We start from the raw sequence: 230,686 nt of genomic DNA, 5'->3' as shown, positions 1-230,686 counted from the left end.
CATCAAGGCCGTCGCGCCGCATGCGGAGATCCATGTAGATCAACGCAGAGACAGAGGACTGGAAAGCGAACGTCACCGATCCCACGAGGGCTTGGATTGCGGCGGTGATGACAGTGGTGATGACAAGCATGGAAGTGGTGGTTTCAGCATCGGGATGGGGTGCCACGGTTTCGCTGATGAATGCTGCAGCCAGGGATGCCGGGATCTGGACAACCTGGGCGATGATTCCCAGCATCAGTGTCACCACCAGGGTGATCCCGAATATCCGCCACCAATTGTTTTTGGTCAGCTGCCAGGACCGGAGGAGGCCGTCGTAGACGCCCGTTTGCTCCACCACGATGACGGCCGGCGAAAGCATCAGTTTCAGGGCGATCCAAACAGAGACGACGATGGAGCCAAGGCCGAGGGGAAGGACAATCAACAGCGCACCGGGTCCCATCGCGGTCAACAGGAGCACTGCGATGCCCACCACGGCGGCCCAAGCCAGTATTCCGCCGATGGTCAACAGCCCGGCAACGCCCAACAAGGGAAGGATCCGTTTCCCGGCAAGCTTCCACATCTGTTTGAAGCCCGTCCGCCGGTTGAGGACGGAACGGGCGACAGGGACTGCCAGAACACCCTGAAGGACAGACCCGAGGAATCCAAGCAGCAGCGTGACCCCGAGGGCTCCCGCCATAATGGCGAAAATCGGGCCCATGGCTTCAGTGAATTCAGCCCTGGAGTCCACTGATTCCAGGGAGACCGTCATTTGGAGCATCACCAGTGAGATAACGCCGGTGAAGACTGCTCCCAGCGCCTGCACGAGCAACGCCGAGCCAAACATGGAGGCAGCGTTGCGACGGATCGTCTGGAAGGAGCCGTCCAGGATTTCGCCGAACTGCAACGGACGCAGCGGGATGACTCCCGGTTTGGGAGGAGCTATGTACTGAGGCTGGCCATACGGAGGTCCCGGTGGCAATGCAGGACCAGGGGCGCCCTGCCAATTCTGTGCCTGGTTTTGGGGGGTCGTCCACGCCGGCGGTCCGCCCCACTGCGGTTGGTTACCCCACACAGGCTGTGCCCCGGGCACCTGGCCACCCGGTACTTGACCACCGGGTACTTGACCACCGGGCGGCATCCCGTATGGTGGCTGGTTTCCCCACGCCGGCTGGCCATCTGTCGGCGAATGATGGCCGTGGTCTGGCTGTGACACGTTTCCTCCCCATGAGGTCCGGTCCGCCGACAGTCGACGTCCCCCAGGCGGACCTTCGCACCCAGCCTATAGTCCCGCCGTCGTCCCTCATAGCCCGCCGCACGAGCAGTGTTTGCGGGCGTGCCGCGCCCCGGTGCAGTACGGTGGAACTGCCCCTTGGGCGCCATGCCGTGCACGGCGCCCAACAGGACAAAGACTTGGTGATAAGGGAATATATAACTATGAAGGCACGCATTCTGGTAGTTGACGACGACGAAGCACTCGCAGAGATGATTGGCATCGTCCTGCGGAATGATGGCTTCGAGCCGGTGTTCTGCGCAGATGGCGGCCAGGCACTGGACGTGTTCCGTTCGTCCAAGCCGGACCTTGTGCTGCTTGACCTTATGCTGCCTGGCTCCGACGGCATCGAGGTATGCCGGCAAATCCGTGGGGAATCGGATGTTCCGATCGTCATGCTCACCGCCAAGTCGGACACCTCGGATGTAGTTCGCGGACTCGAATCCGGTGCAGACGACTACGTTCCGAAGCCCTTCAAGCCCGCCGAACTGGTTGCTCGCGTCCGTGCGCGACTGCGTCCGGGCGACCAGAAGGCCCCCGAGACCTTGCGCATTGCGGACGTGACCATCGACGTCGCCGGTCACCTGGTGACCCGTGGGGGAGACCGCATCTCGCTTACTCCTCTCGAGTTCGACCTCCTGGTTGCCTTGGCGCGGAAGCCGTGGCAGGTCTTTACCCGTGAATTGCTCCTGGAACAGGTCTGGGGCTACCGGCATGCCGCTGACACGCGTTTGGTCAACGTCCACGTCCAGCGTCTGCGCTCCAAGATTGAACGCGATCCTGAAGCGCCCGAGGTCGTTTTGACGGTGCGTGGTGTCGGATATAAAGCAGGTTCCTGAGTCTCCGGTCGGGAAGACCGGCACGCCTGAAGAAGCCCAGGGATCATCAGGTCCTGACGCAGAAGGCGTGGGTACCGGAAGCCCGGCTCTGCCGTCCACACCGGAACCATCACCACCGCGGCCGGTCCGGAACCTGCCGTGGTTCTTCTCGCGTGCCCGGATCTGGACGCGTCGCGGGCTGATCCTGGTCCTTCGGGTTTCCCGCCTCGTTTCCATCGGCGTACGCCAGATCAAACCGGGGCTGCGCTTCCTGTGGCGTTCGATCCTCCGCCGCTGGCGGCGTTCCCTGGAGTTCCGCACGGTCCTCACCACCTTGCTGCTGGCCGTTACATCCTTCGCGATCGTTGGCGCCTACCTGTCCAACCAGATCGCCAACAACCTCTTCCAGGAACGCCTGGCCCAGGCTGAATCGGAGTCCCGCTACAACGTCAAACAAGTCCAGGACACGTTCGACGGCGCACAGGTCACCGACCAGTCGAGCGTCATCACCCTCGTCTACGACACGTTGACAGCAGTCGAAGGTCGCGGCTCGGTCATCCAGCGCAGGTATGTCTTCGAAGCGGCACCGGAGCAGACCAAACCCCGCAACCGGTGGGTCGAGTCGCGTGCCTCGGACCAGCTGACCATCCGGGTAATACCCCCCGACCTCCGCAAGGCCGTTCAAGAAGGTGGCAAGCAACAGTTCTGGGCACCTACCCAATTCCCTGTGGGCAATGAGGACCGCCCCGGCATTGCCGTTGGAAACAAAGTCACCTTCAATGGCACTGTCTATGAGCTTTACCTGATTTACGACCTCAACACCGCGCAACAGACCCTGGATGAGATCCAGAATGTTCTGTGGGCAGGAGGTGCAGCCCTTGTCCTGATGATCGGTGCCATTGCCTGGTACGTCACGCGAAACGTCGTCAGTCCGGTCAGCCATGCCGCCGTCGTCTCGGAGAAGCTGGCTGCAGGGCAGCTGCAGGAACGCATGGTTGTGAAGGGCGAAGACGAAGTAGCCAGGTTGGGCGCATCCTTCAACCACATGGCGGCAAGCCTTCAGGAGCAGATCACCCAGTTGGCTACTTTGTCGCAGATGCAGCAACGCTTCGTCTCCGATGTGTCCCACGAATTGCGAACTCCGTTGACCACCGTGCGGATGGCGGCCGAAGTCCTCTTCGATGCCCGTGAGGATTTCGACCCCATGAACAAGAGGTCGGCCGAGTTGTTGTACTACCAGGTTGAGCGCTTCCAGTCATTGTTGTCGGACCTGCTGGAAATCTCCCGCTTCGACGCTGGGGCCGCTGTCCTCGACGCCGAACCCCAGGACATCTTCCAGGTCGTAGCCCATGTGATGGAAGGCGCGGCTCCCGTGGCCGAAGAGTACGGTTCGGAAGTCCGCCTCAACGCGCGGGAGAAGAACATCATCGTGGAGATGGATTCGCGGAGAATCGAAAGGATCCTCCGCAACCTGTTGCTGAACGCGCTTGAACACGGCGAAGGCAAACCGATCCATATTTCGGTCGCGGCCAACCACGACGCCGTGGCCGTGTCCGTCAGGGACCACGGAATAGGTATGAGCCAGGCTGAGGCCGCCCGGGTATTCGATCGTTTTTGGCGCGCGGACCCAGCACGTGCCCGGACCACTGGTGGCAGCGGCCTTGGCCTTTCAATCGCGGCCGAGGACACCAAACTCCACAACGGGTGGCTGCAGGCATGGGGCCAAAAGGGCTCCGGATCCAACTTCCGGTTGACACTGCCTCTCCGGCAGGGAGGTTCGATCGTCAAGTCCCCGCTGCTGCTTGAGCCTGCAGACATCGATTTCCCCGGTTCCGCAAGTGAGCGCCAAGTACTTGTGATCGGTACTGAAAACACCAGCACCGCGACTGAATCCCCATCGGACAGCGAAGAGCCGGCCGCCCGGGATCACGAAGCAGGGGAGAAGCCATGACTCAGCCCGGACGCCGGCGCCGCGGGGTAATCCTCGCGCTGTTGGCTGTCATCATGCTGCTGCTCTCATCCTGTGCACAGATTCCGCGTTCGGGCCCGGTTGGCAAGAGCAAGGACGAAGGCGCTGGAAATCCCAACGCACCGGTGTTTTTCCCCGCTGCGCCCCGTGAGGGATCAAGTCCCGAAGCGATCATCGAGGACTTCTACATGGCCGGCAGCGGCTATGAGGATGACTATCCTGTGGCCCGCCAGTACTTGACGCAGGCCCAGTCGGTTACGTGGAAGCCGGATAAGCGGGCGATCGTTTTCCGCGAGGCAGAAGTGGTCAAGTCCTCCGGGGAAAACGAGTACCTTTACGTGCTCGACCTCGCCTACTCCGTGGACGCCGACGGCGTTGCGACGCAATACCCGCCCGGGACCAAGGAGACCATCCCGCTGACGCTCGAACAGGTGGAGGGTCAGTGGCGGATCTCCAAGGTGCCGGACGGAACCGCGATTCCCGAGGAAACGTTCAAAGTGATCTACGGAGCGTTCCCCATCTACTTCTATGACCCAACCTTCACCTATGCGGTGCCCGACTACCGGTGGTTCATCAAGAAGAACACGGTCAAATCCATGACCAGCGCCTTGCTGGCCGGTCCGGCGCCGTATCTGCGGGGGGCAGTTGTCAGTGCCTTCCCGTCAGGAATGAAGCTTGCGCGTGAATCCGTTCCGGTCGTTTCAGGTGCTGCGCAGGTGGATCTCTCGGCCAAGGAGTTGTTCGACGCTTCTGCGGAAGACCGCCAAAGGATGCAGAACCAGTTGGCTCTAACGTTCCGTAGCCAACCGGATGTCATCAACGTGCAATTGCGGGCAGACCAGGACCTGGTCCGTGTGGAAGACAATGGCACGGTCCTGCCACCAGTGGTGGACAAGACCGTTCCGGCCCGGCAGATCGCGGTGAACAACGGCGAGCTGGTTCGTTACGAAAACAACCGGATCACGCCGCTCCCCGATATCCAGTCGGTCGCCGGACTCGGTCCGCATTCGCCTGCCGAATCACCTGCATCCCAGACAACTGCCTTCCTCAACGGGGACAAGACCACCCTCTATTCGATCGAACCCGGCCAGCCCGCCCGCCAGCTGACTACCAGAAGTACCCTCACCGGGCCATCCTTCAGTCCGCAGGACTGGGTGTGGACAGCGGGTCCGGGGGCCAACGGGGCGGCAGAAGTGGTGGCCTACAAACCCACCGGCATCGCACCCGGTATGGCAATTCCCAACGTGACCATCACCCCGTCGTGGCTTTCCGGTCGCACCGTGAAGGACTTCAGGGTTTCCCGGGAGGGAACCAGGGCGCTGGTCATTTCCGAGGCCAACGGGAAATCCACCGTGCAGATCGCCGGCATCGTCCGGAATCCCGATGGCGTGCCCAAGGATCTCACTGCTCCCATCACGCTCCTCACCACTGGGGCGGCAGACCAGGGAGTCTGGGTGAATGCTTCGACCGTGGCAGTGATGTCCGCTTCGGCCACGTCCACAGTGGTTCCGGAGCTGCTCTCCCTCGCATCGGGTGAAGCACAACAACTCGCACCCTGGGACGGCCTGACCAGCATCAGCGCGGGCAATGGTCCCGAGCAGATCTTCGGCCAATCCGAGGCCGGAATCTTCCAACGGGTCGGAAACGGCTGGGAGCTGCAACTCAAAGGTCCCACGGAGCCGGCTTTCCCAGGGTGAGACCTGCGGACAGAGTATCCACATAGCACGCTTCGTACCTTCATCCTTCGCTGGCCCCGGTACAAACTGGGTCGATGAACCTTTCACCCGGCAGTTGGCCGTCCAGCGGAGGAAGCCGTACCGCACCGGACCCTGACCTGCTGGCGCCCGACCCGGGGAGGGCACGTCGCCGCGGACGGGACAACAGTCGGGTTGCCCGGCTGATTGCGGCCTTGGAAGGCGCGCTGGAAGACCTTCGGACAATTGTGGTTCCGGTCGAATGCGTCTGTTGCGGTGCGGAAGATACCGTCCTTTGCGCAGGCTGCGCCAAGCGTGTGCGCCAATTGTGTGGTCAGCCCTTCCGGGCAGAGCTGCAATCGCCGGCCCTTGTTACTGTCGACGGCGGAGCGAGGCTCGGCGTGGTGGCTGCGGGACCCTACCGGGACGAATTGGCACAATGCCTGCTCTCGTTCAAGCATTACGGCCAGTGGCGTCTGGCGGGTGTTTTGGCAGGTTGCCTTGGGAAGGCCGTGGATGCTGCCGTCGGCAATGAGAGCGGCTACTGCCTTGTGCCCGTTCCCACCAGCGGCGGCGCCTACCGTAAGCGCGGATTCAGTCCACTGCATTTGATGCTCCTCATACTCCGGTTGCGCCACTCGCAGGCCCAACGCCCACACCGTGATGTGCTGACCAAGGTGCGGTTTTTACCCTTCCGCAGGGACGGTCGGGGATCCCTTCAGGCACTGTTGCCAGGAATCGCGGATGCAATTCCGGGTCGTCAAGGCAGCGACGGCGGTTCAGGCCAGAAGGGGCTGGGGCGCGGAGAAAGGGCCCGCAAAGTCAGGGGTTCCATGCGCGTCAGGCGTACACGGACCAGACTGATCCGGGGAATGGGATGCATCCTTGTGGACGACGTCCTCACGACAGGGGCAACCCTTGCCGAGGCAGCACGTGCGGTGGAGGCCGCAGGAGGCGTGGTCTGCGGAGCAGTCGTGTTGGCGGCCACGAGGCCACCAGCCTACGCCTCAATCGCGCCCGCACACGACCACCTGTGAAGCTGTTAAGACTCAATCAAAAAATAAGTGGCCAAAGGATGAATAACGCGTTGCGATGAACTAACGTCGATTGTGGGTACCAAGAAAAGATGTACCTGTCGATAGCGGCTCGGAAAGGGGCTCGACTGTCCGTCAGATCAGCCCCCAACAGTGCCGTTGTCGTGTCACCTGAGTTATTTGGAGGGCACCATGGAGTTCATGATCAGCGGACGAAATCTGACAGTTTCAGACCGCTTTCGCGAATACGCCGGCGAGAAAATCTCAAAGATTGAATCGTTGGGGGACAAGGTCCAGCGAGTAGACGCCAAGGTTTCCAAGGAAACCAATCCCCGGCAGACGCCGGGTGAGCTCACCGTCGAAGTGACAGTCCTGGGCCGTGGCCCCGTCATCCGTGCAGAGGCCACAGCCGCTGACAAATTCGCTGCCTTCGATCTGGCGTACAACAAGCTGCTTGAGAGGCTTCGTCGTGCGAAGGACCGGAAAAAGGTGCACCACGGCCGGCACACGCCCAAGGCCGTGCGGGAAGCTACGGCAACTCTTGAACCCGCAAGTGCCAACGAGCCTCTCTACGTGGAGGCCAGCAACCACCAGGAGGCTGCTGCGGAAACAGTGGAGCATTCTCCTTATGACATCGAGAACGACATCCCCGCCGGCGACTCGCCTGTTTTGATCCGCCGGAAGGTGTTCCCTGCGGCATCCCTGACCCTGGATGATGCGGTGGACAACATGGAACTGGTGGGGCACAACTTCTACCTCTTCCTGGATAAGGAAACCAACGCTCCATCGGTTGTCTATCGGCGCAGTGGCTGGACCTACGGTGTGATTACCCTCGATTCCACCTGCGAACCCGGCGAAGATGCCGTCGAGGAGAAAATCCTCGCGTATCGGTCCGATGACCAAGCAGCCACCGCCAAGTAAGGCCTGCATCTGACGAAGGGATACCAATGACCGCTTCGCTGAGCCTCTCACAGGCGCGGCGGATCGCATTGGCAGCTCAAGGATTGGCAAAGGTCCGGCCCGCTGGCCCCGTGACTTCACGGGCAGTGGGCCGGACCTTTGCCCAACTGCAGCTTGTCCAGATCGATTCTGTCAATGTCCTCGCGCGCAGCCACTACCTTCCGTTCTTCTCGCGGCTGGGAGACTACGACACCAACATTATTTTCAACCTCTCGTCCCGCAAGCCGCGGAAAATGATGGAGTACTGGGCGCACGAGGCAAGCTTCATACGACCCGAGCATTTTGCGGACCTGCTTCTGTGGCAAAAGCGCGCGTGGGTGGGGGCGCATCGCCTGGATCCGGGTATTCGTCTGGACATGGAAGACCGGATTTTGGCGGCTCTGGGCAGCGGGCCGCCCATGACGGCGTCAGAACTCACCGCAAAACTCGGACACACTCCCGCAGCCGATCGCGATAACTGGGGCTGGAACTGGAACATCGTCAAAAGGGTCCTGGAACACCTTTTTGAAGAAGGGCGCGTTTCAGCCGCTTCGCGGACTCCCCAGTTTGAGCGCAAATACACCCCCACCTCCCGGGTGGTCTCCACCTATCCCACGGTTGCCGTGGATGCTGAGGAAGCCCTTGACCGCCTTATTGAGGCAGCAGCCCAGGCCCACGGCATAGGAACCGTAAGGTGCTTTTCCGACTACTTCCGGACGCCGCTCAAAGCGGGGGCGGAATCAGTCCGAAGGCTGGTGGGCGCGGGCGTGCTGGAGCCAGTGACGGTCCGGGGATGGGAACGGGAGGTTTTCAAGCACGTCAATGCCAGGCTTCCACGGAAGGCCGAAGGGCGGGCGCTGCTGAGTCCCTTTGACTCCCTTGTCTTCGAACGGCGGCGTCTTGAGGAACTGTTTGGATTCCACTACCGGATCGAGATCTACACCCCTGCCGCGAAGCGCCGGTTCGGCTATTACGTGCTGCCCTTCCTGCTCAGGGAGGGCCTCGCAGCCAGGGTTGACCTGAAGGCAGACCGTGCATCAGGTCAGCTGCTGGTTCGCTCGGCGTTCCGTGAGCCGGACGCGCCGGCGGATACCGCCGTCGAGCTCGCTGCTGAACTTGGGCTCATGGCGACTTGGCTCGGACTGCAGGAAGTGGTGGTGTGGCCGGTAGGGGATCTCGCCGGTGACCTGGCGGACGCGGTCACAGGACGTCCGGCGCCTCCCTATGCCGAACCCCGAAACGCCAGTCCGCTCAGAGGTGAACCCGGCCACGCTGCCTTGGTCTCTCCCGTAGACTGAAACAGCCAGAATTCGGCAGCATGAGACTGGGAGCACTTTCACGTGGCATCACTAATCGAAAAACTTCTCCGCACGGGTGACAAAAAGACCCTCAAGCAACTGCGGAACTATGCCGATTCCATCAATGCCCTGGAAGACTCTTTCAAGTCCTTCACGGATGCCGAACTTCGTGGCGAAACGGACGTTCTTCGGTCCCGGTACCAGGATGGGGAGACGCTGGACGCGTTGCTGCCGGAAGCCTTCGCTGCTGTGCGTGAAGCCTCGTCCCGAACCCTGGGCATGCGCCACTTCGACGTCCAGCTCATGGGCGGCGCAGCACTTCACCTAGGCAACATCGCTGAAATGAAGACCGGTGAAGGCAAGACCCTCGTCGCTACGGCGCCGGCTTACTTGAATGCGCTCACCGGCAAGGGCGTGCACGTGGTGACGGTCAATGACTACCTGGCTGAATACCAGTCCGAGCTCATGGGCCGCGTCTACCGCTTCCTTGGCCTCACCAGCGGTTGCATCCTCTCCAACCAGGATCCAACGGTCCGCAGGGAGCAGTACGCAGCGGACATCACCTACGGCACCAACAACGAATTCGGCTTCGACTACCTCCGGGACAACATGGCCTGGGACGCCAGCGAGCTGGTTCAGCGCGGACACAACTTCGCGATTGTGGATGAAGTCGACTCGATCCTCATCGACGAGGCACGTACACCGCTCATCATTTCCGGTCCGGCCCAAGGCGACACGAACCGCTGGTACAGCGAATTTGCCAAGGTTGTCCTTCGGCTCCAGCCCGACGTCGACTATGAAGTCGACGAGAAGAAGCGAACCGTCGGAGTCCTCGAAGCCGGTATTGAAAAGGTGGAGGACTACCTCGGGATCCAAAACCTTTACGAATCGGCCAACACGCCGCTCATCGGCTTCCTTAACAACGCCATCAAGGCCAAGGAACTTTTCAAGCGGGACAAGGATTACGTCATCCTCGATGGCGAGGTCCTGATTGTTGACGAGCACACCGGCCGTATCCTGGCCGGACGGCGCTACAACGAAGGTATGCACCAGGCCATTGAGGCCAAGGAAAACGTCGAGATCAAGGCTGAGAACCAGACCCTCGCCACAGTGACGTTGCAGAACTACTTCCGCATGTACTCAAAGCTCTCCGGCATGACCGGTACGGCAGAGACTGAAGCCGCCGAATTCATGAGCACGTACAAGCTCGGCGTGGTTCCCATTCCCACCAACCGTGACATGCAGCGCATCGACCAGTCGGACCTCGTCTACAAGAACGAGGTTGTAAAGTTCGACGCCGTCGTTGCTGATATCGCCGAGCGCCACGAGAACGGCCAGCCTGTGCTGGTCGGTACCACGAGTGTTGAGAAGAGCGAATACCTTTCCAAGCTGCTGGCCAAGGAAGGCATCCGCCACGAAGTCCTGAACGCAAAGAACCACGCCCGGGAAGCATCCATCGTTGCCCAGGCCGGTCGCAAGGGTGCAGTTACGGTCGCAACCAACATGGCCGGCCGTGGCACCGACATCATGCTGGGCGGCAACGCCGAATTCACCGCCATTGCCGAGCTCGCCAAGCGCGGACTGGACCCGGAGGAGAATTCCGAAGAGTACGAGGCCGCCTGGCCCGAGGCCCTCGCCGCAGCGAAGCAGGCCGTCAAGGACGAACACGAAGAAGTGCTGAACCTGGGTGGGCTTTACGTCCTGGGTACGGAACGACATGAATCCCGCCGGATCGACAACCAGTTGCGCGGCCGTTCCGGACGCCAGGGCGACCCCGGTGAATCCCGTTTCTATCTCTCCCTCACGGACGACCTCATGCGGCTGTTCAATTCGGGGGCAGCTGAGCGGCTCATGAACAGCTCGGTACCTGACGACGTCGCACTCGAGTCAAAGCTTGTCTCACGTGCCATCGCCTCGGCCCAGGGCCAGGTGGAAGCCCGCAACGCGGAACAGCGCAAGAACGTCCTGAAATACGACGACGTCCTCAACCGCCAGCGTGAAGCAATCTACGGCGACCGCCGTCGGATCCTTGAGGGCGATGACCTGCACGAAAAGGTCCAGTACTTCCTTGAGGACACCATCAACTCCCTCATTGATGCAGCAACGGCCGAAGGCAATGGCGACGACTGGGACTTCAACCAGCTGTGGACGAACCTGAAGACCCTGTACCCGGCGACGGTAACCCCTGAAGAAGTCATTGAGGAAGCCGGCGGCAAGTCGAGGATTACGGCTGATTTCCTGCGCGAAGAAATCCTCTCCGATGCGCGCCTCGTCTATCAGGCACGCGAAGAAGCCATCGGTTCCGAGAGCATGCGGGAACTGGAACGCCGCGTTGTACTGTCGGTTCTTGGGCGTAAATGGCAGGAACACCTTTACGAGATGGACTACCTCAAGGAGGGAATCGGGCTCCGAGCAATGGCGCAGCGTGATCCGCTGGTGGAATACCAGCGCGAAGGCTTCGTGATGTTCCAGAGCATGATGGAGGCCATCCGCGAGGAGAGCATCGGTTTCCTGTACAACCTTGAGGTGGAAGTGACGCCGGCCGAGGATGTCGTGGTGGCGGATGATTCGGCAGCCGGGGGACACACAGAACATCACGATCCCCAGATCCGGGCCGCTGGCCTGCAGGCACCGGAGAAACCGGCCCAATTGCAGTACACCGCACCCGGTGAAGATGGCGCTACGCAGACGCGGATCGAAGGACGTGCGTCGGGCCGTTCAGGGAACCCTGCCAAGGCAGCAAGCCAAGAACAGCGCAAACCGGCGAAGAAGAAGCGCCGCTAGGAACAATAAGCGTTAGGAACACCAGGGGGCGATCCCACGGACATACCGGTCCGGGGATCGCCCCTTCGCCTTATCCGGACTTATCCGGACTTATCCAGACTTGTGGACCCCGGCCCGGACTCCCATGGACTCAGCCGATCTCCAGCGCAGTAACCTGCCACAAGCCGTCGGTCCGTTCGAGTCGCATGGCAACCGCACGGCAACGGCCCTCTTCAGCGACGACGATGCTGGCTTCGCAAATTGATTCACTGATGGAACAAGCGCGAACCGAACGGACCATCGGGCTGAGGTGCGGTTGTGGACTTCCCTTGCTGCGCGCTGCATGTTTGCGGGTCAGAGCCGCGCGATGTTGAAGGGCCAAATAGCATTCCGGGTCCAGCGAGCGCGACAACTGCACAAGCGGACGCGTGCCTGCAAGAACCTCAAGGGCGGCCTGGGCAATACTGCGCGCCACCAACCGGATGTCTGTGTCGGCCCCTTTTGTCGAGCCGGACGAGGCGCTGGCACGTTGGGGGCCTTGGCGGATTGGGGGACGGTTTGCGGTTGCAACGGACAAGGTCATACCTCTGGCATTCACTACATGAGCCAAAGCGCGGGGAACGCTTATGCTCGGGTGGCTTCTGCTGGGATGACGCTGGGGTTTGCTGTGAGGCTTGCTGCCGCCCCTGAGTAGGCGGCTGTTTCATTGAGTCCGGGTGTGACGTTGCCGCTGCTATGCGGGTTCGGGAGGTTGAAGGATTTGGCCTGGAAGCAGTACGGCGGGGTTGTCACCGATGACAGAGCGGTTCGCGGCGTACCACTTCGGCCATGCGGCGGCAACATCCACGTCAGTCGAAAACGGTGCCAGCCTCGAGGCGGCTATGGACCAGAGTGTGTCCCCGGCTTTTACCTCCACACCGCTCACGCTCCCGGGTGCGGCTGCTGCGTCGCGGGATCCTGGCTGGCTGAGTAGCCCTGGAACAACCACGGGCGGCCGGGGCCGCCAGCCCGGATCGGGCGCGGTGGACGTTGTGTTGCTGCTGTCAGCTCCGCCCGTGGCTGCAGGAGACGGCTCCGTGAGGACTGTGCGGCCGTGCGTGGAAGTCGGAATCCACTCCGGCGTTGGTTGGACGTCTGCCTGAGCCAAGCCACCGCCAAGGAGGTTCATGCTCAGTACGGCTATCGCAAGCCTGACCATGAACGGGGGACTGAACCTGGAGAGGGCAGTGGCTCTGTTGCCGGCGCCCACCCGGTGGAGGAGGGCGGCGAGAAATGCCATCACTAGGGAAAGCACCCACCAGGCAACTATCGCTGTTCCCGCGGCGCTTGCAGCAAATCCTGCCAACACATCAAAGGAAAGGCTCTGATGATGTCGTTGGGAAGTCTGCCATTGGCCGACGAGGATGTTGCCTGCCAGCGCCAGAAGGAGTCCCAGCCCAAGGATCGCCACAGCAAGCCCGGTGTCTCTCCGCAAGGTTCGTGCCATTCAAAGCCCCCAAGCTTCGTTTGATGCAATTTGATGGAGTTTGATCAATCTGGAGTCCATTTTTGGCACACTTTTTCATGCCTGTCCAATCGTGGGTCTGCCTTGACGGGCAGGGATTGGCGTTGGCTCCGTAATGCAGCCTAGTCTGACGACATGAGATGGGACTCTCTCTTCAACGATTTGGAAGCACAATTTTTGGCTGAACGGGCCTTGGAGAGGGAAACGGAGATCACTGAACGGGCCAGGGTGGAGCTGGCGACGATCCAACTCACCGATCGGTTACGTGCCCTGGGTGCCGCGAAGGTCAAAGTGGTCCTCTCCGGCGGCGCGACGCTCCTCGGGGTGGTTACCCACGTTGGAGGTGAGTGGTTGGTCCTGACCGAGGGCGTCCGGCAATGGCTGGTTCCCTTCCCTTCGGTCCTCAGTTATCAGGGACTGGGCCGGTATGCGCAGAAGGCCTCTCCGCGGCTCCAATCTCCGCTGGGTATGGCCACAGCGCTGAGGGCGTTGGCCAGGAACCGGGCGTCGGTGATTGTGCATTTAGGCGCGTTGGCCAACGGGGGTCTTGAGTTGAGGGGTGTCATCGACAGGGTGGGGCGGGATCACTTTGATGTCGCTGTGGTGCAAGACGGTGAAGTCCGGCGCCCCGGCAATGTGGCCAGTGTTGTCACTGTCCCCTTCGGGTCGCTCGTGGCGCTCAGCTCAGCCAGCGGCCAGGAGCTCTAGGCGCTCCGGCTGCCAGGCTGGCCTGACTTGGATTTGGCCTCTTCTATCATTCGGCTGGCTTCGGCGTATCGGTCTTGAATGTACTGCTCGAGCATCGTCTCTTCGATACGCCATTGTCCGCGCCCTCCCACTTGGATTGCTTTGAGCTCCCCGCTGCGGACGAGGGCGTACGCCTGGGGGGAATTTATCTGGAGCTGTTCGGCGACATCGGCCAATGTCAGGAATCGGGGCATGGCTCCATTTTGCCACTCACACTGTCGTTTGGTGTAGTTATCCACAGTTTCGGCCCATTTGCGGCCACTGGCTTTGGGGTGGATATCGCCCGACGGTAAGAATGGGGAGGCGGGTCCGCCGACCATGCTCACAACACGTTCTGGGGGAGTAGACAAACATGGGTCCAATTGCACCTCTTGCCGCCGCACGCATCAGCAAGCCTTCATGGAAGGACCCCCGGCTGCTGATAGGCGTCCTGCTGGTGCTCCTGTCAGTGGCCGGAGCAGTTGCCTTGGTTGGAAGTGCTGACAAAACGACGCAGGTATACGCCGCCCGGGAAGAGATCGCGGTCGGCCAGCAGATAACCACTGAGGACCTTTCCATCGTCAAGGTCCGTTTGGATGAGGTTGAGGAAGGCTACATCACCGTTGAGGATGGACTGTCAGCCGGGAAGGTCGCCCTGCAGCGGGTGGCCAGGAACCAGCTGCTGCCCCGTGAAAGCCTCGGCACAGCCGATGCGTTGGACAGAAAGCCTGTGGCCATTGCCATGGACGGGGAGTTGCCGGCCCAGGCGGGCCCAGGGGCCCGGGTGGATGTTTGGGTTGCCATGCCTGGAGCGGCTGCGGCTTATGAGGATCCGCAGCTGCTGCTGCCGGGCGCTGAGATCGCGCAGATAGTCCCCGGCTCTGCCACATTGGGAGCGGCGAAAACCTCAACGGTGCTCGTCCTGGTCACAGACGGGCAGATGCCAAAACTGCTCGGGGCGCAGGCCAACAAGGCCAAGGTTTCCGTGGTCTGGAATCCAGCGGGACGGGTCTCATGAGTATCCCCGTCGTAACCGTTGGTGCCGCCCAGGAAGCCGTCATTGAGGGGCTGGAACGCCTGCACGGCCCTGTGACGGTTGTCCGACGCTGTTCAGAACTCGCCGAACTGATGGCTGCGTGCCAGAGCGGTTTGGCGCTGGCGGCCATAGTCGGTGACGGCTGCGAGGAACTCACCACGACGTTGGTGGACAGGCTTGCGGCGGTAGGTGTCTCTATCCTCGCCTTGACCGATAATCCGGATGAAGCCGGGCGGCTCCGCTCCATCGGAGTTGTTGCCGCGTCCTCGGATATTGAACCCAAAGCCCTCGCGGACGAGATTTCCCAAGCAGTGGCACGCGCCAGCCGTTATGGTCGGGCCGACAATGGCCTCAGCGCGGGTTTCGCGGATCCAAGTGTTGAACCGCCGCAGCTGGCGCTGCCGGATGGGAAATCGGAAGAGCCCAGTGATGGTGCGGGGCGCATCTTCGCGGTGTGGGGGCCAACCGGTGCCCCGGGCAGGACTTTGCTTGCGGTCAACATGGCGGCGGAATTGGCCGCTGATGGTCAGTCGGTCATCCTGGTGGACGCGGATAGCTACGGAGCCAGCGTGTCGGCGATGCTGGGCCTTCTGGACGAGTCGGCTGGTTTGGCCCAAGCGTGCAGACTCGCCGACCAGGGCCTGCTCGATGCCGATGCCCTGGCGGGTACGGCCAGCCGCGTCTTCACCAAGGCGGGTTCTTTTCGCGTTTTGACCGGGACCACGCGGGCGGACCGTTGGACTGAACTACGGGCCGCAGCTCTGACTCGCGTTTTGGAGAGAGCCAGGCAGCTGGCCGACACTGTGGTAATTGACGTGGGCTTCTGTCTCGAATCCGATGAAGAACTCAGCTTTGACACTTTGGCTCCCAGGCGTAACGCGGCAACACTTCGCAGTCTTGAGCTGGCCGACGTTGTCTTTGCCGTGGGGACCGCGGATGCCATCGGCGTGCCACGGCTGGTGCGGGGTTTGGCTGAGCTGGCAGAGGTTGTTCCGCAGGCGTCGCCACGAATTGTGTTGAACAAAGTCAAGCGATCAGCCGTTGGATATGCCCCGCGCCAACAGTTGCAGGATGCCTGGAACCGGTACGGTCCAGGCACGGGCATCGACGCTTACCTCCCCTCGGATCCGCTCGCTTGCGATACGGCGCTGCTCACGGGATCTGTGCTCTTGGAATGCGCACCCGATTCAGAGCTGAGGATTGCCATCGCCGGCCTCGTATGTGCACCTGTCCATCAAAAACGCAATTCCTTTGGGCGAAGTATCAGAGCCCTGCAGCGCCTTAAGCGCTAGGCTCGGCATGTGGGCTGCAGAGTCGCAGCAATCAACTTGTGATGGAGGCGTTTGTCGATGTCGTCAGGATCCAGCGTGGAGGATCGGTCCGATGCAGCAGTTGTCCGTGAAGGGTTCTTCGGTGACTACTACGAGCACCTCGCGGAGGAGGATGCGCAGGCATATTCCCCGGAGCTGCTGATCTCGCGGGCCACCAAGCACAAAGCGGTCGCCCAGTCGCGCCGTCCGGGAAACGCCCTGGTGGAAATCGGCAGCGAATCGGATCGTAACGTTGTTTATATCGTCACGGATGACATGCCCTTCCTTGTGGACTCCGTGAACGCAGAGCTCGTCCGCCAAAACTGCGCCATCCGCATGGTCATGCACCCCTTGTTCGTCGTGACCCGTGACCGGGTTTCCGGCGAAATGCGCAGCGTTTCCCGGGTCCCGTCCACTGTGGGTATTTCCAGTGGCGACACCGCTGCTCTGCCGAGCATCGCCCACCTTCTCGGCGATGGTGACAATGCCTCGCACATGGAGTCGTGGATCGCCGTCGAAATTGACCGTGTCAGCGATGACGCCCGCGCACAACTCATCGAAGGCCTGCATCGCGTTCTCGGGGACGTGCGTGCCGCCGTCGAGGACTGGCCGAAAATGCGCAGCAAGGCGCTGGAACTGGCAGAAGCGCTCGGCGGAGTCTCCCATCCCGAGCAGGTTGCTGAGCTGCGGCAGGCGCAGGACCTTCTGCGCTGGCTGGACAACGGCAACTTCACCTTTCTGGGATACCGCGAATATGACCTCGTGGAGGAAGAGGGCGAGGACGTCCTGCAGCTTCGTGAGGACAGTGGCCTGGGACTCCTCCGCGCAGGGGACACCACCCGCCAGGTACAACACTTGACCGATGCGGGTCGCAAGAGGGCAAGAGAGAAGCGGGCGCTGGTCATCACCAAGGCAAACTCGCGCTCCACGGTCCACCGTCCTGCCTACCTCGACTACATCGGCGTCAAGAGCTTTGACGCCCAGGGCAACGTCAACGGTGAACGCCGGTTCATCGGGTTGTTCGCCACGAGTGCCTACACGGGTTCTGTCCGCAGTATCCCGATCGTCCGGGACAAAGTTGACGCGGTCCTGAGGAATGCTGGTTTCCCGATTGACTCACACTCCGGCAAGGACCTCCTGGGCATCCTTGAGACCTACCCCAGGGACGAACTCTTCCAGATCGAGATAGCGGATCTTGCCGCAACCGCCATGGGGATCCAGCGCCTGCAGGAGCGCCGCAGGACGAAGCTGTTCCTGCGTCCCGATATTTACGGCCGCTTCATGTCTGCCGTTGTCTACCTGCCCCGCGACCGCTACACCACCAGTGTCCGGCTTCGGATCGAGCAGGAACTCCGTGAGACGTTCCAGGCCGAGACGATCGACTACGAGGCCCGGATCACTGAATCGGCACTTGCCCGTGTCTTCTTCCGGATTCGTTTGCCCCGCACCGCTGAGCTGGCGGAAGTGAACGTACAGGAACTCGAACACCGGTTGATGCGGGCGTCGAGGTCCTGGAGCGAGGGCATTACGGAGGTGCTTCGAGAGCATCACCCTGCCGAGAGCGCAGATGCCCTGGCGGCTCTCTGGGCCGAAGCGTTCCCCGCTGGCTACCGCGTGGACTATGAGGTCGAAGACGCGCTGCAGGACATCGAACGCTTTGAGGAATACGGTGCCCAGGCGGAGCGGGCCGGTGAAGCCACTCGAAATGTGAAACCCGGCGTCCACGTATACCTTCCCGACGGAGCGGGTGAGGCTTTGGAGGAAGACGCCCGGGTCAAGCTCTACCTGATGGAGCCAAAGAGCCTGAGCCAGATCCTTCCCTACTTCCACAACCTTGGCCTGGAAGTACTGGATGAGCGGCCATTCGAGATCGAAACTGCGGATCATCGCGATTTCTTCCTCTACGACCTGGGACTGAAGTACCCCGCGGGAGTCGACCCCCTGGCTACCGGAAGTCTCTTGGCCCAGTCCTTCGGTGCTGCAGTCACCGGTGCGGTGGAATCCGACAACTTCGATCGCCTGGTGCTCCGCGAAGGAATGCACTGGCGTCAGGTAGTGGTGCTGAGGGCGTACGCCAAGTACATGCGCCAAATGGGGAACACGAACTCCTTCGGCTTCATCGCCGATACCCTGCTGGGCAACCCCGACGTTGCGCGTGGGCTCATTGAACTCTTCTCAGCACGATTCGATCCCTCGGTGGCGGACGAGGTGCGGGACGAACGCCAGGAGGCAGCGCGTGCCTCCCTCGCCGAGTCGGTGGAACAGGTTGCCACCTTGGATGCCGACCGTGTCCTGCGGACCTTCATTAACCTTATTGAGTCCACGCTGCGAACCAATTACTTCCAGAACAAGGAATACCTCAGCTTCAAGCTGGACCCGACGTCGATTGAGGGACTGCCCTTCCCGCGTCCGATGTTCGAAATCTGGGTTTACTCCCCACGCGTTGAAGGGGTGCACCTGCGTTTCGGCAAGGTGGCTCGTGGCGGTCTCCGCTGGTCGGACCGTAGGGAGGATTTCCGAACCGAGATCCTTGGGCTGGTGAAGGCACAGACCGTCAAGAACGCCGTTATCGTCCCAACGGGTGCCAAGGGCGGGTTCTTCGCGAAGAAACTGCCCAATCCCGCCGTGGACCGCGCCGCCTGGATGGCCGAAGGTATCGAAAGCTACAAGACTTTCATCCGGGGCTTGCTGGATATTACGGACAACCTCGTGACGTCGGCCGACGGCGAAAGGCTTGTCCCGCCGTCGGACGTTGTTCGTCACGACGGCGACGACTCCTACCTGGTGGTGGCGGCCGATAAGGGCACGGCTACTTTCTCGGACACGGCAAATGGCCTGGCGGCCGAGTACGGCTTCTGGCTGGGTGACGCCTTCGCCTCCGGTGGATCGGTCGGTTACGACCACAAGGCGATGGGTATTACGGCGCGCGGAGCCTGGGAGTCGGTCAAGCGTCACTTCAGCGAACTCGACCTCGACACCCAGACCGAAGAGTTCACCGTGGTGGGTGTTGGCGATATGTCAGGTGATGTTTTTGGAAACGGCATGCTGCTATCGCGCCACATCAGGCTGGTGGCCGCCTTCGACCACCGCCACATCTTCCTCGATCCTGCACCTGATGCAGCAGCATCCTTCGCTGAGCGGCAACGTTTGTTTGAGCTGCCCCGTTCTTCCTGGGACGATTACGACCGTGCACTCATCAGTGAGGGCGGCGGTGTGTATGCACGCCAGGCAAAGACGATTCCGGTCTCCGAACAGGTGCGGAAGTCGTTGGGCTTGCCCGAGGGAACGACACAACTCAGCCCGCCTGAACTGCTCCGCGCAATCCTGCTGGCACCGGCCGACCTCCTCTACAACGGTGGTATCGGCACCTACGTCAAGGCGAGCACGGAAACCCACGCAGCAGTCGGTGACAAGGCCAACGATTCCATTCGCGTGGATGGGCGTGACTTGCGGGTCAAGGTTGTTGGAGAGGGCGGAAACCTCGGATTGACCCAGCGCGGGCGTATTGAAGCCGCTCTGCAAGGCGTCATCCTTAATACGGATGCGATCGACAACTCCGCAGGCGTGGACTGCTCGGACCACGAGGTCAACATCAAGATCTTCGTGGACCGGATGGTGGCGGCCGGCAAGCTTCAAGAGGCTGAGAGGGCTGCCTTCCTCGCCGACATGACCGACGAGGTCGGCAGGCTGGTGCTGCAGGACAACATCGATCAAAACATCCTGCTGCTCAATGACCGTACGCGGGTCGCGGACTGGAGTCCAAGTTATGAGCGGCTCATGGACTGGCTGGAGAAATCCGCCGACCTCAAGCGGGACCTTGAAGCGTTGCCAACCACGGATACCCTCCGTGCCCGTTTGGAACAGGGCCAGGGCTTAACCTCACCGGAGCTCGCGGTCCTCGCGGCTTACGCGAAGATTGAGCTGGGTACGGCGTTGCGCGAAAGCAACCTGGCTGACGACCCGTGGTTCTCGGACACCATCCGCAACTACTTCCCGAAACAGTTGCGCGAGAAGTTCGACGCCGAGCTGGACACCCACCCGCTGCGGCGCGAGATCATCGCCACCGTGGTGGCAAACGACATCATCAACCTGGGCGGCATCACGTTTGCGTTCAGGGCCATCGAAGAAACATCGGCGAACGAGGTCGCAGTGGCCAAAGCATTTGTAGCCCTGCGCGAAATCTACGACCTCGACCCAATGGTGGCTGAGCTGAATGCGCTGCCGGCGTCATTCCCCACCGAGCACTGGAGCGAAGTTCATCTCGACATCCGGCGCTTGCTCGACCGGGCAGTGCGTTGGGTACTGGGACAAGGAATGGCATCACAGCCGATTGCCAGCGTCGTGGAAGCGTTCAAGCCCATGATGGAACCGTTGCGCGCCAAGCTTCTGGACTACCTGCGTGGTGAGGACAAGGTCCGCATCAGTGGCTGGCTCGACAAGGCGCTGAGTTGGGATCTTCCCGAACACCTCGCCCGGAGGTGGGCGGAACTCTTCGAGAGCTACGCCCTTCTGGACATCGCCCGGATCGCCCAGACCGGCAACGACACCGTGGAACATGTGGCACACGTTTACTACACAGTGTTCAACCGCTTCCACGTGGACTCGTTGCTCGAACGCATCAGCTCCCTGCCGCGCGATGACCGTTGGCAGGCTCTTGCCCGGGCAGCCCTGCGGGACGACCTGTACTCGACCGTTGCCGACATGACTACGTCAGTCCTTGAAGCAACCGAACCCAATGCGTCTGCCGAAGAACGGCTCAAGGCATGGGAGGGGCTGAACGCCGAGCAACTGGGCAGGGCGAAGACCATGTTTGATGAGGTCAACGCACTCGAGGCCGACGACATGGCCTCACTGTCGGTAGCATTAAGGCTCTTGAGGTCAATCGTCCGACGCTAGGAACATCCTCGCGTCGCAAATGGAGGTGCAGTGGCAATCTTTACAGACCCCATCAGGGAACACGCTGATTTCGGGCCTGGAGATGCCGAATGGCTGCACCTCCTCGTCGGTGACTGGCAAATGGTCGCCGACCTGGCTTTCGCTGACCTTGCGTTGTGGTTCCCACACCCTGAGTTCGGCTACATTGCCCTCGCCCACGTCCGTCCGTCAACATCGCACACGGTGTTCCATGCGGACTTCGTGGGTGAGGGCATCCGCTCGGATCTCCGGCCCTTGGTGGAGAAAGCATGGAACAGCAGGGCCATCGAGCGTTCAAGCGAAACAAGCTGGAGCAGCGAGATGGCCCTACGCGTTGAAGCGGTTCCCATGGTGCGCAACGGAAGAACACTCGCCGTCGTAACGTCCCACATGGACCTCTCCAGCTCCCGTATGCCTTCGCGGCTGGAGTTGACATATCGCCAGTGTGCCTACGACCTTCTTCGCATGGGCACTCTCGGACTGTGGCCGGACTTTGCTTCTCCGACGGGCTCGCGTCGAGGGGCTCCGAGGGTCGGTGACGGACTGATCCGGCTCGATGCCGACGGCATAGTCCAATACGCAAGTCCCAATGGGGTTTCGGCATTCCGCAGACTCGGTGAAGTCGAGTCGTTGGAAGGCCGTTCATTGGCGGAAGTGACCGCAGGCTTGCTGAAGGACCGGCGGATGGTTGACGAGACCCTGCCTTTGGTGGTCACGGGCCGCATGCCATGGCGAAGTGAAATTGAATCCAGGGGAGTCAGCCTTTCGTTGCGAGCCATCCCGCTTCGCGACGAGCAACACCGCTTCGGCGCCCTGGTGCTCTGTCGCGACGTTTCCGAGCTCAGGCGCCGGGAGATGGAGCTCGTCACCAAGGATGCGACCATCCGCGAAATCCACCACAGGGTCAAGAACAACCTGCAGACTGTGGCCGCCCTCCTGCGCATGCAGTCAAGGCGAATGGTCAGCGACGAGGCCAAGCAAGGCCTCGAACAAGCGATGCGGCGTGTAGCCACGATCGCACTCGTGCATGAAACTCTGTCCCAAGGTCTTACGCAGAGCGTTGACTTCGACGAGTTGATCGGGCGGCAATTCCGGCTGTCAGCCGAAGTGGCCTCGCCGTCGCAACAGGTGCGAACCGAACGTTCAGGGCTTTTTGGGGAGCTGCCCAGCGATTTTGCGACTCCGCTGGCACTGGTCATCAACGAGCTTGTTACCAATGCTGTCGAGCATGGACTGGAAGGCCGCACCGGAACAGTGTGGCTGGTGGCTGACCGGGCCGAAGGGGACGGCAAGGACGAGTTCCTGACCGTCACCATTGCCGACGACGGCGTGGGGTTGCCGGACGGACAGTACACGGAGGGTTTGGGCTTGCAGATCGTCCGAACCCTGGTCACCAGTGAGCTCGGCGGAACCATCCAGTGGAGCCCGAGGGAGGGTGGCGGGACAGCCGTGGAGATTGTCCTTAACCTCGCCCGGGCCTAGCGCCCTCATGTTCTGTCTGCCATAAAGAGAAAGGCCGCGGACCATTCGGTCCGCGGCCTTTCTCTTTCTTCGAAACTAGGAGGCGCGACGTGCGCGTGCTGCGCGACGCTTGAGTGCACGTCGTTCGTCTTCACTCATTCCGCCCCAAACGCCGGCGTCCTGGCCGGACTCCAATGCCCACTGAAGGCAGGTGTCCACCACGGGGCAGCGGCGGCAGACGCTCTTGGCTTCCTCGATCTGGAGAAGTGCTGGTCCCGTGTTGCCGACTGGGAAGAAGAGCTCCGGGTCCTTGTCGAGGCAGGCTGCGCGATTACGCCAATCCATGCTGATCAGTCACTCCATTCGTGAGAACTAGAAGGGCCTTTTGTGAAAACATTCACGAGAGGCTCCAAAGGAAAGGGGCCCGCATGGGCCCCCTTGGTCGTCTGAGTCAAGCGTTTCATGTTAACGCCTTGTAAACAAGGGGTGTTAGTGGTCGAAATGCTCGGAATCCGTGAGCGATGCATCACATCAGCCGCCAGTGCCCTCACTGCTAGATGACTATGTCCGGTAGTGTGCCAGTGTGTCAAGACCTCCTGTAGACCCTGCCCAACCTCACGCTGGCCACGATGGAAACAATGGTTCCGGCCGACAGTCTCCGAGCAACTCGGGAACCGTGCGTCCCCGAGGGATTCTGATCATTTCCGTCGTCGTTGTGCTCGAAGCGCTTGCCTTGCTGGCGGCCGCGGCCTGGTATGGCTTCGAGCTCCTCACTGGCGCTCCAGTGCTGACTTTTTGGGGAGCGGTCTTTACGCTCGTTCTGTTGCTGGCTTTCTCAACGTGGCTGTTCTCGGTGGGGCATTTCCTGTTCCGCGGGTACAGGTGGACCCGCGCGGCTGCGCTGGTGGCCCAACTATTCGTCCTCACCATAGGTTTTCCAACCATGACGGGCGGACTCGTGTTCCAAGGGCTGGCAATGATCCTTCCTGCGCTTGCCGCAATCATCTTCCTCTTCCAAAAAGACGTCATCTCTTACGCATCGCGTACAGGTGGTTCCGGCGACGTCTTATAGCGGTCCATCGCACGGCGTTCCGGGTGCGGTCACCCGCGTGTTGGAAGGCCGGAGGAGAGTACTGCCTGGCAGGGAGTAATTACACCGCGGTCGACAATGAAGCCGCGGCCAGGGCGCCGCGCGGTGTCGGATTGAAGCCGGACACCCAGGAGCTCGCCGTCGTGCGGTCTTGAGGGCGACAAGACCAACCCCATGCCGGCTGCTTGCACCTGCCTGGCCAGAGGAAGTTGATGTAGGGTCGGGCCGAACGTAGCTGTCAGGATGATGCCTGCGACTTGCCCGTCCAGGGCATTGAGAGCCTGGCGGCCCTGGGCATCCAGGGAGTCTGCGTCATCCACCAGCAGCACACTTCCAGGATCCAGGTTTCCCGCAGTGGCCTCCGACGCAGTTGAAGCCCAGAACGCTCCCGCAGAGGCTGCGTCCGGTGGAAAGAGCCACACGGTCCCCGGGTTCAAGCAGACCAACGATCCAAGAATGGTGCTCTTGCCGGAACTTGGGCCGCCCAGGACAAGGCTGACTCCCTTGTCCCTGAGGGGTAGCGCTGCGGGTTGTGCTTCATCACCGGCGACGCCGATCCAGAGAGGCTCCGGCACCTTTTCATCCACCCGCACCGACCGGATTGCCGTACGCGGCTCTTTCTTCGAGCTGGCCAGCGCTGCCTTGCGGTTGAGGAAGTCCTCGCGTGTCAGCAGGTGGGGGAGGGGTCGCAAGCGAAAAGGCGGTTCGGCCGGAGCCAAGTCCCCAAAAGGCCAGAGCCCAGCTGTTGGCGCCTCCCTGAACTGCGCTGTGGCCGTTTGACCCTCGACGACGTTTCCCATCACTGCGGCCCGCCCCCGAACGGGTTCCACTTCGGGAAGACGAGGCCAGTGGAACCTGGATTCATCAGTTGTCCCCAAAGGAAAATAGGCACGATTTGGGATTGCGGCAAACATGCGGGAGCTGACCAGTTCCCGCTCCCCGGAAATCAGAAGAGTGATGCCCACGGGGCTTCCGTCCCTGGCGATGTCGTGCAGAATGCCCTCAGCCCATTCGTGGGGGCCTCCTCGGAAGGCCGTTGACCAAGAGCACCAGCCGGCCACGATCAGCACCAGTGGCCAGCAACGCCCCTCGAGGCCACCCAAGGCGCGCCGTCGCTCCATTTCGGCTGCCAACCGCGACAGGATCCGGGCCGCGAAGCCAACTTGATCGACACGCGCGAAAGCCGCGATTCCTTGTTGCGACTCCAGCTGACCCAGTAATCGGCTCGCGTCCAGAATGTAGAGATGGGGCTGGGGCGCCCGGGTGGCCACCAGGGCGGTGATCGCGCGGAAGCTGTCCTGCATGCCACTTGATGCGTTGCCAATCAATGCCAGGTGTCCATGGTCGGCGGGCATCCAAGTGAGGCACTCAACCCGTTGCTGCGCAGGCTTGTCCACCAGTGCCACCGGTCCCACCCGCCAGGATGCCCTATCGCTTTCATGCATCACCTCAGGTTCACCCTCAGTTGAGAGTTCGGCCGTCCAAGGAATCGAGTGCGGTAGGGGTGCTGCGATGGGGCTTCGGGGAGAGGGAGTGCCCAAGTGGCGCCAAGCGGCGTTAATATTGGATACCAAACTCCCGGCGCCTGTAAGTGCCTGGGACGTGCTGCGGCCGGAACCGTCGACGTCCTTGCCGACGAGATCCCGGCTGTCGAAGGGTTCGCCGAGCGCCTGGGCAGCAGACCGAACAACCCGGTCAGGCGCGGCGCCGCTTCCTGGCGACAAATGGTCGGCCATGGACGACACACCGCCGGATTGCGGAGCGTCCAGAGAGGCTGCTTGGAATTCTTCGGGCTCCTTCGCTGCCGTTGCCAGGAACGCCCGCCCGGGAACATCAACGCCTATTGACGCAGCAGCCTTCGAATTGATGATGTCCACCGACTCCATCTCCGACTGGACTCGAAGTGCGATGCTGGAGGTCACGTTTGCCCTTATATCAGCGGTCAAGGCTCCTTGTGGTCGCTGTGTGGCCATGACCAGATGGATTCCCAGGGAACGTCCGATCGTCGCCACCCGCATGAGTTCGTGGAGCGCAGCCGGAGCCTCGTCGACAAGGATCCGGAACTCATCTATGACCAGGATCAGGTGCGGGAGCCTGCAGTCCTTGGCGCCCTTCGTTCGTTGGTATTGTGCGAGGTCCGTTGCCCCCCAGTCGGCGAAAAGCTTCTCGCGGAGCCGTATTTCTCCACGCAGCGACTCCAATGCCCGATCAAGATGCTGCCGGCTCAGATCCGTCAGGATGCCCACGCAGTGCGGGAGGGCTGTTAACGGACCCAGCCCTGAACCGCCCTTGAAATCGAAAAACAGAAAAGCTGCGTGCTCCGGCGGGACGCTCAGCGCGATGGAAGCAACGAAAGTCTTCAGCAGTTCGGACTTTCCAGAGCCGGTAGTACCCGCAATCAGAAGGTGGGGACCGTCCATCTTGAGGTCGAATGTGACCGGGCCGGCCCGGCCTTCTCCCAGCACAGCTGTCAGGCTTTCCAGTCCGGAGGCAGTGCGCCACCTGCTAAGGATCCGGCGTTGGCCGTAGGGAAGAAGGGCCGCCAGTGAAGACCGGTCCGGAAGAACGCCGTGAGTACGCGGCGCTTGCTCGCTCAACCTTGCGGCAACTGTCCGGCAGAAGCGATCGAATACCTCGGCGGGAACGAGGTCGGGCACAAAATCGAAGCGCTCACCTGCCGACTCAAAAGATGCAGCCACGCCCGACGGTTCGATGGTGATGGCGTCCAGGGGGACTGAAGCCCCGGAGTGACAGTGCAGTACCTGCCACTGGGCCTGATGCGAAGCCTGGATGGCTCGGGAAAGGGCCTCGTTCTCCTGCCCTGTTGGGCTCTCCATCACAATAAGAGTGCCCTGCCGGCCATGCCGGAGCGTGTTCAAGGCAGCCACGGCCGCGTCAGCGTCCGCAGCGAGGGTCACCTGAGGGAGAAACCGGGCACTCAGGGGCAGGTCTTCGACTGCCCCCAGCAACACGATGGGAGCAGAGGCTGAGTTTGGGAAACTTACAAGCTGCATGACGATGAATCGAAGCAAGGCTGCCACGTGTTTGCCGTGGCCTTGTATAGCCACGCGCCGATGGCCAGGATCTAACGAGACAGGGCACGAGCCGACGGGTGGCGGTGAGAAATGTCGGTCGCCAGGGACGAGGCGGATATTGGCCGAGGACTGGGCGGTGCCCAGTCGCAACCAAACCCGGGGCTCAGCCTGGACACCTCCTGCATTGGTATCCGGCGACGGCGTCCCGGGGTTTCCGCCTGAGGCCAAACCCCTTGCGCCAGGTCCCGCGGCCGCCGGACGGCTTTGGCCGGCTACCAGTAACTCGGCGGCAGAAGGCGAGCAACGGTGGCGTCTGGCGATGTCTTCGCGAACCGCATGATCAAGCGCTCGGCGGTATTCCTGCCGTCCCTTTCCCCCAAGCAACAAGGGGAAAACCAAGCCAAGCGCGGATATCGCAGAGAACCCCAAGTACATCCACATCCCGGTGGCCGCCGCGAGACCGATGCCGGCAATCAAAGGCAACCCTGCGGCAAGCGCGATGGTGGCCCGGCTCCCGTGGTTCTTTGCGCAGGGCACCTCGATTGGTTCCTGCACCGAACGACCCGCATCCGCTGCGACGGCAGGAAAGCACTCGTTGTCCGGCGCGAGGCTGAAAGTTGTATGCCCGCAACGGAGGCTGGAGCGGGATGTGACCAAAGCGCGGCGGACGGGCCGACCGTCCACATCTATGGGGTTCGCTGCAGCAACGCTGGTTACTTCCAAGCGTTCACCCGAGACATCCAGTAATGCGTGTTCCCTGGACATTCCAGGATCGGGTAGCGAAATCCCTGCAGTTCCACGGCCAATGTGGTGTTGCCCACGCGGAATCCGGAAGACAGACCCTGCGGCAGGGCCGGTATGGGTGAGCAACATCAGAGGAAGCATGGTTGATGTTTCCGCCGGCGGCACGAATCCGTCCACGATCACTGCACCGGACACAAGAGGTGGCACCCCGACGGTCAGGTCGGCGAGATGTCGCCCTGCAACAGAAAGCTGCCCGGTGTTCCGGACGGCCTTGATCAGTGCCTCCAGCTGGGCACCGGACGCGCCCGGCGGTACTTCGATGGTCAATTCCTCCGGATCCGCTGGCATGGGCGCAGTGGGGCTCCGAACCAGTGTGCACTCCAACGTCATTGCCTTGTCCTCCCTTTGCATGCACCACCATCGTTATGGAGCTCAGGACGAAACCGCAGCACCCCATGAGGTGTATGTGGACAACTTTTGCCAGGGAAGGGTAAACGGCGCCTTGACGCTGTGGCTTTGTGTCTCAGCTAAGATGAAACTCGTTGTCGCGTGTGCTCAATGAGGAAGGACCTTCACCGGTGATAGTGGTTGCGGAGAGCGCCGATGTTTCAGACAAGGCGGTAATTGGTGATGGATCGAAGATTTGGCATCTTGCCCAGGTCCGCGAGCAGGCCGAACTAGGGGTCAATTGCATCGTCGGACGCGGGGCCTACATCGGCTCCGGAGTCAAGATGGGGGACAACTGCAAAGTTCAGAACTATGCGCTTGTCTACGAGCCCGCGGAACTGGAGGCAGGGGTCTTCATCGGACCCGCCGTAGTGCTGACGAATGACACATACCCCCGGGCAGTTGCACCCGATGGAACTTTGAAGAGCGCCCATGATTGGGAGCCCGTGGGCGTCACTATTCGTGAAGGCGCGTCCATCGGCGCCCGCGCTGTATGTGTTGCTCCGGTCACGATCGGACGCTGGGCTACTGTGGCCGCGGGTGCTGTCGTGGCCAAAGATGTTCCTGATTTTGCTTTGATGGTCGGAGTTCCGGCCAAGCGCCATGGTTGGGTCGGCAAGGCCGGTTTCCCGCTGCAACGCAGCGGTGACAACTGGGTATGCCCGGAAACCGGCGCCACATATGTTGAACAGAACGAGACCCTTCGAGAGGTAGAGGCATGAGCCCCGAATTCATTCCCCCCGCCAAGCCCATCATCGGTGATGAAGAGCGCAAGGCAGTAGAGGCTGTTCTGGCCTCCGGCCAACTCGCACAGGGTTCGGAGGTTGCGTCCTTTGAACAGGAATTCTCGCAGGTCCTCCTGGACGGCAGGGCAGCCGTGGCCGTCAACTCCGGAACATCCGGTTTGCACCTCGGCCTTTTGGCTGCGGGCATTGGCCCTGGCGATGAAGTCATCGTGCCGTCGTTTACCTTCGCGGCAACAGCCAACTCCGTGGCCTTGACGGGTGCTACTCCTGTCTTCGCCGATGTGGACATCGACCACTACACGCTGGATCCTGCTTCCGTCGAGTCGAAGATCACGGACCGCACCGCAGCCATCATGCCGGTGCACCTCTACGGTCACCCGTTTGACGTGGACGGAATCGGTGCAGTCGCCGCCAAGCACGGCGTGAAGGTCTTTGAAGACGCTGCCCAGGCACACGGCGCGGCAGTCAACGGCCGCAAGGTCGGTACATTCGGCGATTTCGCCATGTTCAGCTTGTACCCGACGAAGAACATGACCTCCGGTGAGGGCGGCATGGTCAGCACCGGCCTGGCCGACGTCGAACGGCGGCTTCGGTTGCTTCGCAACCAGGGCATGGAGCGCCAGTACGAAAACGAACTGGTTGGCTTCAACGCGCGCATGACCAACATTCACGCAGCAATCGGTCGTGTGCAGCTGACCAAGGTCGAAGGCTGGACGAAGACCCGGCAGGAGAACGCAGCATTCTTCGATGCAAACATCGAAGGTGTCGTTACCCCGAAGGTCGTTGAAGGCTACGAGCACGTTTATCACCAGTACACCATCCGGATTGCCGAGGACCGTGATGGCTTCGCGAAGGCCTTGCGCGAGGAGTACAACGTGGGCTGCGGCGTCTACTACCCGATTCCCAACCACCGCCTTGCGCCGTTCCAGACCTCCGATGACCTGCCGGTCACTGAAGAAGCGGCCTCCACTGTGCTGTCCCTTCCCGTGCACCCGTCACTTAGCCAGGATGACCTTGACCGGATCGTCGCTGCTGTCAACGCCGTTGCAAAGGCAGGTAGCTAGTGGCAAATCTGCGCGCTGGCCTCATTGGGCTGGGCATGATGGGCCGTCACCACGCACGCGTTATCCGCGAGCTCGAGGGTGTTGACCTTGTCGCCGTCGCTGACTCCTTTGGAGACCCCCACAACGTTGCCAGTGGGCTGGAGGTTTGCAATTCCGTCGAGCAACTCATTGAGCAGGGCATCGACATGGCTGTCGCCGCCGTGCCGACAATCCTCCACGAGGAAGTTGCCCTCCAGCTGGCCGAGGCCGGCGTGCACTGCTTGGTGGAAAAGCCGATTGCCAACGATTCTGTCTCCGGCCGCCGGATTGCGGAGGCCTTTGATTCCAAAGGCTTGATCGGCGCCGTTGGGCACATCGAGCGCTTCAACCCCTCCCTGCAGAGCCTCCGTGAGCGGCTTGAAAATGGCGATCTCGGCGAGGTCTACCAGATCTCCACCCGGCGCCAGGGCCCGTTCCCGTCCCGGATTGCCGACGTTGGAGTGGTCAAGGATCTTGCTACCCACGACATCGACCTCACCGCATGGCTGGCCCAGAGTAACTTTGTCAACGTCGTTGCGCACACTACATCACGGAGTGGTCGTCAGCACGAGGACATGGTCACTGCGATCGGGCACCTCAAGGACGGCGTAGTAACCAACCACATCGTCAACTGGCTCTCACCCATGAAGGAACGCACGACGGTTGTCCTGGGCGAGCGTGGCGCATACATTGCCGACACGATTTCCGCTGACTTGACGTTTGTCGAGAACGGCACCTTCCAGACGGACTGGGATTCCATCGCGGCATTCCGTGGTGTGTCCGAGGGATCGTCGACCCGTTTTGCCTTGGCCAAGCGTGAACCACTGAAGATGGAACATGAGGCTTTCCGCGACGCCGTTCTGGGCAAGTCCATGAACATTGTCACAATGGCCGAAGGCCTTGAGACCCTGCGCGTTGCTGAGGCTGTACTCAAATCAGCCGAAACGGGCGCTGTCGTCGCGCTGTAGCGCGGCTGGATTTTTGCACATTTGAACGGGAGGCTGGCGCAGGCCACGCCTCCCGTTCGTTTTTCCGGTCAATCGCTGCCCCCTTACGCGCGTTCCCGAATCGGGATTCGATCGTAACGTCGGGTAGCCTTGACCAGTAGACGTGGGCATTTTTGTGCCCGCACGCCAATACACAGGAGAGTTTGTGAACGCTGATCTCGTCGTCGTCGGCTCGGGTTTCTTTGGCCTGACCATTGCAGAACGCGCCGCTACCGAGTTGGGGCTGAAGGTTGCGGTGCTTGATCGCCGCCACCACATTGGTGGAAACGCCTACAGCGAGAACGAAGCGCAGACTGGAATTGAGGTGCACCGCTACGGAGCGCACCTCTTCCACACGTCCAACGAACGCGTTTGGGAGTACGTGAACCGTTTCACGACCTTCACGAAGTACCAGCACAAGGTTTACACCAGCCACAAGGGCGAGGTGTACCCGATGCCCATCAACCTGGGCACCATCAACCAGTTCTTCCGTTCGGCCATGAGCCCGACCGAAGCGAAGGCACTCATCGCCGAGCAGGCCGGTGAACTCGCCGGTACTGATCCGCAGAACCTGAACGACAAGGGTATCCAGCTGATCGGACGCCCGCTCTACGAAGCGTTCATCAAGCACTACACGGGCAAGCAGTGGCAGACGGACCCCAAGGACCTGCCCGCGGAGATCATTTCCCGGCTCCCGGTTCGCTACAACTACGACAACCGCTACTTCAATGACACGTACGAAGGGCTGCCGGTCGACGGATACACGGCCTGGATCGAGCGTATGGCGGACCACCCCAACATCGAAGTTGTCCTCAACACGGACTTCTTCGACGACGGCGAGTTCGGCCGGTCTTCCGTGCTGGGACAGGTGCCTGTCATCTACACGGGTCCCGTGGACCGCTACTTTGACTACGCAGAAGGTGACCTCTCCTGGCGCACCATCGACCTTGAAGAAGAGGTCCTGCCCATTGAGGACTTCCAGGGTTGCGCAGTGATGAACTATCCCGACGCCGAGGAAAAGTACACGCGCATCCACGAATTCCGCCACTTCCACCCGGAGCGGGATTACACCAAGGACGCGACGGTCATCATGCGCGAGTTCTCGCGCTTTGCGGAGAAGGGCGACGAGCCGTACTACCCCGTCAACACTTCCGACGATCGCCAAAAGCTGCTTGCTTACCGCGATCTGGCCAAGGGTGAGAAGTCCGTTCTGTTCGGTGGCCGCCTTGGAACGTACAAGTACCTCGATATGCACATGGCGATCGGTTCAGCTTTGTCCATGTACGACAACAAGATCAAGCCGCACTTCACAGGCGGCGCCAAGCTTGAAAGTGGGGGAGTGGACGCATGACCACCACAACAAACGAAAGCCAGGAGACTGCCATGACGGCTTCCACCGACGTGAATGCCCCCGGTTCAACTGAACAGAACCTGCGGATTGTCCAGCGTGTCATTTTCCCGGCGAACCGTGACCTCGACACCCTCCCCCTGTACGTAGACCCGGACACGAGCACAGTTCAAAGATCAGGCCGGGGAAGCTCGGATGTGCAGGCCGTCGGCATGACCCGGCAGCTCCACCCGGAGGACATCCTCGACCGCGGTTCCGTCCAGGTCCGCCGTGGCGAACGTCTTTCCTTCGGCTCCTACTTCAACGCTTTCCCGGCGAGCTACTGGCGCAAATGGACGATTGCCACAAAGACGGTCCTTCACCTCGAAACCGAGGGCGAAGGTACGATCATTGTCTACCGCTCCAACGCACGCGGTGCATCCCAGCGTGTCGATTCCGTGTTGGTCGAGGGTTCCGCCTCGAACGATTTCGAGCTGACTCTTGCCCCGTTCGGCGACGGCGGGTGGTACTGGTTTGACCTGATCGCCGGCGGTGACGGCATGACCCTGAAGAGCGCTCACTGGGCCGTTCCGGACGAGGGCCGCACCCAGGGGCGCGTGACGTTGGGTGTCACCACCTTCAACCGCGCAGACTACTGCCTGGAAACCATCAAGGCTATTGACGGAGACCCCGGTCTTCGGGAAATTCTTGCCGAACTGATCATCGTCGACCAAGGAAACAAAAAGGTCGCCGACGAAGCCGGTTTCGACGCTGTCGCTGAATCCATGGGAGACCAGCTCCGGATCATCAACCAGGGCAACCTCGGCGGTTCGGGTGGTTTCGCACGCAACATGTACGAGATGCTCGTTTCAGACAAGAGCGACTACGTCATGCTGCTCGATGACGACATTGAACTTGAGACAGAGGGCGTTATGCGCGCAGTGGCGTTCGCCGATCTCTGCCGCAAACCGACCATCGTCGGCGGACACATGTTTGACATGTACAACAAGTCTGTCCTGCATGCCTACTCAGAGGTGGTCAACTTCTACAGGTTCCTGTGGGGACCGGTGGAGGGCCTTGGCAATCATGACTTCTCCCAGGCCGGCCTGCGGTCCACGCCTCAGTTGCACCGCCGCTGGGATGCCGACTACAACGGCTGGTGGATGTGCCTCATCCCCAAGGCCGTGGTGGAGACCATCGGGCTCTCCCTGCCGGTGTTCATCAAGTGGGACGACGCTGAATACTCGCTCCGGGCCCGGGCCGCCGGCTTCCCGACAGTGACGCTTCCGGGTGCAGCTGTATGGCACGTCTCATGGGCAGATAAGGACGATTCCGTCGACTGGCAGGCGTACTACCATGAGCGCAACCGGCTCATCGCCACCCTCCTGCACTCCCCGTTCCCCAAGGGCGGACGAATCCTCCGCGAGAGCCTGAACACGGACATCAAGCACTTGGTGTCGATGCAGTACTACCCCGAGCAGGCCCGCGTCATGGCCCTGCGGGACGTCCTCGCCGGTCCCGGCGACCTGCACAAACAGCTGCCGACCACGATGCCGAAGCTTCGCGCCATGCGTGAAGAGTTCCCCGACTCCCAGGTCAAGACGGACCCCGCGGCGTTCCCGGAAGTTTTCCGGAAGCGCCCGCCCAAGAAGCCCCAGTCCTACAAGCAGCCGGGTGCGCTCGGTCTGTTGCCATGGGCAGTGAAAACCGTCCTGAAGCAGACGCTGGCTCCCGTCCGCGACACGGCCAAGGCCAACCCGGAGGCCCAAGTGGCCCACCAGGACGGAAAGTGGTGGAGCCTGGCCCACCTCGACAGCGCTGTGGTCTCGAACGCTGACGGCACCGGAGCTTCCTGGCACCTTAGGGACCCCAGGATGGCCCGCCAGTTGGTGGTTGAGTCTGCCAAGCTCCACGCACAGCTCTTCTCCAACTGGGAGACCCTTCGCGCGCAATACCGCGATGCCCTCCCGGAGATCACCTCCATGGAATCCTGGCGGGAAACGTTCGAAGCATCGGAGCCTAACAAGTAGCAATGGCCACTTCCACTGATACGTATGCTGTTCCAGGGGTAGGTGCCGGTCTGCTCGACGTCTATCGACGCCGGTACCTCCTCAAGTTGATCGTCCGCAAGGAACTCCGTGTTCGTTACCGGGGTTCGGTTCTCGGGCTGGCATGGTCCTACGTCAAGCCCCTGGTCCAGTACGTAGTGCTGTTCTTTGCGTTGGGCATTGTGCTGCGGGTTGGGGATCAGATCCCCAACTACGCGCTGTACATGTTCTCCGGCGTCATCGTTATCAACTTCTTCTCAGAAGCTTTCTCGAATGCCACGCGGTCCATTGTCTCCAACGCTGCGTTGGTGAAGAAGATCTATCTGCCGCGTGAGTTGTTCCCGGTTGCTTCAGTGTGGGTCGCTGCGGTCCATTTCCTGCCGCAGCTGGTGGTCCTGCTTGCTGCCGCCTTGCTCACAGGCTGGCATCCGGACATCCTGCAACTCATCGGGGCTGCATTGGGCTTCGTCATTGTGGCTGTCACAGCGACTGGTCTGGGGTTGCTGGCTGGTGCCATCAACGTCTTCTTCAGGGACGCAGAGAACATCGTCGACATGTTGATGATGATCGTTACCTGGACCTCCCCGGTTCTTTACGACTGGACCATGATCAGACGCCTGGCCCCGGAATGGGTGCTGGTGATTTACCAGCTGAATCCGATCACGGTGGCCGTCGAACTGTTCCACTGGGCGTTCTGGTACCCAACAGTCAACCGGCCCGTTGAGTTGCCTCCCCATTTGATGTGGACCGGTCTGCTCGGACTCGGTATGGCTGCTTTGTTCCTTATTATCGGCCAGCTCGTGTTCCGACGGCTCGAGGGCCACTTTGCGCAGGAGGTCTAAATGGGTGCTGCCGTAATCGTCAAGGACCTCAAGAAAACGTTCAATCTTCGCCACTCGCACTCCTTGAAGGAAACGCTTGTTTGGCTGGTGAAGGGACGCAAGGGCGATCTGACCCGAAGGTTTGATGCGCTCCATGACGTCAGCTTTGAAATCCAGCCCGGGGAGACTGTCGCCCTCCTGGGCTTCAACGGTTCAGGTAAGTCCACCCTTCTGAAGCTCATTTCCGGAGTCATCCTTCCCGACAAGGGGACGGTGCGCACGAAAGGCCGCGTCGCCGGCCTCATCGAGGTGGGCGCAGGATTCCACCCGGATCTTTCCGGACGTGAGAATGTGTTCCTGAACGCAGCGATCCTGGGCATGACAGAACAGGAGATCAACGAGAAGTTTGACGACATAGTCGCGTTCTCCGAGATCGAGCAGTTCATCGATACCGAGGTGAAATTCTATTCTTCCGGTATGTTCCTGCGCCTCGCTTTCGCGGTCGCGGTCCACACCCAGCCGGACATTTTCCTTGTGGACGAAATTCTTGCCGTAGGTGACGAGCCTTTCCAGAGAAAGTGCCTCGCCAAGATCAAGCAGCTCTCAGATGAGGGCCGGACACTGGTGGTAGTCAGCCACGACCTCGACATGATCTCCAGGATTTGCGACAGGGGAGTGGTGCTTTCATCCGGCACCGTGCAGTTCGAAGGGCCTGCCGAGGAGGCAGTAGCCTGGCTCCGCGAGCACTGATTCCGAGGGCAGCAAACTCCTTGTCATTAGGAGTCGCAGCCAACACAGAAAGGCCACCGTACCTCTTTTCACAGAGGCACGGTGGCCTTTTTTGCGCCCCACGGTCACGTGCAAGGGGCCATAGGGCGCCGGCAAGATAGGTGACCCTGCAACCCGGCGTTCCCAGGGCAACTGCCAACAGGTGGACAGTGAGATTCCTGTGTACGAAAAGAGCGCCCAAACCCGAAGGCGTGGACGCTCTTTTCCCTGACTGGGATGCCCTGGCTACACGGTGACCTTTTCGGCCGGTTCTGCGACTACCTGCTCAGCGGACTTTCCGCGGCGGTAGCGCCGCACATAGTGGAATACGGTGAACAGCAGAATCCCGAACCACGCAGCTGCCTGGGCGGCAAGTCCCATGGTGAGTCCCGGCGTCGTGAAGGAAATGTCAACGGACTTGGCGCCGGCGGGGATGTCCACCATGATGACGCCGGCAGGTCCCTGCGTGAGCTTCTGTGTCTCGCCGTCGACCTTGACGGTGTAACCGGGCCAGGCGAGCCGCGCGAAGGTCAGTTTTCCAGCGTTGCCGTTGCCAGAGAGCTGGACGTGTTCGTCGTTCCCTGTCCGCACTGAGTCCTGGACGGTGATGCCGTCAGAAACCCATGAGACAGTGCCGGGGTGTGGCAAGGGGTTCTGGCGCTGCAGGATGGTCCGGGTCTCGTCTGATGCAACAATCGACCATCCCGGCGCGATGTCCAGCTGGTCCGGAGCGATCAGGGTTTTCTGGACGGCGACGGTTTCAACCTGAAGGACGTCAGCCAACGTGGCGTCGATTTCAGGCGAGGCCTGTTTGAACAGCTCGGTGTAGGCCAGCGGGCACGTTTCGCCGCGGTAGTTCATGCACAAGGCATTGACGTACGTCGTGAAGCTGATTCCGCTGTAGCGGCCCATGCTGTTGTTGACGTCAGCGTTGAGGATCTGGTTGCCGTACAGGAGGCGTCCCTCGGTGAATTCCGCGCCCGTGATCTTCATGGTGTTGAAGACCTGGATGGTGTTTCCTTTGTAGTTGCTGGTGGCATCCCGGAGGGTATCGGCATCCACGGGAGAGCCGATACCTGCAACTGCATTGTTAGGGACGAACTGACGGGACTGCATGCCCAAGGTGGCGATGGTTCCGACCACCATGACGGCGGCAAGGCCCCGGTAACCGAAGCGCTTCCATCCCAGGATCGCAAGCACAACCAGCACCAAAGTCACGGCCAGCGTGAAGAACTGCCACTTGCCGCCCTCCGGAACCATGGACCAGGCCCGGTAGGTTCCGAAGCCGAGGATCGCGACGGTGATGAACAACCGTTTCTTCCAGGCGGTGGTTTTCAAGCCTGCTGAGGCCACTACGGCGACAAGGACGATCACGCCCAAGTACACGTACTCGATGAGACGGATGGGCCAGCGGAAGACCAGAACCTGTGACGGGGCAAACGTCAGGAGGAAGTAGATACCCGTAATGATATAGATGCTGAAGATCTGGCGGGACCGGTTCCTGAAGCTGCGGAAATCCAACCACGGAAGCAGGGGCAGAACGAACCATGCCAGGTAGCTTGAGGGGACGTTGTCGATGGGAGCCCAGAAGTTGTTGATCCGAGGTCTCATGGACGAGGTGCTCATCGTCAGGAGGGAAGACATGTCCGGCGAGAGGAAGAGATCGTTCAGGATCTCATTCTGCTGACGGACCGTTACGGCAGAGCTGAGGGGCAAGGGGAAGTACACCAGGACGGCAGTCAGGCCCACCAGAGCGCCCACGATGACGATCGGGATGAGGCGTCGCCAGTGCCGCATCAGCATCAGTTCGACGGCCACTGCTGCCAGGACGAGAATGACGCCGATGGCTCCGTAGGGATTGCCGGCTGTCATGGTGAGGAAGCCGAGCAGGAACGGAAGGAAGGGCGAGGTGTTGCGTCGGGCGTAGCGGCGCACTGACCACCAGAAAACCGTGATCCAGGCAAAGGCCATGAGACCGCCGGGCCAGCGGGCCGCCTCGTAGAACAGGGTGAAGCCGCTGAACGGAATCGCTACACCGGCAGCCAGGGCCAGTGGCCTGTTTGACCCGTAGTCCCGGGCGAGCATGTACGTTCCAAAAGCCAACAGGGCAATGAACTGGACGATGATGAAGTAGCTCGCCAGCGACAGGTTCTCGAAGTTGGAGACAATGACCGAGTTGACGATGTTTACGGGATTGAATATCCCGTAACCGACCTCGGCCACAATGTTGCCGCCCACCCAGCCCCCCGGTTCCATCAAGGGGAATCTGCCCGAACGAATCTCCTCACCCATGTGCCGCCACAAGGGAAGGAAGGACTGCATCATGTCGTCCCAGTAGTAGAACGTGGGATTGAAGAGCCTGGGGATGATGGACGAGATGGCCGCGATGATGGCGGTAACAATGCCCCAATGCCAATCATGCTTCATGAAGTAGCGCCGCTTGGTGACAGGCGGGCGCTGGGCAGTGGCCTCGGAGGTTACTGCTGTCATGGTGGTACCTTGCTCCTTAGCGCGCGGCATAAGTTTGATTATTGGCCCGAAGAACGCCCGGGAATCGTAGACACCCGGGCGTGGAAAAGACCCACAGCATCAGCTGGGCTCTGAGGTGGAATCTCCGGGGGTCTTGGAAGCGGACTGCCGCCACCGGAAGTGCACAAAAGCGATTCCTACGCAGAGCAGGTCCGCAACAGTGAACATGATCCGGGAAAGCGCGGCGATTGCGGTTGCGGCACCGGCGCTCATCATCCCCGCCAGGGCAAGGATCAGGATGGCTTCCCGTGCGCCAACTCCAGCGGGCAGCAGGAAGGCCAGCACCCCGAGGGTCATCCCGAGAGCGAGGGCACCGGTGAGGACCAGGAACGTCGCCAGGTCCAGGGTTGCCTCGTGACCTACCAGGATCCACAGGTGCAGGCCGAAGCACAGGTACATGAGGACGCCGAGGATGAAGGCTTTGACCATGGTGTTGGCCTGTATCCGCTCAGGCAGCGGTGGCCGGCGGAATACCTTGAGCACGAAGTTGACCAGGAAGGTCACAACGTTTGGGTTCATCGCCAGAATCACGACGGGGAGGATGACGTACAACCATTGCAGGTTCGGTTCCCGCTGGACAAGGATTGGCAGGGCTGAAGCTCCAACCACCAAAGCTGCGCCGATGGTGATGCCGGTACTGACCAAGGAAGCTACGAAGACCTGGGCCCGCGCGATGCCGTTTTTTCGGCCGAGCTCCATCTGGAGGACGAACGCCCAGACGGAGCCGGGAAGATATTTACCGATCTGGCCTACGAGGTAGATCTGGTTCAGGACCAGGCCCTGCGGCTCGATGTCAACAGACCTCAACAGGCTGGCCATGACAACCCGCCACATGTACATGCCCAGAAGAACCCCGGGGATGAGGGCAAGCAGCGAAAGCAGCACCTGCCACCATTGCAGGGCAAAGACCGTGGCTTGGACCTGTGGCCATTGGACTGCGATGAAGTACACCGCAGCGGCAAAGACGATGACCACCAGGGCGCGACGGGCAAAATCCACCAGTTTGGCTTTGGTGGTCTTGACCGGAGGCTGTTCCAAATTCACGTCGTTGTCGTTCGACGGTGTTTCTGCGATCGATCCCGTCATGGGGCGTGTGTCCCCGCGCTGGGAGCAGCTGCCAGTTCGCTCTTGCGCCGGCGCATGGCAACCAGACCCTTGAACATCTTTACGACGTCGGCAGTCCGGATGGTGGTTTCGCCGGGTTCGTCATCGGGCGCCAAAGTAACGGGCACTTCCACTATGTCGAAGCCCTGTTTTTCGGCGGCGTAGACAACCTGGGTGCTGAAAAGGAAACCAGGATCGTCAAAACGGTCCACCATGTTCCGCAACCAGCCGCCGTCGACGATGAGCGTTCCCTGGGAGTCACCGACCTTGGACCCCAGAATCACCTGTCGGAGAGTCTTGAACCCGAAAGTGGTGAGTCCGCGGAGGGGGCTGCGCTGGATGTTCGAATTCTTGTGCGCTTTGGAACCTATGACCACATGCGGTTTTGGTTCGAGCTTCGCGTCCTCGTCAAGATCATCGGTCCCGAAGGGAAGATCATCGGCGGTCAGGAGGACACGGCGTCCGGAACTGGCCTCGATGCCCCTCCGGTACGCGTTTCCCATCCCTTTTTCGCTTTGGAGAACGTGGAATGTCACGTGTGGAGTGTCCACCGCGTGCTCGCGGGCAACCTTGAGTGTGTTGTCGGACGATCCGTTCTCCACGATGATGATCTCGGAGTTGCCACTGGTTAGATAGCCGGAAAGGCGCGCCATTGTTGCCGCCAATATCCGTTCTCCGTTATAGACCGGGATCACAACGGAGAGATCCGGTTGGCCTGCCTGGTCGAAAGTCAAGACTCTCCTCGGTAGTTCGTGCCGACGAATTCTTGACGCCAGCCGCAGCCCGCAACTCTGGCGTCACGAGGTCCTTGCAAACCCTCAGTCTAGTTCATTCCGGCAAACGTTCTGCGGAAGCACGGATGGGCCCACGGAACCCGGCCAACGAAAGGGGTGCACCGGATATTCTCCGATGCACCCCTCGAAACGGCAAGCCGGGCGGTTGGATCCGCTATGGGAGGGAGGTGAATCCCTGCCAACCGTTGCCTACCTGGCTCCAGGCAAGCCACCCGCCGGTGCCATTACCCGGATAGATCCAGAGGTTGCCGCTGGCATCCCGGGCGAGGACATCGGACTTGCCGTTGCCATTGAAATCGCCTGGTCCGAGGAGCGCCGTCATGCCGCCCCAACCGCTGCCGATCTGGGTGCGGGTGCCCCAGCCGCCAGTGCCATTGCCGGGATAGAGCCAAAGCCCGCCGCTGGTATCGCGTGCAATCACGTCGGTCTTGGCATCTCCGTTGAAGTCGCCGGTGCTGAAAAGGGTGTTCATGACGTTCCAGCCGGCCCCGACCTGGGTCGAACCTGCTGTGAATTTACCGAGGCCGTCGCCCTTGTAGAGCCACAGCACGCCTGCCGCATCCCTGGCGAGGACGTCGGATTTGCCATCACCGTTGAAATCTCCGGGGGCAACGATCGCCGTCATTCCGCTCCAGCCACTTCCGACTGACACTGCCGGCTGCCAACCGCCGGTTCCGTTGCCCTTGAAGAGCCACAGCTGTCCGGCGCCATCCCTGGCGAGGACATCGCTTCGTCCATCACCGCTGAAGTCCCGGGTTGGAACGATCAGGTTGTAGTTGTTCCATGCGGTACCGGTGTTGACCTTGCCCAACCATCCACCTGTGCCATTGCCCGGGTAGAGCCACAGTGTTCCGGCTGAATCGCGGGCCAGGACATCGTTCTTGGCATCGGAGTTGTAGTCCTTCCAAGTGTTGGCGGGAGCTGCAGGCAAGGTGTAGGTCTGCGAGGCTACTGCCGATTGGTTCCCTGCAGCATCAACGGCAAAGTACTTCACCGTGGTGGTTGCAGCCGGTGTGATCGTGACTGTCGTGGTGGCTACCTGGCTGGCAACTGTCGGAGTGGTGTTATCCGTCGTGTAGTAGATCTTTGCTCCGGACTCCGTCGTCAAAGTGACGCTCTGTCCCAGGGCCAGATTGCCTCCGGCCGGGTTGGCCGTAACAGCCGGCGCAACGTTATCCAACACATACACCTGTGTCTGGGGTGCGGAGGCATTGTTCGCTGCATCCACTGCGATGTACTTGAGGGTCTTGCTGCCCATCGCAATCGGAGCCGTGTACAGAGTGCTGGCAGTGGTAGGTGTGCTGCCATCCTCTGTGTAGTAGATCTTCGCGTCGGCCTCACTTGCGGTGAGAGCGATCTTGCTGGAAGGACCGTAGGTGCCCGCGACGGGATCTGCTGTCACGGTTGGCGGTGTCGTGTCGGCGACGAAGACCGTAAAGTTCACACCGGCCACCGTCGTGTTTCCGGCCTTGTCCCTGGCTTCAACTTCGAACCTGTTCGGGCCATTGGCGATGTCCGCGTAAACCTTGGGGGAGGTGCATTCAGTGAAGGCATCTGTTCCCAACCGGCAACGGAATCCGGCAATGTCCGGCGAAGTGGAAGCAAACTGGAACTGGTACCCGGCACCCACCGTGGCACCACTGGCGGGAGCGGTGATCGCAACCTGCGGAGCCGTCAGATCCACTGTCACGGTCAAAGCAGCAGCAGGGCCGACGTTCCCGGCGGGGTCCGTGCTCCTGATCCGCAACGTGTGTGCACCCTCCGTGGTCAGCGTGAAGGTATCGCCCGGCACGCAAGCCTTGAAGTCAGCGTCAGCCGTGGAATCAACGGAGCAACTCAGTGTCGTTCCGGGTTCGAACGTCGCGCCGAGAACGGGTTTGCCGTTGACCACCTGTCCGCTGTTCGGTGCTGTGAAGACAGGAGCGGCGGGTGCCACTGTGTCTACGGTAAACGTGCGGGACACGGGAACGCCTCCTGGTGCAGGCCGGACGGAGAACGTCTGTGGCCCATTTGCCAGAACAGCTGAGGTGTAGGTGCCGCTGGTGCAATCTGTCCAAGCGCCGCCGACTGAGCATTCCAGGGCACTGCCACTGGGGTCTGCGCTGACACCGAAGGTGGGTGTGGTGTCGTTGGTGAACGCCGGATTAGGCGATTGGCTACCGTTGGCAAGCGTTGGGCCGGAGGTAATCTGGGCTACGACTCCACCCAGGAGGCTCATCTTTCCTTGGCCGGTGGCCGGTGGGTTGTTCAGCTGTCCTGCATCATCCAGTACCAGCAACTGTCCGGCACGCATGCCCAGGCCGCTGATCTTGCTGAAGCCCAAAGCCCAGGAATTGTCCACGGTCCCGGTGCTGAGATTGAGGCGGGAAACCTTGTCCTTGCCTGCATCGGCGGCAGTGGCTCCGCTGCTTGTGCCCGTGTAGATGATGTGGGCATCGTAGTCGTAGAAGATCGACGATGCGACACCGACATTGTAGGAGGCCAGTGGCACGTAGTTGGTCATGTCGCCGTCGTCGGGAGCCGAGAAGGCCCGCATCCCGGTGGATTCCAGGACGTATACGCTGACGTGTCCGTTGCTGTCCCAACCAGCCGCTACCAGCCCCAGGGCTTTCGTGGTGACCGAGGCGATGGATTCGATGCTGGGATGCTTGATGGTTGGATCAACAATCTTGATGATCGAACGGGCATTCGCAAACGAAAGGTAGATGTTGCCGTCAGGGCCGTCGCTGACGGCATTCGGCCTGACGTCGCCATCCAGGATGGTCAGCGTGCTGCTGTACTCGAAGAGATCCAGTGCGGGACTCCATACGGCACGCACCACATGCGAGCTTCCCACCGATGAATCCGGGATGAACGCCGTCTCGTCTCCACTGCCTGCCGAGGAAGGCGTGGGATCAAGGATGGTGGCGACGCCCGGTACTTTCGGGCCTTGTTGGGATCCGGCCAAGGATCCGCCCAGGCAGGTATCCTTTTCCACGGTGCCGGGCTGGCCATTGACTGGATCGCTCATGCGGCAGAAGCCTGCCACGCTGTCGGAGACCCATACTTTACCGACGGGATCGACTACCGTTCCGGCAGGCTTGGTGAGGCCTGTGCCTACCACCTGTCGTTGTTGGTCGGCATAGGCCGGGGTGCTGGAAACGACAGCGGTCATTCCGGCGACAGCCAAGGCAGCAGCGGCCACGATTGTGGTCAGCTTCCTGCCCCGCAGCAGGCGTTGGGATAAATTCCGGGCTGTGGACTGTTCCATTACGCCACTTCCTTCAGCCACTTGGTCAGCACTGCCGACTGCGGCGCCATGGGGGCCAGCGTCAGTGCGCCTTTGACTATCGGTGCCCCGCCCAGCCCGTAGAGTGCGGTACTGATCGTCGGAGGATTGCTGCGGGTGCATGCCTTGACGATTGCAAGGCAGATGTCCGCCCGCCCACCGGATGCGCCGGCTTCAATGGCAACATTGACGGCTGCGTTTTCCTCGGCTTCAAGAACCTGGGGCTGCGGGCCGACGTAAGCTACGCGGACATCGGCAAACTTCTTGTACTGGGTATTGGCCCAGACTTCGGGAAGGCTCGACAACACCGCGAGCGATTTTCCATCAGCTCCGCGGCAGTCGAACTTGTACCTTTTTACCGGTTCAGGTCTTTCGGGACGAGGAGTGTCGGCATCGCCGGCATTCGTTACGCCCAGCCTGAACGGCTCAACATTTTGCGTGACTTGGACAGAGCAGCCCGTAAGAACGAGACCGGCAAGGCCAAACTGGACGACAGCGCGTCTTGGCATATCCACCGAGGGATCCCCACTTCATTCGGATGCTCCCCAGCTCCGCATGCAGTTGGATTTTCGCCCCAGCCGTTGCCGGCTGCATTACTCCATCTTCTCCCAAATTCCGCATTTGTCACTACTTAAGACGTCTTTTTCTGCAAGAAGAATTCCGCGTTGGCCTTCGGCAGCGTTTCCGGCCGCTTTCTGACCACCATCTGGTCCCTTGACACTCCAAGTGCAGCCTTCCGGCGGCGTCTTCCGGAGGTGGAAGCTTCCGGGTGCCAGCCCGCCGTCGCCTACTACATGCTGACCGTCTCCAGCGCGGGCACCCGCAGCCCATAGGGCAATGATCTTTCCCTGGGGCGCTTTGGGGCACAGCTCGCTTGCTGCCTTCAGCAACTGCCGGCTGCTTCCACCGAAGATGTCCGAAGCAGAATCATCGCTGACGCGGGTACACAGCCCCAGTGCTGCCAGGTAGCTGTCCAGGCCTTGTGCGGGGTCCGTTCCGGGCGCCGCGACGGCAATGACATGGGCCTCGTCATCTGTGGGCTCATAGGGCTGCGGCCCGTCGTAGTTGGCTGTGCAGGAGTCCAGCCGCAGGTAACCCGAAGAGGCCCAGACTTCCGCCAGGCTTGAGAATGTGGTCTCGGGGACTGCGTTCAGACTGGTACAGGTATAGGAAAACCGGCCGGAGTCGTCCGGGTCGCCGGCGCCCTGTCCGCTGCCTTGTCCCTGCCCGCCGCCTTGTCCCTGTCCGCTGGTGGGTTCAGCAGAAGTTTCCGACGGCGGCGCGGACTGTGATGGTGACGTCGGGACCGTGGGGGCTGATGTGGAAGGCGCATTGCTCGAAGGTGTTGCTCCTGGAGCTGAGGAACAGCCCGAAGCAAGCAGCAGCACAGCTGCTGCTACCGCTGCAAGGTTATGAAATCGCATCGTGGCCTCCAGCTCCATGGTTGTCCGGAGCGAATGGCCGGGTCAACAGATTGCCCGGCGAATTGGGTATCGATACCGCTACGAATTGCGCGGCAGAGGTCCGCAGGACGTGCTGCGGTACGTCGAAGGCCCTGGCTTGTTGGCCAAGGCCTTCGACGGAGGTATGCCTGCCTAGGCGAGCATTGAGTTCAGAGTGTTGATGACAGTGGCCTCCACGCCACCAGTACCGCCGAGGAAGTGGCCGATGTGGCCGTAGACGGTCATGGATCCGCCAGCGATTCCAGGGTAGTCAGGATCCCATCCGCCCTCGTAACTGCCGCCCACCGAATAGGGAGGCAGGAATTGGGCGCTGGGCAGGTAGTAGCAGGATTCGTTGCCGTAGCCGCCCACAATGACGCCATTGGCTCCGCCGTACTTTGACCGGAAGTACGCTGCATAGCCACTGACGAGTTCGCCTCCCACTATGCCGATTTTCAGTTGTGGGCTGCCGCCGAATTTCCAAACCTGGAAGGGGCACGTGACGGAGGTGGAGTAGCTTCCGCTGTCGATCCGTCCGATCATCACTTGGGCGTGGCGTCCATACCAGGCCGGATTTCCATCCAGGTTGGGCAGCCTGGACGCGTAGGCCGCGCGCACGGCCGCCAGGTTGCCGGCTGTGGGCGTGATGTCCAGGGGAATCTGTACCTCTTGATAGCTCGTCTGGAGAGGGCTGCCGATGGTCCTTCCGGGGGTCTGCATGGCAATCGAGACGGCCGAACCCAGCTTGGTGGCATACTCGTCGCGAAGTTCCCAGCTGGGTTCGCCCATGGGATTCTGGTCTCCGGCCGCTCCCTGGAGGAAGAGCGCAAAGCAGTTCGTGTTGTTGTTCTCGATGTAGTTGCAGGCCCCCGCCGGGAAATCACCGTCAAAGAGTGTGCGCATGCCGGCAGCTACAGGGTGGCATGCGTAATTGAAAATGACCGCCCTCGCTTTGCCGTTTGCCCGACGCGCGACGATAACGGGAACGGTGTCTTCCAGGTACGGCAGACCTGCCCTGTTGTAAGCGATACTCGCCGTGGTGACTTTGTAGTCGAGAGTCACTGCCGTCTGGGCGTTGTTGAGCGCTTTTTGGGCTGCATCCACGAGGTCGTCTTCGAGCTGTTGGCTGTACGTTTCCACCATGGACAAATCCGACAGGCCGTAGCACATGAACGGGTGGAGGGTATCAACCACCACCGGCCCGTTATGTGTGTGGGTGGATTGGATCAGGATGTCCCCGTTGCTCCAGTTTGCGAGCTGGAGGATTCTCGCCCGGGCGCTTTGATGGAGTGAGTGCGGCAGCGCCAGGATGTCCACGCTCATGATCAGGTTGGGCGAGCCGTTTTCCCAGAGGATTATTGCCCTGGCCCACAGGGATTCGTAAGGTGCACTGCTGGTAGCCTCGCGACCACCGTCGAGGGTCCCGTACCCCGCCATGTATGGGTTGACATCCAACGGTGGGGAAATGCTGACCTTGGCCGTAGAAACGGTAAACGCCATGAAAGATCACTCCTTGATTGTGCGGAATGGTGACCTTCGTTTGCCCCCAAACAAAGCCCGTTTCCCATTGCGCTGAACAGCCAATACGTGAGACCACCTTCATTAGATCACGCAATCCGGAATATGAGGCCTATCCAATGAAGCGAACATCATTTGTTTCATTTGCGATGCTTTGCTACGAAAAACAGAAAGGACCCGCTCGCTCCGTTGTGGAGTTTGCGGGCCCTTCGCCAGTCGACGTTTGTTGGCTGCCTGGCGCTACCTGGATGCGGGGGAGAGGATCTTCAGCCCTGTCCAGCCGGATCCGATGACGCTGGTTGGACCCCATGCACGGTTTGGCCCAACGGGGTAATAGCGGAGCTCCCCGCCAGTTGTTCGACCTATGATGCCGGTTGAACCCGCTCCAGCAAATCCTCGGATTGCTCCAAAGCTGTTAATGACATTCCACCCTGTACCGATGGTTGCCGGAGCTTCCGGGATGAAACTCCCGGTACCGGTCGACCGGTAAAGCATGAGGTCTCCGGAAGCGGTTTTAGCCAGGAGATCGGCGTTTGAGTCCTTGTCGAAATCCATCTGCACTATGTCCAGCCCTGACCAGCCGGTCCCGATCTGGGTGCGCGTTCCAAGTGCCCCGCCTGATGGATTGCCGATCTGGAACAACCGGCCTGCGGGGTCGTATCCCACAATGCTTGGCCGGGGATCGGACTTCTTCCACGTCCCGACGGTCAGCGTCCAGTCCTGCCAGCCTGTACCCAGACTGATGGGAGAGCCGAAGCCGGCCCCCTTGAAGCCCGGGTAGAGTGTCAGCCGGCCGTCACTCCACTGGGCAAGGATGTCCAATGCGCCGTCGCCATTCCAATCAGTAAGGAAGCCCGCCTTCAATCCCGTCCATTGTTTCCCGATCAGTTCGGGAGAGGTGAGTCCGCCGGAACCTGAGCCCGCATACCGGTAAAGATTGCCGTCCTGCCGGATGGCAAGGACATCGGGTTCATCCACGCCCAGTGTTGCCTCGACGTTGACCGGGGCACCACCAATGAGCAGGGCATCGTTCCAGCCGAGACCAGTGAGGAAGCGGTTACCCCACGAGCCGTTCACCGCAGGGTAAAAGTAGAGGTCGCCGTTGGCGGCACGTGCCTGCAGTCCTTGCGAGCCGGAGCCGTTGAAGCCCGCTGCGGAGCTGACTGAAGTCATGGCGGACCATCCGTTTCCGATGACCCGTGCCGGCTCTGTAAGGAAGGACCCGAGCCCGTTGCTGCGGAACAACCGCATCGTTCCGTCGCCTGTTCTGGTGACGAGGTCCTGGCTGCCATCGCCGTCAAAGTCCAGGAGATTGAACTGGTGCCCACTGAATCCGGTACCTATCAGGACACCGCCGCCCAGAGCACCGCCCGAGGCGTTCTGGTATCGGTACAGGTTGCCGCTGCCGTCCTGGCCAATGACTCCAGGGAAGGCATCCTTCGAGTTCCACCATCCGGTGGCAAGCGACATTTCCTGCCAGCCGCTGCCTACTTGGATGGGCGTGCTGAAGCCGCCGCCGGAAGTGCCGCGGAAAACCTGGAGTGTTCCGTCGGCCCATTGGGCCAGGATGTCCTGGACTCCGTCCTGGTTCCAGTCAACGACGTGGACGGAGAGGGCGTTGCCCCAGCCGGAGCCGATGGTCACGGGCCCGGAGATACGTCCCTGGCCGTCGGCTGGAAAATTATCGAGTCGTCCCGAAGGCATCACCGCAAGCACATCCGCTCCGGAACGGATGGAGGGATTCGAAGGGGTCGGAACACCCCGGGCAAAGGTACGGAGCTCATCAAAGGTGCCGTTGAAGATGTTCGAGTCGCCTTCGAAGGGGCCCGTGCTGCTGTACTGCCACATTGAGTAGTCGTTCCAACTGGCCGGCAGCGAGCCCGGCGAATTGGTGGGATTGTTCCAATAGGAAGCAATCCACAACGGGTAGCTCCCAAAGGTGCTGTTGCCTACGCAGGTATTCCACCAGTCGGTCGTGCTGTAGATGACGGGGAATCGACCGGTCAAGGCCTTGACGGTGTTGCCGAAGTCGGCTGCCCACTGACCCAGTTGGGCCTTGGACATGTCGTAGCACGTGTTGCCGAAATAGAAGCCGTTGATGGTCCGGCCCGCGTAGGGGTTGTACTCGATGTCAAGCACCGGAGGAAGAGTGTAGCCGTCGGCCGACCAGCCACCTCCATTCGCTACGAAGTACCTGGCTTGGTCTGCTCCGGATGACCAGTTCGGGATGGCGAAGTGATACGCGCCGCGAACCATGCCAACATTCCGTGAACCGTTGTATTGCTGGGTGTAGTTCTCGTTGAGGTAGTAGTTTCCCTCGGAAGCCTTGACGTAGGCCCACCGGGAGCCTTGGCTCCATTGGCTTTGCCAGTCGACGTTGCCCTGGTGTGCGCTCACGTCCTGCCCTTGGATTCCAATGGTGGGCCGCCAGTGGCCTGTGTCTGCCGCCATCGGTACCGTGGCCTTGACCGCTGCTCCTACGGCCTTGCCTCGGGCCGGTGCCGCCGCCTCTTTGTCCTGTTTGTTCGTCACGACCCTCGGGGAGCGCTGGCCCATTTCCGCGCCGCCGGCCGGGATGGCGGCGCGCATGGCGGCCTTCATACTCTCGGCGTCGGGTGCGTCACCAGGCATGGACTTGGGTTTTGTGGCCTGCGCTTCGGCTTTGCCGGCAGGGTCAGGCGCAGGTTGGGACGCTACACCGGGTGTAAGTTCGACGCCGGTGATCGGCGCTTGCTGGTCAGGCAGCTTTCCTTGCCGTGGTGTGCTTTCAACCGGAGGTGAAGCCGGGCCGTTCCCAGCCGGCTGGGGGCCCTGAGATGATCCGCCGCCAGGAGCCTCAGAAGTGGGCGCCGGCTGCGGACCGGATGTCTGTGCCCATGCGGGCGCGCAAAGGAAACTGCCTGCCGTAAGGGCGAGGGTGAGCGCCAGCCCTGCCCGCACCATGGGGATGCGTCCGACCGGGTCCAAAAATTTACGTTTCATCATCACATCCGGCCCTGTACCGCGGCTCAGCGGTGCATGGTGTGGCTTAGGGACAAGCTCCGGGGCGCCTGCGCGTGAGACCAAAGGCCAGCTCCTAACGGGCTTTACCCTAACATTCTGAAACAGGAGTGACTAGTGGGATTCACGATGCCCCCGGGACCAGTGATCCCAAGTTATCCACATGCCGTCCGGACTGACTTGAGGCGGACCTTGGGCTCGCTTAGCGTAAGTCACTCGAGATGCGCCTCTCGTTTACGCAATCGTGACCATCGGGGGAGAGCTGTGGATGCTGTAAGGATCGTCGAGGGGGAGGTCAGGGAGCTCATCCGGCGTCGTGGCCTGGATCCACTGGAACAGGCTGGTGATGTCCGAAGCCTGGTGGACGCGGCAGTCAACGACTACGACGAACGGGCCCTCCTCGCTCCGCTTCCTCCCTTGGGTCACCTCGAGTCGGCGCGTCGTCTGATTTACGACGCTGTCGCGGGGTTCGGGCCATTGCAGCCGCTTCTGGACGATGAGTCGATCGAGGAGCTTTGGATCAATGCTCCCCACGAGGTCTACGTGGCCCGAAATGGTGAATCCGAGCTGACTACGATCAGCCTCAGTGAGCAGCAGGTCCGGGACCTGGTAGAGAGAATGCTTAAGACTTCCGGACGACGACTGGACTTGTCATCGCCCTTCGTGGACGCCGCACTTCCGGACGGTTCGAGGCTGCATGTGGCAATCCCGGACATCACCCGGAGGCACTGGGCGGTGAACATCAGGAAGTTCACCGCGCGCGCCAGCCGCCTGGAGCACTTGGTAGAGCTCGGCAGCCTGACACCACAAGCTGCGAGGTTCCTGGGCGCGGCAGTAGCGAGCGGCCTCAACATTCTTGTCTCCGGCGCCACGCAGGCGGGAAAGACCACCCTTCTCAATTGCCTGGGAGCGCACATAGGTTCACGCGAGCGGGTCATCACGGTGGAGGAAATCTTTGAACTCCAGCTTCCCTTACGGGATGTCATCGGACTTCAGTGCCGTCAACCGAATCTGGAAGGTGAGGGCGAAATCCCTTTGCGGCGGCTCGTCAAGGAAGCCCTTCGAATGCGGCCGGACAGGCTCATTGTGGGCGAAGTCCGCGAAGCCGAAAGCCTGGACATGCTCATCGCCCTCAACTCCGGGCTTCCCGGTATGTGCACTGTGCATGCCAATTCTGCCCACGACGCCGTAACCAAGATCTGCACATTGCCCCTTCTCGCCGGAGCCAACATTGCTAGCGCCTTTGTGGTCCCCACAGTGGCGTCGTGCATTGATCTGGTGGTGCATTGCGGCAGGCATCCGACAGGGCGAAGGCAGATAACGGAGGTCCTTGCTTTGGGGCGGAGGGTTGAAAACGGGATCATCGAATCCTCCACTGTCTTTGGGATGTCAGCAGGCCAACTGCAGCCGAGGCCCAACGCGATGCCCGCTGCGGAAAAGTTTGCCCGCGCAGGCTTCGACGTCTCCGCGCTGTTGGAGGTGAACTGATGCCGCCTCTCCTGGGCATTCTGTGTGGCTTGGGGCTTTTCCTTATCTGGTGGTCCACCTGGGATCAACCCACAGCCAGGCCACGGAAAAAGAAACGACGCCGCCTGGACCAATTGCTTTTGTCAGCAGGGATTGAAAAGGTCACAGGATCAGCCTTGCTCCTCACCTGCGGGGGTGTTGGGTGTGCAGTCATGGCGGTCTTCTTCCTCATCACAAGGGCGCCGGTGGTCGCGTTATGCTTCGGGTTGTTCGGTTCCTGGACCCCCTTGGCAATCGTGAGGCGGAGGGCGCGAAAGCGTCGTGCGGCGCTTCGCTTGTTGTGGCCGGATGTCGTGGACCACCTGCGCTCGGCTATTCGCGCAGGCCTTGCCCTGCCTGAAGCGCTCATTCAGCTTGGATCCAAAGGACCGGAGGAATTGCGGCCGCTTTTCCTGGATTTTGGTGCCGACTACCGCTCCGGTGGGCATTTTGAGACTGCGTTGGACAGGCTTAAGGACCGTCTCGCGGATCCGGTGGCCGATCGCATCATTGAAGCCCTTCGAATGACCCGCGAGGTTGGCGGATCCGACCTGGGCCGAATGCTGGGGACTTTGTCCGACTTCCTCAGGGACAACTCCCGCACCCGGAGTGAGCTGGAAGCCAGGCAATCATGGACTGTCAACGCTGCGAGGTTGGCAGTCGCGGCCCCGTGGATCGTCCTGGTGTTGATGGCCAGCCGTCCGGAAGCGATGCCGGCCTACAACTCAACCGTGGGAGCAATGGTGCTTCTCGCTGGCTTGCTGGTTTCCGTGTGCTGCTATTCCTTGATGCTTCGTATTGGTGCGTTGCCTGATGATGAACGCGTTCTGCGATGAGTACGTCGACGGCTTGGGCCGCGGTCTCCGGCGCCGTCCTTGGAATTGGATGCTGGCTCGTCCTGACGCGTCTGCCGTTCCTGCGGGGATTGACTTTTACGGAGCGCATCAGCCCTCAGCTGAAATCCAGGAACCTCGAGTCACGCCTCCTGCTTGCGCAAGAGCCGGACCTCACACCTTTTGGACCATTGGAACGAATCCTTCGCCCCATCTTTTGGGACGCGGTGAAAAACATGTCGCGGTTGAACGTTGGCTCCGCCGTCGCGGCAAAGAGGCTGGCCCGCTCCGGGTCCTCCAAAACGATCCTTGACTACAGGGTCGAGCAGATCCTTTGGGCCAGCGGAGGTCTGGTCGTGGCGTTGCTCGTGGTCACAGCACGCGCGGCATCCGGGCAGTTCAATCCGGCGGTGTCCTGCGTCTTGGTCGTTGGGGCCGCCTTGGGAGGGTATGTGCTCCGCGACATGGTTCTGGGGCAGCAGATCAAGCGACGTGAGAGAAGGCTGCTGTCCGAGTTTCCAAGCCTTGCTGAGCTGATGGCTCTGGCCGTAGCTGCGGGCGAAAGCGCAATGGGCGCGATGGACCGGGTGAGCCGTAGCTCCCAAGGGGAACTCTCCAACGAGTTCGCGCTGATTCTTGCGGATGCCCGGTCCGGCAAGCCTCTGGCGGAAGCACTTCAGTCCTTTTCCGGCCGAGCGGAGTTACCACCACTGGTCAGGTTCTTTGATGGCTTGGTGGTGGCTGTCGAACGCGGGACCCCACTGGCAGATGTGCTTCGGGCACAGGCCGCCGATGTCCGGGATGCCGCCAAACGGGAGCTGATGGAATCGGCAGGCCGCAAGGAGATAGCCATGATGGTGCCCCTCGTCTTCGGTGTGCTGCCACTAACGGTCGTGTTTGCCGCTTTTCCAGCCATCGCAGCCCTGCAGATGAGCCTCTAGTCCCTTGCATCTCCTCCTGCAGGAATGCGGCCCGGAACAAGCGGGAGCAGCAGCGAGCCACAGTCACAACAAAGCAACACAGCAATACAGCAATACAGCAACAACACAGCATCACTGTCACTCAGCACCACAGCGACAACGCCGTATCACCGTTATTGGGGAGAATCATGAAAACATTTGCCAGCAGGTCGCCCATTGCACCAGTCCGTACCGTGTCGGGGCGGGCTTTGCTCACTGACTTCGTTTTGCGTGCGGCACCGCAGCCAGAGGAGCAAGAACGAGGAGACGTGCCTGGATGGGTCATGATCACACTCATGTCAGCGGTCTTGGTCGCTGGACTTCTTGCCCTCGCCACACCTGCCTTGAATGACTTGTTCACTCAGGCCATGTCGAAGGTGGGCAAATAGGCCGCGTGGAGGGGCAGGCCCTGTTCTCCACTGTCCTTCGCCCTTCAGGCTCGACCCGAGCCACCCGAGAACAAGGAACGGCTGTGGTGGACTTCGTATTGGTTGGAGCGCTGTTGACCCTACTCTGCATGTCGGTCATTCAACTGATGCTGGTGTTGCATGTACGCAACACGCTCATTGACGCTGCAGCTTCGGGAGCGAGGTACGGCGCGCTGGCCGACCGGACGTCATCGGAGGCAAAAGCCCGGACGGCGGAGCTGATTACCGCGGCCCTGAACGAGGGTTTCGCGCAAAGCATTACCTCGAGCGAAGAGGTAATGGACGGCATCCGGACGCTGGAGGTGACGGTGAAGGCGCCGATGCCGGTCCTCGGGTTGGTTGGACCTGAAGGCCTGATGGAGGTGCACGGCCATGCCGCCCTTCCTGGTTGAAGCGGCACAGTCATTTGGCAAAGCGCTCCGGCTAAGGATGTGCTACGTCCTGTGCTTATCCGAACTGTCGGTCGAAGGGCGCGACCGGAACATCGAAGGACAAAGGGGGAGCGCCGTCGTGGAATTTACCTTCCTCGCAGTCCTGTTGATGGTGCCACTGATTTACTTCGTGGTGACCATTGGGCAAATCCAGGGCGCATCGTTTGGAGTGGTCGGAGCGGCCGACCAGGCCGCGAAAGTTTTCGTCCTTCAGAACGACCCGGCAAGCGCGAGGAAAGCGGCGGAGCAGTCCGTAATTGTGGCGCTGGCCGACTACGGGCATACGCCGGATCAGGCCACCGTGGAGATTTCGTGTGATCGGGAAAATTGTCTGACAGCAGGGGCAAGTGTCACCGTTACTGTCCACGTCGATGTTCTGCTTCCCATGGTCCCGTTCGGTGACACCCTGAAGCTCAGTGCCAGTAAGGCATCCGCCTCGGCCACGCAGATAGTGGGTCGCTACCAATGACGCGGAAACAAAAGGTAATAAGCCCTCGACCCCTCACAGCGTCCATGCCTCCCGGGGGACGCAGATACGGCGGCCCGCATCGCTTTGGCATTCTGCCTCGCAATGGCGTCCTCCACCGCGATGACGGGCAAATTACAGTGCTGATTCTCGGATATGTGGTGCTGGCACTGCTCCTGGCCACAGTGGTGATGGCCGCTTCCTCCGTGTACCTGGAACACAAGAAGCTCTTGTCCTTGGCTGACGGAGCCGCGCTCGCAGCCGCAGACTCGTACCTGGTGGGTGACCTGGAGGGCGGGAGCCTACCTGCTGTTTCTCTGATGGATGACCGGGTGCTGGCGGCTGCAGGCTCATATCTTGGGAAAAGCAACGCCTTCGCAGGCCACGAGCGATTGGAAGTGGGGGAGGGAACCGGAAGTGAGCCTGGCGGGACGGCAGTGGTGGTTCTCAGGTCCGTCGCCCACCCGCCGGTGATCAGCTTCCTGGTGCCGGATGGAATCGTCGTCGAGGCCAGGGCGACGGCGCGGTCGAGGCTCACGCAGTAATGAATCTACGGACAAAAGCCGGACAGCCAAGGGAGCCTGATGGATAGCGTACGCTGGGATAACCATGGCTGACATAGATTTTCCCGCGGAAATCCGCGCACTTCGAGCAACTTACGGCTCCATCGAAAACGTCACTGACGTTGACGCTCTCAAGGCTGAAATCGCCGAATTGAGCGAGCAGGCCGGGGCCCCGGACCTCTGGGATGACCCCGCATCGGCCCAGGTGGTGACATCCCGTTTGTCACACCGCCAATCGGAAGTCGAACGACTCGAAAAGCTCGCAGCCCGGATTGACGACCTCGAGGTCCTGGTCGAACTTGGGCAGGATGAAGGCGACGAAGCCTCAATGGCCGAGGCCGCCAAAGAGCTGGCGTCCATCCGCAAAGCCCTCGCGGAGCTTGAAGTAGTCACCTTGCTCTCGGGCGAGTACGACGAACGCGAAGCCGTGGTGACCATCAGGGCCGGAGCGGGTGGAGTCGATGCAGCCGACTTTGCCGAGATGCTGATGAGAATGTACTTGCGGTGGGCTGAACGCCACGGTTATCCCACCACGGTGATGGACACGTCCTACGCTGAAGAAGCCGGCCTGAAGTCCGCCACGTTCGAGGTCAAGGCCCCCTACGCCTTCGGCACCCTGAGTGTGGAAGCCGGCACTCACCGGCTGGTGCGCATCAGTCCGTTCGACAACCAGGGCCGCCGGCAGACATCCTTTGCAGCCGTTGAGGTCATCCCGTTGATCGAGCAGACGGATTCAATCGAAATACCCGACAACGAGATCCGGGTTGACGTCTTCCGTTCCTCCGGCCCGGGCGGGCAGTCCGTTAACACCACTGACTCCGCAGTACGCCTGACCCACATTCCCACGGGCATTGTGGTCTCCATGCAGAACGAAAAGTCCCAGCTCCAGAACCGGGCAGCCGCCATGCGCGTGCTGCAGTCCCGTTTGCTCCTGGTTAAGAAGGAACAGCAGGACGCAGAGAAGAAAGCGCTGGCAGGGGACGTCAAAGCCTCATGGGGCGACCAGATGCGCTCCTACGTGCTGAACCCCTACCAGATGGTCAAGGATCTGCGGACCGAACACGAAGTGGGCAACACTTCGGCCGTACTGGATGGCGACATTGATGACTTCATCGACGCCGGCATCCGTTGGCGCACCGGTAACCGCAACGCAGCGGCCAACCAGTAAGATGCAGCAGCCAGCCAATTAGCAGGAGGCTGGCAGGGCGCTCCCAGACTCGGCCCTTATTACGCGACACGCCCCCGAAAGCCCCGTAATGGTGGCTTACCCGTGCGTATAGTCGAGTGGCCGGTGCTCTCACTTCCCCCATCGAAAGCCCGCGCTCCGGCTGTTGGACTGGGCGACTCATGTCATGTCCGGCGGGGTACTAAGGGCCATGATCAGATTTGAGAATGTCACCAAGGTCTACGAGCAGAATGCCCGACCGGCGCTCGATTCTGTCAGCCTTGAGATCAACCGAGGCGAATTTACGTTCCTTGTGGGCGCCTCTGGTTCGGGCAAATCCACTTTCCTGCGGTTGATCCTCAAGGAAGACAAGGCCTCAGCCGGATCCGTGTACGTTGCCGGCCAGAATGTCGCCAACATTTCGAGTTGGCGTGTGCCCAAGCTGCGCCGTGGGATCGGCGTCGTGTTCCAGGATTTCCGCCTGCTGCCGCAAAAGAACGTTTTCGCCAACGTCGCCTTCGCCATGCAGGTCATCGGGAAGAGCCGCTCCATTATTCGCGAAACGGTCCCCGAGGTCTTGAAGACCGTGGGCCTTGAAGGCAAGGAACGGCGCATGCCGCACGAGCTTTCCGGTGGCGAGCAGCAGCGGGTCGCGATCGCGCGCGCCGTCGTCAACCGTCCGGGAATCCTCCTTGCCGACGAACCGACCGGAAACCTGGACCCTATTACCTCGATGGGAATCATGGGCGTCCTGGACAAGATCAACCAGAACGGCACCACTGTGGTCATGGCCACCCACGATGACGACATTGTCAACGAAATGCGCCGCCGCGTTGTGGAGCTCAAAAACGGAAAGGTCATTCGCGACGAAGCGAAGGCCCTGTACACGTCGATGATTCCGGTAGTCGGCGAATCGCGCCGGCTGCGGGACGCCAGCGGCGAAGAACTGGACCGCGCGCAGGGGGCACAGCTGTGAGGCTCCTTTTCATCCTCGGGGAAATCGGCAGTGGTCTGCGCCGAAACCTGTCCATGGTTATTTCCGTTGTGCTCGTGACCTTTGTTTCGCTGACCTTTGTTGGTGCGGCGGGAATGCTGCAGATGCAGATCAACCAGATGAAGGGCTACTGGTACGACAAAGTCCAGGTGGCGGTCTTCCTCTGCAACGACGGTTCGACGGCGGTCGGCTGCGCGTCGGGACCGGCGACGAAGGAGCAGCAGGAAAACCTCCAGGCCATGTTGGAGTCTCCTGCGGTGAAGCAGTACATCAACGATTTCCAGTTCGAATCCCAGGCCGAGGCGTACAAGCACTTCAAGGAACAGTTCTCGAACTCTCCGATCGTTGATTCGGTATCAGAGGACCAGTTGCCGGCCTCATTCCGTATCAACATGAAGAACCCGGAAAAGTACCAGATCATCAGCGAGACGTTCTCCTCCCAGCCAGGGGTTGAAACAGTCAGCGACCAGAGGCAGGTCCTGGAACGGATCTTCTCGTGGATGAACGGAGCCTCGGTAGCGGCTGTCGGCGTGGCCGCGGTGATGATTTTCTGCGCGGTCCTCCTGATAACCACCACCATCCGGCTATCGGCCTTCAGCCGACGGCGGGAGACGGGCATCATGCGGCTGGTAGGTGCTTCAAAGACGGTGATTCAGCTGCCGTTCATCCTTGAAGGTGTCATAGCCGCCGTCGTTGGAGCGGTTTTGGCCTCTGTTACCCTGTGGCTGATGGCGCACTTCTGGCTCAACGGCGACCTGTCACGGCAATTCCTGAATACTCCGTTTATCTCCTCCACACAGGTCCTGGTGATCGCCCCTGTGCTCATCGCCCTGGGCGCGGGCCTGGCGGGGGTCTCGTCGCTGTTGACTCTCCGGCGATACCTGAAGGTTTAGCCATGAAGACCATGCCCCTCGGACTTACCACTGCTGCAAGCGAAAAGGATTCCTGATGACCACGTTGGACCCGAACTCCCTGCGTCGGCGCTTTGCGTCGGGCCAGGCTCGGATGCTGGGTGCCGTCCTCGCCGTCGGGCTGGCTGTCAGTCTCCTGTCGGGAGCGCCTGCAGCGCATGCGGACAACCTCGAAGACCAGCAGGCCGCACTGGAAGCAGAGGCCGCACGGGTACAGGCATCCTTGGAGTTCGTCGACTCGAATATTGCGAAAGCCGCCGGCGATCTTGTGATCTACCAGGGCCGCCTTCCCGGCGCCCAGCAGGCTTTGCTTGAAGCGCAGGGCCGCGTCGCGAGTGCCGTCAAGGAAGTGGAGGCTTTGGCCGCCAGGGTGGAACTCGCCCAGCAGAACAAGGCCAAGATTACCGAGCAGCTGGAAAACGACAAGCAGAAGATCACCGATACCAAGAAGCTGATCGGGCAGATCGCGTCGCAGGCCTACAAGTCCGGCGGCGTGCCCACGAATGTCGCCCTTTTGTTCGGTTCCAGCGAGTCCGGCAACCTGACCGAGTCCATGGATCTCGCTGACCAGGCCATGCGAAGCCAGAACGCGGCCATGACCAAACTGACCCAGCAGAACGCCACCAACGTGAACTCGCAAGCGCGACTGGTGGCGGTCGAGGAAGAAATCCAGGATCTCAAGGCCAAGGCAGACGCGGCACTTGAGCGGGAGAAATCAGCACGGGACGAGGCAGCCAGCAAGAAGGCTGAAGTGGACAAGCTGATCGAGGACACCACGCGCCTCAACGGACAGTTGCAAGCGGCCAAGCCGGGGATTGAAGCGAACCTCGCGCGGGTAAAGGCGGAACAGGACACTGTTGCTGCCGAGATCGTCGAGCGTGACCGCAAACTGCGGGAAGCCTGGGAAGCGGAGCAGCGCCGGCTCGCCGCCGAAGCAGAAGCCGCGGCCGCTGCGGCAGCCGCTGCCGCAGGACGCCCGGCACCTCCTGAAGCTCCTTATGTTCCGCCGGCTGCCGGTTCGCCGTCGGCGTTCGGCCTGCGCCATCCCTTCGCCAGCTATGTTCCGATCACCTCGGGCTTCGGATGGCGCGCGACGCCGCCCGGCACCATCGACTTCTACGGCACCGGCGGATACATGCACACCGGCATCGACTTCGGCGCCCCGTGCGGGACTCCCGTTTACGCCGCAGCCGCAGGTGAGGTCTTCAACTCAGGCTGGAACTCTGCCGACGGCGGTGGATGGCGCGTCAAGCTATCCCACGGTGTGGTGCAAGGCAACTCGCTGACCACGATTTACTACCACAACAGCAGCATCGTGGTGGCGAACGGGCAGAGGGTCGCGCAGGGCCAGCTCATTGCCTACTCGGGCAGCACGGGTAACTCCACAGGCTGCCACGCGCACTTCGAAACCTGGCTGAACGGTACAGCGGTGGATCCCATGACCCTTCTCTAGGGTCCGGGAAACGGCCCGCTCTGGCGTACACTGGTTCAAATCCGCAACTAACAAGGAGTTCTACCGTGCCCAAGGAAAGTGGCCGTAAGGTAGTGGCCACCAATCGGAAGGCCCGGCACAACTACCTCATCCTGGATACCTACGAAGCCGGCATCGCGCTGATGGGGACAGAAGTGAAGTCCCTCCGCGAAGGCCACGCTTCAATGGTTGACGGGTTCTGCACGTTCTACAACGACGAGTTGTGGATGGAAGGTATCCATATCCCCGAGTACCACCAGGGGAGCTGGACCAACCATGCCGCGCGCCGGCGTCGCAAGCTCCTGTTGCACCGTGACGAACTGGACAAGATCTCGCAGAAGATCCGCGAGTCCGGCTTCACAGTAGTTCCGCTGCAGTTGTACTTCCTGGACGGACGGGCAAAGGTGGAAATCGCCATCGCCCGCGGTAAAAAGGACTACGACAAGAGGCAGACCCTCCGTGAGCAGCAGGACAAGCGTGAATCGCTCCGTGAGCTGCGTGAACGCAACCGCCGGTAGGCACGTGGGTGTACCAGGGGGAATTACTTGCCTGCTGGATGCGTTATGATGAGTAGTCCGACAGGAGATTAACCCTTCTGTCGGGTTTGGTAACAAAATACGGGGATGATCGGTTTCGACGATGTTAGTCGCGACAGGTGAAGCGGGCCGAGGATGCAGAATTATCTCGTAAACGCTGTCTGCAAACCAATAAGTGCCGAATCTAAGCGCACTGACTTCGCTCTCGCTGCCTAAGCAGTAAGACAGTCCGTCAGCCCGGGGTTGCTATCGCCCCGGTTCCTGGCGTCATTTAGATAGCCACTGCTGTTTGCCTTCGTCATTGAGGTAAACGGGACTCTTAGATGACTGGGCCCGGATCAGCTACCTGTTTGCAGGATGGCTGGGGCCGAGAAAATCCGACGCAAACTGCGCCCGGAGAAGCCCTGACAACACGACATCGGACGGGGGTTCAATTCCCCCCATCTCCACACCTGGGAAAGCCCCTGGACCCTCGCGGTCTGGGGGCTTTCCTGTGCCCCGAACCGGATGCGTTCACCTAAGGCGTACTGCGGCAAGGACTACCTGCATTCCGTGGATCGTTGAAGTGAATAGGCGCATCGCCCGGCAGGCGGCGGAAAGCGCCGACGAGGCAGCGGGAGGCACAGCATGAGCATGGAGCCGGAATTTGTTCAGGAACCGGACGAGCAGCAAGCCCTGGATGCCTACTCACAAGTGGTCATACGGGTGGCGGAATCCGTGACACCCCATGTCGCCGCCATCGAAATGATGAGCACAGGCCGCAGGGGCCAGGTCCGGGTCGGCAGCGGGTCCGCAGTGGTCTTCACCGCCGATGGATACATGCTGACCAACGCCCACGTGGTGGCAGGCCTCCAGTCCGGCAGGGCCGTCTTTGGCGATGGCAAACATACTGACGTGGAACTGGTGGGCGCAGATCCGTTGTCCGACCTGGCCGTAGTCCGCGGCTTGAAATCCACACCGCCGCCGGCCCTGCTGGGCGACGCCGATTCCCTGCGGGTAGGTCAACTGGTGGTCGCCGTGGGCAATCCCCTGGGGTTGTCCGGCTCTGTCACCGCCGGCGTGGTGAGCGGCCTGGGAAGATCCATCCCTGTCCGTGCAGGCGAGCACAGGAGGGTCATCGAGGACGTCATCCAAACCGATGCAGCGCTGAACCCGGGAAACTCCGGCGGTGCACTGGCGGATACCAAGGGACGCATCGTGGGAATCAACACTGCCGTGGCAGGTCTGGGGCTGGGCCTGGCGGTGCCCATCAATACGACAACGCAACGCATCATCGCCTCCCTGCTGAGGGATGGCCGAGTGCGCCGTGCCTATCTGGGCCTGGTGAGCACCCCAATTCCGCTGGATGCAAGCGCAGTGGTGAGGACCGGCCAGAAGGAAGGCCTGAGGGTGGTGGAGGTCATTTCCAATTCGCCCGCCGAGAAGTCCGGATTACTGGCGGGGGACCTCGTGCTCCGGGCGCAGGGCAGGGCCGTGTCCAGCGCGGAAAGCCTGCAGAAACTGCTGTTCGAGGGTGCCATCGGGCAAGCTTTTCCGCTGACAGTACTACGGGACGGCAAAACTGTTCAGCTCACGGCCTATCCATCGGAAATGAGCCAGCAGTGAAGGTTGCCTAGGCTTTGTTCTCCGGAACATCCACGACGCCGACAAAGCGGCTGCCGACGCCTTCGTACTCGCTCCGGACCTCGCCCAGGAAGAGTTTCGGGAGTTCACTGTTCCGGTGGGTTCCGCAGAAGACGAAGGAAAAGTCCGGCCACCATTTCTTGGGTCGCACAGCCTCGGAATAGCCGCAGACGGCGCAGGTGAGGTGGACCCAGACAGGTCGCTTTCCTGTTCTGTTGGCCCGGGACTGTGCCAGCCAGGCCGGCGGATTGTCCTGAAGGTCGCGGAGCTCGGCTTCGGAGAGTCGGGACGGAATGCCGTGGCGCTGAGCCATTTCCATCGAAATATCAAGGGCCAAAGCGGCATCACGTCTGCTGATCACCATTCAACGATACGGGACTTACGCGGCGTAGGCTGTGCACATGACTGACGCTCCTGTCCTGTTGCCGAGTACGCCCCTCCAAAAACGGGTCCTTGTGGTGGCAATCGTGGCGTCGTTCATTGCCATCCTGGACGGCTTTGTGGTGAATCTCGCACTGCCCGCCATCGGCCGGGAGCTGGGTGGCGGCCTGGTGATACAGCAATGGGTGGTGGACGCATACCTGCTCACGCTGGGGGCTTTGATTCTGGTGGCGGGGTCGTTGTCGGACCATTTCGGGCGGGCACGGATCCTTGAATGGGGCCTGGCAGGCTTCGCCGTCACGTCGATGCTCTGCGGCTTGGCGTGGAGCGGTGAAGTCCTGGTGGTCTCACGGGCTCTCCAAGGGATCGCAGGTGCGCTCCTGGTGCCAAGTTCGCTGGCCATGATCATCACGTCGTTCTCCGGGCCGGCGCAATCGAAGGCCATCGGCCAGTGGTCAGGATGGACCAGCGCGGCGGCCATTGTTGGTCCGCTGATCGGTGGCGCCGCCGTCGATCTTCTGTCCTGGCGGGTCATCTTCTTCATCAATGTGGTTCCGGCCTTGGCCATCTGGCCCATGCTCGCCGGTCTTCGCGCCTCCGACGCCGCCAGGGACAAGACGAAGCGGATCGACTATCTTGGGGCGTTCCTGGCCATGGTTGCTTTAGGCGGTCCGGTCTTCGCGTTCATCGAGCAGGGACGCATGGGATGGGGGAGTCCGCAGGTGTGGGTGCCCCTGATTCTCGGTGTGCTGGCCATGGTCCTGTTCTTGTTCCACGAAGGCAGGACGCCCGAGCCCATGCTGCCGCTCGGACTGTTCAGGATCCGCAATTTTGCCTGGGGCAACGTCGGCACGTTGTCCATCTATGCTGGAATATCCCTCGGATTCTTCGTGTTGGGAATCTACTTGCAGCAGGTCGGAGGGCTGGGTGCCACCGTGGCCGGCATGGCTTTGCTCCCGGGCACCGTCATCCTGATGCTGGGAGCCTCTTACTTTGGTGGCCTGGCCGGCAAGTACGGTCCTCGATGGTTCATGACGATCGGTCCGTTGCTGTGCGGTGTGGGCTTCCTGATGTCCCTGTCCGTGCAGGAGCCCCTCAATTACTGGACGCAGGTGCTGCCCGGCCAGATTGTCTTCGGACTGGGGTTGGCGACGCTCGTAGCGCCTCTGACGGCCGCGATCCTCGGCGCTGTTCCGCCGACGGAAGCCGGAATCGGCTCTGCCGTCAACAACGCGGTTGCCCGTATCGCAGGCCTTATTTCGATCGCTTTCGCGGGTGTGATTGTGGGGCCGGTTTTCACCAGGCAAGGGCTGTACAACGCCTTGGTGGTGACCGCCCTGCTGTTCCTGGCCGGCGCGGTGGCGTCCGCCGTCGGGATCCGCAACCCACCACGCGAGGCGGCGGCTGCTGCTGAACGGGAACCGGATGCGGCGTCCGACGACGGCGGTCCGGTCGGGCAGCCCGGCTGACCACCCGCGCCGCAAGGGTCAGCGCGCCGGGAGCACGCAGCCTTGGTGGGTGCCGGCACTCTTCACCCACAGCGCGGAGGCGACTTCATCTGCCAGGTCAAACTCCCGACCGGCAGCGCCGCTGCCTATCCGGACCACCAATGCCCCGCCGAAAGGCTTGCGCCCCATCACTTCAACGGGTGCGTCGAGCGCGATGTCCTCCGCGGCAAGGTACCGGAGGAGTTCGGGGTTTTCGTCGCTGATGCGGGTTATGCGGCCCGAGTGGCCCTGGTCGAGTTCGATCATGCGGTACGCATGCGGCAAGTCAACGGCACCGTCCGCTGACGGGATCGGATCGCCATGGGGGTCCCGCACGGGGTGGCCGAGCTTGGCTGACATGCGTTCGATGAAGGTGTCGGACACCGCATGCTCCAGCATCTCGGCCTCGTCGTGGACCTCGTCCCAGCTATAGCCGAGTTCCTCCACCAGGTACGTCTCAATGAGGCGGTGCCTGCGAACCATCGAAAGAGCGAGGCGCATGCCTTCGGAGGTCAAACGGATGGCGCTGTAGGGCTGATGGTCAACGAGGCCTTGGTCCTTGAGCTTTCGCACCATTTCCGACACCGAGGAATTGGCGACCCCGAGCCGCAGGGCAAGCTGTGAGGACGTGATCGGCTTGTCCTGCCACTCCGTATAGGAGTAGATGACCTTGACGTAGTCCTCGATCGAGGAGGAGGGCGTACTGGTCTTCACCCCCCTAGCCTACCGTGGTGTGGCATCGTGGACTTTGTATGCACGCCAGGTCTGCGTCAGGTAGGGCAGCGGCACCGTGTCTCCCGGCGCGTGGCCAAGGTGTTCGTAGAGGTACCACTGGAGGTTGCCCATGACTTTGGCCCGCGTCGCTTCGTTGGCGCGCAGGTAGTAACTGCGCGACTTGGTCAACTCCATGATGTCCTCGGGCGAGAGCGGGTCCTCCCACCTGGTGAGGTGGCGTTCCAGTCCGTGAAACTCCGGGCCGATTACCGGCCGGAATCCCGGCTTGTGGACGTCGCCTGCATGCATGATGCGCGAGAGCCTGTGGACCCAGGGAATTGAGGTGTCCAACTGGTTCCAGATCAGCCCCAGAACCCCTGCGGGGCGCAGGATACGGGCGATCTCCGTGCTCGCGGCAAGGGGCTCGCACCAGTGCCAGGCCTGGGCAACGCTGACGACGTCGAATGCTGAGTCCGCCAGTCCGGTTGCCTCGGCCGTCCCCTCCGTCGCGTGAACATCGGGGTAGGCCTTTCGCAGTTGCGCCAACATATCGGTGGAAGGGTCGACGGCGGCCACCTCAAGTCCGCGTCCGGCCAGGAGTGCCGTGAACTTGCCCGTTCCTGCGCCGAGGTCCGCAGCTGTCGATGCCCCTTCAGGTAGGAGCCAATCAACGGAGTCCACAGGATAGCCCGGCCGCACGCGATCGTAGTGCTCTCCGCCATCCTGGAAGCTTTGGCCAAGTTCATGGCGCCGGGAGGCATGGAGTTTGGGTCCGCGGGGACCGGCGGGGCCGGGAGTGACTGGAGCGCCGTTCGCTGAGCGCAGGGACACGCAAACTCCTTCACAGGGCCGTTAGAGGTACCCTACGAATTTACCCTCTAGTCGACCGTGCAGGGAGCGGCACCGGCTGTGCCCGGGGTGTTGGGCGCCCACTCGGGGTAGCTGCGGTGGTCGTTGGCCGGTACCCAACGGCCCTCGTCCACCACATAGTCCCAGCCCAGGCCGTTGCGCTTGAGTTCCTCGATGCCTGCCAGCAGCCTGGTGGCGTCCTCCAACCGGGAGCCGACGCCGAAGCTTGCGCGCAGGGAACCCGAAGGCAGTCCCAGCCGCTTGAGCAACGGATGCGCGCAGAAACGTCCGTCGCGGAGGCCCACTCCGTGTTCGGCCGCCAGATATGCGGCGACCAGTCCGGCGTCGAATCCTTCTACGGAGAAGTTGACCACGCCTATGGTGTCCTCGGAATCGCTGAAGATCCGGTGGACTGTTACGCCGTCGATGGCTTCCAGGCCCTCAACCAGGTAGCTGCGGATGCCCGCTTCGTGTGCGTGCCAGGCGTCCTGGTCGAGGCCGGCGAGCACCTGCGTGGCGCGGGCGAGCGTCGCGGCGCCCAGGACGTTGGGGGAACCGCCCTCGTGCCGCGCCGGACCCGTGGCCCAGCTGACCGAGTCCAAGCGCGCTTCGCGGACAGCGCCGCCACCTGCCAGGTGCGGGATCCCGGCGTCGAGCCAGTCCGGGCGGCCCACTACCACTCCTGCGCCGAACGGCGCATAGAGCTTGTGTCCTGAGAAGACGATGTAGTCGACGTCAGCCTCTGCGATGTTGACGCGGCGGTGCGGAGCGAGCTGGGCTGCATCCACCACGATCCTCGCGCCGTACTCGTGGGCCAGCGCGGCAAGCCGGGCGATCGGCAGGATCTCTCCGGTGACGTTCGAGGCGCCCGTGACGGCGAGCAGGCTGACGCCGCCCAGGGCCAATTCGGCTTCGATCTTGTCCAGCGTTCCGGCCAGGGTCGGCGCCGCAACCACGCTGCGGTGCGGCACGCCCTGCCACGGGAGCAGGTTTGCGTGGTGCTCAATGTCCAAGTACAGGACCTCGCCGGCAAACCCGCCGTCGACCTGCGGGAGGCAGCCGGCCAGCAGGTTCAAGGAGTCCGTGGTGTTCCGGGTAAAGATCACCGAATCGTCGGCACGTCCGCCAACGAAGTCACGGACGATGTTCCGGGAATTCTCGTAGACGGAGGTGCTGATCTGCGAGGCGAAGCCTGCCCCGCGGTGAACGCTGGCGTAGTACGGGAGGACCTCGTTGAGGTAGGCGGAAACAATCGTCAGCGCAGGGGCTGACGCACCGTAGTCGAGGTTGGCATAGCGGACGTGGCCACCTTGGATCAGAGGCGCCTGAAGCTCCGCGCCCGTGACGGCGGCGAGGGGACGCGCAGCTGCCGATTCGAGGGCGGCTTCGTCAACAAAGGAAGGGATGGTGTTTGCGTTGAACGTGACTGTGCTCATGGGACCTCACTCAAGAGGGACCCCCACAGGGGGATCCGCGCTTGCCGCATCCGTTCCGGACCGGCCGGGTCGTCACCCGGGGCACCCCACCGCGAATGGAGGGTTGCCGGCCAGCAAACCGGGGTTTAGCGCTGGCACTCGTGACCTGTAAAAAAGGCTAAGGCACGTCCGGGGGACGATCCAAAGCCGTGGGGTTTTGTTAAGCGCTTTGTTACGCGGAATGCCAAATCCCAGTTTCCGCGAACAAAAAACGGCGGACGCGCACAAAAGCGGGCGTCCGCCGTCGAAAATTCGGCAATCCGGAGTAGTGCCGGCCTCAGGCTTGGGGCTGCAGGAGGTCGTCCAGTCCGGGGTTCAGCCGCTTCAGGACTTCCGAATGCAGGATGGAGTTGGTGGCCAGGGCGTTGCCGCCGAACGGTCCGTCTTCGCCTTCCAGGGAAGTGAAGCGCCCGCCTGCCTCCGTCACGATGGGGACGAGCGCCGCCATGTCGTAGAGGTTCAGCTCCGGTTCGCAGGCGATGTCCACCGCGCCCTCGGCCACGAGGCAGTAGGACCAGAAGTCACCGTAGGCACGTGTGCGCCAGACGTCCTCCGTGAGGTCCATGAATTCGTCCAGATTGCCCCGCTCCTTCCAGCCGGACAGGCTGGAGTAGGACATGGAAGCGTCGGCCAGGCGTGAAACGTTGGACACCTTGAGGCGGGTTGCTGAAGCGAGGGACCGACCCATGTAGGCGCCCATGTCCTTGGCTGCCCACCAGCGTTTGCCCAACGCCGGAGCGCTGACCACACCAACGACGGGCTCGCCTTCATCGACGAGCGCGATCAGCGTTGCCCATACTGGAACGCCGCGGACAAAGTTCTTTGTTCCGTCGATGGGATCGATGATCCAGCGCCGCGATCCGTGGCCACTGCTGCCGAACTCTTCACCCAGGACTGCATCACGTGGACGCGAGCGCGACAACTGACCGCGGATAGCCTCCTCCGCAGCCTTGTCGGCATCGGTGACAGGGGTGAGGTCCGGCTTGGTTTCGATCTGCAGGTCCAGGGCCTTGAAGCGATCCATGGTTTGGGCGTCGACGGAATCGGCGAGGACATGGGCCAGGCGCAGGTCGTCGTTGTAGGTGGAAGCGGGTTGGGTCATGGCACCAAACTATCCTGAAATGCTGGCGGCGGTGGGGACGTTACCGCTGCACCTTCAGTTTTCCAGTGTCATCAAGTAACCGTGCCGAGCTCTTTCGCTTCTTTGGCCTCCAGGCGCGGGTCCGCGCCCAGCAGGCGACGCAGTGACGCCAGGCGCGCCACCCCTGAAGGGCCCGCATGTCCTTCATTGACCCAGGCGTCCAGCCCGCAGTTCACTGCCGTAGCGTCGTGCTTGCATCCCCGCTCGCATGCTTCGGTGCCGGGTTCGAGGTCCGGGAAGGAATGCAGGATCCGGTCCGGATCCACGTGGGCCAAGCCGAAGGAGCGGATACCGGGGGTGTCAATGATCCAGCTGCCCGAGGGGGCATCCGCGAGCTTCAGCGCCAATGCCGACGACGAAGTGTGCCGGCCACGTCCGGTGACGGCATTCACGCCGCCGGTGGCCCGCTCGGCGCCCGTCAACGCGTTGACCATGGTGGACTTGCCCACACCGGAGTGGCCCAGCATGACGGTCACTTTGCCACCGAGGTGTGCGCGGAGCCGGGAAACAGCATCCCTGTCCAACCGGGCCGACAGCCCATCATCGGATCGGGCATCAATGCCGCCGGCTTCAGAATCGGCTGTCCGGCTGATAATCACCGGGAAATCCAGGCTGACGTAGTTGGCCAGCAGTTCAGTGGGATCCTTCACGTCGGCCTTGGTGATCAGCAGCAACGGCTCAATACCGGCGTCGTACGCCGCCACAAGGGCGCGGTCGATGAACCCGGTCCGCGGTTCGGGATTCGCGGCTGCAACAACCACCACCAGCTGGTCGGCGTTGGCCACGACTACCCGCTCGATCGGATCCGTGTCATCGGCGCTGCGGCGAAGGAGGGTCCGGCGTTCTTCCACCCGGACCAGCCGGGCCAGCGTGTCCGGAGACCCGGAAACGTCGCCTACAAGGGCCACGAAGTCACCGGGCACAACAGGGTTGCGCCGGAGTTCGCGGGCGCGTGCGGCGATGATGATGCGTTCGTTGGGGGAGTCTTCGTCAACGATTGCCCGGTACCGCCCGCGGTCCACCGTGATGATCCGTCCGATCACGGCGTCATCGTAGCTGGGACGGTCCTTGGTCCGGGGTCGTGATCCTTTTTTGTTGGGACGGATCCGGACATCGGATTCGTCCCAGGAACGTGCGTCGCGGCCCATGGTCAGTTGCCGGCCTCATTCGTGCCGGCGGAGTCAAGCATTCGTGCCCACATCTCCGGGAACTCGGGCATCGTCTTGGATGTTGTGGCGATGTCTTCAACCTGGACGCCGTCGACGGCGAGTCCCAGGATGGCGCCGGCAGTGGCCATTCGGTGGTCTGCGTAACTGTGTACCACTCCGCCATGGAGGGAAGCTGGGCGAATTACCAGGCCATCGGCAGTTTCTTCCGCATCGCCACCAAGGCGGTTGATTTCGGCAACCAAGGCAGCGAGGCGGTCTGTTTCGTGGCCGCGGAGGTGGGCGATGCCCGTCAATCGCGAAGGGCCGGTAGCCAGAGCGCACAGTGCGGCTACAGTCGGCGCGAGCTCGCTGGTTTCGTCGAAATCAGCACCCTTGATCTCATTGCCGCCTGTAACCGTCAGTGTTCCCCCGTCAAGGGTGACGCTTGCGCCCATGGCAGCAAGGATGGTCCGCCAGAGATCGCCCACCTGTGTGGTGCCGGTGGGCCAGTTGGGAATGCGGACAGTGCCGTGCGTTGCCAGGGCGGCGGCCAGGAAGGGGCCGGCGTTTGAGAGATCCTGCTCGATCCGCTGGTCGAAAGCACTGATCCTGCCGGGCGAAACGCGCCAGTGGTTGGGTACGGAGTCATCGACAGTAACGCCCACGCTCCGAAGCACCTCAACGGTCATGGTGATGTGGTCCAGGCTTGGAACGGGTTTGCCCACGTGCTCCAAGTGCAGGCCTTCGGTGAAGCGGGCGCCTACCAACAGCAACGCCGAGACAAACTGGGAGGAAGCGCTCGCGTCGATGACCAAGTGACCGCCGCGCACCTCGCCGGTGCCTTCCACCGTGAAAGGAAGGGACGACGGCGTCCTGCCGCCTTCGGCTGCGACCGGAACTCCCAGGGCGATCAGTGCCTCGATGATGGTTCCCATGGGACGGTTACGGGCATGGGGATCGCCGTCGAAGACTGTGGCGCCGCTGCGCAGGGCAGCCAGCGGGGGAACGAACCTCATGACGGTACCGGCCAGACCGCAGTCGATGGCTGTCGTTGAGCTCGAAGCAGAGGGGTCCAGGGGAGTGATCTCCAGGTCGGGCCCATAGTCACCGTCACCGGGTACCTCGGTGACGGTGGCACCCAACTGCCGGAGGGCCTGGATCATCAGGGCCGAATCGCGTGAATGCAGCGGAGCCCGGAGCCGCGAAGGACCATCCGCCAAGGCTGCCAGCACCAGGTACCGGTTGGTCAGCGATTTTGAACCTGGGACCGTCACTGTGGCGTCCACGGGCCCTTTGGCATAAGGGGCCGGCCATAGCGGGAGGCTGGCGGCTTTGTCCGGTTCGGTATTGGCGGCGGTGGTACCTGTCATGCTTCCTTATGCTCCAACTGCGTTGTCTACGGCCTTGCGCACTGCTTTGTCTGCCTTCTTGATCTGCTTGCCGGTGACCTTCCTGGCGTCGGCGGCAAGGTGCTCGGCCCGCCAGGCGATGCTCGGACGGCCGTCGGTGTCCACCGACGCCAACAACACGCCGCCGGTAAGTGAGATGTTCTTCAGGAGCTGGGCCTTCCGGGCGGTGCGCCCCTCCTTGGTGCTGATGTCGGCTGAACGCCATTCGACGTAGGAGTTCAGGGCGGACGTCAGCGCGAGCACTGTCGCTGCGAAACGCGAAAGCTTACCCAGTCCGAGCAGGGCTCCGGCGCCGAGCTGGGCTCCACCCAGAACCCGGGCGAGGGTCTTCTCGTCCGCTTTGAAGGGCAGCGATTCAGAGGCTCGTCGAAGGACCGGTGACAGTTGCTTGGCGGTGTCGTCAGCGTTCTTGAGCTTGTCCAGACCTGCAACGACAAAGCTGGATGCGAGCATGGGCCGCGCGAGAAAACGGATAAAAGACATGTTTTGCCTCCTGGGTGGCTTGCCACACTGTTCGATGAGTGTTGTGTTCACGGGGTGCAGTCGGATCTAGTCTTGCACTTTTGCGGAATATTTACCCAGCAGCGGCCGTTGTGAGTTTCAGGTGCGGTGGAGACCGGACTGCGGCACGGCGTTGCCGCTCGCTGAACGGAGTTGGTTTTTTGACTTTGGTGAAGGACCGCATGGTTCTACCGGAGGCCGGGTACGGGGTGCAGCCGGATTCTCCCAAGCTGACAGTAGACTTGGCAACGATGAGCACCATTGAACCGGCCGCAGCGGCCATGTACGAAGCAGCCGACGCGACGGACGACGATAACGCCCCGGCGCCGGCCGCCGTCGATGTTGCAGCGGAGAGCCCGGAGCAGCGGCGCGAGCGTTTTGAGCGCGACGCAATGCAGTACGTCGACCAGCTGTACTCGGCTGCCATGAGGATGGCGCGGAACCCTTCTGACGCGGAGGACCTCGTCCAGGAGGCCTACACCAAGGCCTTTTCAGCGTTCCACCAGTACAAGCCCGGCACCAACCTCAAGGCGTGGCTGTACCGGATCCTGACCAACACCTACATCAACCTCTATCGGAAGCGGCAACGAGAACCGCTGCAGTCCAATTCGGACACGATCGAGGACTGGCAACTGGCCAAAGCAGAGTCGCACACTTCGGCGGGCCTGCGTTCAGCCGAAGCCGAGGCTCTTGACCACCTGCCGGATTCCGACGTCAAAAACGCGTTGCAGGCAATTCCGGAAGAATTCCGGTTGGCTGTCTATTTCGCGGATGTCGAGGGATATGCCTACAAGCAAATCTCGGAGATTATGAATACCCCGATCGGCACTGTCATGTCGCGGTTGCACCGTGGCCGGAAGATGCTGCGGGACATGCTGGCGGACTATGCCGCCGAACGGGGCTTCAAGGCCCACACCGAAGATCAGGCTGCGGCCGGAAGCAACAATCAGGAGAAAGAGAAATGAGCGACTGCCAGGGATTGGGCGATTGCGACGATACGCGAATGCAGCGGATCTATGAGTATCTCGACGGTGCGTTGACACGTGAGGACCTCACGGAAATCAAGCAGCACCTGGATACGTGTGAAGAGTGTGCAGAACAGTATGACCTTGAGTGCCTCATCCGCACCATGGTCAAGCGTTCGTGCACCGAATCCGCTCCCGAGAACCTCAAGAATTCCATCCTGGACAGGATTCACTCGATCAAGCCTGTTGACGCCTGATCCGGCCGCTGGCTGGCACGGCCTGGTCTTGTGAGGGCTTAACGCCAAGGGCCCCGGAAACCGCATGGTTTCCGGGGCCCTCGCTCTTAAGCCTGTGACGCTAAGCCGTTGGCTTAGGTGTTGGGACGCTTGCCGTGGTTCGCGCCGCCGCGCTTACGGTCACGACGCTTACGTGCACGCTTGCTCATAGCTGGCCTCCTTCAATGATTGATACTCAATAGAGCTGCCCTCCAGTTTCGCACATCCGGGTGCTGCGCCGCGAACCGGGAGGCGTCCGCGCGGCGGGGCGCTTTGCCTCAGCTCAGTTGTTGAGTGAATTCCTGATGGATATTCGAGCCTGATCCAGGACCGCGCGGACCGTTTCCAGTGCCACTGGCGTCAGCGGGCGGGCAGCCCCGTGTTGACGCAACTCTACGCGGATATCGTCCCGGAAGGCCTGCACCATCAATTCTGCTTCCTTGAGGATGCGCTGGCCTTCCGGTGTGTAGCCCGCCGTCCGACTGCGGAAAGCGGCGGAGGTGGCGTTTGTGCGGGCTGCTTCCGCCGTAGCGGCAAGATCGGCACGAAGGCCGCGCATGTTGCTGCGAATGTCCTCGCGTAAGTTGTCGGCGAGCCGCCTGACGGAGGCGGAGATGGTGTCTTCGACGTCCGCCAGTTCCTCCCGTCGGCTGTCCAGCTCCGCGCGCCCGGCTGAGGTGATGGAGTATTTCGTGCGCCGGCCCTCGGTCTCTGTAGCGACGAGTCCTTCCTCTTCCAGCTTGCCCAGTCGCGGATAGATGGTTCCGGCGCTGGGGGAGTACGTTCCGCCGAAGCGGTCGCCGAGGGCCTTGATCAGTTCGTAGCCGTGCTTGGGACCGGTTTCCAAGAGGGCAAGGAGGTACAGGCGCAGTGCGCCGTGGGCGAAGACGGGAGGCATCAGAGACCAGCTTCCCCTGGCGACTGCCGGCTGTTGTCCGGTGACGGTGCCGAGCCGTGGATGATGTAGGTCTTGCCGGAGACCGTATTGGTGCGGACAAGCATGAGTCGTTCGTCAGGACCAACGATTGTGTGGACATTGCTGCCGGGCTGGGCGTACATCTGGTCATCGATCACTACGGTTCCACTGGCTGATTTCGCCACGATATCCAGGCCAACGTCGTGGGGGAGCCGGATGGTGAGGTCGCCGGAGACCGAGTTGGCTCCAAAGTCGTTCGTGTAGTCCTGGAGATCGAAGCTGAGGTCGCCACTGACTGTGCTTGCCCGGACGCTTTTGAAGGTGCCCGACGCCGTGACTTCGCCCGAGACGCTCTTGGCGGTCAGGACGCCGTCGTGGTTCCTGGCGATGACTTCCCCGCTGACGGTGTTCACGTGGAGTTCGCCGTTGGTGCCGTCCGCCATGACGGAACCTGACACAGTGTTCAGGCGCGTGCGGCCGCTGACGCCGGACACCATTCCGTCGCCGCTGACGGTTCCGGCCTCGACGTCGACGCCGGGTGGCAGCGCGATCCCGACCACCACCGAGTTGGTGCTGCTGTTGTTGACGGTCCCCATGAGGTTGCGGAACCAGCCCTGCGGCCCCTGCAGCTGGTGGCGCACTTCCAGGCGCCCGTCCACCAGTGTCACCGTAAGGGGGTCGCCGGTGATTTCGCTGATCTCGATGCGGACAAAGGGTTCGTCGTGGGCCACGACGTCGAATCGGCCCTTCACTATGCCCAGCTTCAGGGAGCGGACGTTATCCACTTCAATGGTTTGCGGGCCCGTCACGGTCCATAGTTCGTCTGACATGATCCCTCCAAGTTGCGATATATCGCGTTGATGAAAACACGATATATCGCGTTTCCCGGCGAATCAAGAGGTCCAGCGAATCAAGAGGTAACGCGCCCGGCGTCAGCTCCCGGCTTGGTAGACCTTGCCGATGAGTGACCTCGCGATGGTCACGGCAGGGTCCCGGCCATCGGCCGCCGGTGCCAGATTTGTCCACACCACGAGGGTCACTCCGTTGGCGGGATCGCTGCCCATGAAGGTGTTGAAACCCGGAAGTTCGCCGGTATGGCCGTAGAGCTTCCCGAACTTCGCTATGCCCCAGCCGTAGGAAGCACGGTCGGGGTTTTCAGGGTTGGTGGGGATGACGCTGTCGAGTCGTTGTTGCTGGAGCCCGGCATCGAGCAGCTTCCCATTAACGAGGGCTTCGCCGAGGATCTTCAAGTCCGTGGTCGTGGAGATTCCGGACCCTGCTGCCCAGGCCCATGACGGATTGACATCAGTAACGTCGTTCGGGGCCAGGGTGCCCGCGGCGGCTTCCTTTTGCATGTCCTCGGGAAGGGCAGGATTGGTCATCGTCAGGACGTTGTCACCGTAGAAATAGCCCTGGGGATGTGGCTCCGGAATGCTGTTGGACGAAATATCCGGAAAGACCGTTCCCTTTAAGCCGAGGGGCTGGAAAATGCGCTCCTTGAAGAGATCACCGAGTGGCTTTCCTGCGACCTTCTCGGCGATGAGGCCCAGAAGGACCGTGTTCGTGTTGGAATAGTGGAAGCCTTGCCCCGGCGCGAAATATGGCGGATGGGCAAACCCCAGCGCGAGGAGCTCTTCCGGTTTCCACTCCCTGCGCGGTTCTTTGTCCATGGCTGAGTTGAGCTCAAGGGTTTCGGTGTAGTTGAACAGGCCGCTCCGCATGGTCAGGAGCTGCTCGAGAGTGATGCCGTCACCATTGGGAACGTCTGGACGGTACTTTGAAACGTGATCGCCAAGGGCGAGCTTGCCCTCCTGGACGAGCTGAAGAATGACTGTGGTTGTCCAGGTCTTGGTGACCGAACCCACCCGGATGTGGTCCTCCATTGAGACCGGCCGTTCGGCGCCGCGGGTACCTGTGCCGTAAGACGCAGTGAGGGTTCCCTCGGGAGTTTCCAGCAACACCATGGCTCCCGGGACAAGGACTTCCTTGGCTGTCCGCTCAAAGTCCGCGCGCAAGCCCTCTGAATCGAAGCGCTGCAGCGCCGTGGGCGCCGATGTTGGAGAAGCAGTGGATGCCGGTGCCGATGCGGCTGTCGAGGACGCCGGGGAGACCGGGGGACCGGAACTGCAGGAAACTGTGGCTGCCACTGCGGCAATTACTGCCGCCGCTGTTGCTGCTCTGACAGAAACCTGCATGTTCCGCGTCATGGCTACTCCGGTTGAGCGATATTAAGCCACTGGAACCAGCCACGGTGCAGGACAAGCCACGCAATCAAGCCGTAGCCGGCCTGGCCCGGTGTTCCCCCATTGGCTGCGAGGTCCGTCCTCCACTGCTCATGATTGAGTAACGGGGAGAACGTGTCAACGTAGTGGTGGTTGCGCCGCGTGGTGACATCGGCAAAAGCTGTGTTGAGTTCAGCAAGACGCTTGTTGCGTGCCGGATCCAAAGTGGGAGGCGGACCAACCACGAAGACCTCCACGCTGCTGTGCGAAGCTCCGTCGAGGATGTTGGCCAGATTCAGCCGGCTCCGCGCTGTGGAAAGGCCAAATTCGAGATCGCGACCCGAAAGTCCGATCACCAGCCGGTTCTCATGGGTATCGCTGAAGCGCCTGCCGGCTTCTTCCTGCCAGCGGGCGGCCAGGCCCTCTGTACCTTCCATGGGACAAGGGAGCGGAAAGCTCTCCACCACGACGGAGTCCTGGGGTGTGCGGGCCAGGACTCTACCGAGCCAGCCCAGGGCGCGGGGATCCCCCAGGCCCGCGAGCAGTTCATCTCCAACAGCTGCGATACGCAGCTTCCTGTCTTCCACGGTTACCTCTTCACACTCGTTACGGTCCTTGCACAGTTTCCGGATCATCGGCCGGTTTTGGGACCGGGTACCTGTCCCATTAAACAGAACTGCCCGGCCTGAGGCGTGCTAATCGCTCCTCAGGCCGGGCAGTTTCGTTTCTACTTACGTTCGAATGCCTGCTTGATCAGGGCATCCTGTTCTGCGGCGTGGCGCTTCATGGAACCGGCAGCCGTGGATGCCGACGCCGGACGCGAGACCAGGCGGAGCTTGCGGTCAAGTTCCGGTGCCAGGTTCAGGCCCATGAAGGGCCACGGGCCCTGGTTGGCGGGCTCGTCCTGCGCCCAAACGATGTCAGCGTTCGGGTACTTGGCGAGCTCGGCCTCGATCTCAGCCTTCGGCAGCGGGTACAGCTGCTCCACGCGGATGATCGCCGTGGACGTGTCACCGGACTTCTGGCGGTTGGAGAGGAGGTCGTAGTACAAGCGACCGGAGACCAGGATGACCCGGTCCACGTTTGCCGGCTGGACTTCCGGATCGCCTATAACCGGCCTGAAGCCACCCGTGGTGAAATCTTCGACGGCGGAAGCGGCACCCTTGAGGCGCAGCAACTGCTTGGGTGTGAAGATGATCAGCGGCTTGCGCGGACGGCTGTATGCCTGGCGGCGCAGAAGGTGGAAGTGCGAGGCCGCGGTGGTGGGGTTGGCCACGATCATGTTGTCTTCTGCGCACATCTGAAGGAAGCGCTCAATGCGTGCCGAGGAGTGGTCCGGGCCCTGGCCTTCGTAGCCGTGCGGGAGCATGAGCACCAGTGAGGAGCGCTGGCCCCATTTCTGCTCAGCCGAGGAAATGAACTCGTCGATGATGGTCTGGGCGCCGTTGACGAAGTCACCGAACTGGGCTTCCCACAGAACGAGCGCATCCGGACGCTCCACCGAGTATCCGTATTCGAAGCCCATGGCCGCGTATTCGGACAGCAGGGAGTCGTAGATCCACAGCTTGGCCTGGTCATCGGAGAGGTTGCCCAAGGGCAGCCACTCGTTGCCGTTGGCACGGTCGTGGAAGACGGCGTGGCGCTGAACGAAGGTGCCTCGGCGCGAGTCCTGCCCTGCAAGGCGCACAGGTACGCCTTCCATGATCAACGAACCAAAGGCAGCGATTTCGCCGAAGCCCCAGTCGATGCCGCCTTCACGGGACATCTGCTCGCGCTTCTCCAGCAGCTGCTTGAGCTTGGAGTGGACGGTGAAGCCCTCGGGGATTTCCAGGTGGGCCTTGCCGATGCGGGCAAGAGTCTCAGCGGAAATCGCGGTCGACGTGGGGGCATTGGTCCCGAAGTCCGCCTGCTGGGCAATGGGACGCTCGATGTCCGAAACGGCCGCGGAGTCCGCGGTGATGATCGGGATCGGGGACGTCTGCGCGGCGTGGGTCTCGGCGAAGACCCGCTCCAGGCGCTCCTGGTAGTCGCGGAGCAGCTGCTCTGCTTCTTCTTCGGTGATGTCCCCACGGCCGATGAGCGACTCTGTGTACAGCTTGCGGACGGAGCGCTTGGCTTCGATCAGGTTGTACATGAGCGGCTGGGTCATCGAGGGGTCGTCGCCTTCGTTGTGGCCGCGACGGCGGTAGCAGACCATGTCGATGACGACGTCCTTGTGGAAGCGCTGGCGGAACTCGTAGGCGAGCTGAGCAACGCGCACCACGGCTTCGGGGTCATCGCCATTCACGTGGAACACCGGTGCCTGGATCATCTTCGCGACGTCGGTGGAGTACGTGGAGGAACGTGAAGAGGACGGCGCAGTGGTGAAGCCGACCTGGTTGTTGACGATCACGTGGATGGTACCGCCGGTACGGTAGCCGCGAAGTTGCGAGAGGTTCAGGGTTTCCGCAACCACACCCTGGCCGGCAAATGCGGCGTCACCGTGGACCATGATGGGCAGCACCGGGAAGGACTCGCCCTGGTCCAGGCGGTCCTGCTTGGCGCGGACGATGCCCTCAAGCACCGAGTCGACGGCTTCAAGGTGCGACGGGTTGGCGGCGAGGTAGACCTTGGTCTGCTTGCCGTTGTCCGAGGTGAAGGTACCTTCGGTTCCCAAGTGGTACTTGACGTCGCCGGAGCCCTGGACGGAGCGGGGATCCTGGGTGCCTTCGAATTCGCGGAAGACCTGTGCGTAGGTCTTGCCAGCGATGTTGGTCAGCACGTTGAGGCGGCCACGGTGGGCCATGCCGATGGCAACTTCATCCAGTCCGTCGTCAGCGGCATCCGAAATGACGGCGTCCAACAGCGGAATCAGGGACTCGCCACCTTCGAGGGAGAACCGCTTCTGGCCGACGAACTTGGTCTGCAGGAAGGTCTCGAAGGCCTCTGCAGCGTTGAGCTTGGAGACAATGCGCAGCTGCTCTTCGCGGCTCGGCTTGGAGTACGGGTGCTCCAGCTGGTCCTGGAACCACTTGCGTTCGGCCGGTTCCTGGATGTGCATGTACTCGATGCCTGTGGTGCGGCAGTAAGCATCGCGGAGCACGCCGAGGATATCGCGGAACTTAAGCTGCGGCTTGCCACCGAAGCCACCGGTAGGCCACTCGCGGTCGAGGTCCCACAGGGTGAGCCCATACGTCAGGACGTCAAGGTCAGGGTGCTTGCGCTGCACGTACTCCAGCGGATCGGTGTCAGCCATGAGGTGGCCGCGCACGCGGTAGGAGTGGATCAGCTGCTGGATGCGGGCAACCTTGTTGATCTCGTCCGCGGGATCCACCTGCAGGTCCGGGCTCCAACGAACGGGTTCGTAGGGAATGCGCAGGGCTTCAAAGATCTCGTCGTAGAAGTTCTGCGCGCCGAGGAGGAGCTGGTGGACGAGCTTGAGGAATTCGCCGCTGCCTGCGCCCTGGATGACCCGGTGGTCGTAGGTGGAGGTCAGGGTGAGGATCTTGCTGATGGCGTTCTGGGCGATGATCTTCTCGCTGGCGCCCTGGAACTCGGCCGGGTAGTCAAGTGCGCCGACGCCGATGATGGCCGCCTGGCCCTTGGACAAGCGCGGGACCGAGTGCACGGTGCCGATGCCGCCGGGGTTGGTCAGCGAGACCGTGGTTCCTGCGTGGTCGTCAGCCGTGAGCTTGCCGTTGCGGGCACGCTTGATCAGGTCCTCGTAGGTGTGCCAGAACTCCGCGAAGTCCATGGTCTCGGCCTTCTTGATGTTTGGAACCATCAGCAGGCGGGTGCCGTCGGGCTTGGGCATGTCGATTGCGATGCCGAAGTTGACGTGCGCGGGCTGCACGGCGCTCGGCTTGCCGTCAATTTCGTCGTAGTAGACGTTCATTGACGGGAACTGGGAAAGCGCACGGACAACGGCGTAACCGATGAGGTGGGTGAAGGAGACCTTGCCACCGCGGGCACGGGCAAGGTTGGAGTTGATGACGACGCGGTTGTCGATGAGCAACTTGGCCGGAACAGCCCGGACGCTGGTAGCGGTAGGCACTTCGAGGCTGGTGACCATGTTGGTGGCGATGGCCTTGGCCGGGCCGCGGAGGACGGAAACCACGTCCTCTTCCGGCGCTGTCGGGGCCTTGTTGCTCTTGGGCAGCTGGGCAGGGATCGGCTGTGCAGCGGTGCCGGCGGCGGGCTTCTTTGCTCCGTCCCGGGCAACCGTGGCAGGTGCTTTTTTCGCCGGAGCGGGTGCGGCCGGAGCCGCGGGGGCGGCGGCCGGCGCTGCTGCGGGGGCCGCCGGCGCCGGTGCCGGTGCCGCTGCAGCCGGAGCTACGACGGGAAGTACTTGGGTAGGGGGATTGGCAGCTGATGGGGCTGCAGAGGTTCCGTTGGAAGAAGTGCCGTCAGCGGAAGCAAAGGATTCGAAGAGCGGCCACCATTTGGTGTCCACCGAGTTCTTGTCCTGTTGGTACCGCTCGTACAGTTCGTCAACGAGCCACTCGTTTCCGCCAAATTCCTCTGGTAGACGGTGGCTGGGCTGCTCTGGCACTTGAAATACGCCTCTTCCATGAGTGTTGTTTTCCCGCTGGCCAAAGTTGCTTTTCCGCAACGATGGGACAGGGTCCGGGTCCCGCGAACTCAGACCCCTGACAGTCTAGTTAGGATCGTTGGTTAACTGCCAATAGTGGTGACCTAAATCATGTTGCGGCTGACTTAGTGGCGTGGCTCTGCTTTTTTGTTGCGAAGTTGGCCCTCCTGAGGGAGACCACGGTTGCCGGACTGTAGACTGAAAGTCTTATGGACAGTAAATCTAGGTGCCGGCCTGGGAACTGTCGGGGGAGCCAATCTGGCAACTCCGCACAGCGTGCCCGTCGAGCCGGCAATACCCGTTCACATGCCCATCACGCGCCGGCGTTCACTGCCGGTGGTGCCGCAGACCATGCGTCCGCTGCACCCGACCAGCCTCCGCCGGGGCGATTCCCCGAGCCGAAGGCCTTAACCCCATTGCACGCGCCTGCCCTTGGAGGGATGCGCTAAGTGGAATGGATTCTTCTTCTCGCCGGTTTTGCCCTCATCCTCGGGACCGGCTTCTTTGTAGCTGTTGAGTTCTCCCTGGTGGCCCTCGACCAGGCAAGCGTCCAGCGCGCTGTTGACAATGGCGACCACGCTGCGGCTCCGTTGCTGAAGTGCCTCAAGTCGCTCTCCACCCAGCTCTCCAGTTGCCAGCTGGGCATCACACTGACCACGCTGCTGACTGGTTTCGTCATGGAGCCTTCTGTCGGGCAGTTGCTCCTCGGGCCGCTCGGCCTGCTGGGCCTCCCGAGCGAGGTCGTGCACTCCGTTGCCCTGATCGTGGCCATGGCCTTCGCCACGCTGCTGTCGATGCTTCTGGGCGAATTGGTCCCCAAGAACATGGCCATCGCCCTCGCCTTCCCGCTCGGGAAGCGGCTTGCCCGACCCCAACTGATGTTCACTGCCGTCTTCAAGCCGGCCATCGTGGTGCTGAACGGGTTCTCCAACAAGGTCCTGAACCTGTTTGGCCTGGAGGCCAAGGAGGAGATCTCGGGAGCCCGGACACCTGCTGAGCTCGCATCCTTGGTGCGCCGGTCGGCCGAACTCGGGACGTTGGATGCCGGTACGGCCAACTTTGTGGCCCGTACTTTGAACTTCTCCGGAAGGACCGCGGCGGACGTCATGACGCCCCGGATCCGCATGGAGACCATCGACGCCGACCAGCCGGTGACTGACATCCTTGACGCCGCGAGGCGTACCGGATATTCCCGTTTCCCCGTCATTGGCGATTCCACGGACGATATCCGCGGCGTGGTCCATGTCAAAAAGGCTGTGGCCGTACCCGCTGAACGTCGGGCCAAGCTCCAGGCCGGTGCCATCATGACCGATGTCCTTCAGGTCCCTGAGACCATCCACCTTGATGCCCTCCTGTCTGAACTGCGCGAAGGCAACCTGCAACTCGCCGTCGTGCTTGACGAGTACGGCGGCACGGCGGGCATTGCCACCCTTGAAGACCTGGTCGAAGAAATCGTTGGAGAGGTCGCTGACGAGCACGATAAAGTCCGGCCCGGCGTCCTGCAGAGCGCGACAGGCGACTGGTATTTTCCGGGCCTGCTGCGGCCGGATGAAGTGTCGGAACAGATCCCGAATCTCACCGTTCCCGACGAGTCTGCCTATGAAACCGTGGGTGGTTACGTCATGAGCCAGCTTGGCCGGATAGCCAAGGTGGGGGATGTCGTGGAAACGCCGGGAGGCACCCTGACAGTCACCAGGATGGATGGCCGCAGAATCGACAGGATCTGCTTCCACCACGTAGTCCGTGATGACGAGCAGGCCGACGCCGGATCCAACCACCACGAGGCAGGTGCCGTATGAGTGACTGGGTAGGAATTGTCTGGCTTGTCGTCCTTTTGATCGGCAATGCCTTCTTTGTCGGTGCCGAATTCGCCGTCATGTCGGCACGCCGCAGCCAGATCGAACCCCTGGCCGAGGCCGGCTCCAAACGGGCGCAGACAACATTGCGCGCCATGGAGAATGTGTCGCTGATGCTGGCGTGTGCGCAGTTGGGCATTACCGTCTGCTCGCTCCTGATCCTCCAGGTTGCCGAGCCTGCCATTCACCATCTCCTGGCGGAGCCGCTCGAACTGCTGGGCGTACCGGTCGAACTGGCGGATATCTCCGCTTTCGTGATCGCGTTGCTGTTCGTCACGTTCCTGCATGTCACGTTCGGTGAGATGGTCCCCAAGAACATCTCGGTTTCCGTTGCGGACAAGGCGGCCCTCCTGCTGGCGCCACCTTTGATGTTCATCGCCCGCGTGGTTAACCCGGTCATCTGGTCCCTCAACTGGTTGGCGAACCACATCCTGAGGTTGATGAAAATCGAACCGAAGGACGAAGTGTCTTCGTCGTTCACGCTTGAGGAAGTGCAGTCGATTGTCCAGGAATCCACCCGGCACGGCCTGGTGGACGATGAGACCGGATTGCTCAGCGGTGCTTTGGAGTTCTCGGAGCACACGGCCTCCCACATCATGGTGCCCCTGGACAAGCTGGTGGTGCTCAAGACGGCCTCCACGCCCGTCGACCTGGAAAAAGCGGTCAGCCGTACCGGCTTCTCCCGTTTCCCGATGGTGGACGACGACGGCGAACTGGCCGGATACCTGCACGTGAAGGACATCCTGTCCATCCCGGACGAGGGTCGCAGGCACCCCATTGCCGAGGGGCGCATCCGGTCCTTGGCCAACCTGTCACCGGACGACGAGATCGAGCAGGCCATGTCCGTCATGCAGCGCACAGGCTCGCACTTGGCCCGTGTTGTCGGCGCCGGTGGAGACACCCAGGGCGTCTTGTTCCTTGAAGACGTCATCGAGCAGTTGGTCGGCGAAATCCGCGATGCCACCCAGGCGACAGGCATTCGACGCTTCGGTGGTCAACAAGCCCAGGCATAACCGCCTGAGAGCATGGAGAGCGGGCGGGCATCGATTTTTCAATCGATGCCCGCCTTTCGCTAAATAGGAATCATTCCCAATTAGGGCTACACTGGGGTCTGCCCAGTAATTGTGTTTGATTCTCATTTTGAGTAGATCCGAGGTTTACGTGCGTCGTTACGCCGCCCGCCTGTCCGTAGCCGCTTCCGCAGGACTGGCCGCGCTCCTGCTGTCCTCCTGCGCCGGAACGGCCGGAGCTAACAGTCCTTCGGCTTCCGGGGCCATCGAAGTTGTCACGTCCACCAACGTCTACGGCGACATTGTGAAAGCAGTCGGCGGAGACAAGGTGAACGTCAACGCCATCATCACCAAGACCAGCCAGGATCCTCATTCCTATGAGGCCAGTGCACAGGACAAGCTGGTGATCTCCAAAGCCAAGCTCGTGGTCGAGAACGGCGGGGGCTATGACGAATTCCTGCACAAAATTGCCGATGAAACCAAAATCGGCCATGAGAACATGATCAGCGCCGTCGAAATTTCAGGGCTCGCCCCCGAAGGGGAAAGCCACAGCGAAGAAGACCACTCCGAGGACGGCCACACGCATAACCACGGTGAGTTCAACGAGCACGTTTGGTACAACCTGGACGCCATGGGCAAGCTCGCCGATGCCGTGGCAAGCAAGCTCGGCAGCCTGGACGCGGACTCGGCCGCGACCTTTACGGGCAACGCGGACGCCTTCAAAGCCAAGCTCACTGAACTGACCGGAAAGCTTGACGCCGTGAAGGCTGCGGACGGGCACGCTCCCGTGGCGATCACGGAGCCTGTGCCGCTGTACCTCCTGGAAGCTGCGGGACTTGAGAACAAGACCCCGGAAGCCTACAGCGCTGCCGTGGAAGAGGGCACGGACGTTCCGCCCGCCGTCATGAAGGAAACCACTGATCTTCTCAGTGCTGGTTCGGTCCGTTTCCTGGCCTATAACGAGCAGACTGCCGGTCCTCAGACCGAAACTGTCAAACGGGCAGCCGAGGCTGCCGGCGTGCCGGTTTTGAATTTCACTGAAACGCTGCCCGAGGGCAAGGACTATGTCCAATGGATGACCGACAATGTGGAATCGGTTTCATCCGCACTGAAGAAGTAGGCGTTTCCGGCTCCGGCAATGCGGTTAAGGGCCCCGCTGGCGTCCTAAGATGTTCAGGATGGCTGCGGGGCCTTTTGCCTGCCGCCACCGCCGTCGGTAGCGCCCCCCACCCGGACGCCGGCCCCAACAAACTACGTTCACAGCAGCGTATGGATCGAGGACAACTTTTGACACCCGTAGTGAGCCTCCGCGGAGCCAGCCTGCAGTTCGGCAAGAGGACACTCTGGAGGGACCTCGACCTCGACATCAACCCGGGCGAGTTCTTCGCCGTCCTCGGCCCGAACGGGAGCGGCAAGACCAGCTTCCTCAAGGTCCTCCTGGGATTGCAGGAACTGCACTCCGGAACCGTGTCCCTGGGTGGGCATCCGGTGGAACGGGGCAGCAAGCGGATCGGCTACATTCCGCAGCAGAAGTCCTTCGCGCCGGATACACCCTTGCGCGCACGGGACCTGGTGGGCCTGGGCATCGACGGACATCGCTGGGGTATCCGGTTGTCGTCCGGCAAGGTCAACCAGCGTATCGACGAGTTGTTGGAACTGGTAGGAGCGTCGGACTACGCCAAGGTGCCGGTCGGGCAGCTCTCCGGAGGCGAACAGCAACGGTTGAGGGTTGCCCAGGCGCTGGCCACTGAACCGCAGGTCCTGCTCTGCGACGAGCCTCTTCTCTCCCTTGATCTTCACCACCAGCAGGGCGTCAGCTCGTTGATCAACCAGCAATGCCACGAGCGGAACAGCGCCGTGGTCTTCGTGACGCATGAAATCAATCCCGTGATCGACTACGTGGACCGCGTGCTCTATCTGGCCGGTGGCCAGTTCCGGGTCGGAACGCCGCAGGAGGTCATGACTACGGAAGTCTTGTCCGAACTGTACGACAGCCATGTGGAGGTCATCCACACCAACGGGAGGATCGTCGTCGTCGGTCTGCCGGACGCCACCACGCACTTCCATGACGACGCCCACGCAAGTGCAGGGGAGGACCTCTAAGTGGATCTGGACACCATTCTGCAGACCATCTTCAACTTCGAGAACTACGGCGAACTGCTGGTCCTCGTCCAGAACTCGCTCTGGGCCGGTGCCGTACTGGGACTCCTGGGCGGTCTGGTTGGGACGTTCGTGATGAAACGGGATTTGGCCTTCGCCGTCCACGGCATCTCCGAGCTCTCCTTTGCCGGGGCGGCCTTCGCGCTTCTGATCGGAGCCGATATCATCTTCGGTTCCCTGATCGGTTCGGTGGCGGCCGCCGTCCTGCTCGGCTTCATGGGTGTCAGGGCGCGGGACAAGAACTCAATCATCGGCGTCATCATGCCCTTTGGCTTGGGCCTGGGAATTCTGTTCCTGGCACTGTATGAAGGCCGGGCTGCCAACAAGTTCGGACTGCTGACCGGACAGATTGTCTCGGTGGATACCGTTCAGCTGCAGGCGTTGGCGGGAACCGCGGTGGTAGTGATGATCGCCTTGCTCGCCATCTGGCGTCCCCTGAGCTTTGCCAGCGTCGACCCGGAAATGGCTGAAGCCCGGGGTGTTCCCGTTCGCGGCCTGGCGATCGGCTTCATGGTGCTGCTGGGCATCAGTGTTGCCCTGTCCATCCAGATAGTCGGTGCGCTGCTTGTCCTTGCGCTGCTGATTACGCCGGCAGCAGCGGCGTTGCGTGTGACCACCTCACCCAAGCTGGTTGTGGTCCTGAGTGTAGCCTTCGCGTTGACGGCCACTGTGGGCGGCATTCTGCTGGCCCTCGGCAGCCGCATCCCCATCAGCCCGTATGTGACGACGTTGTCTTTCCTGATTTACGTGGTGTGCCGGATTATTGGCCGGGTGCGGAGCAACCGCGGCCTGAACGGCCGGGTCACGCGGGACCAGCCGGCCGGGGCTCTCTAGAGTTTTCCTGCGGCCTTTTTGGCGGTGCACTCGGGGCACAGACCAAAGATCTCCACTGTGTGGGCTACTTCGGTGAAGCCGTGTTCAGTAGCCGTGCGTGCTGCCCAGGTCTCGACGGCGGGTGCCTCCACCTCGACGGCCTTGCCGCAGTTCCGGCACAGAAGGTGGTGGTGGTGGCCCGTGACGGCGCAGCGACGGTAGACGGCCTCACCCTCACCATTTCGGAGGACGTCGATGAGGCCATCATCGGCCAGGGACTGGAGAATGCGGTAGGCGGTAGCCAAGGACACCGAAATGCCCTTGTTCTGCATCAGGCGGTACAGCTCCTGGGTGCTGACGAAGTCATCCAATTCGTCCAACGCTGCACTCACGGCCAAGCGCTGCTTGGTGACGCGCTGCTCCTTGACGCCGCCGGTGACCGGCCCGGCCGGGCCCGTAGTGGCGGAATTGGTGCCGTGTGGCATGAAAAGGCTCATTTCCGTGGGGATGCTGGCAAACTTCGATTTTACCAGCAGCGGCTGCTTGGAAACTCTCAGCAGCCGCCCCTAGGCTGGCCTCATGATGCTCACCAAGTACACCCACGCCTGTGTCCGGTTGGAGAAGGAAGGAAAAGTCCTGGTGATTGATCCCGGGACGTTCTCCGAATCCGCCGAAGCGTTGAACGGAGCTGACGCCGTGCTGGTAACGCACGAGCACAACGACCACCTCGACAGCCCGGAGGTCATCAAAGCTTTGCGGAGCAATCCTGACCTGGTGGTCCATGCGCCGGCCAGGGTAGCTGCCGCACTGCAGGAAGAAAGTGACATCGCCGACCGCGTGCACTCCGTCGACCCCGGTTCATCCTTTGACGTCACCGGTTTCAGCATCCGGACTTTCGGCGGACAGCACGCCCTCATTCATGCCCAGATCCCGGTGGTGGCAAATATCGGCTACCTTGTGGACGACAACGTGTTCCATCCCGGAGACTCCTTCGTGGTCCCGGACGGGATCGAAGTCAAAACACTGCTGGTCCCCATCCATGCCCCGTGGTCCAAGATCGGCGAGGTTGTGGACTTCGTCATTTCCGTCCGCGCCCCAAGGGCCTTCCCGGTCCACGACGGCCTGCTCAACGAACTCGGGCGTGGCGTCGTCGAGGGCCATGTAACGCGGATCGGTGCACGGTACGGCACCAGCTACACGCGGCTCGCGCCCCGGGAGTCGGTAGAGGTCTAGCCGGGCCACACTCCTGTGTCGTGGAACCGGTCCAGCACTTTCTCATGTGGAGCCGGATCCAGGCCATGGGCCGCGAGCCACCCGGCGTCGTAATAGCTGCCAACATAACGGTCGCCGCCGTCGCACATGAGTGAAACGATGCTGCCTTTGCGTCCTTCGGCCACCATCCGGGCGACCAGCTGCCAGACACCCCACAAGTTGGTGCCTGTGGAAGGGCCCGCGTGAAGCCCGGTCAGTTTGCGGAGGTGGCGCATGGCCGCGACGGATGCGGCGTCGGGCACCTGGATCATGTGGTCGATGACGGCCGGAACAAAACTTGGTTCCGAGCGGGGCCGGCCGATGCCCTCGATGCGGGAAGGCAGACCGGACGCTGCCGCCGCGTTGCCGTCCCGCCACGCAGGGTAGAAGGCCGAGTTTTCCGGGTCCACCACCGCCAGGCGTGTGGGGTAACGGTTGTAGCGAAGGTATCGGCCGATGGTTGCGCTGGTCCCGCCTGTGCCTGCTCCGACGACGATCCATTCGGGCACCGGGTGCTCTTCGAGGGCAAGCTGTTCGAAGATCGATTCTGCGATGTTGTTGTTGCCACGCCAGTCCGTTGCCCGCTCGGCGTACGTGAACTGGTCCATGTAGTGGCCGCCGGACGTCCGTGCGGTCTCTTCGGCAACGGCGTAGACCTCCGATGCATGGTCCACGAGCAAGCATGAGCCGCCAAAGTCCTCAATGAGGGCGATTTTCTCCGGACTGGTGGTTTTGGTCATCACAGCGATGAAGGGCAGGCCGATCAACCGGGCAAAGTACGCCTCAGAGACGGCCGTGCTGCCGCTGGACGCTTCCACAATGGTGGTGCCCTCGGTAATCCAGCCGTTGACGAGGCCATAGAGGAACAACGACCTCGCCAGGCGGTGCTTCAGGCTGCCCGAGCGGTGCGTGGACTCATCCTTGAGGTACAGCTGCACGCCCCAGTGTTCCGGCAGGGGCACCGCGTACAGATGCGTGTCCGCCGAGCGGTTGTTTTCGGCCTCGATGGTGCGGATGGCCTCGCTGGCCCAGGTCCGGTCCTGAATACACGAATTGCTCACCGGATAAGCCTAGGCTGGAAACGTGGTTCCGGCAGCAACGGGGCCATCACCCCCGGACGAAGGAGAACCCATGGCCACCCTGATGACTGCCACTGAGCTGCACCGGCGCCTTGAATCGGGAGAGCGGACCGTACTCCTGGATGTGAGGTGGGTCCTTGGCCGGACAGACGGGCACGCGAACTACCTTGAGGCCCATCTTCCGGCGGCGGTCTTCGTGGACCTCCCGACGGAACTTGCGGACCATGCCGCTCCAGGACGCGGGCGCCATCCTTTGCCCTCGCCGGACCGCTTCCAGGAGGCGGCCCGCCGTTGGGGGATCAACGACGGCGACACGGTGGTTGCATACGACGACAGCGGCAGCATGGCCGCCGCCCGGGCGTGGTGGATGCTCCGCAACGCGGGGGTGGACTCCGTTTACCTCCTCGACGGCGGACTGTCCGCCTGGCGCTCACACGGCTACGCCCTGGAAGCCGGCGAGGCGCGTCCCGCCGTCGGGAATGTCTCCTTGGGCGATGGCCTAATGCCGTCCATCACTGAGCAGGAAGCGGCGGAGTGGAGCCGCGATGGAGTGTTGTTGGATGCCCGGGCAGGGGAGCGGTACAGAGGCGAGGTGGAGCCCATCGATCCCCGGGCCGGGCACATTCCCGGTGCCTTCAGCGCGCCTACCACGCAGAACGTTTCGGAGGCGGGCACCTTCCTTCCTGCCGAAGAGCTGCGGCGCCGGTTCGAGGCGTTGGGTTTGGACACATCATCCAGGGTTGCTGTGTACTGTGGTTCCGGCGTCACCGCCTCCCACGAGATCGCTGCCCTGGAAATTGCAGGCTTCAGCGCGGCCTTGTTCCCCGGTTCGTTTTCGCAATGGTCGAACAACGGGGCGAATGAGGTAGTGGTGGGAGAGGGTCCTTATGGTGACGCTGCCGACGGCCCAAGTAGCATGAGCCGGGCCGACGGGAGTAGCGTCGAAGCATGAATCCTGGACGTCCTGTTCCCCCGCCCCTCGCGAAGACCATCTCTTTGGACACTGCCGGTTCCGAGTCCTCCACTGGAGTGTTGGCTGCGGCATATGGCGCCACTTCGCCGGTGAGCGGACTCGTGCCCCTGACAGTGGCCCGCCGCGAGCCTGGTGAAGACGACGTGGAGATCGCCATCGAATTCTGCGGCCTGTGCCACTCTGACGTGCACGCAACACGGGGAGAATGGCGGCAGCCCCCGTATCCGCTGGTTCCCGGTCACGAAATTGTTGGCAGCGTGACCCGGGTGGGATCCGCCGTGGAGGACTTCGCGGTCGGAGACCGTGTTGGCGTGGGCTGCATGGTGGACTCGTGCCGTGAATGCGACAGCTGCCTTGAAGGACTGGAGCAGTACTGCGAGCGCGGCAACGTGGGCACCTACGGCGCAGCCGATCCCCGCCACGAAGACGCCGTCACCCAGGGTGGATACTCGACGGCGGTGGTGGTGGACAAGCGCTTCGTGCTCCGAGTGCCCGGGAACTTGGACCCTGCTGCGGCAGCTCCGCTTTTGTGTGCCGGGATTACCACCTACTCGCCTTTGAGGTACTTCGATGTTGAGGAAGGCGACTCCGTTGGAGTGGTGGGGTTGGGCGGCCTGGGCCATATGGCGGTCAAGCTCGCCAAAGCCATGGGCGCCGAAGTCACGGTGTTCACCACCTCCGAGTCGAAGTTTGACGCAGCCCGGGAACTTGGCGCGGACCACGTGGTGCTGTCCAAGGACGCCGACGCGATGGAGGCTGCCAACCGCAGCATCGACGTCATTATTGATACCGTCGCCGCTCCGCACGACCTCAACCCCTACTTCCGTACGCTTCGGCTGGACGGTGCACTCTTCCAACTCGGGCTTCCTGCCGACGACATGCCCCCGGTCAGCCCCGGCCTGCTTATCCGTCGCCGCCTCGCCTACGCCGGTTCCTTGATTGGCGGCATCGAGGAAACGCAGGAAATGCTGGACTTCTGTGCCGAGCACGGAGTGGCCAGCGACATCGAGATTGTTGGCGCCGGGCAGTTGAATGAGGCCTACGACCGCATGGTGGCCGGCGACGTGAAGTACCGTTTTGTGCTGGATACCGCAACACTTCAGGAACCCTCCGAAAGGGCAGACGCATGAGCACATTGTTCACCAGGATCATCAACGGGGAGATCCCGGGCCGCTTCGTGTGGAAAGACGAGGAAGTGGTGGCTTTCCTGACCATAGCCCCCATTACCCAGGGCCACACCCTGGTGGTTCCGCGTGAGGAAGTGGACTCCTGGACGCATGCCACGCCGGAGCTTCTGGCCAAGGTCATGGATGTCGCCCAGAGCATCGGCAAGGTGCAGGAAGGGCTCTTCGACGCCAAGCGCGTTGGCGTCCTGATGGAGGGTTTTGAGGTGGACCACCTGCATGTCCACGTCTGGCCTGCGTATTCCACAGCAGATTTTGAGATCCACAATGTCGATCACAACCCGGACCCTGCGGTGATGGATGCGACGGCCGTAAAGCTGCGTTCCGCGCTGCGTTCAGCCGGACACGGAGACGCTGTCCCGGAAGACTGACTCCGCGTTCTTAACCCGGCGGTGCTGTACACGCACCGCCGGGTTTTTTGTGCTTCGGGTTACGCCGGGGCCAGTGCCTGGTTGAGGACCGTGCGGATGCGTTTCTCCGAAACGGAATAGGCCGTGCCGAGTTCGACCGCGAAGAGGCTCACCCGCAGCTCCTCGATCATCCAGCGCACCCGGGTTAACTCAGCACCCGCCCGCCGTCCCGGGAGCAGCGCCGACACGGCGTCGTCGTAGTCATCCTCCAGCGCCTGCACGATGCCCATGTTCAGGCTGTCCCGCTGCACGTTGCCTGGAAGTTTCTCCAGCCGCTTCTCAATGGCCTGCAGGTACCGCGGCAGCTGGCTGAGCTGGGCGTAGCCCGTCTGTGCCACAAAACCGGGGAAGACCAATTGCTCCAACTGGCTCTTCATGTCATTGAGGGCGCTGATGAGCGGCAGGCTGGCGTTGGACTTCAGCGCTTTCTGGATGCGCCGCGTACTGGCCAGGACGCGTTCGACGACGGCCGTCACCGTGAAAACGGTGTCGATCAGTTCTGCCCTGACTACCTCGTAGAGAGCATCGAAGGACTCCCTGTCCCATGGCAGTTCCTGGGGCACGAGTTTGTCGATCGCAGCCAATGCGCAGTCCGCAATCAGGGCGCTCACCGAACCGTGGGGGTTCTGGCTGAAGGTGAGCTTTTCGGTGTTGCTCAGGTGTTCGAGCACATAGCGGTCCGGAGAAGGTATCCGCAGGGCCAGCAACCGGATGACGCCGCTTCGCATGGCGGCTTCCTGCTCTGCCTTGCTTTGGAACACCCGCAGGGCCACTGACTTCCCCTCGTCCATCAGGGCGGGGAACCCCGTGACGGCATGCCCCTTCACAGCACGGCTGACCTGGCGATCCACGGTGCCGAAATCCCACGCGGTGATGCCGGTCCGTTCGGCTACCGTTCCTTCGCCAGGTGCCGGGGCTCCGGCTGGTGGCGCGGCTTGGCTGGCCGTTCCCTTGCCACTGGGGGTCCGCAGCGTGGTTGCCGGCGTGGCACCCAGTGATTCGGCGATGGCGCGGCGGGTGGCCGGTGCCAGTTTTTCCTGCAGTTCAGCGAGGTCCTTGCCCTCGTCCAGGACCTTTCCCTTGCTGTCCACCACTTTGAAGCTGACGCGCAAATGCGGAGGTACCGCATCCCAGTTCCACGAGCCGGGCGGAATGATGTGCCCCCTGAGCCGGCGCAGGACCAACTCCAGGGAAGGCTCCAGCTCGTCGACGGCGGGATCGAAGTCCGCTTCCAACGCCGCGGTGGCTTGCCTGGCCACATCCGGTGCCGGCACGAAGTTTTTCCGTACCTGCTTTGGAAGGGATTTGATGAGCGCCGTGACGAGCTCAACCCGTTGGCCGGGAATCTGCCAGCGGAACGGGGCATCGTCCAGCTGGTTGAGGAAAAGTACCGGAACTTCAGCGGTAACGCCGTCGGAAGGATTGGGAGCGGATCCGGGTGCCACAGGGTGGAACTCGTAGCTCAGGGGAAGCTCGAAGCCCTTGTGAAGCCACGTTTTGGGATACGCGGAGTCATCCAGTGCCTCGGCGTCTTCGCTCATCAACAGCGATTGATCGAAGTCCAGCAAATGGGGATCCGACTGCCGGGCATCCTTCCACCACTTATCGAAGTGCCTCTCGGAGACCACGTCCTTGCCCACGCGTGCGTCATAGAACTCGAAGAGAGTCTGGTCGTCAACCAGGATGTCGCGCCGTCGCATGCGGGTTTCGAGCTCTTCTATTTCCTGCAGGAGTGCCCGGTTGCGATGGAAGAACTTGTGGTGGGTCTTCCATTCGCCTTCCACAAGCGCGTGCCGGATAAACAACTCGCGGGAGAGCTCCGGATCGATGCGTCCGTAATTTACCCGGCGGGTCGGAATGATGGGCACTCCGTAGAGCGTGACCTTTTCGTGGGCCAGTACCGCACCCTGGCGGGAGGACCAGTGCGGCTCGCTGTAAGTTCGCTTCACCAGATCAGGGGCCACCTGCTCGGCCCATAAGGGATCGAACTTGGCAGCAACGCGAGCCCACAACCTGCTGGTCTCCACCAATTCTGCGGCCATGACGAAAGTGGGTGACTTCTTGAACAGCGCCGAACCGGGGAAGATCGCAAAACGGCTTCCGCGTGCCCCGGCATATTCGCGCTTGCGCTCATCGAGCAGGCCAATGTGGCTGAGCAGCCCGGACAACAGGCTGATGTGGATGCCCTCGTAGTTCCCCACGGGGTCGGCTTCGCGTTTGTTATCCAGCGCGATGCCCAGGGGCTTGGCCAGCTGCCGGAGTTGTGTGAAAAGGTCCTGCCATTCGCGCACGCGCAGGTAGTTGATGAACTCGTTGCGGCACAGTTTGCGGAACTGAGTGGAGGACAGCTCGCGCTGCTTCTCCTGGATGTAGTTCCAGAGGTTGAGGAATCCGGTGAAGTCCGAGATATCGTCGCGGAAACGGGCATGCTTTTCCGCGGCGAGCTGCTGCTTGTCCGTTGGCCGTTCACGCGGATCCTGGATGGTCAGCGCGGCGGCGAGGATCATGACTTCGCGGACGCATCCGCGCTTTCCTGCTTCCACGATCATCCGGCCAAGCCGGGGATCGACAGGAAGCTGAGCGAGTTTCTGCCCGACGGCGGTCAGTCCACCGCCGCTTCGGCCGTTGCCGCGGGCGTCGGCGGACTTTGCCGGGCTTAAGGCGCCGAGTTCGCGCAGCAGGGTCACGCCGTCGTTGATGGCCCTGGTCTCCGGGGGTTCCACAAACGGGAAGTTCTCCACGTCCTTGGGTCCGCGGGCAACACCCATGGCAGTCATCTGCAGGATGACAGCGGCGAGGTTGGTCCGGAGGATCTCGGGATCCGTGAACTGCGGACGTGATTCGAAATCCTCTTCGGAATACAAGCGGATCGCGATGCCCTCCGACACGCGGCCGCAACGGCCTGAACGCTGGTTGGCCGATGCCTGGGAGACCCGCTCGATGGGCAGGCGTTGGACCTTGGTGCGGTGCGAATAGCGCGAGATGCGTGCCGTGCCGGTGTCGATCACGTACTTGATACCCGGGACAGTAAGCGAGGTTTCGGCCACGTTGGTGGCCAGAATGATGCGACGTTTGCCCCCGGGATTGAAGACCCGGTGCTGTTCCTGGAGGCTCAACCGGGCAAAGAGGGGAAGGACTTCGGTGCCTGCAAGGCGCCGGTTGCTTTGGATGCGGCCGTTGATGGCCTCGGCGGCGTCGCGGATTTCACGCTCGCCGGAGAAGAAGATGAGAATGTCTCCCGGTGCTTCCTTGGCGAGCTCGTCCACGGCATCGCAGACGGCGTCAAGGGGATCGCGGTCTTCTTCGAGTTCGTCGTCCGAGGTCTCGTCATCAGCGTCCGCAGGCTGTGTAAGCGGGCGGTAGCGGATCTCCACCGGGTAGGTGCGGCCGGAGACCTCGATGATGGGTGCAGGCTCTTCATCACTGCCGAAGTGTTTGGCGAAGCGCTGGGGATCAATGGTTGCCGAGGTAATGATGATCTTCAGGTCCGGACGCTGCGGCAGGATGCGCTTGAGGTAACCCAGGATGAAGTCGATGTTGAGGCTTCGCTCGTGGGCCTCGTCAATGATGATGGTGCTGTATTTCCTGAGCAGTTTGTCCCGTTGGATTTCGGCGAGCAGGATGCCGTCAGTCATCAGCTTGATCTTGGTGGAGGCGCTGACCTCGCCGGTGAAACGGACCTGGAAGCCCACTTCCTGGCCGATTTCGACGTCCAGTTCGGAGGCGATGCGTTCGGCCACTGTGCGGGCCGCCAGACGGCGCGGCTGGGTATGGCCGATCAGGCCCTTGTCACCGAGGCCGAGTTCGAGGCACATCTTGGGGATCTGCGTGGTCTTGCCCGAGCCGGTCTCGCCGGCAATGATGGTCACTTGGTTTGCGGCAATGGCCGCCATCAGATCCTCGCGGCGCTCGGAGACGGGCAGCTCTGCGGGGTAGGAAATTTGAAGTGTCATGGCTGCTGCCAGTCTACTGTGGCCGGGGTTCGGCGTCCGCAGCGACAGCTCCGCTGTTTGTTTCAGGCCCGGCGGCGGCACTGAGCCGGTGCGAGAGGTGCCGTGCAAATGACCGGAATTCCTCCGGCTCGAGAATCTCGAAGTCCAGGTCCAGGGCAGCGAGGTAGGCTGCCGGCGCCGCCAGGTTGTCCCATCCGGACCGCAGGATCGTTGCTTCCGCTCCGTCGGCCGTCAGCGTCGCGTACTGGGAACTGACGACGGCGGCGACCTCGGCGAGCGGGGCGCGGAGGCGCACAACGACGTCGAACCTGTAGGGGGAGCGGGTAATGGATTGCTGGACGTAGGCCGCCAGGTCCTCCGCCGGCAATGGACGGGGCGCGTACTTCTTCCGCTCGGTCGGCAGCGAGGCAAACCGGTCGGCCCTGAACGTTCGCCAATCCTCGCGTTCCACGTCCCAGGCAACCAGGTACCAGCGCCGTCCCGTGTCCACCAACCTGTAGGGTTCGACCAGCCGGCGTGAAGCGTCGCCATCGGACTTGACGTAATCAAAGGAGATCTGGCGCCGATCCGATATTGCCGCCGAGACAACGGTCAGTTGTTGGGGATCGACGCTGGCAGCGTTGCTGGGAAGCGTTGTGACGGCGGCCTTGAGCATGGCGAATTTGGGGCGGAGCCGGGAGGGAAGGACCTGCTCCACTTTTGCCAAAGCGCGGACGGACGCTTCGCCGATCCCTGCCACAGGCCCCGCAGCCACGGAGTTGAGGCCCAGTGCCACGGCCAAGGCCTCGTTGTCGTCCAGGAGCAATGGCGGCAATTGGGCGCCGGCCCCCAGTTGGTACCCGCCGGCAATGCCGGGGGAGGCATGTATGGGGTATCCGAGATTACGCAACTTGTCGATGTCCCGACGCACAGTACGTTCAGTGACTCCCATGCGGTGGGCAAGGGCGGGGCCTGTCCATTCCCGGCGGACCTGCAACAGTGACAACAGCTGCAGGAGCCGGGCGGAGGTTTGGATCATGCAAGTGAATCTAGCCCATGCGCCACGGTGCGGCGGCCAGGCATACAGAAGGGCGCCCGCCGGTCAAAGGATCTCTGCAGTAATCCTTGGACTGGCGGGCGCCGATTGTAGATGTCGGGCTGACCTTGCAGTGGGCTGGCATGCCCTAGTAGATGCGTGGATTCCAGTACGGGGCGCTGGGTGCCTCGAAGGCGCTCCAGGGTTCCCTTGACGTGACAGGAGGGTTGTGGCCGCGTCCGTCTTTCAGCAGGGCTGAGATGGTGGCTGCGACGGCGGTGATGAGGACGATGAAGAGGATGATTCCGAAGATTTCCATGTCTCCAGATTGCTCCTGTGCAGGCGCAAGAAACAGTGGCAGAAATGCCCCATTTAGATAATTTTCTGCCACACTGGAAGTATGTTGAAAACAGTCGCAGTGATCGTGGTTCCGGACTTCTCCGTGTTCGAGTTCGGCACGGCCTTCGAGGTTTTCGGGATCGACAGATCGGACCGCGGGGCTGGAGTTCCGGCCTTTGACTTCCGTGTCGTTACCCCGGAGCCGGGGGACGTCCGCATGAAGTCCGGACTCTCCCTGCACGTCAACCTTGGCCTTGAGGCGGCGGCCGATGCCGACCTCGTGATCATGGCGCCGTTTGGCCGGGATAAAGTCGTCCCTGAATCCGTCCTCGAAGCCTTGCGGGCGGCGCACGCCAGGGGAGCGTGGGTGATGTCCATTTGCTCAGGAGCATATGCGCTTGCCCGGGCAGGACTACTGGACGGACGGCGTTGTACTACGCACTGGCACTATTCCCAGGACCTGGCCAGCCGGTATCCATCCGTGATCGTGGATGAGAACGTCCTCTATGTACAGGACGGGACCATCATCACCAGTGCAGGCACTGCAGCGGGCATTGACGCTTGCCTGCACCTTGTCCGCGTAGAGCTTGGCGCCAACGTGGCCGCCGCCATCGCCCGCGATATGGTGGTACCGCCGCACCGCGACGGCGGGCAGGCCCAGTTCATCGACCGGCCGATGCCGACGTGCGGATCGGCGCCCATGGAAGCGCTGTTGCGGTGGATGGTGGAACACCTTGACGAGGAACACAGCGTCAACGAGCTGGCAGCACGGCTTCACATGTCACCACGCACATTCGCCCGGCGCTTCCGGGCCGAAACCGGGACCACGCCCGCGGCGTGGCTGAATTCCCAGCGGGTGCTCCGGGCACAGGAACTGTTGGAAACCACAGAGCTGAACATTGACGAAGTCGCCCGCGAAGCCGGATTCGGGCATTCGGTCCTGCTGCGGCACCATTTCGCCAAAGTGCTCGATACGAGTCCGCAGAGCTACCGCCGGGCTTTTCGAGGGCAACTGGCCGAAGCCATCTGACGGCGTCAAGTGCCGGCTAACGGCGCCGGCCGGTGGTTCCCCGCGACTCGGAGCCTTCGGCTTTGGCGCACTCGATCAGTTCCTGCCACGGTCCGGTCACGGCACGGTCCGGCAGGGTGGCGCGGTGCTGTCCGGCCCGGATCGAGTACATGAAGCGGTCCGGTTCATTGACCGCCCGGGCCTGGCCCTTGGCTTCATCCCAGGGGCAGGCCTCGACAATCGGAAGCCATCGCTCCTTCTCATCCGGGGATACGGCTTCCACACTCCAGACACGTGTCATCGCGGCGATTCCTCCACTGCGTTGAACCGTAATTTTCATGACTGGCGGCTTCTCGTTCTACCCCTGCGACGTCAGCCCGTGGGCGGTCCGGATGCAGCGCGTCCGGTCCCGCCTCGTGACTAAACCTTGACCTTCACAGTGTCCCACGCCTTCCGGACGGCGTCATGCTCCGGTGATCCGCTGCCGAAGAGTTCCTCGGCCGTGGCCAGCGTCGTCCTGGCGAACTTCCCGAAAGTGCACGTAGCAGGGAGTGCCCCGCTGGTCAGGGTGCCGTACCAAATCTGGCCCGGTGCCTCCCAGGCCTTGCCGCCGAGTTCTGCTGCCACCAGATAGAAGGCCCGGTTTGGAATGCCCGAGTTGATGTGCACGCCTCCGTTGTCCGCACTCGTGCGGACGTAGCTGTCCATCGAGTCCGGCTGCGGGTCCTTGCCCAGGATGTCGTCGTCGTACGCGGTACCGGGAGCCTTCATGGAGCGGAGGGCTGCTCCCTGGACCTGCTCGGTGAACAAACCCTGTCCAATCAACCAACTGGCCTGCTCCACGGACTCCTGTTTGATGTACTGCTCCACCAGGACGCCGAAAACGTCCGACATCGACTCATTCAGCGCGCCGGCCTGGTTGCGGTAGGCCAGGTTGGCTGTGTACTGCGTGACCCCATGGGCCAGTTCGTGTCCGATGACGCTGACGGATTTTGTGAACCTCTGGAAGATTTGTCCGTCCCCGTCTCCGAAAACCATTTGGCTGCCGTTCCAGAAGGCATTGTCGTAGAGCTTCCCGTAATGGACAGTGGCATCCAGCGGCAGTCCGGCATCGTCAATGGAATCCCGCCCAAAAACCTCACCGTACAAACGGTGCGTTCCACCAAGTCCGTCATATGCTTCGTCAGCCGCGGCGTCCCCGACGGGGGCAGCGCCTTCCTTGCGAACCAGCTGACCGGGAAGATCCTCAGTGGTGAGGGCATCGAAGATGGTCCGCTTGGGCGGCCCTGGCTTGGCCTGCCGTGCGCTGGGCGGTGCCGCGGGAACCGGAGCGGTCCGGATGGCCTGCAGGCCCTTGATGTGCAGCAGGGATTCCTTGGCTGCACGGGCAACCGCCCGGAGCCGGGGTTCGTTCTGGGCAGCAATCCTGCGAAGCATGTACGGCGGGACGATGGAACACATCACGGCAAACCCCTTTTGCTATCGGAAAGACCAACTGGGATCAGCCTAGGAGCAAGGCCGGACAATTTTGCGGCATGGTCCCGGCAAGCCCGTAAGTGATAGTCGGTAGCCGGCATGCAGAAAACCCCGCCAGCAGGACTGGCGGGGTTTTCGTTTGTGCCCTCGATAGGATTCGAACCTACGGCCTTCTGCTCCGGAGGCAGACGCTCTATCCCCTGAGCTACGAGGGCATCCAGGGTATCCCTCCGTTGCCGGTGGGACGTCCTAGAGCTTAGCAGCCACGGCGCCGCAAATGAAAACTGCAACACGGGCCCACATCCGGCCCGTTGTGAGTCCCGCCATCAACGGGAAGCGGCCCGCGTCGCTTCAGTACCCGGCGAACGAGTCAACATGGACCCGTCGGGCGCCTGCACCGCGTGCCGCGGACCGCAGGGAATCAACGCTGGCGGGTGAGCCGGAGACGAATACCTCCCTGTCGGCGATGTCCGGAACGAGTTCCTTCAGGCGCGCTGCATCGATTCTGGAAGTGCCGGCGTCGCGCATGAACTCCGGGGGAGTGGAACCGTCGGCGAGCCGGGCAATCACGGTAGCTCCGGAGGCTTCCAGCTGTTCCACCCATGCCAGCTCGTCCCGGCTCTTCGCCAGATACAGCACCACGGTGTCGCGGGCGGTGCCGTCGGCCGCCAGTTGTGACAAGAAAGGCGTAATCCCGATACCTGCGGCCAGCAACAGGACCGGTTTGCCGGCGTCGTGTGGGAGAAGAAAGTCCCCACCAACGGCAGTAGCGGAAACGGTTTCCCCTGGCCGAAGGGCAAGCAATGCTTTCTTGGCGCTCGACAAAGGCTCGGCGGTACCCACGCCAAAGGTCACTTCAGGCGCACCGGGAGCGCTGGTGATGCTGAAAATCCGACGTCGGCCCCTGCCGTCCGAACGCGAATGCGGCAGGTTCAGCTCCATGAACTGGCCTGCGGCAAAACGGACCGGCCGCGCCGGTTCGAAACGGAATTCCGTGCTCCCGGGCGTCAAGACCCGTGATTCCTTGAACGTCAGTTCCACCCCGCCCCGTTGGCCCAGGAAGAAAGCGATGAGATTGCCCAGCAGCAGCGCCAGTTCCGGGGAATTGGCCACGAAACCGAAGTTGTAAGGAACCGCGAAGACAACACCCACGACGGCGGCAAGCGCCAGCTGCTGCCAGCGGCGGGGAGGAAGGGTGAGCGGCTCGGACAGCATGAAGCCCACGAAGAACAGAAGGGGCCGTTGGGCCAGGGTCTGCCACAAAGCCTGCCCGAAGGTCATGCTCCGGTTCAGGAGCTCAAGGGTGATGATCCCGCTTGCCACCACGAGGAACACAGTGGCCATGAGCAGCTTGCGGGTACGGTACAGGACCAGCAGAACGCCAGGCACCAGCAACCACAGCATCGCCGGGGTTGCCGCCCACCACGTAGCAATGTTCAAGCCGGTCAGGCCGGTAATGAATGCGCCAGCGGCGGCCGGATTGAAGATGTGCCTGCCGCGAAAGGCCAAAGCGTACTTGGACACGCTCGCCAATACGCATGCCAGCGCCACACCGGCCATGTCGGTGAGCCCAAAAGCGGGCCAGAACAGGAAGTAGAGGAGCAAAGCCGTGATGAGTGAAGACTCCGTGTGTGGTCTGACACGGAATACGACGGCGAGCAAACGGTTCGATCCATACGTAACGCCCAAGCACAGGAGCAGGTGGACCAGCATCTCCGGCAGGCCGAAGGTCAGCCACCCCAGCACGTTGAGGATCATGCTGTACACCACCAGCACCCCGAGGACCCACAGGATCAAGCGGTACATGGTGAAGCGGCCCAACCAGGTGTCAACGCGGGACTTGGCAGCAATCATGTGAACAGTCTCCCCTCAAAACCTGACGAAAACGCGGCACTGCCCGTCGAAGAGACCCTGAGCCACGAGAACTCGAATTCCTTCTCAAGCGGTGCAGGATCCACCATGAACAATGCCGTGGCCAACCCGTCCGCGACCAGGGCGCTCGCCGCCATGGTCCATGTGGCCACTGTGGTGTGGACCGGCTTTCCGGTGGTGCCGTCCAGGACATGGTGCAGGCCGTCGTCCCATGCCCGGCGGTTGGCCGCCGAAGCGCACAGCGCCGCGTTGTCCAACTCGACGGTCCCGATGGCCTGTCGTGGGTTGTATGGGTGTTCCAGGGCGACACTGACGGGATGGGCCCCCGAATGAAGCATGTCGCCGCTGCCATCCACCAGGAAATCATCGAGGCCCGCTCCCCGGAGTATCCCTCCCAACAGGTCCACCAGCTGGCCTTTTCCGGCCGCGCCGATGTCCACCACCAAGGGTTCCTTGGCGGTCATCGTCGTGCCTGTCCACTCAAGGACGTCCTCCCAACGGGGTGGTGCCTGGGCTGCTCCCGTCGGGATGAGGGAGTAGCTGGCGTCGTAACCCAGCCTTTCCAGGCTGCTTCCAATAAGAGGGGTCATGGCTCCGTCGCTCAAGCGGTAGGCCGTGGCATACAGTTCCTGAAGCCCGGTGGCGTGGTCCGGCAACGTGATGCTGCCCGGACCGCGGGAGAGGCGGGCCACCAGGGAATCGGCCCTGAAACGCGACCACGTCGTGTCGTACGCTTCGACAGCGGCAAGCAACTCCCCGGTGAGAACGGGAGCCAGCTGATCCGGCGTCGAAATCTCCCACCGTGTGCCGATCCCGTCGAAGCTGAAGTTGCTCCAGCCCGGATGCGGCATGACCGCTACTTGGCCTGCGACTTGATCTGCTCGAGGGCATCATTGAACCCCCCGGACGTGAGGGAAGAACCGGCCACCTTGGACACCTTCAGTTCGTCCACGTCCTTCCCGACAATCTGTGCCGCGATGCCACTGGCAAACTCACCTTGGAATTTCTTGGTGTTGGGGTTGGAGGGGTGGACTGTGATGTTCACCGCTGAGACCTTATCGGCGGCCAGTGTCAGTTCCACGCCCACCGTTTCCTGCCCATTCGGTGACGTGTAGGTTCCATCCGCACTGTAGGTACCGTCCTTGTAGGTGGTAGCTCCGGTGGTAGCGATGGCGGACGAGCCTGTGGGCGAAGGGCTGCCTGTCGAGGCCTGGCCGCCCTCCTGGGTGGCCGGCGCCTGGGTGGCAGGCGCTTGGGTGCTGGGCGCGCATCCAGCGGCTGTTCCCGCGATGGAGAGGCCGGCAATGCCAACATAGATGCTCTTGCGGAGTGGCGTAGTCATGATTCTGCTCGTTTCAACTGGACAAGTTCAACCGGAAGTATGTCGTCGTGGGCTCGTGGTCATGGCACTGGCAGGCCCCGGATGAGGGGCGCGGCCGGCGTCCATGTTCTTCACAACGTTGAAATCAGCGTAATGGTTCAGTCTGTGGCGGCTGCCTGCGGTCCCTGTGCGCCGGCTGTGTCCGGATTGTCCACATACGGGCCCACCAATTCCGCGTCTTTGCGGGCCACCGGTAGGCTAGATCCGTGACTCCCGATGAACTCTCTGCTGCCATATCCGCCTGCCTTAAGGTCGCTGTCTCCACTGGCGAAATCGCCCTGACGGAATCTGCTGTGCCCGACGCCGTGCGCGTGGAGCGACCCAAGAACCGGGACCATGGTGATTGGGCCACCAACATCGCCCTGCAGCTGTCCAAGCAGGCCGGGATGAATCCCCGCGAATTTGCAGGCATCCTGAGCAACCATCTCCAGGGCATCCCCGGCGTCGCCGGCGTGGAAATCGCCGGACCGGGCTTCCTGAACATCACCGTGGATGCCGCTACGGCCGGAACCCTTGCCAAGACCATCGTTGAGGCCGGATCCGCCTACGGCACCAACCAGGCGCTCGCGGGCCGCGTGGTCAACATGGAGTTCGTCTCCGCAAACCCCACGGGTCCGCTGCACATTGGCCACACCCGCTGGGCGGCGCTAGGTGACGCCATTGCCCGTGTCCTGCGTGCATCAGGTGCTGACGTCACGGCCGAGTACTACATCAATGACGCCGGTTCGCAGATGAACGTCTTCGCCAACTCCGTGCTTTCCCGCCTTCATGGCAGGGGTGTTCCCGAGGGCGGATACCCGGGCGAGTACATCCGCGAGCTTGGCGACGAGGTCCTGAAGGCACACCCGGACATCCGCGAACTGACGGATGAAGCCGCCCTGCCGGTCATTCGGGCTGCTGCTTACGAGGCCCAGATGGCGGATATCAAAACCACCTTGGCTGACTTCGGCGTGGAGTTTGATGTCTTCTTCTCCGAAAAGGAACTGCACGACGCCGGAGCGATCGAGTCCGCCGTTGCGCGCCTTCGCGAGCAGGGGCATGTCTACGACGACGGAGGCGCCGTCTGGCTGCGCACCACCGACTTTGGTGACGACAAAGACCGCGTCATGATCCGCGCCAATGGCGAACCGACCTACTTCGCCGCCGACGCTGCCTACTACCTGTCCAAAAAGGACCGCGGATTTACCGAAAAGATCTATCTCCTCGGCGCCGACCACCACGGATACATCAACCGGCTGAAGGCGATTGCGGCCTGCGCAGGCGACGACCCCGAGGTCAATATCGAGGTCCTCATTGGACAGCTCGTCTCCGTGAACGGTGCCAAGCTGTCCAAGCGCGCCGGCAACATCATCGAGCTCAAGGATCTCATTTCCTGGCTTGGCAAGGATGCGGTGCGTTACTCCCTGGCACGCTTCCCGGCCGACTCTCCGCTGACCTTGGATCCGGAACTGCTCAAGAAGAACTCCAACGAGAACCCCGTGTTCTATGTGCAGTACGCGCATGCCCGCTCACGTGGCACTGCCCGCAACGCGATCGAGGCCGGCGTGGACCGTTCCGTGTTCGATGCCTCGCTCCTGGACCACGCAACCGAGAACGAACTGCTCTCTTACCTGGGCAGCTACCCGTCGATCGTGGCCAAGGCCGCCGAGCTCCGTGAGCCCCACAGGGTGGCCCGCCACCTCGAGGTCATCGCCGGCGCCTACCACCGCTGGTACGACGCGTGCCGCGTGTCGCCGCAGGGCGACGAGCCTGTCCAGGACGTGAACCGGACACGCTTGTGGTTGAACGACGCCACCAGCCAGGTACTTGCCAACGGACTCGAACTGCTCGGTGTTTCGGCGCCGGAACGGATGTAGCGAAATGACCACAGAATCCAGCAACGCTTCTCCTCTTGCACCGGAATGGTTGGCCCTCCCGGAAGACCTCAACGCCCTTCAGCCGTCCATGTGGGCGGCCGGGGTGGCGAAGAATGGCGCCGGTGAAGTCGCCATCGACGGTGTTTCGGTCAAGGAACTCAAGGAACAGTTCGGGACTCCGCTCTTCGTCATGAGCGAGTCGGATTTCCGTTCACGGGCGCGGGCCTTCAAAGACGCTTTCGATGCTGCATTCGCGGACATTTGTGGGGGAGTGGATGTCTACTACGCCGGCAAATCGTTCCTGTGCACGGCAGTAGCCAGCTGGGTGGCAGAGGAAGGCCTTCGACTGGACACCTGCTCCGGCGGTGAGCTCGCCGTTGCTGCCCGCGCCGGGATCGAAGGACGGAATCTCGGCCTGCACGGCAACAACAAGTCGGACGCGGAGATCAGCCGCGCGCTGGACATGCACGTTGGCAGGATCGTGGTGGACAGCCTCGACGAGCTGGAACGCGTAGCCAAGATCGCCTCCAGCCGCGGCGAAACCGCCAAAGTCATGCTGCGCCTTACTCCTGGTGTGCATGCCCACACGCATGAATTCATTGCCACGGCCCACGAGGACCAGAAATTCGGCCTCTCCATGGCCGAAGACACCACTGAGGAAGCCGGCCTGTCCGCTGCCGAGGAAGCGGTGGCAGCTGCGACGTCCTATCCGGGAATTGAGCTCCTGGGCCTGCATTGCCACATCGGCTCGCAAATCTTCGAGCCTGACGGTTTTGCCGTGGCAGGAGAAAAGCTTCTGCGGTTCCTTGCCGCGATGCAGAGCAAGTACTCCATCGTCCTGCCTGAACTTGACCTCGGCGGTGGCTATGGAATCGCTTACACCCCGGTGGACACTCCGCGTCCGCCGGCCGAGATCGCGCAGGCGATGGCGGCCGTCGTGCGTTCCACCTGCGCCGAACTGGGGATAGCCTCGCCCCGCATCTCAATTGAACCGGGACGGGCGATCGTGGGCAGCACCACGTTTACCCTCTACGAAGTAGGCACCCTCAAAACGGTCCGCGTGGATGCTCCCGGCGTTGACGCAGGGCAGGAGAACGTTACGTATCCGCGCCGCTATGTGTCGGTGGACGGTGGAATGAGCGATAACGCCCGTCCGGTGCTGTACGACGCGGATTATTCGGCGATTTTGGCCTCCCGTGATTCCACCGCGGCTCCGCAGCTGTCCCGAGTAGTGGGCAAACATTGCGAGAGCGGCGACATAGTTGTTAGAGATGTATATCTGCCCGCGGACGTGGCAGCCGGTGATTTGCTCGCAGTACCGGGTACCGGCGCCTACTGCTGGGCCCTCTCCAGCAACTACAACTACCTGGCCCGGCCTGGCGTTGTCGCTGTACGCGACGGAGCCGCCAGGTTGATCGTCCGCGGCGAAACCGAAGAAGATCTCTTGAACCGCGACATGGGAGTGGCGAATGTCTGAAGTGCGAACCTTGAAAGTGGCCCTGCTGGGCTGTGGCAACGTTGGGGCCCAGGTCGCGCGGATTCTGATTGACGACGCCGAGGCACTTGCCGCCCGCAGCGGTGCACGCCTGGAACTGTCCGGTATCGCTGTCCGCACCATCGATTCCCCGCGCGACGTCGAACTGCCGCGCGAGTTGTTCACCACTGACGCCGACACTCTGGTCAAGGACGCCGACCTGGTCATCGAACTCATGGGCGGAATCGAGCCTGCCCGTTCGTTGATCCTCACCGCGATCCAGAACGGCGCCTGCGTGGTCACCGGCAACAAGGCCCTGCTTGCACAGGACGGTCCCACCCTCTACGAAGAGGCCGATAAAGCCGGAGTGCAGCTGTCCTACGAGGCCGCCGTCGCCGGCGCCATCCCCATCCTTCGTCCCATCCGCGACAGCCTGTCCGGGGACCGGATCACCCGCGTGCTGGGCATCGTCAACGGCACCACCAACTTCATCCTCGACCAGATGGACAGCACCGGTGCGCAGTTCGCTGACGCCCTCGCCGAAGCCCAGCGACTGGGCTACGCCGAAGCGGACCCGACAGCGGACGTTGAAGGGCATGATGCCGCAGCGAAGGCTGCCATCCTTGCGTCGCTTTCGTTCCACACACGCTTCTCCCTGGACGATGTCTACTGCGAAGGCATCACCAAGGTCAGCGCCGAAGACATCGCCTCGGCCAAAGAAGCCGGCTTCGTCATCAAGCTTCTCGCGATCGCCGAGAAGATCGACTCTTCGGACCACGGCAGTGGCATCTCGGTGCGGGTCCACCCCACGCTGCTCCCGCGTGAGCATCCGCTGGCGGCTGTCCGTGGAGCCTTCAACGCAGTGTTCATCGAGGCCGAAAACGCCGGCGAACTGATGTTCTATGGCCAGGGCGCCGGGGGAACACCAACAGCATCTGCTGTGCTCGGCGATCTCGTTTCCGCCGCCCGCCGCCTGGTTCTGGGCGGTCCCGGCCGTACCGAGACCACCACCGGCCACGTTCCGGCGCTCACCATTGACGCCTCCGATACGAGCTACTACATCGGCTTGGATGTCGCTGACCAGGCAGGCGTGCTTGCCCGGATTGCCCATATCTTTGCGGAAAACGGCGTTTCCATCGAAATCATGCGTCAAACGATCCACCGCGACTCTGCCTCGAATGTTGAGTCGGCCGAGCTGAAGATCGTGACGCACCGTGCATCCGAAGCTGCACTCGCAGCAACCGTTGCGGCCGTCAAGGGCCTCGACGTCATCAATTCCGTCACATCCGTACTGCGGGTAGAAGGGGTCTAAGTGGCTCACCAATGGCGCGGAGTAATCCGCGAGTATGCTGATCGTTTGCCCGTAACGGAAGCCACGAAGGTCATCACCCTCGGCGAGGGCGGCACTCCTCTGGTTCACGCGCAAAAACTGTCGGAGCTGACCGGTTCAGAGGTCTACCTCAAAGTCGAAGGCATGAACCCGACGGGTTCCTTCAAGGACCGCGGCATGACCATGGCCATGACGGCCGCTGTCGAGGCCGGCGCCAAAGCCGTAGTTTGCGCCTCCACGGGAAACACCTCCGCATCGGCCGCTGCCTACGCCACGGCCGCGGGTCTGAAGTGTGCGGTGCTTGTTCCTGAAGGCAAGATTTCCATGGGCAAGCTGAGCCAGGCCATCGCCCACGGTGCCACGTTGCTGCAGGTCGATGGCAACTTCGACAACTGCCTCGACATCGCCCGCAAACTCGGTGAGTCCTACCCCGTCTTCCTGGTGAACTCGGTCAATCCCGCCCGCATCCAGGGCCAGAAGACCGGTGCCTTCGAAGTTGTGGATTCTTTGGGCGACGCCCCGGACATCCACGTTCTTCCCGTCGGCAACGCAGGAAACATCAGCGCGTACTGGAAGGGCTATAAGGAGTACGCCGCGCCGTTCGAGACCTCAAACGGGACCCTTCCGGCCGTTTCCACCAAGACTCCCACCATGTGGGGCTTCCAGGCCGCCGGCGCAGCCCCCTTCGTTGCCGGCCACCCCATCACGGAGCCTGACACGATCGCAACTGCCATCCGCATCGGCAACCCCGCTTCGTGGGAGACGGCCGTGGCCGCACGCGACGAATCCGGTGGTCTTATTGAAGCCGTCACCGATGACGAGATCCTGGACGCCCACCGCTGGTTGTCTTCCAAGGAAGGCGTCTTCGTCGAGCCCGGCTCGGCTGCCGGCGTCGCCGGCTTGATCAAGAAGCACGCGGCTGGCCAGGTACCGTCGGGCAAGACCATCGTCATCACTGTCACCGGGCACGGACTCAAAGATCCCCAGTGGGCTCTCCGGACCGAAGACGGCAGTGAAGTCCAGCCGGTCAAGGTGCCGAACGATGTCGTCACCGTTGCAGCAGAACTGGGACTGGAAGAAAACTAAGAGTGGAATCAAAACAGCCCACCGCGACCGATCGGGTAATCGTCGCGGCAGGCCAACGGCTGACCGTCAAGGTCCCTGGTACGAGCGCCAACCTGGGCCCGGGCTACGACAGCCTGGGCCTGGCCCTCTCCATCTACGACACTTTGACGGTGGAGACCCTCACCACCGGAGAGCTTGAGTTCGAGCTCTCCGGTGAGGGCGCCGACACCCTTCCCCGCGATGCCACCCACCTCGTGGTGCGCGCCATCGATCTTGCACTGGAGCGTCTGGGTTTCCAGCACACCGGCTTGCGGATCACCGCGGACAACGTCAACCCCCATGGGCGGGGTTTGGGTTCCTCTGCCTCGGCAGTGGTCGCTGCGGTGACGGCTGCGAACGCGTTGGTACCGCAGGAGGCCCAGCGCGACACTCAGTGGATCCTGCAGCTGACAAGCGAGATGGAAGGCCACCCGGACAACGTCGCACCGGCGATTTTCGGCGGACTGGCGCTGTCGTGGCAGGACAGCGAGCAGTACAGCAGTACCCGTGCGGAGGTGGCACCAGCTGTGACTCCGGTAGTGGCTGTACCGGATTACGAGCTGTCCACCGAGACGGCGCGTGGACTGCTCCCGGCATCGGTCGGCCACCACGCAGCTGCGATGAACTCCGGACGCGCCGCGTTGCTGATCCACGCCCTCACGGCAGATCCCGGACTGCTGTTGCCGGGTACGGAAGACTACCTTCACCAGAGCTATCGTGCCCAAGCCATGCGGCCCAGCGCCGAACTCATTGCAGCTTTGCGGGCAGCAGGGCACGCAGCCGTTGTTTCCGGCGCCGGACCAACCGTGATGATCCTTGCCAATGGTTCCGACGAAGCCGCAGCAGCGGTCCAATTCATCAATTCGTTTACTGCAGCCAACACACCCGACGTTGGTTGGCGTGTGATGACGCTGGCTGTTGACGTTCAAGGTGCTAGAGTGGAAGTGCACCGCCGGTAAAGCCGCGGGCAGTTCCCTGATTTTGGACTTCGGTGTTTCGCCGTACCTTTCGTCAACTGTGCCAACGTTGGTGGTGTCGTCTCTTTCCGGCCTGCATCAGGTGCCGCAGAACTCTCTGTTTCCTGAATTTCAGGCTGGCTGTCCGGGTAACCGGATCCAGTGAAGGCGATCAGTATCCGGCCCTGTTGGCCACAATCCATCAGGCACGGCCAAAATCACCGGCTGCAGATCTGAACTGCAGCCCAGAACAAATCATCGCGTCCAGCTCTCGCTCTGGACGCCGTCGAGGGGGAAGGATCCTTCGTGACAGAAACCACTGAGCTGGCTTCAGCTGTGGACACAACATCTTCTGCTGCTGAGTCGTCAACGGCAGCAACCAAGAGCAGCGGCCTTGCAGGCCTCAAGCTCGCCCAGCTTCAGGCTCTTGCGAGCCAGCTGGGTATTTCGGGGGGATCCCGCATGCGCAAGGGGGACTTGGTTACGGCCATCTCTGCCCACCGTGCGGGCACCTCCACTACCAAGGCTCCAGCCAAGGCCACGTCGGCCAAGGCTCCCGCCGTGGCCAAGGAAGCCCCGGTTGCAGAAGCCAAGGCCACGGAAAAGAGTGCGCCCGTTGAGGCAGCTGCCGAGGCTCCGGCCCAGGAAGCTCCCCGTGGGCGTGGACGTGGACGCAGCCGCCGCGCCACCAGTGATGGCGTTGTTGCAGCTGCTGAGGCAGCCGCGACCACCACTGCCACCGCCTCCGAGCCTGAAGCAGCACCCGCCGTCGAAACGCCGGCCGCGGCCGAAGCAACCGATGCGGGCTCCGAACGTCGTCAGCCCCGTACCCGCAACCGTCGCCGCGGCGAAGCTGCCGCAGCTCCGGCTGAAGCAGCGGAAGCGCCGGCAGCCGAGCAGCGCAACGACCGCACGGAACAGCGTGAGCAGCGCAACGACCGTTCGGAACAGCGTGAGCAGCGTAACGACCGTTCGGAACAGCGTGAGCAGCGTAACGACCGCACGGAACAGCGTGAGCAGCGTGAGCAGCGTAACGACCGCACGGAACAGCGTGAGCAGCGTGAGCAGGCCGACTCCGGCGACCAGCAGCGCGAACGCCGCGACAACAACCGTGGCCGTCGTGAAGACAACAACGACGGCGACGACACCGGCAACCGCCGCAACCGCCGCAACCGCCGTGACCGAAACGACCAGAACGACCGCAGCGACCGCCGGGGCGGCCAGGACGGCCGTGACGGCAACACCCGCAGCGACCGTTTCCGCGATCGCAACGAACGTCGTCGTGGACGCGCCCAGGGACCGGACGTTGACGACGTCGAGGTTACCGAGGACGACGTCCTGCTTCCCGTGGCAGGCATCCTGGACGTTCTGGAGAACTACGCGTTCATCCGTACGTCCGGCTACCTCCCCGGCGCCAACGACGTCTACGTCTCCCTGGCACAGGTCAAGAAGTACAACCTCCGCAAGGGTGACGCCGTCGTAGGTGCCATCCGTGCACCGCGTGACGGTGAGGACCGCAGCCAGCAGTCGGCCCGACAGAAGTTCAACGCGCTCGTTCGCGTCACATCCGTCAACGGCAAAACCCCTGAGGAACTCAAGGACCGCGTCGAGTTCGCAAAGCTCGTTCCGCTGTACCCGTCAGAGCGCCTGCGCCTGGAAACGGACCCCAAGAAGATCGGTCCGCGTGTCATCGACCTCGTGGCTCCTATCGGCAAGGGCCAGCGTGGCCTGATCGTTTCCCCGCCGAAGGCCGGCAAGACGCTCATCCTGCAGTCCATCGCGAACGCAATCACCACCAACAACCCTGAGGTCCACCTCATGATGGTGCTGGTTGACGAACGTCCCGAAGAAGTTACGGACATGCAGCGCACCGTCAAGGGCGAGGTCATTGCCTCTACCTTCGACCGTCCCGCCGACGACCACACCACGGTTGCCGAGCTCTCCATCGAACGCGCCAAGCGACTCGTGGAGATGGGCATGGACGTGGTGGTTCTCCTGGACTCCATGACCCGTCTGGGCCGTGCCTACAACCTCGCAGCACCGGCCTCCGGCCGTATCCTGTCCGGTGGCGTGGACTCCGCAGCACTGTACCCGCCCAAGCGCTTCTTCGGTGCGGCCCGCAACATCGAGAACGGTGGCTCGCTGACCATCCTGGCAACGGCTCTTGTTGAGACCGGCTCCAAGATGGATGAAGTCATCTTCGAAGAGTTCAAAGGCACCGGCAACATGGAGCTCCGCCTGTCCCGCCAGCTGGCGGACAAGCGCATCTTCCCGGCTGTGGACGTCAACGCGTCCGGCACGCGCCGCGAAGAGAACCTGCTCTCGCCTGAGGAGGTCAAGATCATGTGGAAGCTGCGCCGCGTCCTTTCCGGACTGGAGCAGCAGCAGAGCCTTGAGCTGCTGACCAACAAGATCCGGGAGACCCAGAGCAACGTCGAGTTCCTCATGCAGGTTCAGAAGACGACGCTCGGAGCGAAGTCGGACAACGACAAATAGCTGTGCTCTAACCGCTCAAAATATGCCGGCCCCGCCCCTGCGCCGGGTAGCTTTCGATCTGCGATCGGAAGCTGCCCGGCTCCGGCAGGCCCGAAGCCACTCCCTGGCCGGCATATTTTGAGCGGTCTTTGTTTAAACGGAATCCTTGACCCGACCCCACGCGAGGTCATATGGCCCATGTGGGCCCCGCCAGATGGGCTGTACGTGACCCCACGATGCAGTTATTAGACTTGTAGAAGTCGAAAGAGGTTTGAAAATGTTTGAGTCCGTACAGGGATTGCTTGATGAGCATGCTGCTATTCAGGCACAGCTGAGCGATCCTGCCGTTTATGCCGATCAGTCTGCTGCCAGGAAGTTGGGGCGGCGCTCCGCGCAGCTCCAAGGCATTGTGGAGGCGTACAACAAGTGGCGCGGGCTCAATGACGATCTGGAAGCGGCCAAGGAAATGGCTGACGAGGATCCGGAGTTCGCCGCAGAGGTTGAACAGTTGGAGGAACAGATCCCTGCCGCGCAGGAGCGTTTGCGCCGCCTGTTGATCCCGCGCGATCCGGACGATGCCCGCAACGTCATCCTTGAAGTGAAGGGTGGCGAAGGTGGCGACGAAGCCGCCTTGTTCGCTGGCGACCTTCTGCGCATGTACATGCGTTACGCCGAGTCGCGTGGCTGGAAGACAGAAATGATTTCAGCTACCGAGTCCGACCTCGGTGGTTACAAGGACGTTGCTGTCGCCATCAAGGGCAACTCGAACGATCCCGCACAGGGCGTTTTCGCCCGCTTGAAGTTCGAGGGCGGCGTGCACCGCGTACAGCGTGTTCCCGTGACCGAATCACAGGGGCGTATTCATACCTCGGCCGCCGGTGTGCTGGTTCTCCCCGAAGTGGACGAGCCCGAAGAACTTGAGATCAACCAGAACGACCTCAAGATCGACGTTTACCGTTCCTCCGGCCCGGGTGGTCAGTCCGTGAACACCACCGACTCTGCCGTCCGCATTACCCACTTGCCCACGGGCATCGTCGTCGCCATGCAGAACGAGAAGTCGCAGCTGCAGAACCGCGAAGCCGGCATGCGCGTCCTCCGCGCCCGACTCCTTGCCCACCAGCAGGAGCAGATCGACGCCGCCAACTCCGAGCAGCGCAAATCGCAAATCCGGACCATGGACCGTTCGGAGCGCATCCGCACGTACAATTTCCCGGAAAACCGCATTGCAGACCACCGCACGGGCTACAAGGCCTACAACCTCGACGCCGTCATGAATGGCGATCTTGAGCCCGTCATCCAGTCCGCAATTGAAGCAGACGAGCAGGCACGCCTGGACGCCATCGGCGAATAGCCGAGCCCAAGCGCCTACGACTTCAGCATCCAGGGTCCATTAATGACGTTTTACCAAGGCCAGAGCCTCGCGGACGCAGTTCGCGAGGCTACTGCCGTTTTGTCCGACGCCGGTGTTCCCAGCCCACGCGTGGACGCTGAGTTGCTGGCCGACCACCTGTTGGGTGTGGGGCTTGGCCGGCTCCGTGCCATGCTCCTCGGCGATGCGCCCTCTCCTGATGGCTATGGGGACTTGGTGCTGGAGCGTGCGGCCCGGGTTCCCTTGCAGCACATCACGGGCGTCGCGTATTTCCGTCACCTGGAGTTGCGCGTGGGCCCGGGGGTGTTCATACCCCGACCGGAAACGGAATCGGTGGTTCAACTGGTCATCGACCACGTCTCGGGCATGGCAAACCCGAAGGTGGTGGATCTCGGCACGGGTTCGGGTGCCATTGCAGGCTCGATAGCCCACGAAGTTCCCGGCGCTGAGGTCCACGCGGTGGAATACAGCAGCTTTGCGCACGCCTGGGCGGCGCGGAATCTCGAACCTTTGGGGGTTTCGTTGATCCAGGGCGACCTCCGGGATGCCCTTCCTGAGCACAACGGTACCTTCGACGTCGTCGTCTCCAACCCCCCATACATCCCGTCCGAGGCGATACCCTCGGAACCGGAAGTCGCCCTCCACGATCCTCCCGAAGCCCTGTACGGTGGGGGAACGGACGGTATGGAACTTCCGACGGCGGCAGCGGCCTCTGCGGCGCGGCTCCTGAAACCGGGCGGCTACTTCGTGATGGAGCACGCCGAAGTCCAGGCACAATGGATCGCCGGTATGCTGCAACGCGCCGGACGCTGGCAAGAGATCACCACACACTTTGACTTGAACGGCAAAGAACGTGCAACCAGCGCGGTACTGGCAAGCATCGCGCCTGATGAGTGAAAGAATAGCGCTGTGACCACAACCTACAACTGCACTTCCGAGGACCAGCGTGCTGAAGGACTTCAGCACGCCCAGCGCGCCATCAGCGAAAAGAAGTGCATCGTCATGCCCACGGACACCGTCTATGGCATTGCTGCCGACGCTTTTTCTCCTTTGGCTGTAACCATGTTGCTCGCTTCCAAGGGCCGCAGCCGGCAGATGCCCCCTCCCGTGCTGATTCCCCGCGTTAATGCCCTGGACGGGCTGGCAACTGATGTACCTGCTGACGCGCGGGCATTGGCACAGGCTTTCTGGCCCGGCGGGTTGACATTGATCCTGCACGCGCAGCCGTCCCTGGACTGGGACCTTGGCGATACCAAGGGCACCGTAGCCCTTCGCATGCCGGATGACCACCTTGCTTTGGATCTATTGAGCATGACGGGGCCGTTGGCGGTTTCATCCGCCAACCGGACCGGCCAGGAAGCAGCACAGACGGCTTCCGAGGCACGCCTGCAGCTGGCTGAATCCGTTGAGGTATACCTTGAAGGCGGCTTCCGGCCCGTCAAGGGTACCAACGCCGTGCCTTCCACGATTGTTGATGCAACATCCACTCCTTTCCGCGTGGTGCGGCAAGGGGCCATAGAACTTGAACGCCTCCGGGAGATCGTGCCCTCGATCCTTGGCATCGGTGAGACTGTCGCTGCCGCTGAACCGGAAGCCCCCCAGGAACCAACCACCGAGGACGTTGCTGAGGAGCCGGCCCCCGCGGACGAAACCGGCGAGAAACCGCCTGTCGAAGCATCGGAGGAGCCTGCTTCGGTGAAAAACGCCGCTCAGGACGCTGCACCCGCAACAGCGAAGTCCCAGGCTGCAAGCGAAAACCAGCCGGAATGATTCCAGCACGCCAACGCGTCCCCGTCCTCGACGTGGACGCCACTCCGATGCGCGTCCAGGAACTTCTCGATGCCATGGGCAGCCTCCTCGCGGCCGGAACCACAAGTACGGTATTGGGACATAATCTCCACAGCGTCACCTTGGTGCATTCGCACCCTGATGTTCGAGCGGTCTATGAGGAGGGTTCCATCGTCCTCTTGGACGGCGCTCCCGTTGCCATGTTGTGGGGACTCGCGCACAAACGGCAACTGCAGCCGATTGGCGAGGGGACCATGGCTTACAGGCTCGGCTCCATGGACTGGATTCCTGAGTTGGGAAAGATTCCCGGACTTCAGCGGGTCGCCGTCGTCGGGGCCGGCCGCGAGGCGAACAGCAAGGCGGTTGCCCGGCTGGCATCCATCGTCCCAGGTGCGACTGTGGACGGGATGCCCGGTGAAGCATGGGATGAGTCCTTGGAAAGTGCCGTCGTGGAGTGGTTGAAGGGGTTCCGCCCGCAACTTGTATTGCTGGGACTCGGGATGCCGCTTCAGGAAACAGTCCTGCATCGCAGGCTGGGTCAGCTTCCCCCTGCTGTCTACTGCGCAGTCGGGGGTGCCATTGAGCAGGTGGCGGGTGTCCAGAAGCTCGCGCCTCGCTGGCTGGGTCGCTTGGGGCTGGAATGGGCCTGGCGCCTGGTTCTGCACCCCGGGAGGGTTGCCTACCGGGTATTTGTTGAACCGTGGAAGCTGGCTGCCCTGCTGATTCGGCGCCGTATCCAACCATCCAAGACCAGAGGCAAATAAATGACGTCCCAAGCTGTCGTGGTCGCTGTGGTAGTGACCTTCAACCGCCGTGATCTCCTCCAGACCACTTTGGAGGGCATCAGCGCAGGTACCCGGGTACCGGATGCGATCGTCGTCGTCGACAACGCTTCCACCGACGGAACCGCCGAATTCCTCAAGCAGTACCAAGGACCGGTGACAACCGACGTCGTCACATTGAACACCAACGTTGGCGGTGCAGGAGGATTCGTCGTCGGTATGGAACGTGCCGTTCTGGATCACAACGCGGACCACGTGTGGATCATGGATGACGACACGGAACCGCAGCCGGCCGCTCTGCGCGAAGCCCTCGAGGTGTCCGATGCCTACCGGCAGCAGACCGGGGAAGCCCCGGCATTCATAGCAAGCCGCGTTGTGTGGAGCGACGGACGGGACCACCCCATGAACAGAATGCGTCCCCGGATGGGCGCAAGCGACGACGCCCGTAGCGCCGCTGCCCGCATCGGGGCTACGCAGATCCGGAGTGCTTCCTTTGTGTCGGTGCTGATCCGTGCCGAAGAGATCAAACAGCACGGACTTCCGATCGCAGATTACTTCATCTGGAACGACGACCTCGAGTACACGGCCAGGATTTCCCGTCGGGGGATCGCTTTGACCACGAACGCGTCCGTGGCCAACCACCATACGAAAGTCTTCGGCGACGCAGGAGCAGATCCTGGGCCTCGCTTCTACTACGAGGTGCGGAACAAGCTCTGGGTTTACACCCGCTCGAACGCTTTGGCCCCTTGGGAAAAAGTCCTGTTCACGGGGGCTTCGCTCCGCAACTGGACGCGGACCATCGCTGCTTCGTCCAACCGCAGGGTACTGTTGGACGGGCTTTTCAAGGGCCTGCGGCACGCCTTGAGGGCTCCGCGTTCGAACGCGGAGGTACTGGACGGAATCTACTCTCTGCGCGACGTCCAGGAGCCCGCCCGGTAACACCCAAACAGCCAGGTCGCAGCCAAAACAAGCTGCGGCCTTGCGGCTGCGTCACAGGGTGGTCACGGCCATTGGCATTAGTATCGTGACTAGAGTCCACAGAAATCCCGCAACATTCGGCACAGCCGGTGCAGGCATGGCGACGGAGTAGTTCCATTTATCCACTGACAGAATTCCACACCCTGAGCTGCCCTGAGTTGCCCCTCTCTGCAGCGCCCGGGCCGCGTGCCCTGGTCAAGGTGTCCGCAACGTCCAGCGGGCTGCTCCATGGAGTCGCCCCATGATCATGTATCTGCTGATGGCACTCACGGCCGCCGTTGTGGCCTACGCGGGAACATGGGGCGCCCGCGTCGTCGGAAACAAGCTTCGTTTGTACCAGCCCATCCGAAGCCGTGACATGCACTCCGCCTTGATCTCGAAGCTTGGCGGCCTGGGTATTTTCGTGGGTTTTTTCGCCGCACTTGTGGTGGCGTCCAACTCCTTCTTCGTCAAGGACATCTTCAGGCACAACGATGCTCCCTGGGGAATCCTGGCAGGTGCCGTGGTGATTGTGGCGGTGGGGGTCGCCGACGACATCCTGGATATCCGCTGGTGGATCAAACTCCTGGGCCAGGGCGCTGCCGCCTTCATCGTGGCCATTTGGGGCGTTCGGATGTCCGTAGTGCCGTTCATTCCCGAACCCATTTTCCTGGACTCCGAAGTAGTCCAGATAGTCCTTACCGCAGGTTTGATCGTGACCACGATGAATGCCGTCAACTTCATTGACGGGCTGGATGGCCTGGCGGCCGGCGTGGCCATCATCGGGGGAGGAGCGTTCTTCCTCACCGCCTACTGGGTCCACCGGAACAACCCCTCCACCGACAACTCGGACCTCGCAACCCTCCTGATGGCCATCCTGGTGGGCAGTTGCATTGGCTTCCTGCCCCACAACTGGTTCCCGGCGAAGATCTTCATGGGAGACTCCGGGGCGATGCTCATCGGACTCCTCATGGCCTCTGCTGGCGTCGTTGCCACGGGACAAATCGGTTCCGGCCTGTATGACCGCGCGAACGGCATCCCCACGATCGTTCCTATCCTGCTGCCGTTTGCCGTCCTATCCCTTCCCCTCCTGGATCTGGGCATGGCAGTTGTCCGGAGAACAGCGCGGGGGCAGTCTCCGTGGTCGGCTGACCGCGGGCACCTTCACCACAAGCTGGTGGACCTGGGCTACTCGCACCGCACCGCCGTCGTGATGTTGTACGTGTGGACCTGCATCCTGGCCTTCGGTGGCGTCGCCTTTGCCGTGTTCCCCTGGCAAATGGTGCTGATCATCGTCATCGCCGCCGCGCTGGTCATGGCTGTCGTGACGGCGTGGCCTTACATTCGCCGGACCAAGAACGACTCCGCTCTCTAAGTTTCAAGTTGCCGAGCTGGACTTTGGACGGGGCTGATCCTGACGGAACCCTCACCGCGCACCCCATTTCACCAACAGGGTCTGCAGCGTTCCCATTGTTTGACAACTTGTGACAAGCCTGTAACCATGGTGCAGTCAAGTCCATTGCAAATGATGTAAAAGTGATGTCAAGCGATGGGCATTCGGTGATCCTGCAACTCGGGATCGATATTTGGGGGAGTCAAAAGTATGGGACGATTTGCAAAGATTGCCGCTGTCGGGGCACTGGCCTTGGGTTCGGTGGCGTTGGCGCCTATGTCTGCTCAGGCCTCAGCCGGAACTGGAAGTGCCGTGGAAGCTCAGGCATCAACTACGGCTACGGCGTGTGGCTTTCTAGGCACCAGCTACTGGATCGCGGGTCAGACGTCGGCTTACAACCACTGCGGTTCGGGCAAGGTGCTTGTCCGGCTCGACTACAATGTTGGCAGCGACACGAGGTGCCTCAACCCGGGTGTGACCGACGGAATTACTAGTCCGTTGTGGAATCCGATCATTAATATTTATGCCATTGGATCCTGCTAGCCAGCAGGAGTCGATCAGGGTTGGAAGTACAAGAGGACCCGGTTTCAGCGCTAGCTGGAACCGGGTTCTTTTGCGTGATTTGAAGAGGTGGGAATCCCACACTCCGCGAGGGTAGGGCGTCCGCGCATTGAGTGCATGGCTGCGAAGACTGGCCTCTGTGAACATCTGGCGTGCGATGCGCGAGTCAGTCTCTTCGGCATCAGTTGGCTTGGCGTGTCAGCGGTGACCATTAGGTGGAAAACTGCTGGCATGGCCTGCACCTGTTCTATCTCGTGTAGAATTCAGGTGCAGTGCATTGCTGCACACTTCCCCTTTTACAGATGACGATAGGGATCTCCATGGCTTCAAACGCCGAGCCCGGGCCTGAGCCGGGCAATGGTCCTCTTGAAGCTTCCGGTGCCACGCCCTCGCTTTGGCTGCATCTTCTAAAGCTCAGCACCATTGTGGGATCGGCAGGTCTGCTCGTTGCTGCTGCCTTGGCCGCCCTCATGGACGGCCCAGCGGGTGCTCTGTCGGAGGTTCTTGGTGGACTGCTGGTGATGGTGTTCTTCGGCATCAGTCTGTTGGTGGGCCACTACGTAGGACGAAATAATCCCTCCGGGGCCATTGGCTTGTTCGTTGCTACATACTTCGTAAAGGTCGTCGGTTTCGCCGTAATACTTTTCGCGATCGGCAGACCTGAGTGGCTGCACTCGCGGTGGTTCGTGATCGGTGCCATTGTGACCGTGGTTATGTGGCAGGCTGCTGAGCTCTATGGCTTCAGCAAGGCGCGCCTTCAAACCTTCAACGACCCCAACTCCAGTGAAAGAACCGGCGATGTCTGAGCCAAAGCGATCCGGCCAAAGGGCCGGTCAAGAAGTGGGTAGCGGTGGTGCGGGCTACAACGATGGTATGGCCGTATTCAGCTATATAACTGGCGGAATCATCGTCTGGAGTTTGATAGGGTGGGGTCTGGATAATCTGTGGGGTACCCGCTGGATTGTGCTCGCAGGCGCTCTGCTTGGAGCTCTCGGAGGATTTTACTTGTCCTACATGCATGGCCTCACCGGCAGCAAAAAACGAACTGGTGGCGACCGTGCTGCCAGCGGCCCGTCCAAAGACGGTCCCAGCAATGCCAAATAATTTCACAAGGGAACCAGCAGGCCATGCTTCTGCAGGAACCCACCAAACGCCCAATGATGGACACTGCAGAGAGGAAACGCGTTGATCGCGCTTGCGCTCCCGGCCAAAGACTCAGGAGAGTTTGCCCCTCCTGGTATTAACGAAATGCATTTGCCGGCAATCCTGCCGTGGGGTGCGGCAGAAGGATTCTCGAAGCAGATGCTGCTGGTGATCCTTTCGGTCGTCATCATTGCTACCTTCTTTGTGATAGCTGCACGTAAGCAGCAGCTGGTTCCTGGCAAGCTGCAGTTCGCAGGCGAGATGGCCTACGGCTTCGTGAGGAACAGCATCGCCAAGGACATCATCGGTGGCAGGGACTTCATGAAGTACGTCCCGCTGCTGTTTAGTTTGTTCTTCTTCATCCTGGTGAACAACATTTACGGAGCAATTCCGTACATTCAGCTTCCTACCTTCTCTCACGTAGGCGGTACCTATGTGATGGCAGCCATCGTCTACATCACGTGGATTGCCATTGGCATCAAGAAGAACGGTCTGCGCTACTTCAAGTTGGCCACGGTTCCTTCTGGAGTTCCGGCATACATCCTGCCGCTGATCATTCCGATCGAGATCATCTCCAACTTCCTCGTCCGCCCCGTTACGCACAGCCTTCGTCTGTTCGCAACCATGCTGGCAGGACACCTGATCGTAATGATCGCTGGCGCGGGTATCGAATTCCTGATCTCCCAGGAGAACATCCTGCTCCAGGGCACATCGGTGTTGATCCTTGTCGGCGCGATTGCCATGTACATGCTGGAGGCGCTGATTATGGTGCTGCAGGCATACGTTTTTACGCTGTTGACGGCTATCTACATTGAAGGCGCGCTTCACGCCGATAGCCACTAGGCACCCTCAACTTCCCCCGCAGCGGGGATGAAGCAACCCAAACAACCTGCCACAGAGCTGGCATCTTGAAAGGAAGAAAAATGGAAGGCACTCTCAACCTCGTAGGTTACGGTCTGTCCGCAATCGGCGGTGGTATCGGTGTTGGCCTCGTGTTCGCCGCATACATCAACGGTGTTGCACGCCAGCCGGAAGCTCAGCGCGTCCTGCAGCCCATCGCGTTCTTGGGCCTCGCCCTGACTGAAGCCCTCGCCATTCTCGGCCTGGTCTTCGCGCTCGTTCTCTAGCCAGACTTCATAACGAGCGAACATCCAGAACCGAGTAGAAAACGACGGGTGAAATATGAATCAGCTGATCATCTCAGCCGCCACAGAGGGCGAAGAGGTCAGCCCCCTCACTCCCAACCTTTGGGAAATGGGCGTTGTCCTAATCAGCTTTGCCGTTCTCATGTTCATCGTGGTCAAGTTTGTTGTCCCGATGTTCGAGAAGACGTTCGCAGAGCGGGCGGAAGCCATCGAAGGCGGTATCGCCAAGGCTGAGAAGGCCCAGGCTGAGGCATCTGCTGCACTTGAAGAATACAAGCAGCAGCTCACCGACGCCCGGGCCGAGGCCAACCGCATCCGCGAAGAAGCACGCGCCGAAGGCGCCCAGATCCTCGCGGACCTGAAGGCCAAGGCTGCAGCGGAGTCTGCACGCATCACCGAGCAGGCACACGCCGCCATCGAATCGGAGCGCCAGGCAGCTGTTGTCTCGCTTCGTTCCGAGGTCGGCACCCTGGCCACCACCCTGGCCGGCCGCATCGTTGGTGAAGCACTCACCGACGACGAGCGCGCCGCCCGCGTCGTGGACCGCTTCCTGGCAGATCTGGAGACCCAGAGCGCAGGTGCAGCTAAATAATGGCAGGTATATCGAGCGAATCGCTGACCACAGCGCTGGCGCAGTTGGAAGCCAAGCTTCCCTTCGCTTCGCTGCAGTTGGCTAAGGACCTCTTCGGAATCCTGGGAACGGTGGACAGCTCGGCTGGCTTGCGCCGCGCCCTGACTGACCCGTCCCGTTCAGGAGACGAAAAGTCGGCGCTGGTCAAGCAGCTGGTTGGCGGAAAAGTCTCCGCTGATGCTGCTGAGATTGCAGGTGGATTGGCCGGCTCACGCTGGGCATCGGCCCGCGATATCGGCGATGCACTCGAGACGCTTGCCGCCACGGTGGTCATTGCCGTAGCTGAAAACAAGTCGGCCGTTTCTGCCTCCGGTATCACGGGGCTGGAAGAGCTGGAAAACGATCTGTTTGCCTTCAACCAGGCCGTCGCCTCCAGCCACGAAGTACAACGTGCTATGTCTGAGCCGCAGGCATCGCCCGCGGCGAAGATTGCATTGGCCGAGAAGCTTGTTCCTGGCAGCAGCGAGGAAGCCAAGGTTCTCATCAGCCAGGCAGTTACGCAGCCGCGCGGTGTCAAGCCGAGCAAGCTCGTCGAGTCATTCGCCAAGCTTGCAGCCAAGCGTCAGCAGCGCTGGATTGCAACTGTCAGCGTTACCCGTCCGTTGACGGAAACGCAGGCCAGCCGTCTGCAGGCCGGACTTGACGCCCTGTACAGCCGCGAACTGAAGGTCAACGTAAATGTTGACCCCGCACTGATCGGTGGAATCCGTGTCCAGGTAGGTGACGAAGTGCTCGACGCTTCGGTAGTTGCCCGCCTCAGCGAACTCCGCCGTCAGCTCGCTGGCTAGCGAAGACAAAGCACAACTTAACTGATATAAAACCCGGTCATCGTGAGCAACGATGATCACGAAAACAGGAGAGCAGGGACTGCAGATGGCCGAATTGACCATCAACGCCGACGACGTCCGTAATGCGTTGAACGAGTTCGCGGCGTCCTACGAACCCGGTAACGCAGAGCGCGTAGAGGTTGGTCGTGTGACCACCGCAAGTGACGGCATCGCCCGTGTTGAGGGTCTTCCCTCGGTCATGGCGAACGAGCTGCTTCGCTTCGAAGATGGCACGCTGGGCCTGGCCCAGAACCTTGACGTCCGCGAGATCGGTGTCATTATCCTCGGTGACTTCACCGGTATTGAAGAAGGCCAGGAAGTTCACCGCACCGGTGAAATCCTGTCCGTTCCGGTTGGCGATGCCTTCCTGGGTCGCGTTGTCGACCCCTTGGGCCAGCCGATCGACGACCTCGGCGAGATCAAGGCCGAGGCCACCCGTGCACTGGAACTCCAGGCTCCGGGCGTCACCGAACGCAAGTCGGTTCACGAACCGATGCAGACCGGCCTCAAGGCTATCGACGCCATGATCCCGATCGGCCGTGGCCAGCGTCAGCTGATCATCGGTGACCGCCAGACCGGTAAGACGGCCATCGCCGTCGACACCATCATCAACCAGAAGGCCAACTGGGCTTCCGGAGATGTCACCAAGCAGGTTCGCTGTGTCTACGTCGGTGTTGGCCAGAAGGCTTCCACCATCGCAGCCGTCCGCCAGACCCTCGAGGACCACGGCGCGCTGGAGTACACCACCATCGTGGCGTCCCCGGCGTCCGACCCTGCTGGCTTCAAGTACCTGGCGCCGTATGCAGGTTCGGCCATCGGCCAGCACTGGATGTACGGCGGCAAGCACGTTCTGGTGATCTTCGATGACCTGTCCAAGCAGGCCGAAGCCTACCGCGCCGTGTCCCTTCTGCTGCGTCGTCCGCCGGGACGCGAAGCATACCCGGGTGACGTTTTCTACTTGCACTCCCGTCTGCTGGAGCGTTGTGCCAAGCTCTCCGACGAGCTCGGTGCAGGTTCGATGACCGGTCTTCCGATCGTCGAGACCAAGGCAAACGACGTCTCCGCTTACATCCCGACCAACGTGATCTCCATTACCGATGGTCAGATCTTCCTCCAGTCGGACCTCTTCAACGCCAACCAGCGCCCCGCTGTTGACGTTGGTGTGTCCGTCTCCCGCGTTGGTGGCGCTGCACAGGTCAAGTCCATGAAGAAGGTCTCCGGTACCTTGAAGCTGGACCTGGCCCAGTACCGCGACATGCAGGCATTCGCCATGTTCGCCTCGGACCTGGATGCTGCTTCCCGTCAGCAGCTGACCCGTGGTGCACGCCTCATGGAACTGCTGAAGCAGGGCCAGTACTCGCCGTTCCCTGTCGAGAATCAGGTTGTTTCCATCTGGGCCGGCACCAACGGCTACTTGGACGACGTTCCGGTTGAGGACATCAGCCGCTTCGAGTCCGAGTTCCTGGAGCACCTCACGCACAAGTCCTCCATCCTGACCACGCTGGCACAGACCAACGTCCTGGATGACGACACCGCTGCAGCTTTGAAGGAAGCCATTGTGTCCTTCAAGAAGGGCTTCTTCGGCGAAGGCGACAACCACTTGGTTGGCGCTGGCCACGAAGAGCACGCAGCGATCTCCGGCGGCGACGTCGACCAGGAAAAGATCGTCAAGCAGAAGCGCTAGTTTCGATAACCTGCTCTGCCGGGGTCCGCAAGGGCCCCGGCAGGGCAGCACATCGGGAACTTAGGAAAGGATAAGTATGGGAGCCCAGATTCGGGTCTACCGTCAGAAGATCAGCTCGACGACGTCGATGCGCAAGATCTTCAAGGCGATGGAACTGATCGCTACCTCGCGCATCGGTAAGGCCCGCGCCCGCGTAGCAGCTTCACTGCCTTACGCGAACGCGATTACCCGCGCCGTTTCTGCTGTCGCAACTCAGAGCGAAATCGACCACCCGCTGACCACCGAACCGGAGCAGATCCGCCGCGCCGCAGTCCTGATCGTTACATCGGACCGTGGCCTTGCAGGATCCTACTCGGCGAGCGTGCTCAAGCAGGCCGAAGGTCTCTTCGAGCTTCTTCACGCAGAAGGCAAGGAAGTCAAGGCGTACCTGGTTGGCCGCAAGGCTCAGGCGTACTTCGATTTCCGCAATCGGTCCTACGCCCGCGTATGGACCGGTGGCACGGACGCACCGGAATTCGAAACCGCGCAGGAAGTCGGAGCTGCACTTCTCGAAGACTTCTCCACGGATTTCGAAGAGGGTGGCGTGGATGAAATTCACGTTGTCTACACCCGCTTCAAGTCCATGGTGACGCAGGAACCGACGGTTATCCGTCTGCTTCCGCTGGAGGTCGTCGAAGAGGAAGCAACCTCGGAGTCCGAGCTGTTGCCGTTGTACGAGTTTGAACCGGAAACAGAGCAGGTGCTTGACGCACTGCTTCCGCGTTACATCGAGTCCCGCATCTTCGCAGCCATGCTGCAGGCAGCAGCTTCCGAGCTCGCAGCCCGCCAGCGTGCAATGAAGTCGGCCGGTGACAACGCGACGGATCTGATCAAGAAGTACACGCGCCTTCGCAACACGGCCCGCCAGGCCGAGATTACGCAGGAGCTTTCCGAAATCGTGGCCGGCGCCGACGCTCTCGCGTCCTAGCCTGCAACGGATTCGGCTCGAAGCCGCACCTGCAACAAACAGATAAACTTAACCCACGCCATCTACTGAGTGAAGTGAGAGAGATGACTGCCACTGCTACCGAACACGTAGCAACGGCCGGTGCCACCGGCCGCATTGCCCGTGTTATTGGTCCGGTTGTCGACGTCGAATTCCCGGCTGACGCAATCCCCTCGATTTACAACGCTCTGACCACCGAGATTACTCTCAACGGTCAGACCAAGACCATCACGTTCGAGACCTCCCAGCACCTGGGTGACAACCTCGTCCGCGCCATCTCCCTGCAGGCTACCGACGGACTCGTCCGCGGTACCACCGTCCAGGACTCCGGCGCTCCGATCTCCGTGCCCGTTGGCGACGGCGTCAAGGGCCACATCTTCAACGTACTCGGCAAGCCGCTGGACGTTGAAGAGTCCGAGATCAAGGCCGACGCTTACTGGCCGATCCACCGCAAGGCTCCGAGCTTTGCTTCCCTCGAGGGCTCCACGGAGATGCTCGAGACCGGCATCAAGGTCATCGACCTTCTCACCCCGTACATCAAGGGTGGAAAGATCGGCCTCTTCGGCGGCGCCGGCGTGGGCAAGACCGTTCTGATCCAGGAAATGATCACCCGTGTTGCCCGCAACTTCGGTGGTACTTCCGTATTCGCCGGTGTCGGCGAGCGTACCCGTGAAGGTAACGACCTCTGGGTTGAAATGGAAGAGGCCGGCGTCCTCAAGGACACCGCCCTTGTCTTCGGCCAGATGGATGAGCCGCCGGGAACGCGTCTGCGCGTGGCCCTGTCCGCGCTCACAATGGCGGAATACTTCCGCGATGTCCAGAACCAGGACGTGCTGCTCTTCATCGACAACATCTTCCGCTTCACGCAGGCAGGTTCGGAAGTTTCCACGCTGCTCGGCCGTATGCCGTCCGCCGTGGGCTACCAGCCGAACCTTGCTGATGAGATGGGTCTGCTCCAGGAGCGCATCACCTCCACCAAGGGTCACTCCATCACGTCGATGCAGGCCATCTACGTGCCGGCTGATGACTACACCGACCCGGCTCCGGCCACGACCTTCGCACACCTCGACGCGACCACGGAACTCTCCCGTGAAATCGCCTCCCGTGGTCTGTACCCGGCCGTTGACCCGCTGACGTCGACCTCCCGTATCCTGGATCCCCAGTACATCGGCAAGGACCACTACAACACGGCTGTCCGTGTTAAGCAGATCCTGCAGAAGAACAAGGAACTCCAGGACATCATCGCCATCCTCGGTGTTGACGAACTGTCGGAAGAGGACAAGATCGTCGTGTCGCGTGCACGCCGTATCCAGCAGTTCCTCTCCCAGAACACCTACACCGCCAAGCAGTTCACCGGCGTCGAAGGCTCCACCGTGTCCATCAAGGACACCGTCGAAGGCTTCACCGCCATCTGCGACGGCGAGCTGGACCACATCGCAGAGCAGGCGTTCTTCAACGTCGGCGGCCTGGATGACGTCGAGCGCAACTGGGCCAAGATCCAGGAACAGACCAAGTAGTATGGCTGAGCTCGAGGTTGAGATTGTCGCGGCGGACCACTTCGTGTGGTCCGGAGCGGCCAAGATGGTGAAGGCCCGCACCAGCGATGGTGAAATCGGAATCCTGCCGGGCCACTCGCCCCTTTTGGCCATCATGGCCGAGGGCGAGCTGGCAATCCAGCCGGTTTCCGGTGACCGGATCGCTGTAGTTGTTGACGGTGGGTTCTTCTCCGTGGACAACGATCGCGTGGTCATTGTTGCTGACAACGCCAAACTGGGCGAAGCGGCTACAGCGGGGATCCGATAGCACGACCTTGATGGACGATTCCCTCATTCCGTTCATCGCCTTGGCAACAGCGTTCACGTTGCTGATCATTTCACTGTGCCTTTTGGGGGTGCGCCGCTTCAATCTGCGGCGCGCCCTCGGCACGATCGACGCCTCCATTTGCACGGCTGGAAACAGCTGGCAGATGGGGGTTTGTCGTTATCAGGACAATGATCTCGAGTGGTTCCGCCTGATGTCGCTGAGTGTGGTGCCCAAACATAAGTTCAAACGCAGTTCACTGGAGCTCCTCGGGCGCCGCCAACCGACTGAGGACGAGCTCGTCAAAGTCCAGCCCGGGGTCGTAGTGGTTGAACTGCAGTACGAAGGCAACAAGTTCATGCTTGCGATGAACTTTGATGCCTATGCCGGGCTGTCCTCCTGGCTGGAGGCCGGGCCGGTTATCGGCGTCGGAACCTGGCGTTAGGCGTTATGGACTTCCTGTTGGACGTCAGCCTCGTCAGTGGCCCGTTTCTGTGGTTCAGCATCGTTTGCGGCGTGGCAGGGGCAGCCTACCTGCTGTGGCGGCGGAAGCGGTCCTGGTTTTTGCTTGTTCCCGCCTCCCTGTTGGCTTCCATCGGCCTGGTGACTTTGGTCCACTGGATCCTCGTGGACGTGCTGGCCGCGTTTTCAGAGAACCTCCCGTTCGAGACGGTGGCCTGGTCCGTCCCGGCAGTTGCGGCCGTCCTGCTCTGTACCGCACGTTTTCCGCGTAATTCCTGGAAGGGTCGCGGGTTCAGTACCCTGGCGATGCTTGGGGTCATCTTGCTCAGCGCTGTCCAAGTCAATCTGTATTTCGGGTTGAACAATACGGTGGCCGACCTCCTGGGCACCGCTGTTGCACGCATCCAACCGCTGGAGCAGAGCCTCAAGCGTTCTCCCGGTTCCACGCCCGGTCCCTTGGCTTCGGCATGGAAGGCACCTGAGTCCATGCCGTCCAACGGCATTCTGCGTAAGGCCGCGATTCCCGGATCTGTGTCGGGCTTCAGTGCCCGCGAAGCGTATATCTACTTTCCGCCGGCATATCAGACCACCCCACGGCCTGTCCTTCCCGTGCTGGTCCTTTTTTCCGGTCAACCCGGTGGCCCTGCGGACTGGTTGACGGGCGGTCAGCTGCGGGCACAAATGGACCGGTTCGCTGAAGCCCATCAGGGCATTTCACCGGTAACCGTGGTGGTGGATCCCAACGGGTCCGGCAGCGCCAACACCATGTGCATGGACAGCCGGATAGCCCCTGCAGACACATACCTTTCGAAGGACGTTCCAGCCTGGATTTCCGAGAACCTTGACGTTTCCACGGACCACAAGCAGTGGGCTGTGGGCGGATTCTCCTTCGGCGGGACGTGTGCGCTGCAAATGGGCACGGCACACCCGGACATTTTTCCATCGGTACTGGCTTTCTCGGCGGAGCGTGAGCCTGCCCTCGCCAAGGACCGCAACAAGACCATTGCGGACTCGTTCGACGGCGACGTCGCGGCTTTTGAATCCCGGACGCCTTTGGCGTTGATGGGGGAGCGCACCTTTGCCGGCAGCGGTGTGTACTTCGCCGCCGGCGCAACGGACAACGAGTTCACCAATTACATGCACGAACTGGCCCAAAGTGCCGCAAGCGCCGGTTTCCAAACCGAAGAGCACACCATCCGGAACGCTGGTCATTCCTGGGACGCCGTAGTGCGCGGAATGCCGGGTGGCCTGGACTTCCTCGCCACGCGTTGGGGGCTGCGCAAGTGAGCCTTGCTGTCAGAGGGGTCATCTTGCCTGCATTGCGGCAGGCCGCGCAGCACGTCCGGCGCACCCCTTTCACCGTCGGCGTCCTGGCGCTGTTTGTGGCGCTATCCATCATCTCCGGCAGCTTCGTCACGGGGCCTCCGGACACCTGGCTGCGGGTGGCAGGCGTCAGCCTGGCTGGTCTCAAATCGGGTGAGTGGTGGTCGATTTGGACCTCGCTCTTCTTCACGACCAACCCCTTGGCTTACGTCACTGCTGTCCTGATGATCGTCTTCCTTCTAGGGCTTGCCGAACGGCGCTTCGGCTCGTTCAAGACCGCGGCTGTATTTTTCGGCAGCCAGTTTGCCAGTGTGTCGGCATTTCTGTTGGTCACGCAGGTCGCGCAAGCCTTCGACGACGATTGGCTGGCCCGGATGGCCGAAACCCGGCTGATCGGACCCTATGCAGCAGTCCTGTCCACGTGTTTGGCGGCCAGCGCGCTCCTTCCCATGCTGTGGCAACGACGCCTGCGGACAGTGGTGCTGTCAATTTCCTTGCTCCTTGTGTTGTACGTGGGCCACGCGGAAACGGTGGTGGGCTTCCTCGGAGCCTTGATCGGTTTGGCGGCGGGCTGGTGGACCCAAAGCAGCCAGGGGCATCTCCACCTGCACAGGTCCACAGGCAGGGAAGTCCGGAACCTGCTGTCCCTGACGATGGCAATTTTTGCGGTGGGTCCTATCGTGACCGCGGCTGCGAAAAGCCCTTCGGGTCCGTTGGCCTTGCTCCGGGATGTCATCCTCAATCCGATACCTACACTGGGCCAGCTTGAGAGCAACTGCGGGGGCAGCATCGATGTCTCCTGTTTGGAGCTGGGACGCCAAGGCTACACAGGTCCCTTCGGACTGGCGTTGGCCGTGGTGCCTGTGGTGCTCCTGCTGATCTGCGCTGACGGGATGAGGCGCGGACGCCGTCTCGCGCTGGGCATCGCGGTAGGCGTGCAGGTGCTCGTGGTTGTGCTTTCGGCCATCTACCTGGGACTTTTTGCCACCATCCCAAGGCCACAGGGCCGTCCGCATTCAGGGATGATGAGCTCGGCCGTAGTGCACCTCATCCCGCTGGTGCTGGTGCCCCTGATCCTCGCTGTGCTGTTGTTCGCCTATCGGGGACACTTCCGTGTTGTCTCCGCGCACCGTCTCCGGCGCAGGGTGTTCTGGTCTGTTGGCCTGACCGGCGCCGGGCTTGGTCTCGCCTATTGCATCGTGTGGTTTTCCTCCGGGGGCATGTCACGGGACGGTGGCCTCCTCGGCTTGGCTTCGGAGCTTGCCAGGCAATATCTTCCTGTTCCGCTTCCGGGGGCTTACCGGAAGGTCTTCGCCGAGCGTGACGTGCTGGAAGTGTTCCTGTTCTCCTATTCCGGCACTGTCTTCTGGCTGGTCGCGCTGGTTGGGGTATGGGTCCTTTTCATCCGCGGGAACCATACGGGAGGCCGTGACCACGAGGCGCGTTGGCAGGCCCGTCACCTAGTGAAGTCCGGGGGCGACTCATTGTCGTGGATGGCGCTGTGGGAGCCGAACAAATACTGGTTTGCACCGGACGGGACCGGGGGAGTGGCCTACCAGCAACACGGGCATGTGGCCCTGACGATGGCGGGTCCGTTCGGGCCGGCCGGGAAACATGTGGAAACAGCCGGCGGCTTCTTGGAGTACTGCTCGCAGCACGCGCTGATCCCCTGCCTTTACTCCTGTACCGATGAGCTGTGGCCCATGCTGGAGGCGCGCGGCTTCCGCCGGGTGGCGGTCGCCCAGGAAACCCGTTTGCGGATCCGGGGCTTGGAATTCCGCGGCAAGGAATGGCAGAACGTCCGGACCTCCCTGAATCGAGCGGCGAAGTTGGGCATTACGGCACGCTGGAGCAGGTTCTCTGAACTGCCCAGTGGCATACGCACACAGATCAGTGAGGTGTCCGAGGAATGGGCGGCCCAAAAGAAGATCCCGGAAATGGGCTTCACATTGGGAGGCCTGGATGAGCTCGAGGACGATGAGGTCCTCTGCGGCGTAGCGGTGGATGACGCCGGCCATGTCCATGGCGTAACCAGTTGGCTGCCGGTTTTCGAAGACGGGAAGATCGTCAGCTGGACTCTGGACTTCATGCGACGGCGCGGCGATGCCTTCCCCGGGGTGATGGAATTCCTCATCGCCTCGGCTGTCCTCCACTTGCGCGATTCAGTGGAAGTCATCTCCCTGTCGGGCTCGCCGCTTGCCCGGGAAAAGGGTGAGATCGAACAGCAGGCCAAAGGCCTGGCGGGTCTGCTGGATGTCGTGGGTCAGGCCTTGGAGCCCGTTTATGGGTTTCGGTCCCTTGCGTCCTTTAAGTCACGATTCCAACCTGAGTACCGGACGCTGTACATGTATTACCAGGACCCGCTGCATCTGCCGGCAATGGGACGGGCACTCAGCCGGGCATACCTTCCCGGGCTGTCGGTTCGACATTCCGCCAGGCTGCTCCGGACATTGGTTGGTTGAATTGTCAATCCTTTTATCGTTGCCCTTTCTTCGCTTTCTTCACGTTTAGTAACAGTCACTGTCGTAATGGGACCCCGCGGCGGGCTATTGAACTGCCTTATGCCGTTGAACCCGGATTTAAACAGGTTGGCCCCGGCTCGAAAGCCAGGGCCAACCTGTTAGTCGTTTCTGCGGGAAGCAGAAATCAACGGTTAAGACTAGACGACGGTAACGCCGGTGGCCTGGGGGCCCTTGGCGCCCTGGCCGATCTCGAACTGAACGCGCTGGTTCTCATCGAGGGTCTTGAAACCACCGGTCTGGATCTCGGAGTAGTGAACGAAAACGTCCCCATCCGAGTCGTCCGGGGTGATGAAGCCGAAGCCCTTTTCAGCGTTGAACCACTTTACGGTTCCCAGTGCCATGTATATCTCCTCATTATGGAACTTCAGTCCGATACACTTCGTACCGGCCTTGTTACTCCGCGAGAAGACCTGAATTCCTCCCAGGCGGACCTGATCGGATTCGCAGGAGCTTCACGCTCGCAACTCGTCTTGCGAGCATGAAAACCACCTACACAAAGACTGCTACAACACTTTCATGTGCTCTGCCGGAGGTCAACGGTCTTTAGGCGTATTTGAGAAAAATTTAGGTAAAAAGAAGGTAACGCATGGTTGCCTGCAATTACCCCTGACTTCTCTAAGACAACCATTGCCCGTTGCGCATCACACGGGTCAGTTCAAGGTCCTCATTGGTGACAACAACATCGGCACGCAGTCCGCGCCGCAGCCCGCCAATTTCATCCGAAAGGCCCAGGACCGCGGCCGGCACTGCGGTGGCGGAACAGACGACATCAGGAAGGGCGACGCCGGCGGCCACCGTTTTGCGGACAACGTCCAGGAGCGTAGCGGTGCCCCCCGCGATCGAACCGGTGGCATCGAGCCTGGCTACGCCGCTGCTGACCGTGACCGGGGACGGGCCAAGCATGTAACTGCCGTCGGAAAGGCCGGCCGCCGCCATGGAGTCGGTCACCAGGACAACGTTGGCCGCACCGACCAGCTGGAAGACGGTGGCCACCATGCTGGGGGCCAGATGCGTCCCATCGGCGATCAGTTCGACCACGGCTTTGCCCTCCTGCGCCATGCGAAGGCACGCAGCCACGGGTCCTGGCGCGCGGTGATGCATCGGAGGCATCCCATTGAAAAGGTGGGTGACGGTCGGGAGTGAACTCACGCCGTCGAAACCTGCCGACTCAAGCCCTTCGCGGGCGGCGGCCAACGACGCCGTGGCGGTGGCGTCGTCACAGTCCGTGTGCCCCAAGGAAGGCGTCACGCCATGGGAAGTCATGAGGTCCACCAGTGCGGCCGCGCCGGGGAGTTCCGGGGCGTATGTCATGGTGGCGAGCTTGCCGGCCGCAGCGGCCACCAACTCATCCATGAGTTCCAGGTCGGGCTCGAGCAGGTAGTCCGGGTTCTGGGCTCCGCAGCGAGCGTGGGAGAGGAACGGACCCTCGAGATGGATTCCGGCGACCAACCCTTCCTCTGCGAGCTTCACGAAAAGCTCGATGCCACGCAGGAGGTCCTCCCGTGGAGCGGTGACCATGCTGGCAAGGAACGTGGTGGTTCCCGAACGGTGCAGGAACTCGATGGCCTTGCGGGCCGCAACTTCCTCGCCGCTCGGAAAGTCGCCGCCGTTGCCGCCGTGGCAGTGGACGTCAACCAGTCCGGGAATGAGGTAGCTGCCGCTGGGAACTCCCAGGCGGATGGCCCCTTCGAAACCTTCGAAGGCTTCCTGGTCAAAGGCATCAGCAGGGCCGGCGTAGGCAATCCGGTCCCCGTCGATGGCCAGCAGGCCGTCTTCCACCACCTCGCCGTCGCTGACCAGCGTTCCTTTGATGATCTGGTGGCTTGGCGCGGACGATGTGGCAAAACGGGGTGCGGCAGTCATGTTCCGATTCTAGTGGCCCGGGGCACACTCAGTCCGAGGCGTCCTCAGAAGAGGCGGGACTCGCTGTCATCCACACCGCGCATGGCGTCATAATCGAGCGTCACGCAATCGATGCCGCGGTCATTGGCGAGGACTTTCGCCTGCGGCTTGATCTGCTGGGCGGCGAAAATGCCACGGACCGGTGCCAGCAAAGGATCCCGGTTGAGCAATTCCAGGTACCGGGTGAGCTGCTCAACGCCGTCGATGTCGCCGCGGCGTTTGAGTTCGACGGCGACTGTGGCGCCGGAGGCGTCGCGGGCCAGGATGTCCACAGGGCCGATCGCCGTGAAGTATTCGCGGCGGATCAGCGAGTAACCGGCACCGAGGGTCTCGATCTGTTCGGCCAGGAGGCGCTGCAGGTCCGCTTCGACTCCATCCTTGATCAGTCCCGGGTCGGTGCCCAAGTCATGAGAGGTGTCGTGGAGTTGTTCGTAGATATTGATGATGAGGCGGTCATCGGTCTTGGCTGACTGCACCGTCCATTGCTCCACTACTCCCTCTTCCACCTCGGTTTCCTCGGGGGTGGTCACCCGCAGTGTGGCAGGCGGGCTCATCCAGTTCAGCGGCTTGTAGGAGCCGCCGTCGGAGTGCACCAGCACCGAGCCGTCCGCCTTGACCAGCAACAGCCGGGTGGCGAGGGGGAGGTGGGCCTTCAGGCGGCCAACGTAATCAACAGAACAACGGGCTATGACGAGTCGCACCCGCCCCACATTACCGCGTATGCCCGGTTGTCTGGGGCAGAATGGAGGTATGCCCCGCTCCAACCGTCCCCGCCGCAACGCGTCCGGCCCACGTCCCGGCAGTGGTGGAGGCAAATGGGCGGAACCGGTGCCGGAGCTCGATCTTGAGCGGGCCCGGGCGGGGATCGCCCGGCGCGAAAGTGCTCCGGATGGTGACTGGATGGTGCGGACCATGACGGCCAGGAAGGCGGAAAAGCAGTACATCTGCCCGGGTTGTTCAACGGCGATCCTGCCGGGAATCGCCCACCTGGTGGTGTGGTCCGACAACCACCTCTTCGGCCAGGCCGCGGGGTTGGCTGAGCGCCGCCACTGGCACACCAATTGCTGGACTACCCGGACGTACCGCTACCGCTGATGCGCTTAGGCTTGGATGCATGACTTTCGATCCCGCCTCGTTCGTTTTCACCCCACAGGACGCGCCATCGGAGATCCGTGCCTCAACGGTTCTTCCCGCCAAACGCGAGAATGTGGCATTCACCACCGAGGACGGCAAGGTCCTGCTGGGCGAGCTCGCCCTTCCGGAATCAGGGGAGATCACGGCCACGCTGATAACGCTGCATCCGTTGCCGACGCACGGTGGCTTCATGGATTCCCACGTCTACCGCAAGGCTTCCTACAGGCTTCCTGCCTTGGCTGGCGTCGCGGTGCTTCGCTTCAACACCCGTGGCACATCATCTCCGCGCGGGACAAGTGAGGGACAGTTCGAAGAAGGCGTAGGTGAGCGGTACGACGTCGAGGCGGCTGTGCGTTTCGCCGTCGAACGCGGCCTGCCGAACCGCTGGCTGGTGGGGTGGTCTTTCGGGACGGAACTGGCGCTGATGTATGGAGCGGTAGAGCCGGTGGCAAGCCGGATCGAAGGCGCGGTCCTGTTGTCCCCGCCGCTGCATCGGGCCACGGATGTGCACCTCAAGGAATGGGCGGAGTCCGGCAAGCCGCTGACGGTCCTGGTGCCTGAGCATGATGACTACCTGCAGCCGGAAGAGGCTGCCGGCCGGTTCAGCCTGGTGCCGCAGGCCCGGGTTGTTGGCGTCGACGGAGCCAAGCACCTTTGGGTGGGCGAAAAGTACGCGGCGCGCGTCCTTGATGAGATCGTCGACGACGTCACGCCGGCGGGTGCCGGCGCACAGGGACTGCCGCGTGAGTGGGCGGGGTCGGTGGCCAATGCCTGATCCGGTGGCGAGTGCCTGATCCGGCTGGTTCGTGGCGAACATCCCGGACATGAAGAGGCCCCTGAACCAAACGGTTCAGGGGCTTCTTCATGGGCACATCAGGACCGTCAGTGCCGGTCCTGGCGGACAATGAAGACTTCCTTGATGAGCAGCATGATGGCGGCCGCGGTGGGAATGGCAATCAGTGCGCCCAGGACGCCCAGCAAACTGCCGCCGGCAATAACGGAGATGACGGCCACCGCGCCCGGCACTGCGACTGCGCGCTGCATGATGCGCGGCGAGATGAAGTAGGCCTCGAACTGGAGGTAGGCGAAATAGGCGATCGCGTAGACAACGGCCGTCTGCCACCCTGCGGTGAGGGCCACGAGGATTACAACGACGGCGGCGATCATGCCGCCCACGAGCGGGATAAAGGCGAGCAGCGCCACGACGAATGCCAGCAGGACGCTGAAGGGAATCCCCAGGATGGTCATCACGATGAAGGCGAAGATGGCGTTCAAGAGGGCGACGCAAGCCTGGCCGATCACGTAGTTGCCCACGGAATCCGTGATGGCTTCAGACAACGCTTCCACGCGTGGGCGGCGGGAACGGGGTGCCAGCCGGTAAGCCCACTTCTTCATGGAGGGCAGGGCTGCCAGGAAGTACAGGCTCAGGACCAGGACAATGAGGGAACCGAAGAGGCCGTTGGCCACGGTTGAACCGAAACCAACAACACCGCCAAAGATGCCGCCCATGGCTTCGGGGTCCTTGACGAACTTGTCCAGTTCGGTGGTGATCCGGTCGCGAACGCCGAACTGGCTGTCCACGTTGCGGAAGAAGTCCGAGTCGAGGAAGCCGCGGATCCAATCCGGGGCCTGCCGCACGATTTCGGACACCTGCTCAACGATGGTGGGAATCAGGGTCGCAAAGAAACCGGCAACAGCAAGTACCAGGGCGGAGACAGAGATGAGGATGCCTGCCGGGCGCGGTACTTTGTGGGACTCCAGCCAGCGCACCACGGGGTCAAGGCCCAACGCAATGAAGAGGGCGGCCACGATCCACAGGATCAGCTGGGTGGTGTTGCTTGCGATATAGAACACCGCAAGGGCGACTCCCACGCCAGCCGTTCCCATGAAACCGACGTAAAGAGGGTGCTGCGACGACATCCGGGGGCCGGGCGCGCCAAAGCCGTGATCGTCTTCCGGGCGGAAGCCGTCCTGATCGCCCGTTCCGTCGTCTTCCGGCGGCATCTCGAAGCGGACACGGGTGCGCGCGCCGGGGATGGGCTGCCTGAGCCTGCGGCTGATGGCGGCGAGCCGCCCGGTCCGGACGGGAACCGAGGCTGACGGCGCGTCCGATGACGCGTTCACCGCGGCTGACCCGGGCTCATCGTCGGGACGGGACTCCATGTGGTCTTTCACGCGCTTGTACAGCCTTTTCGTTGGTGGTACAGGGTCAATTCAGGCAGTTATGGGCCCGGATATCATGATCATCGCCACACTATCAGGACCGCGGAATCGGGCCACAGCGGCGCCACGGCAGGCTTTTTCGGGTGTCGCCGGGATCACCCCGATCTGACTCCTTGATAACAAAACGGTTACCCTTGAAGTTCAACGACCGCTGATGATAGGTGATCCTGTGCGTTTGAAGACTGCAGCCTTGCTGGTGCTGCTGGGCCTGCTGACGATGTTGGCCGGCATTGGCCAGCTGACTTTCTGGGCCCCCGCTGAGACGGTGACGGCTTCGGTTCCCAGCGATACCAAAGCTGCCCCGCTGACCGTGATCGATCAAAAACTCATTGACCTGCATGAGGGGCCGGTGAAGATCAAGATCCAGGGTGAAGGCAACTACATGATTGCCACTGGCCGCCCCGACGACGTCAACGCCTGGGTAGGTAAGACCGCCCACACCACGCTGACCGGCGTCTCGGCAGACCAGAAGTCACTCGAAGCGACATCCGCCGATGGTGAGGCCACTGCGCCGTCCCCGGCAGGTTCCGATCTCTGGGTCAGCACTGAAGACGCGAGCGGCGATTACGAATACACGTGGAACCCGCCCGCTGACGGCGAGTGGTCCTTGCTGGTGGCTGCCGACGGAACCAAGCCTGCCCCGTCTACCATCTCCATGACCTTCCCGAACAAGGAAACCACCCCCTGGGCTGTGCCCCTGATTGTTCTGGGCATCATCATCATCCTGGTTGGCGCGGCGCTGCCGTTCATTGCCAAGGCTCTGGGCAGTCGTCGTAAAGACGGCGAAGGAGACGGGCCGCAGGGTGGCGAAGCAACCACCACCCTGCCCGTACAGTCGCCCACCGGCGATGAGGCCCGCCGTCGTACTGGTGGAGTCGAAGGTCCGGCGTTGCGCGTCACTGCCGTCGCAGCCGCCTTGGCCGCCGTCATGGTCGGCGGGTCCGCTGTGGCCGCCCAAGCCACCACCTCACCGAATGCCACCTCCACCGCGTCGGCTTCCTCACCAGCTGAGGGCGACGGCGGAACACCGGTGATGCTCGAATCGCAGCTCCAGCGCATCCTGGAGCAGGTAGCCAGCACTGTGGACGCAGCCGATGCCGCGAAGGATGCTGCCAAGCTGGCCCCGCGCGTCGACAAAATGGAACTCCAGATCCGCACCCAGAACTACAAGATCCGGTCCACCGTTTCGGCGTATGAACCGCGCATGCCTGTCCGGGCCACCAAGCTCGAGAGCAGCGTCATCAGCACCAAGAAGGACTGGCCCAGGACCGTCTATGCCCTGACCCAGGGTGAAGGAAACGTCGTTCCGCAGGTCCTCACGCTCGTTCAGCTTTCTCCGCGTGAGAACTACAAGCTGTGGGGCACCGCGCCACTCCAGCCGGGCACCAACTTCCCGTCCTTCCCGGTGGCCCGTAAGGGCACTACGCCAGTGCCTGCCAGCGACAGCACCGGCCTGGCCTACAGCGGCAACCAGGCGTTGGAAATCCTGAGTGAGATGCTGACGAACCCGGATTCGCCAAATCGGAGCAAGCTCGCCGATGGCCAGTCGTCCCCGTATATCGCCGGGGCCCTTGCCTACCAGGCGGACACCGTGAAGAACGGCACCAGCGCCAACTTCAAGTTCACTCACACTCCGGTGCCAAACCAGACTGTGGTGCTGAAGACCGCTGACGGGGGAGCATTGGTAGTGGGACGCCTGGACTTCGCGTTCGAGGGAACTCCCAAGGCGGCGGGCGACAAGCTCCTGCTTGAGGACGACTCCGCCGTATTCGCCGGTGGCAAGGAAACCACCACCGGCATGGTCCTGAACTTCGCCGAGTCCGTGGCCGTGTACATCCCGCCTGCGGGATCATCCGATCCCATGAAGCTCGTGGCCGCTACCCGCGGTCTGGTTGGAGCCAGCTTCAAGTAGCCCGACCAGCAGGTAGGCAGCGGCTAGAGTGGACGGTATGAGTTCGCCCGGATACCGACCCACTCCAGCCGCTGCCAGCCAGCTCAACCTGCGCGGCGCCGTCGACCTCTCGTCGTTGCGCCGTCCGACCCCGCCACAGGGGCCTCCTGCCCCCGCGGACGGGGAGACACCCCAAGGGGGTGAGGCCGGCAAAGCCCCGCTCCGTGTGGATGCAACAGAAACAAACTTCCAGGATCTGGTGCAGTTGTCCGCCCAGATTCCCGTACTGTTCCTTCTCTGGTCCCGGTACGCCCCCGAATCGCCCGCTGTCCTGGACACTGCCCAGCAGGTCGTTGAAAGCTATGGCGGACGGCTGGTGCTTGCCGCCGCTGACGTAGATGCCTTCCCTCAACTGGCCCAGGCCTTCCAGGTAGAAGCCGTCCCGACCGCCGTCGCCGTGATCAAAGGCCAGCCTGTTCCGTTGTTCCAAGGCCCGGCGGATGACGCGCAAATCCGGAACCTCGTCGATGAACTGCTCAAGGTGGCGGCCGCGAATGGCGTCACCGGAAGCATCGGCGACGCCGTGCAGGCTGACGATGCCGAACCCGCACCGCTCCCGCCGCTGCACCAGACCGCCGTCGATGCCATCGAAGCCGGTGACTACGACGCCGCTGTAGCGGCCTACAAGCAGGCGCTCCTTGAACAGCCGGCTGATGCTGAGGCAAAAGCGGGCCTGGCACAGGTTGAGTTGATGGCAAGGCTGGAGAAACTCACGGCCCCCGAGGCAGAAGCCCTCCGCGACCGTGCCGCCCAGGAGCCCGATGATGTCGAGGCGCAACTGGGCGTCGCTGACCTTGACATCTCAGGTGGCCACATCGAGGACGGCTTCAACCGGATCATCAGCTTCATCGGCAGGAACTTCGGTCCCGAGAGGGAGACTGCCCGTCTGCGGCTCTTGGAGCTCTTCGAGGTTGTGGGAATCAAGGACGACCGCGTGGCCAAGGCCCGACAGGGATTGGCGAGGGTCCTCTTCTAGTGGGATCGGCGCTGTTTTCTCCGCTCACCTTGCGTTCGCTGACCATCCCGCACCGGGGTTGGGTCTCGCCGATGTGCCAGTACAGCTGCCATCCGGAGACTGGTGAGGGGGTTCCGAACGACTGGCACCTGATGCACTTGGGTTCCTTCGCCGCCGGAGGCGCTGCGCTGATCATGAGTGAGGCGGCGGCTGTCAACCCGGTGGGCAGGATCAGCCCGTTGGATGCCGGCCTCTATTCGGATGAACAGGCTGCCGCTTGGGAACGGATCGTGCAGTTCGTGCACAGGCACGGCGCCGTGGACTGCAGGATCGGTGCCCAGCTGGCGCACGCAGGGCGGAAGGCCTCCACTTACTGGCCGTTCGCGGAACGTTCGGGTTCGGTCCCGGCGGACGACGGAGGCTGGTCGACAGTCGGTCCAACGAACCAGGCCTATGACGGCTATGCGGCGCCGGCGGCCATGAGCGAAGAGGACATCCAGGGTGTCGTGTCCGACTTTGCCGCAGCGGCCGCCCGGGCTGTGGCCGTTGGCTTCGACACTGTCGAAATCCACGGCGCCCATGGGTATCTTCTGCATCAGTTCCAGAGCCCGCTCATCAACACCCGTACGGACCGCTGGGGTGGAAACGAGGAGGGCCGGAACCGGCTCATGCTCACAGTGGTGGAGGCTGTCCGGGAAGTCATCCCCGATTCGATGCCTCTTCTCCTGCGCATCTCGGCCTCCGACTGGGCCGACGGCGGCGTGGAGGTGGGAGACTCGACCAGGCTGGCACGCGCTGCGGCAGAACGGGGCGTTGACCTGGTGGATGTCTCCAGCGGAGGGGCGGTTGCGCATCAGAAGATCCGCGCGGTACCCGGCTACCAGGCCGGGTTCGCCGAGCAGGTAAAGCGCGACGCCGGTGTGCCCACCGCCGCGGTGGGGCTGCTGACAAGTCCAACCCAAGTGGAGGACATCGTGGCCAACGGCAGGGCTGATGCCGTATTCATGGCGCGTGCGGCGCTCCGCGATCCGCATTGGTGGCTCCGGGCTGCCTACGGGCTTGGCTACGATCTGCCCTGGGTTCCGCAGTACCAGCGGGCCGTGCCCCGCCACGGCTTCTAGAACCCCGGCGCGCCTCTGCCCACGAGGTTAGGCTGGTCACATGACGGAACCACGCCATGAATCCATGCCCATATCCACGCCCGCCCAGGCATCCGAGTCCCCGCCCGCGGCTTCCACGCCCGACGCCGCTGCATCAACGCGGCCGGCGCAACCGCCGCAGACACCAGGTGAGCCGCCCTTGGCTGCCCTGTCCATCAGGGGGCTGGCCAAGAGATTCGGCGAGAAGATCGCCGTCGACGGAGTCAGTCTGGAAGTACCCGCGGGCTCGTTCTACGGAATGGTCGGACCCAATGGGGCCGGCAAGACCACCACGCTGTCCATGGCCACAGGCTTGCTGCGTCCTGACTTCGGCACCGCATTGGTCCACGGAGTCGATGTCTGGGCCCAACCACTGGCCGCCAAGAAGCTCATGGGCGTGCTGCCCGACGGCGTGCGCCTGTTCGACCGCCTGACCGGCGAACAATTGGTCACGTATTCCGGCCTCCTGCGGGGCATGGATCGTGACGTAGTGGGCACGAGGGTTTCGGAGCTGTTGGCGGCCCTTGACCTCGAAGCCGATGCCGGCTCCCTTGTGGTCGACTACTCGGCCGGCATGACCAAGAAGATTGCCTTGGCATCGGCGCTGATCCATGCGCCGCGGCTCCTGGTGCTGGACGAGCCGTTCGAGTCGGTGGATCCGGTGTCGGCGGCCAACATCCGGGGCATCCTGGAAAGCTATGTAGCGTCCGGGGGCACTGTCATCGTCTCGAGCCACGTGATGGATCTCGTGCAGCGCATGTGCAGCCACGTCGCGGTAGTTGCCGGTGGCCGGGTCCTGGCCGCAGGCTCTGTTGATGAGGTCCGCAACGGTTCAACCCTGGAGGAACGCTTCGTCCAGTTGGTCGGCGGCGGACACCGGACGGAGGGGCTGGAATGGTTGCGCACCTTCTAAGCCTGAAGTGGCGCCTGCTTCTTAACGGGTTCAAGCGGAGCCCATGGCAGTTGGTCGGTATGGCGTTGGGATTGCTCTACGCCTTGGGAATGCTGGTCCTCCTTGTTGGAGGCCTTATAGCGCTGCGGTGGGCCGATCCGGAGATCGCCCAAACCGTGGTGGTATTGGGTGGAGTGGCCACTGTCCTGGGCTGGGCGATCATCCCTCTGGTAGCGTCCGCAGCCGACATGACACTGGATCCCGCACGGTTCACCACGTTCGCGATCCCGTCCCGGCAGCTCCTGACCGGTTTGGCTCTTGCTGGATTCATTGGCATCCCCGGCCTGGCAACGTTGATTGCGGCCCTGGGAACGGTAGGGACCTGGTGGCGGAGCGCTCCGTCTGTGGTGGGCGCCTTGCTGGGTGCCGTCCTGGGAGCCCTGACCTGCATCGTGTTGTCAAAGGTGGTGACTACGGCTACCGCCGGCCTTTCGGCCTCACGCCGGTTCAAGGACATCAGCAGCATCATCGTTTTCATCCCCCTGGTCCTGCTGGGACCCATCATGATGGGAATCGTAGAGGGTGTCCGCAACACTTCGGATTACCTTCCCGGGCTCGCCCGTACCCTGTCGTGGACACCCCTCGGTGCAGCGTGGTCGCTCGGCGGGGACCTCGAAGCAGGGGAGTGGGCAGCCGCCGGACTGAAGGTTTTGATTGCGTTGGCCACCATCGGCGCACTGCTGCTGTGCTGGCACTTGCTTCTTCGGCGCGCGCTGGTGACTCCCACCTACTCGGGAGGCTCAGCCCGGAAGGGCGGGAAGCTTGGTCTCTTCGGCACGCTTCCCGGCACTCCTACGGGTGCGGTTATGGCGCGTGCCTTGGTCTATTGGATGAAGGATCCGAGGTATGCGGCATCGTTGGTCATCGTTCCGCTGTTCCCCGTCCTTTTCTTCTTCGGCAGTTCGCAGAGCGGCAGCTACGGGTTGTTCATGATTCTTGGACCGTTGACGGCTTTCACCATGGCCTGGTCCATCTGTGCAGATGTTTCCTACGACAACACCGCTTTCGCGTTGCACCTGGCCGCGGGTGTCCGGGGAATCGATGACCGGTTGGGCCGCGCCTTGGCATGCCTGGTGATCTCACTTCCCGTGGTGCTGGTCTTTACCGTGGGACCGTTGTTCCTCACCGGGGACTGGCAGTGGCTGCCCAACCTTTTGGGATTGTCGCTCGGAACGCTGCTCACGGGGCTGGGACTCTCCTCGGTGATCTCGGCCCGGTATAACATTGCCGTACCCTTGCCTGGCGACAGCCCCTTCAAGAAGCCTCCGGGAAACGTTGCCCAGACATTGCTTGTCCAGGGAGCCGGGATGGCAGTCCTGGCTCTGCTCCTCATTCCGGAACTCGCTTTGGTGGCCGTCCAGGCCTTCAGCGGCGGTCCTGAAGCAGGTTGGATCAATCTCGCGGTTGGTCCTTTGCTGGGCCTGGCTCTTTTCGTGGTGGGCGTTCGCCTCGGGGGGAAGTGGCTCGACGCGCGCGGACCGGAGATGTTTGCCGAGCTCAGCGTTAACCGCTGATTCCGTAATAACCGTGATTGCCGTGGCCTATAGATGGGACATGGGATAACCTCTGTGACAGAAGATGATCCTCAGAAAGAAAGGCCATGACGATGGAAGTTGTCATTCTCCCGGGCACCAAGCAGATCGGTGCGCTTGCTGCCGATGCCATCGAGGCATTGGTGCGGCGAAAGCCGAATGCCGTTCTGGGGCTTGCCACGGGATCATCTCCTTTGCCCATCTATGACGAATTGGCCAGCCGCTACGAAGCCGGGGGCCTGGACTTCAGCCAGGCCCACGGCTTCGCCCTGGACGAATATGTTGGCCTTGAGGCCGGACATCCTGAGTCTTACCGGGAAGTAATCCGGCGTGAATTTACCAACAGGGTGAACATCAAACCGGAGAACGTCCACGGCCCCGATGGTGCCGCCGAAGACCTTGAAGCAGCATGCCAGGACTACGAGGACGCCATTAAGGCCGTCGGAGGCGTGGATCTCCAGATCCTGGGCGTGGGCACTGACGGGCATATCGGGTTCAATGAGCCTGGCTCATCCCTTGCCTCGAGGACACGGATCAAAACCCTGATTGAGCAGACGCGCAAAGACAACGCCCGCTTCTTCGACAGCATCGACGACGTCCCGCACCACGTGGTGACCCAGGGTCTGGGGACCATTATGGACGCCAAGCACGTGGTCCTGGTGGCCACGGGCGCCCAAAAAGCCCAGGCGGTCCGGGATTTCGTGGAAGGCCCGGTGGCTGCGATTTGCGCGGCATCGATCCTGCAGATGCATCCCCACGCCACCATCCTGGTGGATGAAGCGGCAGCTTCATCACTGAAACTGGCTGATTACTACCGGCACACCTACGACAACAAGCCGGAGTGGCAGGGCCTGTAGACGGTAAGATGTTTGGCATGACTACGCTTCCTCCGGATCCATTCGAAAACGACCCCATGCGCGAGCTTTCCGGAGCCGGAACGTCCACTTCCACCATTGAGCGTGAAGAAACACGCCAGGAAGTGGAGCCCGGCGACCGCGAGCGGTTCTCCCACTACGTCCGCAAGGAAAAGATCATGGAGTCGGCCCTGACCGGCGAGCCCGTGATTGCCTTGTGCGGCAAAGTCTGGACGCCGGGCCGCGATCCGCAGAAGTTCCCGGTCTGCCCGGAGTGCAAGGAGATTTACGAAGGCCTCCGTCCCGGCAATGACGGTGGAAACAACGGCGGCCCGGGCAACTCCAAGTAGTGGGTGGGAAGAAAACACAGTCCCCTTCTGAACGTCACCGCTTTCCGGTCCGCTTTTGCGTGCCCGAAAAGCCTGAGGCAACCGCAACTGCCGTGAGGCCGGGGGAGTCAGCATGACAGAAACACTTTTTGGTGGTCCTTCACTGCCTCCCGCGTATCCGGAGCGCGCAGCTTGGGGAACGGCTCCCAAGCTGCGCGCCTGGCAGCAGGAGGCACTTGACCTGTACATGACCCGCAACCCGAAGGACTTCCTGGCCGTGGCGACGCCCGGTGCAGGTAAGACCACCTTCGCCCTGCGGATTGCGACCACGCTGCTGGACAGCGGCGTGGTTAACCGCATCACCATCGTGGCGCCAACGGACCACCTCAAGAGGCAGTGGGCCGATGCTGCCGCCAAGGTGGGTATCGCCATCGATCCCAACTTCAAGAACTCCGACGGCCAGCACGGCAGGGGGTTCGTGGGCGTTGCCGTCACTTACGCACAGGTGGCCAGCAAACCAATGCTGCACCGTGCCAAGACTGAAGCCGCACGCACCCTGGTGATCCTTGATGAGATCCACCACGGTGGTGAAGCCCTGTCGTGGGGCGATGGCCTCCGTGAGGCTTTCGATCCCGCCGCCCGGCGTCTGTCCTTGACGGGTACGCCTTTCCGTTCCGACACCTCACCCATTCCTTTCGTCGAATACGCCGAGGACCGGGACGGGATCCGCAGATCCAAGGCCGATTACACGTACGGCTATGGCAACGCACTGCGGGACCACGTCGTGCGCCCCGTCCTGTTCATGGCCTACTCCGGCCAGATGCGGTGGCGAACCAGTGCCGGGGACGAAATGGCGGCTTCCTTGGGCGAGGCAGCAGTCACCAAGGACATCACCTCACAGGCTTGGCGCACAGCTCTGAATCCCACCGGGGAATGGATTCCCGCCGTCCTGGCAGCTGCGGACAAGCGCCTCAGCGAAGTCCGTCGAACAGTGCCTGACGCCGGTGGCCTGGTGATAGCCACGGACCACGATGACGCCCGCGCCTACGCCGGCCAGTTGAAGAAAATCACCGGCCAATCGCCCACAGTGATTCTCTCGGACGACTCCAAGGCATCGAGCAAGATCGAGGAGTTCTCCGCAGGGGACAAGCGCTGGATGGTCGCCGTGCGCATGGTGTCCGAAGGTGTTGACGTACCCCGCCTCTCCGTGGGCGTCTACGCCACCTCTACCTCGACCCCCTTGTTCTTTGCCCAGGCTGTCGGACGTTTTGTCCGTGCGCGCAAAAGGGGCGAAACGGCGTCGGTCTTCCTGCCGTCGGTACCGCCCTTGATGATTCTCGCCAACACCATGGAGGCCGAGCGCGACCATGCGCTGGACCGCCCTGAAAAGGACGAGGACGGACTTTTCAGTCCCGAAGAAAACCTGATGGCCGAGGCCAACCGCGAAGACAAAGCTTCCGACGAGCTCACCAAGGGCAAATTTGAGGCGTTGGACTCCCAAGCGTCCTTCGACCGTGTCCTGTTCGATGGTGGCGAGTTCGGTACCGGGGCGGACATCGGCTCCGACGAGGAACTGGACTTCCTCGGCATCCCAGGACTCCTTGATGCCGAGCAGGTGGGAACGTTGCTCCGGCAGCGCCAGCACGAGCAGCAGTCGCGCAAGAAGCGGCAGTCGCCACTGGCTGCTGCGGCTTCGCCGGCGATTCCGGACCACCGGATGCTCATGGACCTGCGCAATGAGCTGGCCAAGAACGTTGCCGCGTGGGCTGCCCGGACAGGGACGCCGCACGGGGTGGTCCACACCAAGCTGCGCGAGGTTTGCGGCGGTCCGGCTGTTGCCCAGGCCAACGAGGAGCAACTGCAGGCACGGCTTCGGAAGCTTCAGGACTGGTTCATTGGCCGGAAGTAACCAGTAACACGCCCACATGACAAAAGGGCGCCGCTACCAGCGGCGCCCTTTCGTCATCTCCGCGTGACTTCAGGGAACGGGGCCCTGGGGCAGATGCGATGGTTCAGATGCGATGGTTCAGATGCGATGGGTCAACTGTGATCGACGTCGACGCCGGCAGCTTCCATTTCGTCGAAGGTATCACTGAGGTCCCCGGCGATTCCCGCGGTGAGGCCGGCGATCACGGTGGTGTTGTATCCGGCCTGGACAGCATCCAAAGCTGTGGCTTTGACGCAATAGTCGGTAGCCAGGCCAACAATCACCACGTCTTCAACGTCATGGCTCTGGAGCCAGTCATCGAGCCCGATCGCGTCCTCGTCGAGTACTTCCTCGACCGCTGCTCCCGCCTTCAGGTCCCCGGTAGGAACATCGTCTTCCGGGGCCAGGACGCCTTCGAAGCCCGAGTAAGCGGCTGTGTACTGTCCTTTGCGGAAGTACGCCTGGATGTACTCAGGGTCAATGTCCTCATGAAGCTCGGCGCCCTTGCTACGGGCCCGGCAGTGCGGCGGCCACGAGTCCACCATGTCGGGATCGTCCGAGAAATGGTCGCCCGGTTCAATGTGCCAGTCCTGCGTGGCGACGATGTGATCGAAGTGCTGCTGGTTGGCGTCCACATACTCCGTAATCGCGGCAGCGACATCCGCGCCGCCTTCGACCGCCAAAGTGCCACCCTCACAGAAGTCGTTCTGGACATCAACGATGATCAAGGCCCGGGACATCAGTTCTCCTCGTAAATGGTGGGAATGGCGGCTTCGCCACGCTGCAGGCGGTTCACTACGGGTGGCAGTTCGGCCATGGTCGCCGCATGGCGCTCCTTGGCGCGGACAACACCCTCCGGCCCGGTCCATCCCGGCAGGACCTCGCCGTTCTTGACGAACTGATGAAGCAGCGGACGGTCGTTGCCGTCATCTTCCGGGCGGTGGCCGATGCCCACGACTTCGGCGGTGGCCCTTCCGCGCTCGTTGAGCTTGCGGAGGGCGTACTTGCGGCCACCGACGCTTGCCTTGTTCTTGGCAGCCTTGGCCACGGAGATGAACTCACCGGCGTCGTTGGTGCGGCTGACCAGCTTGTAGACCATGCTCGCCGTCGGAGCGCCTGAACCGGTGACCAGCGACGTCCCCACGCCATAGGAGTCCACTGGGGCAGATTGCAGCGCCGCGATGGCGAACTCGTCCAGGTCCGAGGTCACCACGATGCGCGTGTTGACGTTGCCGAGGTCATCGAGCAGTTGCCGGACCCATTGCGCCTGGGCCACGAGGTCGCCGGAGTCCAGACGTACTGCGCCGAGTTTGTCACCGGCGAGCTCGACGGCGGTCCGAACCGCAGTTTCGACGTCGTAGGTATCGACCAACAGGGAAGTCCCCGGACCGAAGGTGGCAATCTGGGCTTCGAAGGCCTCGCGCTCGGTGTCATGAAGAAGCGTGAAGGAGTGGGCTGCGGTACCGACGGTTTTGATGCCGTAGCGCCGGCCGGCTTCAAGGTTGGAGGTACTGGCGAAGCCGGCGATGACAGCGGCGCGTGCTGCCGCCGTCGCCGATTCCTCCTGTGTGCGCCGGGAGCCCATCTCGATACAGGGGCGGGTTCCGGCCGCCGAGGTCATCCGTGACGCGGCCGAGGCTATGGCGCTGTCGTGATTAAGGACCGAAAGGACGAACGTCTCAAGGATGCAGGCCTCGGCGAAAGTCGATTCGACGATGAGGATGGGGGAGTTGGGGAAATAGGCATCCCCTTCGGCGTATCCCCAGATGTCGCCGCTGAACTTGTAGTCGGCAAGGTAATCCAGGGTCTCCCTGTTTACTACCTTGTTCTGCTCCAGGAATGCGAGTTCAGCATCGCCGAACCTGAAGTCCGCAATGCCTTCCAGCAAGCGTCCCGTGCCACCCACCACGCCGTAGCGGCGGCCATCCGGCAACCGTCGGGCGAAGGCTTCAAACACAGAACGGCGATGCGCGGCACCTGAGTGCAGGGCGGCCTGCAGCATCGTCAGTTCGTAGTGGTCTGTGTACAAGGATGTTGCGGGGTGGTCCCACGACGCGGCTCTACTCACGAATTCACTCTAGTGCGAGCCGCCATAGAATGGACAGATGAGCCCTAGCGTTGCGTTTGGCACGGACATCGATGAGCGGACGGAAGCTGCAGAGCAAACGTCCACTGATGTCCTGACAGCCCCTGATGTCCCCTGGAACCTGGTGATCTGGAACGATCCCGTCAACCTGATGAGCTACGTGAGCTATGTTTTCCAGAGCTACTTCGGCTACTCCGAGTCGAAAGCACACAAGTTGATGATGGAGGTCCACAAGAAGGGCCGCTCCATCGTTGCGTTCGGAAGCAAGGAACTAGTGGAGCAGCATGCGGTGGCCATGCACGGTTTTGGCCTGTGGGCCACCGTGGAGAAGGCTGCCAGTGGCAATGAAACACCCGGAAAGGGCGGCCGCCAGCGTGGCTAAGGCATTCAAATACGGTCTTAAAGGCATCACCGGGTTCCTTGAACCGGCTGAACGTGATCTCCTCCGCGGATTGCTGGACGACGTCATCTCCATGCTGGACCCGGAAGTCCGGGAGAACGAAGACCCGCTGGCTGCCCTGATTGGCCTGGACATGGACGTTAAGCAGCCAACGGACAGGGCCCTGCTGCGGCTCCTGCCCAACGTTATGAAGGACGACGACGGCGGCTCGCTTGAGTTCCGGCAACTCACCGAACGCTCAGTCCGGGAAAACAAAATCGGCGCCCTGCGGGCAACGGCCATGGGTTTGGACAAGGAAGACCTGGTCCTGACGCCCGAGGAGGCTGCCCGGTGGTCAATGGCTCTCAACGACGTCAGGCTTGTTCTGGCCGAACGTCTGGACATCCGCGATGAAGCGGACGCCGAGCACATCCACACCATGCAGGACTGGAGCCAGGCTGAAGATGTGGAGAGCTACTTGGCCCTGGTCTACAACTTCACCACGTGGCTGCAGGAGTCCTTGGTGCAGGCCATGATCTCCGCCAGGCAGGCAAAATCCTGATCCCGGGGGCCCGGCGCCCCCCACGCCTTGTGACACATAAGACACGAGGCGGAGGACACACCTGATGGCCGCACTCCACGGGAAGCCTTATTCTCGAATAATCATGACTTCAGCATCGGGTTCACAAAGCGGCGCTACGGGCAGTAGCGCCCCCGTCAGCACAGGGGAAATCGTGGGAACGCGCCCGATCGGTATTTTTGATTCCGGCGTGGGCGGATTGACGGTGGCACGATCCATCATCGACCAGCTGCCCAACGAATCCATACTCTACGTTGGCGATACTGCCAACGGACCGTACGGTCCGCTCCCGATTGCAGAGGTCCGCGCCAACGCCCTTGGCGTGATGGACGAACTCGTGGACTCCGGAGTGAAGCTCCTGACCATTGCCTGCAACTCGGCATCGGCGGCTGTGCTTCGCGATGCGAGGGAAAGGTACACGGCCCGGTACGGCATCCCGGTGATTGAAGTAATTCAACCGGCTGTCCGCCGTGCTGTTTCAGCCACCCGGTCCGGAAAGATCGGCGTCATCGGAACGTCTGCCACGGTGGGTTCACGAGCATATGAGGACACCTTTGCCGCTGCTCCGGACCTCACCATCACGTCCGTGGCCTGCCCGGCTTTTGTGAGTTTCGTGGAGGCTGGCGTCACCACCGGACCTGAGCTCCTTGCGGCCGCCAACGAGTATCTCGCCCCGCTCAAGGATGCCGGCGTGGACACCGTCGTTCTCGGATGCACGCACTATCCCTTGCTGACCGGGGTCATCTCGTTCGTCATGGGTGAGGACGTCACGCTGGTTTCCAGTGCGGAAGAAACCGCCAAGGACGTCTACCGGGCCCTGGCCACCCACGGTATCCAGCGCACCGGGTCGAGTGCGCCGAGCCACGAGTTCATCGCCACCGGGGACGCTGCGCAGTTTGAGATACTGGCGCGCCGTTTCCTGGGACCCGAAGTCCTCTCCGTGAAGCATGTCGACCACGTGGCAGCGCAGTATCCCACCGGCAGCCTCGCCCGGATCACCCCCGAGATGCTGGAAGCAGCCAAGTCCGGTGCCGGCCTTGGGCGCCGCTCGTATTTCGTGAACCCCGGAGCGAGCGCGGACGCAGCCATGGGGCGTGGCCTGTGAAGCTGACCATTGTCGGGTGCACCGGATCCTTCCCCGGACCGGGATCGCCGGCGTCGTGCTACCTCGTCACCGCCCATGACGGCGAACGCGAGTGGAAAATCGTCATGGACCTTGGCAGCGGTGCCCTGGGTGCCATCCAGCGCTACACGGACCTTGAAGACATCGACGCGATCTTCCTCACGCACCTGCATCCTGACCACTGCATGGACCTGTGCGGCCTCCACGTCGCGGTGCGCTGGAAGCCGGGCGGCTGGGGACGGGACCGCCTTCCCGTGTGGGGCCCGGCTGCCACTGCCGACCGGATGGCCACGGCCTACGGTTTGGAGCTGGACCCGGGGATGCATGAGGAATTCGATTTCACCAACTGGACCGAGCTCAAGCCCGTCACTGTTGGTCCCTTCACCGTGACGCCGTTCGCCGTGAACCACCCGGTGGAGGAGGCCTACGCCTTGCGTGTCACGGCCACTGAACCGGGCAAGGACGGTGTCCCCGTGACCAAGATCCTGACGTATTCGGGCGACACCGATTCCTGCCAGGGACTGGAAGACGCCGCCAAGGGGTCGGACCTCTTCCTGTGCGAGGCGGCCTTTGAAGAGGGGCGGGACGACGACATCAAGGACGTCCACCTCACCGGCAAGCGTGCGGGCGAGGCTGCGACGAATGCAGGAGCCAAACGCCTTCTCCTCACTCACATCCCCGTGTGGACCTCGCAAACCAAAGTGTTGTCCGAGGCCAAGCCAGTGTTCGCCGGGGACGTCGCCGTCGCCGTGGCCGGAGTCCACTACACGATCTAGCAGCCACTACACGATCCGGCAGCCACTGCACGCCCCGGCAAGGCCCGGCGGTGGCAGTACCGTCATCGTCGCTAAGCTTGGAGCATGACTTCTGAAGCTACAGCCACACCCGTCGTCCGTGCCGATGGCCGGACCCCTGACCAACTGCGACCCATCAGTATCACCCGCGGCTGGTCCAAGCAGGCTGAGGGTTCTGCCCTGATCGAGTTCGGCAACACCCGGGTTCTGTGCACCGCTTCCCTGACCGAGGGCGTGCCACGCTGGCTCAAGGGCGAAGGCCGCGGCTGGGTGACAGCCGAATACGCCATGCTTCCCCGTGCCACGAACACCCGTTCGGACCGTGAGTCCGTCAAGGGCAAGATCGGCGGCCGCACCCACGAAATCTCCCGCCTGATCGGTCGCTCCCTGCGCTCCATCATCGATACCAAGGCACTCGGCGAGAACACGATCGTCCTGGACTGCGACGTCCTGCAGGCCGACGGCGGCACCCGCACCGCTGCCATCACTGGCGCTTACGTCGCGCTCGCCGAGGCCATCCGCTTTGCCCGGGAGAACAAGCTCATCTCCCGCAATGCCGAGCCCCTTGTGGACACCATTGCGGCGGTTTCCGTTGGCATCATCGACGGTGTCCCCATGCTGGACCTGCCCTACGTTGAAGACGTCCGGGCGGAGACCGACATGAACGTCGTGGTCACAGGCTCGGGCAAATTCGTCGAGGTCCAGGGCACCGCGGAAGGTGCTCCGTTCGACCGCGACGAACTCAATGCCCTTCTCGACCTTGCGCTGCTGGGCACAACCCAACTCGCCGCCATCCAGCGCGAAACGCTGGCGGAAGCTCCGTGAGCGCCGCTTCAGCGGCCGTTGGCCCCCGCCTCGTTCTCGCCACGCACAACAAGGGCAAGCTGAAGGAACTCCGCGAACTGCTGCGGGGCCAGGTGCCGGGCCTCGACGTCGATACCCAAGTGGTGGATGCCGCCGCAGCGGGTGCCCCCGACGTGGCAGAAACCGGCGTCACCTTTGCCGAGAATTCGCTGCTCAAGGCCCGTGCCGTGGCCGAAGCGACCGGCTTGGTTGCCATCGCCGACGACTCCGGGCTGGCAGTGGATGTCCTGGGCGGCGCACCCGGGATCTTTTCGGCCCGTTGGTCGGGCCGGCACGGTGACGACACCGGCAACCTGAACCTGCTGTTGGCACAACTGTCCGATGTTCCGGATCAATTCCGTGGGGCAGCGTTCGTGTGCGCCGCGGCCCTGGCTGTCCCGGGGACGGATGGCATCGCCCACGAGACCGTGGAGTACGGCCAGCTGGAGGGGACGCTTCTTCGTGAACCCCGCGGTGAAGGGGGCTTCGGTTACGATCCGGTGCTGCAACCTGCCGGCATGGACCGCAGCTGCGCCGAACTGAGCTCCGAGGAAAAGAACGCCATCAGCCATCGCGGCCAAGCGTTCCGGGCTTTGCTGCCTGCGGTCATCGCTGCTCTTTCCGGGACCGCGACGCCGACGCAGCAGTAACGTCATCGGCTGACTGTGCAGCCGTCAAAGAAGAGGCACCCCGCGTTCGCGGGGTGCCTCTTCTTTGCTGTGAAGCTTTTGCTGTGGCGCTGCGGGAGCCTTAGTGCTCGCCGTGCTTCCCACCGTCATGTTCTTCGATGAATTCCTCCACCGGGTCCGTCCCTTCGGCTGCGGCTTTACGCTTCGCCACAAAGCCGCGGGTGACCTCGATGATGACCGGGATGACGGAGATCAGCACGATGACAATGAAGATGATGTCCAGGTTCTTGCTGACCCAGGGGATACGATCGCCCAGAACGTAACCCAGGAACGTGACGCCGCCGCCCCACAGCACTGCGCCGATGACGTTGAAGATGAAGAACTTGCGCTTGTCCATCTGGGCAACGCCCACAATGACGGGGACGAACGTGCGGATGATGGGGACGAACCGCGCCAGGATCAACGCTTTCCCGCCGTGCTTCTCGAAGAAGGCGTGGGCGCTCTCGACGTTCTCTTTCTTGAAGAGCTTTGAGTCCGGACGGTTGAAAATCGCTGGACCGGCCTTGGAACCGATGAGGTAGCCCGTCTGGTTGCCGATGATCGCGGAGACGATGATCAGGCCGGCCAGGGCCCAGATGTTGAACTTGATGGTATCCGTGGCAACCAGCAGGCCCGCGGTAAACAGCATTGAGTCGCCGGGCAGGAAGAAGCCCACCAGCAGGCCCGTCTCCGCAAAGACGATGCCGCACACGAGGAGTACAACCCACGGTGCCAGGGCAGGATCGGCCAGGAAGATCTGGGGGTTGAGCCAGTCGGGCAGGAACGAAGCCATGGAGGGCTGCACCGGTCCTGCACCCCCGAAAGTGGATACGGCAAGGTCGCTCATCGCAGAAAAGATCACCCAACAAGCCTACTGGACGGCCGTCGTCGTCTTTTTCGGCGAAAGTCTTGACTCAAACTTCGGCGGTTGTATGGTTAGTTACATGAGTAATGAACCAATGAGGCGGTGTTGCTCATGATCGATGACAGCAAACCGATCTTCATGCAGATCGCCGAACTCATCGAGAACGGAATCGTGGACGGCAGCCTGGCCGAGGAATCCCAAGTGCCTTCCACCAATGAGTTCGCAGCTTTCCACCGTATTAATCCGGCAACGGCAGCCAAGGGCGTCAACGTGCTGGTGGATTCAGGAATTCTCTACAAACGCAGGGGGATAGGGATGTTCGTGGCGACAGGGGCGCGCGCCAACGTGATAGCGCGGCGCACCGAGGAATTCTTCGAACAATACGTCAAGCCGCTGGCACTGGAAGCCCGAAAGCTGGGGATCTCGAAGGAGCAGCTGAACACCATGATTGAACGCAGTTCCGGACTCGCACCTGACTCCGGAACGGACAAGGAAAGGAGCGCGGCCCTGTGAGCGATACTGTCGTCGAGGCCCGTAACCTGTTCAAGAAATACAAGGATCTCAACGCGCTGGACAACGTCAACCTGAGCCTCCCGGCCAACCGCATCTACGGCCTGCTCGGACGTAATGGCGCCGGCAAGACCACCTTGATGTCCGTCCTTACGGCCCAGGCCTTCGCGAGCTCGGGCGAAGCCCTCGTCTTCGGCTCCGGCGCTTACGAGGACGACTCTGTGCTGTCCCGTATCTGTTTCATCCGAGAGTCCCAAAAATACCCGGATGACTTCCAGCCCAGGCACGCCTTCCGCTCCGCCGCGCTGTTCTACAGGAACTGGGACCAGAAGTTCGCGGACCGGCTGGCTGAGGCCTTCCAGCTCCCCGTCAAGAGACGAATCAAAAAGCTCTCCCGCGGCCAGCTGTCCGCCGTAGGGGTCATCATCGGCCTTGCCTCACGCGCAGAACTGACGTTCTTCGACGAACCGTACTTGGGACTCGACGCCGTAGCCCGGCAATTGTTCTATGACCGGTTGGTGGAGGACTACGCGGAACATCCGCGAACCATCATCCTGTCCTCCCACCTGATCGATGAGGTAGCCAACCTTCTGGAACACGTAGTTGTTATCGATCAGGGCCGGATCATCATGAACGCGGACGCGGAGGACATCCGTGGTTCCGCCGTGACTGTTTCCGGTTCCGCGGACAAGGTGGACTCTTTCCTCTCCGGCCGGAAGATCCTTCATCGCGAAACCCTCGGTTCCCTGGCCTCGGTGACTGTGGACGAGACGCTCAACAGCCGCGAACGCGCGGAAGCGCAGGAGCTGGGGCTTGAACTCTCGCCCGTATCCCTGCAGCAGTTGGTGGTTCGCAAAACCATGGCCGGAGCCGGCACCAAGGGACAGGGTGCCCAGGAGTTCGCAGACGACGCGTTGGAGGCAAGGCGATGAGCAGAACACTAGCGGTTGCCCGGATGCAACTGATCAACAAGTGGACCTACATTGGATGGCCGCTGACCATCCTGGCCGCCTCGTTCCTGATGTCGCTGGCCATCTTTGCGCTTATTCCCGTCAACGAGGGCAAATACGGCGGTGGAAGCCAAGCCCCCTTGTGGTACTTCCTGGTGCTCGGAATCCAGAGCATGACCTTGGTGTTCCCGTTCTCCCAGGGACTGAGCATCAGTCGTCGGGCTTTCTACCTGGGTACTGTGGGGCTCTTCTCGCTCATCGCTCTTGGCATGACAGGCCTTTATCTCCTGGGTGGTGCCATTGAAGGGGCAACGAACGGTTGGGGTGTCTATGGCTACTTCTTCAAGATCCCGTGGGTCACGGACGGGCCTTGGTACTCAACAGCGGCCTTCTTCTTCGTGGTGATGATGTTCATGTTCATCATCGGGTTCTGGTTCGCCACCATCTTCAAGCGCTGGGGGACAACCGGAACTCTGGTATCAACGCTGGGAACGGCGGTGGCCCTCATCGGCCTGGCTGCGCTGGCAACCCTGCTGGGATGGTGGGGCGCAGTGGGAAGCTGGATGGCCCAGCAGACCCCACTGAGCGTCAGCGGGTGGATGGCATTGTTGTGCGTGGCACTCGCAGCCGGCTCCTACGCCACTCTTCGCCGGGCCACACCTTAGGCAACACGGTAAGCAACACGATGTAGCGTTCCCCACATTAGCGGTGCAAGTGGCCGCCCCGCCGTCGAAATCGGCAGGGGCGGCCTTTTCCGGCTGTAATCTTGTCCAGTGGCATTGGACTTTACGGCGATCGACTTTGAAACAGCCAACGGCTTCAGGGGGTCGCCCTGTTCAGTGGGTCTCAGCAAGGTCCGCAACGGGGTTGTTGTGGAGGAAGCCTCCTGGCTGATGCGTCCCCCGGAGAACCACGATCATTTTGAGTTCCACAACACCCGCATCCACGGCATCCGTGCCGAGGACGTAGCGGGCCAGCCCAGGTTCGGTGAGCTGTTCCCCGAAATCGGCGCGTTCATCGGCGGCGATATCCTGGCCGCACACAACGCCGCCTTCGACCTCGGAGTCATCAGGTCGGGGTTGGAAGTCTCCGGTCTCGCCGGGCCGGCCTACGACTACGTCTGCACCGTGATGCTTTCGCGCCGGTGCTATTCACTCGTTTCGAACTCCCTGCCGTATGCGGCCGAAGAAGCCGGCGTACCGCTCGTGAACCATCACGACGCCGCAGAGGATGCCCGCGCATGCGCCGGGATCCTGGTGGACATCGCACGGCGCAACGATGCCAACAGCATCGCCGAGCTCTACCTTTCCCTGGGACTCAGCCTGCCAAGCCAGCCCGCTTTCGACCCCGCCTTCGGATTGTCCAAGGCGACGATGTCCGCGTTGGCCGCCAGGACCGGCAGCTCCTTCGAGCGAACACTGGACCGCACTCCGGGCATCGCCGGCGGCTGGTCTGCCTGGCCGGAGGAAGGACCCAATCCTCTGCCCAACCCCGCGGCAGAGCCCGGCCACCCCCTGTTCGGGCAAACGCTGGTCTTCACCGGAGACCTCGCGATCACCCGGCCGGAAGCCAAATCGCGGGCCGCGGAGATGGGCGCCCGGCCCGAAAGCCGCGTCACCGCCCGGACCACGGTTCTCATTGTCGGCGACGGTTTCGTGGCCGGAGACCTTCGTGCCGGACGGCTCACGGGCAAAGCCAAACGGGTCCTGGAACTCCACGCCAAGGGCCAACAAATCGAGGTCGTCTCGGAGGGCGAGTTCCTGCAGATGGTCGGCGGCGCATAAGGCCCCGCGGGTCATAGTGCGCAACAATGCTTCCTGTCCGGGGAGCGGGACTCCTAGCCTTGGCTCATGAGCAAGCCAAGCGTTTCCCTGGCGCCGGCGCGGCAAACTGCCAACGCCCCGGCAGGCGGGGTTGATTGGCGGAGAGTCTTCGCTTTCCCCAACCCGGTCAACGAATACGCCGCCCGGATAACTGCCGGCCTGGTGGTCATCCTTGCCATTGCGACGCTGCTGACCAGCTGGGGTGGGGGACTGGTAGCACTGGCGGCCGGCTTCTGGCTGCGGGTCCTGTTTGGTCCCCGGATTTCCCCGTTGGCACTGCTGTCCGTCAAAGTCCTGGCGCCCAGGATCGGGCGTGCCAAGCTGGTGCCCGGTCCTCCCAAGCGCTTCGCCCAAGGCATCGGGGCAGCTTTGACGAGTGCCGCCGTCGTGTTGTTCTTCACCGGCTTGCAGCCGGCGGCATGGGTGCTGCTCGCGTTGTTGATCGTGGCAGCCTCACTGGAATCGCTGGCTGGCTTTTGCCTCGGTTGCGCCATCTTTGGCTTCCTCCAGCGCCGGGGCCTTATCCCCGCCGACGTGTGCGAGGCGTGCGCCGACATCTCCGTTCGCAGATCGTAGGGTCCCTCAGCCGGTGGTCACGGCAAGCAGCCTGTCCGCCATGCCGCGAATGACCTCGGGGGCTTCCAGTGCTTCCAGCCAGTCCGTGGGAAGGCACTCTTCACCATAAAAGGCGCCCAGGATGTTTCCTGCGATGGAGCCTGTGGAGTCGCTGTCGCCGCTGTGGTTGACGGCAACCGCCACCGCATTGCGGAAGTGCTCGGCGGGATCCCCGCCGCTGGTAGCCAGAACGGCGTAAAGCCCGACGGCGAGTGCCTCCTCGGCAACCCACCCCTCACCGAGCGCTGCGGTCAGCTCTTCCGGGCTCAATACTGTGTTCCGGGCGGATAACTGCAACGCGGCTTCAAGGCTCTCGGAGAGCTCCGGGGCCTTGGTGGGGACGTTGTTCACATACGCGAGGGCTTCCTTGGCTGCGTTCCGGACATCGCTGCCGGCAACAATGTGATGGATCAGCAGGCTGAAAGCGGCCGCGCTTAACCGTGCTGAAGGGTGTCCGTGGGTCAACGAGGCTGCGTCGGAACTGAGTTTGTAGACGGCGTCCCGGGAGATGTGGGGGATCAGGCCGAACGGCGCCGAACGCATTACCGTGCCGCATCCTTTGGACTCAGGATTCACCGGCCGCGCCACCGTTCCCATCTCGCCCGAGGCCAGGCCACTGAGGCAGGCGTTGCCCGGAGCCCGCCGGTGCCGGAGCACAGCCTGGGCATCGATCCACCGGGGCTGCGGGACGGGCGCTGACGAGGAAACCGCAACGTCCTGCGTCGCAAGCCAGCGCAGGTAGGCAAGCCACAGGCAGGCGATCTCGTCTGCCGCCACTCCATCGTTCGCCCATTCGAGCGCCTCCACCAGACCATCCACCGTGTACAGAGTCATCTGGGTGTCGTCCGAAAAGTGGCTGCCGCCGTTGAGCTGTTCAAACGAGGTCAGTCCCGCGGAGCCGTAGCGTGCCCGAATCGCCGCGATGGAGTCAAACTCGACGGCGTATCCCAAGGAATCGCCCAGGGCCCCGCCCAAAAGGGAGCCGTAGACACGGGACTTGAAGGACGGCGCGGCGGGGGAAGTAGCTTCAACACTCATGCCAGTAACTTACCGTGCCCGTGAGGCCCCGCTGATATGGTGGGGAAGCTGTCCGGCACTGCGAAAACTTGGAGAGATAACGTGCGTGAACCTGCTTGGCGACGAACAGGTAAAACACCTGACTACAGGTTTTCGATGGCGAATGAGCGTACTTTCCTGGCCTGGATCCGCACTTCGCTGGCTCTGCTTGCCGGAGCTGTGGCCGTAGATCAGTTGGCGCCGAATATCGCGCCGACGCCCGTCCGGCTGGTTTTATGCGTCCTGCTGGCCCTCGTAGGGGCCGGCCTGGCGGCACTGTCCTACCGCCGGTGGGGCCAGATGGAAGCGGCGATGCGGCAGGACCAGGCACTGCCTTTCTCACGGGTGATGTTATTCATGACCATAGTGGTAGCCGTGGCAGCGTTCGCCTTCGCGGTGCTGATCCTGGTGGCCCGATGAGCAGGAAGACCCAGTGACCGGCACCGTTCCGGAAAGTACCCGGGATCCCGGCCTGCAGCCCGAGCGGACCACCCTTGCCTGGCGCAGGACGCTGATCTCCCTGGTGGTGGTGGACCTGTTCATCTGGCGGAGTTGGCTGACATCAGAGCCTTCCTCCGGCACCATCGTTACCGGCCTGCCCGGACTGGACTACCAAGGGATCTGTGCGCTGGCCGCCGCGGCAGCCACCGTTGTCCTCGCTTCCGTGGTGTGGGTACGCTCACGGCAACTCCAGGCCGGCTTCCAGGCAGCCCCCACGCGGTTGATCCTGGCCAGCACCCTGGCCGTGATGGGCCTCGGCGCCGCCGCGATCGCGGCCATTTCCTTGGGCGGATAAGCTCAAGGGGCAGCTTTCATCGTCTCCAGCGTTAACCCAGCAGCTGTCCAGCTTCGGATGGCAAGATACTCGAGGGCTCCTGGCGCGTCGAAAGGCGTGCCCTAGTGTTGCCCGCTGTGCTTCGGTAACAGCGCACCAACTTTCACACCGACCGTAAGGACCCGTTCCACATGACCTCTTCTGTGCAGGCCGCTACCGATCCCCAACCGGGACTCCTGGCCAGGCTGTCGGCTGAAACCCTGGGATCGTTGTTCATTGTGCTCGTTGCAGTGGGTGTATCGATACTCTCGAGCCCTGCAGCGGCGCCTTTGCCCTCAGCCTTGGCCGCCGGGCTGACCGTGACTGTGTGCATGTTGGCTTTCGGGCACGTTTCGGGTGGACACTTCAATCCCGCGATCACCTTGGGCAACCTCATTGCCGGACGCATCCGGGCGCTCGCCGCCGTCGCGTATGTCGCAGCACAGCTCATCGGAAGCGTGGTTGGTGCAGCACTTGTCTACGTTGTGGTGACTACCGTGCCCGTTCTCGCGGATGTGCGGGCCGCTTTTGGTTCCACAGCAGCCGGCTTCGGGGAGCACGCTCCCGCCCAAACCCAGCTGGCGGGCGTGCTGCTGGTGGAAGTTATCGGTTCTGCTTTGCTTGTTGCCGTCTTCCTCGGAGCGGCGGCCGGACGCCGTGCCCTTCCTTCCTTGGCACCGTTCGCAGTGGGCCTGGCGACGGCCGTATTGCTGCAATTCGGCCAGGTTCTTGGCAACCTCCCTTTCAACCCCGCACGCGCAAGCGCGCAAGCTTTCTTCAGCCCCTCCTGGGCCATTGAAGGACTGTGGCTTTTCTGGGTGGCACCTCTGATGGGCGCAGCACTTGCCGGACTCGCTTTCCGCGGTTTCCAGGGGTTGTCCGGGCCTGCCCGCGCCACTGCCGAACACCAGGGTGGGACAGACGCCATCAACGACCACTTCGACGCTGGAAACGGGATCGCTGAGGAGGCTGCGGACACCCGGGCCGAAACGACTCCGGAGCCGCTCCCTGCGAAGCCGGCGAACGATGACGCACGCGACTTTTTCGACGGCAAGAAAGGCTAGCAACCGGCCAGGATCGACGCCGGGCGGCTTGTCTGCGCTTTATTGTCGGTGACCCCGGTTAGCTTGGAATTATGCGGTTACTCCATACTTCGGATTGGCATCTGGGCCGGTCGTTCCACGGCGTTGGCATGCTTGAGGCCCAACGCGGCTTCGTGGACCAGCTGGTGACGTTCGTGGACGCCAACTCGGTGGACGTCGTGCTCATTGCAGGGGACGTTTATGATCGCGCCCTGCCGGGCCTGGACGTCGTCACACTGCTGGATGATGCTTTGGTGCGGCTCACCCGGGCCGGGGCTAGCGTTGTGCTCACCAGCGGCAATCACGATTCCGCCATCAGACTGGGTTTCGCTTCCCGGTTGCTGGAACGAGGGGGAGTGCACTTGCGCACGCGGGTGGAGGACCTGGACAGCCCCATTGTTTTCCCTTTTGGAGGCGAACGGGACGCCCCGGGCCAAGTGGCGGTCTACGGAATTCCCTTCCTTGAACCCCGCCTTGTGGCCGAGCGGCTGGGCGTGGACTCTGCCAACCACTTTGACGTCACACAGCAGGCAGTAGGGCTTATCAAGAAGGACGTTGAACGTCGCCGCGAATCCGGACCTGTCTACCCGGTGGTCCTGGCACACACATTTGCCAGCGGAGGCATCACGTCCGAAAGCGAGAGGGACCTCAGTATCGGGGGACTGGGAGCGGTGCCCTTGGACCTCTTCGAAGGATTCACTTACACGGCACTGGGGCACCTCCACGGACGGCAGCAATTGGCCGGCAATGTCCGCTACTCGGGTTCGCCGCTGGCGTACTCATTCTCCGAAGCCAAGCACAGCAAAGGTGCCTGGTTGGTGGACATCAACCCGTCAGGGGACATCGACGTCCAGGAAGTAGTGTGGGAAGCCCCCAAGACCCTGGCCGTACTGCGCGGGACTTTGGATGAGCTCCTGGAGTCCGGGGAGTATGCCTGGGCCGAAGAGGCCTACTGCCAGATCACCATTACTGACGCGCAGCGGCCAACCCAGGCCATGGAAAAACTGAGAGTCCGCTTTCCGGGCACGTTGGTCCTTTCCTTTGATCCCGAAGGCGCCGGGACCCGGACCACGACGAGCTACAGTGACCGACTCGCCAAGGCCCAGGACGATCTCGGAGTCTGCTGCGGCTTTCTGGAGCATGTCCGGGACCGCGGAGCCGGCGAGGCCGAAGAAGCTGCGCTCCGGGAAGCACTCGAAGCCGTCCGCTTGGAAGAGGCGGAACTGTGAGAATCCATCGCCTGGAAATAGAAGCCTTCGGCCCTTTTGCCACTGCCCAACACATCGACTTCGATCACTTGGGAGCGCAAGGACTCTTCCTCCTCAACGGTGCCACCGGGGCAGGCAAGACCAGCATCCTTGATGCCATCTGCTTTGCCTTGTACGGAGCCGTGCCCGGCGCACGCCAGGAAGGAAAACGCCTCCGCAGCGATCACGCGGCACCTTCAGCCGAACCACGCGTCGTCTGCGAATTCTCGGCACGCGGACGGCGCTTCGAAGTGACGCGCTCGCCCGCCTGGGAACGCCCCAGCGCACGGGGCAGGAAAGGGTTCACCACGCAGCAGGCGAAGACCCTCCTTCGGGAACGGATCGCCGGGAGTTGGGAGGAGAAATCCTCAAGGAACGACGAAGTCGGTGCCGAGCTCGCGGACATTTTGGGGATGGACAGGGAACAGTTCACCCGCGTGGTGATGCTTCCCCAGGGTGATTTTGCGGCGTTCCTCAGGTCCAAGGCCAACGACCGCCTGGAGCTCCTGCAGAAACTCTTCGGTACGCAACGCTTTGAAGCCGTCGAACGCCGGATCGCACGGCAGGCGGCGGAAGCCGCACGGGCCGTGCAGGAAAATGCCTTGGAACTCAAGCTGTTGCTGGACCGGGCTGCAGCGGAGCGCCAGCAACTGGGACTCGACCAAGCCGCGACGGAAACTGCCGGGACTACAGTTGCTAATCCTGATGCCGGCGGAACAGCCGGGCAGGAACCGGAGGCCTGGCTGGCAGAGGTGGCAGCGGAGGTGAGTGCTGAATGGACGCGGAGGACAGACGAAGCAGACCAGGCAGAGTCGCTGTCCTCGCGCCTTGCCGAACAGTTCCGGCAAGCCCAGGAAAAGTCATTGCGGCATGCCCGGCTCGGAGCCGCAACGCAGAGGCGCGTCCTTCTTGAACTGGCCGCGCCGCGGGCACTGGAGAACAGGGACAAGCTCGCGAGGCACCGCCGGGCTTCCGTTCTGAGCGGCCAGCTTGACGCCGTTGACTCCTCCGCCCGCAAGTATCGCGCTGCCGTCGCAAAGGTTGAGCAGCTACGGGAACGGCTCGAAGCTGCAGGGCTGGAGGCAACAAACTCCAGCGCATCCCTTGAACGCCTCAAGGCCACCTATGCGGTTCTGGAAGCCCGCCTCCCTGACGAAAAGCGACTGGAGGACATCGCCGGCCGGCTTGCCGCCAAGCGTCGCGAACAGGCAGACCATGAAGCAGCAGTCGACCGGGCCGTGGACGAACTGGAACGGCTGCGTGAAGAAGCGACAGCTGTGAGCGGCCTGATTGAACCACTGGAACCGGCGGCTGATGGACTCGCGGAGCTTGAGCGCGAAACAGCCAATGCTGCTGAGCTGGTGGAAATTGTGTCCCGCCATGCCGAGGCAGCCAACGAGTTGGCAGAGATCTCCGAGAAGCACCTTCGAGCCCGTGCCACGGCCCAGGATCACCGCCAGGAATGGCTTGACGTTCGCGAGCTCCGCCTGGCCAATGCGGCAGGGGAGCTGGCTGCCGCGTTGGAGAGCGGTCAGCCATGCGCTGTGTGCGGGAGCGAGGACCACCCGCATCCCGCAGCTGCGGTACGGTCGGCCCTGTCCCTGGCCCAGGAAGAGGAACACGCCAGGGAGCGGTTCGAGGCCAGCGAAAAAGCCCAGGGTGTCCTTGCCGAGCAAGTCTCCGCAGCCGCCCAGGTCCTTGCCGGACTGGCGGCCCAAGGCGGCACCGTGGATGCGGAGGAGGCACAGGCGCGTCTCCTGGCTGCCCGGACCTCGACTTCGGCGGCGACAAAGGCATCCCGGACCCTTGACCAGCTTCGGAGCAAGCAGGAGGGCATTACCAGGAAACTGGCTCAAGTGCAGGAGCAGCACGCAGAGGACGCCGGTGCAGCCTCCCGGGCGTCCTCGGCCGTCCTTCACCTGCAGGAACAGCACGACACTTTGAAGGCCGACCTCGCCGGTTTACGGGAAGATTTCCCGAGTCTTCGTGAACGGTTGGAAGCCCTGTCCGCCGAGCGCACGCTCCTTCAGTCGGCAGCTGATGCCGACCGGGAACTCCAGCAGGCAGGACAGGCCCAGGCCGACGCCGCCGTATCGCTCCAAAATGCCTTGCCGGACTCAGGGTTCGCCTCGGCAGTGGAAGCGCGTGGCGAACTGCTTCCGCCGGCCGATGTGGTCGGTCTGGAGAAAGACGTGGCTGATTTCGACACTGAAGCGGCCCGCCTGGACGAGTTGTTTGCCAGCGAGGACTTGGTTCTGGCGGCCAAGGAAGTCCGGATCGGCGAGCTTCCCTTGCCTGAGGCTGAACTCGCCGAGGTCAAGCTCCACGCCGCCGACGCGGCTGATCGGGCAAGGGCGGCAGCATTGTCGGCAGCCCTTGCCGCGAAATCGGTGGAGGCCATTGAACGGATCCGGGTCGAGTACAACACCTTGGCCGAGGCCGGCAGGGAACCCCGCAACCAGGCCCGCATCCTGGCTGAACTGGCCGACACTGTCCGTGGTGCCGGGGACAACAACTACCGTATGAGCCTGAACGCCTACGTCCTGGCGGCACGCCTTGAGCAAGTGGCACTCGCGGCCTCTGAAAGGCTCGTTGCCATGAGCGACGGCCGGTACACGCTGCAGCACACCGACGCCCGCGCGGCCCGGAACCAGAAATCCGGCCTCGGCCTTGAAGTGGTGGACGAATGGACCGGCCAGCGGCGCGACACCTCCACGCTGTCCGGCGGGGAATCCTTCATGGCCTCGCTTGCCCTGGCCCTCGGCCTGGCTGACGTGGTCCAGCAGGAGGCGGGCGGCGTGGACATCGAGACACTGTTTGTCGATGAAGGCTTCGGCAGCCTGGACGAACAAGCGCTGGAGCAAGTGATGGACGCTTTGGAAGGATTGCGCGACGGCGGCAGGGTAGTGGGCCTGGTCAGTCACGTTGCCGAAATGAAGCAACGCATCACCAACCAGCTCCAGGTGGTCAAGGGACGGCACGGCTCCAGCGTGCGGATTGCCGAAGCTGTTCCGGTCTGACAGGTATCCGATAGACTTAACCCGTTACACCGGGTCGCGCGCATCGGGAGGAGGGACGATGCGCAACCTTTAGCGAACCCGGATTAATGGAAAAAACTTCTGTGGCCTCCCAGCCCTTGTCATCGACACCCGCGCGGACCTCGCGTCTGCCTGGCCGTTTCGCACGGCTTCCGGAACTTGCCGGACCTGGTTTCCTGCCGCTGGGCCTCTTCGCCCGGCTTCCCCTCGCCATGTTGACCGTTGGCACCCTGACCTTGGTGACCTCAGTCAGCCACTCGTATGCAATCGGCGGCATGGCTGCGGGAGCGGTCGGCATCGGCTCCGCCCTGGGCGCACCTGTCCTGGGCTCCCTGGCTGATCGTGCGGGGCAACGCATCGTCCTGCTCGTCGCCGCGGTCATCAATACCCTGGCTGTTGCCGGGCTTTTGGCCGCAGCCTATATCACTCCCGGCTACGGGGAGGTAGCCGATGCTGCGGGCGTCCTGATCGCGGCCTTCCTTGCCGGTGCGAGTTGCCCCCAGGTAGGCCCCATGGCCCGCGTGCGCTGGATGGCCCTGACCACCCGCAATCTTTCTCCCGGCGCAACCGGTGGGAAAAGAAGCGTGGCCGCCAACCGGGCTGATCTTGACACGGCACTGTCTTACGAAGGCACAGCTGACGAGGTGACGTTCGTGCTCGGCCCGGCGCTGGTGGGTGTGCTGGCCAGCATGGTAGCCCCATGGCTGCCGCTCGCGCTTGCCGCCGTCATGACCATCACCCTGGTCCCTGCTTTCGCCGTCCACCCCAGCCAGCAGGCCGTGGTGCCGGCTCCGCGGAAGGTGAAGGCCGGCGTCGAGGGTTCAGGCGAAGAGGGCACTCAGGCGGCCGCACCGCGACGCAAGCGGTGGGCCGGGGCGGTAGTGGCGGTGCCGGTGGTGGCGATGGTGTGCATGGGCACCTTCTTCGGCGCGACGCAGAACGCGTTGAGCGCCTTTTCAGCGCAATACGCCACTGCAGAGATTGCGGGCCTGTTGTACGCGGTGATGGGTCTCAGCTCGGCGGTTGCCGCGTTGTCTGTCGCGTTCTGGCCGCAGCGCTTCAGCTTGGCTTCGCGGTGGGTTGTGGCTGCCTTGGCGATGTCCGCTTTGTCCTTGCTGCTGCTTCTTCCTGCGGGTATCTGGCCCATGGTTTTCGTACTGCTGGTGCTCGGCATTCCGGTGGGTCCGGTCATGGTCACGGTCTTCAGCATCGGAGGCGTCGTTGCCCCGTCCGGCCGAATGGCGACTGTCATGACTGCCCTGGCCAGCGGGATTGTGGCCGGTACGGCGCTTGGCTCCTACCTGGCCGGACAGCTGGCCGAGACGCAGGGCCCGGGCGCAGCTTTCGTGGTTTCCATGGCCGCCGCCGCGGGCCTCCTGCTGCTGGGTGTTGTGACGTCCTTGGTGATGAAGCGCCAGCCTCAGGCGTAGTCGAGCGCACCGGACAGGGACCTGGCCATGAGCTCCACCAAGCGCTTGGACCGCTCCTCGTCGGGGTCTGCCAGGTGCTGCATGCTGATGCCGTCAATCCCCGAGATGAACAAGCGGGTGATGTCCTCCAGATTGGCGGGGACGGGCTCGCCGGCGGCTTCAGCGGCTCCGCGGAACAACTCCAGCGTTGAGCCCACCCACCCGTCGTACATGGAGCGGTTCATGAGCAATGCCTGTGGCTGGTCGTCGGCTTCCACCCGGAAGCGTCGGAGCAGCAGTTCGAACGTGGTGACTTGTTCGTGGGGGTTTTCCAGCATGCGGCTCCAGATGCGCCGGGCGTGGGCGCCCACCATGTGGCGCAGGCCCATGCCGGGGTCGGGGACGGGGTCCAGTGCCTTGGCGTAGTCCCTGCTGAGGAAGTTATAGACCTCTTCGAGGAGTTCGTCCTTGCTGCGGAAACAGTAGTGCAATGCCGCGAGGGGGGCGTCGGCCTCGCTGGCGATGCGACGTGTCGTAGCCGATGCCAACCCATCCTGTGCGATCACCCTGGCTGCCGCCTCGACGAACTGCAGGCGCCTTTCTTCGGCGGGAACCCTTGCCATCCGTTACCTTCCTCATGCTTCTTTCCGCCCGTGATCGGATCCACCAACCCAGCGGTCTCATCGATCGTAGGCGCTCTCCGCCGTGACGGCCTCGTGGCCGTGCCGTGGCGGCGGAAAAGTCCTCTGTAAGAAATTTTACGTCAAAACCTAGTCAAGTGACCCAGTCAAGCGACATACTTCTTTCAGGAACGTTGTCTGCATCACATTCGGATGCGGTGACCTGAGGAGAATCGATGCAGGATTTCGCTGATCTGGTGATCACGAATGCCTCTGTCCACACTATGGACCCGGCACAACCACACCGCATGACTGATGCCATCGCCGTCAAGGACGGCTGCGTCGCAGGGCTCGGCCAAAACGATGTGAGCCGGCTGATTGGCCCGGAAACGCGGGTTGTTGACGCCGCAGGAGGGGCTGTTATTCCCGGCATCAATGATGCCCATTTGCACTTCGTCTCGGCGGCGATGGCCGCCTTCGGCTATGTGCGGCTGGACCCGGACATCGCCCCGGACTGGGCAGCCGTCGTCGATGTGCTGACGGCAGCACCGGTGGGCCCCGATGGCTGGATCCGCGCCCACGGCTGGGACGAGTCGATACTTGGACCGGCCAAGGGCCTGTTGGATTGCCGCTCTGACGCGCCCCTCGTGGCGTTCGACGCCACCGGCCACCAGCTCCTGGCCAACCGGGAAGCGCTCAAGCGTGCCCGCATCAGCGCCACGACCCCTGATATCCACGGCGGCGTGATCGTCAGGGGAGGGGACGGTGCCCCTTCCGGCCTGTTCCAGGACGGTGCCATGGAACTCATCTCCCGTGCCATGCCACCCGTTCCGGCCGCAACGCTCCGCCCGGCGCTGCTTCGCTTCCAGGAGTATCTGCACTCGCTGGGCATCACCTCCCTCACGGAGCCTGGATTGGGGCCGGCCAGCGCCGGGCTCATGGACGGAGCAGGTTCGACGGCGGCGCTCGGGTTGCTGGGCGACCTCGCCTTGTCAGGCGAACTGACGCTGCGGATCAATGTCCTCATGCTCTTCGCCGGAACCGGGGGAGCCAATGCCCGGGCCGTTGAGGAAGGCCTGCGAAGCGGGCTGGCAGAAAGCTGCAGGAACCGCGGCATCGATCCGGAGCAATTGAGGATAGCGGGCGTCAAAGTCTTCGCGGACGGGATCCCACGCAGCGGCACCGCTTGGATGAGCGAGCCCTATGGCACGGCCTGTACGCACGGCAGCCTGGTGATCCAGGGTGCCAGCGATGGCGAACGGGTGGCTGAACTCAACCGGATTCTGCAACTCATCAACGATGCCGGACTGCAGGCCGGTGTCCACGCCACGGGAGATGCGGCCACCGCCGCAGCTGTGCAGGCGATCATCGAAGCCACTTCTCCCGGCGGGAGTCCCGCGTCCGCCGGGAATCACCACAACCGCCACTACATCATCCACGGAGCCTTCAGCGACACAACCACCCTGCAGACCATGGCTTCCCGGGGCATCGGATACAGCACCAACCCCCTGATCCGCCAGGAAGCCGGGGACATCATGCGCCAGGTCCTCGGCGAGGACCGCTTCTCCCGCCACCAGCCCCTGCGTTCAGCAGTGGAGGCGGGCGTACGTTTCAATATTGCTTCCGACGCACCTGTGACCAGTCCGGATTGGCGGCGCACAGTGGTGGCCGCCGTCCGGCGTGCCACCCGCTCCACCCCTGGCGCACCGGGCGACCCCGAGCGGATCACCGGTCAGCAAGCGCTGGCTGCCATGACCCTCGAGGCTGCCTGGCAGGATCACGCGGAGCACTCCAAGGGCTCCCTGCTACCCGGCAGGACAGCAGATCTGTGCCTGTTATCCACCCCGTGGCCGGCCGATGAGGAGATCGAGAAACTCCTCGACACAGACATCCGGCTCACTATCAGCGGTGGCCGTGAAGTCCACCCGTCCACCAGCTAGAACCATTTTCTTCCGTTCCAAACCATTCGTCATTCAAGGAGCAACACATGCGACGCATTATTCCTTTGGCCATGGCCGCTGCACTGTCCATGGCACTTGCAGCCTGTGGCGGCGGCTCCGGCCCGGCTGCCGTCCCGGCCGCCGATGGGACCACCACCCTTAAAGTGGGAACCATCGGCATAGGGTCCGACGCCGGCATCCGCCTCGCGGCCGACAAGGGCTACTTCAAGGAACAGGGCCTCAACGTCGAGATCTCTGTCATCGCCAACCCTCCCGCGGGAATTGCAGCCGCCCAGAGCGGTCAGATCGACCTCAGCTATACGCCTTCCATTCCGCTCCTGAATGCCTTGAGCCAGAACGTGCCGCTCAAGATCGTTGCCGCAGCTGACGGATACAAGGACGGGGCAGGAAAATCCAGCGACCTCAACCGCGTGGACGATACCGGCCTCCTCGTCCGGAAGGATTCATCCATCACCCGCCCGAAGGACCTCGAGGGAAAGAACGTCAGCGTTCCGGCAAGGAAAGCGCAGCTGGAGGTGACGGTCAGCAAACTGGTCAAGGATGACGGGGGAGATCCCGCCAAAGTGAACTGGATGGTCCTGGACCCGTCATCGGCCCTGCAGTCGTTGAATTCCGGACGCGTGGACGCGGCGTCCCTGGTCGCTCCGTTTACCTCCAAAGCGGTGTCAGAGGGGAACCGCCTGCTGGCGTCCCCCGGGGTCGAGTTCTTTGAGCAGGGAGCAATTGGCCTGTGGGTCTCCGGGGCTAACACGGTGAAGTCCAAGGAAAAGGCCTTGGCAGGGTTCAAAGCCGCCATCTACAAGGCGAACGCTTACGCCAACGGCCACATCGATGAAGCGCAGCAGCTCAGTGCGGAGATCACCAAGACCCCGCTTGACGTGGTCAAGTCCGGGGCCGTCAACTACTGGCCCGATGAGGTCCGTGTGGAAGACATTGAGCGGGCCAACAACAATCTCGCCGACCTCGGCTTCCTGAATGCGCCGGTGAAACTGCCGGCCGACCTCATCTTCGGCAAGTAGGCAGGAGAACGCCATGGGAGATTCATCATGAAAGCGTCCGTACGCCCCTACGCCTTCAGCATCGTGGGCGTCGCGGGGGCCCTGGTCATCTGGCAGCTTCTCGCAGAGGCCAAGGTTGCAGGAACTGCCCTGCCGCCGGCTACGACAGTGTTCACGACCCTTGCGACCATCCTGGGAACAGGAACCTTCTGGTCCTCACTGGGGGCCACGATCGGCATCGCATTGCTCGCTCTGGCGCTGTCTGCCGTGGCCGGCGTAGCCATAGGGCTGCTCGTCGGCAGTTTCGAGTCCGTCAAGTACGCCACCTTGGCCGTCTTGGAGTTCCTCAAGCCGGTCCCGCCGATCGTCATCCTGCCCCTTGCCGTGCTGGTCCTCGGCCCAACAGCAGAGATGTCGCTGTTCCTCGTAGTATTCGGTTGTTTGCTTCCCATCGTTATGCAGACCGTGGATGGCGTTCAGGGCACCGACCCCGTGGCACGCGACACCGCCCGTTCCTATGGCATGGGAGAGGGCGAAATCCTGGCCCGTGTGGTGCTTCCCAGCGCCATGCCTTACATAGGAACAGCGATGCGCGTGGCAGCTCCCGCAGCCTTGGTAGTTACCGTGGTGGCCGGACTCCTCGGCGGCGGCCCGGGCCTCGGCCAAAACATCTACCAGGCCCAGGCCGCGGGTGACTACGCCGGACTCTACGGTTTGGTGATCGTCCTCGGAGTCCTGGGCCTCCTGTTCCAAGGTGCCACGCGCCTGGCTGAGCGCCGGGTCCTGCACTGGCACGAGTCCTACCGGGAAGAGGTGCCGCGATGAGAATCACAATGCGTAACTGGGTGATCGGCGTCGCCGCCCCTGTGCTTCTGTTGGTGGCGTGGTGGTTCCTTTCCGCGGACTCCACAGATCCTTTCTTCCCCCCGCTGCAAACCATCCTTGTCCGCTTCCAGGAATTGTGGCTCTTTGAACACTTCCAGTCCGACGTCCTGCTCAGCCTGGGAAACCTGTTCCTCGGTTTCGTCATAGCTGCTGCGGCCGGGATCGCACTGGGGTTCATCACGGCCCTGGTTGCTCCTGTCCGGTGGATGCTTGACCCGTTGATCCACTTCCTCCGCGGAATACCCCCGGTAGCGCTGGTGCCGATCTTCATCTCGCTCATAGGCTTCGGCACCCAGATGCGCGTCACCAGCATCGCCCTGGCGGCGCTGTTTCCCACCATGATTGCCACGGTGGACGGCATCCGCAGCGTCAGCAACGACCTCTTGGACGTCTCCAGGGTCTACCGCCTGACCCCCAAGGAACGTGTGCTGAAGGTGCTCTTGCCGGCGGCGACCCCGCAGATCTTCTCCGGGCTGCAGGTGAGCCTGCAGGTGGCGTTCATCGTGATGATCGCCAGCGAGATGCTGGGCAGTTCCCAAGGGATCGGAGCCATGACTTTGCTGGCCCAACAGAGTTTCATGACGGCGGACATGTGGGCGGGAATCCTGCTCCTTGGCGTCATTGGCTTCCTGGTCAACATCCTGTTCAGCCTCCTTCGTCGCAGGGTCCTGTCCTGGTACATCGGATCCCGCCGCCTGGCGCGTGCATCATGAGCAACCGTCCGGCCCCGACTCTTCCCACCCGAAACAGAAAGTCCACCATGGCACAGCAACCAGAAACACGAGTAAGCGCCGCCACGCCCCGGTTGGACGTGGCGCACCTCGCCAAGACCTATGGCAGCGGAGGAAAAGCACGCACGGTCATCGAAGACCTGACCTTCACGGTGGATGCCGGCGAGGTTGTCTGCATCGTGGGTCCATCCGGCGTCGGCAAGACGACCCTCCTCAAATGCCTGGCCGGACTCCAGCCGGCGACCAGCGGAAGGGCCGCCATCGATGGGCGGACCATCAGCGGCCCGCCTCCGGAAATGGCCTTGGTCTTCCAGGACTACAACCGGTCGCTGATGCCATGGCTCACGGTCAGGAAGAACCTGGTCCTTCCCCTGCGGCATCTCAAGTTGTCCGCAGCGGAACTGAAGGAGCGCTGCGACAGTGCGCTCGCCGCCGTCGGCCTCTCCCACGCCGACAACCAGTATCCCTGGCAGCTGTCCGGCGGCATGCAGCAACGCGTCGCGATCGCCCGGGCGTTGGCCTACCGGCCCGAGATCCTGATCATGGACGAACCTTTCGCCTCAGTGGATGCGCAGACGCGGTTCGACCTGGAGGACCTGTGCCTGAAGATCCGGCGGGATTTCAACATGACCATCCTGGTGGTAACGCACGACATCGACGAAGCGGTCTACCTTGCGGACCGGGTGGTGGTCCTGGGGTCACGGCCCGCGCGCGTGCTCAAGGTGGTGGACGTGGACCTGCCCGCTCCCCGCGACCAGATCACCACGCGCTCGCTGCCGGAATTCGCCCGGCAGCGCACAGAGGTGCTCTCACTCATCAAGAGGCCTGCATGACGGGGCAAGGCGCCAGCGGCAACCGCCGGCCCAACGTCCTGTTCATCATCGCCGACCAGCTCCGGGCAGACCACCTGGGCTTCGGCGGCAACGGCACTGTCAAGACCCCACACCTGAATGCGCTCGCGGCCAGGAGCATCGTCTTCGGGAATGCGACAGTGGCCAATCCTACGTGCATGCCCAACCGTGCCAGCCTGATGACCGGGCGGTGGCCGTCGGCGCATGGAACCCGGTGCAACGGCATCACGTTGGATCCCCTGACGCAGACGGTTCCGGGATCCTTGGCTGCCGGCGGCTACCGCACGGTGGGAGTGGGAAAACTGCACCACCAGAACATGGGCTGGGAATTTGAACCCCACCAGGCCGAGGAAATCCGGGCCACCGACCCCATGCTTTTGGACGCGGCGGCCGGGGACGCCCGCCGCCATGCTTTCCCTGCCGGGTGGGACCTGTGGGAAAACCGCGAAGCGCACGATGAGCGGTTCATTGCGCTGCCGTCGGACTACTACGGCTACCAGCACGTAGACCTGGTCATTGGACACGGCGACCGGCCTGGTGGCCACTACGTGCATTGGGCCAGGGAACGGGGCGTCGACCCGGAGACTTTGGGTGGTCCCGGCAACTCGTCCAACAGATATGGCGGGTGGGACCAGGTGTACCAAACGGCCATTCCAGCGGAGGTGCACCCCACCAGCTACGTGAGCGAGAAAGCGATAGAGCACCTGAAGGATGCCGCGGGCCAGGATCAGCCGTTCTTCATGTTCGTGTCCTTTCCCGACCCCCACCACCCCTTCTCCCCGCCGGCCGGCTACTCCGGGCTCTATGATCCGGCGGCCATGCCACTGCCGCTCGGCTTTGACCAGGACCACGAAGCATCGCCGGCGCACGTACGGGACATGATTGAACACCGAGGAGAGCCGAATCCGGACCCCACCATGACGTGGGCCGCAACGGAGGAGCAGTACAGGAACGCGGCAGCCGCCCAGTACGGCCTGATCACCATGATGGACGAGCACATTGGCCGGATACTCGATGAGCTGGACAGGCAGGGGCTGGCGGAGGACACCATCGTGGTGTTCACCAGCGACCACGGTGACCTGTTCGGCGACCACGGCCTGATGCTTAAGCACTTTGTCCACTACCGCGCTGTCACGAATGTCCCGTTGGTGCTGCACATCCCCGGAAGGCCGCCGGGCCGGACGGAAGCGCTGGTTTCCAGCGCGGATGTGGCACCCACGCTGCTGGAGCTCACTGGATCCCGGGGTTACCGCGGAATCCAGGGACGCTCGCTGGTGCCTTTGTTGGAAGGGGCTACTGAGCAGCACCGGGACGCGCTGTTGGTGGAGGAGGAGCAGCCGTTCGGTTTGCCGGGTTTGCCGGGGCCCGTCCGCATGCGGACGGTCATCACGCCTGAGGGCAGGTTGACCAGATACTTCGGCACTGACCTTGCCGAACTGTACGATCACCGCACCGATCCCGGTGAGTTGACCAACCGCGCCGGCGATCCCGCTTTCGCTGAGTTGGAGGACCGCCTGCTGCGAACCATGCTGGAGGAGATGGCCGCTTTGACGGATGAAGGGACAGCCCCGACGGCGGCAGCGTAGTCAACCGCCCGAAACACCGGCCCGACGGCGTCCCCCGGGTTCCGGTGCAGGGAACCGTTAGTGGCTGTTGCGGTAGCCGGTGGGGGAGTTCCCGAAAGCTGCCCGGAAGATCCGGCTGAAGTGGGCGGCGTCGGTGAACCCCCAGCGGGCCGCAATGGCGGTAACGGGCCGTTCGGCCAGCACCGGATCCCGCAGGTCACGCCGGCATCTCTCCAGCCGCCGTTGCCGGATGGAGGCAGCCACCGTGGTTCCGATTTCCTGGAAAAGATCGTGGAGGTGCCGGGTGGAGATGTAGTGGGCCGCCGCTATGGTTCCGGGGGAGAGCCCGGGATCTCCGAGGTTGGCTTCAATGTAGTCGTGGATACGCCCCAGAAGGAGCAGGTGCGGGTCCCGGCCGGTTTCGATCAGTTGATCGAGTTCGCCGTTGAACAAGGTGGTCACCAGATCCAGTGCGTTGTGGACCAGCCGGAGCCCGTTGGTGCCGGAGAGGGCATCGAGGTTGTCGGCCAGTTTCACCAGGAACGGGCTGATGAGTTCACCCAGGCCTTCGTCGCCGGGTATCCGCAACGCAGTGACGTGGCCCATGGCCTCGGCCGGCAAGTCCAGCAGGACATGCGGAAACATGAGCACCAAAGTGCGGAAGTCGTCGTCGAACGTTAGTTGATAGGGGCGGGAGGTGTCGTAGATGGAGAGGTCCCCCGGGCGCAAGACGGCTTCGCGATCGTCCTGAACCAGGCGACCCGATCCACTGAGCTGGATGCTGAGCTTGAAGAAGCGACCCGTGGACTTGGCAATCAGCTCCGGGGTGCGCAGTACGGTGTGGGGTCCGGCGGTGATTTCCACCACCGAGATCTGTCCCAGGACGCGGGCGCGCATGGTTCCGTGGAATGTCGAATTGCGTGGCCCCTGGGCCAGCAGGGGTACGAAGGAAGCGGAGATTGCCCTGCTCCACTCCTGGAACGACTCCGCCACGATGGTTTCCACGGTTGCGGGGCCCGTATCAGCCGCGACGGTCATCAAGTTCCCTTTCAATGGCCCGTGGTGCCGCTGCCAGGAGGCAAGAACGCCGGTGGCGCGGATGTGAGCTTGCCCACGATTCTACACCGGCGCCCGGGCGCGAACGTGCTTGCGTGCAGCGACAAGCTCCTTGCCGTGTGAGACAAGTCACGCACCCGCCGTGCGGTGGAAGATTGCGGAATGACAGACATCGTGCCGCGCACATCTCCCGCGGCGCCGAGGCAGGAGCACACTATGAGCGTGGATAACCCCGTTATGGGCACGACCGCCCGAACGGTCGAAAGCAAGAGACGGCTTGGCGTACCGGCAGTGACCTTCATGATTATCGCGGCCTCTGCGCCGTTGACCGTCCTCGCGGGCGGAGTGACCACAACGTTCGCGGTGACCGGCGTGACGGGTGTTCCATTGTCCTTCCTGGTCCTGGGCGGAATCCTGGCGCTCTTCGCGGTGGGCTATGCGGCCATGAGCCGCTATGTCACCAACGCCGGCGCCTTCTACGCCTACATAGCACAAGGCATTTCGCGGCCTGCGGGCGTGGGCGCGTCACTGGTTGCCCTCATGGCCTACAACCTGATGCAGGTAGGCATCTACGGACTGTTCGGCTTCACGGTTTCTTCGCTGCTTTCCGCGAGACTGGGCATCAGTGTCCCATGGTGGATTCCGGTGCTGGTCTGCATCGCCATCGTCGGCTGGCTGGGTGTCAACAGGGTTGACCTCTCCGCCAAGGTACTCGGCGTCCTGGTGGCCCTCGAATTCCTGGTGGTCATCGTTTACGACGTCATCAGCCTCGCCGTGGCCCCGGAAGGTGTCAGCGCTGCCACCTTCAGCCCGGAGACGCTGTTTGTGCCCGGGATCGGAGCCGTCCTGTCTTTCGGCATTGCGGCGTTCATGGGCTTCGAATCCGCCGCCATCTACGGTGAGGAGTCAAAGGATCCCCGGCGTACTGTTGCGAGGGCAACGTTCGCAGCTGTGGGAATCATCGCCGTCTTCTACGCGGTATCGGCCTGGGCCATGACCATGGGGGCCGGCCCCTCCGCCGTCATTGCGACGGCCACAGAGAATGGTCCGGACATGATCTTTGCGTTCCTGGGTGCCAACGGAGGCGTGCTGCTCAGCGACATCGCCCAGCTCCTCTTCGTCACCAGCCTCTTCGCAGCACTTGTCAGCTTCCACAACGCCGTAGCGCGGTACTTCTTCTCCCTCGGCCGCGAGCGCGTCCTGCCTTCGGCGCTGGCCAAGGTCCGGGCCGGCAGTGGGGCGCCGTACGCCGGTTCGCTGGCGCAGACGGTGATCGCCGTCGTCGTGACCCTGGCGTTCTCCATCGCAGGATCCGGTTCCGAACTCGGCGAACTGTACCCCGTGCTGACCATGTTCACGTGGCTGACCAACAGCGGGGCCATGGGGCTGGTGCTGCTGATGACCGTGGTGTCGGTTGCCGTGATCGGCTTCTTCCGCCGGCAGCAGCACGGCGCGAGCCTGTGGGTCAGGGTCGTTGCGCCGGCACTGGGCTTCGTGTTGCTCGCAGTGGTTTTCGTGCTCATCCTGGCCAACTTCAACGTCTTGCTGGGACAGACGGAGTCGACGGCTGCCACGTTCGTCCTGCCGCTGTTGGTCCTGCTTCCAGGAGTCGTGGGCGTGGTGTGGGGCCTGCGCCTGCGGCGCTCTCAGCCTGCGCTGTACGCCCGGATCGGGCATGGCTCGGAGGACTGATCCTCTGAGGCCCGCAAAGGAAGCCCCGGCACGTTCTCCGTGCCGGGGCTTCCTTTGTTCCACCCTGCCGTACTAGCCCGCTATGGCCGGATTCAGTCCCGGGGTGTGGTGGGTGATGCTGATCAAGCGGCCGTGTGCGCCGAACGTGAAATGTACGGGTTCCGTGCCTTCCTCGTTCCAGCCGAAGAGGCTGCCGTGGGAGCGGATGGCCCGGGGATCGCGGTGGTCGGCCACTGTGACCGAGCCGCACGGGATGACTTTCTCCCGCCAGGTGAAGACGAAGATTCCGGGGCGGACCTGGAGAACAGTGTTGGAGTCTGTGTCTGCCAATCCGCGCTCCGGACCGGCGAGGCACTGCCAGGTGTACCAGGTGGGGCTGAGGTAGATGTGTTCATAGGCGTGTGATTCGCTGTAGACCCATTCGACGCGCCGGCCGATGAGTGCCGTGCTTTCCGAGATGGCCTCGCCCGTGGCGGAATACCCGTCCAGTGTTCCGGGGCGGAAGTCGTGGTGCACGGCGACACTGGAGGCGGTGGCCCTGCCGAGCGAGGCGCCGATGTAGAGCGCCCGGCCCTGGGCAAGATCAAGGACCAGGGATACGGCGAGTTCCGGTTCCAGGACGCTCTGCCATTGGCAGTAATACAGCTCCTCGGCTACAACGAAGGCTTCGTAGGCGGCTGTTCCTGCGTGGCCGGCGGCGGCCCATTGCACTTCTTCGTCGTCGAAGCTGAAGGTCATGGGTCCGCCGTCGCCGCGGACGGAAAATTGTTGCCCGGCCAGGTCCTGTACGGCGGGGGCCTTATTGGCGTCGAAGCCGGGGGCCAGTCCGTCCAGCGGCAGCCAGTTGGAGGTGTCAAGAAGATTCAGGCTCATGGATTCCTTCTCGTGCTCGAAAGAAGGAGCGGACGGCGTGTCCGGTCCTTCTTCGAGTATTCGGTGCCCTGGCCCTGGAGTCTTGTGCTGTGGGGCACGCCTCTTGACCTGGAAGGAAAGGTTCAGGCCAGTTGGCTTTCGATGCGTGCAGCACTGGCTGCCAAGGCCTTTCCAACGGCGTCGGCGTCCTGGTCCAGGCGGATATAGACGACGGCGATCGCCGCCGGCCGTCCGCCCGGAACCTTGATGGGCGCAGCAATGGAAGACAGTCCGGCAACGACTTCGTCGTGGCTGGTGGCGTAGCCGACGCGGCGGGCTTCGTGGGCCTCGGGCCGGTAGGGGTTGCCCGCGCCTACCTGCTGCCAGCGTTCCTCGGTCATGGTGGATTGGATGGCAATACCGGGGGCACCTGTGCTGACGGGATGACGGCTGCCCGGGTGCTGGGCGAGCGCCGCACCTGTGTGCCGTGGTTCGACGGTGACAAGGGTGACACATTCCTGGTGGTCCCAAACGGCGATGAAGGCCGTCATGTGGAGGGTGTTTGCCAGTTGTGTGAGTTCGGGGAGGGCAGCGGTTTGCAGGTTCCGTGAGACGCCGCTGGCCAGGACCGAAAGGCCGGGGCCGGGCTGGACGCGTCCGGAGTCGTCGCGAACCAGCAGGGAATGGTCTTCCAGGGTCCTGAGTATCCGGTAGGCCACGGAGCGGTGCACGCCCAGTGCTTCTGTGAGTTCTCCAATGGTGAGCGGCCGATCGGCGGCGGCGAGGATCTCCAGTGCCCTGATTCCACGGGAGAGCGTTTGGGACGGCGGGACCTGTGTCCCGGCTTCCGGCTGGCCCTTGACGCCGCTGCTTGGATTCATGCGAACCATCCTATGTTGGCGGTGCGGCGTGGGGGCTGTGCTTTGGGTCACAAGCTGTAGTATTGTTTCCTAACTGACCGTTCTGTCGGTTAATGCACGTCTCGCATCGCTCTGTCACACATCCCTGGAGTTTCAATGACCGCAACTTCCACTGTCGACTCGCCGTCAGGCCCAAGCAGCAAGCGCGAAGAGCGCCGCGTCCTGGCCGGAACCCTGGTGGGCACCACCATCGAGTGGTACGACTTCTTCATCTTCGCCCAGCTCACTGCGACGCTGCTGGCGCCTTTGTTCCTCTCTCCCTTGGAGAAGTCCAACCCGGGAGTGGCCCAGCTTTTGTCCTTTGCCACCATCGGAATCAGCTTCCTGTTCCGTCCTCTCGGAGCCTTCGTCGCAGGGCACCTTGGCGACAAGATGGGTCGCAAGGCCGTACTCGTCATGACGCTGGTCATGATGGGAGCTGCCACCGCACTGATCGGTGTCCTGCCCACCTACGAAACGATCGGGCTTTGGGCACCTGTGCTGCTCATCTTCCTGCGGGTCGTCCAGGGCTTCTCCGCCGGCGGTGAATGGGGCGGTGCTGCCCTCATGGCCGTGGAGCACGCACCGATCAAGAAGCGTGGACTCTTCGGTGCCTACCCGCAGATCGGTGTGCCCATCGGAATGATCCTGGCTACCGGTTTGCTCTTCTTCCTGCAGTCGGGAATGTCCAAGGAGGCCTTCTCTGCCTGGGGCTGGCGTGTGCCCTTCCTGCTGTCCGTTGTTCTGATCGTGGTGGGTTACCTGATCCGCCGCGCGGTCGGCGAGAGCCCCGTCTTCAAGGAACTTGCCCAGCGAAAGGCTGAAAGCAAAGCTCCCCTGGGTGAACTCTTCCGCAGGAACAAGAAGGAAGTTGTCCTCGCTGCGCTGATCTTCATCGCCAACAACGCAGCAGGCTACCTGTTGATTGCGTTCTTCATCTCCTACGCCACCAAGGCCCTGAAGATGCCGCTGCCACAGGTTCTCCTGGCCACCACCATCGCTTCCTTCGGCTGGCTCATCTTCACCATGGTGGGCGGTTGGCTCTCTGACAAGATCGGCCGCGTGAAGACGTTCTTGATCGGCTATGGCCTGGTCTTTGCCTGGATGATTCCGATGTTCGCCCTCATCGACACAAAGGACATCCTGCTCTACGGGACTGCGCTGTTCGTACTGACGATCGGCCTGGGCCTGTCCTACGGTCCGATGTCGGCCATGTACGCAGAAATGTTCCCGGCCCAGGTGCGCTACTCGGGCATCTCCATCGGCTATGCCCTTGGTGCCATCCTCGGTGGAGCTTTCGCGCCGCTGATTGCCCAGGCGCTCCTGGATGCCACCAAGTGGTCCGGTTCGGTTGGCCTCTACATCATGGGCCTCTGCATCATCTCCGCCGTTGGCGTGATCCTCGCAAAGGAAACCCGGGGACGTCCGCTGGGGTACAGCGTCCACCACTGACATCGACACGACAAAAGCGGGTGCGGTCCACATGGACCGCACCCGCTTTTTGTCATTGCCGGGACCCTGTCTCCGCTACCGGGTCCGACGCCGGCTACGGACGCCCGGCGACGCCCGCGCCTTCCAGCTGGCGCACCACATCGGCGTCAGAAAGCTGTTCGAAGTGACCGTAGAAAGCGCCGACAGCATGGAATTTACCTGGCGTGTGCAGGGCAATGACAACATCGCAGACCCGGGCGAGCGATGCCGACGCTTCAAGCGATGCAACCGGGACGGCCACCACTACGGTGCCCGCTCCTGCCGACCGGACGGCTTGCACCGCGGCCCGCATGGTGGCGCCGGTGGCAAGCCCGTCGTCCACCAGGACAACAGTCTTCCCGCGCAGGTCGTGGTCCGTGCCCGGGTATTCCTTGGCCCGGCGCAGCAGCTCCGAACGTTCCCGGGCTTCGACGCTATCCAAGGCCGACTGGGAGATGCCGCGGGCAAGAATGAGATCCCTCAAGGGTTTGTTGACGATCCGGAGCACCTCGCCCTGTGACAACGCCAAAGCCCCGAACGCAGTTTCGTCCCGGCCGGGAATTCCCAGTTTTCGCACCAGGAGGGCGCCAAAGGGCAGGTAGAGTTCCCCAGCTGCTGCAGCGGCTACCGGAATACCACCCCGGGCGAGCCCGAGGATGATGGTGTCCGGTCGCTCCCTCAGCTGCGGGAGTCCTTCAGCCAGGCGTCGACCGGCTTCCGCGCGGTCCTTGAAACGCATGCCCATCTGCTCCACTTCCACGTCATTTGTTGCCCTTCCAAGCCTACCGTCCACACCTTGCCCGGCGCGGCCTCCACTGAAAGCATGGGCTTGTGAACAAGCCCATCGGATATTGGATCAAAAGGCTGGACGCTGCGCTGGAAGTCCAGTTGGACCGCACCTTGGCGCGGATCAAGCTCACGCGCCGCCAGTGGCAGACTCTTGCCACCCTGGCCGAGCACTCCATGCTTCCGGACCAGCTTGAGGAGGCACTGCAGCCACTGTGGGGCGGTGACATCCGGTTGCGCGAGCGGGAACTGACAGCCTTGGTGGGCCGGGGAATGATCACGATGATCGATGACCGTTTGGCGCTGAGCGAGCGGGGACGGGAGAAGTACCACGAGGCGCAGCAGCTGGTGGAAGATGCGCGTCAGGATCTTTCGATGGGCATCGGCATGGATGAGTACGCCATGGCATTGAGCGTCCTGGAGCGCATGAGCCTCAACGCGGAACGGCTGGCCCGCTAGACCAGCCGTACCGCGTCGGGAGGTTTAGACGCCCAGGAATTCGACGGCAGCGTCCTTGAAGGCCCGGCTTGTGATCACATTGGTGTGCGTGCGCCCGGGAATGACCAAGGTCTCCACCATGCCGCCATGCTTGCCCGCAATGGAGGCAAGCTCCGGCATGGTCGCAGCCCTTTCGTCCTTCTCGCCGGCCACCAGCAGCAGTGGCATGTGCGGGGCCGCCTCGGCAGGATCGAAAGGTTCGCCCTTGATGGCCTCGATGAGCGACAACATGGCAAACAAATTGTTGCTGGGCAGCATCTGGGCCATCTTCAACAGCCCCGCGGTGGACTGGTCCTCTATGGGCGTGCCGTCAGCGAGGTGCTTTTGAGCAGCCACAAGGTCGAACGCTGCCAGCGGATCTGCTGAGCTTGGGCCGCCCAGGACGATCCTATGGACCAGATCGGGCTGCGTGGCACCAAACTCCCACGCCAGCCGTGATCCGAGCGAATAACCAATGACATCAAGTCCCGTGGAAGGGTCGCCGTCGCGCAAGGGGCGTGCACCGGCGTCGGTCACTATCTGCAGGAGATCCGCACGGATCCGGCTGGGGGTGTAGGAGTCCAGGTCCTCGGGGGAGTAGCTTCGGCCATGGCCGGGCAGGTCCACGGTGATGACCCGGCGCCCGGCCTCCTGGAGCGTGGTGATCCAGCCGCTGTCGGCCCAGTTCAGTTTGCTGGAGGAAGAGAAGCCATGGATCAGCAGGACGGGGCGCAGCCCGGCGTCGGAAGCCGGCTCATGAACCTCGACGAACAGCCCAGGGTCGGTACCTTCCACTGTGTGCCGCTGCTGTTCCACGGTGTGCCTGCCAGTCATCATGTCAGTCCTCATCGAGTACGGCGCTCAGGCGGACCCTGCGCTTGGGTGCTTCGTCCTTCGGAACAGTGCCCACGATTCCGGCGGTGTCGTCCGGAACCTCGAACACGATCAGCGGTGCGCCAACGTTGATGGTCTCACCGGGCGCCCCGTGAATACGCACCACTTTACCCGCCTGGGGGCTGGGCAATTCGAGCGCGGACTTGCTGGTTTCGAGTTCCACGATCGGCTGGTTGCGTTCCACTTGCTGGCCGGGTTCAACCAGCCAGTCGAGCACGGTTGCCTCGATGAGGCCCTCGCCGAGGTCCGGAAGCGGGAAGGAAATTTCAGCCACGGCGGTACTCCAGTACGCGTTGGATCCCAAAGAGGATGCGGTCGATGTTGGGGATGTATTCGTCCTCCAGGTCGCCGGAGGGGTACGGGACGTCGAAGCCGGTCACACGCTCCACCGGTGCCTTCAGCGTTGCGAAACAACTTTGCGTAATGAGTTGGGCGACTTCGGCGCCGAGGCCCGAGGTCAGCGGCGCTTCATGGACGACGACGGCGCGCCGCGTCTTCCCGACGGACCTCGCCAAGGCTTCGGCATCAATGGGCTTGAGCCAGCGCAGGTCAAGGACTTCAATGTCTATGCCGTCCTCGGCCGCGAGCTCGGCCACCTGGAGGCACCGGGCTACCATGGCACCCCACGCCACCAATGTGAGGTGGCGGCCTTCCCTGGCCACGCGGGCGCCGGTGAGGCTGCCGCCGTCGGGTGAGCCGCCGTCGTGCGCTGCTGTGGCAGGGACAGCGGCAGCGGAGGTGACATCCACCGGGCCCTTCTGCCAGTAGCGGGACTTCGGCTCCATGAAGATGACCGGGTCCGGCCGCGTGGCAGCGTACTTGAGCAGATGGTAGGCGTCGTGCGGGTTTGCAGGGGAAACCACCTTGAGTCCCGGTACGTGCGCGAACAATGCCTCGAGGCTTTCGCCGTGGTGCTCGGGTGCACGGATACCGCCGAAGCTGGGCACGCGCAGGGTGATGGGCATGGGCAACGTGCCGCGACTGCGGTAGTTCATCCGGGCGATCTGGCAGACGATCTGGTTGATGGCCGGATAGGCGAAGCCATCGAACTGGACCTCGGGAATCGGGTGGAAACCGGCCATGGCCAGGCCCACGGACATGCCCAGGATGCCGGACTCGGCCAAGGGCGTGTCGAACACGCGGTCCTCGCCGTGCTTGGCTTGGAGGCCGTCGGTGATGCGGAACACGCCACCGAGCCGGCCGCAGTCTTCGCCGAAGATGACAGCTTTGGGGTTTTCGGCCAGGACCTCATCGAGTGCGCGGTTGAGCGCCTGCTGCATGGACAGTTGTTCAATGCCGGCCGTTTCAGCGGTGGCGGAGGGCATTTCGGTGATCGTCTCAGACATGTTCTGACTCCTCGCGCCACGCGCTGGCTTGGGATTGAAGGGCCGGGGTTGGCTCCTGGAAGACGAGGCTGAACATTTCAGCGCCCGGGCGGGGACCCAGGTCCTGGATTCCGGTCCGGATGGCTTCTGCTTCTTCCTCTGCCCTGCGTTGAGCGTCGGCAAAGAAGGCTTCGTCTGCAACGCCGTCGGCCAGCAACCTTTGCTTGAACCGCTCCAGCGGGTCCTCTCCGGCGTCGAGTCGCTCTTCTTCCAGGGTCCGGTAACGGCCGGGATCGTCGGCGGTGGAGTGCGGCCCGCGGCGATAGGTCATGGCTTCGATCACCACGGGTCCGTTGCCGCGGCGGCAGTGGGCGAAGGCGGAGCGGGTGGCTTCGTAGACGGCGACGACGTCGTTGCCATCGACCTGCAATGCAGGTATGCCGTATCCGGCCGCCCTTGCTGCGACGGATCCGCCGGCCACCTGGCGTTCGGTGGGCACGGAGATTGCCCAGCCGTTGTTCTGGATGAAGAACACCACAGGTGCCTTCATGACAGCGGCGAAGTTCATGGCTTCGTGGACGTCGCCCTGGGATGAGGCGCCATCACCGAAGTACGTCATGGCTACCCCGGTTTCGCCGTCAGCGGCGGCAAGGGTCTGGCCGTGGGCCCATCCCACGGCATGCAGGACCGAGCCCGCCACCACGGCCTGGATAGGTGCGAACCTGGATTCCAGGGGGTTGTACATTCCGCCGTGCCACGTGGCCTTGTGGGTGGACATGTAACCCACCATGTCCAGGCCCATGGCCCGGGCCACGCCCATCTCCCGGTAGGTGGGGAAGACGAAGTCCCGGTTCAGGTCCACGGCGTAACCGCTGCCCACCTGGGCTGCTTCCTGCCCAAGCTCAGGCGCGTACCCGGGGATGATGCCCTGGCGTTGCCAGGCTACGGCTGAAGTGTCCAGGTGCCGGACCGCTGCCATCAGCGTGTACAGCTCGCGGAGTTGATGGTTGGAGAGCGGGGCGGCGTCGTCATCGACGGCCGCAAGCGCTGGTTGAGTCGTCATGGTTGTGACCCTAGTCACCGCATAAGCTCTTTCGCAATAAGCTCAGTGGTGACACAACACTTTGTACAAGTTGAATAAGCAAAGAAGCCCTGCGCAGTACAAACTGCGCAGGGCTTCCGGAATCTTGCTAGCAGTAGATTACCTGGCCTGGTGGTCCGGCTTTCCTGCTTTTGCCTTGGCGTTGATGAAGCAGCCGGCGGCAATGACCAGGATGAGGATGAAGGTGCCCACCAGCTGGCCCGCGCTCTCAGGGTTGGCGAAACCCACCACGAAGATCAAGCCCAGCAGGACCAGGCCCAGGATGGTGAGGTAAGGGAAGCCCTTCATGCGAAGGGGCAATTCTGCGCCTTCGCGGTCTGCCCGGCGCCGCAGAATGAATTGGGACACCAGCGCGGTACCCCAGACAACCAGGCAGGTGGACCCTACGAGGTTCAGCAGGGCAGGCAGGATCTTCTCCGGAAAGAGCAGCTCCAGGATGGTGGCAATGAAGCCGAAGGCTACCGAGATTCCGACGGCGGCCACGGGCACCTTGGCGGTGCTCAGCTTCGACAGGAGGCGGGGCGCTTCGCCACGCTCGGACAGGGAGAAGATCATCCTGGATGCGCCGTAAAGGTTGGCGTTCAAGGCGGAGAGCAGCGCTACCACGGCAACCAGGGTGATGGCCGTTCCCGCACCGGGAATTCCTGCGATGTCGAGTACTCCGGCGAAGGGGGACTTCAGGCCCTCCGAGCCCACAGGAAGAATGGCGGCAATGACGAAAACGGAGCCGATGTAGAAGACCAGGATGCGCCAGACCACCGTGCGGATGGCCTTGCCGACGCTGTGGGCGGGATTTTCTGTTTCAGCCGCGGCCACGCTGACGATCTCGGTGCCACCGAAGGCGAAGATCACCACGAACAAGGCCGCGGCGATGCCGCCGATGCCGTTCGGTGCAAAGTCGCCGAAGGCGGAGAGCCCTGGTGAGGTGGCGTTGGGCAGCCAGCCGAACAGCAGCGCGGCGCCGATGAGCAGGAAGATCACGATGGCCGCCACCTTCAGGATGGCGAACCAGAATTCGAACTCCCCGAAGTTCCGGACGCCCACCAGGTTGATGCCCGTGAACACCACCATGAACACCAGCGCCAGGACCCAGACCGGGATCACCGGCCAGACCGAGAAGAGCAGTCCGGCGGCACCCAGTGCTTCTGCCGCAATCACCACCACCAGCTGCAACCACCACAGCCAGCCGATGGTTCCGCCGGCGGTCTTGCCCATGGCTTTTTCGGCGTAAACGGAGAAGGCGCCGCTGTTGGGGTTCGCCGCCGCCATCTCACCCAGGGCCCACATGACGAGGATGATCAGTGTTCCCGCTACGAGGTAGGAGATGAGGACGGCCGGGCCGGCGGCCTGCACGCCGGCGCCGGAGCCCAGGAAGAGGCCTGCGCCGATCGCGCTGCCCAAGCCCATCATGGTGAGCTGGCGGGGCTTGAGTGAATGGCCGAGGCCGGATGTTGGGGCAGGAGCCGCGATGGACTTCGTTGTCATACGTGTCTACCTTCTATGGATTTCATACGGGGTGTGGCGTGCCGGCCTCTTGGGCCGGGCAGGCGCGGCGTCGACGACGCAGCAAGAGCCGTGGAATAATTCTCGCAGTTTGTAAGATACATCACTTTTTGCTTAGGCGATGTGATGAGTAGAGAACCCCGGGGACAGGAACTTTGATGCTGGTCGATGCGCTTGATGCAAGAATTGTACGTTTCTTCACTGATTCACCGCGATCTTCCGTGCTGGAGGCCTCGCGGGTACTGAAGGTTGCCCGGGCGACGGTGCAGTCCCGGATTGACCGGATGATTGAAAACGGGGTCATTGGTTCCTGGGTCCCGCAGCCCGATCCTGCCAACTTCGGCTTCCCGGTGGTGGCGTTCTGTTCGGTCACCATCACCCAGGAGATCGGCCACGACGCCATCATTGAGAGCCTCAGCGCCATTCCCGAGATCATTGAGGTCCACACGGTTACGGGGAACTCCGACCTCATGGTGCGGATCGCCGCCCGGTCCAATCCGGACATGCAGCGCGTGCTCGATGCCATGATTGCCACCAAATCCGTGGTCCGCTGCTCCTCCGTGATAGTGCTCAACAGCCATATCCAAGGCCGCACCTTGCCGCTGATGGAGGCGGCGGCGAAGGCAGTGTGACGTAAAGCATTTTGCGGACCGGGCGCAGAGTCGTACCATTAGTTCTAGTCAACATGACTTTAACTAAAGCTCCGGTTCCTGGACCGGACGGCGACGAAGCGAGGTGAACGCCGTGAACCCCAGCTCAGCAAACGTCGCCGAGAGGCGGCTCGCACCGCCGTCGTTGGCTATTTCCACGGTGATTTTCGCCCTCCGTCCCAGCGAAACATCCGGCCGCCCTACGCTGTGGCTGCCGCTGGTCCGCAGGATCCGAGAGCCCTATAAGGACATGTGGGCCCTCCCTGGCGGTCCCCTTGCCCATGACGAATCGCTGCAGGACGCGGCCTCACGGAACCTTCGCGAGACCACCGGCCTGACGCCGCATTACCTCGAGCAGCTCTACGCCTTTGGGGGACTTCACCGCTCGCCCACGCAACGTGTGGTGTCGATCGTCTACTGGGCATTGGTGCAACCCACCGAGGCTGCGCTGGCGGACGAATCCGAGAACGTCCGGTGGTTCCGCGCAGACCGGCTGGGCGAACTCGCCTTCGATCACAACGCAATCGTGGACTACGCGCTGTGGCGGCTGCGCAACAAGATGGCCTACGGGTCCATTGCCTACCACCTGCTGGGGGAGTACTTCACCCTGGCCCAGGTCCGCGAAGTCTACGAGGCCGTGCTGGACCGGCAACTCGATCCCGCGAACTTCCGCAGACACATCAAGGCCACACCGGAAATCGAAGAAACCGGTGAATACCTCCAAGGCGGAAAACACCGCCCACCACGCCTCTACCGCTTCACCGGCACGCCCGGCCTCGGGCCAGATAACAGGAGTACACCATGAGCAGCGTCAACACTGCCGTCCAGCTGATCACCCGCGAAGAAGCCGAAAAGGGCCTCTCCCGCGCAGGGTCCACGTGCAGCCCGGCCCTGGCCAGGGGTCCCTGGGAATACGACCTTGCCGAAGCCCTCTCCGGCGAGCCCGCCTACGGCCCGGGCGCCTCCAGCAGCGACGTCGCACCCAAGGCGACGCCGCGACAAGGCCAGCTTCCGGAAGAGTACAAGAAGGCCACAGATGCCGAACTGGATGCCCGCATCCGCGCCGCCAAAGCGACGCTCGGGGACCGGGCCGTCATCCTGGGGCACTTCTACCAGCGTGACGAAGTCATCCAGTACGCGGATTTTGTGGGCGACTCCTTCCAGCTGGCCAACGCGGCCCTCACCAAGCCCGACGCCGAGGCGATTATCTTCTGCGGCGTGCACTTCATGGCCGAAACCGCCGACATCCTTTCCACCCCCGAGCAAGCGGTGATTCTGCCCAATCTCGCCGCGGGCTGCTCCATGGCAGACATGGCGGACGAAGACTCCGTTGAGGAATGCTGGGAACAGCTCGAAGAGATTTTCGGCACCGGGGTGGACGAACAGGGCAGGGTTCCCGTCATCCCCGTTACCTACATGAACTCCTCAGCAGCGCTGAAGGCCTTCTGTGGTCGCAACGGCGGCATCGTCTGCACCTCCTCGAATGCCAAGGTGGTCCTGGAATGGGCCTTCGAGCGTGGCCAGCGTGTCCTGTTCTTCCCGGATCAGCACCTGGGCCGCAACACCGCCAAGGCACTGGGCGTCCCGCTGGAACAGATGCCGATGTGGAATCCACGCAAGGAACTGGGCGGCAATGACGAGCAGACGCTCCTGGACTCCCGGGTGATTCTCTGGCATGGCTTCTGCTCGGTGCACAAGCGCTTCAACGTGGGCCAGATCGAAAAAGCCCGCCAGGACTTCCCGGGCGTCAACGTCATCGTGCACCCCGAATGCCCCATGGAAGTTGTTGACGCCGCCGATTCTGCCGGTTCCACCGACTTCATCAAGAAGGCGATTGCCGCCGCCACCGAACCCACCACGTTCGCCATCGGTACAGAGATCAACATGGTGAACCGCTTGGCTGCGGAAAACCCGCAGCACACCATCTTCTGCCTGGACCCCGTGATCTGCCCGTGCTCCACCATGTACCGCATCCACCCCGGCTACCTGGCCTGGGTGCTTGAGGAACTTGTCGAGGGCCGCATCGTCAACCGCATCACTGTGGACGACGCCGTACAGGACAACGCGAAGATTGCCCTGGAACGCATGCTGGCCGCGAAGCCCGCATAGCCGACCCGGCACATCAGACCTAGCCGAATCGAGCCCCACATGACTACAGAGAGCCTGGCTGGAAAGACCGCACATGGGCGGTTGATCGTCGTCGGAAGCGGCATCGCCGGCCTGTACTCTGCCTTGCTTGCCGCAGAGGCCGGTGCGGAAGTGGTGCTGCTGACCAAAGGCGCGCTCGCGGACAGCAACACCTACTATGCGCAGGGAGGGATCTCTGCCGTGCTGGAGGAACCCGCTCCCGGTGACACCGTAGCTGCCCACATCGCCGACACTTTGCGGGCCGGCGCCGGTCATTGCAACGAAGAAGCCGTTCGGGTGCTTTGCACCGAAGCGCGGCGGGACATCGCAGGGCTCGGGCGGTTCGGTGTGCGGTTCGATCTTGACGACGACGGCGACCCTGCACTTGGACTCGAGGCAGCGCATTCGGCGCCACGGATCCTCCACGCGGGCGGCGACGCCACCGGTGCAGGAGTAGCCTCGGCCCTGATCAGGACCGTCCTGGACTTCCAGGCACAGGGCAGGATCCAGGTGATCGGGCATGCCCAGGTCACGGACCTGATCCACCAAGCAGGCCAGGTGGCAGGCGTCAACTTCCTCCACGAGGGACGTGGGCAGAGCCTCCGTGGCGACGCCGTTCTTCTTGCCACGGGAGGCGCCGGGCAGCTGTTCGCCCAAACCACCAACCCCTCCGTGGCCACAGCCGACGGCCTGGCACTCGCGTGGCGGGCAGGAGCTGCACTGGCTGACCTCGAGTTCTTCCAGTTCCACCCCACCTGCATGGTGCCCGGTGGAGCCCCCCAAGAAGCAGACGGCGATGCACACCCCCTGCTGATCTCCGAGGCAGTCCGCGGCGAAGGCGCCATTCTTCTTGACGCCAACGGCTATCGCTTCATGCCGGACTACCATTCGGACGCGGAGCTGGCGCCGCGCGATGTGGTCTCGCGCAGCATCGCCCTGCACCTTGACACGTTGGGCGACCCCAACGGGCACGTGTTCCTCGACGCCACCGTCATTGAAGAGTCGCGCGGTGCAGGGTTCCTGGAAAAGCGCTTCCCGACCCTGAGCCGGCACACCCGCCAGGCCGGCCTCGACTGGACCAAGGACCTGGTTCCCGTGGCACCGGCGGCGCACTACTGGATGGGTGGGGTGGTAACGGACCTCCACGGCCGGACTTCGGTTCCCGGGCTGCTGGCTGCCGGTGAAGTCGCGTGCACCGGTGTGCAGGGGGCAAACCGGCTGGCCAGTAACTCCCTGCTTGAAGGACTGGTGTTCGGGCGCAGGGCTGTTGAAGGGTTCCTTGGGTCGTCCGGTGAGTCGTCTGACGGAGCCCCTCTGCGTGCTGACTCGGCCGCGGGCGGCCTCGCTTTTACGCACGCTGCCGGGACCCCGGCAGGCGACAATCGCAGCGGAACCTTCAGCGAAACCGCCGCGCCAGCGGGAGCCAGCGGGTTCTCGCGGCAGGCTCTTCGGCGGCTGATGACCGCCAAGGCTGGCGTGCTCCGGAGCGGGGAGTTGTTGGCTGAGGCCGCAGAGGTCCTGGGGGAATGGGAAGAGGCTGCCGGTCCCTTGAGCGTTCCGGAGTCCCTGGATGTCCGCGTACACGAGGACGCCAACCTTCTGCTGGCCGCCCAGTTGCTCGTGAGGGCTGCCCGGGAACGACGGGGGTCACTGGGGGCGCATTACCGCAGCGACAGCGTGAAGGCACCAGCCGCCGTCGACGATTTTGACAAGCGTTACACCATGAGCCGGAAAGTGAGCCTCGTCCATGACTAACCTGACCCTCCCCGCAGCCCCCGTGCGGGATATTTTGGAACGGGCCTTCGCGGAGGATGCGCCCAGCGGGGACATCACGTCCCTGCTGCTCATTCCGGCTGAGGCGCAGGCCGTGGCGGTCCTCAACGCCAGGGTCCCCGGCGTGTTCAGCGGCGGAACCGTGTTCCGCGACGCCATGAAGACAGTTGATCCGACCACCGAAGTGGAGTTGCTCCTCGCCGATGGTGAAGCTTTCGACGCCGGAACCCACCTTGCACGCGTCAGCGGCAGTGCGCGCTCGGTCCTGTTGGCCGAGCGGGTGGGCCTGAACCTGGTGCAGCGCATGAGCGCGATCGCCACCAAAACCGCAGAGTTCGTCCGGCTGGTGGAAGGGACACGGGCCCGGATCACCGATACCCGCAAGACCACCCCCGGGCTGCGGGTGCTGGAGCGCTACGCCGTCCGCTGCGGCGGGGGAGCGAACCACCGTTACAGCCTCTCCGACGCCGTGCTCGCCAAGGACAACCACCTCGCCGTCATGACCGGCGGCGACGCCGGCAAACTGACTGAGCTGCTGATCGCTGCCAAAGCCCAGCTTGGCCACACCACCCACTTCGAAGTCGAAGTGGACAGCGCAGAGCAGATCGAACCAGTGCTGGCAGCGGGCGTGGACACCATCATGCTGGACAATTTCTCCCTGGAGGAGCTGCGTGCCGGCGTCAAGCAGGTTGATGGCCGGGCCATCGTGGAAGCCAGCGGCAACGTAAACCTGGACACCGTCACCGGCATCGCCGCAGCAGGAGTGGATGTCATCTCCATCGGCGGCCTGACCCACAGCGTGAACGCCCTGGACCTTGGCCTCGACATCGAACTCACCACTGGCCGGAACTGAAAGCCGGCTCCGGTCATGATCTTCCTCGACGCCGCTGCCACCACGCCGGTCCGCCGCGAAGTGCTGGAGGCCATGTGGCCCTATCTCAGCGGCGAGTTTGGCAATCCCTCAAGCCACCACACGCTGGGTGAATCGGCAGCGGCGGCGCTCGCGGCGGCACGGTCCGGCGTCGCGAAAGTGTTCAACTGCCGCCCCGGCGAGGTCACGTTCACCTCGGGTGGCACCGAAGCGGACAACCTTGCCGTCAAAGGCATCGCATTGGCGCGGCGGGAGGCTGACCCTGCATTGAAGCGGGTGGTGATCAGCGCCGTCGAACATCCGGCGGTGGAGGAATCGGCGCGCTACCTGGAACGGGTCCACGGTTTTGTGGTGGATGTCGTGCCGGTAGACAGCGACGGTGTTGTCACTGTGGACGCGCTGCGCAGCGTCCTTCAGCCGGGGACCGCCCTGGTGAGCATCATGTACGCGAACAATGAAATCGGAACCGTGCAACCTATCGCCGACCTGGCAGAGGTTGCCCACGATGCCGGTGTTCCCTTCCACACAGACGCCGTACAGGCTGCGGGGTGGTGTCCGCTGGATGTGAAGGAGCTCGGCGTTGATGCCATGAGCATTTCAGCGCATAAATTGGGAGCGCCGAAGGGGTCCGGAGCCTTGTTCGTCAAAGGCCGGCTGCGCCTGGAACCCCTCATGCACGGAGGCGGGCAGGAGCGGGGCAAACGTTCGGGAACGGAAAACGTGGCCGGAGCCGTCGCTTTGTCTACGGCCTTGGCGCTCTCCCATGCCGAACAGCGGGAACAGGCGGACCGCGTTGCGCTCTTGCGTGAGACCTTCATTCAGCGGGTTTTGGACACCGTTCCTGACGCCATGCTGACAGGACATCGGAGCCGGCGCTTGCCGTCGGTCGCGTCCTTCTGCTTCCCGGGAACCAGCGGCGAATCGGTCCTGCTGGAACTCGAACGCTTGGGAGTCGTGTGCTCCAGCGGTTCGGCGTGTGCTGCTGGATCAGATGCGCCGTCGCCGGTTTTGGTGGCGTTGGGCATCGCTCCGGAAACCGCCCAGACGGCGGTTCGCTTCAGCTTCACTTCCGCCATCACCGGCAAAGAACTGGAGACGGCCGCCGGGGCGGTGGAAACCGCCGTCGCGCGTGTCAGGAACCTCGCGGCCCCGCAAGCCGGCTGACGCCCTGCGCTGCGCCGGGTGCTCGGCGCCGGGTGTTCGGTGCCGGGTGTTCGGTGCCGGACGCGCCGTGTTGGAGGTGCCGTGTTAGACGTGCCGCGCCCGGCGGAAAATCCAGTGACGCAGCAAGGTGAAACGGACGGCGGTGGCCACGAACCCGGACAAGGTAGTGGTCCAGAGTTCCTCGGCGACGCTGGCTTCCGGCTTGAAAAGATGCAGGACACCCAAGCTGCCACCTGTGATCAGCAAAGCGATGCCTATCACGAGCACGCCGCTTAGGTGGTCCCGCGCACGCTTTTTACTGCCAGTGATCTTGAACGTCAGGCGGCGGTTGAGCGCCGTGTTCATGAGTGAGGTCAGGATCAACGCCACGGCATTGGCCAGTTGCGGGTCGATGAGTGGACGCAGCAACGCGTAGATGGCCAGCGAGCTTCCCGTGCAGATAATCCCGACGCCGGTGAAGCGCAGCAGCTGCCTCACGAAGGGGTATCTCAGTACGCCGCGATGCCTTTTCCGGGGTGGTTTGTGAGGAGGAGACGGCAGTAGCCCTGTGGCGTCCGCAGCTGTCTCCATGGGGTTAAGCCTGACACACTATGCCGGCAGTTCCTCCCAGGAGGCGCCGGTCACGGGGTTGCTGAGCTCGCCGATTCCTTCGATGCTGCACACCACGGTGTCGCCGGGGTGGATGCGCGCGCTTTCGGCCGGGAAGCCGGTGAGGACCAGATCGCCGGGCTGGAGAGTCATGAACGAGGTGAGGTAGACGAGGATCTCCTCGACGTTCCAGCCAAGATCGGCGGTGCTGGCCGGCTTCAAGGCGGTTCCGTTGTGAATGATCCCGATGCCCAGGCGCGGGTAGTCCACTGTGGTCACTATCCACGGGCCGGCCGGGGTGAAAGTGTCTTGGCTCTTGGCGCTGATCCACAGTTCATCGCTCTTTTGCAGGTCCCGGGCTGAAACATCGTTGCCGATGGTGAAGCCCAGGACTGCGGACCGGGCGGTTTCCAGGGTCAGGTTCCGCGCCGCGCGGCCGACCACAATGGTCAGCTCCGCTTCGGGATCCACATGGCCGACGGACGTGCTGAGCTGGATGGCTTCGCCCGGGCCAATCACGCTCGAGGCCGCCTTGTGGAAGGCCTGGGGAGGCAGGTCGCGGCCGGGTTGTCCGGTGTTGTGGGCCATGCCGAAGACGTTGACCGGCACGGACGGCGCAAGGAACGTGAAGGCGTCTTCAGTGACTTTCGAACCCTTTTCCCAGCCCCCGCGCGAAGGGCTGGGCGCATTGGCCCGGGATGACGGAAACGGGGAGTCGATGACGGACCATATTTTCCCCTCCGCGGACGCGAAATCCGGGGCGTCGTTTGCTACAAAGAAGTGCTCGTCCGGTGAAGCCGGATCGAGGGGGCGGACGCGGGCGATTCGACGCGCGGGGGCTGAAGTCATGATGACATCCTACGTCCTCCGTCGGTGATGCCGCACTTGAGGCGCCCGACGCCGTCGTAATCTGCCGTGCCGTGGAGGGAACCCCACAGGCGCGGGGCTTAGAATCCCTCTCATGCGTCTGGCGATTATCGGGTTGATTCTGCTTGTAGCGGGCGGGGTAACCGTGGCCACGGGGGTCCTGCCGTGGCACGAGGTAGCGGTCCTCGCGGACCGGGTATCTCCGATCCTGGCATTTGTCGTCGCCATGACCGTGGTAACCGAACTCGTCAGTGAAGCCGGCACCTTCCAATGGGTCGCCCGGCATTTGCGCAGATGGGGGAGGGGACGCAGCGTCCTGCTGTGGTTGCTGCTGGCGCTGTTCGCCACCTTGAGCACTATCTTCCTGTCCCTGGATACGACGGCGGTCCTCCTCACTCCCGTCGTGGTCACCGTGGCCCGGCAGGCAGGACTGCCTGTCCTGCCTTTCGCGCTGACAACTGTGTGGCTGGCCAACACAGCCAGCCTGCTGCTGCCCATCTCGAACCTCACCAACCTCCTGGCGCAGCACAACCTGGGTGGGATCACCCCGGCCCAATTCGCCCAGCTCATGTGGGCGCCCTCGCTTGCCGCCATCCTGGTGCCCCTGGCCTTCATCGCCCTCGTTTTCCGGCGCGAACTGCGCAAGAGCTACGGCCTGGATGAATCCCGCCCGACGGTCGCTTCCACGGCCAAGGCCCCCGACCGCCTTTTGCTGGTGGGCAGCGCGGTGGTCCTGTTGCTGCTGCTGCCGGCCCTGGTGTCAGGAGCTGCCATCTGGATTCCGGCATCCCTCGCAGCGGCGGTCCTGGCAGTCCTGTTCGTTCTTCGGCGGCCCGCGGTCCTGAAGATCACGCTGATTCCCTGGTCGCTGCTCCTGTTCACCTGTGGCCTGTTCCTGGTTGTCGAGGCCACCCAGTACCTGGGCGCATCAGCAATACTCGGTGAAGTGGCGGGTCAGGGCAGTGGCTTCATCGAACTCCTACGGCTCGCCATGACCGGTGCCCTCGGCTCAAACGTCGTCAACAACCTGCCGGCCTACCTTCTGGCCGAACCGCTGGCGGGAACCCCGGAACGGATGGCGGCGTTGCTGGTGGGCGTCAACGCAGGTCCGTTGATTGCCCCCTGGGCGTCCTTGGCAACACTGCTGTGGCACGACAGGCTGATGCGGATGAACGTACACGTGAAATGGCAGGGCTACGCGGTGATGGGCCTGCTGGTGGCACCGCTGACCATAGTCGCCGCCATTGCGGCGCTCGCAGCCTTTGGACCAGGTGGGTTGTTCGGCTAGCCTGCGTACAGTTCGCCGACCGGCACCTCCGCAGGCAACCTGTTGGCCGGGCCTGCGAGCGGGCACGCCCAGGCCTCGTTGTAGGCGCATGAGGGGTTGTAGGCGAAGTTGAAATCGAGGGTGAACTCCTGCCCGGCGCCCGTTCCCCTTGTCCCGTGGAATGAACCTTTGATGGTGTCCAGAAGGTACCTGCCGGCACCGTAGCTGCCACCCTGTTTGCCGGCGGTCGCATCACGGAACGGCACGAAGATCCCGCCACCGTAGCTCCGGAGCCGCCAAACAGCCAAGGAACCAAGTCCGGGCAGTTCAAACGTGCCGATCCGGGTGAAAGGCACCACTCCGTCAGTCCCGGTCTGGACATTCATTTCCTGTCCCTGGCCTTCCGGCTGGAGCACGGCATGGAACCGGTAGGCGGGGTCGTACCCGGCGGTCTGCAATCCGGAAAACGATGCCTTCATCTCCGGCGTGAGGGCGGAGGCAGGATGCGTGGCAAACATCAGGTCCCGCTCCTGGCGCCAGTACACGTGTGCGTCGAAGGGATTGGTCGCTGCGAGTTGCCGGACCTTGTCATAGAGGGCGAAGGTCTTCAGACGCCAGTCAGCTATGTCTACTGCGGACATCGTGGGGATAGTGTCCTCGGATTCGTCGTGCTGAGTAGGGGCCATACCCTCAGCCTAGACCTGTGCGTGTCGCGGCACCCCCGCCGCTAGGCTGTGCTCATGACTGGCACGAGGAATCCGGGCGGCATTCCGCTCAAACTAGCCGCCGTGGCGCTTGCGGGTTCCATGGTGGTGGGCACAGCGGCATGCTCATCCGAAAACAAGGGCCCACAGGTCACCTCTACGGCGACATCGCGGCCGAACAGTTCCGAATCGGGGACCGGGGCGCCTGAAGGCTCGACGACGACCCCCACCACTGAGGCCAGCCAAGCGACATCTCCGGCCGGCTCGAGCGGAACGGACGCTCCTTCCGGGTCACCGACCACGGGTCCGGATCCGGCGCCCACGGCCCTGTCCTGGAAAACCTATACGGATGCCGCCAAGAGCGTCAGTTTCGAGCTTCCGAAGGACTGGATCGCGCAATCCGCAGAACCTGCGGCCGGCTCGTTGGCTGGCGCCGTCAAGGTGGAAGTCAAAGATGGCGCAGGGAAATACATAGCCACCCTCCAAACAGGGTTGCCTCCGTCCGCTCCGGCTGCCTGCCCTGCGGGGCAGGGGAAGCCCTACGTGGTGATCAGCAGCACGCCCGTTGACGTACCGCACTCCGACGGGCCGGACACCATTGATCCGCGGATGGTCTTCCGCGTCATCCAGGGGTATAGGTTCTTCGGTTCCTATGGGATTACCAACATGGTGGCCGGCGTTGACGGCCAGGCGTGCGAGCTCGTCAACCGCGTACAGGGACCGGCAGGAAAAGGCGACTTCTCGTTCGGGGATGTCCTTGCCCTGCATGCCTTCGCTGCCGAGGAAAAAGTGGCGCCCGTGAAGTCTTTCGATACGCTGGACCTGGCCGCTAAATACGTGGCCCACGATTCTGAATTCGCCAACGTCCAGCGGATGCTACTGTCTCTGAAGGTCAATCCGTAGTCCTGGGGTTGGCTGATCCACACACTCGGCGGCGTTGGGGGCCGCGCGCCGCAACCCAGTCCGGAGATCAATGGAACGCAACGTTGCTGCCACGCTCGTTTTCAAGACCGCGGCCAACACCAAAGTGGCCATGGCCATTGCCGTGGCCAACAACCCAGGCTATGACCTGGTGACCGAGAACCTGTCGGTCACTGTTGCGGGCGAGGAACTTCCTGTAGTCGAACTCAGCGACCACCATGGTGGACGGTTCCACTATCTTGAGTTCGCCGAGCCCAGCGAAGTAACGGTGGACTACCGGGCAAGTGTCCACGGCTATGCCGTTCCCGATACGTCCACTCCCATGGAGCTCATCCGGTATGTCAGGCCAAGCCGTTACGCGGAGTCGGACAGGCTGCTGCCCACCTCCTATGCCGAGTTCGGCGGCCTGCAGGGTGCCGAACTGCTCCACGCAGTTCGTGACTGGGTCCACGGAGAGCTCCGCTACGTCAGTGGCTCGTCGCGGGGGACGGATGGAGCCGTGGAAACCCTGCTGCACCGCAAGGGTGTGTGCAGGGACTTTGCCCACCTCGCCATTGCCTTGTTGCGCTCCAAGGATGTGCCTGCGCGCCTTGCTGCCGTCTACGCCCCCGGCCTGAGCCCCATGGATTTCCATGCGGTGGCCGAAGCCTATGTTGACGGGTCCTGGCGGATCATTGATCCCACTGGCCTGGCGCCGCGTGAATCCATGCTCCGCATCACCGCCGGGCGTGACTCCTCGGACACTGCATTTCTTTCCACGGTGGGTGGAAGTCTCTCGCTGAAGACCCTGAAGGTCAGCGCTTCCATCAACGGAGAGCTCCCGGTGGAGAACCACCGGGAGCTCGTCAGCCTGCGCTAGTGTCCGGCCACTGAGGCTCGGAGCTTCTCGGTCAACCGCAAGAGTTCGCGCTGTTCATCGGCCGTGAGAGCGGGCGCCACCAGGGTTGCGATGTCGCGCACGTGTTCGCGCCCGATGGTTTTTTGAAGTTCCCGTCCCGCCTCGGTGAGGGCCAGCAGGACCCCGCGGCCGTCGTCGGGGGCGGTGGTCCGCTCCACGAGTCCGCGCTTCTCCAAGCGGTCCACCAAGCGGCTCAAGCTGGACTGGCTCAGCAGCACTTTGTCGTTGATCTCGTTCAGGCGCAGTTGGCCTGACGGGCAGCGCGAGAGCGTGAACAGGACGTCGTATTCCTTCACGGGCAGGGTCTTGAAGGCCGGTCCGGACTGCAGCTTCCGCATCACCGCCACCTGGGAGCGGAACAAGGACTCCCAGGTTTCGGCGGCGAGGCGGACGGCAGAGGACCCCGAGGGGGCGGACATCAGGCGTCCTGGCCCGCTGCACCGGCGGTAGCCGATTCGGTGACCTTGGCTTCCAGGGCGGCTGCCACGCGGGAGGCGTGGGTGGGCGCATCCGGCACGTGTGCGGGCTTCATGGCGGCGTACTCCTTGCGCAGGACCGGCAGGACTTCCTCGCCAAAGAGGTCCAGTTGCTCCAATACGGTCTTCAGGGGAAGGCCGGCGTGGTCGATCAGGAACAACTGGCGCTGGTAGTCGCCGAACGCTTCACGGAAGGTCAGGGTCTTCTCGATGACTTCCTGCGGGCTGCCGACGGTCAGGGGCGTTTGCGAAGTGAAGTCCTCCAGCGACGGGCCGTGTCCGTAAACCGGGGCGTTGTCGAAGTACGGACGGAATTCCTTGACGGCGTCCTGGGAGTTCTTCCTCATGAAGAACTGGCCGCCGAGGCCCACGATCGCCTGGTCTGCCTTGCCGTGGCCGTAGTGCTCGTAGCGCTCACGGTACAGGCCGATCAACTGCTGGTAGTGCTCCTTCGGCCAGAAGATGTTGTTGGCGAAGAAGCCATCGCCGTAGTATGCAGCAACCTCCGCGATCTGGGGAGTGCGGATGGAGCCGTGCCAGACGAAGGGAGCGACGTCGTCGAGCGGCCGCGGCGTCGAAGTGAAGTTCTGCAGCGGGGTACGGAACTTGCCGGACCAGTTGACAGTGTCCTCATCCCAAAGCTTGCGGAGCAGGCTGTAGTTCTCGATCGCGAGTTCGATGCCGTCCTGGATGTTCTTGCCGAACCAGGGGTACACGGGCGCCGTATTGCCGCGACCGAGCACCAGGTCCACGCGGCCATCGGAGAGGTGCTGCAGCATGGCGAAGTCTTCTGCGATCTTCACGGGGTCGTTGGTGGTGATCAGTGTGGTCGCAGTGGACAGCGTGATGCGCTCTGTCTGGGCAGCGATGTAAGCCAGCGTGGTGGTGGGGGAGGAGGAGAAGAACGGGCGGTTGTGGTGCTCGCCCAGGGCGTAGACATCCATGCCGATTTCTTCGACCTTCTTGGCGATGGCAACGGACGCCTTGATGCGCTCGTTTTCGGTGGGCGTGCGGCCCGTTGTGGGGTCAGTCGTGATGTCGCTGACGCTGAATACGCCGATCTGCATGATGTGCCTTTCTCCCTGCCCGTGGTCCCGGGCTCTGTAAACAGTGTACCTCAAACTAGATGCATTTGCATGTATCAGTGCCTATAACAGGACAGGGCCGGGAATTGTTCCCGGCCCTGCTTAGGTGATTGTTGAGGAGCTACTCCCCGGGATTGTGGGCCGCGCGGCGGCCCTTGACCCGGGGGATCATGCCCGTGGTCCAGTCCTGGAACTCGTCTGCACCACTGCCGCCCTGGCCGTTGCTTCCCTGGCTGTTGTTTCCGGGTGCTGGAGTTGGCTTCTCCTGCAGCTCACGCAGCAATTGCTTCTTCTCCCTGCGTCCTTCCACCAGTTTGTACAGGACAGGGACCAGCACCAGGGTCAGGGCCGTTGAAGAGACAAGACCGCCAATGACGACGATGGCCAAAGGTTGCGAGATAAAGCCTCCACCGCCTGTCAGGCCCAGCGCCATCGGAGTCAAAGCGAAAACAGTTGCCAGCGCCGTCATCAGGATGGGGCGGAGACGTTGCCGGGCACCATGGGTGATGGCGTCAGCGACGGTCATGCCGGGGCGGCCGTCATGCGGTTTCCGGTATTGATTGATGAGGTCGATCAGGACAATCGCGTTGGTCACCACGATGCCCACCAACATCAGCATGCCGATCAGTGACGGCAGGCCCAACGGCACACCTGTCAGCAACAGGAGGCCGATGGCGCCTGTGGCCGCGAACGGCACGGAGACCAGCAGGATCAGGGGCTGGATGAGTGACTTGAATGCCGCCACCATGATCACGTAGACAATGGCAATCGCCGCCAGAAGCGCCAGGCCCAGTTGGCGGAAAGACTCCGCCTGCTGGGTGGTGGCGCCGCCGATGGTGGCGGTGACTCCGGCGGGCAGATCTACCTTGGCGAGCCGCTCCTGCACGGCGGTGCTGACGCTGCCGAGGTTGGATCCCGACGGCGTGACAGTCACCCGCGCGGTCCGCTGGCCGTTGCTGCTGGTGATGGATACCGGCGTGTCCACTTGTTCGACGGCGGCGATGGCCTCGAGCGCGACGCCTCCGCGGGCCGTGGGGAGCTGGAGCGCCCGAACGGCGGCAAGGCTGGTGAACCGGGTCCCTTGGCCGATCTGGACCGGGTAGTCATCCGTGTCGATCCGGACTGTGCCGGCAGGGATGGGGCTGACCGTGGAGGCGAGGAACGCACCCACTTGTTCCTCGGTCAAACCCGCAGCCACGGCCTTGGCACGGTCAACCCGGACCTGGACCACGGACTGGGTGGATGCCAGGTTGGTTGAGACTTCCGTGCTGCCGGGAACACCCTCCATGGCCTTGACCATGGCATCACTGGCCGTCTTCAGGTCAGCGGAGTTGGCAGCCTTGATGGTGATATCCACTGTGGAGGACGTCCCGAAGCCGCCTTGCTGGGAGCCAACGGTGATCTTGCCTGCCGCCCCGGCCAGCTTGTTCCGGACTTCCTCCTGGAGCTTGCCCTGGTTGACTTTCTCGTCGGTGACGATCGTGAACGTCGAGTTCGATGAACCCGTCGATGTCAGGGCAGCGAAGCCGGTCTGGGCGTTGCCGGAGGTTACCTGCACATCCTTGATGCCCTCGATGCCCTTGAGGGCATCCTCAACCTTCGTGGCCTCTTCACTGGTTGCCTGCAGGCTGGTGCCGGCCGGCAGGACCTGCCGGACCGTCATGCTGTTCTCCCCGGAGCGGCCCAGCAGGTCCGTGGCCAGCAACGGTGACACGGCGATGGTCGCCACCAGGATCAGGGCTGCGGCGGACAAGGTCATGACAGGGTGCTTCTGGGTCTTTGTCAGGATCGGAAGGTAGCCGCGCTGGAGCCGGCTCCGCTGCTCGGCTTCACGTGCTTTCTCCGCCGTTTCCTTACCGGAGCCTTCCGTATCGGAGTTAGCGGCCTCGGCGCCTTTCCTGGGCGACGACAGGAACCAATAAGCCAGTACGGGGACGATGGTCAGGGAAACCAGGAGCGAGGACAACAAAGCTATCGTCACGGTCAGCGCGAAGGGGCGGAACAACTCACCGGCGAGATCGCCCACGAACGCGATCGGAAGGAACACTGCAACCGTCGTCAGCGTCGACGCCGTAATGGCCCCCGCCACCTCGCGGATAGATGTCAGGATGGCCGCGAGCTTGTGTTCGCCGTAGCTCAAGTGCCGTTTGATGTTCTCGATCACCACGATTGAGTCATCCACCACGCGCCCGATGGCAATAGTGAGGGCGCCCAGCGTGAGGATGTTCAGTGAGTACCCGGTGGCAGAGATGCCAATGAAAGTTATCAGCAGGGACAGCGGAATGGACACTGCCGTGACCAAGGTCGAGCGGACGGACATCAGGAACACCAGGATGACCGCCACGGCAAAGCCAAGGCCCAGGAGCCCTTCAGTGGTGAGGTCCTTGATGGATTTCTCAATGAACGGGGCCTGGTCAAAAACAGGAGTGAAGGTGGCGTTGTTCCCCAGTTCCTCTTCCATCGTCCCGATGGCGTCACGGACAGCATGGGAGATCGCCACAGTATCGCCCTCGGGCTTCTTCGTGACGGACAGGGCCAACGTCGGCTTGCCGTTGGTTCGCGTAATTGATGTGGCGGCGTCGTCTTCGATGCTGACGTCTGCTACGGCACCGATGGTGGTGGCTTTGCTGGTTCCTGCCAGCGGAAGTCCCTTGATGACGTCCAGGGAGTCCACAGGACTGCCGAGTTGGAGGGAGAGCGTTTTGCCCTGGTCCTCGATGGTGCCGACGGGAACCAGGGTCCCGTTGTTCTTCAGCGCGCTGCTGATGGATTGGACCGAGGCTCCCGTTGAGGCGAGATCGGCCTGGCGGGGCTGGATCAGGATGTGCTGGCTGGCGCCGCCAGTCACGTCGGCGCCCCGGACGCCGTCGATCTTCTGGAGGCGGGGCACGCTGAGCCTGAGCAGGTCCGCGTTGAGTTCACTCAGCGGTTTGTCGGAAGAAACGGCCAGGTAGACGATCGGGAAGTCGCTGATGTTGCCCGCGATGGACTGGGGCTCCACGTTGGCGGGCAGCACTCGCTTGGCGTTGGAAATGGCCCGGTCGATCTGGTTGCGTGCGCGATCGAGATTAGAGCCATAGGTGAACACCATGGTGATCTGCGAGACGCCGTTGCGTGAGGTGGACGAGGTTGATTCAAGTCCTTCGACGCTGTTCAGCGCAGTTTCAAGGGGCTGGCTCAGCTGCTTGTCCACCACCTCCGGCGAAGCGCCTGGCATGGAGGTGACAACTGTGATCTGCGGGAACTCGATGGACGGGATGAGTTCCTGCTTCAGCGACCCCATGGTGATCACGCCGAACACCGCCGCAAAGACGGTGATCAGCGCGATCAGGGCCCGGTTGCCCAGGGAAAGCTTGGCCAGGCGGAACATTGCATCGACTCCTGTGGTCTACGAAACGATTCGTCTGACGGGAACCGGCCGCAGCCCCGGGGTGTGGCCTAGCCCTGGACGGCGTTGGCCACTTCCAATTGCAGGGACCTGGCTGTGCTGGCCTCCAGTTCGGCGGCAAGGTCCGGGTTCTCATTGAGCTTGACGCCGTAGCCCGGCATCATGTCCTTGAGCTTGGACTGCCATCCCTTGAAGTTCTTGGGGAAGGACTTCTGCAGGAGTTCGATCATGATCGGCACAGCCGTGGACGCTCCAGGCGATGCACCGAGGAGGGCGCCGATGGAGCCGTCGCGGGAGGCGATGACCTCGGTGCCGAACTGCAGGACACCACCCTTCTGGGGATGCTTCTTGATGATCTGTACACGCTGGCCGGCAGTGATCAGTTCCCAGTTGCTGCCGACGGCCTCGGGGTAGTACTCGCGCAGCGATTCCACCTTGGCTTCGTGCCGCTTGGCAACCTCCTTGATGAGGTAGGCCGTGAGATCCATGTTGTCCTTGGCTACTGCCAGCATGGGGATGATGTTCCCCGGGCGGATGGACAGGGGAAGGTCAAGGTAGCTGGAAGTCTTCAGGAAGTTGGTGGAGAAGCCGGCGTAAGGACCGAACAGGAGGGAACGCTTTCCGTCAACAAAGCGGGTGTCCAGGTGGGGTACGGACATCGGGGGAGCGCCGACCGAGGCCTGGCCGTAGACCTTGGCACTGTGCTGGGAGGTGATGGCATCATCGGTGCAGCGGAAGAACTGTCCCGATACGGGGAATCCGCCGTAGCCCTTGCTTTCCGGGATGCCCGAGGCCTGCAACAGGTGGAGCGCACCGCCGCCGGCGCCAACGAAGACAAAGTTGGCGTGGATACGGCCGTGCTCGCCGGACTTGGCATGCTTGATGGACAGATCCCAGCCGCCGCCTGCTGCGCGGTTGATGTTGGTGACGTCGTGGCCGTAGTTGACCTCGGCCCCGCTGCCCTGAAGGTAACCGGTCAGCTCGCGGGTCAGGGCGCCGAAATCGACGTCGGTGCCTTCCGCTGCGCGGGTGGCGGCGACACGCTGCTTGCGGTCACGGCCCTTGACGATCAGGGGTGCCCACTTGGCGATTTGGTCCTGGTCCTCGGTGTACTCCATGCTGCGGAACAGCGTGTTGGGCTTGAGGGCCTCGTAGCGGGTCTTCAGGAATTTCGCGTGGTCCTCGCCAATGACGAAGCTCATGTGCGGAACCGTGTTGATGAAGCCCTTGGGCGATCCGATCACCTTGCTGTCCACCAAGTGGGACCAGAACTGGCGTGAGAGCTGGAACTGCTCGTTGATGTGGAGGGCCTTGGAAGGATCCACGGAACCGTCCTTGGCTGCGGGTGAGTAGTTAAGCTCACACAGGGCAGCGTGTCCGGTGCCGGCGTTGTTCCACGGTCCAGAGCTCTCGAGCCCCGCTTCGTCGAGTCGTTCGAACAGGGAGATGGTCCAGGTGGGTTCAAGTTGCTTGATGAACGCACCGAGGGTGGCACTCATGATTCCGCCGCCAATAAGGACGACGTCGGCATGTTGAGTCTTGGAAATGAAGGTCACGATCAATCTCCGTTAGCGGCGGCACTGGCTGTCACAGAATATCCCCGTGCAGACCCAATACTGAAATTGTGGGGAATCGTCAAGGCTTTAAGCGGACGTTCGTGAAAACTTCGTTGAGGACCGGTGAAGCGGGGTAGCTTTCCACCTTGTTGGACAACGCCAGGGCCGAGATGGGGAAGGCGATCGGGACTGCCGGCACGGACGCGGCAATCTCGGCATTGATGGCCTGGTACTGGGCATTGCGGTCATCGCCCTCAGGCATGGCGCGTGCCCTTTCGATCTTGTGGAAGACCTCCGAGTCCGTGTAGCCGAACTCCGCCCGGCTTTCGCCGAAGAGGGGCCCCAGGAAGTTGTCGGCATCGGCGTACGAGCCGTTCCATCCGAGCAGGTGCAGCCCACGGTCCCCGGCGGACTGGACCTTTTGGAGGTAGCCGTTTTCCCAGTCAATGGGAACCGGTTTGATGTTGAGGCCAACGGCAACCAGCTGGCGGCTGATTTCGGCGTAGATCTTCTCGGGAGTGGGCATGTAGGCCCGCGTGGCATTCAACGGATAGTAGAACTTCAGTTCCTCACCCTTGTAGCCGGCCTTCTCGAGAAGCTGTTTGGCCTTCTCAGGGTTGTATCCCAGCGACGGGGCGTTGTTGTTGAAGCCGCTGAGCTTTGGCGGCACGAACTGGGACGCCTGGGCAGTGTTGTCGATGAAGAACTTGCGGATCAGGGATTCTTTGTCCACGGCCATTTCAATGGCTTGGCGGACCTCCAGCTTGTCCAGGGGTGCCACTGCCTGGTTGATGCCCAGGTACATCACGGAGAACGGGTCCCGTTGGATGATCTGGACACCCTTCTTGACGAGTTGGTCGAAGGTTGCCGGCGTCACGAGGTCGTAGGCGTCGATTTTGCCATCCAGAAGAGCCTGTTGCCGTGTCTCGGCGCGGTCGTAAGGGATGAAATTGATGGTGGCTATCTGGCCCCTGTTGCCCCAATAGCCTTTGTAGCTTTGGAGGGTGATCTTGTTCTCGTCCCAGGTTCCAAATTGGTAGGGACCGGTCCCCACGGGGTGGCTCGCGTAGGCAGAAACTGCCTGGCCGTTCCGGGTCTGGTCAAGAACGTTGGCGCGCTGCGCTTCCAGTGCGGCGGGGGAAGAAATGGCGAAGGCCGGAAGCGTCAGTGCCTGCAGGAACCCGGTGAAGGGCCTGGTCAGGTTGATTTGGACGTCGGTGGGTGAGACCACCTTGCAGTCCTTGAAGATGGAGAAGACGGGCTCGTCCGAATAGGCCTTGAAAACGCCCTGGAATGAGATTCCCGGTGCCTGCTTCCGGAGATCGGCAGGGAAGCTGAACCAGCGGTTGAAGTTGGCACACACTGCGGTTGCGTCGAAAGGTGTTCCGTCGTGGAAGGTGACTTTGGAGCGGAGGGTGAAGTCGTAGGTCAGACCGTTGTTGCTGTCTTTCCACTCCGTGGCCAGCAGGGGAGTGGTGTCTCCGGTTGATCCGTCAACACCAACCAGTCCCTCAAGGACCTGGCGCGTTACACGGTAGGACTCGGAATCGGCCGTCATGGCAGGGTCAAGGCCCAAGGGCATCGACGCCGTGCCGAAGTTGAAGGTGGCCGCCGGCTCGGCCGGGGCCGAGCTTCCGGTAGACGACGACGGCGCGGGGCCAGGCGTTCCTGTACATGCCGCCAGCCCCAGTACTGCAAAAACAGAGCCCACCTTGAGCAACTGCACGGTCAGGCTCCGCATTTTGCTGCTTGCCACTCTTGTCCCCTCAAGCCGGTTGAAATGCCACGGCCGGCTTAGGCCAGACCACATTCCAGTCTAGTTGAACGTCCCGAACGCACTTCCCAGCGCTTATTCAGGTAGCTGTCCCCGCTGCTTGAGGAAAAACCCCCGGCTCTGCAACCGGGGGTGCTCCGTGTGCCCATGGCCACGGTCCTTCTTGACTCTTGTGCGCAAGGGGGGACTTGAACCCCCACGCCCGAAGGCACAGGAACCTAAATCCTGCGTGTCTGCCAATTTCACCACTCGCGCCGGCCGGCATTCAGGCCCCCTTCGGGCGCCCGATGCCATATACGGCCTCCAGTGTACCCGTTACCCGTCCAGCTTGAGGTCCCGGCGCAGCTTGGCTACGTGGCCCGTGGCGCGGACGTTGTACTGGGCCAGGGAAACCTTGCCATCGGGGTCAACCACGATGGTGGAGCGGATCAGCCCCTGGTAGGTCCTGCCGTAGTTTTTCTTTTCGCCCCATGCCCCGTAGGCGTCGGCGACGGTGTGCTCCTGGTCGGACAGCAGCGGGAAGGTGAGTTGCTCTTCCGCCGCAAATTTGGCGATGGCGTCCACGGAATCGGGGGAGACTCCAACAACTTCGTAGCCGGCCGCTTGCAGTGAGCCCAGAGTGTCTCTGAAGTCACAAGCCTCTTTGGTGCACCCGGGAGTTGAGGCGGCCGGGTAGAAGTAGACGATGGTTTTTCGGCCCCGGAAGTCGGACAAACTGACGTTTTCGCCCGAGGCGTCCTGCAGGGTGAAGTCCGGTGCAACGTCGCCGGGGATAAGTCGTTCAGCCAAAATATGCTCCTTGCTTTCGGTCGCGATTTCCCAGTTTAGACCGCAGAAGCCGCGTCCCCGGCTCTTGCGCGCATATACTGTCGGCATGCCAGATATGGAGAGATGGCCCACTACCCGACTGCTTTCGACAGCTGCACGCCTGGTGGAAATCTCGTGGAACGAAAAATTGAAGTCCATCGGCCTTACCCACGCCGGGGTCATTGCCATGCAAGTACTTGCAGCCAAGGGTGCAATTACCCAGGCGGCTTTGGCTGAAGTTGCGAGGGTCAAAGCCCAGACCATGGGGACCACCCTTGCCAGGCTCGAGCTGCACGGGCACGTTACACGCCAACGCAGCGACTCGGACCGCAGAAGCCACGTGGTCACCCTGACGGAGGCCGGTAGCGCAGCCCTTGCGGAAGCTGTGAAGCTGGAGCAGGAAGTGTTGTCGCCTGTCGCTGTGGATACTGCGAGGCTGCGTGAGGAACTCAGGATTGTCGTCCGGGGGCTTGCGGGCTTGCCCGCTCCCGAGCAGGAATCCCAGGAAGTCGAAAGCGACGTGCCGCAGGCCTGATTCAAAACCGGCAAGGGCCTTTCCCTGCCGGCAATTCCTGCCAGTCAAAAAAGTAAAGGCTCCGGATCGTGTGAACGATCCGGAGCCTTTTGTCTTGGTGCACCCCCCGGGACTCGAACCCGGAACCCATTGATTAAGAGTCAATTGCTCTGCCAGTTGAGCTAGAGGTGCAGCTATTGTTTCGGTCTTGGAGGGAATTCGCATTCCTTGCGGACCTCCGCAACGACAAATAACTCTACACCACAATTCGCGGATTCAAAACCACGCTCGAAGTGAAGCTGCGCACGGCGCGGGATGGCATTCCTTAGGAAAAACAAAAGACCCTGGAGTGAATTCACTCCAGGGTCTTTCAGTGGTGCACCCCCCGGGACTCGAACCCGGAACCCATTGATTAAGAGTCAATTGCTCTGCCAGTTGAGCTAGAGGTGCAGCTGTTGATTTCGATCATCCGTGGGGCGTTTCCTTCCCCGGCGATCTCCGCAACGACAAGTAACTCTACACGACTTGGCCCGAAGTGCGAAATCGAGCCGGGGCACTTGCCGCGCATCATGGTTGGCTCCGCAAAATCAGCGCGAAGTCGGGGTTTTTGTTGTTGCTGAGCACCCATAGATCGCCGTTCGGTGCGCGGGCAACGTCCCGCAAGCGGCCGTACCCGCCTGTGAAATAAGCCACAGGGGTGCCTGCTGTTGGGCCATCGAGGGGAACGGCCCAGAGCCGCTGGCCGCGAAGGGCGCCGGTGTAAGCCACGCCGTTGATGATTTCCAGCCCGCTCGGCGACGCCTCGGACGTCGAGGGCCAGACGACCTTCGCGTCGGTCAGACCGCTTCGGCCCGGCGCCCCCGTCACCAGAGGCCAGCCGTAATTGCCGCCGGGGAGGATGAGATTCAGTTCGTCGTCCACGTCAGGGCCGAACTCGCTTGCCCACAGCCTACCTTCGGCGTCCCAGGCCAGGCCTTGGACGTTCCGGTGCCCATAGCTGTACACCGGATTGTCACCGAAAGGATTACCCGGCGCGGGGCGCCCCTCCGGGGTCAGGCGGAGGATCTTGCCACCCAGGGCCTCCGTGTCCTGCGGTTGCTCCCTGCGCTGGGAGTCCCCGGTGCCGACATAGAGCATTCCGTCCGGACCGAAACGAATACGTCCTCCGTTGTGGGTCGATGCCTTCGGGATTCCAGGGAAGATGACCTCCGGTGTGCCGAGCCCCGGGGGCCCGTCGGCATCCTCCTTCAGTTGCATCCGGACAATCCGGTTGTCAGTTGCCGACGTCAGATAGGCATAGAGCCACCGGTCGGAGGCAAAAGACGGCGACGCGGCAAGTCCCAGCAATCCGCCTTCGCCGCCGGGAACGACGCCGGGTACCTCGGCTATCGGGGTCGCGCGGCCGTCCTTGATCCCCACGAGCCGCGCCGAATCCCGTTCGGACACTACGGCGGTGCCGTCCGGCAGGAAGACGACGGACCATGGCAGCTGGAGCCCGACGTCGAGCTTTTGCAGGACCTCAGGCGCCGGCGGTGCGGCTTGCCCCGTCCGGCTCGATCCGGAGCCGGCCGGATTCGGGGTGGCCGCGGTGCCGGGCGAGGAGGTGCCTCCGGTGCAGGCTGAAAGTGCCACGACCAACACAAGTGCATGGCCGGCCGCCACAAGCCGTTGTCCTCCCGTGAAGCCTTTTCCTGCACCTTGGTGTCCCATGGCTGTGTGCTGCTCCTGACGCGACGGATTCCGGATGGCCGGATCAGTGCCTGCTGCGCCGGGGCGGACGGAATCCGGCTGCCTCAGCATGGGCTGCGGATTCGAACCAGACGTCCGCTTCGACGTCGTTGTAGTCGGCGGCGTCCTCATCGTGATACGTCATGGTCGCCGCAATTGCCTTGACAGGATGGCCTTCGCGCTGCGTGCTGGACGAGCCGGTTCCGTAGGGCTCCTCCGCGGCAAGGTGCCCGGACGGGCCGGTTTCCTCGATCGCAGAGCCTTCAGTCGTGGCTTCTTCGGCTGTGGTGTCTTCAACGGTGTCTTCGCCGGCTGCGGTCTCGGCACCGGGGAGTGTGGGGGAGTGCGGAGCAGTGTACTCCTGGTGATGGACCGGTGCGCCTGCAGCGTCAGTCCACGATGATTCCCACTCGGCCTTGTCGGCTGCGTCATCGGCCCTGGCGACGTCGTCAGCGGTGACCTCGACGGCGGGCGCCTCCTGCCAGTCGTCAACGTCGCCGGCGTCGGCAGTGTGCAACCTGGCGTCGGTATCCACTACCGGTTCGTCCACCACCGGCTCTTCGACAACCGGGGCTGCAATGACCGGTTCCTCGACCGTCAGACCGGGTGTTGCGGCCTTCTGCACGCCGGTTTGCCCGTCGGCGGATTCATCGGAGGCCCCGGGGCGAACGCCGGCCTCACCAACGGCAGGTTCACTTGTCTCGCCGTGGGGTTCAACTGCTGTTTCGTCGGGGCGTGGTTCTTCTGCGCGTTCTTCTTCCCGGAGCGGCTCGTCAGCGGTTGGTCCGCTACCCTCGGCAGCTGCTTTGCCAAGGTTGGTTACGCCGGCCAGTCCGGCGACTCCCGCAGTCACCGCACCCGGATCCGGTACGGTTCCGGTATTGGTGGACTCCATTGCTGCGGGAGCCGGGCTAGCGGTGGTATTCGAGGTTTTGTTGCGGCTCATGAGCCACCAAAGAATCGCGACGACCAAAACAATGACAATGACCCAAATTAACCAATCCATGGCGGGTGCCCTTCTGCTCACAGGGGTGCAGTACGTGGTATTTCAGACGTTACGTCCCTGCTATTGGGCTGTCCAGCTCTTGGTCGGCCGGTCCCCGGAATTGATCAGATTACTGAGGAAGGTCGGGCGGCAAATTCTTTGGAAGGAATTCCTGCCCGTCGCCTAGTCTGGCTGCATGGACTTCAAAAGGCTGCAGATTCTGCGGGAGCTGGCTGATCGCCAAAGCGTGGGCGCCACCGCAGATGCCATGAATGTCACTGCTTCCGCCGTTTCCCAGCAGTTGAAGACCCTGCAGGCCGAATTGGGCGTGACCCTGGTGGAAAAGGCCGGCAGGGGAGTGCAGCTGACTGAGGCCGGACACGCCATGGCTGCTGCAGCCGCCGAAATAGCTACAGCCATGGCCCGCGCTGAGTCCACCGTCGACAGCTACCGGAAAGGCTGGCAGACCAATGTTTCAGCGGCATTCTTTCCAAGTGCGGCGGAAATGCTGCTGCCGGGAATGCTGCATCGTGTAGCCGCTGTGGAGGGACTGGGCTTCGATGCCCATTTCGAGGATCCGGGAACGGCACATTTTGCTCCTTTGGTGGCCGACTATGACATTGTGCTGGCGCACAGCGTGGATGGGCCCGAGGTCTTTGCCCGGCCGGGACTAGCGGTAGTCCCGCTGCTGGAGGAAGCACTCGACGTTGCCATGCCTGCCGGGCACCCGCTGGCGTCCAAAGCGCGGTTGACTCCGGAGGACGTGGTGGACCACCCCTGGATCGGCGTTCCTGAGGGATTCCCCTTTGACGCGGTCCTTCGGCAAATCGAAGTCCATGCAGGCAAGCACGCCACGCGCGGCCAGCGTTATCCGGACCTGAGGGTCCTTGAAGCGCTGGTGGGAGCAGGCCACGGAATCTGCCTCCTTCCCCGTTATACGGCCCGCGCCAGTGCACGGAGGGGATTGGTCCTCCGTCCGCTCACGGGAGTAAAGGCGAGCAGAAGCATCGTCGCCCTGTCACGGCAGGAAGTGGCCGCACGGGCCACGATTGCAGGCGTGCTGGAGATGCTCCAGGCTGAGGCTGCCGGGATCGCCCGCCAGTCGGGCGACACCTGAGCCGCCGGCGCAACTCCACATGTGCCGGGTTTCCGCAATAATTGCCGGTTCGGGCTTAACCCGGCGGGGAAGAAGCGCTGGCGCCACCAGGTGCACATAGACTTTGGACCATGACCGACACCAACATTGCTACAGACAACACGCCGGACATCAAACCCCGCAGCCGGGTCGTCACCGATGGCATTCATGCCGCTCCCGCCCGTGGCATGTTCCGCGCCGTCGGCATGGGCGATGACGACTTTGCCAAACCCCAGATTGGTGTCGCCAGCTCGTGGAACGAAATTACCCCCTGCAACCTCTCCCTTAACCGGCTCGCGCAGGGCGCCAAGGAAGGCGTCCATGCCGGCGGTGGCTTCCCGATGCAGTTCGGCACGATCTCCGTATCGGACGGCATTTCCATGGGCCATGAAGGCATGCACTTCTCGCTCGTCTCCCGCGAAGTCATTGCCGACTCCGTGGAGACCGTGATGCAGGCCGAGCGCATTGATGGTTCGGTCTTGCTGGCCGGTTGCGACAAGTCCCTCCCGGGGATGCTCATGGCGGCCGCCCGCCTGGACCTCGCTTCGGTGTTCCTCTACGCCGGTTCGATCATGCCGGGCTGGGTCAAGCTCGAAGACGGTTCGGAGAAAGAAGTCACCCTCATCGACGCTTTCGAAGCGGTGGGTGCCTGCGCCGCCGGGAAGATGAGCATGGAGGACCTCACCCGCATCGAAAAGGCCATCTGTCCCGGCGAGGGCGCCTGTGGCGGCATGTACACGGCCAACACCATGGCGTGCATCGGCGAAGCCCTTGGCATGTCCCTCCCGGGCTCGGCGGCACCGCCGTCGGCAGACCGCCGTCGTGATGACTTTGCGCGCAAGTCCGGCGAAGCGGTGGTCAACCTGCTGCGCCTGGGCATCACCGCGCGCGACATCATGACCAAGAAGGCCTTCGAAAATGCCATCGCCGTGACCATGGCGTTCGGCGGTTCCACCAACGCCGTGCTGCACTTGCTGGCGATCGCCCGTGAGGCAGAGGTCGAACTGACGCTGGATGACTTCAACCGCATCGGGGACAAGATTCCGCACCTCGGCGACTTGAAGCCCTTTGGGCGTTACGTCATGACCGACGTCGACAAGATCGGCGGCGTGCCGGTCATCATGAAGGCGCTGCTCGACGCCGGCCTGCTGCACGGCGACTGCCTCACCGTCACCGGCAAGACCCTCGCCGAGAACCTCGCCTCCATCAATCCGCCGGATCTGGATGGCAAGATCCTCCGCGCGCTGGACAACCCGATCCACAAGACCGGCGGCATCACCATCCTCCACGGATCCATGGCGCCCGAGGGCGCTGTGGTCAAGAGCGCCGGCTTCGATGCCGACGTCTTCGAGGGAACCGCCCGTGTGTTCGAGCGCGAGCAGGGCGCCCTGACGGCCTTGGATAATGGCGAGATCCACAAGGGCGACGTTGTGGTCATTCGCTACGAGGGCCCCAAGGGCGGCCCGGGCATGCGCGAAATGCTTGCCATTACCGGCGCCATCAAGGGCGCGGGGTTGGGCAAGGACGTGCTGCTGCTGACTGATGGCCGCTTCTCGGGCGGCACCACCGGCTTGTGCATCGGCCACGTTGCGCCGGAAGCCGTCGACGGCGGTCCGATCGCCTTTGTGCAGGACGGCGACCGCATCCGTGTCGACATCGCTGCCCGTTCGTTCGACCTCCTGGTTGATGATGCGGAGCTCGAAGCCCGCAAGGAGGGCTGGCAGCCGCTGCCCGCCAAGTTCACCAAGGGTGTGCTGGCAAAGTACGCAAAACTGGTCCACAGTGCTTCCACGGGAGCTTACTGCGGATAATTTCCTGTCTTGGACTCCGCTCCGGCAATGGGGCGGAGTCCGGCAGGCGGACATCGCTGTCCAAATAGTGAGATACGATAGTGGTCAATTGACACGTATCTCACTTTGAGGGAACACTGAACGCATGATCACATTCGTTACCGTCGGCGTCGTCGTCCTTACCAAGCGCGTGGCTTAGCCCGACTGGTAACGAACCGTCACGCGCAAACCCCTCGAAGAGCCGCAAGGCTGAGGGGTTTTTTTATTCCCAAGACCCACCCATTGAAGATCCACTAAGGAAGAGTCCGATGAGCAAAGGATCGCCGATCAGCCCCTCGCTGATGGCTGCAAAGTCCGCTGGAGCCCACAAAGCTCCGGAAAAGGTCGACCGATCGGCGGAGTCCGTCGTCGTCGATTCTGCTGCACCTCTCTCTCCTGTACTCGGGCCGAACACCGTTGTACCCCCGACGGTGATGACCGGCTCGCAAGCAATTGTCCGTTCGCTCGAAGAACTCGGCGTGGACGATATTTTTGGTTTGCCCGGTGGCGCGATCCTGCCCACCTATGACCCCTTGATGGCCTCCAGCATGAATCACATCCTGGTCCGTCACGAACAGGGAGCCGGCCACGCCGCGCAAGGCTACGCCATGGTTACCGGACGGGTTGGCGTTTGCATCGCCACCTCGGGACCCGGTGCCACCAACCTCGTTACCGCCATCATGGATGCCCACATGGACTCCGTGCCGATGGTGGCCATCACCGGCCAGGTCGCCAGTGGAGTCATCGGCACCGATGCCTTCCAGGAAGCGGACATCGTGGGAATCACGATGCCCATCACCAAGCACTCATTCCTGGTGACCGACCCCAACGACATTCCGCACGTCATGGCCGAAGCCTTCCACCTGGCATCCACCGGCCGGCCCGGTCCGGTCCTGGTGGACATCGCCAAGGATGCCCAGGTCGGCCAGATGACGTTCTCGTGGCCACCGAAAGTGGATCTGCCCGGGTACCGTCCCGTGGTCCGCGGGCACAACAAGCAGGTCCGCGAAGCGGCCAAGCTGATCGCAGCATCCAGCAAGCCTGTTCTCTACGTGGGCGGCGGCGTGGTCAAGGGCCACGCATCTGCAGAACTGATGGAACTCGCTCTGGCTACCGGCGCTCCCGTGGTCACCACCCTCATGGCCCGCGGAGCGTTCCCGGACTCCCACCCGCAACACGTCGGCATGCCCGGCATGCACGGTTCGGTCTCCGCGGTCACCGCCCTCCAGCAGGCAGATCTGCTGATCACCCTGGGTGCCCGCTTCGATGACCGCGTGACGGGTGTCCTGAAGACCTTCGCGCCCTTTGCAAAGGTCATTCACGCCGACATCGACCCCGCGGAAATCTCCAAGAACCGTACGGCCGATGTCCCGATCGTAGGGTCGGTCAAGGAAATCATTCCGGAACTCACGGAGGCCGTGAAGACCCAGTTCGAGCAGAGCGGTGCTCCGGACCTCGATGCATGGTGGGCCTTCCTGGGCAACCTGCGCGAGACCTACCCGCTCGGTTGGACGGAGCCCGAAGACGGACTGTCCGCCCCGCAGCGCGTCATCAAGCGCATTGGTGAACTCACGGGTCCGGAAGGCATATACGTTGCAGGCGTTGGCCAGCACCAGATGTGGGCCGCCCAGTTCATCAAGTACGAGCGCCCGCATGCCTGGCTGAACTCCGGTGGTGCCGGCACCATGGGCTACTCGGTTCCCGCGGCGATGGGCGCCAAGGTAGGTGAGCCGGACCGCGTGGTCTGGGCCATTGATGGAGACGGCTGCTTCCAGATGACCAACCAGGAACTGGCTACCTGCGCCATCAACAACATCCCCATCAAGGTGGCCATCATCAACAACTCCTCGCTGGGCATGGTCCGCCAATGGCAGACCCTGTTCTACGAGGGCCGCTACTCGAACACCGATTTGAACACCGGCCACGACACCGTCCGGATTCCGGACTTCGTCAAGCTGGCGGATGCCTATGGCTGTGCAGCCTTGCGTTGTGAGCGTGACGAGGACATCGACGCCACCATCCAGAAGGCGCTTGAGATCAATGACCGCCCGGTGGTCATCGACTTCGTTGTGAGCCCCAACTCGATGGTGTGGCCGATGGTGCCTTCGGGCGTCAGCAATGACCAGATCCAGGTTGCCCGCAACATGACCCCGGAATGGGAAGAGGAGGACTAGACATGAGCCGTCACACATTGTCCGTTCTGGTCGAAGACAAGCCCGGCGTGCTGACCCGCGTGGCCAGCCTCTTCGCCCGGCGCGCGTTCAACATCAATTCACTTGCTGTGGGCCCCACCGAGGTTCCCGGGATGTCCCGCATGACGGTCGTCGTCGATGCCGACGGCGATCTCATCGAGCAAGTCACCAAGCAGCTCAACAAACTGGTCAACGTGATCAAGATTGTGGAGCTGACTTCCGAATCTTCCGTACAGCGTGACCACATCCTGGTCAAGGTACGTGCGGATGCCGCGACACGTCTGCAGGTTACCCAGGCTGCAGACCTGTTCCGTGCCGCTGTCGTCGACGTGTCCACAGACTCGTTGGTGATCGAGGCAACCGGTACCCCCGAGAAGCTCGCAGCGCTTTTGTCAGTGCTCGAGCCGTTCGGCATCCGTGAAATCGTGCAGTCCGGCACCTTGGCCGTTGGACGGGGATCCCGCTCCATGAGTGACAGGGCGCTACGCTCCGCGTAAAACCAGGCGCGATGGGTCAGCGGATTTCGTTGGCCCGTCCCGCCGAGCGTTGCGTCCAGAACCGCAGCACCACATCAATATCTACGAAAAACCACTCAAGAGGAGTTACGCAAGTGACTGAAATGTTCTACGACGACGACGCAGACCTGTCGATCATCCAGGGCCGCAAGGTAGCCATCGTTGGCTACGGCTCCCAGGGCCACGCCCACGCACTGAACCTGCGCGATTCCGGCGTCGAGGTTGTCATTGCACTCAAGGACGGCTCGAAGTCGACCGCCAAGGCCGAAGACGCAGGTTTCACGGTCAAGAACGTAGCCGACGCCGCCGAATGGGCCGACGTCATCATGATCCTGGCGCCGGACCAGCACCAGCGCGCAATCTACAACGACTCCATCAAGGACAAGCTGACCGAGGGCAAGGCACTTGCGTTCGCCCACGGCTTCAACATCCGCTTCGGCTACATCGAAGCACCGGCCGGCGTTGACGTCATCCTGATCGCCCCGAAGGCACCGGGGCACACTGTGCGCCGCGAATTCGAAGCCGGCCGTGGCATCCCGGACATCATCGCCGTCGAGCAGGACGCTTCCGGTTCCGCTTGGGACCTGGCCAAGTCCTACGCCAAGGCAATCGGCGGCACCCGCGCAGGCGTCATCAAGACCACCTTCACCGAAGAGACCGAAACCGATCTCTTCGGCGAGCAGGCTGTTCTCTGCGGTGGCGTTTCCCAGCTCGTCCAGTACGGCTTCGAAACCCTCACCGAAGCCGGCTACCAGCCGCAGATCGCCTACTTCGAGGTTCTCCACGAGCTCAAGCTCATTGTTGACCTCATGTGGGAGGGCGGCATCGCCAAGCAGCGTTGGAGCGTTTCCGACACCGCCGAGTACGGTGACTACGTCTCCGGTCCCCGCGTCATCACCCCCGAGGTGAAGGAGAACATGAAGGCTGTCCTCGCGGACATCCAGAACGGTGCTTTCGCAAAGCGCTTCATCGACGACCAGGACAACGGCGCAACCGAGTTCAAGGAACTCCGCGCCAAGGCCGAGAAGCACCCGATCGAAGAAGTTGGCCGCGAGCTGCGTTCACTGTTCTCCTGGCAGCAGCAGGACGCCGACTACGTCGAAGGTTCCGCAGCCCGCTGATTGCCCCTCGTGGCAGCAGCACTGCACCAGCATTAAGCAGCGACGCCCGTCCGGCGAGTTTCAGCCGGGCGGGTGTCGCCGTTTCCAGCACCGTTTCTCCACCGAATTGCACTCCCGGTGGTGCTGTGAACTTCTTCACATCGCTTCCGGTCCGGCCGTAACATCCCTCGCCGGCACCGGAAACACGGCCCGGATTCGATATTCTGGGCTGGTCCCGGCGCCGTGCCCCGGGCCACGCATCCGCTCCTTGTCCAGTTCTGTCCCAAGTTGTCCAAAGTAAGGTGCCACCCCGTGTCAGCCAGCAAACCCGTAGTCCTCCTCGCTGAGGAACTTTCGCCCGCAACAGTCGAGGCATTGGGCCCGGATTTTGAAATCCGCCAGACCGACGGTGCCGACCGTTCCCAGCTGCTGTCTGCCATCGCCGACGTCGATGCCATCCTGGTCCGCTCTGCCACCCAGGTGGACGCCGAGGCAATTGCCGCGGCGAAGAACCTCAAGGTCATCGCCCGTGCAGGAGTAGGACTGGACAACGTGGACATCAAGTCCGCGACGCAGGCCGGCGTCATGGTGGTCAATGCGCCGACGTCCAACATCGTCTCGGCCGCGGAGCTCACCGTGGGTCACATCCTCAGCCTCGCCCGCCACATTCCGCAGGCCAGCGCGGCGCTGAAGAACGGCGAATGGAAGCGTTCCAAGTACACCGGCATCGAACTCTTCGAGAAGAAGATCGGCATCATCGGCCTGGGCCGCATCGGCGCCTTGGTGGCAGCACGGCTCCAGGGCTTCGAAACCGAAATCCTTGCCTATGACCCCTACATCACCTCTGCCCGGGCGGCGCAGTTGGGCGTCAAGCTGGTCACGCTGGATGAACTTCTGGAGAACGCTGACTTCATCACCATCCACATGCCCAAGACGCCGGAAACGGTAGGCATGCTCGGCGCCGACGCCTTCCGCAAGATGAAGGAATCCGCTTATGTCATCAACGTTGCCCGCGGCGGCCTGATTGACGAAGAAGCGCTTTACATCGCATTGAAGGAAGGCCAGATCGCAGGCGCCGGCGTGGACGTTTTCGTCAAGGAGCCCAGCACCGACCTGCCGTTCTTCGAACTCGACAACGTCGTAGTCACCCCGCACCTCGGCGCATCCACCGACGAAGCCCAGGAGAAGGCCGGCGTTTCAGTCGCCAAGTCTGTCCGCCTGGCCCTCGCCGGTGAGCTCGTGCCGGATGCCGTGAATGTTGCCGGTGGCGTTATTGCTTCCGATGTCCGTCCGGGCATCCCGCTGATCGAAAAGCTGGGCCGGATCTTCACTGCGCTCACCCACGCTTCGCTGACGCAGATCGACGTCGAAGTTGCCGGTGAGATCGCTGCCCTGGACGTCAAGGTTCTTGAGCTGGCAGCCCTGAAGGGTGTGTTCGCCGATGTTGTCACGGAGCAGGTTTCCTACGTCAACGCACCGGTCATCGCCGAGCAGCGCGGCATCAACACCCGGCTCATCACCACGCCGGAGGCTGAGGACTACCGCAACGTCCTGACCATCCGCGGTGCCCTCAGTGACGGTTCGCAGATCTCGGTGGCCGGCACCCTGACCGGTCCCAAGCAGGTCGAGAAGCTGGTAGGCGTCAACGGCTACGACGTCGAAATCCCCATCAGCGAGCACCTCGTGGTGGTGGCCTATGCCGACCGCCCCGGTGTCATCGGCACCATCGGCCACATCCTCGGCATGAACAACATCAACATCGGTGGCATGCAGGTTGCCCGCCAGACTGAAGGCGGCCAGGTTCTGGCCCTCCTGACCATCGACAGTTCAGTTCCGCAGCAGGTGCTCGAAGCCATCAAGGCCGGCATTGGCGCAGACATGGTACGCGAAGTGGACCTGGAGGACTAGGACTGATCCACATCAGCTGAAGTCCGCGTGCCGGCGACACACCTTTGGCACGCAGAAGTGGCCGGTCTGCTTACAATGGCTGGGTCCGGGATTCGGACCCGGCAGCAGGCCGGCCACAACTTTCAGCACACCCAGCCCGGTATTCCGCTGTGTTTTTTCAGGATTACCGGACAATGTGTGCGCGCCCGCAATCAAGGTCTCAGGGAGCCCAATGAACGCCGTCCAAAGGTTCATCAGAAGCCGTGTGCTGCTGCTGACCGCGGCCATTTTGATCGTCGCAATGTGCTTGTCCGTCCTCGTTCAGAGCCAGTCGCAGGCGGCTCTGAACCGGACAGTGGACGAGAACTCGCGGGGACTCTACGACATCCTGGTCCAGGCCAAGCCTGACCAGTCACAAAAGGACGACGGTGGTTCCCTGATCCAGCCGGAAATCGCCAACGGCCAGGGCGGAATCAGCTTCGACCAGTTGGAGAAAATCCGGGGCATGGGCCAGACCGCCGTGGCAGCCCCCATCAGCCTTGTCTCGCGGGTGTCCCAGAACCTTGAAGCTCCGCGCCTGAACGCGATGGACTACCTGGGGTACAACGCAGGACTCGCCGGAGCCGTGACGGCAGGGGACCCCTCTGCCATGGATGCCAACAAGTGGCCCGCCGCGGAGTCCGTGTTTTCTGATTCTCCCAAGAAGTACCGTTTGACCGCGTCCGCCACGAGCTCTGACGGCGTCAAGGAGCAAACACTCTTCAAGACCAGCGCCGAGGGCACCTTGGGCAAGGGCCGCCTGGTGCAGGAGCAGGCAGCAGGCGGAAGCAACGTCCGGATCGCCGGCCCCGATGGCGAGACCGGCATCAAGTTCCCGGCACCCGCACTCGGCTCCGAGCACAACCTCTTCAATCTCTCGGTAGCGCTTCCCATGGCGCCCGAGGTGACCGAGTCCGTCGTCGCCGTCGATCCCGCCTCTGAAAGGGCATTGCTGGGTTCCGCAGGCGACTTCCTGGCACCGCTGGAGAAGGCACCGCCTGCAGACGCACGCGACGCCGGCGCCATCGGCCGCCACTTCGAAAGCCTTTTCACCACGGGCCTCACCATGGACCAGTTGGAAGAAGGACCCGACTTCCTCGGCGTGAAGCTCAAGTACTGGGCGCCGCTCATGACGCAGTACCAGCAGGCAAAGCGTGACGGACTTCTGACCGCTGATTCGAAGGCCATTCCGTTGATCGTGCGGACGGGCACGTCCCTGGACCTGAAGTACTCGGTGAAGATCGAGGAACTGGACGCCAGCGGGAAAGTGGTCAAGGACGTAGGAACTGTCACCAAGTCCTTGGACAAGGACTACCTGCCCTTCGTTTCGAAGTCCCCGTTCGCCCTTGAATGGCCCGGTTCCACTGACCACAGCCAGTTGCTGGGCAGCACCGCTGCCTTCAGCCAGGGACTCTACAACCCCGCCACCTGGAGCACCGCTTTCGCTGCCGCCCCGCAGTACAAGGACGGCGACGAAGCTGCCAATGGTGCCTCCGACAAGAGCGCGACGCCGGGGGACTGGGTAACCGTCAACCGCCTGCCCGAGAAGTCCTCCTTCGGCGCTGCCGTGGACCAGACCCAGCGTAAGCCCGTGGACGAGCGCTCTTACCGGGAAGACCTTGAGACAGGCAAGAAGCCTGCGGCACCCCTGCCCATGGTTTACGGCACCTTTGACCCCGCCGCGGTCCAGGCTGCGGCCGGCGATGTCAACAAGCTCCCCTTGGGCGGATACGACCCCACGCCCATGAGCCTGACCAAGGACGCAGAAGGCAAAGACGTCGAGGGCAAGGAACTCAAGCCCTCACTCAGCGCGACGGGCCTCGTCAGCCAGTCCGCGGGCGCCATCACCGATTACTACGGTCTTGCGGCTGCCCGCGGTTACGACTCCAACGCCAACGTCATTGACGCAGTGCGGGTCCGTGCATCCGCCACCGGCAACTGGAAGACCGCCCAGCCCGAGGTCGAGAAGCTGGCAGCACAAATCCGTGAACTCGGTCTGGAAGCCACCGTCGTGGCCGGCTCCGCCCGCGAAGACGCCAACATCTTCGTGCCCGGATACAGCAAGGACGACGCCGGGAAGGAGTCTCCGCTGGGCACCGTCCAGCAGTCATGGGTCCGGCAGAATGCGGCTGACGCCGTCTCCGGCTCCCTGACCGGAACCAACATCACGCTGCTGTTCCTGACGTTGCTCGGTGCCACGCTCCTCACAGGAGCGTCCACTGTCAGCTATATCCGCCAACGCAGAAGCGAGGCAGGCATCCTGCGCGCCATGGGCTGGACCCAGAAGCGCATCCGCTCCTGGGTGCTGGAAGAGTTCGCTGTAGGCGCTGCGGCACTGGCTGCTGCAGGCGTCATCCTCAGCCTCCTGAGCTGGAACATTGCCACCGTCATTGTGTCGGTGACCATGCTGGTCATCTACAGTGCCGCCGCCCTCCTGGCGGCTCAGCAGCTGCGCCACCGTGTGGTGATAGACCAGGAACCCCAGCACGACGAGCGACTGGTCACCGTTGACTCACCCCTGACGTTCGCCAACAGGCAGCTGACCACAAACCGGTTCAACTCCATCTCCCTCGCTGTCGCCGTGGGCGTGTTTGGCGCCGCAGTGGGTGCACTGATCGCGCTGCTGATCGACATCCCCCGCGCGGCAGGTGCCAGCGCCCTCAGTGGCCTGGCCGCGGCCAGTATCGCTTTGCCAAGCGTGATCCTCGCTGTCTTCGGAGTCGTGGTCGGTCTCTTGCTGACCTTGGTCACCGGCAGGTTCGAGCTCCATGCCAAGCGGGAATACCTTGGTACCTTGCGGGCCATGGGCTGGAACCCGGACATGCTGGGCCAGGTCCGGTTCTTCGAAAACGCACTTGTCGGCACAGTGGCACTTCCCTTGGGTGTCCTCGGTGCCCTGGGGCTTGGTTTGCTCCTGGCCCCCTACGCAGCCCTGTGGGCCGGGCTCGCCGGTCTGCTGGCCGTAATTTGCTGGATTCCCATTGCAACGAAAGTAGTCAAATGACTGACAACCTCAACCCCGAGCTGACGGCCACCCCGGAATCCACGGAAGAGTCGCTGCAGACCAGGGCCAACACCATCGTGAGGGCCGCTGACCACGCAACCCCGCTGGAGCTGAGCAGGGTCACTATCCACTACGGCGGTGACAAGGGCGGTGCTGAGGAAGTCGACGTCGTCGACGACTTCAACCTGACCCTCCACGCCGGCGAGATGCACTGTGTCGCGGGACGAAGCGGCTCCGGTAAAACCAGTATCCTCACGGTCAGCGCCGGACTGACGCTGCCGACGTCGGGCAAGGTCTTCTGGGAGGGCCAGCCGCTGGACGCCATGGGCGACGACGAAATCGCGGACCGCCGCCGTGCACTGATCGGCTACGTGGATCAAGGCGGTGCCCTGATCGATGGCATGAGCGCCTTGGAGAACGTGTTGCTGCCCGCTGTCCCGGACGGCGAAGTCGAACAGCGCACTGAGATGGCGAAGGACCTCCTGGACCTCGTGGGCCTTGGGCGCCGAATGCGCCACCGCCCGGCCCAGCTCTCCGGCGGTGAGCGCCAGCGCGTGGCGATCGCCCGGGCCCTGATCCTTGGCACCCGCGTTCTGGTGGTCGACGAACCGACGGCAAGCCTTGACCGGGCCGCCGCCAACCGCATCATTGGCATCCTGAAGGACACCACCAGCGACGGCATCGCGGTGTTGGTTGCATCGCACGACCACGAGCTGGTTCGTCTCAGCGATACGCTGACCGAACTTAACTAAGCTATTTCATCCGAAAAAAAGGTAACTTCTTAGAGTGACGTCTCCAGAGAAATCCCCGTTCTACATCACCACCGCAATCAGCTACCCCAATGGCGTGCCGCACATCGGCCACGCCTATGAGGTCATTGCGACTGATGCCATGGCGCGCTTCAAGCGCCTTGACGGCCATGAAGTTTTCTTCATGACCGGGACGGACGAGCACGGCCTCAAGATGCAGCAGTCCGCGGAGAAGGAAGGCCTCACGGCCAAGCAGCTCGCGGACCGCAACTCTGCCGCCTTCAAGCAGATGAGCCTGGACCTGGGCATCTCGTACGACCGTTTCATCCGCACTACGGACGCGGACCACTACACGGCCTCGCAGGCCATCTGGAAGAAGATGGAAGCCAACGGCGACATCTACCTTTCCAAGTACGAAGGCTGGTACTCGGTCCGCGACGAAGCGTATTACGTTGAGGACGACACCGTGGTGAAGGAGGACGGTCTCCGCTATTCCAAGGAAACCGACACCCTGGTTACCTGGACTGCCGAGGAAAGCTACTTCTTCCGGCTTTCCAACTACCAGGAAAAGCTCCTGGAGCTGTACGAAGCCCGCCCTGAATTCGGTGCTCCACAGTCACGTTTCAACGAGGTCATCAGCTTCGTAAAGCGTGGGCTCGAGGACCTGTCCATCAGCCGCACAACCTTTGACTGGGGCGTTCCGGTCCCGGGTGACGAAAAGCACGTCATGTACGTGTGGGTCGACGCCCTGACGAACTACCTGACCGGCGTGGGCTACCCTGACGTGGAGTCCGAGTCCTTCAGGAAGTTCTGGCCGGCCGATGTACACGTGATCGGCAAGGACATTTCGCGCTTCCACGCTATCTACTGGCCTGCGTTCCTGATGAGCGCCGGACTGGAACTGCCCGAGCGCGTCATGATCCACGGCTTCCTCACCAACAACGGTGTGAAGATGTCCAAGTCCCTCGGCAATGTTGTTGCTCCCCAGGACTTCGTGGCGCAGTACGGCCTGGACCAGTGCCGGTACTTCTTCCTCCGTGAGGTTCCGTTCGGCGCTGACGGCAACTACAACCACGAGGCCATCGTCGGCCGCATGAACGCGGATCTCGCCAACAACTTCGGCAATCTTGCCCAGCGTTCCTTGTCCATGGTGGCGAAGAACTGCGACGGCAAGGTTCCGCAGCCCGGTGCGTTCACGTCCGAGGACGAAGCGCTCCTGGAGCAGGCCGGTGCGTTGCTGGAGACTGCCCGGAGTGCCTTCGAAAAGCAGGAGTTCAGCCGGGCGCTCGAAGCCATCTGGACTGTTTTGGGCGATACAAACGCCTACTTCGCCGAACAGGCTCCGTGGGTACTGCGCAAGACGGACATCGAGCGCATGAACACGGTCCTGTACGTCACGTTGGAGGTCGTCCGGATCGTGGCGATCCTCGCCCAACCGGTCATGCCGACGTCGTCCGCGAAGCTCCTTGACGTCCTCGGCCAGCCCGAAGGCGAGGCACGCCTCTTTGCCGCCATCGCGACGCCGCTGGCGGCGGGCACCGAGCTGCCTGCGCCTGCGCCGGTGTTCCCGCGTTACGAGGAGCCGGCCGAGGCATAAACCCTCGATCAGCTACCAGCCTTAAATAAGAAACGCTCCCGCACTTTCTCCCGGTACAACCGGGGAAAGTGCGGGAGCGTTTCCCGTTCACGTGCAATGAGCCGGAGCGACTACGCCGTGGCCAGTCCTTCGACCGGCGACAGCCGGGCCGCCCGGCGGGCAGGTATCACTGACGCCAGGAGACCGGCCACCACCGCGACAGCGAAGACCGCCGCCAACTGAAGCCATGGCACCGTCGGTATCACGGTGGCCACGCCGCCCAGGGTGGCCTGCGCGCCAAGCCAGCCGTACACGATCCCCATACCCGCACCCATGATGGCGGCGACGCCGGCGACGAGCACTGCCTCGATCGCCAACATCCCGCGCAGCTGGCCCGTCGTCAGGCCCAGGGCACGCAGCAGCGAGTTCTCCCGGGTCCGTTCCAGGACTGAGAGGGACAAGGTGTTGGCGACACCGATCAAGGCGATCACCACCGCAACCCCGAGGAGCCCTGTCACCACCAGGAGAAGGACATCGATGATGCTGTTGAAGGTGACCCGCTCGATCGCGGCACCACTGACGGTCCGTTCATGGACACCCAGTGCCGTAGCTATCTCCTTCTGCAGGGCCTGGACCCGGTCCCCGGATACGGAATCGTCCAGTTTCACCCACACCATGCCCGGTACCCCGGCCAGGGGACCGGAGCCTACGCTGGAGGACTCCACGAACGCCGGGACGTGGCGGGTACGCAGGACCTTGGCGTCGAGGGTGACCTGGCCGCCCGCCGTCGACAACCTAGCTGGTCCTTCCGGCGAGTCTTCCGGCAGGTAGACAGTGCCGGGGCTTGGCTTCAGATGGTTGTCCCGCAGGACAGAAGCGGCATCGGCTGCGGACAGGCCGTAAACGGCGGTTCCGCCGGAGGCGTCGTCCTGGATGGCGCCTACCGGCTGAAGCAGGACCGCAGAGCTGACGCCATCGAGCCCCTTGATCCGGGAGACAGCCTGTGCGGGGTCGCCGGAACCGCTGCCTTCCGTCGCTGTCTGCGCGGAAAGATCCACCGGATAGTTCTCCGCCAAGGTGTCGTTGAACGCCTGGCGGGACGTTGCTGCGCCGGTCATCATGAGGGAGACCAGCGTGACGCCGATCAACAGCGCCGCCGCCGTTGCCGAGGTACGTGCCGGGTTGCGGGTGGCATTCACCGCTGCGAGCTTGCCTGGAACACCAGCCGGTGCCGCCAGACGGCCGGCAAGGGCAACCACCGTGGGTATGAACAGCGTGGAGCACAGCAGGATGCCCACAAAGGACGCGGCGCCGCCCAGCAAGGCCACGCCAAGCACCACATTGATGCTGCCGTACACCAGCAGCGCAGCTCCACCAAGCAAAGCTGCCAGGCCCACGAAGAGCCTGACCTTGCCGCGACGGTTCCGGACGGAGGCGTCATCGGCCGGCCGCAGCGCTGCAAGAGGGGCGACGGCGGTGGCCGCCTTCGCCGGGACCAGCGCCGCCACCACGGTCAGCAGCGTTCCGGCCACCAAACCGGCAATGATGGCCGACGGCGGCACGGCCAACGTGGCGAATGCCTGCTCAGGCTGGGACCTGGCCCAGGCAATCAGGGCGGTCATCAGGCCAGTCGCAGCGAGGACGCCCAGCACCGAGGAGATGAAGCCGACGACAAGGGCTTCAAGCATCACCGAGCCACGGATCTGTCCCCGTCCGGCGCCGAGGCAACGCAGGAGCGCGAGCTCCCTGGTCCGCTGGGCCACCAGCACGGAGAACGTATTCGCCACCACCAACGTAGAGACCAGGATGGCAATGCCGGCGAAGGCAAGGAGGACGATCGTCAGCTGGTCCTGACCAGCGCTCAGCATCGCGACCGTCGAGGTCACCTTCTCCTGCGCGGTCTCAAGCACCGGCTCCACCGCTCCTGCGGCTTCCATCCGGTGGGCGATGTACTCCTTGGCCGATGAAACATCCTCACCGGGTTTGAGGGCGAACTGCAGCCCGGAGAAACCAGCGCCCGCGTCCTGCACCGCATTAAGGACGGACTCGGAAGCAACAAGCTGCGCCGCTGAAGAGGAGAAGGGGTCGTTGGTGGCCTGGAGCAGGCCTGAAATGGTGACCTTCGCATTCTTGACCGGACCACCCCCCTGCAACACCAGCGTGCTGCCAACCGCCAGGCCAAGGTGCCCGGCGGTCTTGACGTCGATCGCTGCCTCCAAGGCGTTGGCGGGCATGGAACCGGAACTGATCACAGCACCCTCCAGGGACGCTGGTGCCAGGTTCCGCAGGCGCCCGTACTGCTCGCCGCCGCCGGCCTGGAACGTCACGTAGGTGGACCGCTCGGCGTAACTGGCCTCCACGGCCGGGGCGGACGCCGCAGCATCCACGGCAGCGTGGGTGAAGGGCTCGCCGTTCTTGGACGTGGCAACGAGATCTGCGTTGCGGTAAGCCTCCCCGATGCTTGCGCCCAGGGAGGCATTGGTACTGGCGCCGACCATGAGCGTTGAGGACAGGAACATCACGGACAACATGACGGCAAGTCCGATGGCAATGAACCGCCGGAAATGCGTCGTCAATTGCGAAAGGGCAACACGCAACATGCCTCAGGCCCCCAGCTTGCCGAGGGCCGTCAGGACGGAGTCCGCCGTGGGCTGGTGGATCTCGCCCACCAGGCCGCCGTCGCTCATCAACACCACCCGGTCCGCGTAGCTGGCCGCCACAGGATCATGGGTGACCATGATGATGGTCTGGCCCATCTCCTGGCTGCTCCGGCGCAGCAGGGCAAGGACCTCGCCGCCCGCCTTGGAGTCCAGGTTGCCCGTAGGCTCGTCGCCGAACACGACGTCGGGCCGCGTCAGCAGTGCCCGGGCTACTGCCACACGCTGCTGCTGGCCGCCGGACAGCTCATGGGGACGGTGCTTCAACCTGTCCTTCAACCCAAGGGTGCCAACAACGGTTTCCAGCCACCCGGCGTCGGCCGTTGTACCTGCCAAGGCGAGCGGAAGCGTGATGTTCTGCTCGGCCGTCAAGGTGGGCACCAGATTGAAGGCCTGGAAAACGAAACCGATCCGCTCGCGGCGAAGCGCCGTGAGCTGCCGGTCATTGAGTCCGGTGAGCTCCGTTCCGCCCAGGACGATCCTGCCGGAATCGGCTGTATCGAGCCCCGCCAGGCAGTGCATAAGCGTTGATTTGCCGGAGCCCGACGGGCCCATGATGGCCGTGAACTTCCCGGCGTCGAAGCTCACCGAGACTTCGTTCAAGGCCGTCACGCTGGTATTGGCGCGGCCGTAGCTCTTGGTCAGTTTGAAAGCCTCGACGGCGGGACGCGCCTGGGCGGCGTCCGATCCTTCGGGGCGACCGGTTCCGTGGGGATGGGGGAGAGGCGTGAAAGTCGTCATGGTTCCACGCTATGGTCCGGCCCCTGCCTGCGGGATCGGGCTGTGGGCCCATTACCGCCGGGCCGTGCTCATACCGTGGTCTGAGCCTAGGTCCCCGGAGACACAACCCCGGTCTCGTAGGCGATGACCACTACCTGCACCCGGTCCCGGGCTCCCAGCTTGGCCAGAATGTGCCCCACATGGGTCTTCACCGTAGCTTCCGAAAGGAACAGCCCAGCTGCGATCTCGGGATTGGACTGTCCCTGCGCAATGAGCTGGAAGACCTCGCGCTCGCGGTTCGTGAGGGACTCGACGGCGGCCGCGTGCTCGCTCTGCTCGGGCGTCTGGGTCCTGAGCAGGGGTGCCACGTGGTCCAGCAAGCGGCGGGTGGTGGAGGGCGCGATGACCGCGTCCCCCCGGTACACGGTGCGGATGGCTTCGAGGAGTTCTTCCGGCGGTGCATCCTTCAGGAGGAACCCGCTGGCGCCGGCCTGGATGGCGGCCAGCGCATATTCATCGAGGTCGAAGGTTGTGAGGACGACGATCTTGACCTCTGCGCGTTGCGAACCCCGGGGTTGCGATGCTGCCTGCTCCAGGATGCGGCGGGTGGCTTCAATGCCGTCCATCCCGGGCATGCGGACATCCATAAGGACCACGTCCGCGGCCGTGGCGCTGAGCGCTTGAAGGGCTTCGATGCCGTTGCCTGCTTCGGCGACCACGTCGAGGTCCGGCTGCGAATTGATGAGCATGCCAAGGCCCGAACGGACCAGTTGCTGGTCATCGACGAGTGCGACCCGGATGGGTGCGGGGAGTTCAGGCATTGCTCAGGCCTCCGAATAGGGAATGAAAGCGGACACACGAAAACCGCCGCCTTGTACGGGGCCGGCCGTCAATGAACCATCGTAGAGCGAGACCCGCTCTCCCATTCCGCGCAGCCCGTTTCCGCCGCCTGCCGCCGGCGGATCGGCAGCGGCGCCCCGGCCGTCGTCGACGATGTCCAGTTGGAGGCCGCGGCCTTGCCAGGTCAGCGTCACATTCGCGGTGGCCTTGGGGCCGGCGTGCTTCATGACGTTCGTGAGGGATTCCTGGATGATGCGGTAGGCGGTGAGTTCGGCTCCGGCAGGAAGGGACCTCCGCGGGGTGCCCACCTGCTCGAAGCCCACCTGGAGGGACGCCGCCCGGAAGCCCAGGAGCAGTTCGTCCAGATCCGAGAGCCGGGGTTGCGGGCGTGTGGGGGAGTCCTCGTCCGAGCGCAGGATGCCCAGGAGCCTCCGCATTTCGCCCAGCGAGTCCCGTCCCGTGGCGGCGATGGTGGCCAGTGCCTCGGTGGCAAGTTCCGGTTTGGCTGCGGCAGCGTACCGTGCCCCGTCCGCCTGCGTGATGATCACGGACAGCGAGTGCGCCACGATGTCGTGCATCTCCCGGGCAATGTGGGAGCGTTCGTCGGCGGCGGCCAGTTTCCGCTCCTGCAACTGCTCTACTTCCATTCGGCGGGTGCGGTCCTCGAGGGCTTGCAGCTGGAGCCTGCGGACTCGGGTGAGGTCACCGAGGGTCCAGCTCACGAGGACAAGCATCCAGATCAGCACGGTGTACAGGGCACCGATGGTGAGGCCCATGATGCCCGACTCCACACCCGTGGAGTATTCCCGCGATGTGAGCATCACGCCGCCGACCAGGCCGGCCACCAGCACGGTGCGGCTCGCCCAGGCCGGACCATACGCTGCGGTCGCGTAGATGACCAGCGGGACAGCTATCTGGCCGGCCACCGGCTCGGCACCCACCGACCACTGGATGAGGCACACCAGAATGACGACGCCGGCCGCAACCGCCGGGCGGGTGCGTCGCCAGGCGAGGGGCAACAGCAGGCTGCAGGAGAGCAGGAACAGCCAGGGGCGGTCAGCAAGGAGGTACACGGGGCCGAAGAGCAGGATCAGGATGCACGTTGCTGTCAGATCAACTGCAAAACGGTTGATGCGGAACCATTCGTATACTGCGTGCCTTCTATCCACGGTAAGACTCTATGTGCTGGGCCGGGGCTGGGCATCATGCCAGGGTCTGAGCCCGTTCACTGCCGAATGTTCGAGGAGTGAGACGATTTTGACCAGCATGTGGATTGCTTGGCTAGATAGACGTATGAGTGCATCGTCCATCAACCTCGCTGTCATCCCCGGCGACGGCATTGGCCCTGAGGTCATCGCCGAAGCCGTCAAGGTTCTCGAGAAAGCCGTAGCCGCCGAAGGCGTGGTTCTTGAGCAGACCCACTACAAGCTCGGTGCCCAGCACTGGCTTGAGACGGGCGAGACCCTGCCTGACGAGGTTCTTGAAGATCTCCGCACGCGTGATGCCATCCTCTTCGGTGCCGTGGGCGCAGCGCCCGGCGATACCCGAATTCCCTCCGGAATCATCGAACGCGAAATGCTCCTGAAGTTGCGCTTCAGCCTTGACCACTTTGTGAACCTACGTCCGTCGCGGCTCTATGGAACGGTCGGCAGCCCCTTGGCGAACCCCGGGACGATTGATTTCATTGTCGTCCGTGAAGGAACCGAAGGGCCCTACGTGGGCAACGGCGGGACTTTGCGCGGGGGCACCCCCCACGAAGTTGCCACAGAGGTTTCCCTCAACACCGCCCATGGTGTGGAGCGCGTAGTCCGCGATGCCTTCCGCCGGGCCAGCGAGCGTCCGCGCAAGCACGTTACGCTCGTCCACAAGCACAACGTCCTGGTCTTCGCCGGACACCTGTGGAAGCGGACCGTCGAGGCCGTGGCACAGGAATTCCCCGACGTCACCCACGATTACCTGCACATCGACGCGGCCACCATTTTCATGGTGACTGAACCTTCGCGCTTCGATGTGATCGTCACCGACAACCTCTTCGGCGACATCCTCACCGACCTCGCTGCTGCCGTCACCGGCGGTATCGGCCTGGCGGCATCGGGGAACATCAACATGGACCGCACGGCGCCGTCCATGTTCGAACCCGTACATGGCTCAGCTCCGGACATCGCCGGCCAGCAGAAAGCCGATCCAACCGCGGCCATCCTCTCCGCAGTGCTCCTTCTGGACCACCTTGGCTACACCACGGCGGCCCGCAAGATCGAAGCGGCAGTTATTGCCGACGTCGAGAACCGCGATGGAAAGCCGCGCAGCACAGCTGCCATTGGCGACGCCATTGCGGCCGCACTTTAGGCCCATTACTCAGGCGTAAGCTTGTCTTGAATTATTTATCTGCTTCCCTGGTCCATCGCTGAACCACACCCTTTGGGGGCCCGGTTCGCCATGCCAGGTAGCTGACTGTGGAGGAAACATGACTCAGACTGCCCATGGCGTCGAATTCAGCCAGCAGCTCTCGGAAAACCCGAAGTCTGCTGAGGAGCGTGCAGCCATCCTGGCGAACCCGGGATTTGGCGACTACTTCACCGACCACACCGCCGTCGTCGACTACAAAGTTGACGCCGATGGCAATGGCGGTTGGCAGAATGCCCGGATCGAGCCCTACGGCCCCATCTCCCTGGACCCCTCGGCTGCTGTCCTGCACTACGGCCAGGAAATCTTTGAGGGCCTGAAGGCTTACCGCCATGCCGATGGTTCCGTATGGACCTTCCGGCCCGAAGCCAACGCGGCACGACTGAACAAGTCCGCCCGCCGCCTGGCTCTTCCCGAGCTGCCTGAAGAGTACTTCCTGGGTGCCATCCGCGAACTCGTACAGGCGGACCAGCAGTGGGTTCCGTCCGGAGACGGCGAAGCACTCTACCTGCGTCCGTTCATGATCGCCACCGAGGCCTTCCTCGGCGTCAGGGCGGCGCGCGAGGTGTCCTTCCGCGTCATCGCATCTCCCGCCGGCAACTACTTCGGCGGCGAGCTCAAGCCGGTCTCCATCTGGATCTCCCGCGAGTACGCCCGCGCCGGCCGCGGTGGAACCGGTGCCGCCAAGTGCGGTGGCAACTACGCCGCGTCCCTGATCGCACAGCAGGAAGCCGAAGCGAACGGCTGCAAGCAGGTCCTGTTCCTGGACCACTTCAATGACGACGCCGTGGAAGAACTCGGCGGCATGAACGTCTTCTTCGTCATGAAGGACGGCTCCCTGGTGACTCCCGCTCTGAGCGGCACCATCCTCGAGGGCGTCACGCGCATGTCCGTCATCCAGGTCGCCCGGGACATGGGCCGCGAGGTCACCGAGCGGAAGATCACCCTGGACGAGTGGCGCGATGGAGTAGCATCCGGCGAGATCACCGAAGTTTTTGCCTGCGGTACAGCCGCGGTGATCACTCCGATCGGTGTCCTCAAGGATGCGACTGAGTCCATCGGCGCCGAGGACGCAAAGGCCGGGGAAACCACCATGGCCATTCGCGGGAAGCTCCTCGGAATCCAGACCGGAACTGTCGAGGACACGCACGGCTGGCTGACCCGGCTGGTCTGATCCTCAGGATTTCCTGGGACAACTGAAACGCACGACGGCGGTCCTGCCCTTGGTTTACAAGCGGCAGGGCCGCCGTTCTGCTTCCCGGACGCCTGCTCACATCCCACGTGTTTCCTTCCGACGCTTCCTCACATCCCGCGTGCTTCCTTCCGACGCTTCCTCACATCCCGCGTGCTTCCCATCGACGCTTGCTCACATCCCGCGTGTTTCCTTCCGACGCTTCCTCACGTTCCGCGTGTTTGAGCTGGTCGCTTCCTCACGTTCCGGGTGTTTGAGCTGGTCGCTTCTTCACGTTCCGGGTGTTTGAGCTGGTCGCTTCTTCACGTTCCGGGTGTTTGAGCTGGTCGCTTCTTCACGTTCCGGGTGTTTGAGCTGGTCGCTTCTTCACGTTCCGGGTGTTTGAGCTGGTCGCTTCTTCACGTTCCGGGTGTTTGAGCTGGTCGCTTCTTCACGTTCCGCGTGTTTGAGCTGGTCGCTTCTTCACATCCCGCGTGTTTGAGCTGGTCGCTTCTTCACGTTCCGGGT

Annotated in this window: 200 protein-coding genes, 4 tRNA genes, 1 other RNA gene and 1 riboswitch (1 of these 206 cut by a window edge); of the genes, 130 read left to right on the top strand and 75 right to left on the bottom strand. The window is 62.6% G+C overall.

What is annotated here, in order from left to right:
- Positions 1-958: the 5' portion of a DUF7847 domain-containing protein gene (locus tag PV760_RS09750; RefSeq protein WP_354627634.1), read on the bottom strand. It extends 98 nt beyond the left edge of the window; the window shows 958 of its 1,056 coding nt (coding positions 1-958); the start codon lies at positions 956-958; its stop codon lies beyond the left edge, outside the window.
- Positions 959-1,413: 455 nt separating this feature from the next.
- Between PV760_RS09750 and mtrA the strand changes: the two genes are divergently transcribed.
- The 7 genes from mtrA (at position 1,414) to secA (ending at position 11,785) form a co-directional block, all read left to right on the top strand.
- Positions 1,414-2,088 (top strand): MtrAB system response regulator MtrA, encoded by a 675-nt coding sequence (gene mtrA / locus PV760_RS09745; protein ID WP_018776443.1) that lies wholly within the window; start codon positions 1,414-1,416, stop codon positions 2,086-2,088.
- On the top strand, positions 2,060-4,018 hold the full coding sequence (mtrB, locus tag PV760_RS09740) for an MtrAB system histidine kinase MtrB (RefSeq protein ID WP_354627633.1): 1,959 nt from the start codon (positions 2,060-2,062) through the stop codon (positions 4,016-4,018). The genes mtrA and mtrB overlap by 29 nt, the downstream gene beginning before the upstream one ends.
- Entirely contained in the window at positions 4,015-5,733 is a 1,719-nt protein-coding gene (locus PV760_RS09735; protein ID WP_018776441.1) for an LpqB family beta-propeller domain-containing protein, read from the top strand. Before mtrB ends, PV760_RS09735 begins: the two co-directional genes overlap by 4 nt.
- 74 nt (positions 5,734-5,807) lie before the next feature.
- Positions 5,808-6,767 (top strand): ComF family protein, encoded by a 960-nt coding sequence (locus PV760_RS09730; protein WP_354627632.1) that lies wholly within the window; start codon positions 5,808-5,810, stop codon positions 6,765-6,767.
- Between the two features lie 189 nt (positions 6,768-6,956).
- Positions 6,957-7,685 carry a ribosome hibernation-promoting factor, HPF/YfiA family gene (gene hpf / locus PV760_RS09725; RefSeq protein ID WP_018776439.1) on the top strand — a complete coding sequence of 243 codons (729 nt, stop codon included), beginning with the start codon at positions 6,957-6,959 and terminating at the stop codon, positions 7,683-7,685.
- A gap of 26 nt (positions 7,686-7,711) precedes the next feature.
- Positions 7,712-9,001 carry a winged helix-turn-helix domain-containing protein gene (locus PV760_RS09720; protein WP_354627631.1) on the top strand — a complete coding sequence of 430 codons (1,290 nt, stop codon included), beginning with the start codon at positions 7,712-7,714 and terminating at the stop codon, positions 8,999-9,001.
- A gap of 42 nt (positions 9,002-9,043) precedes the next feature.
- Positions 9,044-11,785, top strand: coding sequence for a preprotein translocase subunit SecA (secA, locus tag PV760_RS09715; protein WP_039242129.1), 2,742 nt, complete (start codon positions 9,044-9,046; stop codon positions 11,783-11,785).
- A gap of 130 nt (positions 11,786-11,915) precedes the next feature.
- Here the strand turns inward: secA and PV760_RS09710 are convergent, their stop codons facing one another.
- Together PV760_RS09710 and PV760_RS09705 are read right to left on the bottom strand one after the other, a co-directional pair.
- Entirely contained in the window at positions 11,916-12,239 is a 324-nt protein-coding gene (locus PV760_RS09710) for an Rv3235 family protein (RefSeq protein ID WP_229778545.1), read from the bottom strand.
- A gap of 258 nt (positions 12,240-12,497) precedes the next feature.
- Positions 12,498-13,250 carry a LysM peptidoglycan-binding domain-containing protein gene (locus PV760_RS09705; RefSeq protein ID WP_354627630.1) on the bottom strand — a complete coding sequence of 251 codons (753 nt, stop codon included), beginning with the start codon at positions 13,248-13,250 and terminating at the stop codon, positions 12,498-12,500.
- Between the two features lie 153 nt (positions 13,251-13,403).
- On the opposite strand from PV760_RS09705, the gene PV760_RS09700 reads away from it, so the two are divergent.
- Positions 13,404-13,976, top strand: coding sequence for a hypothetical protein (locus PV760_RS09700; protein ID WP_055971976.1), 573 nt, complete (start codon positions 13,404-13,406; stop codon positions 13,974-13,976).
- On the opposite strand, the gene PV760_RS09695 is transcribed toward PV760_RS09700, so the two are convergent.
- Positions 13,973-14,209, bottom strand: a complete 237-nt coding sequence (locus PV760_RS09695) for a helix-turn-helix domain-containing protein (protein ID WP_018776433.1) — start codon at positions 14,207-14,209, stop codon at positions 13,973-13,975. The genes PV760_RS09700 and PV760_RS09695 overlap by 4 nt on opposite strands.
- Before the next feature lie 158 nt (positions 14,210-14,367).
- Between PV760_RS09695 and PV760_RS09690 the strand changes: the two genes are divergently transcribed.
- Genes PV760_RS09690 through PV760_RS09675 form a run of 4 tightly spaced genes read left to right on the top strand, consistent with a single transcriptional unit; the run spans position 14,368 to position 22,736 of the window.
- Positions 14,368-15,012 (top strand): flagella basal body P-ring formation protein FlgA, encoded by a 645-nt coding sequence (locus PV760_RS09690; protein WP_018776432.1) that lies wholly within the window; start codon positions 14,368-14,370, stop codon positions 15,010-15,012.
- Entirely contained in the window at positions 15,009-16,322 is a 1,314-nt protein-coding gene (locus PV760_RS09685; RefSeq protein WP_354627629.1) for a CpaE/TadZ family protein, read from the top strand. Before PV760_RS09690 ends, PV760_RS09685 begins: the two co-directional genes overlap by 4 nt.
- A gap of 57 nt (positions 16,323-16,379) precedes the next feature.
- On the top strand, positions 16,380-21,236 hold the full coding sequence (locus PV760_RS09680) for an NAD-glutamate dehydrogenase (RefSeq protein WP_018776430.1): 4,857 nt from the start codon (positions 16,380-16,382) through the stop codon (positions 21,234-21,236).
- 30 nt (positions 21,237-21,266) lie between these two features.
- Positions 21,267-22,736, top strand: coding sequence for a sensor histidine kinase (locus tag PV760_RS09675; RefSeq protein ID WP_018776429.1), 1,470 nt, complete (start codon positions 21,267-21,269; stop codon positions 22,734-22,736).
- Positions 22,737-22,811: 75 nt separating this feature from the next.
- Here PV760_RS09675 and PV760_RS09670 read toward each other — a convergent pair whose 3' ends face one another.
- On the bottom strand, positions 22,812-23,060 hold the full coding sequence (locus PV760_RS09670; protein ID WP_003804966.1) for a WhiB family transcriptional regulator: 249 nt from the start codon (positions 23,058-23,060) through the stop codon (positions 22,812-22,814).
- A 238-nt stretch (positions 23,061-23,298) separates the two neighbouring features.
- On the opposite strand from PV760_RS09670, the gene PV760_RS09665 reads away from it, so the two are divergent.
- On the top strand, positions 23,299-23,787 hold the full coding sequence (locus tag PV760_RS09665; protein ID WP_502921435.1) for a hypothetical protein: 489 nt from the start codon (positions 23,299-23,301) through the stop codon (positions 23,785-23,787).
- A 29-nt stretch (positions 23,788-23,816) separates the two neighbouring features.
- On the opposite strand, the gene PV760_RS09660 is transcribed toward PV760_RS09665, so the two are convergent.
- Positions 23,817-27,932 (bottom strand): FtsK/SpoIIIE domain-containing protein, encoded by a 4,116-nt coding sequence (locus PV760_RS09660; protein WP_354627627.1) that lies wholly within the window; start codon positions 27,930-27,932, stop codon positions 23,817-23,819.
- 203 nt (positions 27,933-28,135) lie between these two features.
- Between PV760_RS09660 and PV760_RS09655 the strand changes: the two genes are divergently transcribed.
- The 7 genes from PV760_RS09655 to PV760_RS09625 all read left to right on the top strand — a co-directional run bounded on the left by PV760_RS09655 (position 28,136) and on the right by PV760_RS09625 (position 35,791).
- Positions 28,136-28,753 carry an acyltransferase gene (locus PV760_RS09655; protein ID WP_018776426.1) on the top strand — a complete coding sequence of 206 codons (618 nt, stop codon included), beginning with the start codon at positions 28,136-28,138 and terminating at the stop codon, positions 28,751-28,753.
- Positions 28,750-29,841, top strand: coding sequence for a DegT/DnrJ/EryC1/StrS family aminotransferase (locus tag PV760_RS09650; protein ID WP_354627626.1), 1,092 nt, complete (start codon positions 28,750-28,752; stop codon positions 29,839-29,841). The genes PV760_RS09655 and PV760_RS09650 overlap by 4 nt, the downstream gene beginning before the upstream one ends.
- Positions 29,841-30,827, top strand: coding sequence for a Gfo/Idh/MocA family protein (locus PV760_RS09645; protein WP_018776424.1), 987 nt, complete (start codon positions 29,841-29,843; stop codon positions 30,825-30,827). Before PV760_RS09650 ends, PV760_RS09645 begins: the two co-directional genes overlap by 1 nt.
- Positions 30,828-31,011: 184 nt before the next feature.
- Positions 31,012-32,196, top strand: coding sequence for a UDP-galactopyranose mutase (gene glf / locus PV760_RS09640; protein ID WP_018776423.1), 1,185 nt, complete (start codon positions 31,012-31,014; stop codon positions 32,194-32,196).
- Complete coding sequence (locus PV760_RS09635) at positions 32,193-34,202, top strand: glycosyltransferase (protein ID WP_018776422.1); 2,010 nt, start codon at positions 32,193-32,195, stop codon at positions 34,200-34,202. Before glf ends, PV760_RS09635 begins: the two co-directional genes overlap by 4 nt.
- 2 nt (positions 34,203-34,204) lie before the next feature.
- Positions 34,205-35,062 carry an ABC transporter permease gene (locus tag PV760_RS09630; RefSeq protein ID WP_018776421.1) on the top strand — a complete coding sequence of 286 codons (858 nt, stop codon included), beginning with the start codon at positions 34,205-34,207 and terminating at the stop codon, positions 35,060-35,062.
- Positions 35,063-35,791: an ABC transporter ATP-binding protein gene (locus PV760_RS09625; protein ID WP_018776420.1), complete on the top strand. Its 729-nt coding sequence runs from the start codon at positions 35,063-35,065 to the stop codon at positions 35,789-35,791.
- Between the two features lie 264 nt (positions 35,792-36,055).
- Here the strand turns inward: PV760_RS09625 and PV760_RS09620 are convergent, their stop codons facing one another.
- The 8 genes from PV760_RS09620 to PV760_RS09585 form a co-directional block, all read right to left on the bottom strand.
- Positions 36,056-38,299, bottom strand: a complete 2,244-nt coding sequence (locus tag PV760_RS09620) for a glycosyltransferase family protein (RefSeq protein WP_110503926.1) — start codon at positions 38,297-38,299, stop codon at positions 36,056-36,058.
- Positions 38,300-38,398: 99 nt separating this feature from the next.
- Complete coding sequence (locus PV760_RS09615) at positions 38,399-39,424, bottom strand: lysylphosphatidylglycerol synthase domain-containing protein (RefSeq protein ID WP_018776418.1); 1,026 nt, start codon at positions 39,422-39,424, stop codon at positions 38,399-38,401.
- The gene (locus PV760_RS09610) at positions 39,421-40,176 is read right to left on the bottom strand and encodes a glycosyltransferase (protein ID WP_018776417.1); all 756 of its coding nucleotides are present in this window, start codon (positions 40,174-40,176) and stop codon (positions 39,421-39,423) included. Before PV760_RS09610 ends, PV760_RS09615 begins: the two co-directional genes overlap by 4 nt.
- A 214-nt stretch (positions 40,177-40,390) precedes the next feature.
- Positions 40,391-43,486 carry a chitobiase/beta-hexosaminidase C-terminal domain-containing protein gene (locus PV760_RS09605; protein WP_354627625.1) on the bottom strand — a complete coding sequence of 1,032 codons (3,096 nt, stop codon included), beginning with the start codon at positions 43,484-43,486 and terminating at the stop codon, positions 40,391-40,393.
- Positions 43,486-43,812 carry a hypothetical protein gene (locus PV760_RS09600; RefSeq protein WP_018776415.1) on the bottom strand — a complete coding sequence of 109 codons (327 nt, stop codon included), beginning with the start codon at positions 43,810-43,812 and terminating at the stop codon, positions 43,486-43,488. Before PV760_RS09600 ends, PV760_RS09605 begins: the two co-directional genes overlap by 1 nt.
- A gap of 285 nt (positions 43,813-44,097) precedes the next feature.
- On the bottom strand, positions 44,098-44,928 hold the full coding sequence (locus tag PV760_RS09595; protein WP_354627624.1) for a hypothetical protein: 831 nt from the start codon (positions 44,926-44,928) through the stop codon (positions 44,098-44,100).
- Positions 44,929-45,099: 171 nt separating this feature from the next.
- The gene (locus PV760_RS09590) at positions 45,100-46,446 is read right to left on the bottom strand and encodes a hypothetical protein (RefSeq protein WP_018776412.1); all 1,347 of its coding nucleotides are present in this window, start codon (positions 46,444-46,446) and stop codon (positions 45,100-45,102) included.
- A gap of 258 nt (positions 46,447-46,704) precedes the next feature.
- On the bottom strand, positions 46,705-49,095 hold the full coding sequence (locus PV760_RS09585; RefSeq protein WP_394524229.1) for a GH25 family lysozyme: 2,391 nt from the start codon (positions 49,093-49,095) through the stop codon (positions 46,705-46,707).
- A gap of 633 nt (positions 49,096-49,728) precedes the next feature.
- Here PV760_RS09585 and PV760_RS09580 point away from each other — a divergent pair.
- The 14 genes from PV760_RS09580 (at position 49,729) to PV760_RS09515 (ending at position 61,332) form a co-directional block, all read left to right on the top strand.
- Positions 49,729-50,952 (top strand): TadA family conjugal transfer-associated ATPase, encoded by a 1,224-nt coding sequence (locus tag PV760_RS09580; RefSeq protein WP_079580559.1) that lies wholly within the window; start codon positions 49,729-49,731, stop codon positions 50,950-50,952.
- Positions 50,952-51,806, top strand: coding sequence for a type II secretion system F family protein (locus PV760_RS09575; RefSeq protein ID WP_079580558.1), 855 nt, complete (start codon positions 50,952-50,954; stop codon positions 51,804-51,806). The genes PV760_RS09580 and PV760_RS09575 overlap by 1 nt, the downstream gene beginning before the upstream one ends.
- Complete coding sequence (locus tag PV760_RS09570) at positions 51,803-52,744, top strand: type II secretion system F family protein (RefSeq protein ID WP_079580556.1); 942 nt, start codon at positions 51,803-51,805, stop codon at positions 52,742-52,744. The genes PV760_RS09575 and PV760_RS09570 overlap by 4 nt, the downstream gene beginning before the upstream one ends.
- Before the next feature lie 167 nt (positions 52,745-52,911).
- Positions 52,912-53,151, top strand: coding sequence for a hypothetical protein (locus PV760_RS09565; protein WP_110503932.1), 240 nt, complete (start codon positions 52,912-52,914; stop codon positions 53,149-53,151).
- 83 nt (positions 53,152-53,234) lie between these two features.
- Positions 53,235-53,582, top strand: a complete 348-nt coding sequence (locus PV760_RS09560; RefSeq protein WP_281444286.1) for a TadE family protein — start codon at positions 53,235-53,237, stop codon at positions 53,580-53,582.
- Positions 53,563-54,090 carry a TadE/TadG family type IV pilus assembly protein gene (locus PV760_RS09555; protein WP_354627623.1) on the top strand — a complete coding sequence of 176 codons (528 nt, stop codon included), beginning with the start codon at positions 53,563-53,565 and terminating at the stop codon, positions 54,088-54,090. Before PV760_RS09560 ends, PV760_RS09555 begins: the two co-directional genes overlap by 20 nt.
- Positions 54,091-54,227: 137 nt before the next feature.
- The gene (locus tag PV760_RS09550; RefSeq protein ID WP_189075163.1) at positions 54,228-54,632 is read left to right on the top strand and encodes a pilus assembly protein TadG-related protein; all 405 of its coding nucleotides are present in this window, start codon (positions 54,228-54,230) and stop codon (positions 54,630-54,632) included.
- A gap of 64 nt (positions 54,633-54,696) precedes the next feature.
- On the top strand, positions 54,697-55,818 hold the full coding sequence (prfB, locus tag PV760_RS09545) for a peptide chain release factor 2 (protein WP_018776403.1): 1,122 nt from the start codon (positions 54,697-54,699) through the stop codon (positions 55,816-55,818).
- A gap of 208 nt (positions 55,819-56,026) precedes the next feature.
- A complete protein-coding gene (gene ftsE / locus PV760_RS09540; RefSeq protein ID WP_018776402.1) occupies positions 56,027-56,791 on the top strand; it encodes a cell division ATP-binding protein FtsE in 765 nt (254 codons plus the stop codon).
- Complete coding sequence (ftsX, locus tag PV760_RS09535) at positions 56,788-57,702, top strand: permease-like cell division protein FtsX (RefSeq protein WP_055972042.1); 915 nt, start codon at positions 56,788-56,790, stop codon at positions 57,700-57,702. Before ftsE ends, ftsX begins: the two co-directional genes overlap by 4 nt.
- A 55-nt stretch (positions 57,703-57,757) precedes the next feature.
- On the top strand, positions 57,758-59,173 hold the full coding sequence (locus PV760_RS09530) for a M23 family metallopeptidase (RefSeq protein WP_018776400.1): 1,416 nt from the start codon (positions 57,758-57,760) through the stop codon (positions 59,171-59,173).
- 65 nt (positions 59,174-59,238) lie between these two features.
- Positions 59,239-59,709, top strand: a complete 471-nt coding sequence (smpB, locus tag PV760_RS09525) for an SsrA-binding protein SmpB (RefSeq protein WP_018776399.1) — start codon at positions 59,239-59,241, stop codon at positions 59,707-59,709.
- A 101-nt stretch (positions 59,710-59,810) separates the two neighbouring features.
- Positions 59,811-60,179, top strand: a transfer-messenger RNA (tmRNA) gene (gene ssrA, locus PV760_RS09520).
- Positions 60,180-60,360: 181 nt separating this feature from the next.
- Positions 60,361-61,332, top strand: a complete 972-nt coding sequence (locus PV760_RS09515) for a S1C family serine protease (protein ID WP_354627676.1) — start codon at positions 60,361-60,363, stop codon at positions 61,330-61,332.
- Positions 61,333-61,339: 7 nt separating this feature from the next.
- Here the strand turns inward: PV760_RS09515 and PV760_RS09510 are convergent, their stop codons facing one another.
- Positions 61,340-61,714 carry a hypothetical protein gene (locus tag PV760_RS09510; RefSeq protein ID WP_026266935.1) on the bottom strand — a complete coding sequence of 125 codons (375 nt, stop codon included), beginning with the start codon at positions 61,712-61,714 and terminating at the stop codon, positions 61,340-61,342.
- Positions 61,715-61,751: 37 nt separating this feature from the next.
- Between PV760_RS09510 and PV760_RS09505 the strand changes: the two genes are divergently transcribed.
- A complete protein-coding gene (locus tag PV760_RS09505) occupies positions 61,752-63,200 on the top strand; it encodes an MFS transporter (protein ID WP_502921434.1) in 1,449 nt (482 codons plus the stop codon).
- An 18-nt stretch (positions 63,201-63,218) separates the two neighbouring features.
- Here PV760_RS09505 and PV760_RS09500 read toward each other — a convergent pair whose 3' ends face one another.
- From PV760_RS09500 to PV760_RS09470, 7 genes are all read right to left on the bottom strand, one after another.
- Positions 63,219-63,932 (bottom strand): metal-dependent transcriptional regulator, encoded by a 714-nt coding sequence (locus tag PV760_RS09500; protein WP_055972051.1) that lies wholly within the window; start codon positions 63,930-63,932, stop codon positions 63,219-63,221.
- 9 nt (positions 63,933-63,941) lie between these two features.
- On the bottom strand, positions 63,942-64,763 hold the full coding sequence (locus tag PV760_RS09495) for a class I SAM-dependent methyltransferase (protein ID WP_110503934.1): 822 nt from the start codon (positions 64,761-64,763) through the stop codon (positions 63,942-63,944).
- Positions 64,764-64,810: 47 nt separating this feature from the next.
- Positions 64,811-66,217 carry an aminotransferase class V-fold PLP-dependent enzyme gene (locus tag PV760_RS09490; protein WP_055972057.1) on the bottom strand — a complete coding sequence of 469 codons (1,407 nt, stop codon included), beginning with the start codon at positions 66,215-66,217 and terminating at the stop codon, positions 64,811-64,813.
- A gap of 32 nt (positions 66,218-66,249) precedes the next feature.
- Positions 66,250-66,363: riboswitch (SAM riboswitch) on the bottom strand.
- A 170-nt stretch (positions 66,364-66,533) separates the two neighbouring features.
- A complete protein-coding gene (gene hisN, locus PV760_RS09485) occupies positions 66,534-67,358 on the bottom strand; it encodes a histidinol-phosphatase (protein WP_018776392.1) in 825 nt (274 codons plus the stop codon).
- Positions 67,359-67,429: 71 nt separating this feature from the next.
- The gene (gene rsgA / locus PV760_RS09480) at positions 67,430-68,545 is read right to left on the bottom strand and encodes a ribosome small subunit-dependent GTPase A (protein ID WP_055972060.1); all 1,116 of its coding nucleotides are present in this window, start codon (positions 68,543-68,545) and stop codon (positions 67,430-67,432) included.
- A gap of 2 nt (positions 68,546-68,547) precedes the next feature.
- A complete protein-coding gene (aroA, locus tag PV760_RS09475; protein WP_039242096.1) occupies positions 68,548-69,915 on the bottom strand; it encodes a 3-phosphoshikimate 1-carboxyvinyltransferase in 1,368 nt (455 codons plus the stop codon).
- Between the two features lie 6 nt (positions 69,916-69,921).
- Entirely contained in the window at positions 69,922-70,437 is a 516-nt protein-coding gene (locus PV760_RS09470) for a DoxX family membrane protein (RefSeq protein WP_018776389.1), read from the bottom strand.
- Positions 70,438-70,616: 179 nt separating this feature from the next.
- On the opposite strand from PV760_RS09470, the gene PV760_RS09465 reads away from it, so the two are divergent.
- Together PV760_RS09465 and rsrA are read left to right on the top strand one after the other, a co-directional pair.
- Complete coding sequence (locus PV760_RS09465; RefSeq protein WP_018776388.1) at positions 70,617-71,420, top strand: sigma-70 family RNA polymerase sigma factor; 804 nt, start codon at positions 70,617-70,619, stop codon at positions 71,418-71,420.
- Positions 71,417-71,677 carry a mycothiol system anti-sigma-R factor gene (rsrA, locus tag PV760_RS09460; RefSeq protein WP_018776387.1) on the top strand — a complete coding sequence of 87 codons (261 nt, stop codon included), beginning with the start codon at positions 71,417-71,419 and terminating at the stop codon, positions 71,675-71,677. Before PV760_RS09465 ends, rsrA begins: the two co-directional genes overlap by 4 nt.
- A 113-nt stretch (positions 71,678-71,790) precedes the next feature.
- On the opposite strand, the gene PV760_RS21465 is transcribed toward rsrA, so the two are convergent.
- From PV760_RS21465 to PV760_RS09435, 6 genes are all read right to left on the bottom strand, one after another.
- Complete coding sequence (locus tag PV760_RS21465; RefSeq protein WP_369299106.1) at positions 71,791-71,865, bottom strand: 50S ribosomal protein bL37; 75 nt, start codon at positions 71,863-71,865, stop codon at positions 71,791-71,793.
- Positions 71,866-71,978: 113 nt separating this feature from the next.
- On the bottom strand, positions 71,979-72,593 hold the full coding sequence (locus PV760_RS09455) for a PadR family transcriptional regulator (RefSeq protein WP_018776386.1): 615 nt from the start codon (positions 72,591-72,593) through the stop codon (positions 71,979-71,981).
- The gene (locus PV760_RS09450; RefSeq protein WP_039242088.1) at positions 72,593-73,441 is read right to left on the bottom strand and encodes a DUF4097 family beta strand repeat-containing protein; all 849 of its coding nucleotides are present in this window, start codon (positions 73,439-73,441) and stop codon (positions 72,593-72,595) included. The genes PV760_RS09455 and PV760_RS09450 overlap by 1 nt, the downstream gene beginning before the upstream one ends.
- Positions 73,442-73,543: 102 nt before the next feature.
- On the bottom strand, positions 73,544-74,818 hold the full coding sequence (locus PV760_RS09445; RefSeq protein WP_354627621.1) for a serine hydrolase domain-containing protein: 1,275 nt from the start codon (positions 74,816-74,818) through the stop codon (positions 73,544-73,546).
- 2 nt (positions 74,819-74,820) lie between these two features.
- On the bottom strand, positions 74,821-75,468 hold the full coding sequence (locus PV760_RS09440; RefSeq protein ID WP_018776382.1) for a GDSL-type esterase/lipase family protein: 648 nt from the start codon (positions 75,466-75,468) through the stop codon (positions 74,821-74,823).
- 92 nt (positions 75,469-75,560) lie between these two features.
- Complete coding sequence (locus tag PV760_RS09435; RefSeq protein ID WP_018776381.1) at positions 75,561-79,364, bottom strand: multifunctional oxoglutarate decarboxylase/oxoglutarate dehydrogenase thiamine pyrophosphate-binding subunit/dihydrolipoyllysine-residue succinyltransferase subunit; 3,804 nt, start codon at positions 79,362-79,364, stop codon at positions 75,561-75,563.
- Positions 79,365-79,852: 488 nt separating this feature from the next.
- Here PV760_RS09435 and PV760_RS09430 point away from each other — a divergent pair, with 488 nt between their 5' ends.
- The 5 genes from PV760_RS09430 (at position 79,853) to PV760_RS09410 (ending at position 85,263) form a co-directional block, all read left to right on the top strand.
- Complete coding sequence (locus PV760_RS09430) at positions 79,853-81,202, top strand: hemolysin family protein (protein WP_039242086.1); 1,350 nt, start codon at positions 79,853-79,855, stop codon at positions 81,200-81,202.
- A complete protein-coding gene (locus tag PV760_RS09425) occupies positions 81,199-82,272 on the top strand; it encodes a hemolysin family protein (RefSeq protein ID WP_018776379.1) in 1,074 nt (357 codons plus the stop codon). Before PV760_RS09430 ends, PV760_RS09425 begins: the two co-directional genes overlap by 4 nt.
- 115 nt (positions 82,273-82,387) lie before the next feature.
- Positions 82,388-83,389 (top strand): metal ABC transporter solute-binding protein, Zn/Mn family, encoded by a 1,002-nt coding sequence (locus tag PV760_RS09420; RefSeq protein ID WP_354627620.1) that lies wholly within the window; start codon positions 82,388-82,390, stop codon positions 83,387-83,389.
- Positions 83,390-83,538: 149 nt separating this feature from the next.
- Positions 83,539-84,372 carry a metal ABC transporter ATP-binding protein gene (locus PV760_RS09415; protein ID WP_181423251.1) on the top strand — a complete coding sequence of 278 codons (834 nt, stop codon included), beginning with the start codon at positions 83,539-83,541 and terminating at the stop codon, positions 84,370-84,372.
- Positions 84,373-85,263 carry a metal ABC transporter permease gene (locus PV760_RS09410; protein ID WP_018776376.1) on the top strand — a complete coding sequence of 297 codons (891 nt, stop codon included), beginning with the start codon at positions 84,373-84,375 and terminating at the stop codon, positions 85,261-85,263. It abuts the gene before it with no gap.
- On the opposite strand, the gene PV760_RS09405 is transcribed toward PV760_RS09410, so the two are convergent.
- Complete coding sequence (locus PV760_RS09405; RefSeq protein ID WP_018776375.1) at positions 85,260-85,727, bottom strand: Fur family transcriptional regulator; 468 nt, start codon at positions 85,725-85,727, stop codon at positions 85,260-85,262. The two genes, PV760_RS09410 and PV760_RS09405, sit on opposite strands and share 4 nt — an antisense overlap.
- A 94-nt stretch (positions 85,728-85,821) precedes the next feature.
- Here PV760_RS09405 and PV760_RS09400 point away from each other — a divergent pair, with 94 nt between their 5' ends.
- A complete protein-coding gene (locus tag PV760_RS09400; protein ID WP_354627619.1) occupies positions 85,822-86,475 on the top strand; it encodes an MBL fold metallo-hydrolase in 654 nt (217 codons plus the stop codon).
- Here the strand turns inward: PV760_RS09400 and cds1 are convergent.
- Entirely contained in the window at positions 86,472-87,554 is a 1,083-nt protein-coding gene (gene cds1 / locus PV760_RS09395; RefSeq protein ID WP_039242076.1) for an L-cysteine desulfhydrase Cds1, read from the bottom strand. The genes PV760_RS09400 and cds1 overlap by 4 nt on opposite strands.
- A 70-nt stretch (positions 87,555-87,624) precedes the next feature.
- Between cds1 and PV760_RS09390 the strand changes: the two genes are divergently transcribed.
- The 3 genes from PV760_RS09390 to PV760_RS09380 are packed head-to-tail and all read left to right on the top strand — an operon-like array spanning position 87,625 to position 90,100.
- On the top strand, positions 87,625-88,524 hold the full coding sequence (locus tag PV760_RS09390; RefSeq protein WP_354627618.1) for a sulfurtransferase: 900 nt from the start codon (positions 87,625-87,627) through the stop codon (positions 88,522-88,524).
- The gene (locus PV760_RS09385) at positions 88,521-89,675 is read left to right on the top strand and encodes an NAD(P)-dependent alcohol dehydrogenase (protein WP_055972094.1); all 1,155 of its coding nucleotides are present in this window, start codon (positions 88,521-88,523) and stop codon (positions 89,673-89,675) included. The genes PV760_RS09390 and PV760_RS09385 overlap by 4 nt, the downstream gene beginning before the upstream one ends.
- Positions 89,672-90,100, top strand: a complete 429-nt coding sequence (locus PV760_RS09380; RefSeq protein ID WP_018776370.1) for an HIT family protein — start codon at positions 89,672-89,674, stop codon at positions 90,098-90,100. The genes PV760_RS09385 and PV760_RS09380 overlap by 4 nt, the downstream gene beginning before the upstream one ends.
- A 59-nt stretch (positions 90,101-90,159) precedes the next feature.
- Here the strand turns inward: PV760_RS09380 and hrpA are convergent, their stop codons facing one another.
- From hrpA to PV760_RS09365, 3 genes are all read right to left on the bottom strand, one after another.
- A complete protein-coding gene (gene hrpA / locus PV760_RS09375; protein WP_354627617.1) occupies positions 90,160-94,092 on the bottom strand; it encodes an ATP-dependent RNA helicase HrpA in 3,933 nt (1,310 codons plus the stop codon).
- A 13-nt stretch (positions 94,093-94,105) separates the two neighbouring features.
- Positions 94,106-95,110 carry a helix-turn-helix transcriptional regulator gene (locus PV760_RS09370; protein WP_018776368.1) on the bottom strand — a complete coding sequence of 335 codons (1,005 nt, stop codon included), beginning with the start codon at positions 95,108-95,110 and terminating at the stop codon, positions 94,106-94,108.
- Between the two features lie 145 nt (positions 95,111-95,255).
- Positions 95,256-95,426 (bottom strand): hypothetical protein, encoded by a 171-nt coding sequence (locus PV760_RS09365; RefSeq protein ID WP_018776367.1) that lies wholly within the window; start codon positions 95,424-95,426, stop codon positions 95,256-95,258.
- Positions 95,427-95,507: 81 nt separating this feature from the next.
- On the opposite strand from PV760_RS09365, the gene PV760_RS09360 reads away from it, so the two are divergent.
- The gene (locus PV760_RS09360; protein ID WP_018776366.1) at positions 95,508-96,476 is read left to right on the top strand and encodes a GlxA family transcriptional regulator; all 969 of its coding nucleotides are present in this window, start codon (positions 95,508-95,510) and stop codon (positions 96,474-96,476) included.
- A gap of 16 nt (positions 96,477-96,492) precedes the next feature.
- Here PV760_RS09360 and PV760_RS09355 read toward each other — a convergent pair whose 3' ends face one another.
- From PV760_RS09355 to PV760_RS09330, 6 genes are all read right to left on the bottom strand, one after another.
- Positions 96,493-96,795: a protealysin inhibitor emfourin gene (locus PV760_RS09355; protein WP_026266931.1), complete on the bottom strand. Its 303-nt coding sequence runs from the start codon at positions 96,793-96,795 to the stop codon at positions 96,493-96,495.
- Between the two features lie 80 nt (positions 96,796-96,875).
- Positions 96,876-97,916: a M4 family metallopeptidase gene (locus PV760_RS09350; protein WP_018776364.1), complete on the bottom strand. Its 1,041-nt coding sequence runs from the start codon at positions 97,914-97,916 to the stop codon at positions 96,876-96,878.
- 157 nt (positions 97,917-98,073) lie between these two features.
- Positions 98,074-98,146, bottom strand: a tRNA-Arg gene (locus tag PV760_RS09345).
- A gap of 136 nt (positions 98,147-98,282) precedes the next feature.
- On the bottom strand, positions 98,283-99,785 hold the full coding sequence (locus PV760_RS09340) for an FAD-dependent oxidoreductase (protein WP_354627616.1): 1,503 nt from the start codon (positions 99,783-99,785) through the stop codon (positions 98,283-98,285).
- Complete coding sequence (locus PV760_RS09335) at positions 99,782-100,654, bottom strand: FAD:protein FMN transferase (RefSeq protein WP_354627615.1); 873 nt, start codon at positions 100,652-100,654, stop codon at positions 99,782-99,784. The genes PV760_RS09340 and PV760_RS09335 overlap by 4 nt, the downstream gene beginning before the upstream one ends.
- Positions 100,655-100,659: 5 nt before the next feature.
- The gene (locus PV760_RS09330) at positions 100,660-101,145 is read right to left on the bottom strand and encodes an FMN-binding protein (protein WP_039242062.1); all 486 of its coding nucleotides are present in this window, start codon (positions 101,143-101,145) and stop codon (positions 100,660-100,662) included.
- Between the two features lie 245 nt (positions 101,146-101,390).
- On the opposite strand from PV760_RS09330, the gene argS reads away from it, so the two are divergent.
- The 26 genes from argS (at position 101,391) to PV760_RS09200 (ending at position 129,691) form a co-directional block, all read left to right on the top strand.
- Positions 101,391-103,040: an arginine--tRNA ligase gene (gene argS / locus PV760_RS09325; RefSeq protein ID WP_018776359.1), complete on the top strand. Its 1,650-nt coding sequence runs from the start codon at positions 101,391-101,393 to the stop codon at positions 103,038-103,040.
- A 4-nt stretch (positions 103,041-103,044) separates the two neighbouring features.
- A complete protein-coding gene (lysA, locus tag PV760_RS09320) occupies positions 103,045-104,517 on the top strand; it encodes a diaminopimelate decarboxylase (protein WP_055972104.1) in 1,473 nt (490 codons plus the stop codon).
- The gene (locus tag PV760_RS09315) at positions 104,510-105,826 is read left to right on the top strand and encodes a homoserine dehydrogenase (RefSeq protein ID WP_039242059.1); all 1,317 of its coding nucleotides are present in this window, start codon (positions 104,510-104,512) and stop codon (positions 105,824-105,826) included. Before lysA ends, PV760_RS09315 begins: the two co-directional genes overlap by 8 nt.
- Entirely contained in the window at positions 105,827-106,930 is a 1,104-nt protein-coding gene (gene thrC / locus PV760_RS09310; RefSeq protein WP_018776356.1) for a threonine synthase, read from the top strand.
- Positions 106,931-106,932: 2 nt separating this feature from the next.
- Entirely contained in the window at positions 106,933-107,907 is a 975-nt protein-coding gene (gene thrB, locus PV760_RS09305; RefSeq protein WP_018776355.1) for a homoserine kinase, read from the top strand.
- Positions 107,908-108,210: 303 nt separating this feature from the next.
- On the top strand, positions 108,211-110,400 hold the full coding sequence (gene rho, locus PV760_RS09300; RefSeq protein WP_354627614.1) for a transcription termination factor Rho: 2,190 nt from the start codon (positions 108,211-108,213) through the stop codon (positions 110,398-110,400).
- A gap of 256 nt (positions 110,401-110,656) precedes the next feature.
- On the top strand, positions 110,657-111,730 hold the full coding sequence (gene prfA, locus PV760_RS09295) for a peptide chain release factor 1 (RefSeq protein ID WP_018776353.1): 1,074 nt from the start codon (positions 110,657-110,659) through the stop codon (positions 111,728-111,730).
- 42 nt (positions 111,731-111,772) lie between these two features.
- Positions 111,773-112,645 (top strand): peptide chain release factor N(5)-glutamine methyltransferase, encoded by an 873-nt coding sequence (prmC, locus tag PV760_RS09290; RefSeq protein WP_064721733.1) that lies wholly within the window; start codon positions 111,773-111,775, stop codon positions 112,643-112,645.
- A 12-nt stretch (positions 112,646-112,657) separates the two neighbouring features.
- Positions 112,658-113,518 (top strand): L-threonylcarbamoyladenylate synthase, encoded by an 861-nt coding sequence (locus PV760_RS09285; RefSeq protein WP_018776351.1) that lies wholly within the window; start codon positions 112,658-112,660, stop codon positions 113,516-113,518.
- Positions 113,515-114,300 carry a WecB/TagA/CpsF family glycosyltransferase gene (locus PV760_RS09280; RefSeq protein WP_039242051.1) on the top strand — a complete coding sequence of 262 codons (786 nt, stop codon included), beginning with the start codon at positions 113,515-113,517 and terminating at the stop codon, positions 114,298-114,300. Before PV760_RS09285 ends, PV760_RS09280 begins: the two co-directional genes overlap by 4 nt.
- A complete protein-coding gene (locus PV760_RS09275; RefSeq protein ID WP_039242049.1) occupies positions 114,301-115,257 on the top strand; it encodes a glycosyltransferase in 957 nt (318 codons plus the stop codon).
- Between the two features lie 280 nt (positions 115,258-115,537).
- Positions 115,538-116,650, top strand: a complete 1,113-nt coding sequence (locus PV760_RS09270) for an MraY family glycosyltransferase (RefSeq protein ID WP_018776348.1) — start codon at positions 115,538-115,540, stop codon at positions 116,648-116,650.
- 228 nt (positions 116,651-116,878) lie between these two features.
- Positions 116,879-117,211, top strand: coding sequence for a DUF6355 family natural product biosynthesis protein (locus PV760_RS09265; RefSeq protein ID WP_220034246.1), 333 nt, complete (start codon positions 116,879-116,881; stop codon positions 117,209-117,211).
- Positions 117,212-117,549: 338 nt separating this feature from the next.
- A complete protein-coding gene (locus PV760_RS09260; protein ID WP_018776347.1) occupies positions 117,550-118,035 on the top strand; it encodes a Cg1360 family ATP-synthase-associated protein in 486 nt (161 codons plus the stop codon).
- Complete coding sequence (locus tag PV760_RS09255) at positions 118,028-118,333, top strand: hypothetical protein (RefSeq protein WP_079580533.1); 306 nt, start codon at positions 118,028-118,030, stop codon at positions 118,331-118,333. Before PV760_RS09260 ends, PV760_RS09255 begins: the two co-directional genes overlap by 8 nt.
- Positions 118,334-118,414: 81 nt before the next feature.
- Positions 118,415-119,215: a F0F1 ATP synthase subunit A gene (atpB, locus tag PV760_RS09250; RefSeq protein ID WP_026266929.1), complete on the top strand. Its 801-nt coding sequence runs from the start codon at positions 118,415-118,417 to the stop codon at positions 119,213-119,215.
- An 80-nt stretch (positions 119,216-119,295) separates the two neighbouring features.
- Entirely contained in the window at positions 119,296-119,499 is a 204-nt protein-coding gene (gene atpE, locus PV760_RS09245) for an ATP synthase F0 subunit C (RefSeq protein ID WP_018776345.1), read from the top strand.
- A 55-nt stretch (positions 119,500-119,554) separates the two neighbouring features.
- Positions 119,555-120,109, top strand: coding sequence for a F0F1 ATP synthase subunit B (locus tag PV760_RS09240; RefSeq protein ID WP_018776344.1), 555 nt, complete (start codon positions 119,555-119,557; stop codon positions 120,107-120,109).
- Positions 120,109-120,936 (top strand): F0F1 ATP synthase subunit delta, encoded by an 828-nt coding sequence (locus PV760_RS09235; protein WP_354627613.1) that lies wholly within the window; start codon positions 120,109-120,111, stop codon positions 120,934-120,936. The genes PV760_RS09240 and PV760_RS09235 overlap by 1 nt, the downstream gene beginning before the upstream one ends.
- 85 nt (positions 120,937-121,021) lie before the next feature.
- The gene (gene atpA, locus PV760_RS09230) at positions 121,022-122,659 is read left to right on the top strand and encodes a F0F1 ATP synthase subunit alpha (protein WP_011775259.1); all 1,638 of its coding nucleotides are present in this window, start codon (positions 121,022-121,024) and stop codon (positions 122,657-122,659) included.
- Positions 122,660-122,735: 76 nt separating this feature from the next.
- The gene (locus PV760_RS09225) at positions 122,736-123,626 is read left to right on the top strand and encodes a F0F1 ATP synthase subunit gamma (RefSeq protein WP_018776342.1); all 891 of its coding nucleotides are present in this window, start codon (positions 122,736-122,738) and stop codon (positions 123,624-123,626) included.
- 83 nt (positions 123,627-123,709) lie between these two features.
- On the top strand, positions 123,710-125,161 hold the full coding sequence (gene atpD, locus PV760_RS09220) for a F0F1 ATP synthase subunit beta (RefSeq protein WP_014922173.1): 1,452 nt from the start codon (positions 123,710-123,712) through the stop codon (positions 125,159-125,161).
- A gap of 1 nt (position 125,162) precedes the next feature.
- Positions 125,163-125,447, top strand: coding sequence for a F0F1 ATP synthase subunit epsilon (locus tag PV760_RS09215; protein ID WP_018776341.1), 285 nt, complete (start codon positions 125,163-125,165; stop codon positions 125,445-125,447).
- Between the two features lie 10 nt (positions 125,448-125,457).
- The gene (locus PV760_RS09210) at positions 125,458-125,889 is read left to right on the top strand and encodes a DUF2550 domain-containing protein (RefSeq protein WP_039242043.1); all 432 of its coding nucleotides are present in this window, start codon (positions 125,458-125,460) and stop codon (positions 125,887-125,889) included.
- A gap of 5 nt (positions 125,890-125,894) precedes the next feature.
- Positions 125,895-127,193: an alpha/beta hydrolase-fold protein gene (locus PV760_RS09205; protein WP_039242042.1), complete on the top strand. Its 1,299-nt coding sequence runs from the start codon at positions 125,895-125,897 to the stop codon at positions 127,191-127,193.
- Positions 127,175-129,691 carry a phosphatidylglycerol lysyltransferase domain-containing protein gene (locus tag PV760_RS09200; protein WP_354627612.1) on the top strand — a complete coding sequence of 839 codons (2,517 nt, stop codon included), beginning with the start codon at positions 127,175-127,177 and terminating at the stop codon, positions 129,689-129,691. Before PV760_RS09205 ends, PV760_RS09200 begins: the two co-directional genes overlap by 19 nt.
- 197 nt (positions 129,692-129,888) lie before the next feature.
- On the opposite strand, the gene PV760_RS09195 is transcribed toward PV760_RS09200, so the two are convergent.
- The 3 genes from PV760_RS09195 to nucS form a co-directional block, all read right to left on the bottom strand.
- Entirely contained in the window at positions 129,889-130,092 is a 204-nt protein-coding gene (locus tag PV760_RS09195) for a cold-shock protein (RefSeq protein ID WP_018776337.1), read from the bottom strand.
- 274 nt (positions 130,093-130,366) lie between these two features.
- A complete protein-coding gene (locus tag PV760_RS09190; protein WP_354627611.1) occupies positions 130,367-131,614 on the bottom strand; it encodes an N-acetylglucosamine-6-phosphate deacetylase in 1,248 nt (415 codons plus the stop codon).
- A 44-nt stretch (positions 131,615-131,658) separates the two neighbouring features.
- Positions 131,659-132,354, bottom strand: a complete 696-nt coding sequence (gene nucS / locus PV760_RS09185; RefSeq protein ID WP_018776335.1) for an endonuclease NucS — start codon at positions 132,352-132,354, stop codon at positions 131,659-131,661.
- 49 nt (positions 132,355-132,403) lie between these two features.
- Here nucS and PV760_RS09180 point away from each other — a divergent pair, with 49 nt between their 5' ends.
- Both PV760_RS09180 and PV760_RS09175 read left to right on the top strand, forming a co-directional pair.
- Positions 132,404-132,748: an Rv1322 family protein gene (locus PV760_RS09180; RefSeq protein ID WP_018776334.1), complete on the top strand. Its 345-nt coding sequence runs from the start codon at positions 132,404-132,406 to the stop codon at positions 132,746-132,748.
- Between the two features lie 19 nt (positions 132,749-132,767).
- A complete protein-coding gene (locus PV760_RS09175; protein WP_039242038.1) occupies positions 132,768-133,562 on the top strand; it encodes an alpha/beta hydrolase in 795 nt (264 codons plus the stop codon).
- Between the two features lie 107 nt (positions 133,563-133,669).
- Here the strand turns inward: PV760_RS09175 and PV760_RS09170 are convergent, their stop codons facing one another.
- Positions 133,670-134,962: an AI-2E family transporter gene (locus PV760_RS09170; RefSeq protein WP_026266926.1), complete on the bottom strand. Its 1,293-nt coding sequence runs from the start codon at positions 134,960-134,962 to the stop codon at positions 133,670-133,672.
- A 202-nt stretch (positions 134,963-135,164) separates the two neighbouring features.
- On the opposite strand from PV760_RS09170, the gene PV760_RS09165 reads away from it, so the two are divergent.
- From PV760_RS09165 to PV760_RS09130, 8 genes are all read left to right on the top strand, one after another.
- Complete coding sequence (locus PV760_RS09165) at positions 135,165-136,922, top strand: DUF8094 domain-containing protein (RefSeq protein ID WP_354627610.1); 1,758 nt, start codon at positions 135,165-135,167, stop codon at positions 136,920-136,922.
- Positions 136,923-136,959: 37 nt separating this feature from the next.
- Positions 136,960-137,937, top strand: coding sequence for a tetratricopeptide repeat protein (locus tag PV760_RS09160; RefSeq protein ID WP_079580527.1), 978 nt, complete (start codon positions 136,960-136,962; stop codon positions 137,935-137,937).
- Positions 137,937-139,037, top strand: coding sequence for an NADH:flavin oxidoreductase/NADH oxidase (locus PV760_RS09155; protein WP_039242034.1), 1,101 nt, complete (start codon positions 137,937-137,939; stop codon positions 139,035-139,037). The genes PV760_RS09160 and PV760_RS09155 overlap by 1 nt, the downstream gene beginning before the upstream one ends.
- Before the next feature lie 40 nt (positions 139,038-139,077).
- A complete protein-coding gene (locus PV760_RS09150) occupies positions 139,078-139,968 on the top strand; it encodes an ABC transporter ATP-binding protein (RefSeq protein WP_039242033.1) in 891 nt (296 codons plus the stop codon).
- A complete protein-coding gene (locus tag PV760_RS09145; protein ID WP_354627609.1) occupies positions 139,950-141,521 on the top strand; it encodes a transporter in 1,572 nt (523 codons plus the stop codon). The genes PV760_RS09150 and PV760_RS09145 overlap by 19 nt, the downstream gene beginning before the upstream one ends.
- 92 nt (positions 141,522-141,613) lie before the next feature.
- Complete coding sequence (gene nagB / locus PV760_RS09140) at positions 141,614-142,396, top strand: glucosamine-6-phosphate deaminase (protein ID WP_026266923.1); 783 nt, start codon at positions 141,614-141,616, stop codon at positions 142,394-142,396.
- A gap of 8 nt (positions 142,397-142,404) precedes the next feature.
- Positions 142,405-142,743 (top strand): DUF3039 domain-containing protein, encoded by a 339-nt coding sequence (locus PV760_RS09135; protein WP_018776325.1) that lies wholly within the window; start codon positions 142,405-142,407, stop codon positions 142,741-142,743.
- Positions 142,744-142,855: 112 nt separating this feature from the next.
- Positions 142,856-144,631 carry a DEAD/DEAH box helicase gene (locus PV760_RS09130; RefSeq protein ID WP_018776324.1) on the top strand — a complete coding sequence of 592 codons (1,776 nt, stop codon included), beginning with the start codon at positions 142,856-142,858 and terminating at the stop codon, positions 144,629-144,631.
- A gap of 131 nt (positions 144,632-144,762) precedes the next feature.
- Here PV760_RS09130 and PV760_RS09125 read toward each other — a convergent pair whose 3' ends face one another.
- Positions 144,763-145,389, bottom strand: a complete 627-nt coding sequence (locus PV760_RS09125; protein ID WP_354627608.1) for an isochorismatase family protein — start codon at positions 145,387-145,389, stop codon at positions 144,763-144,765.
- Complete coding sequence (locus PV760_RS09120) at positions 145,389-146,717, bottom strand: nicotinate phosphoribosyltransferase (RefSeq protein WP_026266922.1); 1,329 nt, start codon at positions 146,715-146,717, stop codon at positions 145,389-145,391. The genes PV760_RS09125 and PV760_RS09120 overlap by 1 nt, the downstream gene beginning before the upstream one ends.
- A 37-nt stretch (positions 146,718-146,754) precedes the next feature.
- On the opposite strand from PV760_RS09120, the gene clpS reads away from it, so the two are divergent.
- From clpS to rdgB, 6 genes are all read left to right on the top strand, one after another.
- A complete protein-coding gene (gene clpS, locus PV760_RS09115) occupies positions 146,755-147,117 on the top strand; it encodes an ATP-dependent Clp protease adapter ClpS (RefSeq protein WP_110503958.1) in 363 nt (120 codons plus the stop codon).
- Positions 147,110-147,676: a DUF2017 domain-containing protein gene (locus tag PV760_RS09110; protein WP_055972139.1), complete on the top strand. Its 567-nt coding sequence runs from the start codon at positions 147,110-147,112 to the stop codon at positions 147,674-147,676. The genes clpS and PV760_RS09110 overlap by 8 nt, the downstream gene beginning before the upstream one ends.
- A 64-nt stretch (positions 147,677-147,740) precedes the next feature.
- A complete protein-coding gene (murI, locus tag PV760_RS09105) occupies positions 147,741-148,799 on the top strand; it encodes a glutamate racemase (RefSeq protein ID WP_035733078.1) in 1,059 nt (352 codons plus the stop codon).
- A complete protein-coding gene (locus tag PV760_RS09100) occupies positions 148,796-149,593 on the top strand; it encodes an MBL fold metallo-hydrolase (protein WP_039242026.1) in 798 nt (265 codons plus the stop codon). Before murI ends, PV760_RS09100 begins: the two co-directional genes overlap by 4 nt.
- A gap of 84 nt (positions 149,594-149,677) precedes the next feature.
- Complete coding sequence (rph, locus tag PV760_RS09095; RefSeq protein WP_018776317.1) at positions 149,678-150,436, top strand: ribonuclease PH; 759 nt, start codon at positions 149,678-149,680, stop codon at positions 150,434-150,436.
- The gene (gene rdgB, locus PV760_RS09090; protein WP_064721744.1) at positions 150,433-151,104 is read left to right on the top strand and encodes an RdgB/HAM1 family non-canonical purine NTP pyrophosphatase; all 672 of its coding nucleotides are present in this window, start codon (positions 150,433-150,435) and stop codon (positions 151,102-151,104) included. The genes rph and rdgB overlap by 4 nt, the downstream gene beginning before the upstream one ends.
- A 100-nt stretch (positions 151,105-151,204) precedes the next feature.
- Here rdgB and PV760_RS09085 read toward each other — a convergent pair whose 3' ends face one another.
- The gene (locus PV760_RS09085; protein ID WP_018776315.1) at positions 151,205-151,969 is read right to left on the bottom strand and encodes a DedA family protein; all 765 of its coding nucleotides are present in this window, start codon (positions 151,967-151,969) and stop codon (positions 151,205-151,207) included.
- 129 nt (positions 151,970-152,098) lie between these two features.
- On the opposite strand from PV760_RS09085, the gene PV760_RS09080 reads away from it, so the two are divergent.
- From PV760_RS09080 to PV760_RS09060, 5 genes are all read left to right on the top strand, one after another.
- On the top strand, positions 152,099-152,500 hold the full coding sequence (locus tag PV760_RS09080) for a GntR family transcriptional regulator (RefSeq protein ID WP_179128283.1): 402 nt from the start codon (positions 152,099-152,101) through the stop codon (positions 152,498-152,500).
- Positions 152,497-153,429 (top strand): ABC transporter ATP-binding protein, encoded by a 933-nt coding sequence (locus PV760_RS09075; protein ID WP_064721745.1) that lies wholly within the window; start codon positions 152,497-152,499, stop codon positions 153,427-153,429. The genes PV760_RS09080 and PV760_RS09075 overlap by 4 nt, the downstream gene beginning before the upstream one ends.
- Positions 153,426-154,112, top strand: a complete 687-nt coding sequence (locus PV760_RS09070; protein WP_064721746.1) for a hypothetical protein — start codon at positions 153,426-153,428, stop codon at positions 154,110-154,112. Before PV760_RS09075 ends, PV760_RS09070 begins: the two co-directional genes overlap by 4 nt.
- 108 nt (positions 154,113-154,220) lie before the next feature.
- A complete protein-coding gene (locus tag PV760_RS09065) occupies positions 154,221-155,231 on the top strand; it encodes a 3'-5' exonuclease (RefSeq protein WP_354627607.1) in 1,011 nt (336 codons plus the stop codon).
- 66 nt (positions 155,232-155,297) lie between these two features.
- On the top strand, positions 155,298-155,846 hold the full coding sequence (locus PV760_RS09060; RefSeq protein WP_039242023.1) for a DUF4395 domain-containing protein: 549 nt from the start codon (positions 155,298-155,300) through the stop codon (positions 155,844-155,846).
- Between the two features lie 6 nt (positions 155,847-155,852).
- On the opposite strand, the gene PV760_RS09055 is transcribed toward PV760_RS09060, so the two are convergent.
- Positions 155,853-156,923, bottom strand: a complete 1,071-nt coding sequence (locus PV760_RS09055) for an ADP-ribosylglycohydrolase family protein (protein WP_354627606.1) — start codon at positions 156,921-156,923, stop codon at positions 155,853-155,855.
- Between the two features lie 135 nt (positions 156,924-157,058).
- On the opposite strand from PV760_RS09055, the gene PV760_RS09050 reads away from it, so the two are divergent.
- The 6 genes from PV760_RS09050 to PV760_RS09025 all read left to right on the top strand — a co-directional run bounded on the left by PV760_RS09050 (position 157,059) and on the right by PV760_RS09025 (position 164,552).
- Positions 157,059-157,361, top strand: a complete 303-nt coding sequence (locus PV760_RS09050; RefSeq protein WP_018776308.1) for a YidH family protein — start codon at positions 157,059-157,061, stop codon at positions 157,359-157,361.
- Positions 157,362-157,374: 13 nt separating this feature from the next.
- A complete protein-coding gene (locus tag PV760_RS09045; RefSeq protein ID WP_018776307.1) occupies positions 157,375-157,737 on the top strand; it encodes a DUF202 domain-containing protein in 363 nt (120 codons plus the stop codon).
- A 170-nt stretch (positions 157,738-157,907) separates the two neighbouring features.
- On the top strand, positions 157,908-158,819 hold the full coding sequence (locus tag PV760_RS09040) for an MIP/aquaporin family protein (RefSeq protein ID WP_354627605.1): 912 nt from the start codon (positions 157,908-157,910) through the stop codon (positions 158,817-158,819).
- 71 nt (positions 158,820-158,890) lie between these two features.
- Complete coding sequence (locus PV760_RS09035; RefSeq protein WP_193589731.1) at positions 158,891-160,066, top strand: exonuclease SbcCD subunit D; 1,176 nt, start codon at positions 158,891-158,893, stop codon at positions 160,064-160,066.
- A complete protein-coding gene (locus PV760_RS09030; protein WP_354627604.1) occupies positions 160,063-163,104 on the top strand; it encodes an AAA family ATPase in 3,042 nt (1,013 codons plus the stop codon). Before PV760_RS09035 ends, PV760_RS09030 begins: the two co-directional genes overlap by 4 nt.
- 86 nt (positions 163,105-163,190) lie before the next feature.
- Positions 163,191-164,552 (top strand): MFS transporter, encoded by a 1,362-nt coding sequence (locus tag PV760_RS09025; protein ID WP_018776303.1) that lies wholly within the window; start codon positions 163,191-163,193, stop codon positions 164,550-164,552.
- Here PV760_RS09025 and PV760_RS09020 read toward each other — a convergent pair.
- Positions 164,543-165,154 carry a TetR/AcrR family transcriptional regulator gene (locus tag PV760_RS09020; protein WP_018776302.1) on the bottom strand — a complete coding sequence of 204 codons (612 nt, stop codon included), beginning with the start codon at positions 165,152-165,154 and terminating at the stop codon, positions 164,543-164,545. The genes PV760_RS09025 and PV760_RS09020 overlap by 10 nt on opposite strands.
- A gap of 233 nt (positions 165,155-165,387) precedes the next feature.
- Here PV760_RS09020 and PV760_RS09015 point away from each other — a divergent pair, with 233 nt between their 5' ends.
- From PV760_RS09015 to PV760_RS08990, 6 genes are read left to right on the top strand one after another with little or no spacing between them, the layout of a single operon-like run.
- Positions 165,388-167,091, top strand: a complete 1,704-nt coding sequence (locus tag PV760_RS09015; RefSeq protein ID WP_354627603.1) for an amidohydrolase — start codon at positions 165,388-165,390, stop codon at positions 167,089-167,091.
- 47 nt (positions 167,092-167,138) lie between these two features.
- Positions 167,139-168,131, top strand: coding sequence for an ABC transporter substrate-binding protein (locus PV760_RS09010; protein WP_055972156.1), 993 nt, complete (start codon positions 167,139-167,141; stop codon positions 168,129-168,131).
- A 27-nt stretch (positions 168,132-168,158) separates the two neighbouring features.
- Positions 168,159-168,935, top strand: coding sequence for an ABC transporter permease (locus tag PV760_RS09005; RefSeq protein ID WP_354627602.1), 777 nt, complete (start codon positions 168,159-168,161; stop codon positions 168,933-168,935).
- On the top strand, positions 168,932-169,708 hold the full coding sequence (locus PV760_RS09000) for an ABC transporter permease (protein ID WP_354627601.1): 777 nt from the start codon (positions 168,932-168,934) through the stop codon (positions 169,706-169,708). The genes PV760_RS09005 and PV760_RS09000 overlap by 4 nt, the downstream gene beginning before the upstream one ends.
- Positions 169,705-170,559 (top strand): ABC transporter ATP-binding protein, encoded by an 855-nt coding sequence (locus PV760_RS08995; protein WP_039242007.1) that lies wholly within the window; start codon positions 169,705-169,707, stop codon positions 170,557-170,559. Before PV760_RS09000 ends, PV760_RS08995 begins: the two co-directional genes overlap by 4 nt.
- Positions 170,556-172,163 carry a sulfatase family protein gene (locus tag PV760_RS08990; protein ID WP_354627600.1) on the top strand — a complete coding sequence of 536 codons (1,608 nt, stop codon included), beginning with the start codon at positions 170,556-170,558 and terminating at the stop codon, positions 172,161-172,163. Before PV760_RS08995 ends, PV760_RS08990 begins: the two co-directional genes overlap by 4 nt.
- Positions 172,164-172,220: 57 nt before the next feature.
- On the opposite strand, the gene PV760_RS08985 is transcribed toward PV760_RS08990, so the two are convergent.
- On the bottom strand, positions 172,221-173,180 hold the full coding sequence (locus PV760_RS08985) for an AraC-like ligand-binding domain-containing protein (protein ID WP_018776295.1): 960 nt from the start codon (positions 173,178-173,180) through the stop codon (positions 172,221-172,223).
- 234 nt (positions 173,181-173,414) lie between these two features.
- On the opposite strand from PV760_RS08985, the gene PV760_RS08980 reads away from it, so the two are divergent.
- A complete protein-coding gene (locus PV760_RS08980; RefSeq protein WP_354627599.1) occupies positions 173,415-174,890 on the top strand; it encodes an APC family permease in 1,476 nt (491 codons plus the stop codon).
- Between the two features lie 72 nt (positions 174,891-174,962).
- On the opposite strand, the gene PV760_RS08975 is transcribed toward PV760_RS08980, so the two are convergent.
- Complete coding sequence (locus tag PV760_RS08975; protein ID WP_354627598.1) at positions 174,963-175,763, bottom strand: MoaF C-terminal domain-containing protein; 801 nt, start codon at positions 175,761-175,763, stop codon at positions 174,963-174,965.
- A gap of 122 nt (positions 175,764-175,885) precedes the next feature.
- Positions 175,886-176,632 carry an IclR family transcriptional regulator gene (locus PV760_RS08970; protein WP_035733076.1) on the bottom strand — a complete coding sequence of 249 codons (747 nt, stop codon included), beginning with the start codon at positions 176,630-176,632 and terminating at the stop codon, positions 175,886-175,888.
- Positions 176,633-176,758: 126 nt separating this feature from the next.
- Here PV760_RS08970 and PV760_RS08965 point away from each other — a divergent pair, with 126 nt between their 5' ends.
- On the top strand, positions 176,759-178,093 hold the full coding sequence (locus tag PV760_RS08965; RefSeq protein WP_018776291.1) for an MFS transporter: 1,335 nt from the start codon (positions 176,759-176,761) through the stop codon (positions 178,091-178,093).
- Between the two features lie 94 nt (positions 178,094-178,187).
- Here PV760_RS08965 and PV760_RS08960 read toward each other — a convergent pair whose 3' ends face one another.
- On the bottom strand, positions 178,188-178,871 hold the full coding sequence (locus PV760_RS08960; RefSeq protein ID WP_354627597.1) for a phosphoribosyltransferase: 684 nt from the start codon (positions 178,869-178,871) through the stop codon (positions 178,188-178,190).
- A 71-nt stretch (positions 178,872-178,942) separates the two neighbouring features.
- Between PV760_RS08960 and PV760_RS08955 the strand changes: the two genes are divergently transcribed.
- Entirely contained in the window at positions 178,943-179,356 is a 414-nt protein-coding gene (locus PV760_RS08955; protein ID WP_354627596.1) for a winged helix DNA-binding protein, read from the top strand.
- 24 nt (positions 179,357-179,380) lie between these two features.
- On the opposite strand, the gene PV760_RS08950 is transcribed toward PV760_RS08955, so the two are convergent.
- The 5 genes from PV760_RS08950 to PV760_RS08930 form a co-directional block, all read right to left on the bottom strand.
- Positions 179,381-180,211 carry an alpha/beta fold hydrolase gene (locus PV760_RS08950; protein WP_354627595.1) on the bottom strand — a complete coding sequence of 277 codons (831 nt, stop codon included), beginning with the start codon at positions 180,209-180,211 and terminating at the stop codon, positions 179,381-179,383.
- A 1-nt stretch (position 180,212) separates the two neighbouring features.
- Positions 180,213-180,542, bottom strand: a complete 330-nt coding sequence (locus tag PV760_RS08945) for a biotin/lipoyl-containing protein (RefSeq protein WP_018776287.1) — start codon at positions 180,540-180,542, stop codon at positions 180,213-180,215.
- On the bottom strand, positions 180,535-181,614 hold the full coding sequence (locus PV760_RS08940) for an alpha-ketoacid dehydrogenase subunit beta (RefSeq protein ID WP_354627594.1): 1,080 nt from the start codon (positions 181,612-181,614) through the stop codon (positions 180,535-180,537). The genes PV760_RS08945 and PV760_RS08940 overlap by 8 nt, the downstream gene beginning before the upstream one ends.
- Positions 181,607-182,656: a thiamine pyrophosphate-dependent enzyme gene (locus tag PV760_RS08935; protein WP_055972172.1), complete on the bottom strand. Its 1,050-nt coding sequence runs from the start codon at positions 182,654-182,656 to the stop codon at positions 181,607-181,609. The genes PV760_RS08940 and PV760_RS08935 overlap by 8 nt, the downstream gene beginning before the upstream one ends.
- A gap of 138 nt (positions 182,657-182,794) precedes the next feature.
- Entirely contained in the window at positions 182,795-184,180 is a 1,386-nt protein-coding gene (locus tag PV760_RS08930; protein WP_055972176.1) for an amino acid permease, read from the bottom strand.
- Positions 184,181-184,356: 176 nt separating this feature from the next.
- On the opposite strand from PV760_RS08930, the gene PV760_RS08925 reads away from it, so the two are divergent.
- The 6 genes from PV760_RS08925 (at position 184,357) to PV760_RS08900 (ending at position 190,783) form a co-directional block, all read left to right on the top strand.
- A complete protein-coding gene (locus PV760_RS08925) occupies positions 184,357-184,830 on the top strand; it encodes an Lrp/AsnC family transcriptional regulator (protein WP_018776283.1) in 474 nt (157 codons plus the stop codon).
- A 103-nt stretch (positions 184,831-184,933) separates the two neighbouring features.
- Positions 184,934-185,653, top strand: a complete 720-nt coding sequence (locus PV760_RS08920) for an NUDIX hydrolase (protein ID WP_018776282.1) — start codon at positions 184,934-184,936, stop codon at positions 185,651-185,653.
- Complete coding sequence (gene nadA, locus PV760_RS08915; protein WP_039241988.1) at positions 185,650-186,957, top strand: quinolinate synthase NadA; 1,308 nt, start codon at positions 185,650-185,652, stop codon at positions 186,955-186,957. Before PV760_RS08920 ends, nadA begins: the two co-directional genes overlap by 4 nt.
- Positions 186,958-186,996: 39 nt before the next feature.
- On the top strand, positions 186,997-188,730 hold the full coding sequence (locus PV760_RS08910; RefSeq protein ID WP_354627593.1) for an L-aspartate oxidase: 1,734 nt from the start codon (positions 186,997-186,999) through the stop codon (positions 188,728-188,730).
- Positions 188,723-189,601: a carboxylating nicotinate-nucleotide diphosphorylase gene (nadC, locus tag PV760_RS08905; protein WP_354627592.1), complete on the top strand. Its 879-nt coding sequence runs from the start codon at positions 188,723-188,725 to the stop codon at positions 189,599-189,601. The genes PV760_RS08910 and nadC overlap by 8 nt, the downstream gene beginning before the upstream one ends.
- 15 nt (positions 189,602-189,616) lie before the next feature.
- Positions 189,617-190,783 carry a cysteine desulfurase family protein gene (locus PV760_RS08900; protein ID WP_354627591.1) on the top strand — a complete coding sequence of 389 codons (1,167 nt, stop codon included), beginning with the start codon at positions 189,617-189,619 and terminating at the stop codon, positions 190,781-190,783.
- Positions 190,784-190,867: 84 nt separating this feature from the next.
- Here PV760_RS08900 and PV760_RS08895 read toward each other — a convergent pair whose 3' ends face one another.
- Positions 190,868-191,353, bottom strand: a complete 486-nt coding sequence (locus tag PV760_RS08895; RefSeq protein WP_354627590.1) for a GtrA family protein — start codon at positions 191,351-191,353, stop codon at positions 190,868-190,870.
- 18 nt (positions 191,354-191,371) lie between these two features.
- Positions 191,372-192,220 (bottom strand): fumarylacetoacetate hydrolase family protein, encoded by an 849-nt coding sequence (locus PV760_RS08890; RefSeq protein ID WP_018776276.1) that lies wholly within the window; start codon positions 192,218-192,220, stop codon positions 191,372-191,374.
- Between the two features lie 112 nt (positions 192,221-192,332).
- Here PV760_RS08890 and PV760_RS08885 point away from each other — a divergent pair, with 112 nt between their 5' ends.
- Positions 192,333-193,526, top strand: a complete 1,194-nt coding sequence (locus PV760_RS08885; RefSeq protein WP_354627589.1) for an SLC13 family permease — start codon at positions 192,333-192,335, stop codon at positions 193,524-193,526.
- Here the strand turns inward: PV760_RS08885 and PV760_RS08880 are convergent.
- Positions 193,523-194,191: a DUF1684 domain-containing protein gene (locus PV760_RS08880; RefSeq protein WP_039241977.1), complete on the bottom strand. Its 669-nt coding sequence runs from the start codon at positions 194,189-194,191 to the stop codon at positions 193,523-193,525. The two genes, PV760_RS08885 and PV760_RS08880, sit on opposite strands and share 4 nt — an antisense overlap.
- A gap of 54 nt (positions 194,192-194,245) precedes the next feature.
- Between PV760_RS08880 and PV760_RS08875 the strand changes: the two genes are divergently transcribed.
- Together PV760_RS08875 and PV760_RS08870 are read left to right on the top strand one after the other, a co-directional pair.
- Entirely contained in the window at positions 194,246-195,112 is an 867-nt protein-coding gene (locus PV760_RS08875; RefSeq protein ID WP_354627588.1) for a hypothetical protein, read from the top strand.
- 70 nt (positions 195,113-195,182) lie between these two features.
- Entirely contained in the window at positions 195,183-195,989 is an 807-nt protein-coding gene (locus tag PV760_RS08870; protein ID WP_354627587.1) for a transglutaminase-like domain-containing protein, read from the top strand.
- Here the strand turns inward: PV760_RS08870 and PV760_RS08865 are convergent.
- From PV760_RS08865 to bcp, 7 genes are all read right to left on the bottom strand, one after another.
- On the bottom strand, positions 195,986-196,447 hold the full coding sequence (locus PV760_RS08865; protein WP_055972205.1) for a MarR family winged helix-turn-helix transcriptional regulator: 462 nt from the start codon (positions 196,445-196,447) through the stop codon (positions 195,986-195,988). The two genes, PV760_RS08870 and PV760_RS08865, sit on opposite strands and share 4 nt — an antisense overlap.
- On the bottom strand, positions 196,447-197,571 hold the full coding sequence (locus PV760_RS08860; protein WP_018776270.1) for an LLM class flavin-dependent oxidoreductase: 1,125 nt from the start codon (positions 197,569-197,571) through the stop codon (positions 196,447-196,449). The genes PV760_RS08865 and PV760_RS08860 overlap by 1 nt, the downstream gene beginning before the upstream one ends.
- A gap of 139 nt (positions 197,572-197,710) precedes the next feature.
- Complete coding sequence (locus tag PV760_RS08855) at positions 197,711-200,959, bottom strand: efflux RND transporter permease subunit (RefSeq protein ID WP_354627586.1); 3,249 nt, start codon at positions 200,957-200,959, stop codon at positions 197,711-197,713.
- A 68-nt stretch (positions 200,960-201,027) separates the two neighbouring features.
- Entirely contained in the window at positions 201,028-202,533 is a 1,506-nt protein-coding gene (locus tag PV760_RS08850; RefSeq protein ID WP_018776268.1) for a malate:quinone oxidoreductase, read from the bottom strand.
- A 79-nt stretch (positions 202,534-202,612) separates the two neighbouring features.
- Positions 202,613-204,289, bottom strand: coding sequence for an ABC transporter substrate-binding protein (locus tag PV760_RS08845; RefSeq protein WP_374757539.1), 1,677 nt, complete (start codon positions 204,287-204,289; stop codon positions 202,613-202,615).
- 191 nt (positions 204,290-204,480) lie between these two features.
- Positions 204,481-204,562: transfer RNA gene (locus PV760_RS08840), tRNA-Leu, on the bottom strand.
- A 60-nt stretch (positions 204,563-204,622) separates the two neighbouring features.
- Positions 204,623-205,096, bottom strand: a complete 474-nt coding sequence (bcp, locus tag PV760_RS08835; RefSeq protein ID WP_018776266.1) for a thioredoxin-dependent thiol peroxidase — start codon at positions 205,094-205,096, stop codon at positions 204,623-204,625.
- Positions 205,097-205,181: 85 nt separating this feature from the next.
- Between bcp and PV760_RS08830 the strand changes: the two genes are divergently transcribed.
- Positions 205,182-205,649, top strand: a complete 468-nt coding sequence (locus PV760_RS08830; protein ID WP_026266909.1) for a MarR family winged helix-turn-helix transcriptional regulator — start codon at positions 205,182-205,184, stop codon at positions 205,647-205,649.
- Between the two features lie 95 nt (positions 205,650-205,744).
- Here the strand turns inward: PV760_RS08830 and PV760_RS08825 are convergent.
- From PV760_RS08825 to PV760_RS08810, 4 genes are all read right to left on the bottom strand, one after another.
- Positions 205,745-205,820: transfer RNA gene (locus PV760_RS08825), tRNA-Lys, on the bottom strand.
- Positions 205,821-206,002: 182 nt separating this feature from the next.
- Positions 206,003-206,078 (bottom strand) — tRNA-Lys (locus PV760_RS08820).
- A gap of 117 nt (positions 206,079-206,195) precedes the next feature.
- Complete coding sequence (locus tag PV760_RS08815; RefSeq protein ID WP_354627675.1) at positions 206,196-207,338, bottom strand: PQQ-dependent sugar dehydrogenase; 1,143 nt, start codon at positions 207,336-207,338, stop codon at positions 206,196-206,198.
- A gap of 43 nt (positions 207,339-207,381) precedes the next feature.
- Positions 207,382-208,362: a sunset domain-containing protein gene (locus PV760_RS08810; protein WP_354627585.1), complete on the bottom strand. Its 981-nt coding sequence runs from the start codon at positions 208,360-208,362 to the stop codon at positions 207,382-207,384.
- 175 nt (positions 208,363-208,537) lie between these two features.
- Between PV760_RS08810 and PV760_RS08805 the strand changes: the two genes are divergently transcribed.
- The 9 genes from PV760_RS08805 to metG all read left to right on the top strand — a co-directional run bounded on the left by PV760_RS08805 (position 208,538) and on the right by metG (position 222,388).
- Positions 208,538-209,458, top strand: coding sequence for a LysR family transcriptional regulator (locus tag PV760_RS08805; RefSeq protein ID WP_018776262.1), 921 nt, complete (start codon positions 208,538-208,540; stop codon positions 209,456-209,458).
- Positions 209,459-209,568: 110 nt separating this feature from the next.
- Positions 209,569-211,287, top strand: a complete 1,719-nt coding sequence (gene ilvD / locus PV760_RS08800) for a dihydroxy-acid dehydratase (protein WP_018776261.1) — start codon at positions 209,569-209,571, stop codon at positions 211,285-211,287.
- 287 nt (positions 211,288-211,574) lie between these two features.
- Positions 211,575-213,479 (top strand): acetolactate synthase large subunit, encoded by a 1,905-nt coding sequence (locus PV760_RS08795; protein WP_018776260.1) that lies wholly within the window; start codon positions 211,575-211,577, stop codon positions 213,477-213,479.
- Positions 213,480-213,481: 2 nt separating this feature from the next.
- A complete protein-coding gene (gene ilvN, locus PV760_RS08790; RefSeq protein WP_011775174.1) occupies positions 213,482-213,994 on the top strand; it encodes an acetolactate synthase small subunit in 513 nt (170 codons plus the stop codon).
- Positions 213,995-214,107: 113 nt separating this feature from the next.
- Complete coding sequence (gene ilvC, locus PV760_RS08785) at positions 214,108-215,133, top strand: ketol-acid reductoisomerase (protein WP_018776259.1); 1,026 nt, start codon at positions 214,108-214,110, stop codon at positions 215,131-215,133.
- 291 nt (positions 215,134-215,424) lie between these two features.
- Positions 215,425-217,020 carry a phosphoglycerate dehydrogenase gene (gene serA, locus PV760_RS08780; protein ID WP_018776258.1) on the top strand — a complete coding sequence of 532 codons (1,596 nt, stop codon included), beginning with the start codon at positions 215,425-215,427 and terminating at the stop codon, positions 217,018-217,020.
- Positions 217,021-217,231: 211 nt separating this feature from the next.
- Positions 217,232-220,042, top strand: coding sequence for an FtsX-like permease family protein (locus tag PV760_RS08775; protein ID WP_354627584.1), 2,811 nt, complete (start codon positions 217,232-217,234; stop codon positions 220,040-220,042).
- Positions 220,039-220,794: an ABC transporter ATP-binding protein gene (locus tag PV760_RS08770; protein ID WP_018776256.1), complete on the top strand. Its 756-nt coding sequence runs from the start codon at positions 220,039-220,041 to the stop codon at positions 220,792-220,794. The genes PV760_RS08775 and PV760_RS08770 overlap by 4 nt, the downstream gene beginning before the upstream one ends.
- 34 nt (positions 220,795-220,828) lie before the next feature.
- Positions 220,829-222,388: a methionine--tRNA ligase gene (metG, locus tag PV760_RS08765; RefSeq protein WP_055972232.1), complete on the top strand. Its 1,560-nt coding sequence runs from the start codon at positions 220,829-220,831 to the stop codon at positions 222,386-222,388.
- A gap of 110 nt (positions 222,389-222,498) precedes the next feature.
- Here the strand turns inward: metG and PV760_RS08760 are convergent, their stop codons facing one another.
- The 4 genes from PV760_RS08760 to PV760_RS08745 form a co-directional block, all read right to left on the bottom strand.
- Positions 222,499-224,967, bottom strand: a complete 2,469-nt coding sequence (locus tag PV760_RS08760) for an ABC transporter permease (RefSeq protein WP_354627583.1) — start codon at positions 224,965-224,967, stop codon at positions 222,499-222,501.
- A 3-nt stretch (positions 224,968-224,970) separates the two neighbouring features.
- Positions 224,971-225,765, bottom strand: a complete 795-nt coding sequence (locus PV760_RS08755; RefSeq protein WP_354627582.1) for an ABC transporter ATP-binding protein — start codon at positions 225,763-225,765, stop codon at positions 224,971-224,973.
- Between the two features lie 86 nt (positions 225,766-225,851).
- Entirely contained in the window at positions 225,852-226,565 is a 714-nt protein-coding gene (locus PV760_RS08750; RefSeq protein ID WP_018776252.1) for a response regulator, read from the bottom strand.
- 3 nt (positions 226,566-226,568) lie between these two features.
- Positions 226,569-227,753, bottom strand: coding sequence for a sensor histidine kinase (locus PV760_RS08745; protein ID WP_110503984.1), 1,185 nt, complete (start codon positions 227,751-227,753; stop codon positions 226,569-226,571).
- A 124-nt stretch (positions 227,754-227,877) separates the two neighbouring features.
- On the opposite strand from PV760_RS08745, the gene PV760_RS08740 reads away from it, so the two are divergent.
- Positions 227,878-228,930: a 3-isopropylmalate dehydrogenase gene (locus PV760_RS08740; RefSeq protein WP_193589715.1), complete on the top strand. Its 1,053-nt coding sequence runs from the start codon at positions 227,878-227,880 to the stop codon at positions 228,928-228,930.
- 118 nt (positions 228,931-229,048) lie between these two features.
- Positions 229,049-230,161: a branched-chain amino acid aminotransferase gene (locus PV760_RS08735; protein ID WP_018776249.1), complete on the top strand. Its 1,113-nt coding sequence runs from the start codon at positions 229,049-229,051 to the stop codon at positions 230,159-230,161.
- The last annotated feature ends 525 nt before the right edge of the window (positions 230,162-230,686 follow it).

Source organism: Paenarthrobacter sp. CC6 (assembly GCF_040560085.1).
Classification (GTDB): Bacteria; Actinomycetota; Actinomycetes; order Actinomycetales; family Micrococcaceae; genus Arthrobacter; species Arthrobacter nicotinovorans.
This window is presented reverse-complemented; position numbering and strand designations above follow the sequence as displayed.

Coding starts and splice junctions, on each gene's coding strand:
- PV760_RS09190 (WP_354627611.1), bottom strand. CDS start 131,614: ATGACTGCCGCACCCCGTTTTGCCACATCGTCCGCGCCAAGCCACCAG.
- lysA (WP_055972104.1), top strand. CDS start 103,045: ATGACCACAGAATCCAGCAACGCTTCTCCTCTTGCACCGGAATGGTTG.
- PV760_RS09620 (WP_110503926.1), bottom strand. CDS start 38,299: ATGACAGCAGTAACCTCCGAGGCCACTGCCCAGCGCCCGCCTGTCACC.
- aroA (WP_039242096.1), bottom strand. CDS start 69,915: ATGACAGGTACCACCGCCGCCAATACCGAACCGGACAAAGCCGCCAGC.
- PV760_RS08985 (WP_018776295.1), bottom strand. CDS start 173,180: ATGACCGTCGCGGCTGATACGGGCCCCGCAACCGTGGAAACCATCGTG.
- PV760_RS09365 (WP_018776367.1), bottom strand. CDS start 95,426: ATGGAAATCTTCGGAATCATCCTCTTCATCGTCCTCATCACCGCCGTC.
- ftsE (WP_018776402.1), top strand. CDS start 56,027: ATGATCAGATTTGAGAATGTCACCAAGGTCTACGAGCAGAATGCCCGA.
- PV760_RS09145 (WP_354627609.1), top strand. CDS start 139,950: ATGGTTGCGCACCTTCTAAGCCTGAAGTGGCGCCTGCTTCTTAACGGG.
- PV760_RS09690 (WP_018776432.1), top strand. CDS start 14,368: ATGGGTCCAATTGCACCTCTTGCCGCCGCACGCATCAGCAAGCCTTCA.
- PV760_RS09035 (WP_193589731.1), top strand. CDS start 158,891: ATGCGGTTACTCCATACTTCGGATTGGCATCTGGGCCGGTCGTTCCAC.
- atpD (WP_014922173.1), top strand. CDS start 123,710: ATGACTGCCACTGCTACCGAACACGTAGCAACGGCCGGTGCCACCGGC.
- nagB (WP_026266923.1), top strand. CDS start 141,614: ATGGAAGTTGTCATTCTCCCGGGCACCAAGCAGATCGGTGCGCTTGCT.
- hpf (WP_018776439.1), top strand. CDS start 6,957: ATGGAGTTCATGATCAGCGGACGAAATCTGACAGTTTCAGACCGCTTT.
- PV760_RS09235 (WP_354627613.1), top strand. CDS start 120,109: ATGGCAGGTATATCGAGCGAATCGCTGACCACAGCGCTGGCGCAGTTG.
- prfA (WP_018776353.1), top strand. CDS start 110,657: ATGTTTGAGTCCGTACAGGGATTGCTTGATGAGCATGCTGCTATTCAG.
- PV760_RS09440 (WP_018776382.1), bottom strand. CDS start 75,468: ATGATCCGGAAACTGTGCAAGGACCGTAACGAGTGTGAAGAGGTAACC.
- PV760_RS09010 (WP_055972156.1), top strand. CDS start 167,139: ATGCGACGCATTATTCCTTTGGCCATGGCCGCTGCACTGTCCATGGCA.
- nadA (WP_039241988.1), top strand. CDS start 185,650: ATGAGCAGCGTCAACACTGCCGTCCAGCTGATCACCCGCGAAGAAGCC.
- PV760_RS08990 (WP_354627600.1), top strand. CDS start 170,556: ATGACGGGGCAAGGCGCCAGCGGCAACCGCCGGCCCAACGTCCTGTTC.
- PV760_RS09130 (WP_018776324.1), top strand. CDS start 142,856: ATGACAGAAACACTTTTTGGTGGTCCTTCACTGCCTCCCGCGTATCCG.
- PV760_RS09360 (WP_018776366.1), top strand. CDS start 95,508: ATGTTGAAAACAGTCGCAGTGATCGTGGTTCCGGACTTCTCCGTGTTC.
- PV760_RS08930 (WP_055972176.1), bottom strand. CDS start 184,180: ATGACAACGAAGTCCATCGCGGCTCCTGCCCCAACATCCGGCCTCGGC.
- PV760_RS09215 (WP_018776341.1), top strand. CDS start 125,163: ATGGCTGAGCTCGAGGTTGAGATTGTCGCGGCGGACCACTTCGTGTGG.
- PV760_RS09335 (WP_354627615.1), bottom strand. CDS start 100,654: ATGCCGCATCCGGGCTGGAGCAACTTCAGCTTCGACGGGATCGGCACA.
- PV760_RS08855 (WP_354627586.1), bottom strand. CDS start 200,959: ATGTTCCGCCTGGCCAAGCTTTCCCTGGGCAACCGGGCCCTGATCGCG.
- PV760_RS09055 (WP_354627606.1), bottom strand. CDS start 156,923: ATGAGTGTTGAAGCTACTTCCCCCGCCGCGCCGTCCTTCAAGTCCCGT.
- PV760_RS09040 (WP_354627605.1), top strand. CDS start 157,908: ATGACCTCTTCTGTGCAGGCCGCTACCGATCCCCAACCGGGACTCCTG.
- PV760_RS08975 (WP_354627598.1), bottom strand. CDS start 175,763: ATGAGCCTGAATCTTCTTGACACCTCCAACTGGCTGCCGCTGGACGGA.
- atpE (WP_018776345.1), top strand. CDS start 119,296: ATGGAAGGCACTCTCAACCTCGTAGGTTACGGTCTGTCCGCAATCGGC.
- PV760_RS09330 (WP_039242062.1), bottom strand. CDS start 101,145: ATGACTACGCCACTCCGCAAGAGCATCTATGTTGGCATTGCCGGCCTC.
- PV760_RS08895 (WP_354627590.1), bottom strand. CDS start 191,353: ATGGAGACAGCTGCGGACGCCACAGGGCTACTGCCGTCTCCTCCTCAC.
- PV760_RS09635 (WP_018776422.1), top strand. CDS start 32,193: ATGACCACCACAACAAACGAAAGCCAGGAGACTGCCATGACGGCTTCC.
- PV760_RS09450 (WP_039242088.1), bottom strand. CDS start 73,441: ATGTCAGACGAACTATGGACCGTGACGGGCCCGCAAACCATTGAAGTG.
- PV760_RS09455 (WP_018776386.1), bottom strand. CDS start 72,593: ATGCCTCCCGTCTTCGCCCACGGCGCACTGCGCCTGTACCTCCTTGCC.
- PV760_RS09350 (WP_018776364.1), bottom strand. CDS start 97,916: ATGTGTTCCATCGTCCCGCCGTACATGCTTCGCAGGATTGCTGCCCAG.
- PV760_RS09705 (WP_354627630.1), bottom strand. CDS start 13,250: ATGGCACGAACCTTGCGGAGAGACACCGGGCTTGCTGTGGCGATCCTT.
- PV760_RS08925 (WP_018776283.1), top strand. CDS start 184,357: ATGCTGGTCGATGCGCTTGATGCAAGAATTGTACGTTTCTTCACTGAT.
- PV760_RS09315 (WP_039242059.1), top strand. CDS start 104,510: ATGTCTGAAGTGCGAACCTTGAAAGTGGCCCTGCTGGGCTGTGGCAAC.
- PV760_RS08980 (WP_354627599.1), top strand. CDS start 173,415: ATGAGCGTGGATAACCCCGTTATGGGCACGACCGCCCGAACGGTCGAA.
- PV760_RS09165 (WP_354627610.1), top strand. CDS start 135,165: ATGATAGGTGATCCTGTGCGTTTGAAGACTGCAGCCTTGCTGGTGCTG.
- PV760_RS08890 (WP_018776276.1), bottom strand. CDS start 192,220: ATGACTTCAGCCCCCGCGCGTCGAATCGCCCGCGTCCGCCCCCTCGAT.
- PV760_RS09605 (WP_354627625.1), bottom strand. CDS start 43,486: ATGGAACAGTCCACAGCCCGGAATTTATCCCAACGCCTGCTGCGGGGC.
- PV760_RS09015 (WP_354627603.1), top strand. CDS start 165,388: ATGCAGGATTTCGCTGATCTGGTGATCACGAATGCCTCTGTCCACACT.
- PV760_RS09685 (WP_354627629.1), top strand. CDS start 15,009: ATGAGTATCCCCGTCGTAACCGTTGGTGCCGCCCAGGAAGCCGTCATT.
- ilvD (WP_018776261.1), top strand. CDS start 209,569: ATGACCGACACCAACATTGCTACAGACAACACGCCGGACATCAAACCC.
- PV760_RS09670 (WP_003804966.1), bottom strand. CDS start 23,060: ATGGATTGGCGTAATCGCGCAGCCTGCCTCGACAAGGACCCGGAGCTC.
- PV760_RS08965 (WP_018776291.1), top strand. CDS start 176,759: ATGACCGCAACTTCCACTGTCGACTCGCCGTCAGGCCCAAGCAGCAAG.
- PV760_RS09265 (WP_220034246.1), top strand. CDS start 116,879: ATGGGACGATTTGCAAAGATTGCCGCTGTCGGGGCACTGGCCTTGGGT.
- PV760_RS09000 (WP_354627601.1), top strand. CDS start 168,932: ATGAGAATCACAATGCGTAACTGGGTGATCGGCGTCGCCGCCCCTGTG.
- PV760_RS08900 (WP_354627591.1), top strand. CDS start 189,617: ATGATCTTCCTCGACGCCGCTGCCACCACGCCGGTCCGCCGCGAAGTG.
- PV760_RS09470 (WP_018776389.1), bottom strand. CDS start 70,437: ATGTCTTTTATCCGTTTTCTCGCGCGGCCCATGCTCGCATCCAGCTTT.
- prfB (WP_018776403.1), top strand. CDS start 54,697: ATGGCTGACATAGATTTTCCCGCGGAAATCCGCGCACTTCGAGCAACT.
- PV760_RS08740 (WP_193589715.1), top strand. CDS start 227,878: ATGAGTGCATCGTCCATCAACCTCGCTGTCATCCCCGGCGACGGCATT.
- rsgA (WP_055972060.1), bottom strand. CDS start 68,545: ATGGGCCGCGACGCACGTTCCTGGGACGAATCCGATGTCCGGATCCGT.
- PV760_RS09730 (WP_354627632.1), top strand. CDS start 5,808: ATGAACCTTTCACCCGGCAGTTGGCCGTCCAGCGGAGGAAGCCGTACC.
- PV760_RS09150 (WP_039242033.1), top strand. CDS start 139,078: ATGACGGAACCACGCCATGAATCCATGCCCATATCCACGCCCGCCCAG.
- PV760_RS08735 (WP_018776249.1), top strand. CDS start 229,049: ATGACTCAGACTGCCCATGGCGTCGAATTCAGCCAGCAGCTCTCGGAA.
- PV760_RS09385 (WP_055972094.1), top strand. CDS start 88,521: ATGAATCCTGGACGTCCTGTTCCCCCGCCCCTCGCGAAGACCATCTCT.
- PV760_RS09080 (WP_179128283.1), top strand. CDS start 152,099: ATGATCGATGACAGCAAACCGATCTTCATGCAGATCGCCGAACTCATC.
- hisN (WP_018776392.1), bottom strand. CDS start 67,358: ATGACCCAACCCGCTTCCACCTACAACGACGACCTGCGCCTGGCCCAT.
- PV760_RS09570 (WP_079580556.1), top strand. CDS start 51,803: ATGAGTACGTCGACGGCTTGGGCCGCGGTCTCCGGCGCCGTCCTTGGA.
- PV760_RS09425 (WP_018776379.1), top strand. CDS start 81,199: ATGAGTGACTGGGTAGGAATTGTCTGGCTTGTCGTCCTTTTGATCGGC.
- PV760_RS08970 (WP_035733076.1), bottom strand. CDS start 176,632: ATGGTTCGCATGAATCCAAGCAGCGGCGTCAAGGGCCAGCCGGAAGCC.
- murI (WP_035733078.1), top strand. CDS start 147,741: ATGGCCGCACTCCACGGGAAGCCTTATTCTCGAATAATCATGACTTCA.
- PV760_RS09135 (WP_018776325.1), top strand. CDS start 142,405: ATGTTTGGCATGACTACGCTTCCTCCGGATCCATTCGAAAACGACCCC.
- PV760_RS08795 (WP_018776260.1), top strand. CDS start 211,575: ATGAGCAAAGGATCGCCGATCAGCCCCTCGCTGATGGCTGCAAAGTCC.
- PV760_RS09515 (WP_354627676.1), top strand. CDS start 60,361: ATGGAGCCGGAATTTGTTCAGGAACCGGACGAGCAGCAAGCCCTGGAT.
- PV760_RS09020 (WP_018776302.1), bottom strand. CDS start 165,154: ATGGCAAGGGTTCCCGCCGAAGAAAGGCGCCTGCAGTTCGTCGAGGCG.
- PV760_RS09175 (WP_039242038.1), top strand. CDS start 132,768: ATGACTTTCGATCCCGCCTCGTTCGTTTTCACCCCACAGGACGCGCCA.
- PV760_RS08760 (WP_354627583.1), bottom strand. CDS start 224,967: ATGTTGCGTGTTGCCCTTTCGCAATTGACGACGCATTTCCGGCGGTTC.
- PV760_RS09205 (WP_039242042.1), top strand. CDS start 125,895: ATGGACTTCCTGTTGGACGTCAGCCTCGTCAGTGGCCCGTTTCTGTGG.
- PV760_RS09615 (WP_018776418.1), bottom strand. CDS start 39,424: ATGACGGGATCGATCGCAGAAACACCGTCGAACGACAACGACGTGAAT.
- PV760_RS09195 (WP_018776337.1), bottom strand. CDS start 130,092: ATGGCACTGGGAACCGTAAAGTGGTTCAACGCTGAAAAGGGCTTCGGC.
- PV760_RS09555 (WP_354627623.1), top strand. CDS start 53,563: ATGCCGCCCTTCCTGGTTGAAGCGGCACAGTCATTTGGCAAAGCGCTC.
- PV760_RS09275 (WP_039242049.1), top strand. CDS start 114,301: ATGACGTCCCAAGCTGTCGTGGTCGCTGTGGTAGTGACCTTCAACCGC.
- PV760_RS09355 (WP_026266931.1), bottom strand. CDS start 96,795: ATGAAAATTACGGTTCAACGCAGTGGAGGAATCGCCGCGATGACACGT.
- PV760_RS09575 (WP_079580558.1), top strand. CDS start 50,952: ATGCCGCCTCTCCTGGGCATTCTGTGTGGCTTGGGGCTTTTCCTTATC.
- PV760_RS09415 (WP_181423251.1), top strand. CDS start 83,539: ATGGATCGAGGACAACTTTTGACACCCGTAGTGAGCCTCCGCGGAGCC.
- PV760_RS09565 (WP_110503932.1), top strand. CDS start 52,912: ATGAAAACATTTGCCAGCAGGTCGCCCATTGCACCAGTCCGTACCGTG.
- nadC (WP_354627592.1), top strand. CDS start 188,723: ATGACTAACCTGACCCTCCCCGCAGCCCCCGTGCGGGATATTTTGGAA.
- PV760_RS09050 (WP_018776308.1), top strand. CDS start 157,059: ATGGCGAATGAGCGTACTTTCCTGGCCTGGATCCGCACTTCGCTGGCT.
- PV760_RS09370 (WP_018776368.1), bottom strand. CDS start 95,110: ATGATCCAAACCTCCGCCCGGCTCCTGCAGCTGTTGTCACTGTTGCAG.
- PV760_RS08910 (WP_354627593.1), top strand. CDS start 186,997: ATGACTACAGAGAGCCTGGCTGGAAAGACCGCACATGGGCGGTTGATC.
- PV760_RS08805 (WP_018776262.1), top strand. CDS start 208,538: ATGGACTTCAAAAGGCTGCAGATTCTGCGGGAGCTGGCTGATCGCCAA.
- PV760_RS09625 (WP_018776420.1), top strand. CDS start 35,063: ATGGGTGCTGCCGTAATCGTCAAGGACCTCAAGAAAACGTTCAATCTT.
- PV760_RS08865 (WP_055972205.1), bottom strand. CDS start 196,447: ATGTCCGCCCCCTCGGGGTCCTCTGCCGTCCGCCTCGCCGCCGAAACC.
- PV760_RS09735 (WP_018776441.1), top strand. CDS start 4,015: ATGACTCAGCCCGGACGCCGGCGCCGCGGGGTAATCCTCGCGCTGTTG.
- PV760_RS08875 (WP_354627588.1), top strand. CDS start 194,246: ATGACTGGCACGAGGAATCCGGGCGGCATTCCGCTCAAACTAGCCGCC.
- PV760_RS08815 (WP_354627675.1), bottom strand. CDS start 207,338: ATGGGACACCAAGGTGCAGGAAAAGGCTTCACGGGAGGACAACGGCTT.
- PV760_RS09270 (WP_018776348.1), top strand. CDS start 115,538: ATGATCATGTATCTGCTGATGGCACTCACGGCCGCCGTTGTGGCCTAC.
- PV760_RS09630 (WP_018776421.1), top strand. CDS start 34,205: ATGGCCACTTCCACTGATACGTATGCTGTTCCAGGGGTAGGTGCCGGT.
- PV760_RS09070 (WP_064721746.1), top strand. CDS start 153,426: ATGAGCAGAACACTAGCGGTTGCCCGGATGCAACTGATCAACAAGTGG.
- PV760_RS09160 (WP_079580527.1), top strand. CDS start 136,960: ATGAGTTCGCCCGGATACCGACCCACTCCAGCCGCTGCCAGCCAGCTC.
- PV760_RS09060 (WP_039242023.1), top strand. CDS start 155,298: ATGAGCAAGCCAAGCGTTTCCCTGGCGCCGGCGCGGCAAACTGCCAAC.
- PV760_RS09400 (WP_354627619.1), top strand. CDS start 85,822: ATGATGCTCACCAAGTACACCCACGCCTGTGTCCGGTTGGAGAAGGAA.
- PV760_RS08755 (WP_354627582.1), bottom strand. CDS start 225,765: ATGACGACTTTCACGCCTCTCCCCCATCCCCACGGAACCGGTCGCCCC.
- PV760_RS09590 (WP_018776412.1), bottom strand. CDS start 46,446: ATGGCGTTTACCGTTTCTACGGCCAAGGTCAGCATTTCCCCACCGTTG.
- atpA (WP_011775259.1), top strand. CDS start 121,022: ATGGCCGAATTGACCATCAACGCCGACGACGTCCGTAATGCGTTGAAC.
- PV760_RS08770 (WP_018776256.1), top strand. CDS start 220,039: ATGACTGACAACCTCAACCCCGAGCTGACGGCCACCCCGGAATCCACG.
- PV760_RS09595 (WP_354627624.1), bottom strand. CDS start 44,928: ATGCGATTTCATAACCTTGCAGCGGTAGCAGCAGCTGTGCTGCTGCTT.
- PV760_RS09650 (WP_354627626.1), top strand. CDS start 28,750: ATGAGCCCCGAATTCATTCCCCCCGCCAAGCCCATCATCGGTGATGAA.
- PV760_RS09255 (WP_079580533.1), top strand. CDS start 118,028: ATGTCTGAGCCAAAGCGATCCGGCCAAAGGGCCGGTCAAGAAGTGGGT.
- PV760_RS08750 (WP_018776252.1), bottom strand. CDS start 226,565: ATGCCTGAACTCCCCGCACCCATCCGGGTCGCACTCGTCGATGACCAG.
- PV760_RS09380 (WP_018776370.1), top strand. CDS start 89,672: ATGAGCACATTGTTCACCAGGATCATCAACGGGGAGATCCCGGGCCGC.
- PV760_RS09005 (WP_354627602.1), top strand. CDS start 168,159: ATGAAAGCGTCCGTACGCCCCTACGCCTTCAGCATCGTGGGCGTCGCG.
- PV760_RS08880 (WP_039241977.1), bottom strand. CDS start 194,191: ATGGCCCCTACTCAGCACGACGAATCCGAGGACACTATCCCCACGATG.
- mtrA (WP_018776443.1), top strand. CDS start 1,414: ATGAAGGCACGCATTCTGGTAGTTGACGACGACGAAGCACTCGCAGAG.
- PV760_RS09225 (WP_018776342.1), top strand. CDS start 122,736: ATGGGAGCCCAGATTCGGGTCTACCGTCAGAAGATCAGCTCGACGACG.
- PV760_RS09280 (WP_039242051.1), top strand. CDS start 113,515: ATGATTCCAGCACGCCAACGCGTCCCCGTCCTCGACGTGGACGCCACT.
- ilvN (WP_011775174.1), top strand. CDS start 213,482: ATGAGCCGTCACACATTGTCCGTTCTGGTCGAAGACAAGCCCGGCGTG.
- PV760_RS09405 (WP_018776375.1), bottom strand. CDS start 85,727: ATGCCACACGGCACCAATTCCGCCACTACGGGCCCGGCCGGGCCGGTC.
- PV760_RS08995 (WP_039242007.1), top strand. CDS start 169,705: ATGAGCAACCGTCCGGCCCCGACTCTTCCCACCCGAAACAGAAAGTCC.
- clpS (WP_110503958.1), top strand. CDS start 146,755: ATGAGCCCTAGCGTTGCGTTTGGCACGGACATCGATGAGCGGACGGAA.
- PV760_RS09085 (WP_018776315.1), bottom strand. CDS start 151,969: ATGAGCGACCTTGCCGTATCCACTTTCGGGGGTGCAGGACCGGTGCAG.
- PV760_RS08860 (WP_018776270.1), bottom strand. CDS start 197,571: ATGCAGATCGGCGTATTCAGCGTCAGCGACATCACGACTGACCCCACA.
- PV760_RS09585 (WP_394524229.1), bottom strand. CDS start 49,095: ATGCCTGGTGACGCACCCGACGCCGAGAGTATGAAGGCCGCCATGCGC.
- PV760_RS09025 (WP_018776303.1), top strand. CDS start 163,191: ATGGAAAAAACTTCTGTGGCCTCCCAGCCCTTGTCATCGACACCCGCG.
- PV760_RS09530 (WP_018776400.1), top strand. CDS start 57,758: ATGACCACGTTGGACCCGAACTCCCTGCGTCGGCGCTTTGCGTCGGGC.
- PV760_RS09210 (WP_039242043.1), top strand. CDS start 125,458: ATGGACGATTCCCTCATTCCGTTCATCGCCTTGGCAACAGCGTTCACG.
- PV760_RS09490 (WP_055972057.1), bottom strand. CDS start 66,217: ATGAGCACAGTCACGTTCAACGCAAACACCATCCCTTCCTTTGTTGAC.
- PV760_RS08935 (WP_055972172.1), bottom strand. CDS start 182,656: ATGACGACTCAACCAGCGCTTGCGGCCGTCGATGACGACGCCGCCCCG.
- PV760_RS08885 (WP_354627589.1), top strand. CDS start 192,333: ATGCGTCTGGCGATTATCGGGTTGATTCTGCTTGTAGCGGGCGGGGTA.
- PV760_RS08950 (WP_354627595.1), bottom strand. CDS start 180,211: ATGATGACTGGCAGGCACACCGTGGAACAGCAGCGGCACACAGTGGAA.
- PV760_RS09125 (WP_354627608.1), bottom strand. CDS start 145,389: ATGTCCCGGGCCTTGATCATCGTTGATGTCCAGAACGACTTCTGTGAG.
- PV760_RS09390 (WP_354627618.1), top strand. CDS start 87,625: ATGGCCACCCTGATGACTGCCACTGAGCTGCACCGGCGCCTTGAATCG.
- PV760_RS09510 (WP_026266935.1), bottom strand. CDS start 61,714: ATGGTGATCAGCAGACGTGATGCCGCTTTGGCCCTTGATATTTCGATG.
- PV760_RS08775 (WP_354627584.1), top strand. CDS start 217,232: ATGAACGCCGTCCAAAGGTTCATCAGAAGCCGTGTGCTGCTGCTGACC.
- PV760_RS09695 (WP_018776433.1), bottom strand. CDS start 14,209: ATGCCCCGATTCCTGACATTGGCCGATGTCGCCGAACAGCTCCAGATA.
- PV760_RS09660 (WP_354627627.1), bottom strand. CDS start 27,932: ATGCCAGCGGATCCGGAGGAATTGACCATCGAAGTACCGCCGGGCGCG.
- PV760_RS08810 (WP_354627585.1), bottom strand. CDS start 208,362: ATGGATTGGTTAATTTGGGTCATTGTCATTGTTTTGGTCGTCGCGATT.
- PV760_RS08940 (WP_354627594.1), bottom strand. CDS start 181,614: ATGTCTGAGACGATCACCGAAATGCCCTCCGCCACCGCTGAAACGGCC.
- PV760_RS09700 (WP_055971976.1), top strand. CDS start 13,404: ATGAGATGGGACTCTCTCTTCAACGATTTGGAAGCACAATTTTTGGCT.
- PV760_RS09260 (WP_018776347.1), top strand. CDS start 117,550: ATGGCTTCAAACGCCGAGCCCGGGCCTGAGCCGGGCAATGGTCCTCTT.
- PV760_RS09720 (WP_354627631.1), top strand. CDS start 7,712: ATGACCGCTTCGCTGAGCCTCTCACAGGCGCGGCGGATCGCATTGGCA.
- prmC (WP_064721733.1), top strand. CDS start 111,773: ATGACGTTTTACCAAGGCCAGAGCCTCGCGGACGCAGTTCGCGAGGCT.
- PV760_RS09340 (WP_354627616.1), bottom strand. CDS start 99,785: ATGATTGCTGCCAAGTCCCGCGTTGACACCTGGTTGGGCCGCTTCACC.
- PV760_RS09680 (WP_018776430.1), top strand. CDS start 16,380: ATGTCGTCAGGATCCAGCGTGGAGGATCGGTCCGATGCAGCAGTTGTC.
- rph (WP_018776317.1), top strand. CDS start 149,678: ATGACTTCTGAAGCTACAGCCACACCCGTCGTCCGTGCCGATGGCCGG.
- hrpA (WP_354627617.1), bottom strand. CDS start 94,092: ATGACACTTCAAATTTCCTACCCCGCAGAGCTGCCCGTCTCCGAGCGC.
- PV760_RS09240 (WP_018776344.1), top strand. CDS start 119,555: ATGAATCAGCTGATCATCTCAGCCGCCACAGAGGGCGAAGAGGTCAGC.
- PV760_RS09505 (WP_502921434.1), top strand. CDS start 61,752: ATGACTGACGCTCCTGTCCTGTTGCCGAGTACGCCCCTCCAAAAACGG.
- PV760_RS09445 (WP_354627621.1), bottom strand. CDS start 74,818: ATGACGCGGAACATGCAGGTTTCTGTCAGAGCAGCAACAGCGGCGGCA.
- PV760_RS08870 (WP_354627587.1), top strand. CDS start 195,183: ATGGAACGCAACGTTGCTGCCACGCTCGTTTTCAAGACCGCGGCCAAC.
- rsrA (WP_018776387.1), top strand. CDS start 71,417: ATGAGCGACTGCCAGGGATTGGGCGATTGCGACGATACGCGAATGCAG.
- PV760_RS09180 (WP_018776334.1), top strand. CDS start 132,404: ATGCCCCGCTCCAACCGTCCCCGCCGCAACGCGTCCGGCCCACGTCCC.
- PV760_RS08830 (WP_026266909.1), top strand. CDS start 205,182: ATGCCAGATATGGAGAGATGGCCCACTACCCGACTGCTTTCGACAGCT.